The organism is Pseudoxanthomonas suwonensis 11-1, from assembly GCF_000185965.1.
GTDB classification, from domain to species: Bacteria; Pseudomonadota; Gammaproteobacteria; order Xanthomonadales; family Xanthomonadaceae; genus Pseudoxanthomonas; species Pseudoxanthomonas suwonensis_A.
Genome location: NC_014924.1, coordinates 112,599 through 333,898 on the forward strand (window position 1 = coordinate 112,599; position 221,300 = coordinate 333,898).

208 protein-coding genes and 1 pseudogene (1 of these 209 only partly in view) are annotated in these 221,300 nt (G+C 71.4%); 130 read left to right on the top strand and 79 right to left on the bottom strand.

Translation table 11 applies throughout. From position 1 onward, the window contains the following. The first annotated feature begins 1 nt into the window (after nucleotide 1). A complete protein-coding gene (locus tag PSESU_RS00475) occupies nucleotides 2-577 on the top strand; it encodes a superoxide dismutase family protein (RefSeq protein ID WP_013533787.1) in 576 nt (191 codons plus the stop codon). Nucleotides 578-818: 241 nt separating this feature from the next. On the opposite strand, the gene PSESU_RS00480 is transcribed toward PSESU_RS00475, so the two are convergent. Beyond that, nucleotides 819-1,706, bottom strand: a complete 888-nt coding sequence (locus PSESU_RS00480) for a hypothetical protein (RefSeq protein ID WP_013533788.1) — start codon at nucleotides 1,704-1,706, stop codon at nucleotides 819-821. A 168-nt stretch (nucleotides 1,707-1,874) separates the two neighbouring features. Between PSESU_RS00480 and PSESU_RS00485 the strand changes: the two genes are divergently transcribed. Next, a complete protein-coding gene (locus PSESU_RS00485; protein WP_013533789.1) occupies nucleotides 1,875-3,152 on the top strand; it encodes an acetyl-CoA C-acetyltransferase in 1,278 nt (425 codons plus the stop codon). A 112-nt stretch (nucleotides 3,153-3,264) separates the two neighbouring features. Beyond that, nucleotides 3,265-4,200, top strand: coding sequence for a hypothetical protein (locus PSESU_RS00490; protein ID WP_013533790.1), 936 nt, complete (start codon nucleotides 3,265-3,267; stop codon nucleotides 4,198-4,200). A 21-nt stretch (nucleotides 4,201-4,221) separates the two neighbouring features. Here the strand turns inward: PSESU_RS00490 and PSESU_RS00495 are convergent, their stop codons facing one another. The 3 genes from PSESU_RS00495 to PSESU_RS00505 form a co-directional block, all read right to left on the bottom strand. After that, complete coding sequence (locus tag PSESU_RS00495) at nucleotides 4,222-5,478, bottom strand: heme biosynthesis protein HemY (protein WP_013533791.1); 1,257 nt, start codon at nucleotides 5,476-5,478, stop codon at nucleotides 4,222-4,224. A gap of 2 nt (nucleotides 5,479-5,480) precedes the next feature. Continuing rightward, on the bottom strand, nucleotides 5,481-6,455 hold the full coding sequence (locus tag PSESU_RS00500) for a uroporphyrinogen-III C-methyltransferase (RefSeq protein WP_013533792.1): 975 nt from the start codon (nucleotides 6,453-6,455) through the stop codon (nucleotides 5,481-5,483). A 96-nt stretch (nucleotides 6,456-6,551) separates the two neighbouring features. Then, complete coding sequence (locus tag PSESU_RS00505; protein WP_041763691.1) at nucleotides 6,552-7,307, bottom strand: uroporphyrinogen-III synthase; 756 nt, start codon at nucleotides 7,305-7,307, stop codon at nucleotides 6,552-6,554. Nucleotides 7,308-7,360: 53 nt separating this feature from the next. Here PSESU_RS00505 and PSESU_RS00510 point away from each other — a divergent pair, with 53 nt between their 5' ends. The 13 genes from PSESU_RS00510 (at nucleotide 7,361) to PSESU_RS16390 (ending at nucleotide 17,773) form a co-directional block, all read left to right on the top strand. Further along, a complete protein-coding gene (locus PSESU_RS00510) occupies nucleotides 7,361-7,849 on the top strand; it encodes a YiiD C-terminal domain-containing protein (protein WP_013533794.1) in 489 nt (162 codons plus the stop codon). Nucleotides 7,850-7,880: 31 nt separating this feature from the next. After that, entirely contained in the window at nucleotides 7,881-8,306 is a 426-nt protein-coding gene (locus tag PSESU_RS00515) for a hypothetical protein (protein ID WP_013533795.1), read from the top strand. A gap of 74 nt (nucleotides 8,307-8,380) precedes the next feature. After that, entirely contained in the window at nucleotides 8,381-8,815 is a 435-nt protein-coding gene (locus tag PSESU_RS00520; protein ID WP_041763693.1) for a rhodanese-like domain-containing protein, read from the top strand. 114 nt (nucleotides 8,816-8,929) lie between these two features. Continuing rightward, nucleotides 8,930-9,448 carry a protein-export chaperone SecB gene (gene secB / locus PSESU_RS00525; RefSeq protein WP_013533797.1) on the top strand — a complete coding sequence of 173 codons (519 nt, stop codon included), beginning with the start codon at nucleotides 8,930-8,932 and terminating at the stop codon, nucleotides 9,446-9,448. Nucleotides 9,449-9,470: 22 nt separating this feature from the next. Then, nucleotides 9,471-10,502 (top strand): NAD(P)H-dependent glycerol-3-phosphate dehydrogenase, encoded by a 1,032-nt coding sequence (locus tag PSESU_RS00530; RefSeq protein ID WP_013533798.1) that lies wholly within the window; start codon nucleotides 9,471-9,473, stop codon nucleotides 10,500-10,502. Nucleotides 10,503-10,928: 426 nt separating this feature from the next. Beyond that, complete coding sequence (locus tag PSESU_RS00535) at nucleotides 10,929-12,287, top strand: peroxiredoxin family protein (protein ID WP_013533799.1); 1,359 nt, start codon at nucleotides 10,929-10,931, stop codon at nucleotides 12,285-12,287. A 55-nt stretch (nucleotides 12,288-12,342) separates the two neighbouring features. Next, a complete protein-coding gene (locus PSESU_RS00540; protein WP_155942694.1) occupies nucleotides 12,343-12,816 on the top strand; it encodes a protein-disulfide reductase DsbD family protein in 474 nt (157 codons plus the stop codon). Nucleotides 12,817-12,866: 50 nt separating this feature from the next. Then, nucleotides 12,867-13,856, top strand: coding sequence for a cytochrome-c peroxidase (locus PSESU_RS00545; RefSeq protein ID WP_233275242.1), 990 nt, complete (start codon nucleotides 12,867-12,869; stop codon nucleotides 13,854-13,856). Continuing rightward, entirely contained in the window at nucleotides 13,853-15,676 is a 1,824-nt protein-coding gene (locus PSESU_RS00550) for a protein-disulfide reductase DsbD family protein (protein WP_013533802.1), read from the top strand. The genes PSESU_RS00545 and PSESU_RS00550 overlap by 4 nt, the downstream gene beginning before the upstream one ends. Then, nucleotides 15,673-16,173, top strand: coding sequence for a TlpA family protein disulfide reductase (locus tag PSESU_RS00555; protein WP_013533803.1), 501 nt, complete (start codon nucleotides 15,673-15,675; stop codon nucleotides 16,171-16,173). Before PSESU_RS00550 ends, PSESU_RS00555 begins: the two co-directional genes overlap by 4 nt. A 39-nt stretch (nucleotides 16,174-16,212) precedes the next feature. Next, on the top strand, nucleotides 16,213-16,791 hold the full coding sequence (locus PSESU_RS00560; protein WP_013533804.1) for a YceI family protein: 579 nt from the start codon (nucleotides 16,213-16,215) through the stop codon (nucleotides 16,789-16,791). Then, entirely contained in the window at nucleotides 16,788-17,330 is a 543-nt protein-coding gene (locus tag PSESU_RS00565) for a peroxiredoxin (RefSeq protein WP_013533805.1), read from the top strand. The genes PSESU_RS00560 and PSESU_RS00565 overlap by 4 nt, the downstream gene beginning before the upstream one ends. A 107-nt stretch (nucleotides 17,331-17,437) precedes the next feature. Next, nucleotides 17,438-17,773 carry a hypothetical protein gene (locus tag PSESU_RS16390; protein ID WP_203415169.1) on the top strand — a complete coding sequence of 112 codons (336 nt, stop codon included), beginning with the start codon at nucleotides 17,438-17,440 and terminating at the stop codon, nucleotides 17,771-17,773. A 41-nt stretch (nucleotides 17,774-17,814) separates the two neighbouring features. Here PSESU_RS16390 and PSESU_RS00570 read toward each other — a convergent pair whose 3' ends face one another. From PSESU_RS00570 to PSESU_RS00590, 5 genes are all read right to left on the bottom strand, one after another. After that, the gene (locus PSESU_RS00570; RefSeq protein WP_041763697.1) at nucleotides 17,815-18,798 is read right to left on the bottom strand and encodes a LysR substrate-binding domain-containing protein; all 984 of its coding nucleotides are present in this window, start codon (nucleotides 18,796-18,798) and stop codon (nucleotides 17,815-17,817) included. 264 nt (nucleotides 18,799-19,062) lie between these two features. Continuing rightward, the gene (locus PSESU_RS00575) at nucleotides 19,063-19,620 is read right to left on the bottom strand and encodes an Ax21 family protein (RefSeq protein ID WP_013533807.1); all 558 of its coding nucleotides are present in this window, start codon (nucleotides 19,618-19,620) and stop codon (nucleotides 19,063-19,065) included. A gap of 301 nt (nucleotides 19,621-19,921) precedes the next feature. Then, nucleotides 19,922-20,398, bottom strand: a complete 477-nt coding sequence (locus PSESU_RS00580; protein ID WP_013533808.1) for a tRNA (cytidine(34)-2'-O)-methyltransferase — start codon at nucleotides 20,396-20,398, stop codon at nucleotides 19,922-19,924. A gap of 84 nt (nucleotides 20,399-20,482) precedes the next feature. Beyond that, nucleotides 20,483-20,890, bottom strand: coding sequence for a hypothetical protein (locus tag PSESU_RS00585; RefSeq protein WP_013533809.1), 408 nt, complete (start codon nucleotides 20,888-20,890; stop codon nucleotides 20,483-20,485). A gap of 625 nt (nucleotides 20,891-21,515) precedes the next feature. Then, nucleotides 21,516-22,220: an SDR family oxidoreductase gene (locus PSESU_RS00590; protein WP_013533810.1), complete on the bottom strand. Its 705-nt coding sequence runs from the start codon at nucleotides 22,218-22,220 to the stop codon at nucleotides 21,516-21,518. Between the two features lie 95 nt (nucleotides 22,221-22,315). On the opposite strand from PSESU_RS00590, the gene PSESU_RS00595 reads away from it, so the two are divergent. The 3 genes from PSESU_RS00595 (at nucleotide 22,316) to PSESU_RS00605 (ending at nucleotide 26,704) form a co-directional block, all read left to right on the top strand. Further along, nucleotides 22,316-25,174, top strand: a complete 2,859-nt coding sequence (locus tag PSESU_RS00595) for a M16 family metallopeptidase (protein ID WP_013533811.1) — start codon at nucleotides 22,316-22,318, stop codon at nucleotides 25,172-25,174. A 105-nt stretch (nucleotides 25,175-25,279) separates the two neighbouring features. Then, a complete protein-coding gene (locus tag PSESU_RS00600; protein ID WP_013533812.1) occupies nucleotides 25,280-25,594 on the top strand; it encodes a DUF4156 domain-containing protein in 315 nt (104 codons plus the stop codon). Between the two features lie 93 nt (nucleotides 25,595-25,687). After that, a complete protein-coding gene (locus PSESU_RS00605; protein ID WP_013533813.1) occupies nucleotides 25,688-26,704 on the top strand; it encodes a 3-oxoacyl-ACP synthase III in 1,017 nt (338 codons plus the stop codon). Between the two features lie 99 nt (nucleotides 26,705-26,803). Here PSESU_RS00605 and PSESU_RS00610 read toward each other — a convergent pair whose 3' ends face one another. Next, nucleotides 26,804-27,529, bottom strand: a complete 726-nt coding sequence (locus PSESU_RS00610) for a UPF0149 family protein (RefSeq protein WP_013533814.1) — start codon at nucleotides 27,527-27,529, stop codon at nucleotides 26,804-26,806. Nucleotides 27,530-27,648: 119 nt separating this feature from the next. On the opposite strand from PSESU_RS00610, the gene PSESU_RS00615 reads away from it, so the two are divergent. Next, on the top strand, nucleotides 27,649-28,560 hold the full coding sequence (locus PSESU_RS00615; RefSeq protein WP_041764254.1) for an alpha/beta fold hydrolase: 912 nt from the start codon (nucleotides 27,649-27,651) through the stop codon (nucleotides 28,558-28,560). A 119-nt stretch (nucleotides 28,561-28,679) separates the two neighbouring features. On the opposite strand, the gene PSESU_RS00620 is transcribed toward PSESU_RS00615, so the two are convergent. Continuing rightward, on the bottom strand, nucleotides 28,680-29,108 hold the full coding sequence (locus PSESU_RS00620; RefSeq protein WP_013533816.1) for a YkgJ family cysteine cluster protein: 429 nt from the start codon (nucleotides 29,106-29,108) through the stop codon (nucleotides 28,680-28,682). A gap of 275 nt (nucleotides 29,109-29,383) precedes the next feature. Between PSESU_RS00620 and oleC the strand changes: the two genes are divergently transcribed. From oleC to ubiB, 5 genes are all read left to right on the top strand, one after another. Further along, on the top strand, nucleotides 29,384-31,051 hold the full coding sequence (gene oleC, locus PSESU_RS00625; protein ID WP_041763699.1) for an olefin beta-lactone synthetase: 1,668 nt from the start codon (nucleotides 29,384-29,386) through the stop codon (nucleotides 31,049-31,051). Beyond that, nucleotides 31,048-32,055, top strand: coding sequence for a 2-alkyl-3-oxoalkanoate reductase (gene oleD / locus PSESU_RS00630; protein ID WP_013533818.1), 1,008 nt, complete (start codon nucleotides 31,048-31,050; stop codon nucleotides 32,053-32,055). Before oleC ends, oleD begins: the two co-directional genes overlap by 4 nt. 67 nt (nucleotides 32,056-32,122) lie before the next feature. Beyond that, on the top strand, nucleotides 32,123-32,281 hold the full coding sequence (locus PSESU_RS15815) for a DUF1328 domain-containing protein (protein WP_013533819.1): 159 nt from the start codon (nucleotides 32,123-32,125) through the stop codon (nucleotides 32,279-32,281). A gap of 142 nt (nucleotides 32,282-32,423) precedes the next feature. Further along, nucleotides 32,424-33,056, top strand: a complete 633-nt coding sequence (locus PSESU_RS00640) for a ubiquinone biosynthesis accessory factor UbiJ (protein ID WP_013533820.1) — start codon at nucleotides 32,424-32,426, stop codon at nucleotides 33,054-33,056. Then, on the top strand, nucleotides 33,053-34,711 hold the full coding sequence (gene ubiB, locus PSESU_RS00645) for a ubiquinone biosynthesis regulatory protein kinase UbiB (RefSeq protein ID WP_013533821.1): 1,659 nt from the start codon (nucleotides 33,053-33,055) through the stop codon (nucleotides 34,709-34,711). Before PSESU_RS00640 ends, ubiB begins: the two co-directional genes overlap by 4 nt. A gap of 77 nt (nucleotides 34,712-34,788) precedes the next feature. Here the strand turns inward: ubiB and PSESU_RS00650 are convergent, their stop codons facing one another. Continuing rightward, a complete protein-coding gene (locus PSESU_RS00650; protein WP_013533822.1) occupies nucleotides 34,789-37,590 on the bottom strand; it encodes a M16 family metallopeptidase in 2,802 nt (933 codons plus the stop codon). A 199-nt stretch (nucleotides 37,591-37,789) separates the two neighbouring features. Between PSESU_RS00650 and PSESU_RS00655 the strand changes: the two genes are divergently transcribed. The 5 genes from PSESU_RS00655 (at nucleotide 37,790) to PSESU_RS00675 (ending at nucleotide 41,500) form a co-directional block, all read left to right on the top strand. Further along, the gene (locus PSESU_RS00655) at nucleotides 37,790-38,611 is read left to right on the top strand and encodes a pseudouridine synthase (RefSeq protein ID WP_013533823.1); all 822 of its coding nucleotides are present in this window, start codon (nucleotides 37,790-37,792) and stop codon (nucleotides 38,609-38,611) included. 38 nt (nucleotides 38,612-38,649) lie between these two features. Then, nucleotides 38,650-39,081 (top strand): alternative ribosome rescue aminoacyl-tRNA hydrolase ArfB, encoded by a 432-nt coding sequence (gene arfB / locus PSESU_RS00660; protein WP_013533824.1) that lies wholly within the window; start codon nucleotides 38,650-38,652, stop codon nucleotides 39,079-39,081. 2 nt (nucleotides 39,082-39,083) lie between these two features. Next, nucleotides 39,084-39,695 (top strand): lysophospholipid acyltransferase family protein, encoded by a 612-nt coding sequence (locus tag PSESU_RS00665; protein WP_041763704.1) that lies wholly within the window; start codon nucleotides 39,084-39,086, stop codon nucleotides 39,693-39,695. A gap of 9 nt (nucleotides 39,696-39,704) precedes the next feature. Next, nucleotides 39,705-41,135, top strand: a complete 1,431-nt coding sequence (locus tag PSESU_RS00670; RefSeq protein WP_013533826.1) for a cryptochrome/photolyase family protein — start codon at nucleotides 39,705-39,707, stop codon at nucleotides 41,133-41,135. A gap of 101 nt (nucleotides 41,136-41,236) precedes the next feature. Beyond that, on the top strand, nucleotides 41,237-41,500 hold the full coding sequence (locus PSESU_RS00675) for a hypothetical protein (RefSeq protein WP_013533827.1): 264 nt from the start codon (nucleotides 41,237-41,239) through the stop codon (nucleotides 41,498-41,500). A gap of 68 nt (nucleotides 41,501-41,568) precedes the next feature. Here the strand turns inward: PSESU_RS00675 and PSESU_RS00680 are convergent, their stop codons facing one another. Both PSESU_RS00680 and PSESU_RS00685 read right to left on the bottom strand, forming a co-directional pair. Beyond that, nucleotides 41,569-42,267, bottom strand: a complete 699-nt coding sequence (locus PSESU_RS00680; RefSeq protein WP_013533828.1) for a hypothetical protein — start codon at nucleotides 42,265-42,267, stop codon at nucleotides 41,569-41,571. A gap of 60 nt (nucleotides 42,268-42,327) precedes the next feature. Then, nucleotides 42,328-43,332, bottom strand: coding sequence for a LysR family transcriptional regulator (locus PSESU_RS00685; RefSeq protein ID WP_013533829.1), 1,005 nt, complete (start codon nucleotides 43,330-43,332; stop codon nucleotides 42,328-42,330). Between the two features lie 70 nt (nucleotides 43,333-43,402). Between PSESU_RS00685 and aceB the strand changes: the two genes are divergently transcribed. The 4 genes from aceB to PSESU_RS00705 all read left to right on the top strand — a co-directional run bounded on the left by aceB (nucleotide 43,403) and on the right by PSESU_RS00705 (nucleotide 50,280). Further along, nucleotides 43,403-45,091 carry a malate synthase A gene (aceB, locus tag PSESU_RS00690; RefSeq protein ID WP_013533830.1) on the top strand — a complete coding sequence of 563 codons (1,689 nt, stop codon included), beginning with the start codon at nucleotides 43,403-43,405 and terminating at the stop codon, nucleotides 45,089-45,091. A gap of 162 nt (nucleotides 45,092-45,253) precedes the next feature. Next, nucleotides 45,254-46,546 (top strand): isocitrate lyase, encoded by a 1,293-nt coding sequence (gene aceA / locus PSESU_RS00695; RefSeq protein WP_013533831.1) that lies wholly within the window; start codon nucleotides 45,254-45,256, stop codon nucleotides 46,544-46,546. Nucleotides 46,547-46,666: 120 nt separating this feature from the next. Beyond that, nucleotides 46,667-47,701, top strand: a complete 1,035-nt coding sequence (locus tag PSESU_RS00700; protein WP_013533832.1) for a GGDEF domain-containing protein — start codon at nucleotides 46,667-46,669, stop codon at nucleotides 47,699-47,701. An 11-nt stretch (nucleotides 47,702-47,712) separates the two neighbouring features. After that, entirely contained in the window at nucleotides 47,713-50,280 is a 2,568-nt protein-coding gene (locus PSESU_RS00705; RefSeq protein ID WP_013533833.1) for a putative peptide modification system cyclase, read from the top strand. Here PSESU_RS00705 and PSESU_RS00710 read toward each other — a convergent pair. Then, nucleotides 50,277-50,582 (bottom strand): NHLP-related RiPP peptide, encoded by a 306-nt coding sequence (locus PSESU_RS00710; RefSeq protein WP_013533834.1) that lies wholly within the window; start codon nucleotides 50,580-50,582, stop codon nucleotides 50,277-50,279. The genes PSESU_RS00705 and PSESU_RS00710 overlap by 4 nt on opposite strands. An 87-nt stretch (nucleotides 50,583-50,669) precedes the next feature. Here PSESU_RS00710 and PSESU_RS00715 point away from each other — a divergent pair, with 87 nt between their 5' ends. Further along, nucleotides 50,670-51,851 carry a putative peptide maturation dehydrogenase gene (locus PSESU_RS00715; protein WP_013533835.1) on the top strand — a complete coding sequence of 394 codons (1,182 nt, stop codon included), beginning with the start codon at nucleotides 50,670-50,672 and terminating at the stop codon, nucleotides 51,849-51,851. A gap of 173 nt (nucleotides 51,852-52,024) precedes the next feature. On the opposite strand, the gene PSESU_RS00720 is transcribed toward PSESU_RS00715, so the two are convergent. After that, nucleotides 52,025-53,551 carry a YifB family Mg chelatase-like AAA ATPase gene (locus PSESU_RS00720; RefSeq protein WP_013533836.1) on the bottom strand — a complete coding sequence of 509 codons (1,527 nt, stop codon included), beginning with the start codon at nucleotides 53,549-53,551 and terminating at the stop codon, nucleotides 52,025-52,027. A gap of 6 nt (nucleotides 53,552-53,557) precedes the next feature. Beyond that, nucleotides 53,558-53,833: a ubiquinone biosynthesis accessory factor UbiK gene (gene ubiK / locus PSESU_RS00725; protein WP_013533837.1), complete on the bottom strand. Its 276-nt coding sequence runs from the start codon at nucleotides 53,831-53,833 to the stop codon at nucleotides 53,558-53,560. Nucleotides 53,834-54,025: 192 nt separating this feature from the next. Between ubiK and PSESU_RS00730 the strand changes: the two genes are divergently transcribed. Continuing rightward, entirely contained in the window at nucleotides 54,026-54,364 is a 339-nt protein-coding gene (locus PSESU_RS00730) for a P-II family nitrogen regulator (protein WP_013533838.1), read from the top strand. 31 nt (nucleotides 54,365-54,395) lie between these two features. On the opposite strand, the gene PSESU_RS00735 is transcribed toward PSESU_RS00730, so the two are convergent. Together PSESU_RS00735 and speE are read right to left on the bottom strand one after the other, a co-directional pair. Further along, nucleotides 54,396-55,064, bottom strand: a complete 669-nt coding sequence (locus tag PSESU_RS00735) for a phosphotransferase (protein ID WP_013533839.1) — start codon at nucleotides 55,062-55,064, stop codon at nucleotides 54,396-54,398. 262 nt (nucleotides 55,065-55,326) lie between these two features. Then, nucleotides 55,327-56,178 carry a polyamine aminopropyltransferase gene (gene speE / locus PSESU_RS00740; RefSeq protein ID WP_013533840.1) on the bottom strand — a complete coding sequence of 284 codons (852 nt, stop codon included), beginning with the start codon at nucleotides 56,176-56,178 and terminating at the stop codon, nucleotides 55,327-55,329. A gap of 152 nt (nucleotides 56,179-56,330) precedes the next feature. On the opposite strand from speE, the gene speA reads away from it, so the two are divergent. Continuing rightward, nucleotides 56,331-58,220 carry an arginine decarboxylase gene (gene speA / locus PSESU_RS00745; RefSeq protein ID WP_013533841.1) on the top strand — a complete coding sequence of 630 codons (1,890 nt, stop codon included), beginning with the start codon at nucleotides 56,331-56,333 and terminating at the stop codon, nucleotides 58,218-58,220. A 70-nt stretch (nucleotides 58,221-58,290) separates the two neighbouring features. Here the strand turns inward: speA and PSESU_RS00750 are convergent, their stop codons facing one another. The 5 genes from PSESU_RS00750 to radC form a co-directional block, all read right to left on the bottom strand. Then, a complete protein-coding gene (locus PSESU_RS00750; protein WP_013533842.1) occupies nucleotides 58,291-59,040 on the bottom strand; it encodes an SDR family NAD(P)-dependent oxidoreductase in 750 nt (249 codons plus the stop codon). Nucleotides 59,041-59,252: 212 nt separating this feature from the next. After that, nucleotides 59,253-60,047, bottom strand: coding sequence for an SPOR domain-containing protein (locus PSESU_RS00755; protein ID WP_013533843.1), 795 nt, complete (start codon nucleotides 60,045-60,047; stop codon nucleotides 59,253-59,255). 33 nt (nucleotides 60,048-60,080) lie between these two features. Next, nucleotides 60,081-61,769 carry an arginine--tRNA ligase gene (argS, locus tag PSESU_RS00760; RefSeq protein WP_013533844.1) on the bottom strand — a complete coding sequence of 563 codons (1,689 nt, stop codon included), beginning with the start codon at nucleotides 61,767-61,769 and terminating at the stop codon, nucleotides 60,081-60,083. Nucleotides 61,770-61,856: 87 nt separating this feature from the next. Then, complete coding sequence (locus tag PSESU_RS00765; RefSeq protein WP_013533845.1) at nucleotides 61,857-62,369, bottom strand: DUF1697 domain-containing protein; 513 nt, start codon at nucleotides 62,367-62,369, stop codon at nucleotides 61,857-61,859. A gap of 89 nt (nucleotides 62,370-62,458) precedes the next feature. Beyond that, nucleotides 62,459-63,133 (bottom strand): RadC family protein, encoded by a 675-nt coding sequence (radC, locus tag PSESU_RS00770; protein ID WP_013533846.1) that lies wholly within the window; start codon nucleotides 63,131-63,133, stop codon nucleotides 62,459-62,461. 96 nt (nucleotides 63,134-63,229) lie between these two features. Here radC and coaBC point away from each other — a divergent pair, with 96 nt between their 5' ends. Genes coaBC through PSESU_RS00785 form a run of 3 tightly spaced genes read left to right on the top strand, consistent with a single transcriptional unit; the run spans nucleotide 63,230 to nucleotide 67,291 of the window. Next, a complete protein-coding gene (gene coaBC / locus PSESU_RS00775) occupies nucleotides 63,230-64,474 on the top strand; it encodes a bifunctional phosphopantothenoylcysteine decarboxylase/phosphopantothenate--cysteine ligase CoaBC (protein ID WP_013533847.1) in 1,245 nt (414 codons plus the stop codon). After that, complete coding sequence (dut, locus tag PSESU_RS00780; RefSeq protein ID WP_013533848.1) at nucleotides 64,471-64,935, top strand: dUTP diphosphatase; 465 nt, start codon at nucleotides 64,471-64,473, stop codon at nucleotides 64,933-64,935. Before coaBC ends, dut begins: the two co-directional genes overlap by 4 nt. Before the next feature lie 13 nt (nucleotides 64,936-64,948). Beyond that, on the top strand, nucleotides 64,949-67,291 hold the full coding sequence (locus tag PSESU_RS00785) for a phosphomannomutase/phosphoglucomutase (RefSeq protein WP_013533849.1): 2,343 nt from the start codon (nucleotides 64,949-64,951) through the stop codon (nucleotides 67,289-67,291). 42 nt (nucleotides 67,292-67,333) lie between these two features. Here PSESU_RS00785 and PSESU_RS00790 read toward each other — a convergent pair whose 3' ends face one another. Together PSESU_RS00790 and pyrE are read right to left on the bottom strand one after the other, a co-directional pair. Next, nucleotides 67,334-68,014: a hypothetical protein gene (locus PSESU_RS00790; RefSeq protein WP_233275243.1), complete on the bottom strand. Its 681-nt coding sequence runs from the start codon at nucleotides 68,012-68,014 to the stop codon at nucleotides 67,334-67,336. A 24-nt stretch (nucleotides 68,015-68,038) separates the two neighbouring features. After that, complete coding sequence (pyrE, locus tag PSESU_RS00795) at nucleotides 68,039-68,698, bottom strand: orotate phosphoribosyltransferase (RefSeq protein WP_013533851.1); 660 nt, start codon at nucleotides 68,696-68,698, stop codon at nucleotides 68,039-68,041. Between the two features lie 136 nt (nucleotides 68,699-68,834). Between pyrE and PSESU_RS00800 the strand changes: the two genes are divergently transcribed. The 3 genes from PSESU_RS00800 to PSESU_RS00810 all read left to right on the top strand — a co-directional run bounded on the left by PSESU_RS00800 (nucleotide 68,835) and on the right by PSESU_RS00810 (nucleotide 71,262). Beyond that, on the top strand, nucleotides 68,835-69,647 hold the full coding sequence (locus PSESU_RS00800) for an exodeoxyribonuclease III (RefSeq protein WP_013533852.1): 813 nt from the start codon (nucleotides 68,835-68,837) through the stop codon (nucleotides 69,645-69,647). After that, entirely contained in the window at nucleotides 69,644-70,954 is a 1,311-nt protein-coding gene (locus tag PSESU_RS00805) for an AmpG family muropeptide MFS transporter (protein ID WP_013533853.1), read from the top strand. The genes PSESU_RS00800 and PSESU_RS00805 overlap by 4 nt, the downstream gene beginning before the upstream one ends. An 80-nt stretch (nucleotides 70,955-71,034) precedes the next feature. Beyond that, nucleotides 71,035-71,262, top strand: coding sequence for a hypothetical protein (locus tag PSESU_RS00810; protein WP_041763710.1), 228 nt, complete (start codon nucleotides 71,035-71,037; stop codon nucleotides 71,260-71,262). A 43-nt stretch (nucleotides 71,263-71,305) separates the two neighbouring features. On the opposite strand, the gene PSESU_RS00815 is transcribed toward PSESU_RS00810, so the two are convergent. Continuing rightward, on the bottom strand, nucleotides 71,306-72,007 hold the full coding sequence (locus tag PSESU_RS00815) for a hypothetical protein (RefSeq protein ID WP_013533855.1): 702 nt from the start codon (nucleotides 72,005-72,007) through the stop codon (nucleotides 71,306-71,308). A 247-nt stretch (nucleotides 72,008-72,254) separates the two neighbouring features. On the opposite strand from PSESU_RS00815, the gene PSESU_RS00820 reads away from it, so the two are divergent. Continuing rightward, nucleotides 72,255-72,755 (top strand): O-acetyl-ADP-ribose deacetylase, encoded by a 501-nt coding sequence (locus tag PSESU_RS00820; RefSeq protein WP_203415181.1) that lies wholly within the window; start codon nucleotides 72,255-72,257, stop codon nucleotides 72,753-72,755. Nucleotides 72,756-72,760: 5 nt separating this feature from the next. On the opposite strand, the gene PSESU_RS00825 is transcribed toward PSESU_RS00820, so the two are convergent. The 3 genes from PSESU_RS00825 to PSESU_RS00835 are packed head-to-tail and all read right to left on the bottom strand — an operon-like array spanning nucleotide 72,761 to nucleotide 76,415. Next, complete coding sequence (locus tag PSESU_RS00825; protein ID WP_013533857.1) at nucleotides 72,761-73,816, bottom strand: isoaspartyl peptidase/L-asparaginase family protein; 1,056 nt, start codon at nucleotides 73,814-73,816, stop codon at nucleotides 72,761-72,763. A gap of 48 nt (nucleotides 73,817-73,864) precedes the next feature. After that, nucleotides 73,865-74,986, bottom strand: a complete 1,122-nt coding sequence (locus tag PSESU_RS00830) for an anhydro-N-acetylmuramic acid kinase (protein ID WP_013533858.1) — start codon at nucleotides 74,984-74,986, stop codon at nucleotides 73,865-73,867. A gap of 19 nt (nucleotides 74,987-75,005) precedes the next feature. Beyond that, nucleotides 75,006-76,415 (bottom strand): peptidoglycan DD-metalloendopeptidase family protein, encoded by a 1,410-nt coding sequence (locus PSESU_RS00835; protein WP_013533859.1) that lies wholly within the window; start codon nucleotides 76,413-76,415, stop codon nucleotides 75,006-75,008. 182 nt (nucleotides 76,416-76,597) lie between these two features. Here PSESU_RS00835 and tyrS point away from each other — a divergent pair, with 182 nt between their 5' ends. Together tyrS and PSESU_RS00845 are read left to right on the top strand one after the other, a co-directional pair. Continuing rightward, nucleotides 76,598-77,806 (top strand): tyrosine--tRNA ligase, encoded by a 1,209-nt coding sequence (tyrS, locus tag PSESU_RS00840; protein WP_041763712.1) that lies wholly within the window; start codon nucleotides 76,598-76,600, stop codon nucleotides 77,804-77,806. A gap of 32 nt (nucleotides 77,807-77,838) precedes the next feature. Further along, a complete protein-coding gene (locus PSESU_RS00845) occupies nucleotides 77,839-78,573 on the top strand; it encodes a CPBP family intramembrane glutamic endopeptidase (protein ID WP_013533861.1) in 735 nt (244 codons plus the stop codon). Between the two features lie 52 nt (nucleotides 78,574-78,625). On the opposite strand, the gene putA is transcribed toward PSESU_RS00845, so the two are convergent. Beyond that, nucleotides 78,626-81,802, bottom strand: a complete 3,177-nt coding sequence (putA, locus tag PSESU_RS00850) for a bifunctional proline dehydrogenase/L-glutamate gamma-semialdehyde dehydrogenase PutA (protein ID WP_013533862.1) — start codon at nucleotides 81,800-81,802, stop codon at nucleotides 78,626-78,628. A gap of 162 nt (nucleotides 81,803-81,964) precedes the next feature. On the opposite strand from putA, the gene PSESU_RS00855 reads away from it, so the two are divergent. Then, entirely contained in the window at nucleotides 81,965-82,765 is an 801-nt protein-coding gene (locus PSESU_RS00855) for a hypothetical protein (RefSeq protein WP_013533863.1), read from the top strand. Nucleotides 82,766-82,789: 24 nt separating this feature from the next. On the opposite strand, the gene PSESU_RS00860 is transcribed toward PSESU_RS00855, so the two are convergent. Further along, nucleotides 82,790-83,503, bottom strand: a complete 714-nt coding sequence (locus tag PSESU_RS00860; RefSeq protein ID WP_013533864.1) for an AraC family transcriptional regulator — start codon at nucleotides 83,501-83,503, stop codon at nucleotides 82,790-82,792. A gap of 215 nt (nucleotides 83,504-83,718) precedes the next feature. Between PSESU_RS00860 and PSESU_RS00865 the strand changes: the two genes are divergently transcribed. The 6 genes from PSESU_RS00865 (at nucleotide 83,719) to PSESU_RS00885 (ending at nucleotide 88,522) form a co-directional block, all read left to right on the top strand. Further along, nucleotides 83,719-84,192, top strand: a complete 474-nt coding sequence (locus PSESU_RS00865) for a DUF2244 domain-containing protein (RefSeq protein ID WP_013533865.1) — start codon at nucleotides 83,719-83,721, stop codon at nucleotides 84,190-84,192. Nucleotides 84,193-84,211: 19 nt separating this feature from the next. Next, nucleotides 84,212-85,153 carry a cytochrome c oxidase subunit II gene (gene coxB / locus PSESU_RS00870; protein WP_013533866.1) on the top strand — a complete coding sequence of 314 codons (942 nt, stop codon included), beginning with the start codon at nucleotides 84,212-84,214 and terminating at the stop codon, nucleotides 85,151-85,153. A 63-nt stretch (nucleotides 85,154-85,216) separates the two neighbouring features. Then, entirely contained in the window at nucleotides 85,217-86,830 is a 1,614-nt protein-coding gene (ctaD, locus tag PSESU_RS00875) for a cytochrome c oxidase subunit I (RefSeq protein WP_013533867.1), read from the top strand. A gap of 63 nt (nucleotides 86,831-86,893) precedes the next feature. Beyond that, entirely contained in the window at nucleotides 86,894-87,028 is a 135-nt protein-coding gene (locus tag PSESU_RS16525) for a hypothetical protein (protein WP_013533868.1), read from the top strand. Then, on the top strand, nucleotides 87,025-87,624 hold the full coding sequence (locus PSESU_RS00880) for a cytochrome c oxidase assembly protein (protein ID WP_013533869.1): 600 nt from the start codon (nucleotides 87,025-87,027) through the stop codon (nucleotides 87,622-87,624). The genes PSESU_RS16525 and PSESU_RS00880 overlap by 4 nt, the downstream gene beginning before the upstream one ends. Before the next feature lie 22 nt (nucleotides 87,625-87,646). Next, nucleotides 87,647-88,522 (top strand): cytochrome c oxidase subunit 3, encoded by an 876-nt coding sequence (locus PSESU_RS00885; protein ID WP_013533870.1) that lies wholly within the window; start codon nucleotides 87,647-87,649, stop codon nucleotides 88,520-88,522. A gap of 116 nt (nucleotides 88,523-88,638) precedes the next feature. On the opposite strand, the gene PSESU_RS00890 is transcribed toward PSESU_RS00885, so the two are convergent. Next, the gene (locus tag PSESU_RS00890; RefSeq protein ID WP_013533871.1) at nucleotides 88,639-88,857 is read right to left on the bottom strand and encodes a twin transmembrane helix small protein; all 219 of its coding nucleotides are present in this window, start codon (nucleotides 88,855-88,857) and stop codon (nucleotides 88,639-88,641) included. Between the two features lie 87 nt (nucleotides 88,858-88,944). On the opposite strand from PSESU_RS00890, the gene PSESU_RS00895 reads away from it, so the two are divergent. From PSESU_RS00895 to PSESU_RS00910, 4 genes are read left to right on the top strand one after another with little or no spacing between them, the layout of a single operon-like run. Beyond that, nucleotides 88,945-89,655: an SURF1 family protein gene (locus PSESU_RS00895; protein ID WP_013533872.1), complete on the top strand. Its 711-nt coding sequence runs from the start codon at nucleotides 88,945-88,947 to the stop codon at nucleotides 89,653-89,655. A 53-nt stretch (nucleotides 89,656-89,708) separates the two neighbouring features. Next, a complete protein-coding gene (locus PSESU_RS00900; RefSeq protein WP_013533873.1) occupies nucleotides 89,709-90,287 on the top strand; it encodes a hypothetical protein in 579 nt (192 codons plus the stop codon). Between the two features lie 13 nt (nucleotides 90,288-90,300). Next, the gene (locus PSESU_RS00905) at nucleotides 90,301-91,488 is read left to right on the top strand and encodes a COX15/CtaA family protein (protein WP_013533874.1); all 1,188 of its coding nucleotides are present in this window, start codon (nucleotides 90,301-90,303) and stop codon (nucleotides 91,486-91,488) included. Next, complete coding sequence (locus PSESU_RS00910; RefSeq protein ID WP_013533875.1) at nucleotides 91,485-92,381, top strand: heme o synthase; 897 nt, start codon at nucleotides 91,485-91,487, stop codon at nucleotides 92,379-92,381. Before PSESU_RS00905 ends, PSESU_RS00910 begins: the two co-directional genes overlap by 4 nt. 75 nt (nucleotides 92,382-92,456) lie before the next feature. Here the strand turns inward: PSESU_RS00910 and PSESU_RS00915 are convergent, their stop codons facing one another. Continuing rightward, nucleotides 92,457-93,434 (bottom strand): MBL fold metallo-hydrolase, encoded by a 978-nt coding sequence (locus PSESU_RS00915; protein ID WP_013533876.1) that lies wholly within the window; start codon nucleotides 93,432-93,434, stop codon nucleotides 92,457-92,459. A gap of 157 nt (nucleotides 93,435-93,591) precedes the next feature. Between PSESU_RS00915 and PSESU_RS00920 the strand changes: the two genes are divergently transcribed. After that, nucleotides 93,592-94,401, top strand: a complete 810-nt coding sequence (locus tag PSESU_RS00920) for a hypothetical protein (RefSeq protein WP_013533877.1) — start codon at nucleotides 93,592-93,594, stop codon at nucleotides 94,399-94,401. 52 nt (nucleotides 94,402-94,453) lie between these two features. Here the strand turns inward: PSESU_RS00920 and PSESU_RS00925 are convergent, their stop codons facing one another. The 9 genes from PSESU_RS00925 to rpsU all read right to left on the bottom strand — a co-directional run bounded on the left by PSESU_RS00925 (nucleotide 94,454) and on the right by rpsU (nucleotide 103,437). Next, on the bottom strand, nucleotides 94,454-95,200 hold the full coding sequence (locus tag PSESU_RS00925; RefSeq protein WP_013533878.1) for a TerC family protein: 747 nt from the start codon (nucleotides 95,198-95,200) through the stop codon (nucleotides 94,454-94,456). A gap of 425 nt (nucleotides 95,201-95,625) precedes the next feature. Then, nucleotides 95,626-97,359: a DNA primase gene (dnaG, locus tag PSESU_RS00930; protein ID WP_013533879.1), complete on the bottom strand. Its 1,734-nt coding sequence runs from the start codon at nucleotides 97,357-97,359 to the stop codon at nucleotides 95,626-95,628. An 84-nt stretch (nucleotides 97,360-97,443) separates the two neighbouring features. After that, a complete protein-coding gene (locus PSESU_RS00935; protein ID WP_013533880.1) occupies nucleotides 97,444-98,379 on the bottom strand; it encodes a YihY/virulence factor BrkB family protein in 936 nt (311 codons plus the stop codon). A 62-nt stretch (nucleotides 98,380-98,441) separates the two neighbouring features. Beyond that, entirely contained in the window at nucleotides 98,442-98,948 is a 507-nt protein-coding gene (locus tag PSESU_RS00940) for a GNAT family N-acetyltransferase (RefSeq protein ID WP_013533881.1), read from the bottom strand. 74 nt (nucleotides 98,949-99,022) lie between these two features. Then, entirely contained in the window at nucleotides 99,023-100,129 is a 1,107-nt protein-coding gene (locus PSESU_RS00945; RefSeq protein WP_013533882.1) for a serine hydrolase, read from the bottom strand. After that, nucleotides 100,120-101,241: a serine hydrolase gene (locus tag PSESU_RS00950; protein WP_013533883.1), complete on the bottom strand. Its 1,122-nt coding sequence runs from the start codon at nucleotides 101,239-101,241 to the stop codon at nucleotides 100,120-100,122. Before PSESU_RS00950 ends, PSESU_RS00945 begins: the two co-directional genes overlap by 10 nt. Then, entirely contained in the window at nucleotides 101,225-102,397 is a 1,173-nt protein-coding gene (locus tag PSESU_RS00955; RefSeq protein WP_013533884.1) for an acyltransferase family protein, read from the bottom strand. Before PSESU_RS00955 ends, PSESU_RS00950 begins: the two co-directional genes overlap by 17 nt. 218 nt (nucleotides 102,398-102,615) lie before the next feature. Further along, entirely contained in the window at nucleotides 102,616-103,062 is a 447-nt protein-coding gene (locus PSESU_RS00960; protein WP_013533885.1) for a GatB/YqeY domain-containing protein, read from the bottom strand. Nucleotides 103,063-103,221: 159 nt separating this feature from the next. After that, complete coding sequence (rpsU, locus tag PSESU_RS00965) at nucleotides 103,222-103,437, bottom strand: 30S ribosomal protein S21 (RefSeq protein WP_013533886.1); 216 nt, start codon at nucleotides 103,435-103,437, stop codon at nucleotides 103,222-103,224. Nucleotides 103,438-103,569: 132 nt separating this feature from the next. Between rpsU and tsaD the strand changes: the two genes are divergently transcribed. From tsaD to folK, 7 genes are all read left to right on the top strand, one after another. Next, complete coding sequence (gene tsaD / locus PSESU_RS00970) at nucleotides 103,570-104,604, top strand: tRNA (adenosine(37)-N6)-threonylcarbamoyltransferase complex transferase subunit TsaD (RefSeq protein WP_013533887.1); 1,035 nt, start codon at nucleotides 103,570-103,572, stop codon at nucleotides 104,602-104,604. A 141-nt stretch (nucleotides 104,605-104,745) separates the two neighbouring features. Further along, nucleotides 104,746-105,111: a dihydroneopterin aldolase gene (gene folB, locus PSESU_RS00975; RefSeq protein WP_013533888.1), complete on the top strand. Its 366-nt coding sequence runs from the start codon at nucleotides 104,746-104,748 to the stop codon at nucleotides 105,109-105,111. Nucleotides 105,112-105,168: 57 nt separating this feature from the next. Further along, nucleotides 105,169-106,416, top strand: coding sequence for a mechanosensitive ion channel domain-containing protein (locus PSESU_RS00980; RefSeq protein ID WP_049782394.1), 1,248 nt, complete (start codon nucleotides 105,169-105,171; stop codon nucleotides 106,414-106,416). Between the two features lie 205 nt (nucleotides 106,417-106,621). Then, complete coding sequence (locus PSESU_RS00985) at nucleotides 106,622-108,067, top strand: circularly permuted type 2 ATP-grasp protein (RefSeq protein WP_013533890.1); 1,446 nt, start codon at nucleotides 106,622-106,624, stop codon at nucleotides 108,065-108,067. After that, nucleotides 108,067-108,996 carry an alpha-E domain-containing protein gene (locus PSESU_RS00990; RefSeq protein ID WP_013533891.1) on the top strand — a complete coding sequence of 310 codons (930 nt, stop codon included), beginning with the start codon at nucleotides 108,067-108,069 and terminating at the stop codon, nucleotides 108,994-108,996. Before PSESU_RS00985 ends, PSESU_RS00990 begins: the two co-directional genes overlap by 1 nt. A gap of 82 nt (nucleotides 108,997-109,078) precedes the next feature. Beyond that, the gene (locus tag PSESU_RS00995; RefSeq protein WP_013533892.1) at nucleotides 109,079-109,906 is read left to right on the top strand and encodes a 20S proteasome subunits A and B; all 828 of its coding nucleotides are present in this window, start codon (nucleotides 109,079-109,081) and stop codon (nucleotides 109,904-109,906) included. A 35-nt stretch (nucleotides 109,907-109,941) separates the two neighbouring features. After that, on the top strand, nucleotides 109,942-110,433 hold the full coding sequence (gene folK / locus PSESU_RS01000; RefSeq protein WP_013533893.1) for a 2-amino-4-hydroxy-6-hydroxymethyldihydropteridine diphosphokinase: 492 nt from the start codon (nucleotides 109,942-109,944) through the stop codon (nucleotides 110,431-110,433). A 7-nt stretch (nucleotides 110,434-110,440) separates the two neighbouring features. On the opposite strand, the gene PSESU_RS01005 is transcribed toward folK, so the two are convergent. Beyond that, nucleotides 110,441-111,178, bottom strand: a complete 738-nt coding sequence (locus tag PSESU_RS01005; protein ID WP_013533894.1) for a pteridine reductase — start codon at nucleotides 111,176-111,178, stop codon at nucleotides 110,441-110,443. Nucleotides 111,179-111,229: 51 nt separating this feature from the next. Here PSESU_RS01005 and PSESU_RS01010 point away from each other — a divergent pair, with 51 nt between their 5' ends. Together PSESU_RS01010 and PSESU_RS01015 are read left to right on the top strand one after the other, a co-directional pair. Continuing rightward, the gene (locus PSESU_RS01010) at nucleotides 111,230-112,420 is read left to right on the top strand and encodes a class I SAM-dependent methyltransferase (protein ID WP_013533895.1); all 1,191 of its coding nucleotides are present in this window, start codon (nucleotides 111,230-111,232) and stop codon (nucleotides 112,418-112,420) included. Next, nucleotides 112,417-112,803, top strand: coding sequence for a membrane protein (locus PSESU_RS01015; RefSeq protein ID WP_041763718.1), 387 nt, complete (start codon nucleotides 112,417-112,419; stop codon nucleotides 112,801-112,803). Before PSESU_RS01010 ends, PSESU_RS01015 begins: the two co-directional genes overlap by 4 nt. Before the next feature lie 73 nt (nucleotides 112,804-112,876). Here the strand turns inward: PSESU_RS01015 and PSESU_RS01020 are convergent, their stop codons facing one another. From PSESU_RS01020 to PSESU_RS01030, 3 genes are all read right to left on the bottom strand, one after another. Further along, entirely contained in the window at nucleotides 112,877-115,234 is a 2,358-nt protein-coding gene (locus PSESU_RS01020; protein ID WP_013533897.1) for a family 20 glycosylhydrolase, read from the bottom strand. A 106-nt stretch (nucleotides 115,235-115,340) separates the two neighbouring features. Continuing rightward, entirely contained in the window at nucleotides 115,341-118,139 is a 2,799-nt protein-coding gene (locus PSESU_RS01025; RefSeq protein ID WP_013533898.1) for a TonB-dependent receptor, read from the bottom strand. Nucleotides 118,140-118,260: 121 nt separating this feature from the next. After that, nucleotides 118,261-119,274: a glucokinase gene (locus PSESU_RS01030; RefSeq protein WP_013533899.1), complete on the bottom strand. Its 1,014-nt coding sequence runs from the start codon at nucleotides 119,272-119,274 to the stop codon at nucleotides 118,261-118,263. Nucleotides 119,275-119,632: 358 nt separating this feature from the next. On the opposite strand from PSESU_RS01030, the gene PSESU_RS01035 reads away from it, so the two are divergent. Genes PSESU_RS01035 through PSESU_RS01055 form a run of 5 tightly spaced genes read left to right on the top strand, consistent with a single transcriptional unit; the run spans nucleotide 119,633 to nucleotide 125,353 of the window. Continuing rightward, nucleotides 119,633-120,919 (top strand): sugar MFS transporter, encoded by a 1,287-nt coding sequence (locus PSESU_RS01035; RefSeq protein WP_013533900.1) that lies wholly within the window; start codon nucleotides 119,633-119,635, stop codon nucleotides 120,917-120,919. Between the two features lie 42 nt (nucleotides 120,920-120,961). Beyond that, nucleotides 120,962-122,035, top strand: coding sequence for a LacI family DNA-binding transcriptional regulator (locus PSESU_RS01040; RefSeq protein ID WP_013533901.1), 1,074 nt, complete (start codon nucleotides 120,962-120,964; stop codon nucleotides 122,033-122,035). A gap of 2 nt (nucleotides 122,036-122,037) precedes the next feature. Next, nucleotides 122,038-123,087, top strand: a complete 1,050-nt coding sequence (locus tag PSESU_RS01045) for an SIS domain-containing protein (protein WP_041763720.1) — start codon at nucleotides 122,038-122,040, stop codon at nucleotides 123,085-123,087. Then, the gene (gene nagA, locus PSESU_RS01050) at nucleotides 123,087-124,238 is read left to right on the top strand and encodes an N-acetylglucosamine-6-phosphate deacetylase (protein ID WP_013533903.1); all 1,152 of its coding nucleotides are present in this window, start codon (nucleotides 123,087-123,089) and stop codon (nucleotides 124,236-124,238) included. The genes PSESU_RS01045 and nagA overlap by 1 nt, the downstream gene beginning before the upstream one ends. 41 nt (nucleotides 124,239-124,279) lie before the next feature. Further along, the gene (locus tag PSESU_RS01055) at nucleotides 124,280-125,353 is read left to right on the top strand and encodes an acyltransferase family protein (protein WP_013533904.1); all 1,074 of its coding nucleotides are present in this window, start codon (nucleotides 124,280-124,282) and stop codon (nucleotides 125,351-125,353) included. Between the two features lie 9 nt (nucleotides 125,354-125,362). Here PSESU_RS01055 and PSESU_RS01060 read toward each other — a convergent pair whose 3' ends face one another. Beyond that, on the bottom strand, nucleotides 125,363-126,637 hold the full coding sequence (locus PSESU_RS01060) for an RNA polymerase sigma factor (protein WP_013533905.1): 1,275 nt from the start codon (nucleotides 126,635-126,637) through the stop codon (nucleotides 125,363-125,365). A 147-nt stretch (nucleotides 126,638-126,784) separates the two neighbouring features. Between PSESU_RS01060 and PSESU_RS01065 the strand changes: the two genes are divergently transcribed. The 3 genes from PSESU_RS01065 to crcB all read left to right on the top strand — a co-directional run bounded on the left by PSESU_RS01065 (nucleotide 126,785) and on the right by crcB (nucleotide 128,138). Then, on the top strand, nucleotides 126,785-127,180 hold the full coding sequence (locus PSESU_RS01065) for a GFA family protein (RefSeq protein ID WP_013533906.1): 396 nt from the start codon (nucleotides 126,785-126,787) through the stop codon (nucleotides 127,178-127,180). 66 nt (nucleotides 127,181-127,246) lie between these two features. Beyond that, entirely contained in the window at nucleotides 127,247-127,669 is a 423-nt protein-coding gene (locus PSESU_RS01070) for a hypothetical protein (protein ID WP_013533907.1), read from the top strand. 91 nt (nucleotides 127,670-127,760) lie between these two features. Then, complete coding sequence (crcB, locus tag PSESU_RS01075; RefSeq protein ID WP_013533908.1) at nucleotides 127,761-128,138, top strand: fluoride efflux transporter CrcB; 378 nt, start codon at nucleotides 127,761-127,763, stop codon at nucleotides 128,136-128,138. 12 nt (nucleotides 128,139-128,150) lie between these two features. Here the strand turns inward: crcB and PSESU_RS01080 are convergent, their stop codons facing one another. The 4 genes from PSESU_RS01080 to PSESU_RS01095 form a co-directional block, all read right to left on the bottom strand. After that, entirely contained in the window at nucleotides 128,151-128,576 is a 426-nt protein-coding gene (locus PSESU_RS01080) for a YciI family protein (protein ID WP_013533909.1), read from the bottom strand. A gap of 92 nt (nucleotides 128,577-128,668) precedes the next feature. Then, nucleotides 128,669-129,025 (bottom strand): DUF1428 domain-containing protein, encoded by a 357-nt coding sequence (locus PSESU_RS01085; protein WP_013533910.1) that lies wholly within the window; start codon nucleotides 129,023-129,025, stop codon nucleotides 128,669-128,671. 189 nt (nucleotides 129,026-129,214) lie between these two features. Then, nucleotides 129,215-130,453 (bottom strand): multifunctional CCA addition/repair protein, encoded by a 1,239-nt coding sequence (locus tag PSESU_RS01090; protein WP_013533911.1) that lies wholly within the window; start codon nucleotides 130,451-130,453, stop codon nucleotides 129,215-129,217. 661 nt (nucleotides 130,454-131,114) lie between these two features. Beyond that, nucleotides 131,115-133,112, bottom strand: coding sequence for a lytic transglycosylase domain-containing protein (locus tag PSESU_RS01095; RefSeq protein WP_013533912.1), 1,998 nt, complete (start codon nucleotides 133,110-133,112; stop codon nucleotides 131,115-131,117). A gap of 100 nt (nucleotides 133,113-133,212) precedes the next feature. On the opposite strand from PSESU_RS01095, the gene PSESU_RS01100 reads away from it, so the two are divergent. Further along, nucleotides 133,213-134,019 carry a sulfite exporter TauE/SafE family protein gene (locus PSESU_RS01100; RefSeq protein WP_233275245.1) on the top strand — a complete coding sequence of 269 codons (807 nt, stop codon included), beginning with the start codon at nucleotides 133,213-133,215 and terminating at the stop codon, nucleotides 134,017-134,019. Between the two features lie 7 nt (nucleotides 134,020-134,026). On the opposite strand, the gene PSESU_RS16360 is transcribed toward PSESU_RS01100, so the two are convergent. The 11 genes and pseudogenes from PSESU_RS16360 to PSESU_RS01150 form a co-directional block, all read right to left on the bottom strand. Next, nucleotides 134,027-134,677, bottom strand: coding sequence for a DUF4124 domain-containing protein (locus PSESU_RS16360; RefSeq protein ID WP_013533914.1), 651 nt, complete (start codon nucleotides 134,675-134,677; stop codon nucleotides 134,027-134,029). Nucleotides 134,678-134,681: 4 nt separating this feature from the next. Next, nucleotides 134,682-135,416 (bottom strand): hypothetical protein, encoded by a 735-nt coding sequence (locus PSESU_RS16365; RefSeq protein WP_013533915.1) that lies wholly within the window; start codon nucleotides 135,414-135,416, stop codon nucleotides 134,682-134,684. A gap of 3 nt (nucleotides 135,417-135,419) precedes the next feature. Then, nucleotides 135,420-135,983, bottom strand: a complete 564-nt coding sequence (locus tag PSESU_RS01115; RefSeq protein ID WP_013533916.1) for a Sua5/YciO/YrdC/YwlC family protein — start codon at nucleotides 135,981-135,983, stop codon at nucleotides 135,420-135,422. A 173-nt stretch (nucleotides 135,984-136,156) separates the two neighbouring features. After that, nucleotides 136,157-138,655: a DNA topoisomerase I gene (locus PSESU_RS01120; RefSeq protein ID WP_013533917.1), complete on the bottom strand. Its 2,499-nt coding sequence runs from the start codon at nucleotides 138,653-138,655 to the stop codon at nucleotides 136,157-136,159. A 182-nt stretch (nucleotides 138,656-138,837) separates the two neighbouring features. Further along, the gene (locus tag PSESU_RS15585; protein WP_013533918.1) at nucleotides 138,838-140,043 is read right to left on the bottom strand and encodes an RDD family protein; all 1,206 of its coding nucleotides are present in this window, start codon (nucleotides 140,041-140,043) and stop codon (nucleotides 138,838-138,840) included. A gap of 24 nt (nucleotides 140,044-140,067) precedes the next feature. Next, nucleotides 140,068-140,748 (bottom strand): GYF domain-containing protein, encoded by a 681-nt coding sequence (locus PSESU_RS01130; RefSeq protein ID WP_013533919.1) that lies wholly within the window; start codon nucleotides 140,746-140,748, stop codon nucleotides 140,068-140,070. 4 nt (nucleotides 140,749-140,752) lie between these two features. Further along, a complete protein-coding gene (locus PSESU_RS16570; RefSeq protein WP_049782395.1) occupies nucleotides 140,753-140,983 on the bottom strand; it encodes a CD225/dispanin family protein in 231 nt (76 codons plus the stop codon). Nucleotides 140,984-141,109: 126 nt separating this feature from the next. Further along, a pseudogene (locus PSESU_RS16575) lies at nucleotides 141,110-141,259 on the bottom strand (DUF4339 domain-containing protein); the annotation flags it as partial. Between the two features lie 104 nt (nucleotides 141,260-141,363). Further along, nucleotides 141,364-141,837 (bottom strand): DUF494 family protein, encoded by a 474-nt coding sequence (locus tag PSESU_RS01140; protein WP_013533921.1) that lies wholly within the window; start codon nucleotides 141,835-141,837, stop codon nucleotides 141,364-141,366. 68 nt (nucleotides 141,838-141,905) lie between these two features. Next, nucleotides 141,906-143,033: a DNA-processing protein DprA gene (dprA, locus tag PSESU_RS01145; protein ID WP_013533922.1), complete on the bottom strand. Its 1,128-nt coding sequence runs from the start codon at nucleotides 143,031-143,033 to the stop codon at nucleotides 141,906-141,908. A 74-nt stretch (nucleotides 143,034-143,107) separates the two neighbouring features. Continuing rightward, entirely contained in the window at nucleotides 143,108-144,223 is a 1,116-nt protein-coding gene (locus PSESU_RS01150) for a LysM peptidoglycan-binding domain-containing protein (protein ID WP_013533923.1), read from the bottom strand. Nucleotides 144,224-144,368: 145 nt separating this feature from the next. On the opposite strand from PSESU_RS01150, the gene def reads away from it, so the two are divergent. From def to PSESU_RS01175, 5 genes are all read left to right on the top strand, one after another. After that, nucleotides 144,369-144,881, top strand: a complete 513-nt coding sequence (gene def / locus PSESU_RS01155) for a peptide deformylase (RefSeq protein ID WP_013533924.1) — start codon at nucleotides 144,369-144,371, stop codon at nucleotides 144,879-144,881. A 112-nt stretch (nucleotides 144,882-144,993) separates the two neighbouring features. Continuing rightward, nucleotides 144,994-145,914, top strand: a complete 921-nt coding sequence (fmt, locus tag PSESU_RS01160; protein ID WP_013533925.1) for a methionyl-tRNA formyltransferase — start codon at nucleotides 144,994-144,996, stop codon at nucleotides 145,912-145,914. Between the two features lie 2 nt (nucleotides 145,915-145,916). Beyond that, nucleotides 145,917-147,272 (top strand): 16S rRNA (cytosine(967)-C(5))-methyltransferase RsmB, encoded by a 1,356-nt coding sequence (gene rsmB, locus PSESU_RS01165; RefSeq protein WP_013533926.1) that lies wholly within the window; start codon nucleotides 145,917-145,919, stop codon nucleotides 147,270-147,272. A 34-nt stretch (nucleotides 147,273-147,306) separates the two neighbouring features. Continuing rightward, nucleotides 147,307-149,025, top strand: coding sequence for an ArnT family glycosyltransferase (locus PSESU_RS01170; protein ID WP_013533927.1), 1,719 nt, complete (start codon nucleotides 147,307-147,309; stop codon nucleotides 149,023-149,025). A gap of 103 nt (nucleotides 149,026-149,128) precedes the next feature. Then, on the top strand, nucleotides 149,129-150,337 hold the full coding sequence (locus tag PSESU_RS01175) for an O-antigen ligase family protein (RefSeq protein ID WP_049782263.1): 1,209 nt from the start codon (nucleotides 149,129-149,131) through the stop codon (nucleotides 150,335-150,337). A 261-nt stretch (nucleotides 150,338-150,598) separates the two neighbouring features. Here PSESU_RS01175 and PSESU_RS01180 read toward each other — a convergent pair whose 3' ends face one another. Both PSESU_RS01180 and PSESU_RS01185 read right to left on the bottom strand, forming a co-directional pair. After that, nucleotides 150,599-152,254: an MFS transporter gene (locus tag PSESU_RS01180; protein ID WP_013533929.1), complete on the bottom strand. Its 1,656-nt coding sequence runs from the start codon at nucleotides 152,252-152,254 to the stop codon at nucleotides 150,599-150,601. A 14-nt stretch (nucleotides 152,255-152,268) separates the two neighbouring features. Then, on the bottom strand, nucleotides 152,269-153,612 hold the full coding sequence (locus PSESU_RS01185) for a DcaP family trimeric outer membrane transporter (protein WP_013533930.1): 1,344 nt from the start codon (nucleotides 153,610-153,612) through the stop codon (nucleotides 152,269-152,271). Nucleotides 153,613-153,931: 319 nt separating this feature from the next. Here PSESU_RS01185 and acs point away from each other — a divergent pair, with 319 nt between their 5' ends. The 15 genes from acs (at nucleotide 153,932) to xerC (ending at nucleotide 171,066) form a co-directional block, all read left to right on the top strand. After that, nucleotides 153,932-155,875: an acetate--CoA ligase gene (acs, locus tag PSESU_RS01190; RefSeq protein ID WP_013533931.1), complete on the top strand. Its 1,944-nt coding sequence runs from the start codon at nucleotides 153,932-153,934 to the stop codon at nucleotides 155,873-155,875. A 130-nt stretch (nucleotides 155,876-156,005) separates the two neighbouring features. Continuing rightward, entirely contained in the window at nucleotides 156,006-156,671 is a 666-nt protein-coding gene (locus PSESU_RS01195) for a response regulator transcription factor (protein WP_013533932.1), read from the top strand. A gap of 137 nt (nucleotides 156,672-156,808) precedes the next feature. Continuing rightward, nucleotides 156,809-158,761, top strand: coding sequence for a glucans biosynthesis glucosyltransferase MdoH (gene mdoH / locus PSESU_RS01200; RefSeq protein WP_081459293.1), 1,953 nt, complete (start codon nucleotides 156,809-156,811; stop codon nucleotides 158,759-158,761). 87 nt (nucleotides 158,762-158,848) lie between these two features. Beyond that, nucleotides 158,849-159,508, top strand: coding sequence for an alpha/beta hydrolase (locus PSESU_RS01205; protein WP_203415182.1), 660 nt, complete (start codon nucleotides 158,849-158,851; stop codon nucleotides 159,506-159,508). Nucleotides 159,509-159,605: 97 nt separating this feature from the next. Beyond that, nucleotides 159,606-160,328, top strand: a complete 723-nt coding sequence (locus PSESU_RS01210; protein ID WP_013533935.1) for a LytR/AlgR family response regulator transcription factor — start codon at nucleotides 159,606-159,608, stop codon at nucleotides 160,326-160,328. Between the two features lie 91 nt (nucleotides 160,329-160,419). Next, complete coding sequence (hemC, locus tag PSESU_RS01215) at nucleotides 160,420-161,325, top strand: hydroxymethylbilane synthase (protein ID WP_013533936.1); 906 nt, start codon at nucleotides 160,420-160,422, stop codon at nucleotides 161,323-161,325. Between the two features lie 99 nt (nucleotides 161,326-161,424). Further along, nucleotides 161,425-162,393, top strand: a complete 969-nt coding sequence (locus PSESU_RS01220) for a helix-turn-helix transcriptional regulator (protein ID WP_013533937.1) — start codon at nucleotides 161,425-161,427, stop codon at nucleotides 162,391-162,393. 560 nt (nucleotides 162,394-162,953) lie between these two features. Continuing rightward, on the top strand, nucleotides 162,954-163,295 hold the full coding sequence (locus PSESU_RS01225) for a hypothetical protein (RefSeq protein WP_013533938.1): 342 nt from the start codon (nucleotides 162,954-162,956) through the stop codon (nucleotides 163,293-163,295). Nucleotides 163,296-163,483: 188 nt separating this feature from the next. Continuing rightward, on the top strand, nucleotides 163,484-165,595 hold the full coding sequence (locus PSESU_RS01230; RefSeq protein WP_013533939.1) for a prolyl oligopeptidase family serine peptidase: 2,112 nt from the start codon (nucleotides 163,484-163,486) through the stop codon (nucleotides 165,593-165,595). Nucleotides 165,596-165,702: 107 nt separating this feature from the next. Next, on the top strand, nucleotides 165,703-167,856 hold the full coding sequence (locus tag PSESU_RS01235) for a S9 family peptidase (protein ID WP_013533940.1): 2,154 nt from the start codon (nucleotides 165,703-165,705) through the stop codon (nucleotides 167,854-167,856). A 76-nt stretch (nucleotides 167,857-167,932) separates the two neighbouring features. Next, nucleotides 167,933-168,334: a YbaN family protein gene (locus PSESU_RS01240; protein ID WP_013533941.1), complete on the top strand. Its 402-nt coding sequence runs from the start codon at nucleotides 167,933-167,935 to the stop codon at nucleotides 168,332-168,334. A gap of 49 nt (nucleotides 168,335-168,383) precedes the next feature. Beyond that, nucleotides 168,384-168,635 carry an LPS translocon maturation chaperone LptM gene (lptM, locus tag PSESU_RS01245; protein ID WP_013533942.1) on the top strand — a complete coding sequence of 84 codons (252 nt, stop codon included), beginning with the start codon at nucleotides 168,384-168,386 and terminating at the stop codon, nucleotides 168,633-168,635. After that, complete coding sequence (gene dapF / locus PSESU_RS01250) at nucleotides 168,622-169,467, top strand: diaminopimelate epimerase (RefSeq protein ID WP_013533943.1); 846 nt, start codon at nucleotides 168,622-168,624, stop codon at nucleotides 169,465-169,467. Before lptM ends, dapF begins: the two co-directional genes overlap by 14 nt. Next, entirely contained in the window at nucleotides 169,464-170,138 is a 675-nt protein-coding gene (locus PSESU_RS01255; protein WP_013533944.1) for a DUF484 family protein, read from the top strand. Before dapF ends, PSESU_RS01255 begins: the two co-directional genes overlap by 4 nt. A 52-nt stretch (nucleotides 170,139-170,190) precedes the next feature. Then, nucleotides 170,191-171,066 (top strand): tyrosine recombinase XerC, encoded by an 876-nt coding sequence (gene xerC, locus PSESU_RS01260; protein WP_013533945.1) that lies wholly within the window; start codon nucleotides 170,191-170,193, stop codon nucleotides 171,064-171,066. A gap of 39 nt (nucleotides 171,067-171,105) precedes the next feature. Here xerC and PSESU_RS01265 read toward each other — a convergent pair whose 3' ends face one another. Together PSESU_RS01265 and PSESU_RS01270 are read right to left on the bottom strand one after the other, a co-directional pair. Beyond that, nucleotides 171,106-171,513 carry a hypothetical protein gene (locus PSESU_RS01265; protein ID WP_013533946.1) on the bottom strand — a complete coding sequence of 136 codons (408 nt, stop codon included), beginning with the start codon at nucleotides 171,511-171,513 and terminating at the stop codon, nucleotides 171,106-171,108. 23 nt (nucleotides 171,514-171,536) lie between these two features. Further along, nucleotides 171,537-172,697, bottom strand: coding sequence for a zinc-dependent alcohol dehydrogenase (locus PSESU_RS01270; RefSeq protein ID WP_013533947.1), 1,161 nt, complete (start codon nucleotides 172,695-172,697; stop codon nucleotides 171,537-171,539). Nucleotides 172,698-172,922: 225 nt separating this feature from the next. Here PSESU_RS01270 and PSESU_RS01275 point away from each other — a divergent pair, with 225 nt between their 5' ends. From PSESU_RS01275 to hslU, 3 genes are all read left to right on the top strand, one after another. Continuing rightward, nucleotides 172,923-173,282 (top strand): nucleotide pyrophosphohydrolase, encoded by a 360-nt coding sequence (locus PSESU_RS01275; protein ID WP_233275246.1) that lies wholly within the window; start codon nucleotides 172,923-172,925, stop codon nucleotides 173,280-173,282. A 388-nt stretch (nucleotides 173,283-173,670) separates the two neighbouring features. Further along, entirely contained in the window at nucleotides 173,671-174,222 is a 552-nt protein-coding gene (hslV, locus tag PSESU_RS01285; protein ID WP_013533950.1) for an ATP-dependent protease subunit HslV, read from the top strand. Nucleotides 174,223-174,304: 82 nt separating this feature from the next. Continuing rightward, the gene (gene hslU, locus PSESU_RS01290) at nucleotides 174,305-175,669 is read left to right on the top strand and encodes an ATP-dependent protease ATPase subunit HslU (RefSeq protein ID WP_013533951.1); all 1,365 of its coding nucleotides are present in this window, start codon (nucleotides 174,305-174,307) and stop codon (nucleotides 175,667-175,669) included. A gap of 72 nt (nucleotides 175,670-175,741) precedes the next feature. Here hslU and PSESU_RS01295 read toward each other — a convergent pair whose 3' ends face one another. Further along, a complete protein-coding gene (locus tag PSESU_RS01295) occupies nucleotides 175,742-176,206 on the bottom strand; it encodes a hypothetical protein (RefSeq protein WP_013533952.1) in 465 nt (154 codons plus the stop codon). Between the two features lie 283 nt (nucleotides 176,207-176,489). Here PSESU_RS01295 and PSESU_RS01300 point away from each other — a divergent pair, with 283 nt between their 5' ends. Then, a complete protein-coding gene (locus PSESU_RS01300; protein WP_203415170.1) occupies nucleotides 176,490-176,963 on the top strand; it encodes a DUF2269 family protein in 474 nt (157 codons plus the stop codon). 12 nt (nucleotides 176,964-176,975) lie between these two features. Here the strand turns inward: PSESU_RS01300 and pdeM are convergent, their stop codons facing one another. The 5 genes from pdeM to PSESU_RS01325 form a co-directional block, all read right to left on the bottom strand. Further along, nucleotides 176,976-177,626, bottom strand: coding sequence for a ligase-associated DNA damage response endonuclease PdeM (pdeM, locus tag PSESU_RS01305; protein ID WP_013533955.1), 651 nt, complete (start codon nucleotides 177,624-177,626; stop codon nucleotides 176,976-176,978). Further along, nucleotides 177,616-180,135, bottom strand: coding sequence for a ligase-associated DNA damage response DEXH box helicase (locus PSESU_RS01310; protein WP_013533956.1), 2,520 nt, complete (start codon nucleotides 180,133-180,135; stop codon nucleotides 177,616-177,618). Before PSESU_RS01310 ends, pdeM begins: the two co-directional genes overlap by 11 nt. Beyond that, nucleotides 180,132-181,736, bottom strand: coding sequence for an ATP-dependent DNA ligase (locus tag PSESU_RS01315; RefSeq protein ID WP_013533957.1), 1,605 nt, complete (start codon nucleotides 181,734-181,736; stop codon nucleotides 180,132-180,134). Before PSESU_RS01315 ends, PSESU_RS01310 begins: the two co-directional genes overlap by 4 nt. Further along, the gene (locus PSESU_RS01320; RefSeq protein WP_013533958.1) at nucleotides 181,733-182,779 is read right to left on the bottom strand and encodes a ligase-associated DNA damage response exonuclease; all 1,047 of its coding nucleotides are present in this window, start codon (nucleotides 182,777-182,779) and stop codon (nucleotides 181,733-181,735) included. The genes PSESU_RS01315 and PSESU_RS01320 overlap by 4 nt, the downstream gene beginning before the upstream one ends. A gap of 68 nt (nucleotides 182,780-182,847) precedes the next feature. Next, complete coding sequence (locus tag PSESU_RS01325; RefSeq protein ID WP_013533959.1) at nucleotides 182,848-183,324, bottom strand: nucleoside deaminase; 477 nt, start codon at nucleotides 183,322-183,324, stop codon at nucleotides 182,848-182,850. A gap of 134 nt (nucleotides 183,325-183,458) precedes the next feature. Here PSESU_RS01325 and ubiE point away from each other — a divergent pair, with 134 nt between their 5' ends. From ubiE to PSESU_RS01345, 4 genes are all read left to right on the top strand, one after another. Beyond that, the gene (ubiE, locus tag PSESU_RS01330) at nucleotides 183,459-184,220 is read left to right on the top strand and encodes a bifunctional demethylmenaquinone methyltransferase/2-methoxy-6-polyprenyl-1,4-benzoquinol methylase UbiE (protein ID WP_013533960.1); all 762 of its coding nucleotides are present in this window, start codon (nucleotides 183,459-183,461) and stop codon (nucleotides 184,218-184,220) included. 230 nt (nucleotides 184,221-184,450) lie between these two features. Then, entirely contained in the window at nucleotides 184,451-186,388 is a 1,938-nt protein-coding gene (locus tag PSESU_RS01335) for a M1 family metallopeptidase (protein WP_013533961.1), read from the top strand. A 55-nt stretch (nucleotides 186,389-186,443) separates the two neighbouring features. Beyond that, the gene (locus PSESU_RS01340; RefSeq protein ID WP_013533962.1) at nucleotides 186,444-187,184 is read left to right on the top strand and encodes a hypothetical protein; all 741 of its coding nucleotides are present in this window, start codon (nucleotides 186,444-186,446) and stop codon (nucleotides 187,182-187,184) included. A gap of 9 nt (nucleotides 187,185-187,193) precedes the next feature. Continuing rightward, nucleotides 187,194-187,481, top strand: coding sequence for a hypothetical protein (locus PSESU_RS01345; protein WP_013533963.1), 288 nt, complete (start codon nucleotides 187,194-187,196; stop codon nucleotides 187,479-187,481). Between the two features lie 149 nt (nucleotides 187,482-187,630). On the opposite strand, the gene PSESU_RS01350 is transcribed toward PSESU_RS01345, so the two are convergent. Then, entirely contained in the window at nucleotides 187,631-188,566 is a 936-nt protein-coding gene (locus PSESU_RS01350) for a carbohydrate kinase family protein (protein ID WP_013533964.1), read from the bottom strand. A 328-nt stretch (nucleotides 188,567-188,894) separates the two neighbouring features. Here PSESU_RS01350 and PSESU_RS01355 point away from each other — a divergent pair, with 328 nt between their 5' ends. The 10 genes from PSESU_RS01355 to PSESU_RS15595 all read left to right on the top strand — a co-directional run bounded on the left by PSESU_RS01355 (nucleotide 188,895) and on the right by PSESU_RS15595 (nucleotide 200,882). Continuing rightward, complete coding sequence (locus PSESU_RS01355) at nucleotides 188,895-189,941, top strand: rod shape-determining protein (protein ID WP_013533965.1); 1,047 nt, start codon at nucleotides 188,895-188,897, stop codon at nucleotides 189,939-189,941. Between the two features lie 113 nt (nucleotides 189,942-190,054). Continuing rightward, nucleotides 190,055-191,032: a rod shape-determining protein MreC gene (gene mreC, locus PSESU_RS01360; RefSeq protein WP_013533966.1), complete on the top strand. Its 978-nt coding sequence runs from the start codon at nucleotides 190,055-190,057 to the stop codon at nucleotides 191,030-191,032. Beyond that, nucleotides 191,029-191,514 carry a rod shape-determining protein MreD gene (gene mreD, locus PSESU_RS01365; protein WP_013533967.1) on the top strand — a complete coding sequence of 162 codons (486 nt, stop codon included), beginning with the start codon at nucleotides 191,029-191,031 and terminating at the stop codon, nucleotides 191,512-191,514. The genes mreC and mreD overlap by 4 nt, the downstream gene beginning before the upstream one ends. A 9-nt stretch (nucleotides 191,515-191,523) precedes the next feature. After that, entirely contained in the window at nucleotides 191,524-193,713 is a 2,190-nt protein-coding gene (gene mrdA, locus PSESU_RS01370) for a penicillin-binding protein 2 (protein ID WP_013533968.1), read from the top strand. Beyond that, complete coding sequence (gene rodA / locus PSESU_RS01375; protein ID WP_013533969.1) at nucleotides 193,710-194,831, top strand: rod shape-determining protein RodA; 1,122 nt, start codon at nucleotides 193,710-193,712, stop codon at nucleotides 194,829-194,831. Before mrdA ends, rodA begins: the two co-directional genes overlap by 4 nt. Nucleotides 194,832-194,906: 75 nt before the next feature. Continuing rightward, on the top strand, nucleotides 194,907-196,046 hold the full coding sequence (mltB, locus tag PSESU_RS01380) for a lytic murein transglycosylase B (protein ID WP_041763730.1): 1,140 nt from the start codon (nucleotides 194,907-194,909) through the stop codon (nucleotides 196,044-196,046). Next, on the top strand, nucleotides 196,043-197,188 hold the full coding sequence (locus PSESU_RS01385) for a septal ring lytic transglycosylase RlpA family protein (RefSeq protein ID WP_013533971.1): 1,146 nt from the start codon (nucleotides 196,043-196,045) through the stop codon (nucleotides 197,186-197,188). The genes mltB and PSESU_RS01385 overlap by 4 nt, the downstream gene beginning before the upstream one ends. A 78-nt stretch (nucleotides 197,189-197,266) precedes the next feature. Beyond that, nucleotides 197,267-198,490 carry a D-alanyl-D-alanine carboxypeptidase family protein gene (locus tag PSESU_RS01390; RefSeq protein ID WP_013533972.1) on the top strand — a complete coding sequence of 408 codons (1,224 nt, stop codon included), beginning with the start codon at nucleotides 197,267-197,269 and terminating at the stop codon, nucleotides 198,488-198,490. 190 nt (nucleotides 198,491-198,680) lie between these two features. Continuing rightward, complete coding sequence (locus tag PSESU_RS01395; RefSeq protein WP_013533973.1) at nucleotides 198,681-199,517, top strand: hypothetical protein; 837 nt, start codon at nucleotides 198,681-198,683, stop codon at nucleotides 199,515-199,517. 108 nt (nucleotides 199,518-199,625) lie between these two features. Next, nucleotides 199,626-200,882 carry a CsgG/HfaB family protein gene (locus PSESU_RS15595; protein WP_013533974.1) on the top strand — a complete coding sequence of 419 codons (1,257 nt, stop codon included), beginning with the start codon at nucleotides 199,626-199,628 and terminating at the stop codon, nucleotides 200,880-200,882. 65 nt (nucleotides 200,883-200,947) lie between these two features. On the opposite strand, the gene PSESU_RS01405 is transcribed toward PSESU_RS15595, so the two are convergent. Continuing rightward, complete coding sequence (locus tag PSESU_RS01405) at nucleotides 200,948-201,991, bottom strand: lipid A deacylase LpxR family protein (protein WP_041764306.1); 1,044 nt, start codon at nucleotides 201,989-201,991, stop codon at nucleotides 200,948-200,950. A gap of 151 nt (nucleotides 201,992-202,142) precedes the next feature. Here PSESU_RS01405 and PSESU_RS01410 point away from each other — a divergent pair, with 151 nt between their 5' ends. The 6 genes from PSESU_RS01410 (at nucleotide 202,143) to PSESU_RS01435 (ending at nucleotide 207,976) form a co-directional block, all read left to right on the top strand. Continuing rightward, nucleotides 202,143-202,421, top strand: a complete 279-nt coding sequence (locus PSESU_RS01410) for a DUF493 family protein (protein WP_041763732.1) — start codon at nucleotides 202,143-202,145, stop codon at nucleotides 202,419-202,421. Beyond that, complete coding sequence (lipB, locus tag PSESU_RS01415; RefSeq protein WP_041763735.1) at nucleotides 202,409-203,107, top strand: lipoyl(octanoyl) transferase LipB; 699 nt, start codon at nucleotides 202,409-202,411, stop codon at nucleotides 203,105-203,107. The genes PSESU_RS01410 and lipB overlap by 13 nt, the downstream gene beginning before the upstream one ends. A gap of 180 nt (nucleotides 203,108-203,287) precedes the next feature. After that, on the top strand, nucleotides 203,288-203,815 hold the full coding sequence (locus tag PSESU_RS01420; RefSeq protein ID WP_013533978.1) for a hypothetical protein: 528 nt from the start codon (nucleotides 203,288-203,290) through the stop codon (nucleotides 203,813-203,815). A gap of 3 nt (nucleotides 203,816-203,818) precedes the next feature. Further along, a complete protein-coding gene (locus tag PSESU_RS01425) occupies nucleotides 203,819-204,448 on the top strand; it encodes an AAA family ATPase (protein ID WP_013533979.1) in 630 nt (209 codons plus the stop codon). Between the two features lie 125 nt (nucleotides 204,449-204,573). Then, the gene (lipA, locus tag PSESU_RS01430; RefSeq protein ID WP_013533980.1) at nucleotides 204,574-205,584 is read left to right on the top strand and encodes a lipoyl synthase; all 1,011 of its coding nucleotides are present in this window, start codon (nucleotides 204,574-204,576) and stop codon (nucleotides 205,582-205,584) included. Nucleotides 205,585-205,798: 214 nt separating this feature from the next. Continuing rightward, nucleotides 205,799-207,976: a carboxy terminal-processing peptidase gene (locus tag PSESU_RS01435; RefSeq protein ID WP_013533981.1), complete on the top strand. Its 2,178-nt coding sequence runs from the start codon at nucleotides 205,799-205,801 to the stop codon at nucleotides 207,974-207,976. 205 nt (nucleotides 207,977-208,181) lie between these two features. Here PSESU_RS01435 and PSESU_RS01440 read toward each other — a convergent pair whose 3' ends face one another. Continuing rightward, complete coding sequence (locus PSESU_RS01440; protein WP_013533982.1) at nucleotides 208,182-208,685, bottom strand: winged helix-turn-helix transcriptional regulator; 504 nt, start codon at nucleotides 208,683-208,685, stop codon at nucleotides 208,182-208,184. A 150-nt stretch (nucleotides 208,686-208,835) separates the two neighbouring features. On the opposite strand from PSESU_RS01440, the gene PSESU_RS01445 reads away from it, so the two are divergent. The 10 genes from PSESU_RS01445 (at nucleotide 208,836) to PSESU_RS01485 (ending at nucleotide 219,750) form a co-directional block, all read left to right on the top strand. Beyond that, a complete protein-coding gene (locus PSESU_RS01445; RefSeq protein WP_013533983.1) occupies nucleotides 208,836-210,146 on the top strand; it encodes a D-amino acid dehydrogenase in 1,311 nt (436 codons plus the stop codon). 52 nt (nucleotides 210,147-210,198) lie between these two features. Beyond that, on the top strand, nucleotides 210,199-211,269 hold the full coding sequence (gene alr, locus PSESU_RS01450; protein WP_013533984.1) for an alanine racemase: 1,071 nt from the start codon (nucleotides 210,199-210,201) through the stop codon (nucleotides 211,267-211,269). A gap of 98 nt (nucleotides 211,270-211,367) precedes the next feature. Beyond that, a complete protein-coding gene (locus PSESU_RS01455; protein ID WP_013533985.1) occupies nucleotides 211,368-211,754 on the top strand; it encodes a hypothetical protein in 387 nt (128 codons plus the stop codon). Nucleotides 211,755-211,832: 78 nt separating this feature from the next. Then, nucleotides 211,833-213,182, top strand: a complete 1,350-nt coding sequence (locus PSESU_RS01460; protein WP_013533986.1) for a metal-dependent hydrolase family protein — start codon at nucleotides 211,833-211,835, stop codon at nucleotides 213,180-213,182. Nucleotides 213,183-213,237: 55 nt separating this feature from the next. Continuing rightward, complete coding sequence (locus PSESU_RS01465) at nucleotides 213,238-214,314, top strand: class I SAM-dependent methyltransferase (RefSeq protein WP_013533987.1); 1,077 nt, start codon at nucleotides 213,238-213,240, stop codon at nucleotides 214,312-214,314. An 8-nt stretch (nucleotides 214,315-214,322) separates the two neighbouring features. Then, nucleotides 214,323-215,033, top strand: a complete 711-nt coding sequence (locus PSESU_RS01470) for a pseudouridine synthase (protein ID WP_013533988.1) — start codon at nucleotides 214,323-214,325, stop codon at nucleotides 215,031-215,033. Beyond that, a complete protein-coding gene (locus PSESU_RS01475) occupies nucleotides 215,030-215,734 on the top strand; it encodes an HAD family hydrolase (RefSeq protein ID WP_013533989.1) in 705 nt (234 codons plus the stop codon). Before PSESU_RS01470 ends, PSESU_RS01475 begins: the two co-directional genes overlap by 4 nt. 109 nt (nucleotides 215,735-215,843) lie before the next feature. Further along, nucleotides 215,844-216,203, top strand: a complete 360-nt coding sequence (locus PSESU_RS15825) for a DUF2946 family protein (protein ID WP_203415171.1) — start codon at nucleotides 215,844-215,846, stop codon at nucleotides 216,201-216,203. A gap of 110 nt (nucleotides 216,204-216,313) precedes the next feature. Next, on the top strand, nucleotides 216,314-218,443 hold the full coding sequence (locus tag PSESU_RS01480; RefSeq protein WP_233275248.1) for a TonB-dependent receptor: 2,130 nt from the start codon (nucleotides 216,314-216,316) through the stop codon (nucleotides 218,441-218,443). Nucleotides 218,444-218,466: 23 nt separating this feature from the next. Beyond that, nucleotides 218,467-219,750, top strand: coding sequence for a hypothetical protein (locus PSESU_RS01485; RefSeq protein WP_013533991.1), 1,284 nt, complete (start codon nucleotides 218,467-218,469; stop codon nucleotides 219,748-219,750). A gap of 8 nt (nucleotides 219,751-219,758) precedes the next feature. Here the strand turns inward: PSESU_RS01485 and PSESU_RS01490 are convergent, their stop codons facing one another. From PSESU_RS01490 to PSESU_RS01500, 3 genes are all read right to left on the bottom strand, one after another. Continuing rightward, nucleotides 219,759-220,565 carry an SDR family oxidoreductase gene (locus PSESU_RS01490; RefSeq protein WP_013533992.1) on the bottom strand — a complete coding sequence of 269 codons (807 nt, stop codon included), beginning with the start codon at nucleotides 220,563-220,565 and terminating at the stop codon, nucleotides 219,759-219,761. Between the two features lie 75 nt (nucleotides 220,566-220,640). Next, nucleotides 220,641-221,231, bottom strand: coding sequence for a DUF1415 domain-containing protein (locus PSESU_RS01495; RefSeq protein ID WP_013533993.1), 591 nt, complete (start codon nucleotides 221,229-221,231; stop codon nucleotides 220,641-220,643). Next, on the bottom strand, nucleotides 221,224-221,300 hold the final stretch of the coding sequence (locus tag PSESU_RS01500) for a YajQ family cyclic di-GMP-binding protein (RefSeq protein ID WP_013533994.1). 406 nt of this gene lie beyond the right edge of the window; the window shows 77 of its 483 coding nt (coding positions 407-483); its start codon lies beyond the right edge, outside the window; its stop codon occupies nucleotides 221,224-221,226. Before PSESU_RS01500 ends, PSESU_RS01495 begins: the two co-directional genes overlap by 8 nt.

A 221,300-nucleotide genomic window follows, 5' to 3' on the forward strand; every position in this document is an offset into this window, starting at 1 on the left:
GATGCGTATCGCCCGTGCCTGCCTTGCCACCTCCGGCCTGCTGCTGCTGGCCGCCTGCAGCACCACCGCGCCGGTCGCGACCACGCCGCCGCCGGCGGCCCAGCCCGCGGCGGTCAGCACCGCGCAGGAAGCCAGCGTGGCCCTGGCCTCCGCCTCCGGCAGCCGCGTCAGCGGCAAGCTGAGCCTGGTGCCGATGGCCGGCGGGGTGCACGTGCGCGGCGAAGTCGGCGGGCTCGCCCCCAACGGCCAGTTCGGCTTCCACGTCCACGAGAAGGGCGACTGCAGTGCCGCCGACGCCACCAGCGCCGGCAGCCATTTCAATCCGGCCGGCGCCCAGCATGGCCGCGCCGGCAGCGGCGCCCACCACGGCGGCGACATGGACAACCTCGCCAGTAATGCCGAGGGCGTGGCCGTGGTCGACCGCCACCTGCACGGCGTCACCCTGGGTGGCGGTGCCGCCAACGACATCGCCGGCCGCGCGGTGATCGTCCACGCCGATGCCGACGACTACCACAGCCAGCCCACCGGCAACGCCGGCGCGCGCGTGGCCTGCGGGGTGATCAAGGTGGTGCGCTGAGAGCGGCCTGGCCCTCTCCCGAAGGAGCAAAAGGGGAGCAGTGGGTCCACGGGTCCGCGCTCCCTGAGCGTGTTCGCATTGGCCTCAGGGGCCAGATGCGGAGCGGGGTCAAGGACAGGCTTGGTAGTGATGCGGGTCCAGGACCCGCTGCGCATCCAGCCGCGCCCGTAGTGGCGCGGCTACCGGTTGCGTGGCTGGCACCCGGACCTCACCCCTCTCCCCTTGGAGAGGGCGGCAATCATCACCCGGCCTGCGAAAGCAGCTCCCGCGCATCCTGCCGGCCATCGGCGTGGACGTAGAGCACCGGGATGCCGTGGGCTTCCAGTACCGCGGCCAGCTGGCGCTGGCGGGCAAGGAACATCTCGTAGACCTTCTGCAGGCGGTCGCACTCGCCTTCGCCGGGAGTGCCGCCGTGGTAGTGCGCGCACCAGCCGGCCGGGTCGAACAGGGCCATGCGCGCCTCGCCGCGTTCCAGGCGCAGCAGCGGCTCGGGACCCTGGTCCAGCCATTCCACCGTGGCCGGCGACAGCAGCGCCGCCTCGACCAGGTTCCACAGCGGGGTCAGGCCCTGGTTCTCGTACTGCATGGCCATCATCGCGGCCAGGTCGTGGGCGCTGAGGTAGCGGGCATGCTCGATCCGGGCCTGGAAACCGTCCTGGGCCAGCAGCGCGGTGTCCGCGCCGGCCATGCCCTGCGGCAGCAGCTGGTCCTCCAGCGCGCCGGACACGACCTCCAGCACCTGCGCGTCGCCGGCGAGGATGAAGGGCAGGATGCGCAGGCCGCCGCCGGTCAGGGCCGGGTCGGCCTGCAGGGGCAGCGGGATCTCACCCGCGGCATCGGCACCGAAGGCGACCACGCGCGGGCCCTCGTTGCCGCCGGGCGCGCGCTGGTGCAGTTCCTCCAGGCGGCGGTGCAGCGACCAGCCCGGGCGCAGCGCCTCGGCCGGATCGAAATGCGCAGCGGCGAGCACGAGGTCCAGCGAGGCGATGTCCGGCACCAGCCGGGCCAGGTCGCGGCCCACGGCAACGGCCAGCGCACCGGCCTCGTCCTGGGTGAGGGCGGCGCGGCCGGGAACCTGGCCGCCGGCCAGCTCGAGCGCGAACACGCCACGGAACACGGGATCAGCCACGCACGGCCTCCTGCTTGCGGCTGCCATTGCGGCACCGGTGGGCGCCATTCATCGCGAAGTCGGTCTGCATCGTTGGCCGCCTGACGGCTGGGGGATACACTTCGGCCATTATGCATTCGGTCGCGTATGCAGACCGTGTCCACGATGGAACCCACCCGAGGTCATCCCATGCCGTCCACCCGCCCCGTCGCCATCATCGGCGGCGTCCGCATCCCGTTCTGCCGCCAGAACACCGCCTATTCCGACGTGGGCAACCTTGGAATGTCGGTCCGTACCCTGGGGGCCCTGGTCGAGCGCTTCGGCCTGCACGGGCAGCAGCTGGGCGAAGTCGCGATGGGCGCCGTGATCAAGCATTCCTCGGACTGGAACCTGGGCCGCGAGGCGGCGCTATCCTCCGGCCTGTCGCCGCTGACCCCGGGCATCACCATGCAGCGCGCCTGCGGCACCAGCCTGGACACCATCATCACCGTGGCCAACAAGATCGCCGTCGGCCAGATCGAGTCGGGCATCGGTGGCGGCTCGGACACCACCTCCGACGTGCCGATCGTCTACGGCAAGAAGCTGCGCGCGCGCCTGCTGGCCGCCAACCGCGGCAAGACCTTCAAGGACAAGCTGGCCGCGTTCGCCGGTTTCCGCCCGTCCGAGCTCAAGCCGGAGTTCCCGGGCGTGGCCGAGCCGCGCACCGGCAAGAGCATGGGCGACCACTGCGAGGACATGGCCAAGCAGTGGAACATCTCGCGCGACTCGCAGGACGAGTGGGCCGTCTCGTCCCACAGGAAGCTGGCCGCGGCCTATGAGCGCGGCTTCTTCTCCGACCTGGTCGCCCCGTTCCGCGGCGTCGAGCGCGACAACATCCTGCGTCCGGACACCTCGCTGGAGAAGCTGGCCACGCTGAAGCCGGCGTTCGACAAGACCTCCGGCCGCGGCACCCTGACCGCCGCCAACTCCACCCCGCTGACCGACGGCGCCTCCGCGGTGCTGCTGGCCTCGGAGGGGTGGGCGCGCGCCCATGGCCACGAGCCGCTGGCCTACCTGCGCGACGCCCACGTGGCGGCGGTGGACTTCGTCCATGGCGAAGGCCTGCTGATGGCCCCGACCGTGGCCGTGGCCGAGATGCTCAAGCGCAACAACCTCACCCTGCAGGATTTCGACATCTACGAGATCCACGAGGCCTTCGCCGCCCAGGTGCTGTGCACCCTGCGCGCCTGGGAGAGCGAGGACTACTGCCGCACCCGCCTGGGCCTGGATGCGCCGCTGGGCAGGATCGACCCGGAGAAGATCAACCCGGTCGGCTCCTCGCTGGCCACCGGCCACCCGTTCGCCGCCACCGGCGCGCGCGTGATCGCCACCGCCGCCAAGCAGCTGGCCGAGCGCGGCGGCGGCCGTGCCCTGGTCTCGATCTGCACCGCCGGCGGCATGGGCGTGGTGGCGATCGTCGAGCGCTGAGCCAGCGGCACCAGGGTTCGACTGCAGAAGGCGGCCGGATGGCCGCCTTCTGCTTTCCAGGGCGCCGCACCAGCCTGCTATCGTCCGCCCAGGCACCCACGGAGGGGCGGCAATGAAGGCAGGCGCGGTGGCAGTGGCGGTCCTGGGCATGCTGGCGGTCACGCCGGCGGCCGGGGCGATGACGGTCTTCCCGATGGAGCACACCTGCCCGCTGGGCGGCGAACGCTTTACCCAGGACACGGTGATGTCGGGCACGGCGTTCGGGCATTACCTCGATGGCCGGGGCTTCGGACCGATCGCTTCGCCGTGGCCGCTGGTGGAATGCCCTGGCAATGGCTTCCCCATCTACAGGCACGACTTCAGCAAGGCCGAGCTCGGGCAGCTGGCGCCGCTCATCGCCAGCGACGCCTACCAGCGCATGCGCAAGGACGAAACCCAGTACTGGCGGCTGGGGTGGCTGCTCGAACGGCTGCAGGCACCACTGGAAGAACAGGCGGCCGTCCTGCGCCAGGCAACCTGGGAGGCCTCGCCGGAGCAGTATCCGCGCTATGTCGCGGCCGCGGCCGGCATCCATGCCCGGCTGTGCCCGGAGGACGCACCGCAGCAGGACCTGGAGTGGATCCACTGCCAGGCGATGCTGGGCGAATGGGAGCGGCGCGGAGGGCGCTTGGACGAGGCCCGCGACCGCTTCCAGCGGCTGCAGCCACTGTTGCCGGGCGAGGCTTCCGGCGCGGAGGAAGCCCGCCGGCGTACCCAGCTGGCAGCCGAGGTGGAGCAGCAGCTTGGCCTGGTCGAAGCCGGGAACACGCTGGCGGTGCTGGCCGTGGATGCCTTTGCGCCGGAGCGCCAGGGCGAAGCCCCGGCCGTCGCGGAAGGCCTGGCGCCCGGTGAGGCTGCGAGCGAGGAGGAGGCCTGGGCGGCGGTCGAGGCTGCACTCGCGGCGGCGTCCGCAGCCGCCGACGCGGCTGCGGACGCCACGGCTGAAGCCCCGCAGGCAGGGGAAGACGTGCCGGAAACGGCAGGACCTGGAAAGGCCGATCCGCGTTGACGCCGCACCCGCGGCGGTGGGCTACTCCACCAGCCGCGGCAGGCCGTTGGCGTCGCGCTCCTCGGGGGTGAAGTCCGGGGTCGGCTCGAGCATCCGCTCCGGCAGCGGCTGCACCGGCTCGCCGCGCGCGGCCAGCAGCGCATTGGCATAGGCCTGCGCCGCCAGCGCGTGGTCGCCGGATTCGGCCAGGCCATCGCCCAGCAGTTCCCAGGCATCGGCACCGGCGCCTTCCTCCAGCGCGCGGTGCAGGAAATCGCGCGCCTGCGGCCACTGCTCCTGGCCTCGTGCCAGCCGCGCCAGCGCGACCAGCAGGGCGGGACTGTGCGGATGCTGCTGCAGCCAGCGCTGGGCGCTGGCGCGGCGCGAGTCGACGTGGCCGACCGGCAGCCGCGCATAGAGGTCGACCAGTTCTTCGTCCCAGTGCACGTCCAGCGCCTGCTCGAGGTGGCGCATGGCCGCGTCGTGCCAGCCCAGGGCCGAGGCCCGGCGGGCATAGGCGCCGATCACCGCCGGCTCGGTGCGCAGCGGCTTGGGCATGGCTTCCCAGCGCTCGGCCAGCAGGTTGGCGTCGTCGGTCTCCTGCAGCGAGGCCGCGGCCAGCTCGATCTCCAGCGCGGCCAGCCCGTCCGGCGGCAGCGCGCCCTGCTGGCGCAGCGCGCCGAGCAGTCCATAGGCCTCGCCGGCGCGGTGCACCGCGGCCAGGGCGCGGGCGCGCAGCAGCAGGCCGCGCGGCGGCAGCGGCTGGGCCTCGGCCACGTCCAGGGCATTGATCGCATCGACCGGGCGGCCGTGCGCCAGCAGGCGTTCGGCCTTGAGCACCGCGTGCAGCACCGGGTCGCGGCTGCCCAGCTGCGCCAGCCACTGTTCGGCGGCAGCCTCGTCGCCGCGCGCATCGGCCGCGCGCACCGCGCCGGCCAGGGCCAGGGTGCCGGCCTCGGCATCATCGGCGGCGGTGCCGAGCAGGCGTTCGCCCTGGCTCCAGCGGCCGCCGTAGACCGCGCGCATGCCCTCGATCAGGCGGCCACGGCCCTGGCGCTTGCGGTACCGGCCCCATGCCCTGAACGGCAGGCGCAGCAGGTGCCAGAGGATGGCCAGCAACACCATCGCCGCCAGCAGCAGGGCGATCGCCACCGGCAGGCTGGCGCTGTAGTCGTAGCCACCGGTGCGCACGATCACCCGGCCCATCTGGGCCGGATCCTGCTGCGCCATCCACTGCGCGGCGAGCACGCCGAGCACCGCCGCCACCAGCAAAGCGACCAGCCATCGGTAAGGCTTCATTGCTACCTCCTTGCGTCGCGCGCGGCCCGCAGCTGCAACAGGCTGGCTTCCAGCACCGGCTCCTGCAGCTCCAACGGTTCACCGCGCAATGCCTGTAGTTGACCCTGAAGCTCGCGCAGGGCAGGTGAATCCGGCCACAACCGGCGGACCGAGGCCTGCACCCGCTGCAGTGCCGAACCCAGGGCCTCGCGGTCGCCACGCTCCAGCGCGGCGCGGGCCAGGCTCAGTTCCAGTTGCAACGTGGTTTCGGCGGCGAGGCGCTCGCTGCCGGTCAGCAGCGCGTGGCGCCCGGCCGGGCGCACCTGCACCAGCGGCGCCAGCGCGCGCTGCCACCACGGCGCCGGAGCGTTGTCGTCGCCACCCACGGGAGCTTCCATGGGCAGGGTGGCCAGGCGCGCGGCAACCCCGTCCAGGCGCGCGGCGGCGGCGGCGCGCGGGCCACGGCCGAGCCGTTCCAGCACGGCGCGCTCCTCGGCCAGGGTCTGGCGCAGGTTGAGCAGTTCCGGGTCCTGCAGGTCGTCGAGCACGCCCGCGGCCAGCGCGTAGGCGCGGCGCGCGCCGTCCAGGTCGCTGGCGATGCGCAGGCGCTGCGCGCCCATCACCAGCAGCAGTTCGACCTCGTCCAGGCGCGCGGTGCGGCTGCTGTCGCGGCTGCTGGCGGCCAGCCGGGCCACGTTGTCCTCGAGCAGGGCATTGCGCTGGCCGAGGCCGAGCACCTCGTCGCGCAGCACGCGGTTGGCGCTGGCGGCGTCGCGGATCAGGCGCGACTGGGTGGCCAGGTCGCCGCGCAGGTTGTCCATGCGGCCGATCAGGGCCTCGATCTGGCGGGCCTGGTCGGCATTGCGGTCCAGCAGCCGCTCCTGCTGCTGGCGCCAGGCATGCCAGGCCCAGGCCGCAACCAGCACCAGCGCGAGCAGGACCAGCAGCCACGCGACCAGGCGCGCGGATGGCCCTCGGGAAGGGGGAATTTCGTTCACGGCTGCTTCCTGTTGGACCGGCTGGGGGGCGCCGCGCGCACCGCGGCCATCCGGTCGGTGGCAAGGATCGCTTGGCGCCGATCCACCCGCAAGGACTCAGCCGGCAACCAGCTGTTGCGCCAGTGCCGCCAGCGCCCCCGGGCGAGGGCTGCCGGCCGACCCGACCCGGCGGAAGCCGCGTTCGCGCGCGAGCCCGGCCAGGCGCTCGCTCGCGGCGGCCACGCTGCAACCGGACAGGGCCGCGGTGGCATCGGCCGGCCAGGTATCGAGCACCAGTTCCAGCGCCTCGCCGCTGCTGAGGGCGATGCAGGCCGGCTGGCGCAGCGCGCGCAGCGCGGCGAGCGCCCGCGCCGCAGGCGGCAATGGTTCGCGGCGGTAGACATCGGCGCGAACCACGCGCGCGCCGCGGGCTTCCAGCGTGGGCGCGATCACGCCGCGGCCGCCCGGCGCGGTGACCAGGCCGACGCTTGCCGGTGCCGCCAGAGCGGGCAGGGCCAGCACGCCTTCGCTGTCCATCCGCTGCGGGGCCTGCACCCGGGCGACCCCGGCACGGCGCAGGGCCGCGGCGCCGCCACTGCCCACCGCCAGCCAGGCCTGGCCGGGACGCGGCCGCAGCGGACGCAGTCGCGCCGCCAGCTGCACCGCGGCCGGACTGGTGAACAGCACCGCCTCGCAGGCCAGCGCCTGGTCCAGGGTGGCCAGTGCCGCGTCGTCGCGCACCGGCCGCAGGGCCCAGGGCGACAGCGCCAGCAGGCGGCCGCCATGGCGCGCGGCCGCGCGGCGCATGCCGTCATGGCCGCCGGCGGGGCGCAGCGACACCAGGGTCCAGGCGGGCGGGGCGGGCGACGGCATCGCCGCATTATGGCCGGGCACGGCCGTGCACGGGCTTCCGCTACCCTGTGGCGATGACCGACAACGAGCTCAACGACCCCTTCCTCGCCACCGTGCGCTCCCAGCTGTGCGCGATCCCGCTGGCGCGGCAGATGCAGATCGAGATCGCCCATGCCGGCGATGGCCGCCTGCGGCTGCGCGCGCCGCTGGCACCGAACATCAATGACAAGGGCTCGGCCTTCGGCGGCAGCCTGGTCTCGCTGATGACCCTGGCCGGCTGGGGCCTGGCGACCTGGCAGCTGGCCCGGGCCGGCGTGCCCGCCGACGTCTACGTGGCCGACAGCAGCGTGCGCTACCTGGCCCCGCTGTACGACACCCTCGAGGCCGAAGCGTGGCTGGAGGAGGGGCAGTGGGAGGAGTTCGCCGCCACCTTCCGCCAGCGCGGCCGCGCGCGCTGCCGGATCGCCGCGCGCATCGTCCTGCCGGACGGCGGCGACGCCAGCGTGCTCAGCGGCCGCTACGTGGCCCTGTCCGGCGGCCGGTCCAGCGGGGCCAGCTGCTAGCATGCCGGCCAGTCCCCCCCGGAGCCCGACCATGCGCATGCCCGCGATCCTGCTGCTGGCGTTGGCCGCGCTGCTGGCGGTGCTGCCCGCCCATGCCCGCGGCAGCCGGGTCCAGGCGGCGAAGCTGGAGCAGGCACAGACCCTGTTCGCCTCGGCGGTGCGCTGGAGCGACTACGAGGCGGCGCTGCAGCAGGTCGATCCGGCCTGGCGGGAGGCCAATCCGGTCAGCGACCTGCAGCTGGAGCGCTACCGCCAGCTGCAGGTGACCAGCTACCGCGAGGGCGGCAGCGCGATGCTGGCCGACGGCACCGTGGTGCGCGACGTCGAGGTCGGGGCGATCAACCGCCATACCCAGGCCGAGCGTACCGTGCGCTGGCGCGAGCAGTGGCGCTGGGACCCGGAAGCCAAACGCTGGTGGCAGGCCAACGGCCTTCCGGACTTCTGGGACGGCCACTGAGGCCGCGCGCCGGCCCGGCCGTGGCCGTGTGCGACAATCGCCGCCCCGTCCCATCCGCATGAAGAACGCGCTCCGTGAACCTTGAGACCCTGATGGCCTTCGCCGGCCGCCACCCGATGCTGTCGCTGGCGCTGGCCGGTCTGACCGTGGCGATCATCTACACCGAGATCATGCGCCTGCTGCGCGGCTACAAGGCGATCAAGCCGGCCGAGCTGGCCCTGGTCGCCAACCAGCCCGGCGCCGTGGTGGTGGACATGTCGGCCATCGCCGACTTCGAGAAGGGCCACATCGCCGGCAGCCGCAACATCATCCCCAGCCAGTTCGACCCCGCCGGCAAGCTGCTGGCCGGCGCGAAGCAGTCGCCGGTGGTGCTGGTGTGCCGCAACGGCATGGCCTCGGCCACTGCCGCGCGCAAGCTGAAGAAGGCCGGCTTCGAGCAGGTCCACTGGCTGGACGGCGGCATCGCCGCCTGGCAGGCCGCCGGCCTGCCGCTGGTCAAGGGCCGCTGAGCCCACGGCTGCGCCGGGGCGGGGAGTTCCCGCGCCCGGCCCGCGTGCCATAATCCCGCGTTCCGTTCCCGGCCGGTTCAGCTGGCCACTACCAAGCGATTCCTGGAGTCCGAAATGTCCGACGAAACCACCAACGGCGCTGCCGCCACCGCCCCACAGGAAGCCGCTGGCCCGGCCTTCAGCGTCGAGAAGATCTACGTCAAGGACGTTTCCTTCGAGTCGCCCAACTCGCCGGCCATCTTCAACGAGCCCGGCCAGCCCGACCTGCAGCTCAACCTCAACCAGCGCGTGCAGCGCCTGAACGAGAGCGCCTTCGAGGTCTCCCTGCGCGTCACCCTGACCTGCAAGGTCGGCGAGAAGACCGCCTACGTGGCCGAGGTCGACCAGGCCGGCGTGTTCGGCATCGCCGGCCTGCCGCCGCAGGGCGTGGACGTGCTGCTGGGCACCCAGTGCCCGAACATCCTGTTCCCGTACGTGCGCCAGCTGGTCGGCGACCTGGTCCAGGCCGGCGGCTACCCGCCGTTCCTGCTGCAGCCGATCAACTTCGACGCGCTGTACGCCGAGACCCTGCGCCAGCGCCAGGCGTCGGCGCAGGCCGACGTGGCCACGGCCGAGCCGGCCGGCAACGCCTGATACGGCGGTTGACGGGCTTCCGATGACTGCCACACCCGGCAGCACCAGGCTGGCGGTCCTCGGGGCCGGTTCGTGGGGCACGGCCCTTGCGACGCTCAGCGCGCGCAACGGCATCGACACCACGCTGTGGGGTCGCGACGCGGCGGTCGTCGACGCGATCGACCAGCGCCACGAGAACCCGCGTTACCTCCCGGGCATCCCGTTGCCCGGGAACCTGCGTGCCACCACCGACCTGGCCGCCGCCGTCTCCGGCAGCGACTGGGTGCTGGTGGTGGTGCCTTCCCATGCCTTCACCGAGACCCTGCACGCGCTCAAGCCGCTGCTGCCGGCCGGCGTCGGCGTGGCCTGGGCGACCAAGGGCTTCGAGCCCGGCTCCGGCCGCTTCCTGCACGAGGTCGCGGCCGACGTGCTCGGATCCGGCGTGCCGCTGGCCGTGGTCACCGGTCCCTCGTTCGCCAAGGAAGTCACCCTGGGCCTGCCCACCGCAGTGACCGTGCATGGCGAGGACCCGGCGTTCACCCGCCAGGTCGCCGCCGCCCTGCACGGCCCGGCGTTCCGCGCCTACACCGGCGACGACATGGTCGGCGCCGAACTCGGCGGCGCGATGAAGAACGTGCTGGCCGTGGCCACCGGCGTGGCCGATGGCATGGAGCTGGGCCTCAACGCCCGCGCCGGCCTGATCACCCGCGGCCTCAACGAGATGCTGCGCCTGGCCGCGGCCATCGGCGCGCGCCCGGAAACCCTGATGGGCCTGGCCGGCCTCGGCGACCTGGTGCTGACCTGCACCGGCGACCTGTCGCGCAACCGCCGCCTGGGCCTGGCCCTGGGCCGTGGCAAGGAACTGCAGGAAGCGGTGCGCGAGATCGGCCAGGTGGTCGAGTCGGTGCAGACCGCCAACGAGGTCATGCGCCTGGCCGGGCGCCACGGCGTCGAACTGCCGATCTCCGCCGGCGTGCACGCCGTGCTGCACGGTGAACTGACCCCGCGCCAGGGCCTGGAACAGCTGCTCGCCCGCGAACAGAAGCCGGAATACCCGGAAACCCTGTTCCGCTGAGGCATGCCCGCGCCGGTCCGCGGCGCGGGTCCCGATGATGGATTGAATGACCGGTGTCGCCCTTGCGGGGCGACGCCCTGTCGTTCCGTGCCCCTTGGGCGCCCTGTCGCCGGCGCGCGAAGCCGATAAGCCTCCCCCAAGGGAGGGAAGCAACCCCTGGGGCGCGTCCCCACGACCGGGCGTCTGCCTGCGCGCACGCCAGTGGCACCCCACCGTGCCGCCTTAGCCCAGGAGAGGTGAGAGCAATCCGGCGGCGCGCCACCTCGTTCCAAAGGGAGAGGAAGGAACGGCCGCTGAGCACCCACCCTCATCAGCACATGAGCACATGCCATGCATGGGGCGGGATTTCGCGTGGACGCTGCGGCGCGGCGCTTCCTACATTCGTTGGCCCGGACGCATCCCATCCCCCAACGACGAGGTGAGGCAATGAAAGCTCTTGGAGCGCTGCTGTGGTCAGGCACCGCACTGCTGGCCACGGCGCTGTCGGCGACCGGCGCCCTGGCGGCCGAGCGCTTCCCGAAGGAAGGCATCTGGCGCGGCGAGTTCACCGTGGACGGCGACCCGATCCCGTTCAACTTCGAGGTCAAGGGCCGCGACGCGGCCAGTGCCAGCTTCGAGCTGATCAACGGCTCGCGCCGCGACCGCTTCGTGGTCGAGCGCGTGTCCGGCGACACCTTGTCGGTGCCGATGAACACCTACGATGCCGCGCTGGTATTCAGCGTGCGCGAGGACGGCACCCTCGCCGGCGAGTACCGCGACCTGGTCCCCAGCCGCAACGGCGCGCGCAACATCCCGTTCGTGGCCGAGCACGGCAAGGCCTGGCGCTTCGTCGAACCGGAACGCGCGAAGCCGGCCGAGGTCGACCTCGGCGGCAAGTGGGCGCTGCAGCAGTCCGACCAGGCGCGGCTGCGCGACGACAATCCCGACGAGCGCCAGAACCGCCGCAACCAGGTCGGCCTGTTCGAGCAGCAGGGCAACCGCCTGACCGGCGTGATCATGACCGCCGTCGGCGACTCGCGCGAGCTGGAAGGCGTGGTCCAGGGCAACCGCTTCTGGCTGTCGCACTTCAGCGGCCCAAGCCCGCGCCTGATCAAGGGCACGATCGACGAGGACGGCAACCTGCAGGGCGTGTCCGGCTCGGGCATCTACAACGTCGTGCGCTTCGAGGGCCGCAAGGACCCGGCGGCCGAGCTGCCCGATCCCTACCAGCTGACCTTCCTCAAGGACGGGCAGAAGCGCATCGACTTCAGCTTCCCCGACCTGCAGGGCCGGACCGTCTCGCTGCGCGACGACAAGTACAGGGGCAAGGTGGTGATCGTCGAGGTGATCGGCACCTGGTGCCCGAACTGCACCGACCAGACCTACTTCCTCTCGCCCTGGTTCAAGCAGAACAGGCACCGTGGGGTGGAAGCGGTGGCGGTGGCGTTCGAGCAGGAGGACAGCTTCGACTACTTCCAGAAGACCCTGGGCAAGTTCAGGCAGTACTTCGGCATCGAGTACGACATCGTGTTCGGCGGCATCGCCGACAAGAAGGTCGCCACCGAACGGCTGCAGGGCGTGAACTACATGGCCGCGTTCCCGACCACCTTCATCATCGACCGCAAGGGCGAGGTGCGCGAGATCTACACCGGCTACACCGGCACCGTGACCGGCGCGTACCACGAGCAGTACGTGGCGAAGTTCAACGCCCTGCTCGACGAGCTGCTGGCCGAGCCGGACCCGTATGCCGCCAGCGCCGACCAGGCCCCGGCCGGTACCGCCGCCACGGTCGCGGCCGCGTACTGACGGCGACCCGCCTGCCGCCTGCGCGGCGGCAGGCGCATGCAACGAGGAACCCATGATGTGGCATTGGAAACAGGCCGTCGCCGGCCTGCTGCTGGGCGCGCTCGCCCTGGCGACGCCGGCGCTGGCCCAGGAAGAGGTGGACCTGGACTGGCAGTGGCGGGCCGAACCGGTCGCCGGTGCACCCGGCGAAGTGGAGCTGGTGGCCACCGCGCCGATCCGCCAGGGCTGGATCGTCTACGCCTCCGGCTTCGATGCCGGCGACTTCGGCCCGCGCCCGGCGAAGCTGGTGGTCGAGGCCGGCGGCGAGCCGCTGCAGCCGCTGCGCTCCGAAGGCGCGCAGTCGCGCAGCGACCGCAACTTCGCCGGCGAGTACAGCTACACCTACTTCGCCGGGCAGGCGACCTTCCGCCAGCGCGTGCGCCTGGATGCGGGCGCGCGCCAGGTGCGCGGCACCCTGGCCGGCCAGAGCTGCCGCGAGGCCAGCGGCCTGTGCACCCTGTTCAACGCCCCGTTCGCCGTCGTCCCGTGATGCATGCCGCCGCCCCCTCGAACCGCCGCCGGCGTGCATCCACGCATGGATTGCGCCTGGCCCTGGGGCTCGGCCTGGCCGGCGTGGTGCTGGCGGCGATGCCCTGGCTGGCTTCGGGCGCCGCCGGCACCGCCGCCCCGGTGGATGCCGGCGGCGTGGCCGCGCTGCGGATCGCGCTGGGCGAGCGCCTGTTCTTCGAGCCGCTGCTGTCCTCCGACCGCAGCGTCAGCTGTGCGTCCTGCCACAAGCCCGAGTACGCCTTCGCCGACAACGTGCCGCTGAGCCGCGGCGTCGCCGGGCGACTGGGCCGGCGCAACACCCCCGCCGTGCTCAATACCGCCGCGCGCACCTCGATGTTCTGGGACGGCCGCGCCGAGACCCTGGAGGAGCAGGCGATCTTCCCGATCGAGAACCCGGTGGAGATGGACCTGCCTGTCGCGCAGGCGCTGGAGCGGCTCAACGCCGATCCCGGCTACCGCGAGGCCTTCCAGGCCGCCTACGGCGGACCGGCCACCGCGCGCAGCCTGGGCCGCGCCCTGGCCGCCTACCAGAAGACGCTGGAATCGGGCGATTCGCCCTACGACCGCTACGCGCGCGGCGACGACCTGGCGATCAGCGAGTCCGCGCGGCGCGGACGCATGCTGTTCATCGGCAAGGGCAAGTGCGCCGACTGCCATTCCGGCGAGGACTTCACCTCCGACCGTTTCCGCAACATCGGCCTGTTCAACGGCAGCGCGCTGTCCGACCGCGGCCGCGGCGAGGTCACCGGCAACCCGGCCGACGACGGCCAGTTCAAGGTGCCCTCGCTGCGCAACGTCGCGGTGACCGCGCCGTACATGCACAACGGCATGTTCGCCACCCTGCGCGAGGTGCTGGACTACTACAACGATCCGGACCGGATCGTGCCCGACGCGCACGGCCGCGATGCCACGATGCCCGGCTCGCTGGGCCTGGCCCCGCAGGACCTCGACGACCTCGAGGCCTTCCTGGTGGCGCTGACCGACGAGCGTTACGCGCCGCTGCTGGATGCACGTCGATGAGCGCGGCCGCCATTGCCCGGGCCATGCGTGTGCGCTGGCTGGTGGCCGTTGTATTGCTGGCCGGCACCGTGGTCCCGTCGCTGCGTGCGCAGGACATCGACCAGTCCTCGCTGCTGCCGGTGGAACAGGCCTTCGCGCTGGATGCGCGGCTGCAGTCGTCGTCCCTGCTGCGCCTGCACTGGCGGGTGGCCGACGACTACTACCTCTACCGCGAACGCATCCAGGTGCGCGCGCTGGACGATGCGCCGCAGCCGCGACTGCGGCTGCCGCCGGGCGTGGCCAAGGACGATCCGGACTTCGGGCCGGTCGAGGTCTACCGCGGCGATGCAAGCGTCGAGGTCGCGCTGGTGGACGCGGTGGCGCAGGCCACGCGCCTGCGCGTGGTGGTCCAGGGCTGCCACGAGGCCGAGCCGCTGGTGTGCTATCCACCGCATGTGACCGTGCTGCGGATCGATGGCGGCGTGGTACAGGTGGAAGGCGCAGCGGATGCGGATGCCACGGTCGCCACTGCCGCCACTGCCGCCACTGCCGCGGATGTCGCGGATGCCGGGGTGGCGGACGCGACGCAAACCGCGTCCGCCGGCCCCGCCGTCGCCACCAGCGGATCGACCGTGGCGGTGCTGCTGCTGTCGGCGGTGCTGGGCGGCCTGCTGCTCAACCTGATGCCCTGCGTGCTGCCGGTGCTGTCGCTGAAGGTGCTGTCGCTGGCCGGATCCGGCGGCTCGCCGCGGCATGCGCGCCAGCGCGCGCTGGCCTATACCGGAGGCGTGCTGCTGGCCTTCGCCGCGCTCGGCACCATCGTGCTGGCCCTGCGCGGTGCCGGCCTGGCGGTGGGCTGGGGCTTCCAGCTGCAGCAGCCGGTGGTGGTCGCGTTCCTGGCCTACGTGATGCTGGCGCTGGGCCTGTCGCTGTCCGGCGTGGTCCTGTTCGCCACGCGCCTGGGAGGTGCCGGCCACGCGCTGGCCAGCCGCGACGGGCTGGCGGGCGACTTCTTCACCGGCGTGCTTGCGGTGGTCGTGGCCAGTCCCTGCACCGCGCCGTTCATGGGCGTGGCCCTGGCGGCGGCCTTCGCCCTGCCGGCGCCGGCCGCGCTGGGCGTGTTCCTGGCGCTGGGCCTTGGCCTGGCACTGCCGTTCCTGGTGGTGGGCTTCGTGCCGGCACTGGCCTCGCGCCTGCCGCGTCCGGGCGCGTGGATGGAAACGCTCAAGCAGGCACTGGCCTTCCCGTTGTACGCCACCGCGGCCTGGCTGGCCTGGGTGCTGGCGCGCCAGCACGGCAGCGATGCCCTGGCCTGGCTGCTGGGCGGCCTGCTGCTGCTGGCCCTGGCGCTGTGGGCAAGCGAACGCCTGCGCCATGCCGGCAACGGCCTGCCGCGCCTGGTCGCGCTGGCCCTGGCCCTGGTCGCGGCCTGGCCGCTGTGGCGGATCCACCAGCTCCCGGAGCCTGGCGCGCCACCGCAGCAGCACGCCAGCGATGCCAGCCGGCCGTACTCGCCGGAAGCGCTGCAGCTGGCACGTGCGCAGGGCCGCACCGTGTTCGTGAACATGACCGCCGACTGGTGCGTGACCTGCAAGGCCAACGAGCGCCGGGTATTCGACCGCGCGCCGTTCCAGGCCGCGCTGGAACGCAACGACGCGCTCTACCTCAAGGGCGACTGGACCCGCATGGATCCGGCGATCACCGGCTTCCTGCGCGAGCACGGCGCGGTCGGCGTGCCGCTGTACGTGGTGTTCCGCCCCGGCGACCGCGCAGGCCAGGTGCTTTCCACCGTTCCCACCCAGGCCCAGGTTGAGGCCGCGCTGCAGGGAGATGCCTCATGACCCGTCCGACCTCCCGCGCCCCCCGCGCCCCCCGCGCCGCGGCCTGGCTGGCGTTGCTGCTGTGCGCCGCATCGGCCTGGGCCGCCACGCCCGCAGGCAGCGGCAGCGCCGCGCCACCCGCGCTGGAGCAGTACCGCGGCCGGCCGGTGCTGGTGAACTGGTGGGCCACGTGGTGCGGCCCGTGCATCCGCGAGATGCCCGAGCTCGACGAATTCGCGCGCAGCCAGTCGGGCGCCGGCGCGGTGCAGGTGGTCGGCATCGCCCTGGACGAGGCCGCCAACGTCGATGCGTACCTGGCCAGGCGGCCGGTGCGCTATCCGGTGCTGGTCGAGGCGGTCGAGTACGGCGAAAGCGGCAGCTCGGCCGGCTACGGCAACCGTCACGGCGTGCTGCCGTACTCGGTCCTGCTCGATGCGCGCGGCCGCGTGGTGCGCAGCAAGGCCGGTCCGCTCACCGCCGCCGAACTTGCGTCCTGGCAGGCGGCGCTGCCGCGCTGACCGTCCATTCCCGTTCCAACTTCCTTCCGGAGACCTGCAATGAAGACGCTGCGCCTGCTCGCTGCCCCGCTGCTGCTCGCCCTTGCCGCCGGTGCCACCGCCGCGCCGGTGACCTACACCATCGACCCCACCCACACCGACGTGCTGGTGAGCTGGGACTACCTGGGCTTTGCCAAGCCTTCGGCACGGCTGGAAGCCAGCGGCACCGTGGTCTACGACGCCGCCAGCCCGGGCACCTCGAAGGTCGACGTGGTGCTGCCGCTGGCCAGTTTCGACGGCCATGTCGACCGCCTCAACCAGCGCGTGCAGCGCGAGGACTACTTCGATGCCGGACGCTTCCCGGAGGCGCGCTTCACCAGCCGTTCGGTGCGCGTCGACGGCGACCGCCTGCGCGTGGCCGGCGACCTGACCCTGCGCGGCGTGACCAGGCCGGTCGAACTGGAAGCGGTGGTGACGCGCGCCGCCAACCATCCGGCGAAGAACACGCCGGCGCTGGGCGTGGCCGCCAGTACCCGCATCCGCCGCAGCGAGTTCGGCCTGGTGCAGCAGCTGCCCAATATCGGCGACGAGCTGGAGATCCGGATCCAGCTGGTGGCGCTGGCCGGCGGGGCGCAGTGAACCGGCGCACCCGCCGCGGCTGGGCCAGCGCCTGCCTGCTGGCGCTGGTGGCGCTGGCCGGCATGGCCCCCGCCTCCGGCGGGCCGGAGGCCGGTGCACCCGCCCCGGGCTTCGCCCTGCAGGACCAGTACGGACGCGTGCACCGGCTGGAGGATTACCGCGGTGGCTGGCTGGTCCTGTACTTCTATCCCAGGGCGTTCACCCCCGGCTGCACCGGCCAGGCCTGCGCCTTCCGCGACGACATCGTCGCCCTGCGCCGCGCCGGGGCGAAGGTGGTCGGGGTAAGCCTGGACGAGGTCGCGGCGCAGGCCGCGTTCGCCGCCGAGTACCAGGTGCCGTTCCCGCTGCTGTCCGACGCCGATGGCGAGACCGCACGCCGCTACGGCGTGCTGGAGCAGCGCGGCGACCGCAGCTTCAGCCGGCGCGAGACCTTCCTGGTCGATGCCGGCGGCACGGTGGTGCACCGCTACCGCGACGTGGATCCCGGGCGCAACGTCCAGCAGGTGCTGGAAGACATCCGCCGCGCCAGCGGCGGCTGAGCCGGGCCGGGCGCAGGTCCGGTACTGCCCGCGGGATCGTTCCAGCCGGTACCGCCATCTCCACGCGGTCCACGGAGCCGCCCTGCGGTCGCTGGTTGCAGGGCTCCGTGCCGGGGAAGGTGCCGGATCATTCCGTTGGACAAATTTTCATCAACGGAGAGCCCGGGAATGATTCCGTTGGACAAATTTTCACCATTGATGAGTGTCTGATTCCTTCCGTTGGACAAAATTTCACCAACGGAGAGCATCCGATTCCTTCCGATGGACAAAAATTCATCAACGGAAGGTTTCCGATTCATTCGGTTGGACAAATTTTCATCAACGGAAAGCCCCGGATTCATTCGGTTGGACAAAATTTGTCCATCGATGAGTATCCGGTTCCATTCCTGGGCAGGAACTGGCCGGTGGCAGGCCACCACCCGGCATCCATCCCAGCTTGGTAGCAGCGCCCGCCAGCCTGCGGCCCCGCTGGCCGCGATCGGTCTCAGCGCCGCCGCCGCAGCAGGGTGCCGGCCTCGCGCCAGTGCGGCACCGGCCAGGCCGGGGCTTCCTCGCCTTCCACCACCCGGCGCACGTCGCGCACGTCGGCACCGACCATCCTGGCGACCAGGTCGGCGGTGTAGTCGCGCAGCAGGCGGTCGCGGCGCAGCAGCAGCCAGGCGGTGCAGGTCGGCAGCAGGTGCCCGGCGTCCAGCACCACCAGGTCCTCGCCCTGGATCGATTCCAGCGCCATCTCGGCGACGACGCCGATGCCCAGGCCGCTGCGTACGTAGGTGGCGATCAGGTCGGCGTCGCGCGCGGTGACCGCGACCTCCGGCTCCAGGCCGGCAGCGCGGAACGCGCGCTGCAGCGAGGAGCCGGATTCGCGGCTGGATTCGTAGCTCACCAGCGGGTAGTGGACCAGGTCGTCGAGCTGCAGCGGCCGCCCCAGACGGGTCAGCCGGTGGCGCGCAGGCACCACCACCACGCGCTCCCAGTGGTAGAGCGGCAGGCACACGTCGCCCGGCGGCGGATCGCCGCTGCTGCTGACGATGGCCAGGTCCGCCTCGCCGCGGCCCAGGCGCGCGATCGATTCGGCATCGCCGCCCGGCGCCAGGTGCATGGCCACCTGCGGATAGCCGCGCTTGAGCGCGGCCAGCACCGGCGGCAGCACGTGGCGGGCCTGGGTGTGGGTGGTCGCGATATGCAGCTCGCCCGTCTCCCGGCGCAGGTTCTCGCTCAGCGCGCGGATGTTGGCCGCGTGCGCCAGCAGCGGGCGCGCATGTTCCAGCACCCGCTCGGCCGCCGGCGTCAGCGCGGTCAGGCTGCGCGCGCGGCGGGTGAACAGGAGGAAGCCCAGTTCCTCCTCCAGCTGCTTGATCTGCTTGGACAGGCCCGACTGGGTGGCGTGCACCTTGCGCGCGGCAAGGGTGATGTTGAGCCCGGCATCGACGATGGCGGCGAAATAGCGCAGCTGGGTGAGGGTCATTGCGGGCACGGCATCCGTGGGAGCGCCGTGGCCGAGTCTGTCATGGCACCGGCGGCGCGGGCCGCGGCGCGCCATGCGCGATCCTCATGAGCAAATAAGCGGCGCGCCTATGCGCTTTGCCGGCGCCGCGAAAAGAAGAAGCCCGGCGCTAGGCCGGGCTCCGGGGGTGCTGGCGTGGGGGAGGGGGAACACGCCAGCGCCGCATTGCAGGACGGGTCGGGGGAGAGAGAGACCACCCCGTCCTGCCGCGGACCTTGCAGTGGGTTACCAGGTGAAGCGCGGGCCCACGAACCACTGGGTGTCACCGTCGACGAACTTCACGTCGCCGCTGATGCCCCAGTTCTGGTTGAACTTGGCCAGCGCACCGACGCGGCCGTAGAACTCGCCGTCGTACTCGTCGCCGTCCTCGTAGCCGGCCATCGCGTAGCCCTCGAAGTTCGGGTGCAGCGAACCGCGCACGCCGACCTCGGCGCTCCAGCCGTCGTAGTCGAAGCCACGGCCGGCGTCGAACTTCTCGTAGGCGACCCGGGTGACCAGGTCCACGGCCGGGGCAACCTCGCGGTTGTAGCCGACGCCGAAGCGGTACTGGTCGAAGTCGATCGAGGTGTCGTCGATCTCCTGGTTGCTGTAGCCGCCGAACAGGTGGAAGTTCGGGGCGATCGCGACCGAGCCGTCCACGCCGAAACCATCGGCGTCGGCGCCATCGGTGTTGGTGGCGGAGTAGCCACCCTGGACATAGTTGTACGACACACCTTCGGCGGCGCTGGCGGCGAACGGCAGGGTGGCGACCAGGGCCAGGGCAAGCAGGGAATTCTTCTTCATGTACGGACTCTCTTGTCTCGTTGTTATGGGCCTATGAACAAAACGTTCCCGTTCATGGCAGGCGCATTATTCGCCCCGACCCGCAACATGGCCTGAATATAGAACTGACCAGTACATGAATTAGCGGCGCATGCGGGGAACTTTGTGGGCCCCGCCTGATGCACGGGAAAGAGGCTGGATGCGCGTTCGACACCCATGGAACCCGTACACCCGAGTGGGCCAGTGCCATGCACGCCCGGCACGCAGCAACGTGCATCCAAGTGAGGGATTGCAAGACGCGGGGCCCGGCGTGACCGCAGGCTCAGCTGCCGCCGGCAAACCCGTGCTGGCGCCAGGCCTCGAACACGAGCACGGCCACGGCGTTGGACAGGTTGAGGCTGCGGTTGCCCGGGCGCATCGGCAGGCGCAGGCGCTGGGCTTCGGGGATCGACCCGAGCACGTCCTCGGGCAGGCCGCGGGTCTCGCAGCCGAACAGGAAGGCGTCGCCATCGGCATAGGCCGGCTGGTCGTGGCGGACCTGGCCGCGGGTGCTGAGGGCGAAGAGGCGCTTGGGGGCGATGCGTTCCAGCGCGGTGGCGAGGTCGGGATGGACCTGCAGGCTGGCGTACTCGTGGTAGTCCAGTCCGGCGCGGCGGAGCTGGCGGTCCTCCAGGCTGAAGCCAAGCGGCTCGATCAGGTGGAGTCGGGCGCCGGTGTTGGCGCAGAGCCGGATCACGTTGCCCGTGTTGGGCGGGATCTCGGGCTGGTAGAGCAGGACGTCGAAAACGGGGGCTGGCATCCGCGGATTCTAGACGGGCCGGCGGACGGGGCGCTTGGCCGTGCTGGCCACGCCGCGTCCGCCGGTGTCTTCCGCGCCCCGCACTTACTTGCCCGAGGCGTAGGCGGAGACGTTGGCCGACGAGGCGGCCTGCTCGGTCATGTGGCCAACCTGGGCGGCAAGGGCGCCAGCCTGCTCGCGGGCGGCGATCGAGGCGCGCTCGGCCAGCTGCTCGGCGGTCGGCTGCACGTACACGGTGGCCAGGTCGACGATGCGGGCCTGGATGGCCTGCACGGCCAGGTACTCGGCCTTCTGCGCGGCGGTCGGGCGGACGGTCACGGCCGGCAGGTCGACGATGCGGGTGGCGGCCAGCTCGACCTGCAGGGCGGCATCCGGACGGACGGTGACGGCGGGCAGGTTGACGATGCGGTCGACGCGCGGGGTTTCGGCGGCAAAGGCAGACGCGGCGGCCAGCGAGAGGGCCAGGGAGGCGGCGAGGGTCTTGGCGTTCATGGCGTGCTCCGGTGTCGCTGATCAGTGGTGTGGTAGTAAGGTAGTACACCTAAGCAGGGCGTGCAATTGGAACCTGCGTTTTCCTTCTCTGTCTTCAGCCTTTGTTCAGCTTCTGCCGGGTGCTGCCTGGGTGCACCAAGGACAACGCAGGTCCCGTGCCAAGTTTTATTTCTTGAAAATCAGCAATTTGCGCGCGCGGGAAAGTGTCCGCAGCGCTGTCCGGACGTCCGCATGCGGGCGGACACGCGGGCCGGACAGCAGGAATGACGCCGCCATCCGCGGCACAAGGCAGCCCCGGGGGGCGTGCTGGTCGAGGTGGGAGTGCGCGAAATGCGTCCTGCGCCAGGGGCCAGGTGTACTGGTCCGCCCGTTTGGCCAGGGCATCGGGAGGCCAGGGATGTGCCTGCCCGGGTCGGCAGCCGTGAGGCGTGGCTCGGGCGGCCCGCTACCTACATATATGTAAGAGGCACCAGGCCACGCCGTGCGCGCGCCCGGTCCAACGCCCAGCCACCGGCCCCGTCTTCCCGGCACGGCGGAACGCCAATGGTGGTCTGGCAGGGGCGGCTTCCTGCGGGACGCCCGGTCCGGTGCGTACCAAACACCGGGACCAGGCAGTGCCCGGCCCCTACCAGGGCAACACCGCTCCATCCGGCCCCAGGAACAGCCCGCTGTCCGTCGGACCGAGCCGCTCCAGCACCTGCAGCAGGGCCGCGACCGCCTCCGCGGGCAGGACCGGGGCGCGCTCGCCGCCCATGTCGGTGCGGACCCAGCCCGGGTGCAGGGCGACCACGCGGATGCCGCGCGGCTGCAGGGCCTGGGACAGCATCACCGTGGCCATGTTCTGCGCGGCCTTGCCGATGGCGTAGCTGGGGGTGCGGAACTCGCGGCGCAGGGCGATCGAGCCGATCTCCGAGGACAGGTTGGCGACGATGCCGCCATCGGCCAGCAGCCCCGCCAGGGCCTGCACCAGCAGGAACGGGCCGATGGCATTGGTGCGCACGCTGGTTTCCAGGTCGGCCTCGGCCACCTGGCCGAAGCGCTCGCCACCGTGCAGCACGCCGGCGTTGTTCAGCAGCAGGTCCAGGCGCCGCTGCCCAAGCACCAGCGGCAGCTCGCGCAGCAGCTCGTCGCGGCTGCGGGCAACGGCCACGTCCAGCGGCAGTACATGGAGGCGCCCCGGGTGCTCGCCGGCCAGCGCATTGAGCGCGGTGGCGCGTCCGGGATGGCGCGCGGTGGCGACCACGCGGGCACCGCCGGCCAGCAGCTGGCGGGTGAACTCCAGGCCGAGGCCGCGGTTGGCCCCGGTGACCAGGCAGTGGCGCGGTTCCATGGATGTGCTCCGGCCAGGGGTGTCTTGTGGCCTAGTGTAATGGCGGTGGCCGGGGGCTAGGATCGGCGTCCAATACCGCACAGGGAGCTCCACCGATGAGGATCGCACGCACGCCGCTTGCCGCGGCCCTGGTTCTGGCCATGTCCACCTCCTTCGGGGTCGCCGCGCTGGCGCCGGCCGAAGCGGCCACGAACGCCGCGTCCAGCGCCACCGAGTCGCTGATCCCGTACGAGGAGTTCACCCTGCCCAACGGCCTGCGCGTGGTGGTCCACACCGACCGCAAGGCCCCGATCGTGGCGGTCAACATCTGGTACCACGTGGGCAGCAAGGACGAGCCGGCCGGGCGCAGCGGCTTCGCCCACCTGTTCGAGCACCTGATGTTCAACGGCTCGGAGAACCACCGCGGCGAGTACTTCGAGCCGTTCGAGCTGGTCGGCGCCACCGACATGAATGGCACCACCTGGCTGGACCGCACCAACTACTTCCAGAACGTGCCCACCACCGCGCTGGACCTGGCGTTGTGGATGGAGTCCGACCGCATGGGCCACCTGCTCGGCGCGATCGACCAGAAGGTGCTGGACGAGCAGCGCGGCGTGGTCCAGAACGAGAAGCGCCAGGGCGAGAACCAGCCCTACGGCCAAGCCGACGACCTGATCTACCGCGCGCTGTACCCGAAGGGCCACCCGTACCACCACAGCACGATCGGCTCGATGAACGACCTCAACGCGGCCTCGCTGGAGGACGTGAAGCAGTGGTTCCGCGCCTGGTACGGCCCGAACAACGCGGTGCTGGTGCTGGCCGGCGACATCGACGTGGCCACCGCGAAGGAGAAGGTCACCCGCTACTTCGGCGACATCCCGGCCGGCCCCACCCTGGACCGCACCCAGGCCGGCCCGGCCAAGCGCCAGACCACCCGCGAGACCATGGAGGACAAGGTCCCGCAGGCGCGCATCTACCGCGCCTGGAGCGTCGAGCGTTACGGCAAGCCGGACCTGGAGCGCCTGCAGCTGCTGGCCCAGGTGCTGGGCGGCAGCAAGAGCTCGCGCCTGGACCGCCGCCTGGTGTTCCAGGACAAGCTCGCCGACCGCGTCAGCGCCTACGTGCTGCCGTTCGAGCTGGCCTCGACCTTCTACGTCAGCGCCGACGTGCGCCAGGGCGTGGACCCGGCCCAGGTCGAGAAGGCGCTGGACGAGGAGATCGCGCGCCTGGTCGCCGAAGGCCCGACCGCCGAGGAGCTGCACCAGGCCCAGGCCATGGTGAAGGCCTCGGTGGTGCGCGGCGTCGAGCGCATCGGCGGTTTCGGCGGCAAGGCCGACGCCCTGGCCGAGTGCACGGTCTACACCGGCGACCCGGGCTGCTTCCGCCAGAGCCTGGAGGTCTTCGCCAGCGCCACCGTCGATGACGTGCGCAAGGCCGGCAGCACCTGGCTGGGCGAGGGCTCGCACACCCTGGTGGTGCTGCCGGGCGAGCGTGCCGCGCTGGAGGAGGAGCCGTCGCCGACGCCGGCCCCGTTCAACCTGCCCAGGCCGGACCGCAAGTACAAGACGGTCAAGACCAGCGTGGACCGCAGCAAGGGCGTGCCGATGCCCGAGAGCTTCCCGGACCTGAAGTTCCCGGCACTGGAGCGGGCTACCCTCGGCAACGGCACCCAGGTGATCCTGGCCCGCCGCGACGCGGTGCCGGTGGTGCAGATGAGCTACGAGTTCAAGGGCGGCTTCTTCGCCGACCATGGCCGCAAGCTCGGCACCTCCAGCTTCACCATGTCGATGCTGGACGAGGGCGCCGGCGAGCTGGACGCGCTGGGCTTCGCCAACCGGGTCGAGGCGCTGGGCGCCTCGGTCGGCGCCGGTGCCGCGCTGGACGGTGGCAACGCCTACCTGTCGGCGCTGAAGGAGAACCTGGACGAGTCGCTGGCGCTGTTCGCCGACATGATCCGCCGCCCGCGCTTCGAGCAGAAGGAGATCGACCGCGTCCGCGCCACCTGGCTGGCTGGCATCGCCCAGGAGAAGGCGCGCCCGAACGGTGCCGCCCAGCGCGTGCTGCCGCCGCTGCTGTACGGCAAGGGCCACCCCTACGCGATCCCGTTCAGCGGCACCGGCACCGAGGAGTCCATCGCCTCGCTGACCCGCGCCGACCTCCAGGCCTTCCACGCGCAGTGGGTGCGTCCGGACGGCGCCACCCTGATCGTGGTCGGCGACACCACCCTGGACGAGATCGTGCCGCTGCTGGAGCGCCACTTCGGTGACTGGAAGGCGTCCACCCCGGCGCCGGAGATCTCCGCCGACAACATCCCGCCGGTGGAGCGTCCGAAGAGCGCCGCGGTGTACCTGATCGACCAGCCCGGCGCGGTCCAGGCCACCATCCTGGCCGGCCAGGTCGTGCCCTCGACCAAGGACCCGTCCACCGTCGTGTTCGACTTCGCCAACTCGGTGCTGGGCGGCGAGTTCTCCTCGCGCCTGAACATGAACCTGCGCGAGGACAAGCACTGGGCCTACGGCGCCTACAGCTTCACCCAGGGCGCCCTGGGCCAGCGGCCGTGGATGGCCTTCGCCCCGGTGCAGATCGACAAGACCGCCGAGGCCCTGGCCGAGCTGGACCGCGAGGTGCGCGAGTACGTTGCCGGCCACAAGCCGCCGACCGAGGCCGAGGTGTCCAAGATCCAGGCCACCGAGATCCGCAGCCTGCCGGGCGCCTATGAGACCGGCCGTGCGGTGCTGGGCACGATCGGCGGCATCGTCCGCTACGACCGCCCGGACGACTGGGTGTTCCAGCGCAAGGCCATGATCGAGGGCCTGAGCGTGGACCAGGTGAAGCAGGCCGCGACCACGCTCGACCCGGACAAGCTGGTCTGGGTGGTGGTCGGCGACCTCAAGCAGGTCGAGCAGCCGGTGCGTTCGCTCGAGCTCGGCCCGGTCCAGGTGATCGACGCCGACGGCAACCCGGTCAAGCGCTGACCGTCCCGCGCCGGTGCCGTCCAGAGGGGCGGCACCGGCGGTTGCGGCACGTTACGCCTGGTTCTGGCACGCTTCGCACCAGTCTTCACATCCCGGAACACGTCCATGACCCGAGCCGCCCTCCCGATCCTGCTCCTCCTGCCGCTGGCCGCCTGCACCTGGGTGCCGATCCAGCCCGAGGCCAAGGCGGTGCGCGTGATCGCCGCGGGCGGGGCCCCGGCCGGCTGCGTCCGCCAGGGCGAGATCGAGGTCTCGGTCAAGAACAGCGTGGCCTTCTACGAGCGCAACCAGGTAAAGGTCCGCGACGAGCTGGAGACCCTGGCCCGCAACGAGGCGCCGGGCCTGGGCGCCAACGTGATCCAGCCGCTGGGCGAGCCGACCGCGGGCACCCAGCGCTTCGCCGGCTGGCAGTGCCGCTGAACGGCGCGGGTGCCGCGCCGTACGTAAAGGTGCGGTGAAGGCGGGCAACCGGTAGAATCTACGCCCCTTTCGCCTCACCGGCGTGGTCCAGCCATGCTTTTCAAGAACGTCTCCATCGCGGGGCTGGCGCATATCGATGCGCCGCATACCCTCACCTCGCAGGAAATCAACGACCGGCTGAAACCGACCCTGGACCGCCTCGGCATCCGGGTCGACGTGCTGGGCGACATCGCCGGCATCCATGCGCGACGCCTGTGGGATGACGGCATGCAGGCCTCCGACGTGGCCACCCTGGCCGCGCGCAAGGCGCTGGAAGACGCCGGCATCGGCGTGGAGAAGGTCGGCCTGCTGGTCAACACCTCCGTCAGCCGCGACTACCTGGAGCCGTCCACCGCCTCCATCGTGTCCGGCAACCTCGGCGTGTCCGACGAGTGCATGACCTTCGACGTCGCCAACGCCTGCCTGGCCTTCATCAACGGCATGGACATCGCCGCGCGCATGCTCGAGCGCGGCGAGATCGACTATGCCCTGGTGGTGGACGGCGAGACCGCGAACCTGGTCTACGAGAAGACCCTGGAGCGCATGAGCTCGCCGGACGTGACCGAGCAGGAGTTCCGCGACGAGATGGCGGCCCTGACCCTGGGCTGCGGCGCCGCGGCCATGGTCCTGGCCCGCCGCGAGCTGGTCCCGGACGCCCCGCGCTACAAGGGCGGCGTGACCCGTTCGGCCACCGAGTTCAACCAGCTGTGCCGCGGCAACCTGGACCGCATGGTCACCGACACCCGCCTGCTGCTGATCGAGGGCATCAAGCTGGCGACCAAGACCTTCGCCGCGGCCAAGATCGCGCTGGGCTGGGCGGTGGAGGAGCTGGACCAGTTCGTGATCCACCAGGTCAGCCGTCCGCACACCAAGGCCTTCATCAAGTCGCTGGGCGTGGACCCGAAGAAGGTCATGACCATCTTCGGCGAACACGGCAACATCGGCCCGGCTTCGGTCCCGATCGTGCTGAGCAAGCTCAAGGAGCTGGGGCGCCTGAAGAAGGGCGACCGGATCGCCCTGCTGGGCATCGGTTCGGGCCTGAACTGCTCGATGGCCGAGGTGGAGTGGTAAGCCACTCCTGCTCCGCATGATGCAAAAGGGCCGGCTATGCCGGCCCTTTGCTGTTCCGGGCCCTGGCATCGCCGCCGGGGCCGGCCTGGCGGCGCGGTCTCAGCCGGCGCCGCAGCACTTCTTGTGCTTCTTGCCGCTGCCGCAGGGGCAGGGATCGTTGCGGCCCGGGCCCTCCTCGCGGCGGATCGGGGTGCGCGGGGTCTGCGCGGCGATGTGCTGGTGGTTGAGGTCGGCCAGCATGCCCGGCAGGTCCATCACGATCTCCAGCCGCTCGCGGTAGGACAACTGGGCCGGTTCGGCCTCCGGGTTCTCCGGGTCGACCACCTCGCCCGAGGCCAGGCGCTCGAGCAGGTCGAAGATGTCCTCGATCCACTCGTGCTCGTCCAGCCACGCGTCCCAGCCTTCCTCGCGCAGGGCCACGCCCTCGAAGAAGCCCAGCGCCCAGTCGTGGCCGACGTCCAGCTCGTCCTCGCCCAGCGCCTCCTCGGCGTTCTCCGGGTCCTCGGGCAGCCACATCAGCGGCATCAGGTGGTCGGGGATCTCCTCGCCCTGGCGGGCGCGGGCGGCGCACATGTTCCAGTGGCCCTGCAGCAGGACCTGGATCTCCTCGGCCTCTTCGGGGCTGCCCCAGCTCGGGGCCTTGCCGCCCCAGACCACCGGCTGCCATTCCTCCGCGGCGACCGGCGAGGGCGCCACCACGAGGGCGGAGAGGAAGCCGTCCAGCGCCTCCAGGTTGAAGCCGCGGAACGGCACCGCGCGCTGCTCGAGCAGGCTGGAGAGCCGTTCGATCTGCGCGTCGTCGAGATAGGGCGGGGGCGTGGCCATGGCAGCAGTACTCGTCAGGGGCGTGCATGGTAGACCCGCCGGCGGCCGGGCGCAGCAACGCGGCCGACCCGGGCGGCGCGCTGGCCTACAATGCGCGGTTTCCGCGACAGCACCCGACCGTGTCCCAGTTCCCCGGCTACCCCGCCCAGCCCCGGCGTTTCGAAGTCCGTCCCGGCATCCACATGTCCTACCTGGACGAGGGCCCGCGCGACGGCGAGGTCGTGGTGATGCTGCACGGCAATCCGTCGTGGAGCTACTACTGGCGCACCCTGGTGGCGGGACTGTCGGACCGCTACCGCTGCATCGTCCCCGACCATGTCGGCATGGGCCTGTCGGACAAGCCGGACGACCGCCTCACCGCATCGCCGCGTTACGACTACACCCTGCAGTCGCGGGTGGACGACCTGGAGGCGCTGCTGCGCCACGCCGGGGTCGACGACGGCACGCCGGTGACCCTGGCCGTGCACGACTGGGGCGGCATGATCGGCTTCGGCTGGGCGCTGGGGCACGCCGCGCAGGTCAAGCGCCTGGTGGTGCTCAACACCGCTGCCTTCCCGATGCCGGCGGCCAAGCAGATGCCGTGGCAGATCGCGCTGGGCCGCGACTACTTCGTCGGCGAGGTGGTGATCCGCAGCTTCAACGCGTTCTCCTCCGGTGCCTCCTGGCTGGGCGTGGAGCGGAAGATGCCGGCCGAGGTGCGCCGCGCCTACGTGGCGCCGTACGACTCGTGGAAGAACCGCATCTCCACCATCCGCTTCATGCAGGACATCCCGCTGTCGCCGAAGGACAAGGCCTGGCCGCTGCTGGAAGCCGCCGGCAGGGCGCTGCCGTCGTTCGCCGACCGCCCGGCCTTCATCGGCTGGGGGCTGAAGGACTTCGTGTTCGACCACCACTTCCTCGAGCGCTTCCGCGCCGACCTGCCGCGCGCCCAGGTCCACGCCTTCGAGGACGCCGGCCACTACGTGCTGGAAGACAAGCACGAGGTCCTGGTGCCCCGGATCCGCGCGTTCCTCGACGCGAATCCGCTCTGACCTGTCCACCGGCCGTGTAGCCCGCCCAAGCGAAGCGCACCCCGGGCGGGTGCGCGGCTGGTCCATGCGATCCGCCGGAACCCGGATGCGGCCTGCGGCCTTGTCCGGGCTACGCAGCCTTACGCCGCCACCGGCGGAGCCGGGGGCGAGGACGGGCTGTTGCCGTTGTCGTCGGGCCGGTCGTCGTCGTTGCCGGCGGGGTCGCGCCAGCGCCAGTCGGCGGCGGTGAGCGGCGGCAGGCCGTGGGCGACGCGGGCGCGGTCGCACTGCGAGCTGGCCGCACCGAATTCCCAGGAGGCATCCACCTCGCGGCAGACCGAGGGCCGGTTGGGATGGATGCTGCAGCGCGAATACACGCCGATCTCCGCATCCAGCGCCGTGCAGCGGACCGGCGGGGCGTAGGTGCCCTGCATGCAGAGCCGGTGCGCATCGAGGCGCTCGGTCAGCGCGGCCGGGACCCCCCCTGCGGTGAACTCGTCCGATTCCATCCAGTGGAAGGCGACCCGGTACTGGGTGCAGCAGGCGCCGCAGGTTAGGCAGGGATGCATGGGAGGCCGGGCCTTGCGCGGCGGAGTGGCGGGAACGGGCGGCGATTCTGACGCAAGCCCGGGGCCTTGTGCAGTGCCCGGCCGATCCGGGCCCGGGCCAGGCCCGCGCCGCCCGGCTGCAACGCGGCAGTGGGGCCCGCGGGCGGGCGATCCGATCCCCGGCAATAGCCGGTGCTGGGCTATCCGGCCGGATGCCGGCCGCAGGGAAACAGGCATCCAGGACGACGTCCGCCCGCCGGCGGGACCCTCCCTGGACCATGCGCGATAATCCCCGCATGACTTCCAGCCCCTGCAACATCGCCGCGGCGCTGCCGCGGCTGGCCGCCGAGCGTCCCGACCAGCCCGCGATCCGCTGCCCCGGCAAGCGTGCCTCCGGCCGCGGCCTGGCCCGCTACGACGTGGTCCTCGACTACCGCACCCTCGACACCCGCAGCGACGCGATCGCCGCCGGCCTGGCCGCGCAGGGCATCGGCCGCGGCGTGCGCACGGTGGTGATGGTGCGGCCGTCGCCGGAGTTCTTCCTGGTGATGTTCGCCCTGTTCAAGGCCGGCGCGGTGCCGGTGCTGGTGGATCCGGGCATCGACCGGCGCGCGCTGAAGCAGTGCCTGGACGAGGCCCAGGCCGAGGCCTTCATCGGCATCCCGCTGGCGCACGTGGCCCGGCGCCTGCTCGGCTGGGCGGCTTCGGCGAAGAAGCTGGTGACGGTCGGCACCCGCATGGGCTGGGGCGGCACCACCCTGGCCGCGGTCGAGCGCGCCGGCCGCGGTGCCGGCCCGCAGCTGGCCGATACCGGCGGCGAGGAGGTCGCGGCGATCCTGTTCACCAGCGGCTCCACCGGCGTGCCCAAGGGCGTGGTCTACCGCCACCGCCACTTCGTCGCCCAGATCGCACTGATGCGCGAGGCCTTCGGCATCGAGGCCGGCGGCGTGGACCTGCCGACCTTCCCGCCGTTCGCCCTGTTCGATCCGGCCCTGGGCCTGACCTCGGTGATCCCGGACATGGACCCGACCCGCCCGGCCGAGGCCGACCCGCGCCGCCTGCACGATGCGATCGCGCGCTTCGGCGTGACCCAGCTGTTCGGCTCGCCGGCGCTGATGCGGGTACTGGCCGACCATGGCGCGCCGCTGCCGACCGTGCGCCGCGCCACCTCGGCCGGCGCGCCGGTGCCGCCGGAGGTGGTGGAGAAGATCCGTTCGCTGCTGCCGCCGGATGCGCAGTTCTGGACGCCCTACGGCGCCACCGAGTGCCTGCCGGTGGCGGTGATCGAGGGTCGCGAGCTGCAGTCCACCCGCGCCGCCACCGAGGCCGGCGCCGGCACCTGCGTGGGTCGCCCGGTGGCGCCGAACGAGGTGCGGATCATCGCCATCGACGATGCCCCGATCGCGTCCTGGGAGCAGGCGCGCGTGCTTGCCGCCGGCCAGGTCGGCGAGATCACCGTGGCCGGCCCGACCGCCACCGACAGCTACTTCAACCGCGATGCCGCCACCCGCGCGGCCAAGATCAGCGAGACGCTGCCCGACGGCAGCACCCGCGTGGTCCATCGCATGGGCGATACCGGCTACTTCGACGGCGAGGGGCGGTTGTGGTTCTGCGGGCGCAAGACCCAGCGCGTGGAAGCCGCCGATGGCCCGCTCTACACCGAGCAGGTCGAGCCGGTGTTCAACGTGCATCCGCGCGTGCGCCGCACCGCCCTGGTCGGCGTCGGCGCGCCCGGTGCGCAGGTGCCGGTGCTGTGCGTGGAGCTGGCGCGTGGCGTGCGCGCCACCGAGTTCGAGCGCATCGCCGAGGAACTGCGCCTGCTCGGCAGCCGCCTGCCGCATACCGCGCGCATCGGCCGCTTCCTGCGCCATCCCGCGTTCCCGGTCGACATCCGCCACAACGCCAAGATCGGGCGCGAGAAGCTCGCCGCGTGGGCCACCCGGCAGCTGGAGAAGCGTGCATGAAGGTGCTGGTGACCGGCGGCGCGGGTTTCCTCGGCCAGGCCCTGTGCCGCGCGCTGCTGGCGCGCGGATACGAGGTGCACAGCTTCCAGCGCAGCCATTCGCCGGCGCTGGAGGCGATGGGCGTGGTCCAGCACCGTGGCGACCTCGCCGACGCGGCCGCGGTCGCCAGGGCGGTGGCGGGCAAGGACGCGGTGCTGCACAACGCCGCCAAGGCCGGCGCCTGGGGCAGCTACGACAGCTACCACCAGGCCAACGTGGTCGGCACCCGCAACGTGATCGCCGCCTGCCGCGCGCACGGCGTGGGCAGGCTGGTGTACACCTCCACGCCCAGCGTGACCCATCGTGCGACCCATCCGGTCGAGGGCCTGGGTGCGCACGAGGTGCCCTACGGCGAGGACTTCCAGGCGCCCTACGCGGCGACCAAGGCGATCGCCGAACAGGAGGCACTGGCGGCCAATGGACCAGAGCTGGCCGTGGTCGCGCTGCGGCCGCGCCTGATCTGGGGCCCGGGCGATCCGCAGATCCTGCCGCGCCTGGTCGAGCGCGCGCATGCCGGGCGCCTGCGCCTGGTCGGCGATGGCAGCAACAGGGTCGACACCACCTACATCGACAACGCCGCCCAGGCGCACCTGGGTGCGCTGGACCACCTCGCGCCCGGCGCTGCCTGCGCGGGCAAGGCCTACTTCATTTCCAACGGCGAACCGCTGCCGATGCGCGAGGTGCTCAACCGCCTGCTGCAGGCCGCCGGCGCGCCGCCGGTGACGCGCAGCATCTCCTTCCGGACCGCCTACGGCATCGGTGCGGTGTGCGAGCGGCTGTGGCCCCTGCTGCGCCTGCGCAGCGAGCCGCCGATGACGCGTTTCCTCGCCGAGCAGCTGGCCACCGCGCACTGGTACAGCATGGAACCGGCGCGGCGCGACTTCGGCTACGTGCCCAAGGTGGGATTTGACGAGGGAATCATGAGGCTGAAGGACAGCTGGCAGAACACATCGTCCGTCACCTGATCACCACCGGCCCTTGTGCAGCATCCCCCTCGACCGCCGCCCCGGCGCCATAACGAGGATGCCCCCGATGCTCCACTACGCTGTCGTCTTTTTCGTCATCGCCGTCATCGCCGCGCTGCTGGGTTTCAGCGGCATCGCCGGTGCCGCCACCAACATCGCCTGGATCCTGTTCGTCGTGTTCCTGGTCTTGGGCGCCATCTCCCTGCTGCGCGGCAGGCGCGTCTAGTCCGAGCCGGCGCCCACCGGGCGCCGCCGGCAGGACCCATCGACAAGGGCGTGGCCACCGGCCGCGCCCTTGTCGTATCCGCCGCACCGCTGCCGGCCGGCCAGGGCCGGTGCGTGCACCCGGCGACCGCTAGAATGGCCACATGCCAAGCCCCCTCGATGCCCTCAAGCCGCTGGCCGGACGCGCCCTGGAAGCGGCGCTCAACCGTGCCGCGGCCCTCGACCCGGACACCCTCGCCGCGCTGTCGCAACTGCACGGCCGCAGCGTCTCCCTGACCCTGGAACGACCGCCGCTGGCGCTGGAGATCCGGGTGCACGACCAGTACCTGCAGGTCGGTCCGCCGCTGCGCGAGGCCGACCTGGCCGTGCGCGGCACCATCGGCGGCCTGCTCGGGCAGGTGCCGTTCCTGGCCGCCGCCGCGCGCGGGCGCCCCGCAGGCCGCCTGCACGTGTCCGGCGACGCGGACCTCGCGCGCCGCCTGCAGAAGCTGGCCACCGGATTCGAGCCGGACTGGCAGCAGCCCTTCGTCGAGGCCTTCGGCCCGGTACTGGGCGTGCAGCTGGCCAATGCCGCGGCCGCCGCCCTGCGCGGCGCGCGTGGCCTGGCCAGTGGCCTGGTGCGCTCCGGCGCCGAGTTCCTGGTCGAGGAATCGCGCGACGTGGTCGGCCGCGCCGAGCTGGCTGCGTTCAACGACGACGTCGATGCGGTGCGCGACGACGTCGAGCGCTTGGCCGCGCGCCTCGGCCGCCTGCGCGTGCCGGGGAGCGCGTCGTGAGGGGCGCGCTGCGCGCCTGGCGCATCGCCCGGGTGGTGCTGCGCTACCGCCTGGACGCGCTGCTCGATGGGACCCCGGCCGAGCGCTTCCTGCGCCTGGCGCGTCCGTTCGTGCCGCGCGCCAGCGCCGATGTCGCCGCGCAGCCGCCGGGCATGCGCCTGCGCCTGGCGCTGCAGGAGCTGGGACCGATCTTCGTCAAGTTCGGGCAGATCCTCTCCACCCGCCGCGACCTGCTGCCGCCGGACATCGCCGAGGAACTGGCGATGCTGCAGGACCAGGTCGCACCGTTCGACGGCCAGGCCGCGCAGGCGATCGTCGAGCAGGCGCTCGGCCGCCCGGTGGACGTGGCGTTCGCCCAGTTCGACACCCGCCCGCTGGCCTCGGCCTCGATCGCCCAGGTCCACGCCGCGCGCCTGCACGACGGCCGCGAGGTGGTGGTCAAGGTGCTGCGCCCGGGGATCGAGCGCCAGATCGAAGCCGACATCGCCCTGCTGCGCTCGCTCGCCGCGGTGGTCGACCGCGCCCATCCGAAGGCCGACCGCATCCGCCCGCAGGCGGTGGTGGCGGAGATCGAGACCACCCTGGCCGCCGAGCTGGACCTGCAGCGCGAGGGTGCCAACGCCAGCGTGATGCGCCGGTTCTGGAAGGATTCCCCGGACATGTACGTGCCGGAGGTGATCTGGACCCACACCGCGCAGCGGGCGCTGACCATGGAGCGGGTGCACGGCATCCCCTCCGACGACATCGCCGCGCTGGATGCCGCGGGCATCGACCGCAGGGTGCTGGCGGCCAAGGGCGTGCGGGTGTTCTACACCCAGGTGTTCCGCGACAACTTCTTCCACGCCGACGCCCACTCCGGAAACATCTGGGTCGATACCGACCCGGCGCGGCGCGGCGATCCGCGCTTCATCGCCCTGGATTTCGGCATCGTCGGCCAGCTGTCCTCGCGCGACCAGTACTACCTGGCCGAGAACTTCATGGCCATCTTCCAGCAGGACTACCGGCGCATCGCCGAGCTGCACGTGGAAGCGGGCTGGATGCCGGCGACGGTGCGGATCGAGGAGCTGGAGGCGGCGGCGCGCGCGGTGTGCGAGCCGTACTTCACCCGGCCGCTGAGCGAGGTCTCGCTGGCCGAGGTGCTGGCCAAGCTGTTCCGCACCGCGCAGCGCTACGAGTTGACCCTGCAGCCGCAGCTGATCCTGCTGCAGAAGACCCTGCTCAACATCGAGGGCGTGGGCCGGCAGCTCGACCCGCAGCTGGACATCTGGGAGGTCGCGCGGCCGGTGCTGGAGAAGATCCTGCGCGAGCGCTACAGCCCGCGCCGGCTGCTGCGCGAGTTCCGCCAGCGCGCCCCGGAGCTGATGACCCGCGCGCCGGAGATGCCGCGCCTGCTGCACACCTGGCTGGAGCAGCAGGTGCAGGGACGCCACCAGACCGGCATCCATGCACCGGAGCTGGCCGGGATCGAGCACACCCTGAAGGTGATGCAGCGGCGCTCGGTCGCCGCGATCCTCGGCGTCGGCCTGCTGCTGGTGGCGGCGGTGCTGTACGCGCTGGAGGCCGGCGGCCCGCGCCTGGCCGGGGTGCCGCTGTCGGCCTGGGTGGCCGGCATCGGCGGCCTGTGGGCGGTGCTGGCCGCCTTGCCGCGCCGCTGAAGGACGATCGCCGCGGCAGGCCGCGGCGATCGGTTGGCAGGGCCGGTCGCTCCGTACGGCGGGCCGGCCCGTCGGGCTCAGCCCTGCGGCGGTTGCGCCACGGCCGGCACCGCCGCCGCGGCCCTGGCCGCCGCGTCGAAGTCCCCGGACACGAACACGCTCAGGCGCGCCGGATCCAGGTGGCGGCGGATCGCCGCGTTGACCTGGTCCACCGTCAGCGCCCGGTACTGCGCCTCGCGCGCGGCGGTGAACTTCATCGTGCGGCCATGGAACAGCTGGTCCTGGAGGATGCCGGCCAGGTGGCCATCGCTGGCCCGGCCCTGTTCCAGTTCGGTCAGCAGGCCGGATACCGCGTCGCGCAGCTCTTCGGCGGTGATGCCGTCGGCCAGCAGCCGCGCCAGCTCCTCGCGCACCGCCACGTCGACCCGCTCCATGTTCTGCGGCGCGGCGATGGCCTGGATGACGAAGCTGCCGTCGTCGTCGGTGCCGTCGATGCTGTCGTCGGCGTTGACCTGGCTGCCCACGCCATAGCTGAGGCCTTCCTTCTGGCGGATGCGGTTGCCCAGGCGCGAGGTCATCGAGTCGCCGCCGAACACACGGTTGGCCACCGACAGCGCGAGATAGTCGTCGTCGCTGTAGCGCAGCGGGATGTTGTGCCGCGCCAGCAGCACCGCGTTGGGCTTGTCCGCGACCGGCAGCTTCGACACCAGCGGGTCGACGGCGTGGTAGCGGGTAGCGATCGGCGTGTACGGGCGCGGGCTGTCCCAGCCGGCGAACAGCTCCTGCAGCTGCTTCTCCAGCGCCTCGGCGTCGAAGTCGCCGACCACCGCGATCTCGCCGCGCGAGGTGCCGTAGAAGTCGCGATGGAACGCGACCAGGTCCTCGCGCTTCAACGCGCGCACGCGCTCCAGCGACTCGTCGATGGTGTCCACGTGCAGCGGATGCCCGGCCGGCCACGGATCGAAGTACAGCGCCATCGCCTGCGAGGCGATGCTGCCCGGATCCGTGCGCGCCGCCTCCAGGCTGGTGACCTGCTGCAGCCGCAGCTGCTCGAACTCGTCCTCCGGGAACGACGGCTCGCGCAGCAGCTGGGCCATCAGCGCCAGTGCCTCGGGCAGGTGCTCGCGGCGGCTGAGCAGGCTCAGGTTCGCGCCGGTCAGGCCGCCCTGTACGCCGCCCTTGGTCTGCAACGCCTCCAGCCGGCGGTCGATCTCGACCCGGCTGAGCTGGCGGGTACCGCGCATCAGCATCGCGCCGGCCATATCCGCGGCGGCGTCGCGCCCGGCCAGGCTTTCGGCGTCGCCGAAGCGGAAGCGGCCCACCACCGAGACCGTGCCGCCACGGGTGCGCTTGGGCAGCAGTGCGACCTTGAGGCCGTCGCCCAGGGTGATGCGGCGGGTGCGGGCCTCGATGTTGGCCGGGGTCGGCTCGAAGTGCTCGCCCGAGTCGACCGCGGCGCGCCCGGTGTATCCGGCGACCACGCTGGCGGCGGTCGGCGCCACGGGCACCTCGACCCGGTCGGGGGTGTCGGTTGCGATGAAGCGGCCGAGCGTGCGGTTGCCCGGACGCAGGTACTGCGTGGCAACCCGGTTGACGTCCGCGGTGGTGACGGCTGCCACCGCGTCGCGCTGGGTGAGCAGCAGGCGCCAGTCGCCGGCGGCGACCGACTCGGTCAGGCGCATGCCCACCGCATTGACGTCGGTGAAGTACAGGTCGTGGTTGTTGGCGATGCGCTGCTTGGCCTCGGCCACCTCCTCGTCGGTGACGGGATTGGTGGCAAGTGCCTCCAGCTGCGCCAGCAGCACCTCCTCCATCTTCGCCGCGTCGCCGCTTCGCGGCTGCAGCGCGATGGCGGTGAACAGGCCGGGCTGGGCGAGGGTTTCGCCCCAGGAACCGGCGGCGGCTGCGATCCGGGTTTCCACCAGCGCCCTGTGCAGGCGTCCGGCCGGGGTATGGCCGAGCACATCGGCCAGCACCGCCAGTGCCGCGCTGTCCGGATGGGTCGAGGCGGGTACGTGGTAGGCCGCGGCGACCACGCCGAGGTCGCCGGTGCGGCGCACGACCACGGTGCGCTCGCCGTCCTGCGCCGGCTCGATGGTGGGCACCCGCGGCAGCGCGGACTTCGGGTTGCGCAGCGCGCCGAAGCTGGACTGCACCTTCGCCAGCGTCGTGGCCGGATCGATGCGGCCGGCGATCACCAAGGTCGCGTTGTCCGGCCGGTACCAGGTCCGGTAGAAGTCCTGCAGCTGCCCGATGCCCATGCCTTCCACGTCCGAACGCGCGCCGACGGTGGAATTGCCGTAGTTGTGCCAGAGGAAGGCGGTCGAGCGCAGGCGCTCGAGCAGCACGTTGGCCGGATTGTTCTCGCGCGCCTCCAGTTCGTTGCGCACCACGGTCATCTCGCTGTCCAGGTCCGCCCTGGACACGTTCGAGTTGAGCATGCGGTCGGCTTCCATCCGCAGCACCCAGGACAGGGTGTCGTCGTTGGCGGGGAAGGCGGCGTAGTAGTTGGTGCGGTCCAGCGAGGTGGTGGCGTTGTAGCTGATGCCGCGGCGCTTCATCTCGCCGGGGATGTCCGCATGGGTCGGCGTGCCCTTGAACAGCAGGTGCTCCAGCAGGTGGGCCATGCCGGTCTGGCCATACTGCTCGTGCACCGAACCCACGCCATAGGTGAGGTTGACCGTTACCGTCGGCTTGGTGGAATCGGGGAACAGCAGCACGCGCATGCCGTTGCCGAGGGTGTATTCGCTGATGCCCTCGATGCTGGGTCCGGCGGTCACGCCCTTGGGCAGGGCCGGCGTGGCGGCAGGGGCCGCGGGTACCGGCAGCAGCAGGGCGAGGGCCAGCGCGAGCGCGGAAAAGGATCTTCCGGAAATCATCCTTGGTCTCCAGTCGTTGTCGATGTGGGCGGGAAGCCCGCGCCGGAGTGTGTCAGAACACCGGGGCGGCAGGAGTGCCGCTGGTCATGCGTGCAAGCGGATCTATACAGGCCGGGCGCCAGGCGTCGCGATGGAAGGCAACCGGCCGGCCGGCGATGCCACGCATCTTCCAGTCGTCCCCTCCCTGCAGGTCGTCTCCATGCAACCGCCGGAACGCGCCACGGCCGGCCGCCGTCGCCCGCTCCGGGCCGGGTGCGGCAAAACCCGCCGACCCGCGGATAATGCGCGGGTGAACGAACAACTCCCCGGATCCCTTCCCGTCCTCCACGCCGACCAATGGCTGGCCGTGGTCGACAAGCCCGCCGGCCTGATGGTCCACGACAGCGTGCTGGCGGCCGACGAGACCGACTTTGCCGCCGACCGGCTGCGCGCCCAGTTCGGCCGCCAGGTGTTCCTGGTCCACCGCCTGGACCGCGCCACCAGTGGCTGCCTGCTGCTGGCGTTCGACCGCGACACCGCCTCGGCGCTCGGCAAGGCGGTGATGGCCCAGCAGCTGGACAAGCGCTACCTGGCGGTGTGCCGCGGCTGGCCCGAGGAAGGGTTCACCATCGACCATCCGCTGGATGGCGGCCCCGGCAAGCCGCAGAAGAAGCCGGCGGTGACCCGCTTCCGGCGCCTGGCCTGCGGCGAGCTGGACGAGCCCTCGGCCGGATTCCCGACCTCGCGCTACGCACTGCTGGAATGCGCGCCGGTGACCGGGCGCTTCCGCCAGATCCGGCGCCACCTCAAGCACGCCTCGCACCACCTGATCGGCGACACCAGCCATGGCGACGGCCGCCACAACCGCGCCTTCCGCATGCGCGGCGTGCACCGGATGCTGCTGCACGCCTGGCAGCTGGGTTTTCCGCACCCGAAGGACGGGCAGGAGATGACGGTCGTGGCGCCGCCCTCCGGCGAGTTCCTCAAGGCCATGGCGCTGTTCGGCTGGAGCCTGGCGGACGGCGCCGCCGGCGGCGGCTGAGCACGCGCCGCGGGGCGTCGCCCGCTTACAATCCGCCCATGCCCGTCGACGTGCTCAGCATCAGTCCCGACCTGGCGATCCCGGAGTCGGAGATCGTCGAGCGGTTCGTGCGCGCCAGCGGCGCCGGCGGCCAGAACGTCAACAAGGTTTCCACCGCCGTCGAGCTGCGGTTCGACATCGCCGGTTCGCCGTCCCTGCCCGAGGACCTGCGCCAGCGGCTGCTGGCCCGGCGCGACCGGCGCCTGACCGACGACGGCGTGCTGGTGATCGATGCGCAGCGCTTCCGCACCCAGGAGCGCAACCGCCAGGACGCACGCGAGCGGCTGGCGGGTTTCATCGCCGCCGGCCTGGCGGTACCGAAGCGGCGCATCGCGACCCGCCCCACCCGTGCCTCGCAGAAGCGCCGGATCGAGGGCAAGCGCGAGCGCAGCGAGATCAAGCGCGGGCGTTCGCGCCGCGATTGGGAATGAGCATGTCCGAAGCAACTCCCCTGCTGCCGGTGATGCCGGCGCAGGTCCCGCAGGTTCCCGCCGCCGGCTTCAACCGCTTCACCCGCTGGCTCGGCCGCAGCGTGCTGCGCCTGGGCGGCTGGCGCGTGGTGGGCGAGATCCCCCCGGTTGGCCGGCTGGTGGTGATCGCCGCGCCGCACTCGTCCAACTGGGACGGGATCTGGGGCATGGCCGCCAAGCTGGCGCTGGGCGTGGACATCCGCGTGCTGGGCAAGGCCCAGCTGTTCTGGTGGCCGCTGTCGATCGTGCTGCGCCGCCTGGGCGTGATCCCGGTGGACCGCAGCAACCCGCACGGCATCGTCGAGCAGGCCATCGACCTGGTGCGCGGCAGCGAGCGCATGTGGTTCGTGGTCGCGCCGGAAGGCACGCGCAAGGCGGTCAAGGAATGGAAGCGCGGCTTCTGGAAGATCGCCCACGGCGCCCAGGTGCCGGTGCTGATGGCCTACTTCCACTACCCGGAGCGGATCATCGGCTTCGGCCCGCTGTTCCACACCACCGGCGACATGGAGGCCGACATGGCCGCCGTGCGCGCCTGGTACCGGCCGTGGATGGGCCGCAACCGCGGCACCACCTGAGGACTGCACATGGGCGTGGCGCTGGTCTGGTTCCGTGACGATCTCAGGCTGGACGACCACCCCGCCCTGCGCGCCGCGCTGGACCGCGGCCTGGTGCCAGTACCGGTGTACATCCACGCGCCGGACGAGGAGGGCGCCTGGGCACCCGGCGCGGCCTCGGACGCCTGGCGCCGGCGCTCGCTGGCAGCCCTGGCCGAGGCGCTGGCGCAGCGCGGCTCGCGCCTGCTGATGCTGCACGGCCCCAGCCTCGGCACGCTGCAGGCGTTGGCCGCGCTGACCGGTGCCGAGGCGGTGCTGTGGAACCGGCGCTACGAGCCGCACATCGAGGCCCGCGATACCCGGATCAAGCGGCAGCTGCGCCAGGCCGGGCTGCACGCGGAGAGCTTCAACGGCTCGCTGCTGTTCGAGCCGTGGGAGATCGAGACGAAGCAGGGCGACCCGTACCGGGTGTTCACCCCGTTCTGGAAGAACGCGCTGGCGCAGTGGCGGCTGCGGCCGCTGTGGGAGGCGTCGGCGCGGCTGCCCTCGCCGGACCAGGCCGGTGCCCCCGACGGCCGGCACCTGGACGCGATCGTCCCCGAGACCCGCCCGGACTGGGATGCCGGCTTCTGGGACGAGGCCACCCCCGGCGAGGCCGGTGCCCGCGCGCGGCTGCAGGCCTTCCTCGCCCACGGCCTGGAGGGCTACGCCCAGGCCCGCGACCGCATGGCAGTGGACGGCACCTCGCGGCTGTCGGCGCACCTGCACTTCGGCGAGGTCTCGGTGCAGCGGGTGGCGGCGGCGGTGCTGGCGGCCGAGGTGCCCGCGCCCGACCGCGAGCGCTTCCTGGCCGAGCTGGGCTGGCGCGAGTTCGCCCACCACGTGATGCACCACTACCCGCACGTGGTCGACCAGGACCTGGATCCGCGCATGGCCGACTTCCGCTGGGCGCGGCCGCTACGCACCACCCTGGACGCCTGGGAGCGCGGCCGCACCGGCGTGCCGATCATCGACGCCGGCATGCGCCAGCTGTGGCAGACCGGGTGGATGCACAATCGGGTGCGGATGATCGTCGCCAGCTGGGTGACCAAGCACCTGCGCCTGCACTGGCGCCATGGCGCGCGCTGGTTCTGGGACACGCTCGTGGACGCCGACCTGGCCAACAACACCCAGGGCTGGCAGTGGGCTGCCGGCACCGGCGCCGACGCGGCGCCGTACTTCCGGGTGTTCAACCCGGTCAGCCAGGCGATGAAGTTCGATCCGCAGGGCGAATACATCGCCCGCTGGCTGCCGGAGCTGGCGGCCCTGCCGCTGCCGGCCCGGTTCGCCCCCTGGGAGCATCCGGACCTGCTGCGGCGGCTGGCGCCGCGCTACCCGCGCCAGCCCCAGGTCGACCTGGCCCAGGGCCGGGCGGCGGCGCTGGAGGCCTTCGCGGCCCTGCGCGCCGGACGCGAAGGCTGAGGCGCGGGCGGCCGCGGTCGTGGCCGGACCGGCCCTGCGTCCGGGGGAGACGGCCGCCAGACCGGGGCGCAGCGCCCATGCAACGGACAAGGAAGCTGACCATGCAGTCGAGCCGCAACAGCCAGGGGTTCGCCAGCGAGTGGCTGATCGCCGCCGCCTGCTTCATCGCCGGCGTCGCCTGGACACCGCTGTTCCATGCCGGGGCCTTCGCCGCCGCCGGCCTGGCCATCGCCCGCCGCCACCGCCTGCTGGGCTATGCCACCGTGGCCTTCGGCATGGGCTTCTTCCTGCTGGTGTCCGGCTACCACGTGGGCAAGGACCTCGCCCATCGCGACCAGCAGGTCGCGGCCGCGAAGGAACGCTGAGCCCAGCGACTGCGCCTGCGTAGCAGGAGGCCGAGAAGCCCGCCGCAGCGGGCTGCCCGCGGCCGGGCTCAGGCCACCCCGCCTTCGCCGCCCGCGGCCGGATCATCCCGGGCGCCGCGGCTGGCGCCCATGCCCATACCCATGCCGGCTCCGCCGGCCATGGCACCGCCGGCTCCGCCGCCGCCACCGGGACGTCCGCCGGCGGGTTCGCGCTTGCCCCCGCCGCCGGCGGCCACGCGCAGCGGTCCCTGCGCCGGGATCACCAGTGAGGCCGGGATCGGCTCCAGGTCCAGCGCCTGGCGGATGAAGACCCGCAGCGAGGCCACCAGCGCCGCGGTTTCCACCGGTCGACCGGCCACCATGTCGCGCGCCGCGGCGGCCGCCAGTCCTACCTGCTCCTCCGTGCCCAGCAGGATCACGTCCGACAGGGCGGCCTCGACCGCATCGCGGATGCGGCGGCGACGCTCGGCGGCGGCGGAGGTGGGGTCGTCGGCTTCGCCGGCATCGCCCGGCTGCATCGAACGCAGGTCGCGCAGGTGGGCGGGGCTCACTACCAGTTCGCCGGTGAACGAGCCGCCCAGCGTCTTGTAGGCGGCGATCAGGGTCTTCAGGCGCTCGTTGATCTGGCGGTTCTCGCGCTCGCGACGCCGCTGCAGGGTCTGCATGAACACCAGGCGGATGCCGACCGCGACCAGCGACACCGCCACCAGGCTGCCCAGGGTCGTGAGCAGGGCGGACCATGAGCTGAGATCAAGCAGACTGCGCATGCACGCGAACCCCGGGCGGAAAGCCCAACCTTAGCGCCGGCCGCGCGCGCATGGTGCCCTTCAGCGTTCGGAATGGCCGCTCTGGTCGTACTCGCGCGGGGCCAGCAGGTCCGGGCGGATCAGGGCGATGAAGGCGCGCGCCTGTGGCGACAGCACCCGGCCCTTGCGCACGACCACGCCGTAGCTGCGCGACGGGAAGAACGCCGCCAGCGAACGCGAACCCAGGCGGGCGTCGTCGCCCTCGCCCAGGCAGATCGAGGGCACGATCGAGACTCCCAGGCCCATGGCCACGTACTGCTTGATCACGTCCCAGCCGCTGACCTCCAGCCCGACCGTGTACGGGATCCGGTTCTGCTGCAGCACCAGGTCGACCAGGCGCCAGGTGATCTGGCGCTGCGGCGGCAGGATCAGCGGGTATCCGGACAGGTCCGACAGCTCCAGCCGCGACTTGCGCAGCAGCGGATGCCCGGGCGGCGCCACCAGCCGCTGCTCGAAGCGGTGGGCGGCCTCGTAACTGAGGTCGGCCGGCACGTCGAGCATGGTCCCGACCACCAGGTCCACCTTGTCCTCGCGCAGCAGATCGGCGCCCTCGCCGGTGACCACGTTGCTGAGCACCAGGTGCACTTCCGGGTGCTGTTGGCGGAAGGCGGCGACGATCTTCGGCAGCAGGTAGAGGATGGTCGAGCTGTTGGCGGCGATCCGCAGCTCGCCGGCGTCCAGCCCGCGCACGCGCTCGCGGAAGGCGTTCTCCAGGCCGTCCAGCTGCTCGACCAGGGGCAGGGCCATCTCGTAGAGCAGTTCGCCCTCGCGGGTGGGCAGCAGGCGGCGTCCGCTGCGTTCCAGCAGGGGGGTGCCGAGGTCGCGTTCCAGCGCCTGGAGTTGCAGGGTGATGGCCGGCTGGGACACGAAAAGCGCTTCCGCGGCCCTCGAGACCGAGCCCAGACGGACCGTCTGGCAGAACGCCCGCAGCGGTTTGAGGCGGTCGGATTTGTAGGAAAAACGAGGACTTGCAGGCGGGCTCACGCGACCGTCACCAGCAATATAAGGCAGATTTATGGGATACATTGACAAAACTGCTTTGTCAAATATGTTGCGGGACAGCAGCGTGGACTCCCGACCGATGCAGGAGCACGTCATGTCCGCCGCCGCCGAAAGTGCCATTCCCGCCTCTCCCGCCCCGGGCCCGCGCCCGATCCCGGCCGTCGTCCCCAAGGGCGCCGCCGGGCTTTCGCTGACCGAGCGGGTCGCAGGCCAGGAACAGCTGCTTCCGGCGCCGCTGCTGGGCCTGCTGGTGACGCTGCACCGGGCGATCGAGCCGGAGCGCCGCGCCCTGCTCGCCGCTCGCCGCGAGCGCCAGGCGTTCTACGACGCCGGCGGCCTGCCTGACTTCCGCGACGACACCCGCGCCATCCGCGAGGGCGACTGGAAGGTCGCGCCGATCCCGCAGGCGCTGCAGGACCGCCGGGTGGAGATCACTGGCCCGGTCGACCCGAAGATGGTGATCAACGCGCTGAACTCCGGCGCGCACTGCTACATGGCCGACTTCGAGGATTCGACCGCACCGACCTGGCGCAACCTGCTGGCCGGCCAGGGCGCCCTGGCCGGCGCGGTGGAAGGCTCGCTGGCCTTCGAGGCCGGGAACGGCAAGCAGTACCGCCTGCGTCCGTACGAGGAGCGAGCCGTGCTGATCGTGCGTCCGCGCGGCTGGCACCTGGACGAGAAGCACGTGCGCGTGGACGGCGAGCCGATCGCCGGCGGCCTGTTCGACATGGCGGTGTTCGCGTACCACAACGCCCGCACCCTGATGGCCAACGACCGCGGGCCGTACTTCTACCTGCCCAAGCTGCAGTCGATGGAGGAAGCGGCGCTGTGGGAGACCGCGCTGTCCCACGTCGAGGCCTTCCTGGGCCTGCCGCACGGGCAGATGAAGGCCACCGTCCTGGTCGAGACCCTGCCGGCGGTGTTCGAGATGGACGAGATCCTGCACGCGCTGCGCGACCGGATCGTCGGCCTGAACTGCGGGCGCTGGGACTACATCTTCTCGTACCTGAAGACCTTCCGCGCCCATGCCGACAAGGTGTTGCCGGAGCGTGGCCAGGTGACCATGACCCAGCCGTTCCTGAAGGCGTATTCGGAACTGCTGATCCGCACCTGCCACCGCCGCGGCGCCCACGCCATGGGCGGCATGGCGGCGCAGATCCCCAATGCCTCCGACCCGGTGGCCAACGAGCAGGCGCTGGCCCGCGTGCGCGCCGACAAGCTGCGCGAGGTCACCGCCGGCCACGACGGCACCTGGGTCGCGCATCCGGCGCTGATCCCGGTGGCGCGCGAGATGTTCGACGCGCACATGCCGACCCCGAACCAGCACCACGTGCTGCGCGAGGACGTGCAGGTCAGCCGCGACGACCTGATCCGTCCGTGCGAGGGCACGATCACCCGCGAGGGCTTCGAGAACAACGTCGAGGTCTGCGTGCGCTACCTGGCCGCATGGCTGGACGGCAACGGCTGCGTCCCGATCCACGGGATGATGGAGGACGCGGCCACCGCCGAGATCGCCCGCGCCCAGCTGTGGCAATGGCTGCACCACTCCGATCCGCGCGGCCGCCACGCCGACGGCAGCCCGGTGCACCTGGCCGACGGCACGGTGGTCGACTTCGCCCTGTTCGAACGCACCCTGGCCGCGCTGCCCGGGCGCCTGGGCGACACCGCCGGCCTGCCTGGCGGCAACCGCATCGCCGAGGCGACCGCGCTGCTGGACGAGCTGACCCGCGCCTGCCAGCTGGTCGAGTTCCTGACCCTGCCCGCCTACGCCCGCCTCGACTGACCGCCGTTCCGGCGCCAGCCGGAACCCACCCGCACAAGCCCGGTACCCACCGGGACCCGGCCTCCTTCCCCGACGCCCGAAAGGGCACCGGATCCGGCGCGTTCGCCCCGGATCCGCGGAAGAACCATCGCAACCGCCCGACACAGCCCACGGAGAACCACCATGAGCACGCTGAAGACCGCCGAGCAGATCCAGCACGAATGGAACACCGACCCGCGCTGGGCCGGCATCACCCGCAACTACACCGCCGAGGACGTGGTCCGCCTGCGCGGCACCATCCCGGTCGACCACTCCATTGCCCGCATCACCTCCGGCAAGCTGTGGAACTACCTGCAGGACCTGGACTTCGTCAACGCGCTGGGCGCGCTGACCGGCAACCAGGCCATGCAGCAGGTCAAGGCGGGGCTCAAGGCGATCTACCTGAGCGGCTGGCAGGTGGCGGCCGACGCCAACCTGGCCGGGCAGATGTATCCCGACCAGTCGCTGTACCCGGCCGATTCGGTGCCGGCCGTGGTCAAGCGCATCAACAACACCCTGTTGCGCGCCGACCAGCTGCACCACGCCGAGGGCAACGACAGCATCGACTTCCTGCAGCCGATCGTGGCCGATGCCGAGGCCGGCTTCGGCGGCGTGCTCAACGCGTTCGAGCTGATGAAGGCGATGATCGAGGCCGGCGCCGCGGGCGTGCACTTCGAGGACCAGCTGGCCTCGGTGAAGAAGTGCGGCCACATGGGCGGCAAGGTCCTGGTGCCGACCCGCGAGGCGGTGGAGAAGCTCAACGCCGCGCGCCTGGCCGCCGACGTCATGGGCGTACCAACCATCCTGATCGCGCGCACCGATGCCGAGGCCGCCGACCTGCTGACCTCGGACATCGACGACAACGACAAGCCGTTCTGCACCGGCGAGCGCACCGTCGAGGGCTTCTACCGGGTCAGGAACGGCCTGGAGCAGTCGATCAGCCGCGGCCTGGCCTACGCGCCTTACGCCGACCTGGTCTGGTGCGAGACCGGCAAGCCGGACCTGGAGTTCGCGCGCAGGTTCGCCGAGGCCATCCACGCCAGGTACCCGGGCAAGATGCTGGCCTACAACTGCTCGCCGAGCTTCAACTGGAAGAAGAACCTGGACGACGCCACGATCGCGAAGTTCCAGAAGGAGATCGCCAGCTACGGCTACAAGTTCCAGTTCATCACCCTGGCCGGCTTCCACGCCCTGAACTACTCGATGTTCAACCTGGCCCACGGCTATGCCCGCAACCAGATGAGCGCCTTCGTCGAGCTGCAGGAAGCGGAGTTCGCCGCCGCCGGCAAGGGCTTCACCGCGGTCAAGCACCAGCGCGAGGTCGGTACCGGCTATTTCGACGCGGTGACCCAGGCGATCCAGCAGGGCCAGTCCTCGACCACGGCGCTGAAGGGTTCGACCGAGGAAGAGCAGTTCCACGACCGCAGCGCCGCCTGACCAGGGGCCCACGGCGCCGGGTCACCGGCGCCGGTACGGCCGAGGAAACGTGACCGGATCGGCAGTCCCCGTGCTATCTTCGGCGATCCCCGCGGGGAGCGGTCGGATGGGGGACGACGGATGTCGCACGACGGCGGGGGCGCCAACGCCCTCCAAGAGAGGACCAGCCTGCAACCGGACGCCGCGGCGCTGCTCGCGTCGCGCGAGTACGCGCTGTTCGCCTCCCTGGGCCGGACCCGCGAGATCGCCGCCGGCCAGTCCCTGTTCCGCCGTGGCGACACCGGCCGGGTCATGTACCTGGTGGTCGAGGGCGAGATCGAGCTGGACTTCGGTTCGGACCTGGCGCTCAAGCGCCTGGGGCCGCGCGAGTTCTTCGGCGAACTTGGCCTGCTGATCGGCGAACACACCCGCAGCGCCGATGCCGCCGCCACCACCGACACCCGCCTGATCGAGCTGGGGCTGGAGGAGTTCCAGGCCCTGGTCGACGCCGACCCGGCCCTGGTCGCGCAGTTCCTGCGCCGCGCCATCGCCCGGGTGGTGCTGAACGAGCAGGGCCTGATCCGCCAGCTCCGGCGCCGCAACCAGGACCTGGAAACGGCCCTGGACAACCTCTACGCCACCACCCACCAGCTCAACCAGACCGAGGAGCTGGCCCGGGTCGACGAGCTCACCGGCCTCTACAACCGCCGCGGCCTGATCCAGCACCTGCAGGACTGCCGCCAGCGCGGCTTCAAGGGCGGCGTCGGCCTGCTGCTGGTGGACTGCGACAGCTTCAAGCGGGTCAACGACGCCCACGGCCACCTGGCCGGCGACCGCGTGCTGCAGAACATCGCCGGCATCCTGCGTTCGGTGTCCAGCCCGGAGGACGTGGCCTGCCGCCTGGGCGGCGACGAGTTCTGCCTGCTGGTCATGGCCGAGGGCCGTGACGACGTCCTGCGCTACGCCGAGTTCGTGCTGGAGACCACCCGCAACCTGCTGCGCCTGCAGCAGGCCGTGCCCACCATCTGCCCGGTCAGCATCGGCGCCTGCCTGGTGGACGTGCACAGCGACTGGAACCACTGGTACGCCCACGCCGATGCCGCCCTGTACCAGGCCAAGCGCGACGGCGGCAACCGCGTGCGTTGGGCCGACGGCGAGTTGCCCGTGCGCCTTTGAGGAGTCATCGAATGGAAGGTCCGACGTATCCCGGAAGCGACGCACCGCAACTGCGGACCATCCTGATGACCGACCTGTGCGACTCCACCGCCGTCGTGGAGCGCCTGGGTGACATTACCGCCGCCTCGTTGTTCCGCGAGCACGACCAGCTGGTCCTGCGCCTGCAGCAGCAGTGGCGCGGCCGCCTGATCGACCGTTCCGACGGCCTGCTGCTGGTGTTCGAACGCCCGGTGGACGGACTCGGCTTCGCCCTCGACTACCAGCGCAGCCTCGGCCCGCTGGGCCGCGCCCATGGCGTGCAGCTGCGGGCCCGCGCCGGCCTGCACGTGGGCGAGGTGGTGAGCTGGGCCAACGACGAGGAAGCGGTCCGCCACGGCGCCAAGCCGCTGGAGATCTCGGGCCTGGCCAAGCCGCTGGCGGCGCGCCTGATGGCGCTGGCCAATCCCGGCCAGATCCTGCTGTCGCACGTGGCCGAGACCCTGGCCCGGCGCGCCGCCTCCGAGCTGGGCCCGGGGCTCGGCCGCGCCCTGGTCTGGAAGAGCCACGGCCGCTGGCACTTCAAGGGCCTGCCGGAGCCGCTGGAGATCCACGAAGCCGGCGAGGAGGGCATTGCCGACATGGCGCCGCCGCGGCCGGCCGACGGCAAGGCCCGTCGCGACCTGCCCCTGTGGCGGCGTCCCGCCGCGGTGCTGGCCCAGTGCACGGCGGTGCTGGCCCTGGGCCTGGTGCTGTACCTGACCACCCGCACCGAGCCGGCCATCGCCTTCGCCGAACGCGGCTGGGTGGTGCTGGCCGACCTGGACAACAACACCGGGCAGGCGGTCCTCGACGACGCGGTAGGCCAGGCCCTGCGCCTGAGCCTGGGCCAGTCCCGCCACGTCAACGTGGTCTCGGACACCAAGGTCCGCGACACCCTGGCGCGGATGCGGCGCCCGGCCGACGCCGCGGTGGACCGCGCCCTGGCCGCGGAGATCGCGGTCCGCGACGGCGCCTGGGGCGTGGTCCTGCCGAGCGTGTCGGAGGTCGATGGCCGCGTGCATGTCGTGCTGGAGCTGATCGACCCTCAAAGCCGCGACGTGATCTACGTGGCCCGCGCCGAGGGCGCGGGCATGGAGTCGGTGCTGGCCTCGATCGATGCCGCCGCCACCGACCTGCGCGAGCGCCTGGGCGAAGCCAGGCCCGCGCTGCGACGCGACTCCCGGCCGCTGCCGCAGGTTGCGACGGCCAGTCTCGATGCGCTGCGCGCGTATGCCCTGGGCCAGGAGGCCTATGCCCAGGGAAGCTTCCTGCAGGCGGTCGCGTCCTACGAGCGCGCGGTCAGCCTGGACCCGGACTTCGCCCTCGCCCACATCGGCCTGGCCCGTGCCTACAACACCCTGGACCGCCTGCCCGAGGGCATGCCGCACCTGCGCCGCGCCCAGGCCCTGCGCGGGAGCCTGGGCGCGCGCGACCAGATGTACCTGGATGCGTGGGCCGTGCAGGTCGACGATCCCGGGCGCGCGGTGGATGCGTGGATGCTCATGGCGCGGACCTACCCGGACTTCTTCCCGGCCCAGGCCAACGTGGCCTATGCGCTGGAGGTGCAGAACCAGCACGAGGACGCGATCCCGTTCGCGACCCGGGCCGCGGTGCCGCAGAGCGAGTTCGGGCCGCTGTCGCTGGAGCTGCTCGGGCGCCTGCACCTGGCGCGGGGCGAGCGCGCGCCGGCGCGGGAAGCCCTGGAGGCGGCCGGCCGCCACGGCCTGCCGACGGCACAGGCCTGGCTGGCGGTGTGGCATGCGGTCGGCGACGACTTCGCCGCTGCCGAGTCCGTCTGGCCCGCGGACGGACAGCTGCGCCAGACCCTGTTCGACCGGGTCTCGATCTACCTCGACCAGCGCAAGTGGGAGGCCGCGCGCGCGGAGGCGGCGCGGGTCCAGCTGCGGGTTGGTCAGGCCGGTCCGCGCGCGCGCCAGGCGATGATGCCGGTGGCCGTGGCCGCCTGGGCCATGGGCGACCACGGCGCGGCCCTGGCCCAGGTCGAGGGCATGGTCGCGAGTGGACTGGCCGCGGTGGCCGAACCGGACAACGCCATGGACCAGCGCGACGACGCGGTACTGGTGCTGTATGCGGCCATCCTCGGCCAGCGCCTCGGCGACCAGCAGCCGGCGCGACGCGTGCTGCAGGCGCTGGAGAAGGAGCCAAGGCTGGCCGGCATGCAGCCGGTAAGTTCCCTGATGGCGGTGGTACGTGCCCGCCAGGCGCTGGCCTCGGGCGACGCCCACCAGGCGCTGGCGCTGCTGGACACCATCCGGGATGGAACCGAATCGATCCAGGCGCGGGTCGCGCGGATCGAGGCGAGCCTGGCCATCGGCGACGACAAGGCCGCCAGCGCCGGAACCACCTGGCTGGCAGGGCGTCGTGGCCTGGCCTATGCCGAATATGGATGCGCCTGGTGCCAGCAGGGGCTCAACGTGGTCGATGCGCGCCTGGCGGCGGCACACGCCGATGCGCTGCGGGACCCGGGCGCGGCCACCAAGGTGGTTTCCCGGCTGGCGTTGCCTCCGGCACGGGTGCTCGGAGGCGCCACGGGTTCCTAGTTGGTCGTGCCCCCGGTATCCAGCTGGATCGGCTGCATCGACAGGCCCGAGGTCAGCGAGGCGCGGATCTCGTCGCGGGCCGCGGCGATGGTTTCCTTCGGCGCCAGCTGTTGCACGGCCAGGCGCTGGCCCAGCTGGGCGAGCCCGGTCGCGTCGGCATGGTGTCCGACCTGTGCCAGCGCGGAGGCCGGATCGCTGGAAAACAGGTCGCGGAATGCGTCGTCGCTGGAGAGCAGGTCCAGCAGGCGGTCCACCACTCCAGCGGGCAGCGGCTGCGGCCCGCCGTTCGTCTCTTCCGACATTCTTCCTTCCCCCCTTTTTACCGCTTCGTCCGGAAGCGGCTTCGCGCCGCAGCTTACCGGAGCCCGAGTGCAAGGAAACAGCCGCGGATGCGAGTAAGACGTTGCAAGGTGCTCTACCTGGAGCCGCGCGAAGAGGTGGCGTTCGACCTGCAGGACCTGCTGGCCGGCGGCGACGGCGTCGCCCGCCAGCGTCGCTGGTTCGCGCTGGCGCCGCATAGCCGCGGCCAGGTGCCGGTGGATGCCGCGGCACGCGACGTGCTCGGCGGGCTCTCGCCCGAGCGTTGGGTGGAGGAGGAGATGCTGTCGCCGGCCCAGCGCGAGGCGCTGCCCGCGTTGGTCGAGGCCGGCCTGGTGGTGTGCGACGAACCGGCGCACGCGGCGATGCTGGCCCGCGACGAGGCACTGCGCGCGGCGCACTGGCATCCGCTGGCCGCGACCGCGCACGCACTGACGCGCTGGAACGGGGTCGACACCACCGAGGCGATGCGCAACACCGGCACGCAGACGGCACCGGAACTGCGCCAGGTGCTGGGACCGCCGCCGCCGGAGGCGATCGTGCCGCCCCGTGCCGGCGCGCCGCTGCCGTTGCCGGTCCCGGAAGCGACAGGCTTCGATGCGTTGCTGCGTCGGCGCGCCACCTGCCGTAACTTCGACCGCGGGCGTCCATTGCCGATGGAGGAACTGTCGCGGCTCCTGCATCGCGTCTTCGCCGCGCAGGGCACGGTGCGCGTTACCGGCGACACGGTGTTCCTGAAGAAGAACAGCCCCTCCGGCGGCGGCCTGCATCCGGTCGAGGCCTACCTGCTGGTGCAGCAGGTCGAAGGCCTGGACGCCGGCCTCTACCATTACGACCCGCTCGCGCACGCGCTGCGTCCACTGCCCGCGCCGCCCGGATCGCTGGACGGGTTCGCGCTGCAGGCGGTCGCCGGTCAGACATGGTTCGCGCAGGCCCACGTACTGGCGATCCTCGCGCCTCGCTACGCGCGCAATTTCTGGAAGTACCGCCAGCACGCCAAGGCCCACCGCGCCGTCGTGCTGGAAGCGGGCCACCTGTCGCAGACGCTTTACCTGGCAGCCACCGAAGCCGGTCTGGCGGCCTACGTGACCTGCGCGATCAACGAGGACTGCCTGGACGAGGCGCTGGGGCTGGACCCGGTCAACGAAGGCGTGCTCGCTGTCTGCGGTTTCGGCTGGCGCGGCCAGGTGATGGAAACCATGGAGCTGGATCCGTTGGGCGCTGCATGGCAGGTTCCACCGCCTCCGAACTGATGCACGTGTGGGGTTCCGCCGCCTGGACAGGAGGAGTCGGCAGTGGTGTTTGTGGCGGTGCCGGGTTCCGCTGGTGCGGTGCGAAGAACGCCGCTGATGGCGTCGGCGAGCCGGTCTGGCAGCGCCGTGATGTCGCGAGGTGCCGACATCGCGCGACAGGTGTGCCTGCCTGCTCAGTCGCGCAGCAGCAGCGGCGCGCGGTAGCCCAGTGCCTCGGCCAGGTGCGGCCGGCCGATCCCCTCGCTGCCGTCGAGGTCGGCGATGGTGCGCGCCACCCGCAGCACACGGTGCATGCTGCGCGCGGTCAGCTGCAGTCGCTCGGCGGCCTGCTCGAGCAGGGCCTGCTCGGCATCCGCCAGCCGGCAGCAGGCGGCAAGTCCGGTGGCATCGAGCCGCGCGTTGAGTCCGCTGCCGCGTGCCTCCTGCCGTGCCCGCGCCGCCTCCACCCGCGCACGTACTCCAACGCTGGATTCGGAAGGCGGCGCATCGGCGCGCAGCTGTGCCGGCGGCAGGCGGGCCATCGAAAGATGCAGGTCGATGCGATCCAGCAGCGGACCGGACAGCCGGCCCCAGTAACGCGCGACCATGTCCGGGGTGCAGCGGCAGCGCGCCGAAGGATCGCCCGCGAAGCCGCAGGGGCACGGGTTCAACGCAGCCACGAGCTGGAACCGCGCCGGGAACTCCGCGCTGCGTCCGGCCCGGGAGATCGTGATGCGCCCGGACTCCAGTGGCTCGCGCAGCACTTCCAGGGCCGCGCGGCTCCATTCGGGCAGCTCGTCGAGGAAAAGTACCCCGTTGTGCGCCAGCGAGATCTCGCCCGGCCGCGGCGGACTGCCGCCGCCGGCGAGGGCGACCGGGCTGGCGCCATGGTGCGGCGCGCGCAACGGGCGCTGGCGCCAGCGTGACGGGTCCAGGCCCTGGCCGCTGATCGAGTGCACTGCCGCGGTTTCCAGCGCCTCGGCCTCGCTGGCCTCCGGCAGCAGTCCGGGCAGGCAGGAGGCCAGCAGGGTCTTGCCGCAACCCGGGGGACCGCTCATCAGCAGATGGTGTCCACCGGCCGCGGCGATCTCCAGCGCCCGCCGCGCCTGCAGCTGGCCGCGCACCGCGGCCAGGTCGGGCGGCGCTGGCGCGGGGCGGAGGGTTTCGGCCGCGGCCTCGCCGGAAGCCTCGCCGACGCTGGGCAGGCGCGCCTGTCCGCCGAGCCCGGCGCAGGTCTCCAGCAGGGTGCGGGCGGCATAGGCCTCGGCCTCGCGCGCCAGTGCAGCCTCGGCCGCACTGGCAGCCGGGACCACCAGCCTGCGGCCGGCGCGCGCGGCGGCCAGGACCGCCGGCAGGATGCCGTCCACCGGCCGCAGCTCCCCGGTCAGGCCGAGCTCGCCAAGGAACTCGCAGCCGGCCAGCGCGTCGCGGTCGATCTGTCCGGACGCGGCGAGGATGCCCAGTGCGATCGGCAGGTCGAAGCGGCCGCCGTCCTTGGGCAGGTCGGCGGGCGCAAGGTTGATGGTGATGCGCCGCTGCGGGTACTCGAACTGCGCGCAGAGGATGGCGGCGCGTACCCGGTCACGGGATTCGCGTACCGCCGCGGCAGGCAGGCCGACGATCTGGGTGCAGGGCAGGCCGCCGGAGAGATGCACCTCGACCTGCACGGCCGGAGCGGCCACGCCCGCACGGGCGCGACTGTGCACCAGGGCCAGGCCCATGGCGGGTCAGTGGGTGGGCGCGGCCCCGCCGTCGCCGGCGGCCAGCCGGGCTTCCAGCTGGTCCACCGCGCGCTCCAGCTCGTGCAGCTTCTCGCGGGTGCGCAGCAGCACCGCGCGCTGGACGTCGAACTCCTCGCGGGTGACCAGGTCCAGGCGCGACAGGCCGGCCTGCAGGGCGGTGCGGAAGCTGGCCTGCAGCTCCTCGCGCGACTCGCGCAGGCCCGGCGGGACCAGGTCGCTGAGGCGGCGGGCCAGGTCGTCGATGTGGTTGAGGTCGATCATGGGGTGCTCCTCCGGCTGGATGCCTAGTGTGCGCCGGCGACGGGGGCACCGCAGTCGGTCGGTATTGCGCCCGCGGGTAGGAAAACCCCGAGCGGCGCACATTGGACCGGAGCCGGGCGGTCTTGGGCAAGCGTGCGGCGCGGTATCCTGTGCGCCCCGTATACGCAGCCGACCACCCCCGGAGGGCACCGCATGAAGATGATCATGGCCGTGATCAAGCCGTTCAAGCTGGACGACGTGCGCGAGGCGCTCGCCAGCCAGGGCATCGCGGGCATCACCGTCACCGAGGTCAAGGGCTTCGGCCGGCAGAAGGGCCATACCGAGCTCTACCGTGGCGCCGAGTACGTGGTCGACTTCCTGCCCAAGGTGAAGATCGAGGTCGCGGTCACCGACGACCGCGTGGACGCGGTGGTGGAAGCGATCGTCAAGGCCGCCGCCACCGGCAAGATCGGCGACGGCAAGGTGTTCGTGTACGACCTCGGCCAGGTCGTGCGCATCCGCACCGGCGAGCTGGACGCCGACGCGCTCTGAGGCGCGCCGGCACCGCGCCGGTTACTGGTGGTTACTGGCCGAAACTGGCCTTGAAGCCGCGGTAGAAGCGCTTCCAGCCGTCGCGCACCGAGGTCACCCAGCGCGGGTCGGCCAGCACCTGCGACACGAACCCGCCCGGCGCGCGGCCGGTCATGCGCTGCTCGATCTTCAGCGCGTTGGCCAGGTCGCTGCGGCGCAGTTCGCGCAGCACCGGCGCGTTGCGCAGCCAGCGCGGCACCCGCAGGGCCGAAGCGAAATCAAGCAGCACCACGCGGTCGCCGCTGACCATCACGTTGGCCGGGTGCAGGTCGTTGTGGGTGAAGCCGGCCGCGTGCAGGTGCGCGACCGCGGCACGCAGCTGGCGGAAAGTGTCCTCGCCGACGCTGCGCCTGGAGCCCAGCGGCTCGCCCGGCACGAACTCCATCGCCAGCGACAGCCCGCCGACGATGCCCAGCAGCATCGGCGCATGCGTCCAGCCACGCAGGCGGCGCAGGGCGCGCGCCTCGCGACGCACCAGCAGCCGTGCCAGCGGCGCCAGCAGGGTGCGGCGGTACCGGCTGTAGTCCTTGACCACCGCCGGCTGGCCCTCGACCAGGGTGCGGTAGACGTTCGGCTCGAGCAGCCGGGTGCCTTCCTTCAGGAGCACGGGGGCTTCGAACGGCCGGCCGGACACGCCGGCGGCATGGGCAATGGTGTGCATGCTGTTCTTCTTCTTGTTCCGCCCGCGGGGCAGATCGGGGGGTGGGGGAACCCGCGGGGGTGGCCATCCGGGCCAGCGCGTAATTTTAGAACTGGCGCGTGTGGTAATTCCGGATGTGAAGAAGAGGCTATGTTCCGTAAACAGAACGGGCGCTTAAGAAAAGAGGCGCCCGCCAACGCCAGCTGAATCCGCCTTCACGCGGGGCCGGGTCGGCAAGCGCCTGGTTCCTGGCGGCGGGCCAGCGGCCCGCCGGCATGCCCGGTTACTCGGCCAGGGCCTGGGCGACGAACGGCGGGGCGACCAGCACGCCCTGGTGCAGGTGCGCGGTGTAGTAGCGGGTCTCGAAGGCCTTGGCCTGGGCATCGCCCTCGCGGAAGTCGAAGCCCTGGCCCTTGCGCGCCAGGGTCACGCTCCACCAGCCGGTGGGGTAGCACGGCTGCGGGAACGGCAGGGTCTTGAAGGTCGAGAACCCGGCCTTGCCCATCTCCGCGCGCATGGCCTTGATCAGTTCCAGCTGCGCCAGCGGCGATTCGGACTGCTGGACCAGGATGCCGTCGTCCTTCAGGGCGCGGAAGCAGCTGGCGTAGAAGTCCTTGTTGAACAGGCCTTCGGCCGGGCCGACCGGGTCGGTCGAATCCACGATCACAACGTCCACGCTGCCGGCCGGGCAGTTGGCCATGTAGGCCACGCCATCGTCGAACAGCAGCTCGGCGCGCGGGTCGTCGTTGGAATCGCACAGCTCCGGGAAATGCTTCTCGGCCATGCGGGTGACCTGCTCGTCGATATCGCACTGGGTGGCGCTTTCCACGCCCGGGTGCTTGAGCACCTCGCGCAGGGTGCCGCAGTCGCCGCCGCCGATGATCACCACGCGCTTCGGCGCGGCGTGGGTGAACAGCACCGGGTGGCTGATCATCTCGTGGTACAGGAAGTTGTCGCGGCTGGTGAGCATCACCGCGCCGTCGATCAGCATCAGGTTGCCCCAATCCGTCGTCCGGTAGATCTCGATCTTCTGGAACGGGGACTGCACCTCGTCCAGCTTGGCCTCGACCCGGTAGCCGATGGCCGATCCGGTCGGCTCGAAACGCTCGATGTACCAGTTGTCCTGGGTGCTCATGGGCAGTCCTCGTGGAAAGCGGGGGGCGCCGCGGGCCGCGGCCTGGAAGGCGGGCGCCGCCGGGGCCGGCGGCGAAGGGCGCGCATTGTAACGGAGCGTGGCGGACGGCAGCGCTAGAATGCGCGTCCTTTTCCGCAGCCGAGTCCCCGCCGATGAGCGACTGGTCCGCCGACCACGCCCGCGCCACCTGGTCCATCCCGCACTGGTCGGGGGGCTATTTCGACGTGGCCGATGGCGCGATGCAGGTCCTGCCGCGCGGTGCTGGCGGCCCGGCGCTGCCGCTGCCCGGCCTGGTCGAGGCCGCGCGCGCCCAGGGCATGCAGCTGCCGCTGCTGCTGCGCTTCCCGGACATCCTCGGCGACCGCCTGGCCCAGCTGCAGTCGGCCTTCGCCCTGGCGATGGACGACGTCGGCTATGCCGGCGGCTACACCGCCGTGTACCCGATCAAGGTCAACCAGCACCGTGGCGTGGCCGGAACCCTGGCCGGCCACCATGGCGAGGGCTTCGGCCTGGAGGCCGGCAGCAAGCCGGAGCTGATGGCGGTGCTGGCGCTGTCGCGCCCGGGCGGCCTGGTCGTGTGCAACGGCTACAAGGACCGCGAGTACATCCGCCTGGCCCTGATCGGCCGCAAGCTCGGCCTGGAGACCTTCATCGTCATCGAGAAGCCCTCCGAGCTGCGCCTGGTGATGGAGGAGGCGCGGGCGCTGGGCGTGCAGCCGGGCCTGGGCGTGCGCATGCGCCTGGCCTCGCTTGGCGCCGGCAAGTGGCAGAACAGCGGCGGCGACAAGGCCAAGTTCGGCCTGTCCCCGCGCCAGCTGCTGGACCTGTGGAAGAACCTGCGCGACAGCGGCATGACCGACTGCCTGCAGCTGCTGCACTTCCACATGGGCTCGCAGATCTCCAACGTGCGCGACATCGCCAACGGCATGCGCGAGGCGGTGCGCTATTTCAGCGAGCTGTCGCGCCTCGGCGCGAAGATCCGCTACATGGACGTCGGCGGCGGCCTCGGCATCGACTACGAAGGCACCCGCTCGCGCAGCGAGTGCTCGATCAACTACGGCCTGCACCAGTACGCGGCCAACATCGTGCAGCCGCTGGCCGAGGCCTGCGCCGAACAGGGCCTGCCGGCGCCGCGCATCGTCACCGAGTGCGGCCGCGCGATGACCGCGCACCACGCCGTGCTGGTGGCCGACACCATCGAGGTCGAGCAGGCGCCGGAAGGCCGCGTGCCGGACGCGCACGACGACGAGCCGGCGGCGATCCGCCACCTGCGCGAACTGCACGCCGAGCTCGAGCGGCGCCCGCCGCTGGAGCTGTTCCACGAGGCCCAGCACTTCCACGCCGAAGGCCTGGCCGCGTACGCGCTGGGCCAGATCGACCTGCCGCAGCGGGCGCGCGTGGACGACCTGTTCTACGCCGTGGTCCACGGCGTGCGCGCGCGCCTGGACGGCAGCGAGCGCAGCCATCGCCCGGTGCTGGACGAGCTCAACGACCGCCTGGTCGACAAGTACTTCGTCAACTTCAGCGTGTTCGAGTCGATCCCGGACGTGTGGGCGATCGACCAGGTGTTCCCGATCGTGCCGATCGCGCGCCTGGACGAGGCGCCGGCACGCCGCGGCGTGATCGCCGACATGACCTGCGACTCCGACGGCACGGTGAAGACCTACGTCGAGAACGGCGGCCTGGACACCTCCCTGCCGCTGCACCCGGTGCGCCGCGGCGAGCACTACCGGGTCGGCTTCTTCCTGGTCGGCGCCTACCAGGAGATCCTGGGCGACATCCACAACCTGTTCGGCGACACCGATGCGGTGGAAGTACGGCTGACCGATGACGGCGGCTACGAACTGACCCAGCAGCGTCGCGGCGACACCACCGACGTGATGCTGGATTACGTCGGCTACCGCCTGGACGACCTGCGCGCGGCCTATGCCCAGCGCGTGCACGCCGCCGGCCTGCCGCAGGAGGAAGCGCTGGCCATGGCCGCCGCGCTGGAAGCCGGCCTCACCGGCTACACCTACCTGGCCGGGGACCCGCTGGAGTAAGCGGAAACCGCGCCGCGCGAACCGCGGCGCAGGGAGCTGGGGCCGCACCGGCGAAGGTGCGACAGCCGTATCAGCCGCGGTGGACCTGGAAGCCGGCGAAGCTCTGCGTCACCGGCATGATCTCCAGCCGGTTGATGTTGAGGTGCGGCGGCAGGCTGGCCACGTAGTAGATCTGCTCGGCGATGTCCTCGGCGCTCATCGGGTTGGCGTCCTTGTACAGCGCGTCCGAGGCGGCCTGGTTGCCGTGGGTGCGGACCACGGTGAACTCGGTCTCGGCCATGCCCGGCTCGATCGTGGTCACGCGCACGCCGGTGCCGTGCAGGTCGCTGCGCAGGTTCAGCGAGAACTGGCTGACGAAGGCCTTGGTGCCGCCGTAGACGTTGCCACCGGGGTACGGGTACACACCGGCGACCGAGCTGACGTTGATGATCACGCCGCGGCGCTCGACCAGGGTGGGCAGCAGGCGGTGGGTCAGGGTGACCAGGCCGGTGATGTTGGTGTCGATCATCACCTTCCAGTCGTCCAGCGAGGCGTGGTTGGCCGGGGCGGTGCCCAGGGCCAGGCCGGCGTTGTTGACCAGCACGTCGATCCCGGCGAATGGCTCCGGCAGGCTGGCGATCGCTTCGTCCATCGCGGCGCTGTCGCGCATGTCGAACACCAGCGGGTGGACCTTGTCGGCGCCCAGCATCTGCACCAGGGCATCCAGGCGGTCGGCACGGCGGCCGGTGGCGACCACCCTGCAGCCGGCGGCGACGAACCGGCGCGTGGCCGCCAGGCCGAAGCCGGAGGTGGCGCCGGTGATGAAGACGGTCCTGGACATCGTGGATTTCCTCCTGGGGGAAGCCTGCGGATTTTCGCACCATCACGTGACGGTGGCCCGCCGGATGCCGGGCCCCCGCCTGCGCCGCCCGGGATACGGCAGGAACAGCACCCTGATGCCAGGGGCCGCCGGCAGGCGCAGGGGTCGTGGAGCAATGGGCACGGGCCCCAGGGCTTGCCGGGCAAACCCGGGGTGCTACGCCCCGTGCGGAATCACTGCGCCTTGATCGCCACCGCCGGCAGGCCGCCGTTGGCGAGGGCCTGCTTGGCCTCGGCCAGCTCGCTGGCGCTGCCGTAGGGTCCCATGCGCACGCGATACACGGTGCGCCCGCCGGCTTCGCCGGATTCCACCCGCGCGCTGAGGCCGAGCATGGCGATCCGGGCCTTCACTTCCTCGGCGTCGTTCTGCGCGCCGAAGGCGCCGGCCTGGAGGATGTAGCGCGCATCGCTGGCCGAGGCCACGGCGGGAGCCTGGGCCGGAGCCGCCGCCGGTGCGCTGGCGGCCGGCGCCGGTTCCGCGGCCGGTGTACTGCTGGCCGGGGCCGGGGCCGGAGCCGGGGCTGCCGCGGCCGCGACCGGCGCGGCTTCCTGCACCGCCACCGGATCCGGCGCGCGGCCTTCCAGCGCCTCGCGGGCGCGGCGCGCTTCCTCGCGCTCGATCCGCGCCTGTTCCTCGCGCGCGCTGGCGGCCAGCTCGGCGTCGGACATGCGCACCTCGTTGCCCGGCAGCACGGTGTAGAAGTCGTACTGCGGGGCCGGAGGAGCCTGGCGCGCAGGCTCTGCCGGGATATCGGCGATCGCCTCGGTGTCGGCCAGCGGCGCCGGCTCGGCGTCCGGATCGGCACGCGGGCCGAAGCGGACGAAACCGTCGCCGTCCTTCTTCAGCAGGCCGGGCGCGCCCAGCACCACCACCGCGCCGATCGCCAGTCCGGCCACCAGCCACACCCACGCCGGCCGGCTGTTGCTGCCGTTGCGTCGCGCCTGGCTCTTGCCACGTCTTGCCGCCATCTTCTTTGCGTCTCCGTACTGCTGCCTGGTGGCTTACATGCGCTCCGGCGCGCTCACGCCGAGCAGGCCCAGGCCGTTGGCCAGCACCTGCTGCACGGCCTGGGCCAGGGCCAGGCGCGCGTCGCGCAGGGCGGGCTCCTCGACCAGCACCGGCGTGTTCGCGTACCAGGTGTGGAAAGCATAGGCCAGCTCGCGCAGGTACTGGGCCACCAGGTGGGGTTCCAGCGACTGTCCGGCCGCCTCGACCACTTCCGGGTAACGCGACAGTTCCACGACCAGCGTCAGCGAGCCGTCATCGTCCAGGCGGGCGAGGTTGGCCAGGCCGTTGGCCTGGTCGAACGCATAGCCCTTCTCGGCGCCCTGGCGGAACAGCGCGGCCACGCGAGCGTGGGCGTACTGCACGTAGAACACCGGGTTGTCGTTGCTCTGCTGGCGCGCCAGGTCGATGTCGAACACCAGCTGCGAATCGGGCTTGCGCGCGATCAGGAACCAGCGGGTGGCATCGCGGCCGGCTTCCTCGATCAGGTCGCGCAGGGTCAGGTAGGAGCCGGCGCGCTTGGACAGCTTCACTTCCTCGCCGCCGCGCATCACCGTGACCATCTGGTGCAGCACGTACTCGGGCCAGCCCTTGGGGATGCCCACGTCCAGCGCCTGCAGGCCGGCGCGCACGCGCGCCAGCGAGCCGTGGTGGTCGGCGCCCAGCTCGGTGATCGCGCGCTCGTAGCCGCGCTGCCACTTGCTCAGGTGGTAGGCCACGTCCGGCACGAAGTAGGTGTAGGTGCCGTCGGACTTGCGCATGACGCGGTCCTTGTCGTCACCGAAGTCGGTGCTGCGCAGCCACAGCGCGCCGCCTTCCTCGTAGGTGTGGCCCTTGGCGCCCAGCTCGCGCACGGTCTCCTCGACCTTGCCGTCGCGGTACAGCGAGCTCTCCAGGAAATAGATGTCGAACTCGACGCCGAACGCGGCCAGGTCCTGGTTCTGCTCGTTGCGCAGGTAGGCCACCGCGAAGCGGCGGATGGAGTCGATGTCCTCGACGTCGCCGCTGGCGGTGACCGCGTGGCCCTCGATCTCCACGGTGTCGCCGCGCAGGTAGGCGTCGGCCACGTCCTGGATGTAGTCGCCGTTGTAGGCCTCCGCCGGCCACTCGGCGTCGCCGGGCTTGAGCCCGCGCAGGCGCGCCTGGGTGGAGCGGGCCAGGTTCTCGATCTGGACGCCGGCGTCGTTGTAGTAGAACTCGCGCTTGACCTTCCAGCCGTTGGCGTCGAGCACGCGGGCGATGCAGTCGCCGATCGCGGCGGCGCGGCCGTGGCCCACGTGCAGCGGGCCGGTCGGGTTGGCCGAGACGTACTCCACGCCCGCGGTGCGGCCCTGGCCGGTGGTGTTGCGGCCGTACTCGCCGCCGTGGCGCAGCACCCCCGCGACCTCGCGCTGCCAGGCACCGGCGGCGAGGTGGAAGTTGATGAAGCCCGGCCCGGCGATCTCGGCCCTGGCGACGTCGTCGCTGGCCGGCATGGCTTCGACCAGCGCCTGGGCGACCGCACGCGGATTGGTGCGCGCGGCCTTGGCCAGCAGCATCGCGGCATTGGTGGCGAAGTCGCCGTGCTCGCGGGTCTTCGGGCGCTCGATCACGAAATCGGGCGTGGGGGCGTCCGCGGGCAGCTTGCCGGCGACGCGCAGGGCTTCGATACCCTGGTTGACCAGGGCCTTGAGAAGGATCTTCACGGGGGACCGTTTGTGCGGTTTGGTCGGCCATTTTACCCGGTCCGCCGCGGCCGGGCGGGCCGGACCCGGGGCGGGGCCGCGATCGCTTCAGGCGCCCTGGGCCAGGGCCACCAGCCGGGCCACGGTGTTCATGTTCCGCGCGGTGCCAGCGGAAGCGGCCGGGACCACCAGTTTCGAATCGGCCATGCCCGAACCGTAGGCGACGTAGATCTCGCGCAGGCCCAGGGCCAGGCGCTCGTCGCGCTGGTGGCGGACCGCGTCCAGCGCGCCGGCCGGCGGCGGCCCGTCGAGGAAGATCGCCACCGTGCGGTTGCCCGGTTCGCCGGGGAAGGGATTGGCAGCCAGCACCGCGGCCATTTCCGCCGGGCTGCGGACCAGCACACCGACCGGCTTGCCGGCGTAGCCCAGCAGGCGCCGCTCCAGCGCCGCCTTGACCTTGGCCGGGCTGGCATCGCTGTCGAACACCACGTTGCCGCTGGCCAGCACCGTGCGTACCCCGGTGAAGCCCTCGGCCTGGCACATGGCGACCAGTTCGGCCATCGGCAGCTTGCCGGTGCCGCCGACGTTGACCGCGCGCAGCAGGGCGATATGGCGGGCCATGGCGGCACCTCCGGGCCTGGGGCGTTCCACTCTACCGAGCTCTACCGGGCAATACCCGCGGCCGGGGGCGCAGGCCCGCGCCGCGGCGCTCACACCAGCCCGCGCGCGGCCATCGATACCGGCTCGCCGTCGCCGACCACGAAATGGTCCAGCAGGCGCACCTCGACCAGGGCCAGGGCCTGCTTCAGCCGGGCGGTCACGGCGCGGTCGGCGGCCGATGGATCCGGACTGCCTGAAGGATGGTTGTGGCCCACGATCACCGCGGCCGCGTTGTGGGCCAGGGCCCGACGCACGACCTCTCGCGGGTGGACCTCGGCGCCGTCGATGGTGCCGTTGAACAGCTCCTCGAAGGCCAGCGCACGGTGCCGGTTGTCCAGGAACAGGGCCGCGAACACCTCGTGCGGGCGCGGCCGCAGGCGGCGGGCGAAGTAGCGCCCGGCGGTGGCCGGGTCGGTCAGCGCCTCGCCGCGTTCCAGGGCGGCGGCCAGGTGGCGGTTGCCCAGTTCCAGTGCGGCGGCCAGGGCGCAGGCCCGTGCCGGACCCAGCCCCGGGAGCCTGGCCAGGGCATGCGCCGGCCGGTCCAGCAGGGCGCGCAACGGGCCATGGGCGGCCAGCAGCCCGCGCGCGGTTTCCACCGCGTCGCGGCCCTGCAGGCCGGAACCGAGGAAGATCGCCAGCAGTTCGGCGTCGGACAGGGCCGCGGCGCCGCGTGCCAGCAGCTTCTCGCGGGGACGTTCGGTGGCGGGCCATTCGCGGATGCGCATATGCCCTAGGGTGCCGGTCGCGGGCACGCCCGGGAATCAGGGAAAGGGGAGGCTTGGAGTAAGCTTGGTGCCCTTTCAAGGTCAGGAATTTCCCAAGTGACTGCTTCGGCCACCGCCGCCCTGGCGGGACAGCGGATCCTGTTGTGCGTGGGTGGCGGGATCGCCGCCTACAAGTCGCTGGAACTGGTGCGCCGCCTGCGCGACGCCGGTGCCGAGGTGCAGGTCGCGATGACCGCCGGCGCCCAGCAGTTCGTCACCCCGCTGAGCTTCCAGGCCCTGTCCGGGCATCCGGCCCGCACGTCGCTGTGGGATACCGCCGCCGAGCAGGCCATGGGCCACCTCGAACTGGCGCGCTGGGCCGACCGCGTGGTCGTGGCCCCGGCCACCGCCGACCTGCTCGCCCGCCTGGCCCACGGCATGGCCGACGACCTGGTCACCACCCTTTGCCTGGCCACCGAGGCGCCGCTGGCGGTCGCCCCGGCGATGAACCACCGCATGTGGAAGCACCCGGCCACCGTCGCCAACGTCGAGCTGTTGCGCTCGCGCGGCGTGCAGGTGGTCGGCCCGGACGACGGTCCGCTGGCCGAGGGCGAGTCCGGTCCCGGCCGCCTGGCCGAGCCCGATGCGATCGTCGCCGCGCTGGCCGGCAGTGCCGCCGCGGCCCCGGCCGCGCCCGCCACGCCGGGCCTGCTGCGGGGGCTCAAGGTGGTGGTTACCGCCGGCCCCACCTACGAGGACCTGGACCCCGTGCGCTACCTGGGCAACCGCAGCAGCGGCAAGATGGGCTTCGCCGTGGCCGCCAGCGCCGCGCGCGCCGGCGCCGAGGTGGTGCTGGTCGCCGGCCCGGTGCAGCTGCCGACCCCGGCCTGCGTGCAGCGGGTCGACGTGCGCTCGGCCGCGCAGATGCGCGAGGCGGTGTCCGCCGCGCTGCCGGCCGACATCTACATCGGCGCCGCCGCGGTGGCCGACTACACGCCGCGCGCGTTCTCGCCCAGCAAGATCAAGAAGACCGGCACCGGCGAGGTGTTGGCCCTGGACCTGGTACGCACCCCGGACATCCTGGCCGAGGTCGCCGCGCGCGAGGACGCCGGGCTCAAGCTGGTGGTCGGCTTCGCCGCCGAGACCGACAACGTCGCCGACTACGCGCGGCAGAAACTGGCCTCCAAGCGCCTGGACCTGATCGTGGCCAACCGCGTCGGCGTGCCCGGCGCCGGCTTCGAGAGCGATACCAACGCCATGACCGCGTTCTGGCCCGGTGGCGAGCGCGACTTCCCCTCCGCGCCCAAGCTCGAGCTGGCCGACGGCCTGGTCGCGCTGGTGGCCGAGAGGCTGCGCGCATGAGCGCCTCCCACGTGCTGGAGGTGAAGCTGCTGGACCCGCGCTTCGGCGACAGCTGGCCGCTGCCGGCCTATGCCACCGGCTCCAGCGCCGGCATGGACCTGCGCGCGGCGATCGAGACCCCGCTGGTGCTGCAGCCCGGCGACGCCGCGCTGGTCCCCAGCGGCCTGTCGATCCATATCGGCGACCCGGGCCTGTGCGCCCTGGTCCTGCCGCGTTCCGGGCTGGGCCACCGCCATGGCATCGTGCTGGGCAACGGCACCGGCCTGATCGACGCCGATTACCAGGGGCCGCTGCTGATCAGCACCTGGAACCGCGGTCGCGAGGCCTTCACCATCGAGCCGGGCGACCGCATCGCCCAGCTGGTGTTGGCACCAATCGTGCGTGCAGAACTGAAGGTGGTTGATACATTCGCGGCCAGCGCCCGGGGAGAGGGCGGCTTCGGCCATACCGGCGTCAAGTAGACAGGGGGCGGGGATGAAGGAAGAGGACGCGAATCGTCCGGCGAGGGCGCAGGCCCGCCGCGGCGCGCTCGTGCTTGCGGGCGTGCTGGTCCTGCTGGCGGCGTGGTTCGCCTGGAGCGGCGTGGCCCAGTGGCAGGCGGACCAGCGCCTGGCCGGGCTGGAGCGCGCCCGCGACCGGATGGTCAAGGACACCGCCGCCGCCGTTGCCGAACAGGCCAGGGCGCTGGGCAGGCAGCTGCAGCGCGAGGAGGTGGCCGCGGCGCTGCAGTCCGGCGATGCCGGGGCCGCGTCCGCCGCCCTGGCGGAGGGCTGGAAGCAGGCCGAGGCCGCGCAGGTGCTGCGCGGCGACCTGGCCGCCGCCCACGCCGATGCCGCCAACTTCGGCTATGCCCGCCTGGCCCTGCTGCAGCGTGCGCTGACCACTGGCTCGGCGACCGCCGCGGTGGTGCGGGACGGCAAGAAGGTGGCCCTCGGCGTGGCCGCCCCGGTCCAGCTGGGCGACGTCCAGGCGGTGGCCTACGTGCGCATGCCGCTGACGCTGCTGACCGTGCCGCTGGAAGCCGCGCCGGTCCCGGACGGCAGCTACCTGGCCCTGCGCCAGGGCAGCTACAACGTCGCCCAGCGCGGCGACGCCGGCCTGGCCAGCAGCGCCGACGTGCTGTCGCGCCCGATCGGCGACGAAGGCCTGCGCGCGGCCGCGGCCGTGCCCTATGCCGCCAGCGGACCGTTCGGCCTGGGCGCGATCCCGTGCCTGGCCGGTGCCGCGGTCCTGGGCCTGGGCGTGCTGGTGCTGCTGCTGGTGGGCATCGGCCGCATGCCGAGCCTGGGCCGTGCCCGCCCGCGCCGCGCCGAGGCCGGCGACGACGCCCCGACCTTCAGCCAGACCCTGGAGATGGAGGCGCAGAACGCGCCGCAGCCGGTGCGTACCACCGCCACCACCTCCGCGCCGCCGCCGGAGGACCTCGTGCTGGATCCGGGCATCTTCCGCGCCTACGACATCCGCGGGGTGGTCGGCCCGCAGCTCGACCCGAAGGTCGCCTCCTACATCGGCCAGGCGATCGGCACGGTGATGGCCGAGGAAGGCCTGGTCGACATCGTGGTCGGCCGTGACGGCCGCCTGTCCGGCCCGGAGCTGGTCGAGGGCCTGGTGGAGGGCCTGCGCAAGTCTGGCCGCAACGTGATCGACATCGGCATGGCGCCGACCCCGGTGGTGTACTTCGCCGCCTACCACCTGCGCGCCGGCAGCGGCGTGGCGGTGACCGGCAGCCACAACCCGCCGGACTACAACGGCTTCAAGATCGTGGTCGGCGGGCGCACCCTGTCCGGCGAGGCCATCGTCGACCTGTACGCGCGCATCCGCGACGGCCGCCTGCGCAGCGACCAGCCCGGCAGCTACACCACCCAGGACGTGGCCGAGGACTACATCCGCCGGATCGCCGACGACGTGCAGCTGGAGCGCCCGCTCAAGGTGGTGGCCGACGCCGGCAACGGCGTCGCCGGCGACATCGCGCCGCGCCTGCTGGAGGCCATCGGCGCCGAGGTGGTGCCGCTGTACTGCGAGGTCGACGGCAGCTTCCCCAACCACCACCCCGACCCGAGCGAGCCGCACAACCTCGAGGACCTCATCCAGACCGTGCGCCAGTTCGACGCCGACCTGGGCGTGGCCTTCGACGGCGACGGCGACCGCCTGGGCGTGGTCACCCGCGAGGGCCGCATCGTCTACGCCGACCGCCTGCTGATGCTGTACGCGGCCGACGTCCTGCAGCGCAACCCGGGCGCGATGGTCATCTACGACGTCAAGTGCACCGGGCGCCTGGCGGACTACATCCTGCGCCACGGCGGCAGCCCGCAGATGTGGAAGACCGGGCACTCGCTGATCAAGGCCAAGATGCGCGAGACCGAGGCCGAGCTGGCCGGCGAGATGAGCGGCCACTTCTTCTTCAAGGAACGCTGGTACGGCTTCGACGACGGCCTCTACGCCGCCGCGCGCCTGCTGGAGATCCTCGCCGGCCACTTCGAGTCGCCGTCGGAAGTGCTGGACGCGCTGCCGGACAGCGTCTCCACCCCGGAGATCAAGGTCCCGCTGGAGGACGGCGAGGACCCGCACGCGCTGGTGGAGGCGTTCACCGCCGCCGCCCAGGCCGAGGAATCGCCGTTCGCCGGCGCGCGCCTGACCACGATCGACGGCCTGCGCGCGGACTGGAACGACGGCTGGGGCCTGCTGCGCGCCTCCAACACCACGCCGGTGCTGGTGCTGCGCTTCGAGGCCGACGACGAGCAGGCACTTGCCCGCATCCGCACGTTGTTCCGTACCCAGCTGCAGCCGCTGCTGCCAGGCAAGACCCTGTCGTTCTGACGGGACCGCGCGCCGCCGCTGGCGGCGCGCGGACGAACGGCCTTACTGCGTGGCCGCCGCGTCGCGTCCGGCCGGCGTGCCCTTGAGCGCGCGGTAGCGCTCGAGGGTCGACTCGATCTCCTCGCCCAGCGCGGCGCGCTGGCGCTCGAAATTGCGCTGCAGCAGCTGGTGGTAGAGCAGCTGGGCGTGGCGCTGGCGGATGTCGGCGGCCAGCTTGTCCGGCACCTTCTGCCCGGACAGTTCGCGCTCGGCGGCCGTGCGCAGCAGGCTCACCAGGCCCTCGCGCAGGCTGGTGATGTTGTAGCGCGCGGTCTCGATGCTGTTGTCGACCAGGGTGACGCGCTCGGCGAACACCCGGCGCAGGTCGTCCTCGCTGTCGAAGGTCGACAGCAGGGCCTGCTCGGTCAGGCGGCGGCTCTCCTCGGCCATCGCCTCCAGGCGCTTGCGCGACTCTTCCTCGGCCTGGGCGGCACGTTCCTCGGGCGTCAGTTCGCCCTGGACCTCGGCGGTGCGCATGCCGCTGCGGGCGCTGATCTCCTCGCGCTTCCTGCCGGCCGCTTCCGAGGGCAGGGCATCGGCGCAGACGCGCTGCCCGTCCTGGTCCCAGCAATAGAGCTTCTTCGCGCCCTTTTCCGGCGGCTTGCCCTTCTGCGCCACCACCGTCGCCGGCAACAGCACGAGCGCCGCGGCGATCATCGCCAACGGCCTGGTGTAATGCGGCATCACGGCAGCCCCCTGCGCTGTCAGTCAGCCCGTCTGGTCACAGCCGTAACGGGCCCGGTAGGCCAGCAGCGGCGCGTGGTACGCCGCCAGTGTGTCGTTTCCGGCGGCGAATGCAAGCAGGTCCGACAGGCCGGCCACGGCCAGCACCGGCACCCCGGCCTCGGCCGCCACCGCCTGCGCCGCCGAACGGCGGTCGGAGTCGCCGGCGATCTCCTGGCGGTCCAGCGCGACCACGATCCCGGCCACGGTGCCGCCGGCGGCGGTGATGATGCCCAGCGCCTCGCGGATGGCGGTGCCGGCGGTGATCACGTCGTCCACCACCAGCACCTTGCGTCCGGCCAGCGGCGCGCCGATCAGGCTGCCACCCTCGCCGTGGGCCTTGGCTTCCTTGCGGTTGAACGCCAGCGGCAGGTCGCGGCCGCGGCGCGCGTACTCGCAGGCCAGCGCGGTGGCCAGCGGGATGCCCTTGTAGGCCGGGCCGAACAGCAGGTCGAATCCGACTCCCGAGGCGTCGATCGCGTCGGCGTAGCAGGACGCCAGCGCGGCCAGCGCGGCACCGCGGTCGAAGCGGCCGGCGTTGAAGAAGTAGGGCGATACCCGGCCGGACTTGAGGGTGAACTCGCCGAAGCGCAGGGCGTCGGCATCCAGGGCCAGCTGCAGGAAGCGGGTGCGGTGGTCGGACATCGGGATCGCAACAGGGGGGGACGTCGGCATAGGATACGGCCGCGGCGGCCCCCGGCGCGCGCAGGACGGTACAGCGGGGCAGCGCCACCGGGCGCGATTGGTTAGGCTGTCGGCCTGTTTTTCCGGCACGTCCCCCATGCGCATCATCAGCTTCAACGCCAACGGCATCCGCTCGGCCTCCAGCAAGGGTTTCTTCGACTGGCTGGGCCAGCAGGACGCCGACGTGGTCTGCCTGCAGGAGACCAAGTCGCAGGAACACCAGCTGGCCGATGCCTGCTTCCGCCCGGACGGCCACCACTGCTTCTACCGCGACGCCACCACCAAGAAGGGCTACAGCGGCGTGGCGATCTACGCCCGGCGCGAGCCGGACGAGGTGCGCACGGTGCTGGGCCGGCCGGACTTCGACGACGAGGGCCGCTACATCGAGGCGCGCTTCGGCAACCTCAGCGTGGTCTCCTTCTACATCCCCTCCGGCTCCTCCGGCGAGCTGCGCCAGGGCTACAAGTTCCAGATCATGGAGTGGCTGAAGCCGGTGCTCGACGAGTGGCTGGCCAGCGGCCGCGAGTACGTGCTGTGCGGCGACTGGAACATCGTCCGTTGCCGCAAGGACATCAGGAACTGGACCTCCAACCAGAAGAACTCCGGCTGCCTGCCGCCGGAGCGCGCCTGGCTCAACGGCATGATCGGCCCGGACGAGGGCAGCGATGGCACCCCGCCGCGGCCCGGCGGCTGGGTCGACGCCTACCGCGCGCTGCATCCGCAGGGCGAGGACTACACCTGGTGGAGCAACCGCGGCGCGGCGCGCGCCAACAACGTGGGCTGGCGGATCGACTACCAGTTCGTGACCCCGGGCCTGGGGTCGCGCCTGCGCGGCTGCTCGATCTACCGCGAGCAGCGCTTCTCCGACCACGCCCCGTTCACCGTCGATTACGAAGGCAGCCTGCCGTGAGTGCGCCCGCCGCCGGCGAGCCGCCGCGCTACAAGGGCTGGGCCGGCATCCGCCGCGCCTTCGGCACGCCTTCGGCGCTGACCCTGGCCCTGCTCGGCTTCGGCTGCGGCCTGCCGTTCCTGCCGATCGCCTCGATGACCCTGTCCACCCGCCTGCGCGACGGCGGCCTGGACCTGGGGAGCATCGGCCTGATCAGCCTCGCCAGCTTCTTCTACCTGCTGAAGTTCCTGTGGGCGCCGCTGATCGACCGCTACGTGTTCGCGCCGCTGGGGCTGCTCGGCCGGCGCCGCTCGTGGCTGCTGGCCGCGCAGCTGGGCGTGGCCGCCGGCCTGGCCGCGCTGGCCTTCACCCGGCCTGAGCTGGGCGTGGGCCCGCTGGTGGGCTGGGTGCTGTTCACCTCCTTCGCCGGCGCCACCCAGGATTCGGTGGTGGACGCCTACCGCATCGAGGTCGCGCCGGCGCAAGCCCAGGCCGCGCTGGCGGCGACCTACACCCTCGGCTACCGCATCGGCCTGATCCTCGGCGGCGCCGGTGCGCTGTACCTGGCCGAATTCGGTGGCTGGACCATGGCCTACCTGGCGATGGCCGCGCTGATGCTGGCCCCGGTGCTGGCGACCCTGCTGTCGCGCGAGCCGGATGCCCCGGAGTCGACCATCACCCGCCGGATCGATTTCCTCGGCGCGTTCTGGCAGCCCTTCTCCAGCTACTTCGCCAACAACGGCCTGGCCCTGGGCCTGGTGCTGCTGCTGTTCGTGGGCCTGTTCAAGTTCCCCGACCAGGTGATCGGGGTGATGGCGGGGCCGTTCTACCTGGACAGCGGCTACACCAAGGCCGACATCGCCACGGTGTCCAAGCTCTACGGCATCTGGGCCGGCATCGGCGGCGCCTTCCTCGGTGGCCTGTGCGTGGCTGCGTTCGGTTTCAGGAAGATGCTGTTCGTGGCGGCGCTGGGCGTGGCCCTGTCCAACCTGGCGTTCCTGCTGATGAGCCAGTACCCGTCGCAGATCTGGGCGTTCTACGCGGCGATCACCGCCGACAACGTGGCCCAGGGCTTCGCCGGCACGGTGCTGGTGGCGTTCATGTCCTCGCTGACCGACCGCAACTTCACCGCCACCCAGTTCGCGCTGCTGGTGTCGCTGGCCAACCTGCCGGGCAAGTTCGCCGGCGGCGTGTCCGGCTACGTGGTCGAGGCCACCTCGTACGCCACGTTCTTCGTGCTGTCGGCACTGACCGTGATCCCCACCCTGGCGCTGCTGGCCTGGCTGTGGCCGCGGATCCGCGAGGCGGCTGCCGCTCCACCGCGCTGAGACTACGTCCGTCGGCGCGTTGACCCGGGGTGGCGTGGGCCATGGCACTCTGTCGGCCGCACTTCCCGACCCTGCCGTCCATGCCCGACCTGGTGCTGCGCGACATCGACCCGATCCTGGCCGAACGCATCCAGCGTGTCGCCCTGGCGCGCGGCTGGGGCCTGCGCGAGACCGCGCTGCGGCTGATCGAGCAGGGCCTGTTCTCGGCCGAGGAGGAAGTCCGCAGCGGCTTCGAGAATCCCGAGGTGGAGGCGCTGGCCGAAGCCATCGCCGCGCTCAAGGAACTGCCGGCGGGCCGCGGCTTCTAGCCGCGGCACGTGGCCGGGGCGCCGGGTCGCGGCCGGTGCCTGCTCAGTGGCGGGTCGCCTCGCGGCGCACGCCGCCCCGGGCGTCCGGCAGTGCGGTGGCGGACTGGCCACGCGGATGCCGGGCCAGGGCCTTGCGGCGCTCGCGGACGCTCTGCGCGACATAGGTCAGCGCGGCGGCCATGGCCAGGCTGTAGCCAAGCAGCTCGGTGCATTCCTCGGCCGCGTTCTTGAACACGCGCACGTAGTTCCCGGCCAGCAGGCCGTGCCACAGGCTGGTCATGCCGAACAGGCGCGAATAGACCAGCAGCAGGACCAGGCCGATGGTCATCACCGCCGCCGACCGCGAGACCAGGAAGCGCGCGGTCGCGGCCAGGGTGGCCTCGCGCTGGCGCAGGGCATGACCCAGGCAGGCCGTGGCCACGGCGGCGACCAGGATCGACCACAGGCCGTGGAACAGCAGGTCCCAGACCGCGTCCAGTTCGCGGATCAGCATGCAGGCGAAAAACCCGGCGGCGAGCACGGCGAAGCCGCGCTCCTCCGCGCGGGCGCGGGCCAGGCGGACGAAGGCCAGCACGGTGGCAAGCAGGAAGCCGAGCTGGGTCAGTTCGACCAGCGACCATTCGCCCACGGCGTCGCCCAGCACGTGGATGTCCGCGTACAGGAGGGCGACCGGGGTGGCCATGACCAGTGCCAGCAGCAGGGAACGACCCAAGTGGGCCAGCAGGATGTGGCGTTGTTTTTCCATCGGGGGGAGGGCTCTCGGGCGCGGGGACTGCCGGCTGTGGCGGGGTCCCGGGGGGAGCGCAGGTCGGGACGGATTCTAGACCCGGCTGCCGGCCGGGAAGGCGCGGTCCGTGGAACATTGCGTCACCGCCCCGGGGCCCGGGCCCCGGCTCCAGCACGGCGCGCCAGCGCATGTGCACCACGGCGGTGGCAGGCTTGCCTGGACGGGTGACAGGGCCCAAGGCGCGAACGGAGCGATCCCGATGACCATGCGGATGCGGGCGGTGCAGGCCGACATCACCACCCTGGCGGTGGATGCAATCGTCAATGCCGCCAACCGCTCGCTGCTTGGCGGCGGTGGCGTGGACGGCGCGATCCACCGCGCCGCCGGCCCCGGGTTGCTGGAGGAATGCCGTGCGCTGGGCGGCTGCCCCACCGGCGAGGCCAGGATCACCGGCGGCCACCGCCTGCCGGCACGGCATGTGATCCACACCGTGGGCCCGGTCTGGCAGGGCGGCGACGCCGGTGAGCGGGCACTGCTGGCGGCGTGCTACCGCAACAGCCTGGTCCTGGCCGAGGCACACGCTTGCGCCACGCTCGCCTTTCCCTCGATCAGCACCGGCGTGTACGGCTATCCGCCGGACCTGGCGGCGCCGGTCGCGCTGGCCACCGCCGCGGCGTTTCCGGCCCAGGTGGTGCGCGAGGTGCTGTTCTGCTGCTACTCCGCACCCGACCTGGCGCGGTACCAGCGCCTGCTGGGCCGCGCCTGAGCGGCTCAGGGCAAGGGCAGTGGCTCGTCGAACACCGCCACGTGCGGCACCCCGTCGGCGCCGATCCATCCCCGGTACATGCCGCCGGTGTTGAACGGCAGGGCGATGCTGCCGTCCGCGCCAAGCACGATGGCGCCACCGTTGCCGCCGGCAGCGGGGATCTCGCGGTTGATCACCGCCTCGGCCGCCGTGGCCAGCGGCTGCCCGGCCAGGCGCACGCGCGCGCAGATCTCATGCGCGGCGGCGGCGCGGATGTAGAACTCGCCCCAGCCGGTACCCGACACCGCGCAGCGCGCATCGGCCCAGGTGCCGGCGCCGACCAGTGGGGCGTCGCCGACCCGGCCCCAGCGCTTGTTGGTCATGCCGCCGGTAGAGGTGCCGGCGGCCAGCTGGCCGGAGCTGTCCAGCGCGACCGCGCCAACGGTACCGAAGTAGGGATGCGCCGGGGCAGGACCCGCACTGGCCTGGCCACGCTCGCGCGCCAGCGCATCCTGCAGCTGCTGCCAGCGCTTCTCGGTGCGGAACCAGGACGGGTCGACCAGCTCGATGCCGCGCTCGCCGGCGAAGGTCTCGGCGCCTTCGCCGACCAGCATCACGTGCGGTGAGTCCTCCATCACCGTGCGCGCCAGGCGGATCGGGTTGCGCACCCGGCGCACGCCGGCGATGGCGCCGGCACGGCCGCTGGCGCCGTCCATGATCGCGGCGTCCAGCTCGTTGCGGCCCTCGTGGGTGAACACCGCGCCGCGGCCGGCGTTGAACTGCGGCGCATCCTCCAGCACCGCGATCGCGGCGGTCACCGCGTCCAGCGCCGAACCGCCCTCGCGCAGCACGGCATGGCCGGCCCGCAGCGCCGTGGCCAGGGCCTCCCGGGCGGCGGCCTCCTCGGCTGGAGGCAGGCTGGCGCGTTCGACCCCGGCGCCGCCATGCAGCACCAGCAACGGCCCTGCCGCCGGGGCGCCGTCATGCACCGGATCGGCCTGGTCCGCCGTCGCCCATGCCGGCACTGCCAGCGCGCAGGCCAGTGCCGCCAGCCATGCCTTGCTCCGCAGTCGCATCCGCATCCCCGTCTCCTCTCGGTTGGTGGCCGGGCCGCGCCTGCCGGCGCGTGCTCAGGCCGGATGTACCACGCCCAGCACGCGCGGCCCGCGCGCGCCGGTCACGGCCGGCAGGTTGCCCGGGCGTGCGGTCAGGGTCTCGCGCGCCAGCCAGGCGAAGGCCATGGCTTCCACGTAATCCGGGTCCAACCCATGCGCCGCGGTGGATTCCACCACCACGCCGGGCAGTCGCGCCGCCAGGCGCGCCATCAATTCCGGGTTGCGCACGCCACCGCCGCACACGATCACCCGCGCGGTGCCGGGCTGGTGCGCCAGCAGCGCCTCGGCCGCGGTCGCCGCGGTCAGTTCGAGCAGGGTGGCCTGGACGTCGGCCGGTGGCTCGTCGCCGCGCAGGCGGGCCTCGACCCAGTCCAGATGGAACTGCTCGCGCCCGGTGCTCTTGGGCGGCGGCTGGACGAACCAGGGCTCGTCGAGCAAGCGCTGCAGCAGCGCCTGGTCGACATTGCCGGAGGCGGCGAAGGCGCCATCGGCATCGAACGCGGCGCCGGTGTGGCGCTGGCACCAGGCATCCAGCAGGGCATTGGCCGGGCCGGTGTCGAAGCCGCGGACCGCGCCCCCGCGCGGCAGCAGGGTGTAGTTGCCGATGCCGCCGAGGTTGAGGACGGCGCGGTCCTCGGCAGCCGAGTGCAGCAGGGCGGCATGGAAGGCGGGAACCAGCGGCGCGCCCTGGCCACCGGCGGCAACGTCGCGGCGGCGGAAGTCGCAGGCGGTGGCGATGCCGGTGCGCTCGGCGATCACCGCGCCGTCGCCGATCTGCAGGGTGAAGGGTACCGGCCCGTGCGGGCGGTGGCGGATGGTCTGGCCGTGCGAGCCGATCGCGGCGACCTGGGCAGGCGCGACCGCGGCCTGTTCCAGCAGCGCCAGTGCAGCGCCGGCGAAGGCCTCGCCGACCTGCACGTCCAGCCGGCCCAGCTCGTCCAGCGAGTCCGGCTCACCGCCCTGGCCGAGCGCGACCAGGCGCGCGCGCAGCGCCTCGTCCCAGGGATGGACGCGGGCGGCAACCAGGCGCAGGCCGGTGGTTCCGGGGTGGTCGGGCAGTTCGACCAGCGCCGCGTCGATGCCGTCGGCGCTGGTGCCTGAGATCAGGCCAAGGAAGAGTCGGGACATGCGCGCCATTGTAGGCGCGGGCGCGGCCTCAGCCGCGCTTGCCGGAGGGCGTGCCGGTGCTGGCGTAGAGCAGCTTTTCCATCGACTCGATGCGCGCCAGGGTCGGGGCGACCTGGGCACGGAACGCGGCCAGGGCAGGGCCCTTGAGCGGCTCCGGCGGCGGCATGGTCACCGACAGCGGGTTGCGGTGCTGGCCGTTGACCCGGAATTCGTAATGCAGGTGCGGGCCGGTGGCCAGGCCGGTGGAGCCGACGTAGCCGATCACCGTGCCCTGCGACACCGTCTGGCCCTGGCGGACCTTGCCGAAGCGCGACATGTGCGCGTACAGGGTGGTGTGGCCCTTGCCGTGGTCGAGGATCACCACGTTGCCGTAGCCGCGCTGCTGGCCGACGAACTGCACCCTGGCGTCGCCGGCGGCCATGATCGGGGTGCCGGTGCCGGCGGCGTAGTCCACGCCCTTGTGCATGCGCATCTTGCCCAGCACCGGGTGGCGGCGCGCGCCGAAGCTCGAGGACAGGCGTGCGTACGGGATCGGCATGCGGATGAAGCTCTTCTTCAGCGGCCGCCCTTCCGGGGTGTAGTAGCCGACCTTGCCGTCCTGCTCGAAGCGCAGGCCGGTATAGGTCTTGCCGCCGGTGGTGAAGCTCGCCGCCAGGATGCGGCCGCCGCCGATGCGCTCGCCCTCGCGCCAGACTTCCTCGACCACCGCGCTGAAGCGGTCGCCGCGCTGGACGTCCTTGAAGTCGATGTCGTACTTGAAGATCTCGTCGGTCATCACCGCGATCGAGGCCGGGCTCAGGCCGGCCTTGCGGCCCGCGGCGTAGAGCGAATGCTCGATCTCGGCGCTGGTCACCGCCACCCGGGTGGTGGTGGCGCGCTCGAGCACCTTTTCGTGGATCTTGCCGCCGGCCAGGGTCAGCTCGACCCGCTCGCTCGGGCTGCGGTCGAAGCGGAAGCCGTGCAGCTGGCCGTCGTCGTCGAGGGCGAAGGCCAGCTCGGCGCCGGCGCGCAGGCGGGTGAGCGGCTCGCGGTTGCCGGGCTGCTCGAGGATCTGGTGCATCACCTGGGTCGACACGCCCATCGACTCGAACAGAGCACCCAGGGTCTGGCCGCGCTGGATCTGGACCACTTCCCACTGGTGGCCGGGCTGGGCCGCGGTCGGCGCATGCACGGTCAGAGGGGGCAGGCTCAACGGCAGGGTGGCGTGCAGCTTCGGCTGCGGCTCCAGCTGCGCGGAGAAACCGGGGACGATGGTGGCGACCAGGGCGCCAAGGGTGGCGAAGAGGCTGGCATGGACCCAGTGGCGTCGGGTCCACTGGGTATTGAAGGCGGCCGGGAAGCGCTCCTTCAACTTGTGGCCGAGGGTCCGGTGATGGAGGATTCCGAGCCGGTCGTGGAACTGCTGCTTTCGCGCGCGGCCGTGGTCGGTCAGGGGCATGGACGGATTCCTTCACGGGACCCCGGAATGCGGCCCACCGCGGGCTACCTTAGACACATGAAATCCATGCGTCAAACCATTGAAGAACCTGAACTTTCCGGTGGCGCCCCTGTTAACTAGCACTTAACATGGCGTTCAAGTTTGTCAGTCCCACCCCCCGTCTTTTCCTGCTGGAGCAGCCTGTGTCCTCCGTCGAAGAATCCCTTGCCCTGATCGGCCGCGGCGCCGATGAGATCCTCAAGCGCGACGAGCTGGAGGCGCGGCTGAAGACGGGACGGCCGCTGCGGGTCAAGGCCGGTTTCGACCCCACCGCCCCGGACCTGCACCTGGGTCATACGGTGCTGCTGAACAAGATGCGCCAGTTCCAGGACCTGGGCCACCAGGTGATCTTCCTGATCGGCGACTTCACCGGGATGATCGGCGACCCCACCGGCAAGAGCGCCACCCGCAAGCCGCTGACCCGCGAGGACGTGCTGGCCAACGCCGAGACCTACGCCGAGCAGGTGTTCAAGGTCCTGGACCGCGAGCGCACCGAGGTCCGCTTCAACAGCGAGTGGTTCGGGCAGATGTCGGCCGCCGACATGATCCGGCTCGCCGGCCAGCACACCGTGGCACGCATGCTCGAGCGCGACGACTTCTCCAAGCGCTTCGCCGCGCAGCAGTCCATCGCCATCCACGAGTTCCTGTACCCGCTGGTCCAGGGCTACGACTCGGTGGCGCTGAAGGCCGACGTGGAGCTCGGTGGCACCGACCAGAAGTTCAACCTGCTGATGGGCCGCGGCCTGCAGGAACACTACGGCCAGGCCCCGCAGATCGTGCTGACCATGCCGCTGCTGGAAGGCCTGGACGGCGTCAACAAGATGAGCAAGTCGCTGGGCAACTACATCGGCATCGCCGAGCCTGCGATCGACATCGTCAACAAGACCATGAAGATCGGCGACGAGCTGATGTGGAAGTGGATCGAACTGCTCAGCTTCGAGATCTCCACGGCCGAGGCGAAGAAGTTGCGCGAGGAGGTGGCCGCAGGCCTCAACCCGCGCGACATCAAGCTGCGCCTGGCGCGCGAGCTGGCCACCCGCTTCCACGACGCCGCTGCGGCCGGGACCGCGATCGCCGGCTGGCATGCCGCGGTCACCGGCCAGGGCGATACCTCGCTGCTGCCGCTGCAGGACGTGGCGGTGCCGGCCGAGGGCCTGCGCCTCGCCGCGCTGCTGACCGCCGCCGGCATCACCCCGTCCAATTCCGAGGCCAACCGCAAGCTCAAGGAACGCGCGGTCAAGGTCGATGGCGAAGTGGTCGAGGATGCCTCGCAGGTGTTCGCCCCCGGCTTCGAGGGCGTGCTGCAGGTGGGCAAGCGCAACTTCGCGCGGGTGCGCCTGGTCGCCGGCTGACGCGCCCACCCACCAGGCAAGGAGCGGCAGGCATGGATGCAGGAACCGCCAACGAAGCGACCCCGGAACTGGAGGAAGGCGAGCTGTCGCTGGCTGGGGCGGCCACCAAGGACGTGTTGTTCCTGGTCTTCATGCAGGTGCCGGTCTGGCTCCTGGTGATGCTTCTGGTCGCCTGGCCCATGAAGGCCATGGGCACGCCACTGCCCGAGATCCCGGAGTTGATGCTGGTGATGCTGCTGACGGCAGTGATCGCCTGTCATTACCGCTGCAGGATCACCGCAACGGATATGGCCCTGGCCAACGCCGCCCTGCGCCGGCTGCCCACCTGGGGCTGGATCGTGCTTGGCGTGCTCGCCATGGAAGTCATGGACTTCGTGGTGCTCCGGGTCAGCGAATGGGCCGGGCAACCGCTTGTGGCCTCCAACCACGCGCCTATCGTCGAGGCGATGGGTGCTTCACCTTGGCTGGCATGGCTATCCGTCTGCGTCCTGGGTCCGGTAGCCGAGGAGCTGGCATTTCGCCGCCTGTTGTTCGGGCGCTTCCTCCGCGCCGGGCGGCCCTGGCTGGGCCTGGTGCTGACCAGCGTGATGTTCGCCTGCATGCACGAGGTCCCGGGGTTCTCCGAAGGGCCGTGGTGGGCGACCGGCCTGCTGTGGATCGCCTATTTGAACGCGGGCGCGGTTTTCGCCGGGCTGTACTGGCGGACCGGGACCTTGTGGGCTCCCATCCTTGCGCACATGGCTGGCAACGCCCTCGCCATGTGGTGACGGCTTTCAGTGGCGCGGCCGGACGCGATGCATCCGGCCGCACGCGCCACGCTCAGTCGCCCAGGGTCAGCAGCGATGCGTTGCCGCCGGCGGCGGTGGTGTTGACCGTCACCGTCTTCTCGGTGGCGAAGCGCAGCAGGTAGTGCGGGCCGCCGGCCTTGGGGCCGGTGCCGGACAGGCCCTGGCCGCCGAACGGCTGCACGCCGACCACCGCGCCGATCTGGTTGCGGTTGACGTAGACGTTGCCGACCTTCGCCCGCGACACGATGCGCTCGACGGTCTCGTCGATGCGCGAGTGGATGCCCAGGGTGAGGCCGTAGCCGGTGGCGTTGACCTGCTCGATCACCGCGTCCAGCTGCCCTGCCTTCCAGCGGACCAGGTGCAGCACCGGACCAAACACCTCGCGCTGCAGCTGCGCCAGCGACTGCAGCTCGTAGGCGCGCGGGGCGAAGAAGCTGCCGTGCGCCAGCGCGCCGTCCAGCGGCGCGGTGGCGATCGCGCGCGCCTCGCGGTCCATGCGCGCGGCGTGGGCCTTGAGCATCTCCAGCGCGTCGGCGTCGATCACCGGGCCGACGTCGGTGGACAGCAGGGCCGGGTCGCCGACCTGCAGCTCGGCCATGGCGCCGGCGAGCATGGTCGCCACCTTGTCGGCGATGTCCTCCTGCACGAACAGCACGCGCGCGGCCGAGCAGCGCTGGCCGGCGGAGGTGAACGCGCTGGCGATGGCGTCCTTGACCAGCTGTTCGGGCAGGGCCGAGGAGTCGGCGACCAGCGCGTTCTGGCCGCCGGTCTCGGCGATCAGCACGGCGATGCCGGCGTCCTCGCGCGCGGCCAGGGCGCGGTTGATCGCACGCGCGGTCTCGGTCGAACCGGTGAAGGCCACGCCGGCCACGCGTGCATCCGAGGTCAGCGCCGCGCCCACGGTGGCGCCGTCGCCGGGCACGAACTGCAGCACCGCTTCCGGGATGCCGGCCTCGTGCAGCAGCTTCACCGCGGCATGGCCGACCAGGCTGGTCTGTTCGGCGGGCTTGGCCACGACCGCGTTGCCGGCGGCCAGCGCCGCGGCCACCTGGCCGAGGAAGATCGCCAGCGGGAAGTTCCACGGGCTGATGCACACGAACACGCCGCGGCCCTGCAGCTGCAGCTGGTTGGATTCGCCGGTCGGCCCGGGCATCTGCTCCGGCGCGCCGAACCTTGCCCGCGCCTGGGCGGCGTAGTAGCGCAGGAAGTCGACCGCCTCGCGCACCTCGGCCACCGAATCGGGGATGGTCTTGCCGGCCTCGCGCACGCACATGGCCATGAACTGCGGCATGCGCTGCTCGAGCAGGTTCGCCGCATGCTCCAGGATCGCGGCACGGCTGGCGGCCGGGGTGCGGTCCCAGGTCGGCTGCGCGGCCACGGCACTGGCCAGGGCGCGGTCCACGATGGCCGCGTCGCCGGCCTGCCACTGGCCGACGACCTGGCGGCGGTCGGCCGGGTTGCGCACCAGGATCGGCTCGCCGGACGGCGCCGGCGAGCCCGGTACCAGCGGCGCGGCGCGCCATGGGCCGGTATGCGTGGCCATCTGCGCGGCCAGTTCCTTCAGCGTGTTGTCGTCGGCGAGGTTGAGACCCATGGAGTTGTCCCTGTCGAAACCCTGGTGGGTGTAGAGGTCGCGCGGCAGCGGGATGCGCGGGTGGGGGATGGAGTCGAAACCGGAGACCACGGCCACCGGGTCGCGCACCAGCTCGGCCACCGGCACGTCCTCGTCGGTGATGCGGTTGACGAAGCTGGAGTTGGCGCCGTTCTCGAGCAGGCGGCGGACCAGGTACGGCAGCAGGTCCTCGTGGCTGCCCACCGGCGCGTATACGCGGCAGGGCACGCCCAGGCGGTCGGCCGGCACCACCTCGGCGTAGAGGTCGTCGCCCATGCCGTGCAGCTTCTGGTGCTCGTACGGGCGGCCATCGGCGATGGCGCGGATCGCGGCGATGGTCTGCGCGTTGTGGGTGGCGAACATCGGGTAGATCGCGTCGCCGTGCTCGAACATGCGTCGCGCCGTGGCCAGGTAGGACACGTCGGTGTTCTGCTTGCGGGTGAACACCGGATAGCCCGGCAGGCCCTCGACCTGGGCGCGCTTGACCTCCGCGTCCCAGTACGCGCCCTTGACCAGGCGCACCGGGATGCGGCGGCCGACGCGGCGGGCCAGGGCGGCGAGGAAGTCGATCACGTACGGCGCGCGCTTCTGGTAGGCCTGCACCGCCAGGCCGTAGCCTTCCCAGCCCTCCAGCGAGGGATCGGAGAAGGTGGCCTCGATGATGTCCAGCGACAGCTCCAGGCGGTCGCTCTCCTCGGCGTCGACGGTGTAGCCGATGCCGTAGGAGCGGGCCAGCTGCGCAAGCTCGAGCACCGCCGGCGCCAGCTCGGCCATCACCCGCTCGCGCTTGGCGTGCTCGTAGCGCGGGAACAGCGCCGAGAGCTTGATCGAGATGCTGGGCGCGGCGAACACGTCGCTGCCCTTGAAGTCGCCGCTGCGGCCGATGGCGTGGATCGCGTCGCGGTAGGCCTGCAGGTAGCGCCGCGCGTCCTTCATGGTCAGCGCGCCCTCGCCGAGCATGTCGAACGAGTAGCGGTAGCTGGCGTTGCCGCCCTTCCTCGAGCGCGCCAGGGCCTCGCCGATGGTGCGGCCCATGACGAACTGGTGGCCCATGATCCGCATCGCCTGGCGCACGGCCAGGCGCACCACCGGCTCGCCGACGCGGCCGACCAGGCGCTTGAACGCACCGGGCACGTCGTGGCGGGTCATGTCGTTGAGGTTGACCAGGCGGCCGGTGAGCATCAGCCCCCAGGTCGAGGCGTTGACCAGCACCGATTCGCTCTGGCCCAGGTGCTTTTCCCAGTCGGCGTCGCCGAGCTTGTCGCGGATCAGCTTGTCGGCGGTCTCCTGGTCCGGGATGCGCAGCAGTGCCTCGGCCACGCACATCAGCAGCACGCCCTCCTCGCTGCCCAGGTCGTACTGGCGCATGAAGGCCTCGATCGCGCCCTGGTCGCCGGCGCGGGCACGCACCCGGCGCACCAGGTCGGCCGCCAGTGCGTCCACTTCGGCCTGCCGGGCCGGGTCCAGCCGGGCCTGGTCCAGCAGTTCGCGCACGTGGGTGGTCTCATCGCGCAGCCAGGCGTCGGTGATGGCGGCGCGCAGGGGCGAAACCGGGCCCGGCGGCGGGGCCGGTTGGCGGGCGGACAGGGCGGACATGAGCAGGCTCTGCAGGGGCGACGGAATGCCGCGTACTCGAGCGAATCTTCGCCGCCGGCGCTCGCGCTGGATTGATCGATTCCCCCGGCGCGCGCGCGGGGGCTGGCACAAACCGGGTCGAACGCCTAGCCTTCTGGCCTTTATCCAGGGAAGGAGAAGGGAATGGACGTCCATGTCAGTGGTGCCGGTGCGGTTGCGCAGGTCGCCGTAGATGATCCGGAACAGCTGCAGCAGGAGGCGTGCCGGCAGGTGCTGGAGGCCGTGCACGGCCACCTGCGCCAGCACCCCTGGGCGGACCCGGCGCCGCCGCAGGAGTGGACCTTCTGGCTGGAAAGCGACGGCACCCCCGTCGCCGGCGAGCACGAGGTCTACCGTCAGGCCTGCGCCTTCCCCGCCCTGCACGACCACGTCCACGCGCTGGTCCAGGCGACCGCCGGCGGGCCGCGGCGGCGCCCCTGGGCCGACGAGGAAACCCCCACCGGCTCGGCCGGCGCGGCGTACCTGGCCATGGCCGACCTGCGCTGGCTGCCCGCCTACCTGGAATACCTGGCCTCCTGCGACCTGGACCACGAGGTCCACCAGGCCGCGGAGATGGACGGAATCATCGCCAGCCATGGCTGGGGCCCGGCCACCGTGGGCCTGGCGGCCGCGCGCCTGTGGCGGCTGGGCGGCCAGCACGGCGACGAGCAGTTCGGCGGGTGGCTCGAGGAGGGGGGCCTGGAGGATTATCTGGACAGCCCCGACGGCGCCGCGGCGTTCCGGGCCGCGGTGGGTACCGAGTTCGAGCTCCCCGGCCCGCTGGACCCCGCGCCCGGCCAGGACCCGGCCCGGGCCCGCCGCCGCTTCGGGCAGCACGTGGACGATGGCCTGGAATACTTCGCCGAATACCTGGACGAGGACGACCTTGGCCGAATCAGGGGCGCGGCCATGGCGCGCTGGGACCGGCTGGCCGCGGCCGTCTGAACCGTTTCCCGCGGGGCCGGCGGCTCAGTCGGTCCGCAGCCGCCGGTACTCGCCCGGGGTCATCCCCACCATCGCCACGAACCTGCGGGTGAAAGCGCTCTGGTCGGAGAACCCGCAGGCCTGGGCGATCGCGGCGATGCTGCCGGGGCCTTGCAGGCGGTGCATCGCCGCCTGGATCCGGACCCGGGTCAGCAGCTGCAGCGGCGACAGCTGGAACACCTTCTGGAAGGTGCGCTCGAGCTTGGACTCGGAGAAGCCGGTGATGTGCAGCAGGTCCTGGACCCGGATGTTGTGGGCGTAGTGCCGGTTCATGTGCACCAGCGCCTCGCGCAGGGAGCGGTAGTCCGCCTCCAGGCCCTCGCGGCCGGCCAGGTCGCGGGAGATGCCCACCAGCCCGGCCACCTGCCCGTCCACCCGCAGCGGCCGCTTGCAGGTCAGGCACCAGCCCGGCTCCTGGTCGGAGAACAGATGCAGCTCCAGCAGGTTGTCGATCACCGCCCCTTCCAGGACCTGCTGGTCCTGCAGGCCATAGGTGGCGCCCAGGCCGCTCGGATACACCTCGCTGGCGCGCCTGCCGATGATCTCCCGGCGCGAGCGCAGCCCCAGGCGGCGCAGCATGGTGGCGTTGACGTGGGTGTAGCGGCCCTCGCGGTCCTTGATGAAGAACAGTACGTCCGGGATCGAGTCGAACAGTGCCTCGACCTCGGCGGCATCCACGGCGAGCGGGCTCGGCTTCACGGGGCAGGGGTCCGGGGATGGCGTGGAGGGCGGTGCCACATTCTAGATGGAGCGGCCGGCGTGGCCGCGGACGGGCGCGCCGGCGCGGCCACGGCCTCCCCTTTGCCATGGCGGGCGTGGCCGGGCCTTGTCCTCGATCAATGCGGGTTGCCGCTGCCCGTGGTTCACGCTTACCATCTTTCGGTTTTCCGCAGCTGCGAGCGGCGGTTGGCGACGTGATCGAGGTGGTGCCAGGCAGGCCAGGCGATGCCGGCGCGCAGTTGAGGCTGCGCCCGCCGCGGGCCCTGACGGCATCCCAGTTCAGGGCGCTGTTCGCCGCGCTGGCGGGGGCGATGTGGCTGGCGGCCGGCCTCGGCTGGCTTGCCGGCAATGCCTTCGCGCCGGTGTTCGCCCTGCTGCACAGCGCAGGGGTGGCGCTGGCGTTGCGGGTGCTGTGGAGCAACGGGGAACGCGGCGAGGAAATCGCCATCGGCCCGCAGGCGGTGGAAGTCCGCCGTGGCGCCGAGACGGTATTCAGCGCCCATCCGTACTGGGTGAGGCTGCAGGTGGCACCGGAAGATGGCATGGTCATGCTTTCTTCCGGCGGCCGGGACGTGGAAGTTGGAACCTTCCTCGGGCCCGGCGAACGCAGGCAGCTGGCAGGCTGCCTGAGGGAATTCCTGGCGGCCGCAAGCGGCCGCAACCGATGACGCAACCAGGGTCTAGGCAATGATGCAAGCGAAGGGATGGTGGAAGCGTTGGGTGGCCGCGGGCGCGCTGATGGCGGCTCCGTTGCTGGCCTGGGCCCAGTCGGCGGACCCGCAGCGGTGGCAGCTGAACATGGGGCGCGGCGTTACCGCTTCCTCGCAGCACGCCTATGACGCGCACATGGTCGCGCTGTGGGTTTGCGTGGCCATCGGCATCGTGGTGTTCGGCGCGATGGCGGTGGCGGTGGTCCGCTTCCGCAAGTCCAAGGGCGCGGTCGCCGCCCAGTTCAGCCACAACACCACGGCCGAGCTGGTCTGGACCGTGGTCCCGGTGCTGATCCTGATCGCCATGGCCTGGCCGGCCACGGCCAAGCTGATCGCCATGTACGACACCCGCGACTCCGAGATGACCGTCAAGGTCACCGGCTACCAGTGGATGTGGAAGTACGACTACCTGGGCGAGAACGTCAGCATCACCAGCCGCCTGGACCGCGAGCACGACCGCATCCGCCAGAGCGGCGAGCGTCCGGACCCGGAGAAGTACCCGCACTACCTGCTCGAGGTGGACAACCGCCTGGTGCTGCCCGTCGACACCAAGATCCGCTTCGTCATCACCGCCGACGACGTCATCCACTCCTGGTGGGTGCCGGCGCTGGGCTGGAAGCAGGACGCCATCCCCGGCCTGATCAACGAGGCCTGGACCGAGATCAAGACCCCGGGCATCTACCGCGGGCAGTGCGCCGAGCTGTGCGGCAAGGACCACGCGTTCATGCCGATCGTGGTCGAGGCCGTGTCCAAGGAGGAATTCGCGCGCTGGCTGGCCTCGAGGAAGCCCGCCGCGGCCGCGCCGGAAGCCCCCGCGGAGGACGCGGGCGAGGCCCCGGCCGACGCCGCCGCGCCGGCCGGGACGGAGCAGCCGGCCGACGAGGCCGAAGCCCCGGCCGAAGCGGCCACTGCCGCCTGATCACGCACGCCACGGCCGCTGCGGCGGCCGCCACGCAGAACGCATTCCAGAGGTAGCAACGCCATGGCCCATACCGCCGCCGAGCACCACGACGACCACCACGGCCACCACCAGGGGTTCGTCGAGCGCTGGTTCTTCTCGACCAACCACAAGGACATCGGCACGCTGTACCTGCTGTTCTCCTTCGTGATGTTCATCATCGGCGCGGCGATGAGCGTGATCATCCGCCTGGAGCTGATGCAGCCGGGCCTGCAGCACGTCAGCCCCGAGTTCTTCAACCAGATGACCACGGTCCACGCCCTGGTCATGATCTTCGGCGGCGTGATGCCGGCCTTCGTCGGGCTGGCCAACTGGATGGTGCCGCTGCAGATCGGCGCGCCCGACATGGCCCTGCCGCGCATGAACAACTGGTCGTTCTGGCTGCTGCCGGTGGCCTTCTTCATGCTGCTGGTGTCGCTGTTCCTGCCGGGCGGCGCCCCGGCCGGCGGCTGGACCCTGTACCCGCCGCTGTCGCTGCAGGGCGGCTACAACGTGGCCTTCACCATCTTCGCCATCCACGTGGCCGGCATCAGCTCGATCATGGGCGCGATCAACATCATCGCGACCATCCTCAACATGCGCGCCCCGGGCATCGACCTGCTGAAGATGCCGATCTTCTGCTGGACCTGGCTGATCACCGCGTTCCTGCTGATCGCGGTCATGCCGGTGCTGGCCGGCGCGGTGACCATGCTGCTGACCGACAAGTTCTTCGGCACCAGCTTCTTCAACGCCGCCGGCGGCGGCGACCCGGTGATGTACCAGCACATCTTCTGGTTCTTCGGCCATCCCGAGGTCTACATCATGATCCTGCCCGCCTTCGGCGTGGTCAGCGAGATCATCCCGACCTTCAGCCGCAAGCCGCTGTTCGGCTACCAGGCCATGGTGTACGCCACCGCCGCGATCGCCTTCCTGTCGTTCATCGTGTGGGCGCACCACATGTTCACGGTGGGCATGCCGCTGGGCGGCGAGATCTACTTCATGTTCGCCACCATGCTGATCTCGGTGCCGACCGGCGTGAAGGTCTTCAACTGGGTCTCCACCATGTGGAAGGGCTCGCTGACCTTCGAGGCGCCGATGCTGTGGTCGATCGCCTTCGTCCTGCTGTTCACCATCGGCGGTTTCTCGGGCCTGATGCTGGCCATCGTCCCGGCCGACTTCCAGTACCACGACACCTACTTCGTGGTGGCGCACTTCCACTACGTGCTGGTTACCGGCGCCGTGTTCGCCCTGATCGCCGCGGTGTACTACTGGTGGCCGAAGTTCACCGGCCGCATGTACAACGAGACCTGGGCCAAGTTCCACTTCTGGTGGTCGGTGGTGTTCGCCAACCTGCTGTTCTTCCCGCAGCACTTCCTGGGCCTGGCCGGCATGCCGCGCCGCATCCCGGACTACAACGTGGTGTTCGCGGACTGGAACCTGGTCAGCTCGATCGGCGCGTTCGGCATGTTCGTCACGCCGTTCCTGATGGGATTCATCCTGTGGCACTCGCTGCGCAACGGCGCCAAGGCCGACGCGCGTGCCTGGGAAGGCGCCCGCGGCCTGGAGTGGACCATCCCGTCGCCGGCCCCGCACCACACCTTCACCGTGCCGCCGGTCATCAAGGACGGCGACCTGGCCCACGGCGACATCACCCACTGACGCCGCGCGCAAGCGCAGCGGCACGGACCGCCCGCCCGGGCGGTCCGCAGCGACGGAATCCAGATGAGCCCGACTCCCGACCATCGCGATGAATCCGCCCGCCGCCGCAGCGGCGTGCTGCGCACCGCGTGGATCGTGGCCGGCGTGGCGCTGGCGATCTATGTCGTCTTCATCCTTTCGGGGGTGCTGAACGCATGAGCGCTCCGCAGGCCCGCGACGGAATGCGCAGCCGCGGCTGGCTGAAGCTCGCCGGCGTGTCGCTGGGTGCGTTCGTGTTCGCGTTCTCGCTGGTGCCGCTGTACCGGATCGCCTGCGAGAAGGTGTTCGGCATCCGCCTCGAGGGCGGTACCGGCCAGGCCCGCGGCGTAGTCGCCGGCGCCGGGGCGCGCAAGGACCGCGTCGTCACCGTGCAGTTCGACGGCGGCGTGAACTCCAAGCTGCCCTGGGCCTTCAGCCCGGAGCAGCTGACCATGCAGGTGGTTCCCGGCGAGCTCAACGAGGCGGTGTACTTCGCCCGCAACGAGAGCGACCGGGCGATCGTCGGCAGCGCCGTGCCCTCTGTGGCGCCGGCGCGGGCCTCGGGCTACTTCACCAAGACCGAGTGCTTCTGCTTCACCGCCCAGACTCTGCAGCCGGGCGAACAGCGCGATATGCCGGTGCGCTTCATCGTCGACCCGGACCTGCCGGCCGACGTGAAGACCATCACCCTCTCGTATACCTTCTTCAGGAACGAAGCCCTGACCGCGCAACTGGGCGCGGGCACGGCCTCCACCGCGCCGCACGCGGCGCCTTGACCCGAGCAACGGAATCCACGCCATGGCCCATTCCCCGACCGACGCCAACATCTACTTCGTGCCGGCCAAGAGCAAGGCGCCGATCTTCGCCTCGGTGTCGATGTTCGTGATGATGATCGGCGTGGCCACCTGGCTCAACGAGATCGCCTGGGGCAAGTACTCGTTCTTCATCGGCATGGCGATGATGATCGCCACCCTGTTCTACTGGTTCGGCGAGGTCATCCGCGAATCGCAGGGCGGCAACTACAACCGCCAGGTCGACGGCTCCTTCCGGATGGGGATGGTGTGGTTCATCTTCTCCGAGGTGATGTTCTTCGGCGCCTTCTTCGGCGCGCTGTTCTACACCCGCCAGTTCGCGCTGCCGTGGCTCGGCGGCGAAGGCGACGGCGTGATGACCAACGAGCTGCTGTGGCAGGGCTTCAGCGCGGCCTGGCCGAGCGCCGGCCCGGGCGGCGTCGGCGGCCAGTTCCAGACCATCCCGGCCTGGGGCCTGCCGCTGCTCAATACCCTGATCCTGCTGACCTCCGGCGCGACCCTGACCATCGCCCACCACGCGCTGAAGTCCGGCAAGCGCGGCCAGCTGCTGTTCTGGCTCGGCGCCACCATTGCCCTGGGCCTGGTGTTCCTCACCTTCCAGGCCGAGGAGTACATCCACGCCTACAAGGAGCTGAACCTGACCCTGGGTTCGGGCATCTACGGTTCCACCTTCTTCATGCTCACCGGCTTCCACGGCGCCCACGTGCTGCTGGGCACGATCATGCTGATCGTGATGTGGTTCCGCGCGTTCAAGGGCCACTTCACCCGCGACAAGCACTTCGGCTTCGAAGCCGCCGCCTGGTACTGGCACTTCGTCGACGTGGTCTGGCTGGGCCTGTTCCTCTTTGTTTACGTCTTGTGATTGGTGATTCGTGATTGGGGATTCGCAAAGGCGAAGACCCATGAAACAAGGGCGCCGTCAGGCGCCCTTGTTGTTTCGAATCACCAATCACCAATGACGAATCACGGGGTGGCGGCTCAGCCGCCAACCCCATGCGGCTGTATCACGCCGGTCCAGATGCCGATGATCACCAGCAGGATCAGGCCGATCGACAGGGCGATGCGGCGGGTCAGCGCGTTCACGGTGCGCTTGCTCTCGCCGCGGTCGACCATGAGGTAATAGAGCGCCGAGCCGAGGTTCCAGATGATGACCAGCAGGAACGCGACGACGATGAGGGTCTTCAGCGAGTCGTTCACGGGTTTGGGCTCGTGGCGGGCGGATGTGCGTGGGCCATTATCGCAGCCCGGCGCGGCCGCGGGCGTGGTGGCGGCGTGAGCCGGCGCATGCCGCTGTGGGCGGGCTGGGGCCTGGCCCTGGGCGTGGCGGCCGTGTGCGCCAGCCTCGGCAGCTGGCAGCTCAAGCGCATGCATGCCAAGCAGGACCTGCTCGAGGCCTCGGCACGGGTGCTGGACGAGCGCCGCGCCCGCCCGCTGGCACTGGCCGCCGACCCGGCGCGCGCCCGCGAATACGACTGGGCCGCCGGCCGCGGCCGCTTCGCGGACCTGCCGGCGGTGGTGCTGGACAACCAGAACCGCGCCTCGCAGCCGGGCATCCGCGCCTATCGCGTGTTCCTGCCCGAGGGCGAAGGCGCGGTGCCGCTGCTGGTGGAGCTGGGCTGGCTGCCGCTGCCGGGCGACCGCAGCATGCCGGCGATCCCGTTGCCGGCCGAAGGCGCCATGGCGGTCTCCGGCCTGCTGCTGCCGCCGCCCTCGCGCGGGCTGGCCGCGCCTGCGGTGCAGCGCGAGCCGGACGGCACCGCCCTGGTGGTGGCGCTGGACCCGGCCGTCGTGGCCGAGGCCCTGGGCCAGCCGGCGCTGGCGCCACGCGTGCTGCGCCTGGATCCGGCGCTTTCCGTCGGCTACGCCCGCGACTTGGAACTACTGCCCAACACCCTGCCGCCGGACCGGCACCTGGGCTATGCTGTGCAGTGGTTCGCACTGGCCGCGGCGGTGCTGGTGATCGCGCTGGTGCTGACCCTGCGCCGGCGACGCTGAGTCCCTGCGCCCGGCGAGGGCAGGGCATCGCCGGGCATGCGAAAATCGCGCACATGACCACTTCCGCTACCGACGCAAACCGCACCGCCCGTGGGCGGCTGGTCCTGATCGCGCTGTTCCTGCTGTTTTTCGGCTCGGCCTTCGGTGCCGGCCTGCTGCGCTTCAGCGGCTGGATGCCGGCCGGGCTGAAGAACAACGGCGAACTGCTCAACCCGCCGGTCGACCTGCGCCAGTCCAGCCTGCAGCTGGCCTCTGGCGAGGCCTATGCGTGGCAGCCGGAGACCCGCATCTGGCGCATCCTCGCGGTGCCATCGTCCGCCGGTTGTGCCACCGGCGCCTGCGACGAACTGCTGGCGCAGCTGGACAAGGTCTGGCGCCTGTTCGGCCACAACGCCGACCAGGTGCACGTGCTGTGGCTGGGCGAGGCGCCCGCCGCCGCCGCGCAGCTGCCGGAAGTGCGCGTGCTGCAGGAAGACGCCAGCCTGCGCGAAGCGCTGCCGCGCTCTGCCGATCCAGCCGGCGCGCCGGTGTACGTGGTCGATCCCAACGGCTTCGTGATCCTGCGTTATCCGCCGAACGCCGACCCGGCCGGGCTGCGGACCGACGTGGCGCGCCTGCTGAAACTGAAGTGAGGTTCTCTTGCCGATGAACGCGCTCGTCCGCCCGACGCTGGCACGCCATTTCCACCGCATCGCCTGGCTGGCGGTGGCGCTGACCGCCTGCGTGGTCGTGTTCGGCGCCTTCGTGCGCCTGTCCGACGCCGGCCTCAGCTGCCCCGACTGGCCGACCTGCTATGGACGTGCCACCTGGCCCTCTGCGGCGCAGGACGCGGCCGCGCACGCGGCCAGCGAGATCCGCCCGTTCGAGACCCACAAGGCCTGGCGCGAGCAGGTGCACCGCCATCTCGCCGCCAGCCTCGGCGTGATCGTGCTGCTGCTGGCGCTGCTGGCCGTGCGTCGCCGCCGCTTCGGCGTCTCGCTGGTGATCGGCGCATCGCTGCTGGTCGCGGCGGCGATCCCCGCCTACATGTATGGCCATATCGGGCTCGCGTTCGCGCTGGCAGGTGCCGGCGAGGCGGTGCTGCTCATCGCCGCGATGCGCTGGTCCAACATCGACCTGGCCCGCGCCGCGGTGCTGACCCTGGCGGTGATCGTGTTCCAGGCCCTGCTGGGCAAGTGGACCGTGACCATGCTGCTAAAGCCGGTCATCGTCATGGGCCACCTGCTGGGCGGCCTGACCACGTTCTCGCTGCTGGTGTGGATGGCCTGGCGCGCGACCAACCTGCCGATCCGCCTGGCCGACGCGCGCGTGCTGCGGCGCTGGCTGGTGGCCGGCATCGTCGTGCTGGGCGTGCAGATCGCCCTGGGCGGCTGGACCAGCGCCAACTACGCCGCGCTGGCTTGCGGCGGCGGCGGCTGGACCACGGCCGAGCACCACTACCTCGATTTCCCGCGCTGCGTGGGCCAGTGGTGGCCGCCGGCCGACTTCCGCGAAGGCTTCGTGCTGTGGCGCGGGATCGGCGTGGACTACGAAGGGGGCGTGCTCGACGGCGCCTCGCGCATCGCCATCCAGATGGCGCACCGGATGATGGCGGTGGTCGCGGCGCTGTACCTGCTGGTGCTGGCCGTGCGCCTGTACCGCCTGCCGGGCATGCGCGGCTGGTCGTCGCTGCTGGGCGTGCTGGTGCTGGTCCAGGTCAGTCTGGGCATCCTCAACGTGAAGCTTTCGCTGCCGCTGCACGTGGCGGTCGCGCACAACGCCGGCGCCGCCGCCCTGCTGTTCGTGCTGGTGACCCTGCTGGCGCGCCTGCGCGAGCCCGAGCGGGTCGCATGAGCAGGCCCATTCCCGTCTGGCGCGAGTACCTGGAGCTGACCAAGCCGCGCGTGGTCGCACTGCTGGTGTTCACCGCCCTGGTCGGCATGTTCCTGGCGGTGCCGGGACTGCCGCCGCTGCGCGAGTCGGTGCTGGGCCTGGTCGGCATCTGGCTGGCCTCGTCCTCGGCCGCGGCGATCAACCACCTGATCGACCAGCGCATCGACAAGGTGATGGCGCGAACCGCGCACCGTCCGCTGGCCACCGGCGCGCTGCGTCCAGTGCAGGTGCTGGTGTTCGCGCTGGCGCTGGGCGCGCTGTCGATGCTGGTGCTGGTGCTGTGGGTGAACACCGTCACCGCGGTGCTGACCTTCGCCTCGCTGATCGGCTACGCGGTGATCTACACCGGCTACCTCAAGCGCGCCACGCCGCAGAACATCGTGATCGGCGGCGTCGCCGGCGCCGCGCCGCCGCTGCTGGGCTGGGCCGCGGTCACCAACATGCAGGGGTCGTGGGACTGGCAGCATGCACTGCTACTGGTGCTGATCATCTTCGTCTGGACCCCGCCGCACTTCTGGGCGCTGGCGATCTTCCGCCGCGAGGACTATGCGCGCGCGCTGATCCCGATGCTGCCGGTCACCCATGGCGTGACCTATACCCGCTGGCAGATCCTGTTCTACACCGTGCTGCTGGTCGAGGTGACGGTGCTGCCGGTGCTGTTCGGCATGAGCGGCCTGTTCTACCTCGGCGGTGCCCTGGTGCTGGGCAGCGTGTTCCTCTGGTACGCCTGGCGCCTGCTCGATCCGCCGGACGAGTTCTACGCGATGCGGGTGTTCAACTACTCGATCGTGTACCTGATGGCGCTGTTTGCCTTCCTGCTGGTGGACCACTGGCTGCCGCTGTTACTGGGCTGAGCCTGCTAGCCCGGACTTCCGCGCCGAGCCAGCCGGACGTGCGCATCGCGCGCACGTCCGGCCGCTTACTGCCGGTTACTCAGCGACCCAGGCCAGCTGGCCGTCGCTGCCGCGCTCGATCCGGCCCAGGCCCGGGAACGGGAAGTGCACCGAGTACAGGCGCTCGCCGCTGTCGGCCGCGGCCTCCAGGGTCCTTGCGCGCTGCGCCGCGCCTGCCGCCGGATCGCGGTCGAAGCGGATCGTCCACTGCGGACGCTGCACCGAGATCACCGGGTGGTGCACCTGGTCGCCGACATAGAGCAGGGTCTCGCCTTCACCAGCGCTGATGCGGAACGCGACATGGCCGGGGGTGTGGCCCGGCGTGGGCAGCGATTGCACGCGTCCGGCGACCAGTTCCGCGTCCGGGGCGAAGGTGCTGACCTTCGGCGTGATCGCCGCGACCAGGCCGGCCATCGCCGCGCCTTCGCCGCTGGCCTGCGCCTGCAGGTCTTCCCATTCCGGCTGCGAGATGTGGATGGCGGCGTTGGGGAAGGCCAGCGCGCCGGCTGCGTCGACCAGGCCGCCGACATGGTCGCCATGCGCGTGGGAAATGAAGACGTCGGTGACCTGGGCCGGCTCGACGCCTGCGGCCTGTAGCGCGGCGCCCAGCTTGCCGGCGCTGTCGCCCATGTTGCCGCCGGCGCCGGTGTCGAACAGGTACACACGCTCGCCGTCGCGCACCAGCAGCGGCTGCACGCTCAGGTGCAGCTGGTCGGTTTCGAGTCCCGCGGCCGCGAGTACACCGGCGACCTCGTCCGGGGTGAGGCCGACGCCGAACACGTTGTTGTCGTTGGGCACGGACATTCCGCCATCGCGCAGCGCCGCGGCCTGCAGCGTGCCGATCTGGAAGGCGTGGACGTTGTCGCCGGCCGGCTCGGCGGCGGGCGTGGCTTCCGGTGCGGCGACCGGCGTGGTGGCGGCATCGGCCGCCTGCTCGTTGCGGCTGCAGGCGGCAAGCGCCGCGCCCAGTGCTACGACCAGTAGCGGCAGCGCCGCCTTGCGTACATGCGACATGGCTGACTCCTTGGGTGGACCGCCGGATTCTGGCGGTGGCGCAGGGGTGCGGCAAGCGATGGCCGCGTGTGCGGGTGGAACGCTGGAGTGCGGCGCCGGCTTGAATCCGCAGGTCCCTGCCACCACGCCTGTCCGTGGACGGCCATGGAGACAGGCGATGCAGTGGAAGGCAGGCGCTCTCCTGCTGCTGGCGGCGCTCGCGCCGGCACCAGCACTGGCGGCACGGGAAGCGGCAGGTGACAGCGACCTGCAACACGTGGTCGAACACGTGGCCGCATGCATGGGTGACCGGCGCATGGTGCTGCTGGGCGAGGCGCACGGTACCCGCGAGGTTCCGCTGCTGGTCGCCGGACTGGCCGAGCGTGGGAGCAGGAAGGGACCGCTGCTGCTGGCGTTGGAGATCCACGGCAGCGAGCATCGCCCGCTGGCCGACTATCTCGATGGCGATGGCAGCGAGGCCGCGCGCGAGCGCCTGCGCAAGCGCCCGTACTGGGCCAGGCCACGGGAACGGAACGACGGCCGTCGCAGCGAGGACATGCTCGACCTGGTCGAACGCATGCGCCAGCTGCGGGCACAGGGTCGCGACGTGGCGATCCTGCCCTTCGACGTGGGCGATGGGGACGGACGCGACAAGGCCATGGCCGACCATGTGCGCAAGGCCTGGGAGGCGCTGCCGCGCGGCCGGATGCTGGCGCTGGCGGGGAACGTGCACGCGATGCGCGGCAGGCCTGGTTACGCCCCGCCAGGGATGCAGGAGCCGATGGGTGCCTTCCTGCAGGACCTGGCGCCGGTGTCGATCGACATCACCGCCTCGACCGGCGCCTTCTGGGCCTGCCCTGCCGCCGGTTGCGGCCCGCAGCCTGTCACCTCCGGTGCGCCCGTAGGCATGCATGGCGGCGACGAGGCCTTCGACTGCCGTGTCGTGCTGCCGCGCTTCACCGTGGCGCGGCTGATCGGGCAGCCCTGATCCGCTGCCGGCCCCGCCTTCGACAGGCGGGACCGGTAGTCCGTGCGGCGGCCTATTCCCCGCGTGCCCGCGCGGCGGCGGCCAGTTCGCGTCGCCGCACCCAGAGGTTGATCATCTCCACGAACACCGAGAAGGCCATCGCCGCGTAGATGTAGCCCTTCGGGATGTGCTGGCCGAAGCCATCGGCGATCAGCACCAGGCCGATCATGATCAGGAAGCTCAGCGCCAGCACCTTGACCGTGGGGTGGCGCTCGACGAACTCGCCGATGGGGCCGGCGAAGCCGATCATGAACACGATCGAGATCAGGATCGCGGTGGCCATGACCCAGCGCTCGTCGACCATGCCGACGGCGGTGATGATCGAGTCCAGCGAGAACACGATGTCCAGCACCATGATCTGCAGGATCACGCCGCCGAAGGAGGTGGCGGCGCGGGCAAGGTTGGGCCCTTCCTCGGCCATGCCGGCGCCCTCGATCTTCTGGTGGATCTCATGGGTGGCCTTGGCGATCAGGAACAGGCCGCCGCCGATCAGGATCAGGTCGCGCCAGGAGAAGGCATGGCCGAACAGCTCGAACAGCGGCCTGGTCAGGCCGATGATCCAGGCGATGGTGAACAGCAGGCCCAGGCGGCTGACGGCCGCGGCCGCGATGCCAAGCTTGCGCGCCTTGTCGCGCTGCTCCGGCGGCAGGCGCCCGGCCAGGATCGAGATGAAGATGATGTTGTCGATACCCAGCACCAGTTCCAGCGCGGTGAGGGTGGCCAGGGCGATCCAGATTTCAGGGTTGAGCAGGGCGTCCATGTGGGTTCGCTTGGGTCAGGCAATCGGAGGCTGACGCGCCGCGGGTGCAGGCGGCGTCGGCGTGGATGGGAGGAGTCAACAGGCGTCGGGCGGGCGCCCCGCGGTTCGCGATCCCCGGGAATGCAGGCAGGGGATGGCCGCGGCTGCAGGGCGAGGGGCCATGCCAGGCGGGGCGGAGGTACTTTGGGAGTGCATCGGGGCGGGCTCCGGAAGGGTCCAGGGCCGCGGTGGAGTGGCATCGCTGGACGGATGCACCTTCGCCGCGGGACGGCGAAGGTCTTGCCCACAGGCCGATGGCCTGCCGCTGCGCCGGGGTCCGGGGACCCGTAATGACGACGCCAGCGTTTGGGGGCTACTCCCCTTCGAGGCGCGCATCCTAGCACGTCAGGCGCTGATGCCATGGCATGCCTGGCGCGGGCGTGGCCTCAGCCGCGCAGGCTGCTCAGGGCCTGCAGCAGCATGCGCAGCTCGTACTTGTCGGTCTCGTCCAGGCCCTGGCTGCGCTGCTTCTGCTGCAGTTCGTCGATGCGCTGCTGCAGGGTCTGCTTCTCCAGCTGGGCGGCCGCGTCCTGCAGCTCATGCGCCCAGCTGTTCTCGTCGCCCGGCAGCGACTGCGCGGCCAGCTTGCGCAGCGCCTCGCCCTGCTCGTGGTCGGCGAAGTGCTCCAGCAGCGCGCCGGTACTGATTTCCGGGCGCTGGTGGACGACGTCCAGCAGTTCCAGCAGCAGGGGCATGCCCGGCAGGCGCAGTTCGGCGAACGGATACGGCGGCTGCAGCTGCAGGCCCAGCGAGGGCTGCTGCAGGAGCAGGGCGATCATGCTGCGGACCAGGCTGCGCTTCTGCGCCGGTGCGCCCACCCGCCGCGACGGTGCACGCTGCGGTTCCGGCGCGGTGGCGGGGGCGGCTGCGCCCACGCCGGTCTGGCGCTGCAGCTCCTGGCGCATCAGGTCGGCGAAGGCGCCGTCCGGCAGCTGCGCCAGCAGCGGCCGCGCGCGTTCGGCCAGGCGGGCGCGGCCATCGAGCGTGTTGCGGTTGGTGTCGCGGCCCAGCTCGTCGAAGAAGAACTGCGACAGCGGCGTGGCCTGGGCCAGGCGCGCGTCGAAGCCGGTCGCGCCCTCCTTGCGCACGATGGTGTCCGGGTCCTCGCCGTCCGGCAGGAACAGGAAGAAGGCCTGGCGGCCATCCTTCATGCGCGGCAGCACCGATTCCACCGCGCGCCAGGCCGCACGCCGGCCGGCGGCGTCGCCGTCGAAACAGAAGTACACGTCCGGCGCATTGCGGAACAGCAGCTCGGCATGGTCGGCGGTGGTCGCCGTGCCCAGGGTCGCGACCCCCTGGGTCACGCCGAACTGGAACAGGGTGACCACGTCCATGTAGCCCTCGACCACCACCAGCCTCTCCAGCTTCTGGTTGGCCTGCTTCGCCTGCCACAGGCCGTACAGCTCGCGGCCCTTGTGGAACAGCGGGGTCTCCGGCGAGTTGAGGTACTTGGGACTCGCATCCTTGTCCAGCACGCGGCCGCCGAAGGCGATCACCCGCCCACGGCGGTCGTGGATCGGGAACATCACCCGGTCGCGGAACTTGTCGTAGACGTGGCCGCGCTCGTTGCGCGAGAGCATGCCGGTGCGCTCCAGCAGCTTGAGCCGGCGCTCGTCGGTGCCCAGCGTGTCCTTGAGCGTGGAATAGCCGTCCGGCGCGTAGCCGATGGCGAAGCGGGCGCGGGTGTCGGCATCCACGCCGCGGCTGTCGAGGTAGTCGCGCGCGCGCTGGCTCTCTGCCAGGTGGCGCTGGAACAGCCTGGCCGCCGCCTCCAGCGCCGCGTACTGGTCGCGCAGGTCGTTGTCCTGCGGGCCGGCGCGGGTGTCCTTCGGCAGCTCCATGCCGGCCCGTCGCGCCAGCTCCTCGACCGCGTCGAGGAACTCGAGGCGGTCGTAGTTCATCAGGAAGCTGATCGCGGTGCCGTGCGCGCCGCAGCCGAAGCAGTGGTAGAACTGCTTGGTCGGAGAGACGTAGAACGACGGCGTGCGCTCGTCGTGGAACGGGCAGGGCGCGGTGTATTCGCGGCCCTTGCGCTTGAGCGGAACGCGCGAGCCGACGATCTCGACGATGTCCGAGCGTGCAAGCAGGTCGTCGATGAATGCGTCGGGGAGGCGTGCCATCGCAATAGGATGCCATCCGCGCGAGCGCTTGGCCCCGCCGATGTTGCCCCCGGACGGCGGGAGGGGCGCTCCGGTCCCGCTGGATCAGTGGCGGCGGGGCTCCGCGACGGGATCCGCAGGCAACGGCGTGGCCGCCTCGGGGTGGGTGATCCCGGCCTTGCGCAGGCGTTGGCGCGCATGCATGCGCTCGTCGATCACCGCGGTGATCAGCGCGCCGGCGAAGAACACCAGGGCGGCGTAGTACATCCACAGCAGCAGCAGGACCAGCGCGCCCATCGAGCCATAGGCGCTGCCAGGCGCGGCCTGGGCCAGGTACAGGCCGATCAGGTAGCGGCCCAGGGCGAACAGCACCGAGGTGATCACGCCGCCCAGCAGGGCCTGGCGCCAGTCGACCCGGCGGTCCGGCAGGAAGTGGTAGAGGAAGGCGAAGGCCAGCGCGTACAGCACCAGGGTGGTCACGTAGCCGACCACCGGCAGCAGCGAGGGGATGCGCGCGAACACCAGCTGCAGCGCGGTGGTGGCGATCATCGACACGATCAGCAGGAAGCCCAGGGCCAGGACCACGCCCAGCGAGAACACGCGCTTGCGCAACCAGGCACCCAGCCCGCCGAGCTTTTCGCCGCCGGTGCGGAAGATCAGGTTGAGCGCGCCCTGCAGCTGCGCGAACACCACGGTGGCGCCGACGAACAGCAGGCCGGTGCTGGCCAGGCCGGCCAGCGAACCCACGTCGGGCTGGGAGTCGGCATTGCGGATGATGGTCTCGGCCACCACCGCGGCCTGTTCGCCGGCCAGGGCGCCGATCTGGTCGACCAGCGACTGCTGGGCCGGCGGGTACAGCGAGGCGGTCAGCCACAGCAGCAGCACCAGCAGCGGCGCCAGCGACAGCAGGGTGTAGAACGACAGCGAGGCGGCCTGGGTCATCAGGTCGGCCTCGACGAAGCGCTTCACCAGCGCGACCGGCAGGCTTTCCTGCAGGCGCTGCAGGTGGCGGCGCAGCTTGTTGGGGGAAGGACGGGTCATGCGGGCAAGGTCATGGTGGCGGTTCCAGCTTGTTTGCAGCGGTGTTGCCGGTGCGTGAGCGCTCAGCCGGTCCTGGAGTCCCGCGTGGCCTGCGCGGCCAGCGCCTGGAGCGCCTGGCCATCGACGCGCTGCACCGTCCACTCGTCCATCGGCCGCGCGCCGAGGCTGCGGTAGAAGGCGATGGCCGGCGCGTTCCAGTCCAGCACCGACCATTCGAAGCGGCCGTAGCCGCGCTCCACCGCCAGCGCGGCCAGATGGGTCATCAGCCGCCGACCGATGCCGCGGCCGCGGAAATCCGGGCGCACGTACAGGTCTTCCAGGTACAGGCTGGGCTTGCCGAGGAAGGTCGAGAACGTGACGAAGAACAGGGCCATGCCCGCGGGTTCCCCGTCGCATTCGGCGATCACCACCTCCGCCGCCGGGCGCGGGCCGAACAGGGCCGCCTGCATGTCCTCCGCGGTGGCCACGGCCTCATGGGCCAGGCGCTCGTACCCGGCCAGCTCGCGGATCAGGTCGAGGACCAGCGGGACATCGGAAGGCGTGGCCGGGCGCAGGGCGATCGTGCTCATGGGCATCGGGGCCAAGGAGAGTGGGTGGCGCCACACTCTAAGGCCCGCGGGCCGGATCCTGCAGGCCCCGCGTTTCAGCCGCCAGCGGATGGCATGGCGCCGAGCGCCCGACCCAGTGCCTGGAACGCCTGCTCGGCCTGCGCCAGCTCGCCGAAGTGCTCGGCGCAGGCCACGACCACGGTGGCGCCATCGCGGCCGCGTTCCGGATCGAGGATGCCGACATTGCAGGCGCGCTGCTGCTGGGTGCCGGTCTTCTGCGCGAAGTCCGCGCCGGGCGGGAGGCCGGCCTGGATGCGGCGGCTGCCGGTGGTGATCGCGCGCATATGCCCGAGCAGCAGCGCGGTGGAATCCGGCGACAGCAGTTCGCCGGCGGCCAGGCGTTCGAGCATGCGGCCGAACGCGGGCAGGGTCGCCGAGTTCAATCCGCGGGCGTAGTAGCCCTCGAACACCTGCTCGAAGCTGGTGTCGCCCAGCTCGGCGCGCGGCACGCCCAGCGCCGCCGCCAGGGCCTGCAGGCGTGGCTCGCCGGCCTCGGCCTGGCGCAGGGCCAGGATCTGGCGGCTGTCGAGTCCGGCCACTTTCGGGTGCAGCGCGCCGTAGGCGTCACGGCGCACCTGCTGGATGGTGGTGACCTGGCCGAAGCCTCCTGCTGTCCAGGCGGCGATGCGCGCGTTGAGGTGGTCCTCGCCGATGCGGCGGATGAGCATGTCGGTCGCGGTGCTGTCGCTGTCGCGCAGCGACTTCTCCAGCAGGGTGCCGATGCCGAAGCGCTCGCCGGGATCGTGCTGGAGCATGTCGCCGGAGCCATCGACGAAGTCGGAGGCCTTCAGCTGCATCTCTTCGTCCAGCGACAGTTCGCCGGCATCGACGGCTTCCAGCACGGCGATCGCGACCGGCACCTTGATGGTCGAGGACAGGTACCAGGCACGGCGGCCGCCCAGGTCGAGCCCACCCGCATCTGCAGGCGGACCGAGGCGGTGGACGTAGACGCCGAAGTCGCCGGGCATCGCGGCATCGATCGCCTCGACCTCGCGCTCCAGCGCGGCAACCCAGGCCGGTGCCTGGCGAGGGGCTTCGGCAGTGGCGGCGTCGGTGGCCGGCGGACTGCCGCGGTCGCAGCCGGCAAGCAGGGCCAGTGCGACCAGGGCGAGGGGCTGGAGGCGGCGGGAACTCAGGGCCATGCCGGCGGCGAGACCGTGGGCTGCGGCGGGGTGTCCACGAATACCCCCGACTCGGTGATGGCCGCGGCAATCCGGCGCAGCGCGCGCTCGCCGGCGGCGGTGCCGACGCCGCGCACGCAGGCGGCGATCACCACGCGCGACCCGCGCGGCCGCGCCGGAGGGTTGGCCGGCTGCATGGCTATGCCGGAGTCGCAGGTGCGATGGAACTGGGTGCCGGTCTTGTGGGCGAAGGCGATGCCCGCTGGCAGGCCGGCCCGCAGGCGGCGCTGTCCGGTCTGGACCCGCAGCATCACCTCCAGCAGCCAGCGGTTGGTGTCCCCGCCCAGCACTTCGCCGTTGGCCAGGCTGGCCAGCATGCGTCCGTAGTCGACCAGCGCGGCGCTGTTGGCGCCAGTGGCGTAGTAGGCCTCGAAGGCGGAGGCCAGGTCCGGCTGGCGCAGCTCCTCCAGCGGTACGCCCAGCAGCTGGGCCAGCTTGCGTACCCGCGCCGGACCGGCCGGCTGGCGCTTGAGCGCAAGCAGGTCCTGCGAGGCCAGCCGCGCGGCAGCGGGATGGAACTGGCCATAGGCCAGGCGGCGCACGTCGGCAAGGGTGGTGATGTGCAGGCCCGAATCGACCAGCTCGGCCGCGACATTGTTCACCGCCGGCAGGCCGACGGTGCGGATCAGCACGTCGGTGGCGGTGTTGTCGCTGTGCACGAGCATCTGCTCGAGCAGCCAGGACACCGCCAGCGCATCGCCGGGCCGGTGCCGGTTGGTCGCACCGTCGCCATCGACGAAATCGTCGGCGCGCAGCACCAGCTCCGTGTCCAGCGACAGCGCGCCGGAGTCGACCTCGCGCAGCACGGCGATCGCCACCGGCACCTTCACCCCGGAGGCGAGGTACCAGGGCTCGCTGGCGCGGTAGCCGTACGACTCGTTGCGCTCCATGTGCAGTACATGGACGCCGATGCCGCCCGCGCCCAGCGAGCGGTCGATGGCCTGCAGCCGCTGCTCCAGCGGCGCCGCCCACGCCGGCTCTCCAGCCACGCCGGCGGGAGCCGCCAGCGCCGTGCCCGCCACCAGGGCCAGCAGCAGCGCCAGCGCGGCGCGCAGGTCAGGCCGCACGCCCATCGCCGTCCTGCGCGCGGGCCTGGCGGATGCGCGTCCGCATCGCCTTCCACAACGCGATCCATGCCGCGGTCACCACGACCAGCCCGCCGGACAGCAGCAGGGCGTACTCGTAGGACACGGCCTGGTAGTAGCCGAGCACGCTGCGCAGCAGCAGGAAGATCACCGAGATATGGACGATGAAGGCCATCAGCGAGTCGCTGCCGACCACCGCCAGCGGCTTCAGCCAGCGTGCCAGCAGGTTGCCGCCGGTCACGCTCAGGCCCAGCAGTACCAGCGCGCCGCCGACGCTGAACAGCGAGAACAGCAGGCCGGGCGGATGCTTGCCGTGGTTGCGGCCGACCTCCACCAGCACCGGGCGCAGCGGTTCGCCGGCCAGGTGTGCGAAGGCCGCCAGCAGCAGCAAGCCGGCCACCGCGATCCCGCCCGCGAGCAGCAGCCGGGTGCGGGGATCCTGGTTCCAGCGCAGCAGCAGGCCACCGACCAGCAGGCCCAGCAGCACCAGCGGCAGGCGCGAGAGCTGGCCCCAGGTGTACAGCTCGTGGTCCTCGACCAGCACTGCCCTCAGCGGCTGGCTGTCGAAGTCCACATGGCCGGACACCCACCACCACAGTCCGCCGACCAGCAGCGGGCTGGCCCAGCGCAGTACTGCCGGGGTGCGCGCCCACAGAGGCAGCAGCCAGGGGATCCACAGCAGGGCGATGGCGTAGAACCCCAGGATCTCCACGAAGGAGGGGAAGGAGCGGTACAGGAGGGCGTCGACCACCGCCTCGCGGCCGCGGTCCCACAACTCGACCACGGTCAGCAGCTTGTACCAGAGCAGCACCAGCAGGCCGCGGCGGACCAGGTGGTTGCGGCGTTTCGGCCAGTCCGGGGCATCGGTCTTCGGCACGAAGGCCACGGCCAGGGCGATACCGAAGACCATGAAGAACAGCGAGGAGGAGAACTTGGTCAGGGCGTGGATCGGCACCTGGCCCCAGTCCGGGAAGTCGGCATAGGGCATCAGCCCGTTGGTGCCGTGGGACACGATCATCAGGCACACGGCCAGGCCGCGGGCCAGGTCGATCGAGCCGATACGGCCGCCTCCCGTCGCAGCCGGCCGCGCGACCGGGATGGAAGCTGGTGCGGCGGCGGGAGTGGCGAGGCTGTCAGCCGGCATGGGCGGGCCTGGCCAGGGCGCGGGCTGCGGCGGGGGTGCGTCGCTCACGGGAAGTGGCGGCCATGGGAGGCGTTCCGCTCGGGGGAACCGGCATTGCAGCAGCGGCGTCGTGAGCGCCCGGTCAGCGGGGCCTGGAAGAGGGCTGCGCCGGCCGCGGGGGCGGCCGGTGCAGGGGCCAGTGCGGGGGCACCGGCTGGGGGGAGGGTGGAACGGCCGGCTCAGCCGGCCAAGCGACGCTTCACCAGCGCGGAGACCTGGCCCATGTCGGCCTGGCCTGCCAGCTGCGGCTTGAGCACGCCCATCAGCTTGCCCATGTCGGCCGGGCCGGCGGCACCGGTCTGGGCGATGGCGGCGTTGATCGCGGCCAGGATCGCGGCCTCGTCCAGCTTGGCCGGCAGGTAGCGCTCGATCACCACGATCTCGGCGCGCTCGACGGCGGCCAGGTCTTCACGGCCGGCGCCTTCGTACTGGGACACCGAGTCGCGGCGCTGCTTGACCATCTTGTCGAGCACGGCCAGCACGGCGGCGTCATCCAGCTCGACGCGCTCGTCCACTTCCTTCTGCTTGATCGCGGCATTGACCAGCCGGATCACGCCAAGGGTGTCCTTGTCGCCGCCCTTCATGGCGGCCTTCATGTCTTCGGTCAGACGCTGCTTGAGGCTCATCACGCACCTATCGGATCAAAACCAGGGGCCACGGCGGCCTGCCCGCGGGTCGGGCGGCGTATCATGGCGAACGCAAAAAGCCGGCCACGCATCGCGGGCCGGCTTCGGTGCTCCGTCCACCATGCGCCCGCGCGCGGGCGCAATGGCGTCAGCGCTGGCTCAGTACAGGCGCTGGCGCTTGGTGACGTCGCGCGACATGCGACGCAGCTGGCGCTTCACCGCGGCAGCGGCCTTGCGCTTGCGCTCCTGGGTCGGCTTCTCGTAGTACTCGCGCTTGCGGGTTTCGGCCAGGACACCGGCCTTCTCGCAGGTGCGCTTGAAGCGACGCAGCGCAAACTCGAAGGGCTCGTTCTCGCGGACTTTGACGCTGGGCATGGAATCTCCGGGACACAAAATACCGGGTCGCGCCCGGTGAGCCGCGTATGATAGCCACCTCCCCCGGCGCTATGCAAGCCCATCCGTGATCCGCCACCGCGCGGACCGCCCCCCCCTCCCCGGAAGTCCCCCATGCGTGTCCTTGGCATCGAAACCTCCTGCGACGAAACCGGCGTGGCCGTGTACGACACGGCGCCCGGCGCGGGCCTGCTCGCCCATGCGGTCTACAGCCAGATCGCCCTCCATGCCGAGTACGGCGGGGTGGTGCCGGAGCTGGCCAGCCGCGACCACGTGCGCAAGCTGCTGCCGCTGGTGCGCCAGACCCTGGCCGAGGCCGGCCTGGCCCCGGGCGACCTGGACGGCGTGGCCTACACCGCCGGCCCCGGCCTGGTCGGCGCCCTGCTGGTCGGCGCCGGCACCGCGCGCGCCCTGGCCTGGTCCCTGGACGTGCCGGCGGTCGCGGTGCACCACATGGAGGGCCACCTGCTGGCCCCGCTGATGGAGGACAACCCGCCGGATCCGCCGTTCGTGGCCCTGCTGGTCTCCGGCGGCCACACCCAGCTGGTGGCGGTGGAGGCGATCGGCCAGTACCGCCTGCTTGGCGAGACCCTGGACGACGCCGCCGGCGAGGCCTTCGACAAGACCGCCAAGCTGATGGGGCTGCCGTACCCGGGTGGCCCGCAGCTGGCGGCGCTGGCCGAGCGCGGCACGCCCGGCGCGTTCCGCTTCGCCCGGCCGATGACCGACCGCCCCGGCCTGGATTTCAGCTTCAGCGGCCTCAAGACCCAGGTGCTGCTGGCCTGGCAGCAGTCCGACCAGGGCGAGCAGACCCGTGCCGACATCGCCCGCGGCTTCGAGGACGCGGTGGTGGACACCCTGGCGATCAAGTGCGAGCGCGCGCTGGACGCGGCAGGCAGCGACACCCTGGTGATCGCCGGCGGCGTCGGCGCCAACAAGCGCCTGCGCGCGAAGCTGCAGGAGATGTGTGCGCGGCGCGGCGGCCGCGCCTGCTTCCCGCGTCCGTCGCTGTGCACCGACAATGGCGCGATGATCGCCTTCGCCGGCGCGCTGCGCCTGGAAGCCGGGCAGCACGAGGACACATCGGTGCGCGTTACGCCGCGCTGGGACATGGCGACGCTGCCGCCGTTGGCGGCGGCGTCGCCGTGATTGGTGATTGGTAATTCGTGATTCGAAGAGCGCAAGGCGAAGCGGCCGGCCCTGGCGTCGCGGCGACGACTGTTACCATGCCCTACGAATCACGAATCACGAATCACGAATCACGAATCACGAATCACGAATCACCGCCCCATGGACAAAGTCTTCATCGAGGGCCTCGAGATCGAGGCGCTGATCGGCATCTACGACTGGGAACGGCGGATCCGCCAGACCCTGCGTTTCGACCTGGAGATGGCGTTCGACAACCGCGTGCCCGCGGCCAGCGACGACATCGCCCACACCCTGGACTACAAGGCGGTGAGCAAGCGCCTGGTCGAGTACGTGCAGCAGTCCGGATTCGGCCTGGTCGAGACCCTGGCCGAGCGCTGCGCGGCGCTGGTCATCGAGGAATTCGGCGTGCAATGGGTGCGCCTAAAGCTCAGCAAGCCAGGTGCAGTGCGCGGTGCACGGGCGGTGGGCGTGATCATCGAGCGCAATGCGCCGGCGAAGGAGTCGTAAGTGGATCTTGGAGTATCGAAAGCTGGTGACTGGACCAGCGTCATCGGCCTGCATGGCCTGAGGGAACTGCTGGCACCGTGGCCCTGGGCCTGGCCGGCACTGCTGCTTGTGCTGCTGGTCCTCGCCGCGGCCGTCGCCAACTTCGTCACCAAGCGGATCCTGCTGCGCGGCCTGCGCCGGCTGCTGGCGATGCTCGCAAACCAGGCCGGCAAGCCCGGCATCGCCGACATGCGGGTGATCCCGCGCCTGGCCAACGTGGTCCCGGCGATGGTGATCTCCTCCGGCATCGGCTGGATTCCCGGCCTGCCGCCGGCACTGGTGGCCTTCGTCCACGGCGCCTGCCAGGCCTGGGTGGTGCTGACCCTCGCGCTGGCGGTGTCGCATGCGCTGGATGCGGTCAACGAGCTGTACGAGCGCCGTCCCGACGCGCGCAACAAGCCGATCAAGGGCTACCTGCAGGTAGCCAAGATCGTGATCTTCGCCCTGGCCGGCCTGTCGATCGTCGCGACCCTCGCCGGGGTGAAGCTGCTGCACCTGCTGACCGGCCTGGGTGCGGCGACCGCGGTGCTGATGCTGGTGTTCCAGGACACCCTGCTGTCGCTGGTGGCCAGCGTGCAGATCAGCGGCGATGGCCGCGTGCGCATCGGTGACTGGATCGAGATGCCCAGCCAGAACGCCGATGGCGACGTGATCGACATCGCCCTGCACACGGTCACGGTGCAGAACTGGGACAAGACCGTCACCACGATCCCGACCAAGAAGCTGATCAGCGAGTCGTTCAAGAACTGGCGTGGCATGCAGGAGGCAGGGGGGCGCCGGATCAAGCGTTCGCTGTACCTGGACCAGTCCAGCGTGCGCTTCCTCGATCCGGAGGAACGCCAGCGCCTGGGCGGCTTCGTGCTGCTGCGCGAATACCTGGCGCAGAAGGAGCGCGAGCTGGCCGAGTGGAACGCCGGCCTCGGCGAGGACGGCCAGCTGCCGTTCAACGCGCGCCGCATCACCAACCTCGGCACCTTCCGCGCCTACGTCGAGCGCTACCTGCGCCGGCACCCGAACGTGCACCAGGACATGACCCTGCTGGTGCGCCAGCTGCAGCCGGGCGCCGACGGTATCCCGCTGGAGATCTACTGCTTCACCAACGACACCCGCTGGGCGGTGTACGAAGGCATCCAGTCGGACATCTTCGACCACCTGCTGGCGATCCTCCCGGAGTTCGGCCTGCGCGTGTTCCAGCAGCCGGGCGGCGCGGACTTCCGCGCGCTGGTGGACGAGCGTCGCCAGCCGCACGAGGCCGCGGCCAGCTGAGGACGGCAGCGCGCCAGGCGGGCGCGCTGCCTGGACCTTGTTCACGGCTTTCCGTGTTCCTCCGGGACCTGGGGAAACCCGGGTGCATCCGTCTGGATGGGACTTCCGGCCTCCGTTCCCAGGTACTTGACGCCCCCCGGGGACCGCGTGCATGTTGCAGTGCACAAGCCGGCGGTAGCGCCCGGCGCAAGGGTGGCGGGGTGCGATGGACTGGACGAGGTACCAGACGCCTTCGTATGACGAGCTGATCGGGCCGGATGGCCTGCCGCGCCCGGCGGCGCGTCCGCTCGTCGAGTACCTCTCCGGGATGTCCGGACCCGAGCTGGCCGAGCGGCAGCAGGCCGCCGATGTCGCCGCCCGGGTCATGGGCATCACCTTCACCGTCTACAGCGACGGCCGCAACGTCGACCGCACCCTGCCCTTCGACCTGATCCCGCGCATCATCGACAGCCGCGAGTGGCAGCGCACCGAGGCCGGGCTGCGCCAGCGCATGCAGGCGCTCAACCTGTTCATCGGCGACATCTACGGCGCGCAGAAGATCGTGCGCGACAAGGTGTTCCCGGCCGAGCTGCTGGCGCATTCGGTCAACTTTCGTCCGCAGTGCGTGGGCGTGCGCCCACCGCTGGACGTGTGGGCGCATATCTGCGGCTCGGACCTGGTGCGCGACGCCGACGGCACCCTCTACGCACTCGAGGACAACCTGCGCATCCCCTCGGGCGTGTCCTACATGCTCGAGAACCGGATGGTCGCCAAGCGCGTGTTCCCGGAGCTGTTCGAGACCAGCGCGATCCTGCCGGTGGACGACTACCCGGCCCAGCTCTACGACACCCTCGCCGCCCTGTCGCCGCGCCCCGGCGACAGCCCGGTAATCGCCCTGCTGACCCCGGGGGTGTTCAACAGCGCCTACTTCGAGCACGCCTACCTGGCCCAGGCCATGGGCATCGAGCTGGTCGAGGGCGGCGACCTGTTCGTCGCCGCCGACGACTGCACCTACATGCGCACGGTCTACGGCCCGCGCCGGGTGGACGTGGTCTACCGGCGGGTCGACGACCTGTTCATCGACCCGGAGGTGTTCCATCCCGACTCGATGCTGGGCGTACCCGGGCTGATCCGCAGCTGGCGCGCGGGCAAGGTCGCGCTGGCCAACGCGCCCGGCGCCGGGGTGGCCGACGACAAGGTCGTGTTCGCCTACGTGCCGAAGATGATCCGCTACTACCTGGACGAGGAGCCGATCCTGCCCAACGTGCCCAGCTACCTCTGCCACGACCCGGACGACCGCAGGTACGTTCTGGAACACCTGGACCAACTGGTGGTGAAGCCGGCCAACGAGTCCGGCGGCTACGGCATGCTGATCGGCCCGCGTGCGGGCAGGAAGGAGCGCGAGAAGTTCCGTGCGCTGATCGAGGCCGACCCGCGCAACTACATGGCCCAGCCCACGCTGTCGCTTTCCACCGCGCCCATCGTCGGGCCCGAGGGGCCGGTGCCGCGGCATATCGACCTGCGGCCCTTCATCCTCTCCCGCGAGGACACCTACGTGACCACCGGCGGCCTCACCCGCGTCGCGATGACCGAAGGCTCGCTGGTGGTGAATTCCTCCCAGGGCGGTGGCGCCAAGGACACCTGGGTGGTCGACCTGGAGGAGATGGCCTGATGCTCTCCCGCGTCGCCAGCCAGCTCTACTGGTTCAGCCGCTACCTCCGGCGTGCGGAGAACACCGCGCGCCTGGTCGGCGTCGGCAGCCTGCTGCAGCTGGACCTGCCGCGCTCGGTGAGGTTCACCTGGCGGCCGATGATCGCCACGGTCGGCGCCGAGGACCTGTTCCTGGGCATCCATCCGGAACCGGACGAGAGCCACGTGCTCGACTTCCTGCTGCTGGACGCGCGCAATCCGTCCTCGCTGCGCAGTTCGGTGGGCCAGGCGCGCGAGATCCTGCGCGGCATCCGCGACGCCCTGCCGCAGGAGGTGTGGGAGGCGGTCAACGACCTGCACCTGTACCTGGATGCCGACGGTCCGCGCGTGCTCACGCGCCGCTACCGGATGGAGTTCATCGGCCGCATCACCGATGGCTGCCTCAAGGTCTCCGGCCTGCTGCAGGCCAACGTCAGCCGCGACATCGGCTTCCAGTTCCTGCGCCTGGGCACGGCGCTGGAGCAGGCGGACATGACTACCCGGATCGTCGACGCCGGCGCCTCGGGCCTGGTGCGGCCGCGCCACGACGATGACCGCGAGGCCTACCGCAACATGCAGTGGATGGCGGTGCTGCGCGCCCTGGCCGCCTACCAGATGTACCGCCGCCACGTGCGCCAGCGGGTCACCGCGGCGCATGCGCTGCGCTTCCTGCTGCACGACACCGAGTTCCCGCGCAGCGTGCAGTTCTGCCTGGCGCGGCTGCACCGGATCGTGCCGGCGATGCCGCCGCGCCCGGCGGTGGACCGGGCGCTGGTCCGGGTCAGCGGGCTGGTGCGCCAGGCCGACACGACGCTGCTGGCCGCTGGCGACGCGGCCGGCTTCATGGACGAGGTGCAGGTCTACCTGGGCAGCCTGCACGAGGCCATCGCCGAGGCCTGGTTCGCCGGCTGAGCGCCTGCCGCCACGGCCGTCGCGACGCCGGGCGCGCATGCCCTCAGTGTAGAATCCACGCTACCGGAACCTGCAGACAACCATGACCTATTGCGTCGGCATCGAAGTGGACGAGGGCCTGGTATTCGCGGCTGACACCCGCACCAACGCCTCGCTCGACGACGTACGCGTGCACCGCAAGCTGCACGTGTTCGAGTACCCCGGCGACCGCGCCTTCGTGGTCATGAGCGCGGGCAACCTCGCCACCACCCAGCTGGCGATCTCGCGCCTGCGCCGCGATGCCGAGGATCCTGACGCCCGCAGCCTGCGCAGTTTCCGCCACCTGTTCGAGGTGGCCGAGTACGTGGGCGAGGTGCTGGTCGCCAGCCAGGTGCAGGCCGGCAACAGCGATCCGCATGGCGGCATCAACACCCAGGCCACCCTGATCCTCGGCGGCCAGATCGCCGGCGAGCGTCCGGGTCTTTACCTGGTCTATCCGCTGGGCAACTGCATCGCCGCCTCGCCTGAAACGCCGTACCTGCAGATCGGCGAATCCAAGTACGGCAAGCCGATCCTGGACCGCATCGTGCGCCCCGAGACCGCGCTGGAGGACGCCGCGCGCTGCGCGGTGCTGTCGCTGGACTCGACCATCCGCTCCAACCTGTCGGTAGGCCTGCCGGTGGACCTGGCCCTGATCCGGGCCGGCGACCTGCGCATCAGCCAGCAGGTGCGGCTGGAAGCGGACACCCCGCTTTACGCCGAGATCCACGACACCTGGTCGCGCAAGCTGGAGAATGCGGTGCGCACCCTGCCGCGCTTCCCGTGGGAACCGCAGGCGGCGGACACGGAGGAGGCATCGGCCCTGCCGCCGCTTCCGCCGCGCCGGGTGCCCGCGGTCAAGGACCCCGGCGACCAGTCCGCCCAGCAATAGCAAGCAAACCGATGGACACCCGCGAGGCCGCTGCCATGGACGGCGCCACCACCGTGCTGCTGAGCCTGGGCAGCAACGTCGAACCCGAACGCTACCTGCGTGCCGCCATCGCCGGGCTGCGCGAGCGCTTCGGCGAGCTCATGGTGTCGCCCGCGTACCGCACGCCCGCGGTCGGGTTCGAAGGCCCACCATTCCTCAACAACGCCGTCGGACTGCGCACCGACCTCGGCCTGGGTGAGCTCGAAGCCTGGCTGCATGCGCTGGAGGACCGGCATGGCCGCGTCCGCACCGGTCCGCGCCTGGCCGACCGCACCCTGGACGTGGACGTGGTGTTCCATGGCGACCTGGTGCTGCGCGAGGGCGACAGGCTGCGCATCCCGCGTCCGGAGCTGAAGCACGCCTTCGTGCTCAAGCCGCTGGCCGACATCGCCCCGGGCTTCATCGATCCGCTCAGCGGGCGCAGCCTGGCCGAGCTGTGGGCGGCACACCCGCAGCATGGCGACGACTTCGAGGTGGTGCCGCTCTGAGGCGCCTTCAGCGCGTGCGGCCGCCATCCACGTGCAGCACCTGGCCGGTGACGTAGCCGGCCTCGGCTGACAGCAGCCAGGCCACGGCGGCGGCGATGTCCTCCGGCGTCCCGGCCCGACCCAGCGCGGTATCGGCCAGGATCGCCTGCTGCGCGCTGCTGTCCTGCGCCTGCTCCGGCCACAGGATCGCGCCCGGTGCCACCGCGTTCACCCGCACCCGTGGTGCCAGCGCCTGGGCCAGTCCGCGGGTCAGTGAAACCAGCGCGGCCTTGGCAGCGGAGTACAGCGGGTGGTCGCGCAGCGGAGTGCCGGCGTAGAGGTCGGCCAGGTTGACGATGGCGCCACCGCTCTGCCGCAGGTGCGGTGCCGCGGCCTGGGCCAGGAAGAACGGCGCGCGCGCGTTGACCGCGAACAGCGCGTCCCACTGCGCCGGTCCGGCCTGCCCCAGCGGGGTCGGGAAGAAGCTGGAGGCGTTGTTCACCAGGCCGTCCAGGCGGCCATGGTGGTCGATGCATTGCCGCACCAGCTGCCCTGGCGCGGCCGGATCCTGCAGGTCGGCCTGCAGCACCAGCACGCTGCCGGGGCGCGCGGATTCGAGTGCCGCCGCCAGTGCCTCCATCTCCGCCAACGAGCCATGGCAGTGCAGGGCCAGGTCGTGGCCGGCGGCGTGCAGGCGCCGCGCGATGGCGGCGCCGATGCGGCGCGCGGCACCGGTGACCAGGACGACGGGGCGGGAATGGGGCATCGCGGATGCTCGCTCGGCTATGCTGGCCATTCTCCACGCCGTACCACAGCGATGCACCCCCACACCGACCTGCCGGAACCCGCGCCCGGCGCCCTCCACCACAGCGGGATCCTGGCCGACCACATCCGCGGGGAGATCCGCCATTCCGGTGGCGCGATCCCGATGTCGCGCTTCATGGAGCTGTGCCTGTATGCGCCCGGCCTGGGCTACTACAGCGCCGGGTCGACCAAGTTCGGCCCGGCCGGCGACTTCGTCACCGCCCCCGAGAGCGGGCGGCTGTTCGCGGCCACCGTGTCCGGGGTGCTGGCCGATGGCCTGCGCCAGCTGGGCGGGCACGCTCGCGTGCTGGAGGTCGGCGGCGGCAGCGGCGCCTTCGCCGAGGTCGCGCTCAAGCGCATGCTGGAACTGGACGCGCTGCCCGACCGCTACGCCATCCTCGAGCCGTCCGCGGACCTGCGCGAACGCCAGCGCGAGCACCTCGAGCGCACCCTGGTGCCGACCGTGTTCGAACTGGTCGAGTGGCTGGATCGTCCGTTCCAGGACGAGTGGGACGGCCTGCTGTTCGCCAACGAGGTGATCGACGCCCTGCCGACCCCGCGTTTCGTCCTGCGCGAGGGCAGGGTGTACGAGGAACATGTCGCCCTGGACGGAAACGACGGCTTCGTGCGCGTGGACCGCCCGGCCGATGCCCTGCTCGAGGCGGCGGTGCGCCATATCGAGGACTATCTCGAGCAGCCGTTCGCGGACGGCTACCGTTCCGAGCTGCTGCCGCAGCTGCCGTACTGGCTGCAGGCGGTTGGCGGCGGCCTGCGCAGCGGCGGCATGCTGTTCTTCGACTACGGCTACGCGCGCCGCGAGTACTACCAGCCGCAGCGCAGCGACGGCACCCTGCGCGCGTTCTACCGCCAGCGCATGCACGAGGACGTGCTGCGCTGGCCGGGCCTGCAGGACCTCACCGCCTCGGTCGACTTCACCGCCCTGGCCGAGGCCGGCACGGGTGCCGGCCTGGACCTGGCCGGCTACTGCAGCCAGGCCAGCTTCCTGCTCGGCAACGGCATCGACCAGCTGCTGGCCGAGGCCGAGTCGCGCACCGACGAAGCCGGCGCCCTGCGCCTGCGCCAGGAACTCAAGCGCCTGACACTGCCCGAGCAGATGGGCGAGCGCTTCCAGGCCATGGCCTTCACCCGCGACATCGACCTGGGCGCTGCCTTCCTGCTCGGCGACATGACGTGGCGCCTGTGAGTGCGGGTGCGTTGAAGCCGCTGCGGCGGCCGTACCTGTGGCTGGGCGCGTGGCTGCTGGCGGTGCTCGTGGTCTGCGTGGCCAGCCTGACTCCGCCGCCGCCGATGGAGCTGCCGCGCCATGGCGACAAGGTGGAGCACTTCCTCGCCTACGCGTTGCTGGCGGCATCGGCGGTGCAGGTATTCCGGCCCGGTCGCCTGCTGTGGATCGTCGGCATCGGCCTGGTGCTGATGGGCGTAGGACTGGAATTCGCCCAGGGCGCGCTGACCGAAACCCGCATGGCCGACCCGGCCGATGCAGTGGCCAACGCCACCGGCGTGCTTGCCGGCCTGCTCACGGCGCGCACCCGGATGCGTGACCTGCTGCTGCGCCGCGGAGGCTGACCGCGGCGGCGGAGGCATGAGGACACCGTCGCGGAGGCGGCGACGGTGTCCCTGGCGGTCGTTCCGTCCGCGCTCAGCGCAACTGCAGCGTCACCCGGTCGATCACCCACATCTGCGGCCGGGTGTCGCCGGTGAAGCGCAGGCACAGGTCCTGGCGTCCGCCGGGGCTTTCGGCCAGCGGAGCCTCCAGCTCGACGAAGCCGTCCTCGCCGGTCGTCGCCGGCAGCGGAACGCTGGCCACGCGCTGGCCGTTGCAGCCTCCGGCATGGATGTCGAGCTCGCCATGCGCCGATCGCGCCGGCTCGAAAGTGCGGTGCGGCTCGTCATGCGCCAGCTGGAAGTAGTAAGGGATGCGCCCGGCGCGTACCTTCACCGCGGCCACGCCGTCCAGCTCGGCCGCATTCCACTGCCAGCACGGATAGAAGATCGTGGTGTTGAAGATCGCGCGTTCGCCGTCCGCCGGGCCATCATCCTCCAGCCGCAGCAGCAGGCGGCCGGCATCCGGGCAGATGCCCAGCTGTTCGTCGCTGCGGGTGAGCAGGGAGGCGGCGTCCCAGGCGTAGTCGCGGGCCGGTGCCAGCGGCTGTCCGTCGGCGAACGCGGCCGCGCGCAGGCGCGCCGGAAGCGTCAGGGTGAGCGGCGCCTTGTAGGCCGGAGAGCTGGCGCTGGGTTCGCTGCCGTCGGTGGTGTAGTGCACGGCGTAGCCAAGCGGGTTGTCCAGTGCCACCTCGACCGTGCCGGCCTTGCGGTCGTCCACGGCCACCGCGTCCACCTGGAACGGGGTCAGCGCGTAACCGATCCCCCAGGCACGATAGCGCTCCAGCTGGGCCGGCAGGCGGCGCAGGAAGTCGTCGTAGTCCTTGCGCGCGGCAGGGGTCCAGCCGGTCTCGGCCATCGCCGCCAGGCGCGGGAACACGTGGTGTTCGAAGCGCTCCCAGGTGCGGGTGTGTTCGGTCCACAGGTTGGCCTGCAGGCCGAGGATGTGGTGGCGCCTGTCTTCCTCCAGTTCCGCCGGTACCGGTTCGAAGTCGTAGACCTGGCGCAGGGTGATCGTGGCCGGCCGGCCCGGGGGCTCGTATGGCGACTCGGTCTGCAGGTAGTCCAGGTAGAGGTCGCCGGAGGGCGACATCACCACGTCGTGGCCCTCGCGTGCGGCCTTGAGGCCACCCTCGGTGCCGCGCCAGGACATCACCGTGGCCTCCGGCGGCAGCGGGCCCTCGAGGATCTCGTCCCAGCCGACGAGGCGCTTGCCGTGCGCGGCGAGGAACTTCTCCAGCCGCGCCACGATGTGGCTCTGCATCTCCATCTCGGTCTTCGCCCCGACCTCGCGCATGCGTGCCTGCACCCGCGGCGAGGCTTCCCACTGGTCCTTGACCGCCTCGTCGCCGCCGATGTGGAAGTAGGTGCCGGGGAACAGGGGGACCAGCTCGCCGATCACGTCCTCGAGGAAGGCGATGGTGCTTTCCTCGGTGTTGAACAGGTTCGGGAACACGCCCCACTCGCTGGACGGCTGCAACGGCGTACTGGTCGACCCCAGTTCCGGATAGGCGGCGATGGCCGCCGTGGCGTGGCCGGGCTGGTTGATCTCCGGGACCACGGTGATGTGGCGCGCGGCGGCATAGGCCACGATCTCGCGCACCTGGTCCTGGGTGTAATAGCCGCAATACGGCCGCGGCTGGCCGCTCACCGGATCGATCCCGCCGTCGCCGGCGGGGATGCGGCAGCCGCCGACTTCGGTGAGCTTCGGGTACTTCCTGATCTCCACGCGCCAGCCCTGGTCGTCGGTCAGGTGCCAGTGCAGGACGTTGAGCTTGTGCAGGGCCATCGCGTCGATGACCTGCTTGACCTGGTCCACGCTCCAGAAGTGGCGCGCTGGGTCCATCATGAAGCCGCGCCAGGAAAAGCGCGGCGCATCCTCGATGCGCACCGCCGGAAGCCAGGCGCCGGCCGCATCGATGGTGGCCAGCTGCAGCAGGGTCATGGCGCCGTGGAACAGGCCGGTGGCATCCGCGGCCCTGACCGTGGCTCCAGCCGGGGTGACCTCGAGCAGGTAGGCCTCGCGGCCGGCGTCCGCGCGCGCCGGATCGAGCACGAAGCGGATCGCGCCCTGCGCCCCCTGCTTGTCGTCGCCGATGCGCAGCCGGATGCCACGGCCTCTCTCGAGCAGGGCGGCGAACTGGCCGGCGACCGCGCGCGCCGCCTCGTCTCCGGCGAGCACGGTGGTGCCGTTCCCCAGCGCGAGGCGGCCCTCGCCGGGCGTCATGCTGGCGGGCGCCGGCACCAGGGCCAGGCGGCTGTCATGCTTCGGCGCGGCGGCGGATGGCAGTGCGGCGGGTGGTGCCTGGCGGTCGCTACCGCAGGCGGCCAGCGCCGCGAGCAGGCCGGCCGCGGCGAGCAGCCGCGCATGGTGGAGCAGGGTCGATCGGTTCATGGTCACTCCGTGGTGGTCCGGATCGTGCGGCCGCGCGCGGACTGGGCCCGGATCGCTCCGGGCCCGCCTGTCGCATGGCCGGCACGCGCTGGCGTCGTGGCCGTCGTCAGAACTGCACGCGCAGGGTGGCCTGGTAGCGGCGTCCGGTGCGGTAGTCGCCGCGGACGAGCTTGTCGGTGTTGGCGATGCCTTCCACTTCCGCGTAGGTGTAGTAGTTGGAATCGAGCAGGTTCATGCCGTCCAGGCTGACGCTCAGCATGTCGTTGATCCGGTACGAGACGCTGCCGTCGAGCGAGTCGTAGTCGTCGGTGACCAGGTAGTTTCCGCGGTCGACCTGGGTGTAGTACTTCGAGCGCCAGGAATAGGTCAGGCGCGCGCTCCAGCGCTCGTTCTCGAAGAACGGGCTGACGTTGACCTGGTGTTCGGAGTTGTACGGCAGCGGATCGCCGCCGTCGGCCTCGGCGTCTGCCCAGGTGTAGTTGGCCAGCAGGCCGAAGCCGGCCGGCAGGGTGTGCTGGAACGCGGCGGAGAAGCCCTGCACGGTGGCGTCGCCGGCGTTGTTCGGCCGGGAGACGTTGTACACCGTGTCCGCGCCCTGGTTCTGGTTGAAGTGCGTCTCCTCCCGGGTGGTGACAAGGATGTAGTCGGAGACGGCCTTGCGGAACAGGGTGCCGGCCAGGATCGAGTTCTCGCTGAAGTACCACTCGGCCGAGAAGTCCAGGTTGGTGGACTGGTACGGATCCAGGTCCGGGTTGCCGCCGCCGCCAGTGAGGGTCTGGTCGCCCAGCCACAGGTAGCTGGACATGTCGCCGTAGTTCGGGCGCGAGATCACCTTGGCCGCGGAGAAGCGCAGCAGCAGGTCCTCGCGTGCCTCGTACGCCACGTTCAGGTTGGGCAGCAGGTTGTTGTACTTCTTGCGCACGCTGGTCGGCGCGTACCCGCTCGCCGGGCAGGGGCTGACGTTGACGGTGCAGGCCCAGCCCATGCTGTCCGACTCGGTCTGCACGTAGCGCATGCCGAAGTTGCCGCGCAGGCGGTCCCAGCTGTAGTCGGCCTGCACGTAGAACGCGTTGATGTCCTCGGTCACCGTCCAGGTGTTGGCGGCGAAGGAGGGGTCGTTGAAGGTGCTGGGCTCGGGCATGGTCTGCCACGGCGCCAGCCAGTCGCCGCTGAGGATCCAGTCGGCCAGGGCCCAGCCGTCGATGGTGAAGCGCTTGGAAAGGTCGCCGGTGCCCGGGAAGCCACTGAGGTAGTTGCCCGGCAGCGGGCGCGGGCGGAACTCGTCGGCGGTGGCGTTGCCGTAGCCGGCCACCGTGGCCAGGGCCACGCCGCCCATGCTCTGGGCGGTCTCGTGCTCGCGGCGCTTGGCGCCGAAGCGGACCTGGTAGATGGGCGAGTCAAGGCGGATGCCGAAGTCGACCTGGCCGTACCTCTCCTCGTCGCGGGTCGGCTTGAACACGATGTTGCCGCCCCAGCCGGGGTTCCAGGTCGCCGCGCTGGACGGGTCGCCGCCCCAGCCGCCGTCGATCTGGAACGCGGACGGATCCAGGAACGGGTTGCTGCCGTGGAAGCCGAGGCTGCGGTTGCCGCTGATGTCGTAGGTGTAGTCGGACCAGTTCAGGAACTCGCCGTAGACCTGGCGGCCGGTGCCGCCGGTGGCCTCGGAACTGCCGAGGTGGGCCGTGGCGAACCAGCGCTCGTCGTTCCAGGTCGCCTTGAGGTCGTAGGACTCGGTGTCGATGGTCGACTGGCGGTTGATCAGGTCGTACACCACCAGGGCGTTGTCGAAGGTCGCCCTGGTGATCACCCCGCCCTCGACGGCGAGGTCGGTCAGCTTCATCAGGCCGTTCCACGCATTGCCGTTGAAGGCGAACATGGAGTGGCTCATGTTGTCGAACTCGGCCTTGACGTCCAGCGCGTTGAACTCGATGTCCAGCTGCTCGACCGGCTTGAACTGCAGCGCCACCGAGATGGTGTCGCGGTCGCGCTGCTGCTCGAAGTAGTGCGCGCTGACCGAGTTCGGTCCGACCGCGTCGAGGTTGGCCAGCAGGGTGCTGGCGCAGGTGCCGGTGCAGCTGGCCGGCAGGGTGGGCTGGCTGCCATCGGGATTGGGCGCCTGCGACCAGTCCGCCGGCAGGTTGTAGATCGAGCCGCCGCCACCCTGGCCGTAGGCGTAGTCGCGGCCGGTCACGGTGCCGTAGGACTCGATGCCGTCGCGGCGGATGTTCTCCTGCGCGCGCTGGGCGGCGACGATCACGCCGAAGTTGCCGGCCTCGTTCTTCCAGCCCACCAGCAACGAGGCCTGCGGATCGCCGTCGCCGATGCGGTCGTTGTACAGGTAGCCGACCTGGCCGGAAAGCGTGGTCTTCTCCAGGTCCAGCGGCTTGCGGGTGACGATGTTGACGGTGCCGCCGATGGAGCCTTCGTCGATGTGCGCCTCCGGCGACTTGAACACCTCGACCCGGCCGACGATCTGCGGCGCCAGCAGCGAGTAGTTGAAGGTGCGGCCCGGCTGGTCGGTGATGAACCAGTCGGCCGAGGCCACGGTCTGGCCGTTGAGCAGGGTCCGGTTGAGCGCTGGATCGGTGCCGAGGATCGAGACCTTCTCGCCCTGCCCGAAGGCCTTGTCGATGGTCACGCCGGGGATGATGGTGATCGCCTCGGCGACGTTGGTCGCCGGGAACTTGCCCACGTCCTCGGCGGTGACCACGTCGACGATGGCGTCGGCGTCGCGCTTGGCATCGAGGGCCTGCTTGAGGCTGCCGCGGATGCCGACCACGGTGACCGTGTCCAGCTCGGTGGCGCCTGGTGCGGCGGGTGCGGTGGCTTCCTGTGCATGGGCCTGCATCGCCAGACCCATGCAGGCCACGATCGCGGCGGAAAGAACGGACTTGCGGTGCTTCATGATGTCTCTCCCATCATTGTTTGAGTTGCACCGGAGACCCCGCCTCCGGCGACGACTGCCTTCTGCTGACACGACCCGGACGACCGGGACAACCCAACCACGCACTGCTCCCGGCGCTGCTTCAGTCCAGTCGCGCCTCCTTCGACGAAATGGATCCCAGGTACCAGCTGGCGGCGCCGATGACGCCCAGCTGCCCGTGCTCGACGAGCTTCACCGAGACCCGCTCCAGCGCCTCGCGCATCGACCCCTTGTTGAGGAAGCGCGCACGGAAGCTGCTGCCGGCCAGGAAGCCGCGCATCTGCGGCAGGATCCCGCCGGCCAGGTAGACGCCCTGCACCCCGTACAGCAGGGCCATGTCGCCCACCGCGCTTCCGAGCAGGCCGCAGAACACTTCCAGCGCCTCGCGCGCGAGCGGGTCGTCGCCGTCGATCGCCGCGGTGGTGACGTCGCCCGGCCGCGCATGCACCGGCGCCGCACCACGCAGCGCGCACAGCGCCTGGTACAGGTGCAGCAGTCCCGGCCCGGACAGGGCGTGTTCGATCGGCACGTGGCTGCGCTGGCCCAGCATGTGCTGCAGCAGCTGCATCTCCAGTTCCGTTCCCACCGCCAGCGCCGCCTGGCCGGCCTCGGTGGCCAGCACCACGCCGCCCTTGTCGCGGGGAATCCATACCGCGGCGCCGAGGCCGGTGCCGGGGCCCAGCACCAGCAGCGGGCCGGGTGCGGCCTGCGCCGGTCCACCCAGCAGCTGCACCTCGCTGGAGCCGAGATGGCTGACCGCATTGGCCACCGCCTCGAAGTCGTTGATCACGTGCACCGCCTGCAGGCCAAGGCCGTCGCGCAGTTCCTTTGGCGAAAGCGGCCAGGGCAGGTTGTTGGTGATCACGGTGCCATCGGCCAGCGGATAGCCGGCGCTGGCGATCACGGCCACCGCGACCGGATGCCGGCCGAGGCTCGCGATGAACTCGCGCAGGATGTCGGCGAGGCTGGCGTAGTCCGAGCAACGGAACTTGCTGTAGGCCAGCACCTGCGGCGTGTCGCCTTCGCCGTCGACGGCAACCAGGCTCATGCGCACGTGGGTGCCGCCGACGTCGGCGGCGATGAACGGCGCGGTGCGGGTGAGGGTTGGTACGGTCACGCTGGATTCCCATGTGGTGGTCGGGCGACGGTCAGGGCGCCCATCGGACGGCCGCAGTCTTGGAGCATCGTGACAACGATGTCAACAGTTGCCCGGGATCGGCCGGGAGCGTTCATCCAGGGCCGCCCCCGGAACAGCGACTGCCCCGCGGAATTACTTCGTATTCAGCTAAAAGCCCGGCATTCCTGGCACCCGATGGATGCTGCGCGGCAGCACCGGGACTGCGCCGGCCGGGACGCGCCGCGGTTGACATGTGGCCAACATCCGCGGAAAGAATGTGACAACGTTGTTCCCACCAGCCGGGCCATGGCATGGCCTGGCCTGCGCGGGAACGGCATCCAGACCGGGGAGGTTTTCGATGTCCGCGACCACCGCCGCACCAGCAAGCGCCAGCCATGCCACCTCGATCGCGATCGTGGGCGGCCTGTTCTTCATCATCGGCTTCTTCACCTGGATCAACGGGCCACTGATCACCTTCGTCAAGCTGGCCTTCGACGTGAGCGAGATCGCCGCGTTCCTGGTGCTGATGGTGTTCTACCTGTCGTACTTCTTCCTGGCCCTGCCGGCCTCGTGGATCCTGCGCCGCACCGGGCTGAAGAAGGGCCTGGCGTTGAGCCTTGCGGTGATGGCGGCGGGCGCGGCACTGTTCGGCGAGTTCGCCACCCGCCGCTGGTTCGGCGGCGCGCTGGGCGGGCTGTTCGTGATCGGTGGAGGGCTCGCGCTGCTGCAGACCGCGGTCAACCCCTACATCTCGATCCTCGGCCCGATCGACACCGCCGCCCGGCGCATCGCGCTGATGGGGATCTGCAACAAGGTCGCCGGCATCCTCGCGCCGGTGCTGCTGGGATCGCTGGTGCTGCACGGCATCGGCGACCTGGCCGCGCAGGTCGAGGCCGCCGATCCGGCGCTGCGCGCGCGCCTGCTGGAGAGCTTCGCGGTACGCATCCACCTCCCGTACCTGGCGATGGCTGGAGTGCTGCTGCTGGTCGCTGTCGCGGTGCTGTTCTCGCCGCTGCCGGAGCTGCGCAGCGACCAGGCCAATGCCACGCCGGTGCGCGCGGGCAGCGATGGCCCCAGGAGCATCTTCGCCTTCCCGCACCTGTGGCTGGGCGTGGCCTGCCTGTTCGCCTATGTCGGCGTGGAGGTGCTGGCCGGCGACGCGATCGGCACCTACGGCCACGCGTTCCACCTGCCGCTGGACCAGACCAAGTTCTTCACCTCCTTCACCCTGGCGGCAATGCTGGTTGGCTACCTGGCCGGCCTGGTGCTGATCCCGCGGGTGTTCACCCAGGAGCGCTGGCTGAGCGTGTCGGCGGTGCTCGGCGTGCTGCTTTCGGTCGGGGCGCTGGCGACCCACGGCTACGTCTCGGTCGGTTTCGTGGCCGCCCTCGGCTTCGCCAACGCGATGATGTGGCCGGCGATCTTCCCGCTGGCGATCCGCGGCCTGGGCCGCTTCACCGAGACCGGTTCGGCGCTGCTGATCATGGGCATCGCCGGCGGCGCCGTCCTCCCGCAGGCGTTCGCGGTGCTCAAGCAGCACTTCGACTTCCAGTGGGTGTTCGCCGGCCTCAGCGTGCCCTGCTACCTCTACATCCTGTATTACGCCCTGCGCGGCCACCGCGCCGGGCTCCGCGCCGGACACTGATCGCGCATCATGGACGCCGCTTCCAGAGCAAACCCAGAAGGCATGCGCAGGCCCACCATCAAGGACGTCGCCGAGCGGGCGAAGGTGTCGCTCAAGACCGTGTCCCGTGTCATCAACAACGAGCCTTCGGTGATGCAGGCCACGCGCGCGCGGGTGCTGGCCGCCATCGCCGAACTGGACTACGAGCCGGACGCCACCGCACGCAACCTGCGCAGTGGGACCCCGTTCGTGATCGGGCTGGTGTACGACAACCCCAACCCGTACCACATCATCGCCGTGCAGAACGGCGTGCTGGCGGCCTGCAGGGAGACCGGCTTCGGCCTGCAGATCCATCCCTGCGATTCGACCTCGCCGCTGCTTGCCGAGGAACTGGCGGAGCTGGTGCAGCGCTCGCGCCTGGCCGGGCTGGTACTGACCGCGCCGATGTCCGAGCGCGCCGACTTGGTGGGGGCCCTGGTGGCACGTGGCATCCGCGTCGTGCGGATCATTGCCGCCACCGAGGACCCGGGCGACGGTCCCTGCGTCTACATCGACGACCGCGACGCCGCGTACGAGATAACCGAACACCTGGTCCAGCTCGGGCACCAGCGGATCGGCTTCCTCTGGGGCGGGCCACAGCACCGCTCCTCGGGCGAGCGCTACGCCGGTTACGAGGCCGCGCTGCAGGACTACGGCATCACCCTGGACAAGCACCTGGTGATCCCCGGCGACTACACCTTCGACGATGGCTTCCGCGGCGCCCGCCGCCTGCTGGCGCTGCGCGAGCCGCCCACGGCGATCTTCGGCTCCAACGACGAGATCGCCGCCGGCGTGCTTGCCGCGGCCAAGTCGGTGGGCCTCAACGTGCCCTACGACCTGTCGATCGCCGGGTTCGAGGACAGCCCCTTCTCGCGCCAGTCGTGGCCGGCGCTGACCACCGCCAAGCAGGCCACCGGGGACATCGCCCGGCATGCGGCGCGGCTACTGATCGGCAGCCTGCGCCAGGACGCCTACGAGGAGCATCCGCTGGGCCTGACCAACCGCGGTTTCGTGCCGCAGCTGGTGGTGCGCGGCTCCACCGGTCCGGCGCCGCTGCAACGGCCGCGCGCGCCTTCGCCTTCCTCCGACGAAGCATGACCATGGCCCTGCCCGCGCAAGACCAGACCCTTATGTTCAGCGAGGCCGCGCAGGCGGCCGAGGTGGTTGCCGCGCAGCTGCGCCGCAACCATGACGCCGTCGCCGCGCTGGCCGCGGAACTGCGCGCCGCGCCGCCGCCGTTCGTGGCCACCTGCGCGCGCGGCAGCTCCGACCACGCCGCCACCTACGCCAAGTACCTGGTCGAGACCCGGCTGGGCGTGGTGACCGCCTCGCTGTCACCTTCGGTGGGCTCGGTCTATGCAGCGCCGCTGCGGCTGCGCGGTGCGCTGTTCCTGGCGATCTCGCAGTCCGGGCGCAGCCCCGACCTGCTGCGCAATGCCGAGGCCGCCCGGGCCGCCGGCGCACGCGTGGTGGCGCTGGTCAACGTCGAGGATTCTCCGCTGGCCGAGCTCGCCGACGCGGTGCTGCCGCTGGGTGCCGGGCCGGAGCGCAGCGTGGCGGCGACCAAGAGCTACCTGGCCTCGCTTTCGGCCATCGCCCAGCTGGTGGCGCACTGGAGCGGGAACGCGGTGTTGCTGCGCGCGCTCGACGCGTTGCCGGACGCGATGGCCAACGCCTGGACGCAGGACTGGTCGCCGCTGGTCGACGGCCTGGCCGATGCACGCAACCTGTTCGTGCTCGGCCGCGGCCTGGGCCTGGCCGCCGCCCAGGAGGCGGCGCTCAAGTTCAAGGAAACCTGCGGCCTGCATGCCGAAGCCTACAGCTCGGCCGAGGTGCGGCACGGTCCGATGGCCCTGGTCGGCCCGGGCTTCCCGGTGCTGGCCTTCGCCCAGCCCGACGCCACCGGCGCCGACGCCGAGGCCGCGGCCGCGCAGTTCCACGGGCGCGGCGCCCAGGTCTGGCTGGCGTCGGCCGATGCGCCGCAGGGGGGCGCCGGCACGGTGTTGCCGCTGGCGGCCGCGCCGGATCCGGCGCTGGCGCCGCTGCTGGTGGTGCAGAGCTTCTATCGCGCGGCCAACGCGCTGGCATTGCGGCGCGGGCACAACCCGGACCTGCCGCCGCATCTCAACAAGGTCACGGAGACGGTGTGATGGCCAGCCAGGCCCTGGTGAACGGCCGCGTCCTGCTGGACGACGGCTTCCATGACGACGTGGCGGTGCTGCTGGATGGTAGCGGCCGCATCCAGGCGCTGGTGCCCGAGGGCCAGGCGCGGATCGAGGCCGGCAAGGTGCGGGACCTCGGCGGCGGCTGGCTGCTGCCCGGCTTCATCGACGTGCAGGTCAACGGCGGCGGCGGGGTGCTGTTCAACAACGACACCAGCCCCGGAGCGATCGACACCATCGGCCGAGCGCACCGCCGTTACGGGACGACCAGCTTCCTGCCGACCCTGATCAGCGACACCGCCGAGGTGATGGAGCGCGCCATCGCCGGCACCCGGGAGGCGATCGCCGCCGGCGTGCCCGGTGTGCTGGGCGTGCACCTGGAAGGCCCCTATCTGGCGCCAGCGCGCAAGGGCACGCACGATGCGGCGCGCTTCCGCGTGCCGGATGCGGCGGAAGTGGCGATGGCCACCTCGCTCGACAACGGCGTCACCCTGGTCACGCTTGCGCCCGAGCAGGTGCCGGCCGACACGATCCGGGCGATGGTCACGCGAGGCGCCATCGTCTGCGCCGGACACACCGCCGGCACCTACGAGCAGATCCGTGCCGGCCTGGAAGCCGGCGTGCGCGGCTTCACCCACCTCTACAACGCCATGTCGCCGCTGCAGGGACGCGAGCCCGGTGCGGTCGGTGCCGCGCTGGAAAGCCGCGAGGCGTACTGCGGGATCATCGTCGACGGCGTGCACGTGCATCCGGCCAGTCTGCGGGTGGCGCTGGCGGCCAAGCCGCGCGGCACCCTGTTCCTGGTCACCGATGCGATGCCGATGGTCGGCTCCGACGATCCCTCGTTCGAGCTTTACGGCGAGACCATCACCGCGGTGGACGGGGTGGTGCGCAATGCCGCCGGCGCGCTCGCAGGCTCTGCCCTGGACATGGCGACCGCGGTGCGCAACACGGTGCGGCTGCTGGGCCTGCCGCTGGAGGAGGCGGCACGCATGGCCTCCACCTATCCGGCGCGTTTCCTTGGCGTGGATTCGCGCCTGGGCCGGATCGCGCCGGGCTGGCAGGCCGACCTGGTGCTGCTGGACGAGGCGCTGCAGGTGCAGGCGACCTGGGTCGCCGGCGCGGCTTCGGACTCCTGAGTGCCGGCGGGTCGCCGCGCAACGGCTTCGCGGTGAGCGCCATGGCCGATGCGCGCTTCCGTCGCCTGGCCTCGGTCGACGCCCTGCGCGGCCTGACCGTGGCGGCGATGCTGCTGGTCAACAACCCTGGCGACTGGGGCCACGTGTATGCGCCGCTGCTGCACGCGGACTGGCATGGCTGCACGCCGGCCGACCTGGTGTTCCCGTTCTTCCTGGCCATCGTCGGCGTCTCCATCGCGCTGGGCGTGGTGCCGCGCATCGAGGCCGGCGCCGACCGTGCCGGGCTGATGCGCACGGTTGCGGTGCGTCCACTGCGCATCCTGGCCGTGGGCCTGCTGCTGCACCTGCTGGCCTGGTGGTGGCTGGACCAGCCGCATTACCGACCCTGGGGCGTGCTGCAGCGGATCGGACTGTGCTTCCTTGGTGCCGGCGCGGCGGCGTTGTACCTGCGTCCACGTGCGCAGTGGCTGCTGCTCGCCGGGTTGCTGGCGGGCTGGTGGATGCTGCTGCAGGCCGGCGGGACGCTGGAGCCCTACGCCAACATCGCCAGCCGCATCGACGACGCGCTGCTTGGCCCTTGGCTGTACCAGCACGACGCAGCCGGTCGCGGCCACGATCCGGAAGGCCTGCCCAGCACACTCGGCGCGCTGGCAACGACCCTCCTCGGCCTGCGTGCCGGCGACTGGCTACGCCATGACCAGTTGCGACGGCTGGCAGGTGCCGCGGTGCTGGCGCTGCTGCTGGGCCTGGCCTGCACGCCATGGATGCCCTGGAACAAGAACCTGTGGACGCCGTCCTACGTGCTGTGGAGCGGCGGCTGGGTGCTGCTGGCGCTGGCCGTGGCGCATGTGCTGGTGGACCTGCGCGGCTGGCCGGCGCTGGGCCGCGCGTTTGGGGTCAATGCGATCGCCGCCTACGCGGGGTCGACATTGATGGTCTACGCGCTGGCCGGCCTCGACTGGTGGGAGCCGGTCTACCGCGGTGCTTTCGCCGGATGGATGACGCCGCGTCTCGGCCCGTACCTGCCATCGCTGGCGTTCGCGCTGGCCTTCGTCGCCTGCTGGTGGGCGCTGGTGCTCTGGATGGACAGGCGCGGCTGGTACCTGAAGATCTGAGTTGCGAGGCTAGATAGGGCAACGCCCGGCGCGCGCCAGCAGCAGCCCGCGCTCGCGCGCATTGCCGGTCATCGTCGCGGCACGCTCGAATTCCGCGCGGGCCTCTTCCAGGCGGCCGAGGCGGAACAGCAGGTCGCCACGCACGCTGGGCAGCAAGTGGTAGCTGGCCAGCTTCGGTTCGTCCAGCAGCGCATCCACCAGTGGCAGGGCGGCCGCGGGACCTTGCGCCATCGATACCGCCACCGCGCGGTTGAGCTCCACCACCGGCGAACCGGTCAAACGCGCCAGCGCGTCGTACAGGCCGACGATGCGCGCCCAGTCGGTGTCCTCCGGCACCACGGCACGCGCGTGGCAGGCGGCGATGGCGGCCTGCAGCGCGTAGAAGCCGGACTCGCCGCCCAGCCGCCGCACCTGTTCCAGCGCATCCAGGCCACGACCGATCAGCAGCCGGTCCCAGCGCGAGCGGTCCTGCTCCATCAGCAGCACCGGCTCGCCATCCGGTCCGCTGCGCGCGTGCAGGCGCGAGGCCTGGATCTCCATCAGCGCGACCAGGCCATGCACTTCCGGCTCGTCGGGCATCAGCCCTGCCAGCACCCGGCCCAGGCGCAAGGCTTCCTCGCACAGGGCCGGACGCATCCAGTCGTCGCCGCTGCTGGCGGCATAGCCTTCGTTGAACACCAGGTAGACCACGCCCAGTACCGCGGACAGCCGCTCCGGCAACTCCTCGCGGCGCGGGATCTCGAACGGCACCTTCGCCTCGGCCAGGGTGCGCTTGGCACGCACGATGCGCTGCGCGATCGCGGTCTCGTTGGCAAGGAAGGCACGCGCGATCTCGCCGGTCTCCAAACCGCCCAGCAGGCGCAGGGTCAGGGCGACGCGCGATTCCTGCGGCAGGACCGGGTGGCAGGCGATGAACATCAGCCGCAGCACGTCGTCGCCCACCGTGTCGTCCAGCAGCTGCTCCTCGCGCGCGGACACGTCCTCCTGCAGCTGCTCCAGTTCCCAGGCCACCTGCACGTGCTTCTCCTCGCGCAGCCTGAGGTGGCGCAGGCGGTCGATGGCGCGGTTGCGCGCGGTGGTGGTGAGCCAGGCGCCGGGGTTGTCGGGCACGCCGTCCACCGGCCACTTCTCCAGCGCGGCGACCAGCGCGTCCTGGGCCAGTTCCTCGGCCAGGCCGACATCGCGCACGATCCGCGTCAGGGTGGCGATCACGCGCGCGGATTCCATCCGCCAGACGGCGTCGATGGTGCGGGCGATATCGACCTGGTGCGGGTGCGGGCTCATCGTCGTGATGACACCATCGGTCGTGGCGCGCGGCAAGCGTTGCGGCTCGCAGCGTTCCGGCGCCGTTGTGGAGGCCGGCACGGGAACCGATATGGGGAGCCACGGTCGGCCGCGTATGATCGCTCCGGGATTCCGCAGGAGCGTGCCGTGAGCCGACGTGATGCCTCATGCAGCTGTGGCCAGCTGCGCCTGTCCGTGCAGGGCGAGCCTCTGCGTGTCTCGGCCTGCCACTGCCGGGAATGCCAGCGGCGCTCCGGCAGCGTGTTCGCGGTGCAGGCGAGGTTCCCGATCGGGGCAGTCGCCACCCATGGCACCAGCCACGCGTTCGTGCGCACTGGAGACGAGGGCACCTCGTGCCGCTTCCACTTCTGCCCGCACTGTGGCGTCACCGTCTGGTTCGTGCCCGAGTCGATTCCCGGCGTGGTGAGCGTGCCGGTCGGCGTATTTGCCGACCCGGGTTTCCCGCCGCCGCAGGTGTCGGTATACGAGGTGCGCAGGCATCCATGGGTCGGGCTTCCGCACGGGATCGAGCGCATCGACTGAGCCTGGTCCGTGTCGGCGGCGTATCCTCGGCGCCGCGGGCCACCACCCGCATGACGGGAACGCACGATGGATGCTTTGCCAAGGTGGTTCAAGGTGGTCGCGGTGGCGGCGCTGTTGTGGAACCTGCTCGGCTGCCTGGCCCTGTGGATGGACCTGCGGCTGACGCCCGGGGACATCGCGGCCCTGCCCGAGGCGCAGCAGGCGTTGTACGCGGCGCGTCCTGGATGGGCGGTGGCCGCGACCGCGGTCGCGGTGGGTGCCGGTACGCTGGGCAGCCTCGGCCTGCTGCTGCGCAGGAAGTGGGCGATGCCGCTGCTGTTCCTGTCGCTGGCGGGCATCCTGGTCCAGGACGTCGCCCTGTTCCTGCTGGTCGATGGCGCCACCCTCGCCGGCATGGTCGCGGTGGTGATGCAGGCGCTGGTGCTGGCGGCGGGCATTGGCCTGGCATGGCTGGGCTGGCAGGGAGCGCAGCGAGGCTGGCTACGCTGACGGCCGGGTAACCGCGGCGGGCACGGGCGCTACCATTGGCCGCTCCTGGAGCGGCACGCAGGCCGGCTCCGGAGCGGATCGAGGAGGCAAGGTGGGCAATTTCCTGTGGGTGGGCCTGGGTGGCTTCATCGGCGCGGTGGCGCGCTACGCGGTCGCGGTCGCCATGGGCCCGGCGGCCACGCTGCGTTTTCCATGGCCGACCTTCACCGTCAACGTGCTTGGTTGCCTCGCCATCGGCCTGCTCGCCGGCTACTTCACCCGGGTGCCGGCGCCGGAACACCTGCGCCTGTTCCTGGTCACCGGCATCCTCGGCGGGTTCACCACCTTCTCCGCCTTCGGCGTGGAGTCGCTGGGGCTGCTGCGGCGTGGCGACCACGCGCTGGGCCTGGCCTACGCCGGTGGCAGCGTGCTCGTGGGCCTGCTCGCGGTATGGCTGGGCTTCCGTCTCGCCAGTGGCGGGCAGGGCTAGCTGGCGCCAGCGTCAGCTGCGATCGGCGAGGGTGCGCCGCAGCAGCTCCTCCTGCTCCCGCAGCTCCGGACTGAATGCCTCGCCGAAGTCGTCGGCCTCGAACACCGGGCGGATCTCGATCTCGCTGTCCTCCGGCATCGGGTTGGGGCAGCGCCGCACCCATTCGATCGCTTCCTCCATCGAGCGCACCTGCCAGAGCCAGAAGCCCGCCACCAGTTCGCGGGTCTCGGTGAACGGGCCGTCGGTCACCGTGCGCGCGCTGCCGGAGAAGCGCACGCGCACGCCCTTGGCGCTGGGATGCAGGCCTTCGCCGGCAAGCATCACCCCGGCCTTCACCAGCTCCTCGTTGTAGCGGCCCATGTCCTCCAGCAGCTTCGCCTCCGGCATCACGCCGGCCTCGGAACTGGGCGAAGCCTTGACCATCACCATCACGCGCATGTCCGTCTCCCGGGTCGTGGGTGACCGCGACTCCCATAGTCGCGGTCCTCGCCATGGCGACGGGCCAGCGCGTGTGGATTCGACAGTCCGCCTCAGTACTGGACGATGGGCTTGAAGCCGCCCCAGAACATGCGTCTGGCGTCGAACGGCAGGGTGGCCGGATCCATGTTCGCCAGGCGGGGATCCTCCATCACCGCCGCGTTGATGCGGTCCCGTTCCTCGCGCGAGGCGTAGCGGATCCAGGCGAACACCACCACCTCGTCGGGCTTGAGCTGGACCGCCTGCGGGAACGAGGTGACCTCGCCGGACTTGACGTCATCGGCAACGCACTCGACGTATTCCAGGGCGCCGTACTCGAGCCAGATCCTGCCGGCTGCTTCCGCGAGCGCGCGGTAGTCGTCGATCCTGTCCTTCGGTACCGGAAGCACGAAACCATCCACATAGGCCATTGCGGCTTTCTCCTCGGTTGGCCGGGGCGGTCGCCCCGTTCGAAGTGCGACGGATGGAGCAGCGCGGTTTCGACATCGCTCCCGGACCTGCGTGGACCGCGTAGCACGGGTATGCCAGCAGCGTCCTCCCGCTGGCACCGGGATGCCAGTGCCGTCGGCCTTCCGCTGCGAATCCCTGGTGCCCCAGGCCTACGCGGGTCGACGCAGGGTTCGTGCCGCGGAGATCGCCTGGACCCGTGCCCGGCGCAGCGCCTTGCCGATCTCGGTGCCGGTGAGGCCTTCGGCCAGGGCGAGGTCGCGCGCGTTCACCGCGGACGCGGCGGCATGCAGCCGGCACAGCTCCGGTCCCTGGGGATACTCGGCCTCCTCGCTGCCCAGGCGGCCGCGCTTGTCGGCCTCGCAGCACAGGGCTATGCGTGCGACCTGGCCGGGCTGGCGGAAGGCGTCGCAGCGTTCGAGCAGTTCGAGCACGGTCTGGTCGCGCAGTTCGGCCAGGCGGTGCACGTTGAGGTGCTCGCGGCATACCGCCTCGGCCAGCTTGCGGTGGGCGAGAGGCACGCGCAGGCGCTCGCACAGTCGTGCCAGCGGCTTGAGCCCGGCGCCCTCGTGGCCGATATGCCTCGGCAGCACGTGCGGCGGGGTCAGGGCCTTGCCCAGGTCGTGGGTGAGGGCGGCGAAGCCGACCAGGTCGTCGCCGGGCGCCAGCCGGGCGGCCATGTCGCTGACCATCTGCTGGTGGATGCCGGTGTCCACCTCGGGGTGGTACTCGGCCCGCTGCGGGACGCCGTACAGGGCGTCCACCTCGGGCAGCACCACGGCCAGGGCGCCGCACTCGCGCAGGGTGGCGAGGAAGGCCGAGGGGCGTGCCGAGGCCAGCGCCCTGCGCAGCTCCTGCCACACGCGCTCGGCAACCAGGGTCTCCAGCTCGCCGGCCTCTGCCATCTGCCGCATCAGCGCCATGGTTTCCGGGGCGACGCGGAAACCCAGCGGTGCGAACCGGGCCATGAACCGTGCCGCGCGCAGCACACGCAACGGATCCTCGGTGAAGGCGGGGCCCACATGGCGCAAGACGCGATCGCGGATGTCATCCATCCCGCCATGGGGATCGACCAGGGTGCCGTCGTCGCCGCGGGCGATCGCGTTGATGGTGAAGTCGCGGCGGAGCAGGTCCTCTTCCAGGGTCACCGAGGGGTCGGCATCGACCACGAAGCCGCGGTGGCCGCGGCCGCTCTTGCGCTCGGTGCGGGCGAGGGCGTGCTCCTCGCCGGTTTCCGGGTGCAGGAACACCGGGAAATCGCGGCCGACCGGACGGAAGCCGGCATCGAGCATCTGCTGCGCGGTGGCGCCGACCACGACCCAGTCGCGGTCGCCAGGCGGCAGGCCAAGCAGTTCATCGCGGACCGCGCCGCCAACCAGGTAGGTTTCCATGCGCGCATCGTATCGCGATGGGCTCCGGCGGTTGGCTCCGCCGGACGTCGCGGGAACAGGGCAACAGCAGCGACAGCAACAGCAGGAGCAACAGCAAAAGGCGGGGTATGCGGGCTCCGGAGGGAGCCGCGGCAGCGCAGGGGCATGGCGCATCGCGCGACTCCGCGTCCTGCTCCAACGCGCGACCGCGGCACGTCCATGTGCCGCTTGCGCCATGCCCCTGCGCTGCCACGGCTTCGCTTGCGTTGGGTGCGAGGCTCCGGTAATGCCCTTCTCCCTACAGGAAGGGACGGGCGAGGGTCGGGGGTTCAGCAATGCTCGCGCGCCGACCTCTCCCCAACCCTCTCCCGTGGGGAGAGAGGCTCAAGCAGGCGGTCCGGCCTTTCCCTGGATTCAGGCTGGCCTATCCGGACTGCGCGCTTGTCGCCGCCACAGAAGCCCCGGGCTCAACGCCGTCGAGGACGTCGTTCCACAGGGGTCTGGCGCAAGCAGGCCATGGATGGCCTGCGGTCGCGCGTTGGAGCCAGGGACGGCGGAGCCGCGCGATGCGCCTGCCCCCTGTGGGGCGGCGGCCCCGTCCGAAGCCAGCGCACCACGCTTGCCTCGCTTGCGCATGAAGCAGGCGCGCGGCCTGTCGCAGCTCCTGTGCTGGCTGTGGGCCCTAAGACGCCGGATCCGGGCAGGCGAAACCCTTGCGCTTGCCCTCGGTGCGGCCGAGCAGGCGCTCGCTGACCGGCAGGGCGTTGCCGTTGAGGCGCCAGTCGTAGATCACGCTGAAGGCCAGGACGCGGGCGATGTAGTCGCGGGTTTCCTTGTAGCTGACGGTCTCGATCCACAGGTCCGGATCGTGCGAGGGCCGCTGCGACAGCCAGCGCGCGGTCGGGGTCGGGCCGGCGTTGTAGGCGGCGATGGCCTGGTAGGTGGCGCCGTACTTGTCCTCCATCTCGCGCAGGTAGGCGCTGCCGAGGGCGATGTTGGTGGACGAGTCGTACAGGCTGTCGGCGCCGTCGTAGGGCAGGCCGGTACGGCGGGCGACGCCGGCGGCGGTGGTCGGCAGCAGCTGCATCAGGCCGCGGGCATTGGCCTGCGAGCGCGCCTTCGGGTTGAAGATGCTCTCGGCGCGGATCTCGGCGGCGATCCAGGCCGGATCCAGGCCGTTGCGCTTCGCGGCGGCGCGGATGTCGGCATCGTGGTGCAGCGGGAAGCGCAGCTCGTACATGCGCTGCTCCTCCGGGATGCGCCCCAGCGAGAACACCGCGCGGTCGAACCAGCCATGGTCCTGCGCCAGGGCGACGGCGATGCGCCGGCGGGCGTCGTCGAAGCGGCCCAGGGCCTCGTTCCATTCCCGCGTGGCCCAGCTGGCCTGGTTGATGCGGTACAGCGACAGCGCGCGCACCAGCGCCGGATCGCGCGCCACCTCGGCGCGCATGCCAGGTTGCTCGGCCGGCTTCCACGGGCACAGCGCGTAGGGCTGGGCCAGGCGGTCGGCGGCGAGGAAGCCGTGGAAGGTTGGGCTGCGCGCGGCCTGGGCCATCAGCGTGCGGGCCTCGGCGGCCTTGCCGGTCTTCTCCAGCATGCGTGCCTCGAACCACTGCCAGCGCGAATCGCCGCGCTGCCTGGCAGGCATCAGCCGCAGCGCGGCCAGCGCCCCGGACCAGTCGCCGCGGGCCATGGCCTCGCGTACCCGCCACTCGTGCAGGCGCTCGTCGTAGGCCGAGGCCGGCACCGCGGCCAGGCGCCGTGCCGAATCCGGCAGGTAGGAGGCCACGGTCCACAGCGCGACCTGGTACAGCACCTTGCCGCGCTCGGCCTCGCCCAGCTGCAGTGCCGGGCCCAGCTGCGCCAGCTGGCGCTCGGCCGCATCCGGATCGTTGCGCGCCAGCGCGGCAAGCCCGGCCGCGGCCACCTTGCGGCTGCGCGCGTCGCGCGGCCACTGCAGGGCTCGGCCGTGGGGCGCCTGCAGGAAGCCAACGTAGTCCTCGGCCAGCTTGCGCTCGGCCTCGGGCAGGCCGCGGGCGATGGCGCGCATCACCCCGGCCTGGCCGGCCTCGACCGCCAGGTCGAAGCGCTCCCAGCGCAGCGCGGTGTCCAGCCCGCCACGCTGCGACAGCGTGGTGAACACGGGGTCGCAGGCATCCGGCAGCGACTCGCCCTTGCGCCAGATCGCCTGCGCCTGGCTGTTCCAGTCCGGTCCGTGCCGGCCCAGCTCGTGCAGGGCGTTGAGGCGGGCGCAGCGCAGGCCCACGTCCTCGACCGGGCGCCAGTCGGCGAGCAGGTCGTTCCACTGCTTGCGCCGCGACAGCGAGGCCAGCCACAGCGGGCGCAGCGAGCTCGCCACCGCCTGGCCGTCGTAGCGCTGCAGGAAGGCGCGGACCTCGGCCCCATCCGCCTTGTCCAGGTCGCGGGCCAGGCGCGCGTACTCGATCCACGGCCAGCGCGGATCGGCGCGCAGCGCCGCGGTGGCGGCTACCGGCTCGCCGCGCTGGGCGGCGGCAATGGCAGCGGAGACCGCCGCATCCGTGGACGGATCGGGAACGGACTGGGCGTGCGCCTGGGTGCAGAACGCGGCCAGCGCCAACAGCAGCGGCGCCAGCCCGCGCGGTGCGCGGAGGCGGATGGACGGACGGTTCAAAGGGGGGATGGTGGGGGAGTGCAACATGCGCTCGAATATACGCAACGCGCCTGAATGGCCGTGACGAGGCGGCTGCGCGTTCGCGACCCGTCGTGCCACGGCCCGCGCACCCGCCGTGGAGCACGCCGTGTCGATCTGGATGTACCTGGGGTTCCCGTTGCTTGGCCTCGCCGCCGGCCTGCTTGCCGGCCTGCTCGGCATCGGCGGTGGCCTGGTGATCATTGCCGCGCTGGCGTGGATGCTGCCGCTGTTCGGGGTCCCGCAGGAAGCGGCGATGCACGCCGCCCTTGCCAGCTCGCTGGCCAGCATCGTCCTGACCGGCCTGTCCTCGGCGCGCTCGCATGCGAAGCGTGGCAGCGTGCTGTGGCCGACGGTGGCGTGGATGGTTCCGGGACTGCTGCTGGGCGGCTGGCTGGGCAGTGGCCTGGCGGTGGCGCTGGACGACACGGTGCTGCGCTGGGTGGTGGCGGTGTACTGCCTGGTGGCGGCGTGGCAGATCGGATTCGGCAGCACCCGCGCGCCGGCGGACGGCAGCGACGTGGCGCCGCCGCGCGGGTGGCCGATGACCGCGGCCGGTGGCGGCATCGGCGCGCTTTCCGCGGTGGTCGGCATCGGCGGCGGCAGCATGACCGTGCCGTTGCTGGTCTGGCGCGGCGTGCGCCCGGTACGCGCGGTCGGAACCTCCAGTGCCTGCGGCGTGGCGATCGCCATCGCCTCGGCGACCGGTTACGCGGTGCACGCGCCGCCGGGCGCGCTGCCCGAGCACGCCATCGGCTACGTTTACCTGCCGGCGGCGCTGGGCGTGGCCATGGCCTCGGTGCTGTCCGCGCCGCTGGGCACGCGCCTGGCCCATGCGATCAGCGGGCATGCGCTGCGGCGGGTGTTCGCGGTGTTCCTGCTGCTGGTGGGCGTGAGCGTGGCCCTGTCCGGCTGAGGCCGGCTCAGTCGTCGCAGCTGGCGGCGACGATCGCGGCGATGCGCTCGTAGTCGCGCTGCCGCCATTCCACGTTGTCCGGATGCGCCAGGCGCCAGCGGGTCTGCGCCTGGCGGGCGTGGTCGCGCCAGGCCTTGCAGGCATCGTCCGCGGCCACGGCCTCGCAGCGGTCCCGCACCACCTCGCAGGCCTGGCCGGCGCCGGCGGCCGGATCGCCGTCCAGGCCCACGGTGCGCAGCGGCAGGCAGCGCGGCGCGGGATCGCCGGATTCGGACAGGTAACGGTCGCCTTCACGGGTGCTGCAGCGGTAGAGCGCCGGTGGCGGCGGCAGCGCCGGCCTGCTGGCCGCCTCGGCCTGCGCACGCTCGCGGGCGAGGGCGTTGCTGTCGAGCAGGCCGGGCGTGCCGCCGGCAATGGCGGGCGCGGCGTCGCGTGCCGGCGCCTGGGGGGCGGGCTGCGCCCCGGCAGGCGTGCTGCCGAGGCCACCGACCACCTGCTCGCGCTGGGTGCTGCCGGCCGGGCAGGGCTGGTTCTGCACGGTCAGCTGCCCGGCTGCGTCGGTGCAGCGGTAGAGGACGACCGGCTGGGCCACCGCTGCGCCGGCGGTGGCCAGCGCCAGCAGCAGGCCGGCGCCGCGGAGGATGAGGCGTGCAGGCATGGCGTCAGGAGCAGTCGCGGGCGAGGCGGGCGTCGATGCCCGCCTGTTCGGCGTCCAGGGCTTCGCGTTCGCTGGGCATGGCGCCATGGTAGATGCGCAGGATCTCGTAGCGGCGGTCCGACAGGTGCCTGCAGACCTCCTCCTGCGGCAGGCGCTCGCAGGCGTCCTGCACCCAGGTGCCGGTCGGGACCAGCACCGGTCCGTGTGGCAGGCGATGGCCCGGCGCAGGACCCGGCCCAGGCGGCGGTGAGGGACGGGGCCCGCCTGCCTGCGGCGGACGCGGTCCCGGGCGCGGGCCCTGTGGCGGATGCGGACGCGCTGGCGCGTAGCCGGCCACCCACAGCGGGGCCCAGCGCGCGCTGCCCTGGTCGTCATCGCTCAGGTAACGCTCGCCGTCGGGCGTGGTGCAGGCGTACATCGGCTGCGGCGGCTCGACCCGGACCACGCGTACCTCGTGCGGCGGGGCCGTCGCGGGTGCGGCCGGCTCAGCCGTGCTCCGGACTTCGCGCACCGTTCCGGGCGCAGGATCCTGCGGCCGCTGCATCTGCCGCTGTTCCTGGCGCTGGCCGCCCGCGCACGGCGTGTTGCCCACGCTGACCGTGCCGTCGCTGGCGGTGCAGCGATAGATCGTGACCGGACCGGATGCCGACGCCTCGGGCAGGGCGGTGGCCAGCAGCAGCACGGCCAGGGCCCTGGCGAACGCATCCGGTCGGATATCGCGCGTCAGGCCCGGTCGCATGGGCTACCCGCGTAACACTGCGCCGTCGAGCGCGTTGCGGATCGGGGTGGGGCGTTCGAGACCGCCGGTTTCGCCACCGACGACGCCGTCGATGCCGGCCAGCAGCGCCGGATCCAGCTCTTCACGCGAATAGGCCGGCGGCTGCCCGGCGAGGTTGGCGCTGGTGGACACCACCGGGCCGCCGAAGGCCTCGCACAGTGCAACCACCACCGGATGCGCGCTGATGCGCACGGCCAGGCTGCGATGGCTGCCGGTGACCCAGGGCGGGGCCAGTGGCGTGGACGGGATGGCCCAGGTGTTGGGGCCGGGCCAGCTGGCGGCGACCTCGGTCATGCGACCGGCCGGCAGCTGGGCCAGGTCCAGCCACGGGCGCACCGCTTCCAGCCCGGCGGCGACCACGATCATCCCCTTCTCCACCGGACGCTGCTTGATCCGTAGCAGGCGCAGCACCGCTGCCTCGTTGCCCGGGTCGCAGCCCAGGCCCCAGACCGCTTCGGTGGGATAGGCGATGACGCCGCCGCGCCGCAGCAGGTCCGCGGCCGACGCGATGTGCAGGGTGTTCTCCATGCGCGGATGGTAGTACGTGGGTCGTGATCGGTGATTGACGGTTGGTGCCTGGCAATTACCAGGCATCCGTCCGTGCAGGCGTGATTACCAGACGCTCGTCCGCGCCAGCGTGACGGGAGGGCCGGAAATGGACAGGCCCGCGCGAGGCGGGCCTGTGCAAGGGGAGCGGAGGTTCAGAACGGCGGAGCGTCGTCGGCCGTTGCGCGTGCCGCGGCCTTCTTCGCGGGAGCCTTCTTGGCGGCGGCCTTCCTGGTCGCCTTCTTCGCGGCCTTCTTCGCAGGTGCCTTCTTGGCCAGGGCCTTCTTCGGCGCGGCTTCCTTGCTGGCGGCGGTCTTGGTCGCGGCCTTCCTGGCCACCGCCTTCTTCGCGCCGAAGCCACGACGCGCCGGCTTGCCGGTCTCGGCCAGCAGCTGCTGCACTTCCTCCAGGGTCAGCGTCGACGGCTCGCGGTCCTTGGGGATCTTGCCGTTGAGCTTGCCGTCGCTGATGTACGGGCCGAAGCGCCCGTTGAGCACCTGGATGTCGCTGCCCGGGAATTCCTTGATGATCCGGTTGCGCGCGATCTCCTCCTTCTCCTCGATCAGCTCCACGGCGCGCGCCAGGTCGATCTTGTACGGATCGTCCTCCTTCTTCAGCGAGGCGTAGGTGCTGCCGCGCTTGGCGAAGGGACCGAAGCGGCCGATGCCGACGCTGACCTGCTGGCCGTTGCTCTCGCCCAGGTTGCGCGGCATGTCGAACAGCTTCAGCGCGTCCTCCAGGGAGATGGAGTAGATGCTCTGGCCCGGCTGCAGGGAGGCGAACTTCGGCTTCTCCTCGTCGTCGACCGTGCCGATCTGCACCATCGGGCCGAAACGGCCGATCCGCGCGCTGACTTCCTTGCCGCTCTTCGGGTCGATGCCCAGCGAGCGCGAGCTGCCGGCGTCGGTGCGGTCCAACGACTCCTTCTTGTCCTCGACCAGCTCCTTGAACGGCGCCCAGAACCGCTCCATCAGCGGCACCCACTCCTCCTCGCCGCGCGACACCGCGTCCAGCTCGTCCTCGAGCCTGGCGGTGAAGTCGTAGTCCACGTAGCGGGTGAAGTGGCCGGACAGGAACTTGCTGACCGCGCGGCCGACGTCGGTGGGACGGAAGGCACGGCCTTCCATCTCCGCGTACTTGCGGAACAGCAGGGTCTGGATGATCGAGGCGTAGGTGGAGGGACGGCCGATGCCGTATTCCTCGAGTGCCTTGACCAGGGCCGCTTCGGTGAAGCGCGGCGGCGGCTGGGTGAAGTGCTGGTCGGCGTGGATGCGGTCCAGCGGCACGCGCTCGCCCGGCTTGAGCGGCGGCAGCTTGCGGCCCTCGTCCTCGTCCTCGGCGGTCTTCGTGTCCTTGCCTTCCTCGTACACGGCCAGGAAGCCGGGGAACACCACGGTGGTGCCGCTGGCGCGGAACACATGGTCGCTGCCGGCGGCCAGGTCGACCGAGACGGTGTTGAGCGTGGCCGGGACCATCTGGCTGGCCACGGCGCGCTTCCACACCAGTTCGTAGAGCCGGCGCTCATCGTCGGTGAGGAAGCGGGCGACCGAACCCGGCGTACGCAGCGCCGAGGTCGGACGGATCGCCTCGTGCGCTTCCTGGGCGTTCTTGGACTTGGTCTGGTAGGTGTTCGGCTTGTCCGGCACCGAGGCGGTGCCGTAGTCGCGGGCGATCACGTCGCGGATCTCGGCAACGGCCTCCTGCGACAGGTTCACCGAGTCGGTACGCATGTAGCTGATCAGGCCGACCGTGCCCTCCTCGCCCAGGGTCACGCCCTCGTACAGCTTCTGCGCCACCTGCATGGTCTTGCGGGTGGTGAAGCCGAGTTTGCGCGAGGCCTCCTGCTGCAGGGTCGAGGTGGTGAACGGCGGCGCCGGGCGGCGCTTGCGCTCCTTGCTGGCGACGTCGGTGACATGCAGCGCGCCGGCTGCGGCCTGCTGGATGCGCAGGCGCGCGGCCTCGGCCGACTCGCCGTCGGTGATGGTGAACTGCTCGAACTTCTGCCCGTCCAGCTTGACCAGCTTGGCCGAGAACGGCTGCGCCGCATGCGCCAGTTCGGCGCCGATGCTCCAGTACTCGCGCGCCTTGAACGCCTCGATCTCCTCCTCGCGCTCGACGATCATGCGCAGCGCCGGCGACTGCACGCGGCCGGCCGACAGGCCCGGCTGGACCTTGCGCCACAGCACCGGGGAGAGGTTGAAGCCGACCAGGTAGTCCAGCGCGCGGCGCGCCTGCTGGGCGTCCACCAGCTCGCCGGCGATGGTGCGCGGCTGGGTCATGGCTTCCTTGATCGCCCGCGGGGTGATCTCGGTGAACACCACCCGGCGCAGCGGCTTGCCGTCGAGCAGGCCACGCTCCTTCAGGATCTCGGCGATGTGCCAGCTGATCGCCTCGCCCTCGCGGTCCGGGTCGGTGGCCAGCCAGATGTCGTCGGCGGACCGGGCGGCCTTGGCGATCGCCTCGACGTGCTTCTCGTTCTTCTCGATCAGGTCGTAGCGCATGGCGAAGCCGCGCTCCGGATCGACCGCGCCTTCCTTCGGCACCAGGTCGCGGACGTGCCCGTAGGAGGCCAGGACGGTGAAGTCCTTGCCGAGGTACTTGTTGATCGTCTTGGCCTTGGCGGGCGACTCGACGATGAGGAGGTGCTTGGGCATGAGTGAACCAGAAGGGGGCGGCGGTCCATCCGGGACCGGAACGTGCGGGCGGACGCGTGAAGAACCCGTTCGCCATAGATGTCGACGCCCGGGGGTGGGACCCCCGGGCGTCGGCCTGTTTTCCTATTTATAGGTGAATCACGCCCCGGGCAGCCGTGTCAAGCCGGCCGGGAAGTGACGGGTCAGCCGGCCAGGGAGGCGATCATCCCGATCATGGCCACGAACATGACCAGGGCGCCGACCAGCAGCAGGCCGAACAGGACCAGGATCACGATGGTCAGGGTGCCCAGCTCGCGGCGCTGCCATTCCGGGTGTTCGGTGAAGGCCCACTTGTCCACCACCAGGGTGTCGCAGAGCATGTCGTGCAGGCCCTGCTTGCGCTCGGTGAAGGCGGCCATCAGGTAGCCGACGCACAGGATCAGGCCGCTGAGCATGGCGGCGAAATAGCGGCCGATGCCGCGCAGCAGGCTGATGCGGCTGCCGTCGGTGCGGACGACCTTGATGCCGATCGCCATCTTGCCCAGGGTGGCGCCGCCCCGCGAGGAGTGGAAGCCGGCGTAGTAGGCGGCGGTAACGGCGATGGAGACGATCTGGATCACCACCTGCAACGCCACCGCGGCGGCCGCGCCGGCGTCGCCGGACATGGTCAGCGGGACCGCGAACAGGGCCAGCACGAAGCCGATCAGGGCGCCGAAGATGCCCACGATGATCGAGTCGATCGCGTAGGCGGCCACGCGCTTCCAGAAGCCGGCCAGCACCACCTCGCCGGCGGCCTGGGCCGCGTAGTAGCCGGCCGGGCTGGCCGCGGCGGCAGGCGCGGCGTACGGGCTGTAGGCGGCTGCCGGCTCCGGCTCCACCGCCGGTTCGGCGACGGTCCAGGCGCTGGTGGCAGCCGGTTCGGCCGCGCTCCAGCTGCTGGCCGCCGGCGCGGCGGCGAGGGGCTCCGCCTCGACCGGGCTGGCGGCCGGGGTGGCAACCGGCTCGAGCTCGTACGCAGTGGCGACCGGGGCTTCCGGTTCGGCCGGGGCGATCGGCCCGGGCTCGAAGGCGCGCACGGGCTCAGCCGCCGGTTCGGGCTGGGGCTCGGGCTGCCACTCGAAGGTCCCGGCAGCAGCCGGCTCGACCGGCGCGACATACGCAGGTGCCGGTTCGGGCTCGGGCTCGGCTGCGACCGGGGCCGGCGCAATCACCGGGGCCGGCGGAGGCAGCGGCGCTTCCAGGCCGAGCTCGCCGCGGTGCGCGGCGAGCATCTCCCACTGGGGGAGACCATCGCGCCACACCAGGGTGGTGCCTTCCACCCGGCCTTCGCGATACAGGCGAGCCAGCTCGGGGGCCGCAACGGGGCCCTGCTGCTGGCGGTTGTGATCGGCGTAATACCACTGGGTCATGCTCGTGATCCTTCGCGTGCCGCGTCAGCCGCGGCATTCATGGGGCAGGTAACGGTCTTCCACCGCCGACGAACACAGCCAGGTGTCCACTGCGGCGTTGTATTCGAGCCAGATCGGCTGGTCGTCGATCGCGTCCACGCCCGGGGCGTGGATCGTGGCGGCCAGGCCGCACAGCGAGCTCTCCTCGAACTCGCCGAAGCGGATCGACGCCAGCTGGCCGCCGGCGTAGTTCTCGGCGGCGGCGAAGCCTTCGTCGTCGTTCGTGGGGCAGCGGCTGTGGGTCTCGATGAAGGCCACCACCTCCGGCTGGTGGACCCGCGCCTCGGCCAGGGCACCGGCCACCTTGGCCCGCATGGTGTAGTCGTTGTAGGCCGGCAGGGCGATGGCGGCGAGGATGCCGATGATCGACACCAGGACCAGGCCGCCGATGCCGATCAGCAGGGCGACCAGGCAGCCGTTGCGGCGCGCCGGCGGCGTGGCCTGCTGCACCATCGGCGCACGCGCCTGTCCCGGCACCGGAGGCGGCGAGGCGACCAGGCCCAGCTCGGCCTCGTGCGCCGACAGCGGCGTCCACTGCGCCAGGCCCTCGCGCCAGACCAGGGTCTGCGGACCGACCTTGCCGGAGCGCGCAAGCGCGGCCAGCCCCGCGGCGGGAAGCGGGCCGTGGCGCTGGCCATCGGCGGTTGCGTAATACCAGTCGCTCATCGCGTCACACGTTTCCAAGAAGTCCAATGAACATGAAGGCAGCAAGACCGATCACCACCACCAGCGCCGACCACGTCGCCCACATCCGCGCCATGCGCGAGGCGTGCAGGGCGCCGGCCAGGTCGCCCTCGGCGCGGCGGCGGTCCACCTTGCACGCGTAGACGATGGCGACCACGCCGAACGGCCAGCAGCAGAACAGGGTGGTGAGGATGGCCCAGACCAGGTGGGTCTCCACCGGCGGGACCGCCGGTGCGGCATACGCCGGCGGCGCCGCGGGCGCGGCCTGGGGTGCGGCGTAGGGTCCCGGAGCTGGAAGCGGCGGCGTGCTGCCGGGCAACCCGATCTCGGCCGCGACCTCGGCCAGGGGTTGCCACTCCGCCATTCCGTCACGCCACAGCAGGGTGTCCTGGCCGATCACGCGCCGCGCATGGAGCTCGCGCAGCTGCGATGCCGGCACCGGCCCCTGCCCCTGCCCCTGCCCGCCGGCAGTGGCGTAGTACCAGGAGTCCATTCTTTCCCCCCAAATCCTGCCATCACGTTACCTTAACCACCGGATACGCGGAAGCCGGCGCAAGGCCGGCTTCCGGGGTTGACGCTGGGCGGATGCGGGCTGGCTCAGTGCACCGGTTCGGGATCCTCGCCGAACATCTGGGTTTCCATCCACGCATAGGCGGCCTCGGCGCCGGGCTGGGTGAACAGCACCATCAGCACCACCCACTTGAGATCGTCCAGGTCCAGCTCGTCCTGGTCCAGGGCCATGGCGCGGTCCACCACCAGTTCGCGCTGGGCGGCGTCGAGCACCCCCTGCTGCTCGAGGAAGGCGAGGAAGCCGCGGCATTCGACGTCGAGCTTGTCCAGCTCAGGGCCGTGGAACACGCGCACGGGACCGTTGCAGCGCGGCTCGCTCGCACCGGGGCGCTGCTGGGCCAGGCCATCGAGCCAGTCGAAGGCCTTGGCAATCTCGGCGGGAGTGAAACCGGCCTCGATCAGGCCGGCCTGGAGCGGATCACGGTCGCGCAGCGTGTCCGCATCGTCGGCGATGTAGTGTTCGAAGAGGTAGAGCAGGACGTCCAGGATGCTTTCTTTCATTGCCCTCGGCCTGCGCCCTGGTCGGGGCGCGGTGGGTGGGGAACCAGGGCAGGACGGCGGTTGCCCGGTCAGGCGGCGCTGGCGCCGGCCGTGGACCTTCGCGCATAGCGGCCATGTTCGGCCACCACCCGCCCGTCCAGTTCCATGGCCAGCAGCATGGACGACAGGCTGGCAGGCGTCAATCCGGTCCGTTCAACCAGTACATCCATAGGGATTGGGTCGTGGCCGAGCGCCCGCCACAACCGCTGGTGGTCGGCCGATAGCGGTGGCGCGGTTTCCGTGCCGCCCGCTGAAGCCCCCTCCGGAGCGACATCCGGTTCCAGGGCCAGGGCCAGGCGCCCGGCCAGCCCGGCGATGCCTTCCAGCACCTCCAGCGGCTGCTCCACCAGCTGCGCGCCCTCGCGGATCAGGCGGTGGCAGCCACGCGCCTGCGGCTGGTGGATGGAGCCGGGCACGGCGAACACCTCGCGCCCGTATTCGGCCGCCAGCCGGGCGGTGATCAGGGCGCCGGAACGCAGCGCCGCCTCCACCACCAGGGTGCCCAGCGCCAGCCCGGCGATGATCCGGTTGCGGCCGGGAAAGTTCTGCGCCCGCGGCGGGGTGCCGGGCGGGTGCTCGCTGACCACCGCGCCCTGCGCGGCGACCCGCTCCATCAGCCGGGCGTGGTGGCGGGGGTAGGGCAGGTCCGGCCCGGTTCCCAGCACCGCGATCGTGGTCCCCCCGCTGTCCAGGGCCGCCTCGTGGGCGGCGCCGTCGATCCCGGCCGCCATGCCGCTGGCCACCACCAGGCCGGCACGGCAGAAAGCGCGGCTGAAGTCGCGGGCGTTGTCGCGGCCGCCGGCGCTGGCCGAACGGCTGCCGACCACGGCCAGGGCCGGGCGCCACAGCAGGTCCGGGTCGCCAGCCACGAACAGGCCCAGCGGCGCATCCGGGCATTGCCGCAGCAGGGGCGGGTAGCGCGGGTCGTCCCAGGCCAGCAGGTGGTGGCCGGCCTGGTCCAGCCAGGCCTCGCAGCGGACCAGCACGGCGCGCGGCACCGCGGCCATCCGCGCCGCAAGCTCGATGCCTGGAGGCAGCCCGGGCGATTCCAGCAGGCGTCGGCGCGACGCGCGCGGGCCGCCGGCCAGCAGCAGGCGCAGCAATGGTTCGCGGTTGCTGGCGGGGCGGAGCGGGAATTCGGCGAGGGTGACGGACATGCGTGCATCGTGGCCCGGAAACGGCGACGGCGCCCTCGGGCGCCGTCGCTTTGTCGCGTAGGATTTTTCCGCGGTTACTGCGCGTCGGGGTGGCGCGCGTTGTAGCCGACGCGGACCGGCTTCACGCCGTCCATGACCAGGGCGTAGCTGACCTTGTCGAAGGTGCGGAACACCATCGCGTGGGCCGCGTACTCCTCCGGCAGGCCCACGCCGCCGCCGCTGTAGCGGTCGTTGGTGCGCGAGGTCGCGCCGCCGGTGACGCGGTCGTTGACCCTGGTGCCATGGCGCCACAGCGAGACCACGGTGCCGTTGTCGATGCCGTCGCGGGCGCCGGCCGAGATGGCGATGACGTCGCGCGGACCACCGGCGGTGAACGAGTCGGCCACGGCCAGCACCCGCACCTCGGAAGGCAGGGCCTGCGGGGCGTGCGGGAAGAACTGCAGGTCGTACGGCTGCGGCTCGACCGGGATCAGGCGGTCGCCCGGACGCACTTCCTTGCCGTTGCCGTCCTCGAGGGCCAGGGTCGCCACGTCGACCGAGCCGCCCGGCAGGCGGGTGATGGTGCCGACGTTGACCTGGGCCAGCTCGAAGCCGAGGAACTCGTTGCGCTCGGACGGCGGGGTGAACTCCTTCCACAGGTTGCCGTCGCCACGGATGGTGTTGCCGGTGGCCTCGAGGTCCTGGTTCGGACGCGGCTGGGCGTAGCGCAGGGTCGGGCGGACCACGGCGTAGCGCTGGCCGATCTCGGCACCCGGCAGGTTGAGGACGTAGGCGGCCTGGCCGGCGCTGCCGCGCAGGCGGTTGTCCTCGAAGGCGACCACGTACGGCAGGTGCTCGAACGCGTCGGTCACCCGCAGGTTCTTCAGGAACGGTTCGATGTCCGACAGCGGGATGGCGCCGATCGGGGCCTCGTCGCGCGGACCCGGGTCGACCGCGACGCGGTCCAGGTAGGCCAGGCTCAGCACGTCACCCGGATAGATCAGGTGCGGGTTGGCCACCTGCGGGTTCGCCTGCCAGATCTCCGGCCAAAGCCACGGCTTCTGCAGGAAACGTCCCGCGATGTCCCACAATGTGTCGCCCTTGCGGACCACGTAGGTATCGGGATGGGTACCGGCGGGTTCGACCGCCAGCGCATAGGTAGCGACAGTCAGCATCGCGACGGCGAAGACCGTCCGAAGACGCGTGAGCATGGTTGAAATCCGCCTGATTCCCCAACAGGTCCGCCGACTATAGTCCAGAAACCCGGTCCCAGCGCAAGCATCCGCGGTAGAATTGCGGACGCTGGCCGGTCCCCCGACCGACCGAACCTGCTTGCCATTCCCCGGAGCGCCCGCCATGGCCCTGCTGCCCATCCTCGAATTCCCCGATCCGCGCCTGCGCACCAAGGCCGCACAGGTCGAGCCGGCGCAGGTCACCACGCCCGGGTTCCAGCGCCTGGTCGACGACATGTTCGAGACCATGTACGAGGCGCCGGGCATCGGCCTGGCCGCCACCCAGGTCGACCAGCACCTGCGCTTCATGGTCATCGACACCAGCGAGGACAAGTCCGCGCCGATGGTGTTCATCAACCCGGAGATCGTCCAGAGCCAGGGCGGCCGGGTCTACCAGGAAGGCTGCCTGTCGGTCCCCGGCATCTATGCCGACGTGACCCGCGCCGACACCATCGTCGTGCGCTTCCTCGACCGCGAGGGCAGGCAGCAGGAGCTGGCCGCCGATGGCCTGCTGGCCACCTGCATCCAGCACGAGATGGACCACCTGGAAGGCAAGCTGTTCGTGGACTACCTCTCGCCGCTCAAGCGCGAGATGGTGCGCAAGAAGCTGGCCAAGGCGCGCAGGCACGCCGCCTGAGCCCGGTGGCGCCCCTATCGCGGCGCCCCGCAACCCCCAGGGCCGCCGGCCGCGTGCCGGCCGGCCCCCGTACCGCCCACGGGCGGACGGGCCATCCGGAGATGATGACCCGATGAGGATCGTATTCGCAGGCACCCCGGACTTCGCGGTGCCTTCCCTGCGCGTCGCCGCGCAACGCGGCGAGGTGGTGGCCGTCTACACCCAGCCGGACCGGCCCGCCGGCCGCGGCCGCGGGCTGCAGGCCTCGCCGGTCAAGCTGGAGGCGGTCGGCCGCGGCATCCCGGTGTTCCAGCCGGAAAGCCTGCGCGACCCCGCTTCCCAGGAACAGCTGCGCGCGCTCAAGCCGGACCTGATGGTGGTGGTGGCCTATGGCCTGATCCTGCCCAAGGCCGTGCTCGCCATCCCGACCCACGGCTGCTGGAACGTGCACGCCTCGCTGCTGCCGCGCTGGCGCGGCGCCGCGCCGATCCAGCGCGCGATCCAGGCCGGCGACGCCGAAACCGGCGTCTGCCTGATGCAGATGGAAGCGGGCCTGGATACCGGCCCGGTGCTGCTGGAGCAGCGCACCGCGATCGGCGAGGCCGAGACCGGTGGCCAGCTGCACGACCGCCTGGCCGAGCTGGGTGCGCAGGTGCTGGGCGACGGCCTGGGCCTGTTGCGCGCCGGGATCCGCCCGGTGCCGCGTCCGCAGCCGGCCGAGGGCGTGGCCTACGCCCACAAGCTGGACAAGGCCGAGGCGCGGCTGGACTGGAACCGTCCTGCCGTCGAGCTGGCCCGGACCGTGCGCGCCTTCAACCCGTGGCCGGTGGCCGAGGCCCCGGTCGCCGGTGAACGCCTGCGCATCCATGGCGCCATCGCCGTGGACCAGGCCCATGGCGCCGCCCCCGGCACCCTGCTGGGCGCCAGCCGCGACGGCATCGACATCGCCTGCGGCGAAGGCGTGCTGCGCCTGCGCACCGTGCAGCGCGAGGGTGGCCGCGCGATCACCGCGGCCGACTGGCTGAACGCCCGTCGCGACCTGGTGGCTGGCTGACGGTGGCCGACGTCCGTCCGCCCTCGCGGCGTCCCCAGAACTCCCGCCCGGAGCGGCCGCTGGCCCCGGGCGTGGAGGTGCGCGTGCACGCCGCGCGCGTGCTCGACGCGGTGGTCAACCGCGGCCGCTCGCTGAAGTCCGAGCTGGCCCCGGTGCTGCCGCGCCTGGCCGATCCGCGCGACCGCGCCCTGCTCGAGGCGGTGGTGTTCGCCGCCCTGCGCGGCCGCCACCGCTACGAGGCCGCGCTGCGCGGCTGGATGGCCAAGCCGCCGGGCGCCGGCGACGGTTCCCTGGTGGCCCTGCTGCTGGCCGGCTGCGCCCAGCTCGACGCGCTGCAGCTGCCGGCGCACGCAGCACTGGATGCCACGGTCGAGGCCGCGCGCGCGCTGGGCCGTCCGCACCAGGCCGGCCTGGTCAACGCCCTGCTGCGCCGTGCCCAGCGCGAGGGTTTCCCGGCCGCCGATCCGGCGGCGGCCTGGCCGCGCTGGCTGCGCATGAAGCTCGAGGCGGCCTGGCCGGAGCACGCGGCGGCGGTGTTCGCGGCCAGCGCGCATGCCGCGCCGCTGTGGCTGCGGGTCAACCGCCGCCTGGTCGGGCGCGACGAATACCGCGCCCGGCTGGAGGAGGCCGGCATCTCCGCCTCGCTCGATCCGCGCCTGCCCGACGGCCTGCGCCTGGACGAGCCGGTGCCGGTCGCCGCCTTGCCGGGCTTCGACCAGGGCCTGGTCGCGGTCCAGGACGGTTCCGCGCAGCAGGCCGCCGACGCCCTGGCCCCGGAGCCGGGCGCGCGCGTGCTCGATGCCTGCGCGGCGCCGGGTGGCAAGGCTGCGCACCTGATCGAACGCGATCCGACCCTGGAGCTGCTGGCGCTGGACGTGGACCCGCGCCGCCTGGCCCGGGTCGAGGACACCCTGCGTCGCGGCGGCCTGCTCGGCGAGCGCGTCCAGCTGCGCCCGGTCGACGCCACCGCCCCGGCGCTGTGGTGGGATGGCTTCACCTTCGACGCGATCCTGCTGGACGCGCCGTGCTCGGCCACCGGCGTGGTCCGGCGCCAGCCGGACATCCTGCTGCACCGCCGGCCCGAGGACATCGGCTCGCTGGTGGCCGCGCAGGCACGCCTGCTGGATGCGGTGTGGCCGATGCTGCGGCCCGGCGGCATCCTGCTGTACGCGACCTGCTCGATCCTGCCGGAGGAGAACGCCGGCCAGGTCGAGGCCTTCCTTGCCCGTACCCCCGACGCGGTCGTGGTGCCGTTGCCGGAAGCCTTCGGCCATGCCGCAGGTCCCGGCCGCCAGCGCCTGACCGGCGAGGACGGCATGGACGGCTTCTTCTACGCACGCCTGCGGAAATCCGAGTGACCTGACGCCCGACGCCACCACGAGTACCCCGGCCATGCCGATGCAGGACCTGCGCAAGCGCGACTACTGGCTGTTCTGGACGATGGCCCTGCTGGTGCTCGGGGCGGGCCTGGGCCTGCGCGATCCGTGGCCGGCCGACGAACCACGCTTCGCCCTGGTGGCCAAGCAGATGGTGGAGAGCGGCAACTGGCTGTTCCCGCACCGCGGCACCGAGCTGTACTCGGACAAGCCGCCGATGCTGATGTGGCTGCAGGCGGCGTTCTACACGATCACCTCGGACTGGCGCGTGTCGTTCCTGCTGCCATCGCTGCTGGCGGGCCTGGGCACGCTGTGGTGCGTGCAGGACCTGGCCGGCCGCCTGTGGACCCGGCGCATCGGCCTCTACGCCTCGTGGGCGCTGTTGTTCGCGTTCCAGTTCACCTGGCAGGCGAAGAAGGCGCAGATCGACCCGCTGGTGACCTTCTTCATCACCCTGGCCAACTACGGCCTGCTGCGCCACCTGCTGCTGGGCCCGGCCTGGCGCTGGTGGATCCTGGGCTGGTTCTTCGCCGGCATCGGCACCATCACCAAGGGCGTGGGCGTGCTGGCGCTGCTGATGCTGCTGCCGGCGGCGTTCGCCTCGCTGCGCGGCTGGCCGGGCGTGCGCCTGCACCTGCGCGATGCGCGCTCCTGGCTCGGTCCGCTGGCCTTCCTGCTGGCCGTGTCGCTGTGGCTGGTACCGGTGGTCAGCGTGGCGCTGGCGCAGGACCTGCCCGAGTACCGCGCCTACCTGGACGACATCCTGTTCCGGCAGACCGCCGGGCGCTATTCGCGGTCCTGGGACCACCACCAGCCGTGGTGGTACCACCTCGGCGTGATGGCAAGCATGTGGATCCCGCCGGCCTTGGCCCTGCCGTGGGCGATCCCGGCGTGGCGGCGGCGCCTGCGCCGGCTCGATCCGCGCTACCTGCTGCCGCTGGCGTGGTGGGCGCTGATCGTCGTGTTCTTCTCCATCCCCGACGGCAAGCGCGACGTGTACGTGATGCCGGCGCTGCCGATGATGTGCCTGGTGCTGGCGCCGCTGCTGCCCGGCCTGCTGCGCAGGCGCGCGGCGCGGTGGCTGCTGCTGGGGCTCGCGGTGCTGGTGGCGGTGCTGTTCCTGTACGGCGGCGCCGCGCTGCTGTCCGGGCATGGTTCGCTGGACGAACGCCTGCGCGACCGGCGCGGACTGGATCCGCAGGCGATCATCGCCGGCGGCTGGATGCTGCTGGCGATCGGCGTGTGGTGCCTGGGCTGCGTGCTCGCGTTCCGCCGCCATGCACTGGCCGCGCTGTTCGGCGGCCTGGCCGGGTTGTGGGTCACCTTCGGCCTGGTCGGCTACGGCCTGCTCAACGACGCCAGTTCCGCGCGCGGGGTCATGACCGCGGCTGGCGCGCGGATCGGTCCGGACGCCGAGCTGGGCCTGGTCGCCTGGAAGGAACAGAACCTGCTGATGGCCGATCGCCCGGCCGCCACTTTCGGTTTCAAGCGGCCCTGGGACGAGCAGCTGCAGCTGGGCGTGGCCTGGCAGGCGCAGGCGCCGGGGCGCTGGCTGCTGGTACTGGAGGACGTGCTGGAGCAGTGCATCGACCGCGAGCGGATCGAGCTGGCCGGCATCTCCAACCGCCGCCGCTGGTACCTGGTGCCGGCGCAGGCGGTGACCGGCCCGTGCGTGGCCACCGAGGAGGAAAAGGCACGCGCGGCGGCCAACCAGGACGGCGAGGACGACGGATAGTGCGACCCGGCTCAGCCTTCGTTCCGCGTGCGCTCCCCAAGATGGCCCGCTCGGGGGTGAGCGGGCAGAGGGCAGGGTGCACGACGACGGCGACCGGAAGGGAATGCACACGCAACGCGCGCGGCAGCTTGCCGCCGCTGCGCTGTGGTGCCTGCCGGCGCTGGCGCTGACCGTTCCCAAGGGCCTGCTGCCGTTCGGCCTGCTGCTGCTGGTCTCCACCCTGATGGCTCCGGCCGCGGTGCTTGGCGCGCGCCGGATCGGCCTGCCGTTGGCCCTGGCCGGCGGCGTCGCCCTGCTGGCGATGGGCGTGGCCATGGTTTCCAGCCACTGGTCGGGCGGGGGAGGCATCGACAGCCGCGACCGCCTGCTGGTGCTGCCCTGGGCGATGGCCTGGGCCTGGGCGCTGCAGCCACCGTTGGCGGCCTTGTGGCGTGGCGCCATGGTCGGCCTGGCCTGTGCGGTGGTGGTGGCCTTCGTCCAGGTGGTGTCCGGCCTGGACCGCGCCTCCGCTTGGGTGAACGCGATCGTGTTCGCCGACGTCGTGCTGCTGCTGATGGTGCTGGCGGTGTTCTGCCGGCCACCGCGCAGCTGGCACTGGACGGTGTTCGGCCTGGCCTGCGGGGTGGTCGCGATCCTGTTCAGCGGCACCCGTGGTGCCTGGCCGGGCATGCTCCTGCTGCTGGGCGTGCTGGTGCTGGGCAGCGGCTGGAAGAGCTGGCGTTACCGCATGCTGCTGATGGGCACCGGCCTGGCCGGGATCATCGCCCTGGTCTTCGTGGTACCGGGCATCAGCGACCAGATGCGCCTGGCCGAGCTGCAGCAGGACATCGAGAAGATCGATGCCGGCGACCATGATTCCTCGGCCGGCGCGCGCCTGGAGCGGTTGCGCGTGGCCAGCGACGCCATCGCCGCACGGCCGTGGACGGGGGTCGGCTTCGCCCAGTTCGACCGTGCCATGGTCGAGCAGCTGCCGGCGTGCCAGGCGCCACGGCCGGCCGCGCGCTGCCATCTAGGCCATGCCCACAACGACCTGGCCGAATGGGCCGCGACCATGGGCATCCCCGGCGTGTCCGCGCTGCTGCTGCTGTACGGCGTGCCGCTGTTGATGTTCCTGCGGATGTGGCGACGTGCCGGTGCACCGCGGATGCGCGGCGTCGCCGCCGCCGGCGCGGTGCTGGTGTCGGTGTTCGTGCTGTGCGGCCTGACCCAGTCGATGTTCGCCCACCAGACCACCACCAGCGTCTATGCCGCACTGGTCGGCATCCTGCTGGGGCTGGGGCTTCGCGAGGCGGAAGCAGCGCGCAAGGATTGATCTCATATCACCAGCCGCTCGATGGCCCGGAGTGTTCCAGGCGGTGTCGGTTACGCGGTAGGCGGATAGTGACGCGTCGGTTGCCAATGCCGGGAGACCGACCCTCTCCCCAACCCCGCTGCCGGTAGGAGAGGGGCCTGCTTCCCGCCGGGCTGCTGCAGCCGCAGCCCACTTCCAACCCATGAAAAAGCGCCGGCCCCATGGAGGGGCCGGCGCCGGTGTCGCATCCGGTCCGCGGGCGGACCGGCACTGCCGCATCGGTCAGTTGATGTCGGCGTCCTTGGTCTCGCGCAGGAACAGGGTGCCGATCACCAGCGTCATGCACGCGACGATGATCGGATACCACAGGCCGTAGTACAGGTTGCCCGAGGCCGCCACCAGGGCGAACGAGATCGCCGGCAGGAAGCCGCCGAACCAGCCGTTGCCGATGTGGTACGGCAGCGACATGGAGGTGTAGCGGATGCGGGTCGGGAACAGTTCCACCAGGTAGGCGGCGATCGGGCCGTAGACCATCGTCACGTAGATGACCAGGATCCACAGCAGCAGGATGGTCATCGGGATGTTGATGTTCTCGGTCGAAGCCTTCTCCGGGTAGCCCGCGTCGTTCAGTGCGGCCTTCAGCGCACCACCGAACTCGCTGGCCTTGGCCTTCAGCTCGTCGCCGGAGAACTGGCCGGCGTCATACGAGGTCACCGGGCGCTCACCGATGTGCACTTCGGCCACCGAACCCTTCGGCGCGGCCTGGATGGTGTACGGGACGCCGGCGCGGGCCAGCGCGGCCGTGGCCACGTCGCAGGAGCTGGTGAACTTGCGCACGCCCGCCGGATCGAACTGGAACGAGCAGGTGTCCGGATCGGCGATCACGACGGCCGGCGAGCTCAGGCTGGCAGCCTCGGCGGCCGGGTTGGCGTAGTGGGTCAGGCCCTTGAAGATCGGGAAGTAGGTCACGGCGGCCAGCAGGCAGCCGGCCATGATGATCTTCTTGCGGCCGATGCGGTCGGACAGCCAGCCGAAGAACAGGAAGAACGGGGTGGCCAGGGCCAGCGCCGCGGCGATCAGCAGGTAGGCGGCGGTGGAGTCGACCTTCAGGATGCTCTGCAGGTAGAACAGGGCGTAGAACTGGCCGCAGTACCAGACCACCGCCTGGCCGGCGGTGGCGCCGAACAGGACCAGCAGCATCAGCTTCAGGTTGCCGCTCTTGACCGAATCGCGGAACGGCTGCTTGGAGCCCTTGCCCTCGGCCTTCATCTGCTGGAACAGCGGGGACTCGCTCAGCTGCAGGCGGATCCACACCGAAACGCCCAGCAGCACGATCGAAGCCAGGAACGGGATGCGCCAGCCCCAGGCCTCGAACGCCTCGGTGCCCAGGCCCAGGCGGCAACCCAGGATCACCAGCAGCGACAGGAACAGGCCCAGGGTCGCGGTGGTCTGGATGAAGCTGGTGTACAGGCCACGCTTGCCGACCGGGGCGTGCTCGGCCACGTAGGTCGCCGCGCCGCCGTACTCGCCGCCCATCGCCAGGCCCTGGGCCAGGCGCAGGATGATCAGGATGACCGGCGCGGCCATGCCGATCGACTCGTAGTTGGGCAGCACGCCGACCAGGAAGGTCGAGATGCCCATGATCAGGATGGTGACCAGGAACGTGTACTTGCGGCCGATGCGGTCGCCGAGGCTGCCGAAGAAGGCCGCGCCGAACGGACGCACGAAGAAGCCGGCGGCGAAGGCCAGCAGCGCGAAGATCATGCCCGTGGTCGGGTTGACGCCGCTGAAGAACTGCTTGGCGATGATGGCCGCCAGCGAACCGTAGAGGTAGAAGTCGTACCACTCGAACACCGTGCCCAGGCTCGACGCGAAGATGACCTTCTTGTGGCCTGCAGTGAGCTCGCCCTTGGAGGCGTGTGCTGCTGTGCTGCTCATATGGATCCCCTTCCTCAGAAGCTGTACTTGATGGAGGTGTGCAGACGCTTGAGGTCACCCTCGCGGTCATCCTCGAGAGAACGCTGGGCCCAGCTGATTTCCGCGCCCACGTCCAGCTTCGGGAACGGCGAGTAGATCAGGTTCGCGTGGACCGACTGGGTACGCTCGGTAACGGCCCATCCGGTGAGGGCGGTGTCGTTGTCGAACTGCGAGGTGGCATACATCAGGTTGGTGCGGACCTTCGGGCTGAACACGTGCCGCCAGGCCACGAAGCCGCCGTAGCCGTCCACCGCGTTCAGCGCGCCGGTGGCATCGGCGACCGTGTCGCTGCCGACGCCGAAGGCCAGGTAGCGGCCGATGCCGCTGCCGCCGTTGACCGCCCAGCGGATGTCGTCGGTGGCGCCGAGGTTGAACTTGCCCGAGACGCTCAGCGCGGCGCCGGTCTCGGTCTCGTCCAGCCACTTGAACTGGCGCACCAGGCCGGCGACGGTGAAGTGGCCCCAGTCGCCCTTGGTCAGCCAGCGCGCGGTGATGTCGGGGGCGATGTTGTCCCCGCTGTTGAAGCGCGCGCCGGAGCTCAGGTACGGGGTGACGGTGGTCTGCGGGTTCTCGACCGAGACCGACCACGGGCCGTTGGTGTAGCGCACCTGGGCCTGGCGCACGAACACGGTGCCGTCGGTCGGGCCGACGAAGTCCACCGCGTCGGGCAGGGCGGCCACGTCCATGAAGTTGGACCAGGTCTGGCCGGCCAGCCAGTTGTTCCAGCTGACGTAGGCGTGGCGCAGGGTGACGGCATAGGTGTTGGTCGCGGTCTCGTTGCCGGCCAGGGCGTTGCTGCCGCCGCCGAAGAAGTCGGCCTCGACGTAGCCCTTGAACTTGTTGCCATCGGCGGTGACGTGGTCGACGCCCAGGCCGAAGCGCGAGAACTGCGCGTGGAAGTCGGTGTACGGATCGCCGCCGTCGGCGCCGGGGCCGCCGACCGGGATGGTGCTCGGCACGTAGAACAACCGGCCCGACGAACCGTCGGCGATGCGGCCGTCGCTGGTCTCGGTGACCATCGCGTCCATCTTGATGAAGCCGGTGTACGAGAACGTGGTGCCCGGGTTGGCGGACGGGGTGATGGTGGTGGCCTGGATCGGCTGCTTGCCGGCGGGAACCGCCGGTGCCGCCGGCTGCGCGGCCTGCTGCTGGGTGGTGGCCGTTACCAGCGCCTGCACCTGGCGCTCGAGTTCGGCCACCCTCGCCTCGAGTTCCTTTTCGCGGTCGCTCTGCGCCATGGCGGCGCCAGGCACGGCCAGCGCGAGCAGCATTGCGGCTGCCAGCGGCCTGCGTACCAGTCTTGCGGGATGCATGCTCATTGCCCCTCTCTCCCTTGTGCTGCGAATGAGTGCTTTCGAAATGGCGGCCACCCGCCCCTCGCGGCTGGTCGCGACGGCACACTTCTCACGGCGCCATGCGAGCGCATATTCGCCATTAGTCGAAAATGCCACGGTATGGAGGGCCCGGGCCCGCCGTTGCTGGGCGCGGCCGCCAGGTGGGGTGGCCGGGCCAGGGACCTTTCGACCAAGGTAGTACCCGAACTGCTGCATTGCGTCACGAGCCTTGCGTCAAACTCGGGCCGTAGCCGCGCGCTTCCCGCGCATGGCGTCAGTCAAGGCATTCTGGAGGAGGGAAGCCATGTCCGACCTGTACCCCGTCAAGCCCGAGTTCGCCGCGAGCGCACGCATCGGCAAGGACGAATACCAGCGCCTCTACCGCGAATCGGTGGAGGACTCCGAGGGCTTCTGGGCCAAGGCGGCCGAGCGTCTGGACTGGTTCCGCAAGCCGACCGTCATCAAGGACGTCAGCTACGACCTGGACGACTTCCGCATCCGCTGGTTCGCCGACGGCGAGCTCAATGTCTCGGTCAACTGCCTGGACCGCCAGCTGGCCGAGCGCGGCGAAAAGGTCGCGATCCTGTTCGAGCCGGACAGCCCGGACGCGCCGGTGCAGAAGGTCACCTACCGCGAGTTGCACGAGCGCGTGTGCAGGCTGGGCAACGCGCTGCGCAACCTCGGCGTGGCCAAGGGCGACCGGGTCACCATCTACCTGCCGATGATCCCCGACGCGGTGGTGGCGATGCTCGCCTGCGCGCGCATCGGCGCGGTGCACTCGGTGGTGTTCGGCGGCTTCGCGCCCAATTCGATCGCCGACCGCGTGATCGACTGCGGCAGCAAGCTGATCATCACCGCCGACGAGGGCCTGCGCGGTTCCAGGAAGATCCCGCTGAAGGCAAACGTCGACGCCGCGCTCAAGCTGCCCGGCACCAACACCGTGGAAACCGTGCTGGTGGTGCGCCATACCGGCGGCGCGGTCGACATGCAGGCCCCGCGCGACCGCTGGTTCCACGACGTGGTCGATGGCCAGCCGGCGCAGTGCGAGCCGGAGCGCATGAACGCCGAGGATCCGCTGTTCATCCTCTATACCTCCGGTTCGACCGGCAAGCCCAAGGGCGTGCTGCACACCACCGGCGGCTACCTGCTGTACGCGTCCTACACCCACGAGGCGATCTTCGACCTGCGTGAGGACGACATCTACTGGTGCACCGCGGACGTGGGCTGGGTCACCGGCCACAGCTACATCGTCTACGGCCCGCTCGCCAACGGCGCCACCTCGCTGGTGTTCGAGGGGGTGCCCAACTACCCGAGCGTGTCTCGCTTCTGGGAAGTGATCGACAAGCACCAGGTCACCATCTTCTACACCGCCCCGACCGCGATCCGCGCGCTGATGCGCGAGGGCGAGGAGCCGGTGAAGAAGACCAGCCGCTCCAGCCTGCGCCTGCTCGGCAGCGTGGGCGAGCCGATCAACCCCGAGGCCTGGCGCTGGTACTACGACGTGGTCGGCGACGGGCGCTGCCCGGTGGTGGACACCTGGTGGCAGACCGAGACCGGCGGCATCCTGATCTCGCCGCTGCCCGGCGCCATCGACCTCAAGCCCGGCTCGGCGACCCTGCCGTTCTTCGGCGTGCGCCCGGCCCTGGTCGACGCCGACGGCAAGGTCCTGGAGGGCGCGGCCGAGGGCAACCTGGTGCTGCTGGATTCCTGGCCGGGGCAGATGCGCACGGTGTATGGCGACCACCAGCGCTTCATCGACACCTATTTCCGCACCTACCCGGGTACCTACTTCACCGGCGACGGCTGCCGCCGCGACGAGGACGGCTATTACTGGATCACCGGCCGCGTCGACGACGTGATCAACGTCTCCGGCCACCGCATCGGCACCGCCGAGGTGGAGAGCGCGCTGGTCGCCCATCCGAAGGTGGCCGAGGCCGCCGTGGTCGGCTTCCCGCACGACATCAAGGGCCAGGGCATCTACGCCTACGTCACCCTGAAGGCCGGCGAGCAGCCCACCGACGAGCTGCAGAAGGAGCTGGTGGCCTGGGTGCGCAAGGAGATCGGCCCGATCGCCACCCCCGACCACCTGCAGTGGGCGCCGGGCCTGCCCAAGACCCGCTCCGGCAAGATCATGCGCCGCATCCTGCGCAAGATCGCCGAGAACGCCCCGGACCAGCTGGGCGACACCTCGACCCTGGCCGACCCCTCCGTGGTCGAGTCCCTGGTCTCCGAGCGCAAGGTGAAGTGAGGCGGTGATTCGTGATTAGTTATTGGTGATTCGCAAGGGCAAGGCGCTCTTTCGGTCATCATTGGGGCGGCGGTCCTGCCGCCCCCTGCTTTTACGAATCACGAATCACGAATCCCCAATCACGGCCCTTATGACAATCCTGATCGCCGACGACCATCCGCTGTTCCGCGAGGCCCTGCGCGGGTCGATCCAGCGGATCCTGCCGGGCGCCGAACTGCACGAGGCCGACAGCGTCGATGCGCTCTATGGCCTGGTCGAGGCGCATCCGGACGCCGACCTGCTGCTGATGGACCTCAACATGCCCGGCGCGCACGGCTTCAGCGCGCTGGTGCACCTGCGTGCCCAGCACCCGCAGCTGCCGGTGGTGGTGGTCTCGGCCCGCGAGGAGCCGGGGGTGATGCGGCGGGCGCTGGACCATGGCGCGCTGGGCTTCATCCCCAAGTCGGCCGACTCGGAGACCATCGGCACCGCGGTCGGCACCGTGCTGGACGGCGAGCGCTGGGCCCCGGCGGCGGCGGCGGCCGCCCCGGCGGTCAGCCGCGACGAGCACGAGGTCGCCCAGCGCCTGCGCGAGCTGACCCCGCAGCAGTTCCGGGTCCTGCAGATGCTTGGCGAGGGTCGCCTGAACAAGCAGATCGCCTACGACCTGGGCGTATCCGAGGCGACCATCAAGGCCCACGTCACCGCGGTCCTGCGCAAGCTGGGGGTGGGCAACCGCACCCAGGCGGTGCTGATGGCCGGACGCCTGGCGGTGGATCCGGACGGGCTGGTCGTACCGCCCGAAGAACTGGACTGAGGTCACAGAACGCCGGCTAACCCTTCCTTCGCAAGGCAAACACGCGGCTGAACGGGAATACCCTTCGGCCGCGTCCAAGCCCTTTGTGCGGCGCACAATAATGCGACGCTTCCGGACTGGCCAAGCCAGGAACCGGAATGCGACAGAGGGAGAGACCCGTGTTGCAAGTCATCGAATCGATCGGCATCGCTGCCCCGAGCCGCCCTGCGCCCAGGCCGCCGCATGCGCTGGCCGCCGAGGCCTGGCTGCCGCAGGCGGCCCCGCTGCCGATGCCCCGCCAGTCCCTGCGCGAGGGTGGACTGTCCCCCGTGCGCCCGGCGACCTCGCCGGCGACCATCGGCTGGCGCCGCGCCGCCGTGATCGGAACCACCGCCCTGCTGACCGCCGTCGCCACCTTCGGCATGACCCAGGTGCTGCGGGTGGAGGGCCTGAGCCTGCTGGACATGTGCCTGCTGGGGCTGTTCGTGGCCCTGTTCGCCTGGATCGCGCTGTCCGCCGTCACCGCCTTCGCCGGCTTCTGCGTGCTGCTGACCAGGCGCCGCAACCCGCTGGGCCTGTCGGCCGAGGGCCCGCTGCCACGCCTGCAGACCCGCACCGCGCTGCTGATGCCGACCTACCACGAGGATCCGGCCCGGGTGCTGGCCGGCCTGCAGGCGGTGTACGAGTCGGTCGCCGCCACCGGCCAGCTCGAGTCCTTCGACTTCTTCGTCCTCAGCGACAGCCGCCGGCCCGAGGTAGTGGCGGAGGAGATCGCCCAGTTCCGCGCCCTGCGCGAGCGCCTGGGCGCCGAAGGCCGCCTGTTCTACCGCTGCCGTGCGGACAACTGCGGCCGCAAGGCCGGCAACATCGGGGAGTGGGTGCAGCGCTTCGGCGCCGCCTACCCGCAGTTCCTGATCCTGGACGCCGACTCGGTGATGAGCGGCCAGACCCTGGTCCGCCTCGCCGGCGCCATGGAGAAGCATCCGGGCGTGGGCCTGCTGCAGACCCTGCCGCGGGTGGTCAACGGCAACACCCTGTTCGCGCGCATGCAGCAGTTCGGCGGGCGCGTCTACGGCCCGGTGATCGGCCATGGCGTGGCCTGGTGGCACGGCTCGGAAAGCAACTACTGGGGCCACAACGCGATGGTCCGTACCGAGGCCTTCGCCGCCCACGCCGGCCTGCCCGAGCTGTCCGGCAGCGGCCCGTTCGGCGGCCACGTGTTGAGCCATGACTTCGTCGAGGCCGCGCTGATCCGCCGCGCCGGCTGGGCCGTGCACCTGGTGCCGGAGCTGGACGGCAGCTACGAGGAAGGCCCGCCGTCGCTGACCGACATGATGGTGCGCGACCGCCGCTGGTGCCAGGGCAACCTGCAGCACATGAAGGTGGTCGGCGCCTCGGGCCTGCACTGGGTCAGCCGCAGCCACATGATGGTCGGCATCGGCCACTACTTCACCGCGCCGATGTGGGCGATGCTGATGCTCATCGGCCTGGCGATCCCGCTGTACCACGCCGACCTGGCCTGGGACGGGTTCCAGCTGGCCGGTTTCTCGCCGGTGGAGTACTGGACCCGCCAGGATGCCGAGCGCGTGGCCTGGCTGTTCGCCGGCACCATGCTGGTGCTGTTCCTGCCCAAGATCCTCGGCTATGTGGCGATGCTTGGCGATCCGGCCGAGCGCCGTGGCTGCGGTGGCGCCGCCCGCGCCCTGGCCGGCGTCCTGATCGAGAGCGTGCTGGCGGCGCTGATGGCGCCGGTGGTGATGTTCCGCCAGTCGCGTGGCGTTGCCGAGGTGCTGGCCGGCCGCGACTCCGGCTGGGAAGCGCAGCAGCGCGACGACGGCAGCGTGCCGCTGTCGGCGCTGGTGCGCAGCTACGGCGGCATCACCCTGTTCGGCGTGTTCATGGGCCTGCTGTCCTGGGCGGTCTCGCCCGGCCTGGCGCTGTGGATGCTGCCGGTGGTGCTGGGCATGGTGCTGTCGATCCCGACCGTGTGGCTGACCTCCGCCCGCGGCCCGGGCCAGTGGCTGCGCCGCCACGGCATCCTCTGCATCCCCGAGGAACTGCAGCCGCCGCCGGTGCTGCGTCGCGCCGCCGAGCTGCGCGGCCGCGCCTGAGCCAGCCCCACGCCCGTCCCATGGCCGCCTGGTGAGCGCCCATGGCGAGGCATACTGTCGGGCTTGGCTTTCAGGGGGAACCCCATGCTGCTGCAGACCGTTGAACAGGAAACCGGCGCCAACCCGCAATGGACCGTGGTGTGGCTGCACGGCCTCGGCGCCGACGGCCATGACTTCGCCCCGATCGTGCCCGAGCTGGTGCGCCCGCACTGGCCGGCGCTGCGCTTCGTGTTCCCGCACGCGCCGGTGCGCCCGGTGACGATCAATGGCGGCACCCCGATGCGCGCCTGGTACGACATCGTCGGCATGGACTTCGCCACCCGCGCCGAAGCCGCGGGCGTGGAGGAGTCGATCGCCCAGGTCGAGGCCCTGATCGCACGCGAGGCCGAGCGCGGCATTCCTGCCTCGCGCCTGCTGCTGGCCGGCTTCTCCCAGGGCGGCGCGATCACCCTGGCCGCCGGCCTGCGCCGGCGGGAGCCGCTGGCCGGCCTCATCGCCCTGTCCACCTACCTGCCCGGCGGCGCCACGGCGGCTGCGGCGCGCGAGGTGAACTCGGTGGCCCAGCCGGTGTTCTTCGCCCACGGCCAGGACGACCCGGTGATCCCGGTCCAGCACGGCGTGGCCAGCGCCCGCGCGCTGGAACAGGCCGGCTTCGAGGTGGAATGGCACCACTACCCGATGGCCCACCAGGTCTGCGCCCAGGAGATCGCCGACCTCGGCGACTGGCTGGAGCGGCGTTTCCGCTGATCCGCTGGCGCCGTCCAGGCGCGCCCCGGAGCAGGCGGGTGACGCGCGGCCTCCGCGGCGGCTACCATGGCCGCGGGGAAAATCCGACATCTGCCTGATGCACAGCCTGAAGCTGGTGATCGCCGACGACGAGCCGCTGGCGCGCGAGCGCCTGCGCACGCTCCTTTCCGGCGACATGGGGGTGGAAGTGGTGGCCGAGGCCGGCGACGGCAGCGAGGTGCTGGACGCCTGCGCCATGCACCAGCCGCACGCCGTGCTGCTGGACATCGCCATGCCCGGCATGGATGGGCTGGAAGTCGCGCGGCGCCTGGCCGACAGCGATCCGGCCACCGCCGTGGTGTTCTGCACCGCCTACGACGGGCATGCGCTGTCGGCCTTCGAGGCCGCGGCGATCGACTACCTGGTCAAGCCGGTGCGGCCCGAACGCCTGGCCGTGGCCCTGGAGCGCGTCCGCACCTTCCTCGCCGGGCGTCCCGCGGTCGCCCCGCGGCGGACCCAGCTGTGCGCGCGCCTGCGCGGCAGCCTGCGGGTGATCCCGCTGGAGGAGGTGCGCTACCTGCAGGCCGAGGAGAAGTACGTGGTCGTGCACCACGCCCGCGGCCAGGACCTGATCGAGGAGTCGCTGAAGTCGCTGGAGGAGGAGTTCGGCGACCTGTTCGTGCGCATCCACCGCAACTGCCTGGTGGCCCGGCGCGAACTGGCCGAGCTCAAGCGCACCCCGGACGGCCACGTGCACGCGCTGCTGCGCAGCGGCGGCACCCCGCTCGAGGTCAGCCGGCGCTGCGTGCCGCAGCTGCGCCAGGCCCTGCAGCAACCCTGAACTCGCGCCGTAGGCGGCCAGCCCCAGGGGTGCCCGTGTTGCAAGCGGACCGCGCAAGGCGCGGCAGGCCGCCATCACCGATAATGCGCGCATGGACACCCTGCGCATCGCCACCCGAAAGAGCCCGCTCGCCCTGTGGCAGAGCGAACACGTCGCCGCCCGCCTGCGCGCCGCCCATCCCGGGCTGGAGGTGGTGCTGGTGCCGCTGAGCACCCGTGGCGACGAGGTGCTGGACCGCTCGCTGGCGGCGATCGGCGGCAAGGGCCTGTTCCTCAAGGAGCTGGAGATCGCGATGGAGCGGGGCGAGGCCGACTGCGCCGTGCATTCGCTCAAGGACGTGCCGATGGAGCTGGAGCCGGGCTTCGTGCTGCCGGCCGTGCTCGAGCGCGCCGATCCGGCCGACGCCTTCGTCAGCAACGACTTCGCCGACCTCGACGCGCTGCCGCAGGGCGCGGTGGTCGGCACCTCCTCGCTGCGCCGCCAGGCCCAGCTGCGCGCGCGCCGCCCGGACCTGCAGCTGCGCGACCTGCGCGGCAACGTGAACACCCGCCTGGCCAAGCTCGACGCCGGCGAGTACCACGCGATCATCCTCGCCTGCGCCGGACTGCAGCGCCTGGGCCTGGATGCGCGCATCCGCGCCCGCCTGGTGCCGCCGCAGTGGCTGCCGGCACCGGCGCAGGCGGTGGTCGCCTGCGAGTGCCGCGCCGGCGACGAACGCACCATCGGCCTGCTGTCGCTGCTGGAACACGCCCCGACCCGCGCCGTGATCGAGGCCGAGCGCGCGCTCAACCGCGGCCTGCACGGCAGCTGCCACGTGCCGGTGGCCGCCTACGCCGAACTGCATGACCGCACCCTCCGGCTGCAGGCGCTGGTGGGTTCGGCCGCCGACGGGCGTGCCGTGCGCGCCGAAGGGGAGGGTCCGGCGGCGGACCCGCAGACCCTGGGTTCGCGCCTGGCCGCGGAGCTGCTGGAGCGCGGCGCCGGCGAGTTCCTGTAAGCGCCGGCCGAGCGGTCCGGGCAGGCCGGTCGGCATGGACCCGCGGGGCGGCGAAGCCGCCGTCGCAGCGTTGACTGCAACAACGCATAATCGGCGCCTATGGACCGCTACGAACGCATCAACGCGCTGCACCGCATCCTCAAGGCGGCGCGCTATCCGGTGACCGTGCCCCGCCTGCAGGAGGAGCTTGGCTGCTCCCGGGCCACGGTCTACCGCGACCTGGCCTTCCTGCGCGACGCGCTGATGGCGCCGGTGGAGGGCGATGGCGAGGCGGGCTTCCGCTACGCCGCGGCCGAGAGCGACCGGTTCGAGCTGCCCGGGCTGTGGCTCAGCTCCGAGGAGCTGTACGCCCTGCTGGCCTCGCAGCAGCTGCTGCGGCGTACCGGCGCCGGCGTGCTGTCGAGCGTGCTGGCCCCGCTGCAGCAGCGCATCGAAGGCCTGCTGTCCGCCCAGGCCGGCACCAGCCGCTGGCCGGTCGAGCGGGTGCGGGTGATCCCGCACCGCGGCCGTCGCCTGGACGAGACCAGCTTCCGCGCCGTCGCCTCGGCCGTGCTGGAGCGGCGCAGGCTGGCGTTCGAGTACCGCGCCCGTTCCACCGACGAGACCACCCGCCGCAAGGTCTCGCCCCAGCGCATCACCCACTACCGCGACAACTGGTACCTGGACGCCTGGGACCACGAGCGCGAGGCCCTGCGCAGCTTCGCCGTCGACCGGATCATGCAGGCCCGGGTCCTGGAGGACGCCGCGCAGGACGTGGAGGACACGGTGCTGGACCAGCACTTCGCCTCCAGCTACGGCATCTTCTCCGGCGAGCCCAAGGGCTGGGCGACCATCGTCTTCAGCCCCAAGGTCGCGCGCTGGGTGGCCGACGAGCACTGGCATTCGCGCCAGCAGGGCCGCTTCCTGCCCGACGGCCGCTACGAGCTGAAGGTGCCCTACAGCGTGCCGCGCGAGCTGCTGATGGACGTGCTGCACTACGGCGCCGACGCCGAGATCGTCGAGCCGCAGATGCTGCGCGAGCAGGCCAAGAGCCTGCTGTCGCTGGCGCTGTCGCAGTACGACCGCTGAGGCTATTCCGCGTTCCCCCGGGAGGGGTCGGGGTGAGGATCGGCAACACGCCCCATGCGAGCGCTCGCGCGAGTGGGAAGTGGCGCTCCGGGCCCGTCTGCGTCGGCAATGACCCGCTCTGTAGCCTCCCCCACCGGACGGGGGGCATCCCGTGTATATCCGGCGCCCAAGCGACATCGCAGGCACCGCGACCCTCTCCCCAACCTCCGCTCAGCGCGTCCATGGGAGGCGGGCGTTCACCGCCATGCGTGCCGGTGGCGCGCAGGCATGTCGGCCCACCCGGCGGAGAAAGGGCTAAGCCATCCCTCCTCTCCCTTCGGGGAGAGGAGAGGGGCGAGGGTCGGTAGCCCGGCGCAGGCCGGCGCTCGCGGGACAGGTACATGGCCGCCCACACTGGAGGGGCGCATGCCGTGCATGTCCGGCGACCGGTGAGATTGTCGTCCGATCTTCCCCCGGGAGGGGGAGGGGCCAAGCCGCTCCCCTCCAGTCCGGGAGGGTGGCATCGCAGCCTGTGAGATGGACCCCCGGCAACCTGCGCCTCCCAACAAGGAGCTGCAGCCATGTCGAACTGGTCGCCCACCCCCGCCGCCGCGCCCCGCCACCTCCAATCCGCCGACGCGCCGGAATCGGGCCTGGAGAAGGCCCTGCGTTACTGGTTCGCCACCGGCCTGCTGGGCGTCTGCCTGGTGCCGGCGCTGCGCGGCTCCTCGGAATGGATCGGCTGGCTGCCGCTGTGGCTGGTGGGGATGCCGCTGGCGGCCTGGTGGGCGCTGCACCGCTTCCGCCTGCCGGCCGCCGCGCCGGCCCTGGCCCGGCGCCTGCGCCAGATGCGGCCGCGGGCCCAGGCGCGCCGCCGCGGCACCCGCCGCCTGGCCGGCTTCGGTCGCCGCGCAGTGGCCTGAGACGGCAGGGGGGACGGGGCGTGCAGGGCGACCGCCCCGGCCTGGCCGCCCGGTCGCCGCCCGGCCGGGCCAGCCTCGCGGACAGGCTGGACCCTCTCCGCACAGGGCCCGGCCCTGACCATCGGCAGGCGTGACCCTCCGGAGGCTGTGCTAGCTTCGCCGGCTCAGTTCAGTTTTCGGAGTAACCGATGTCGCGTCTTGCCCAGGCCTGCCTTGTCGCCGGCCTTGCCGCCGCCGGAGCGGCCCATGCCCAGGAGCCCACCATGGCCGACGACCCCTACCAGTGGCTCGAGGACGTCACCGGCGAACGCCAGCTGGCCTGGGTCCGCGCCCGGAACGCCAAGACCGACGCCGCCCTGGCTTCCACCCCGGAGTTCAAGGCCATGGAGGCCGGCATCCGCGAGGTGCTGGACTCGGACGCCAAGATCCCCGGCGTGCAGAAGATGGGGAATTACTACTACAACTTCTGGAAGGACCGTAACCACGAGCGCGGCGTCTGGCGCCGGACCACGCTGGAGGAATACCGCAAGCCGAACCCGGCGTGGGAGACCATCCTCGACCTCGACGCGCTGAACAAGGCCGAGGGCGAGAACTGGGTGTGGCACGGCGCCGACTGCCTGCGTCCGTCCTACGAGCGCTGCCTGGTCGCGCTGTCGCGCGGCGGCGCCGATGCCGACGTCACCCGCGAGTTCGACATGAACAGCCGCACCTGGATCAAGGACGGCTTCTTCCGTCCCGAGGCCAAGGGCGGCCTGGGCTGGATCGACCAGGACACGGTCTACGTCTACACCGACTTCGGCGACGGCTCGCTGACCGAGTCCGGCTACCCGCGCATCGCCAAGCGCTGGAAGCGCGGCACCCCGCTGGAATCGGCGGAGGTGGTGTACGAGGGCAGGGCCGATGACATGTACATCGCCGCCGTCCACGACGACACCCCCGGCTTCGAGCGCGACTTCGTCAGCCGCACCATCGCCTTCTACAACGACGAGCTGTACCTGGTCGGCAAGGACGGCAAGCTCGCCAGGATCGACGTGCCGAACTCGGCCAGCGCCGGGGTCAAGCGCGAGTGGCTGACGGTGGAGCTGCGCGAGCCGTGGACCGTGGGCGGCAGGACCTATGCGGCCGGCTCGCTGCTGGCGGCGGACTTCGACGGGTTCATGGCCGGCAAGCGCGAGTTCGAGGTCCTGTTCGAGCCGACCGAGCGCAGCTCGCTGGCCAGCGTCACCTGGACCCGTTCGCACCTGGTGCTCAATGTCCTCGAGGACGTGAAGAACCGCCTGCACGTGCTGACCCCGGGCAAGGACGGCTGGAAGCGCAGCGAGTTCGTGGGCGCGCCGGCGTTCGGCACCCTGGGCGTGTCGGCGGTGGACAGCGACGAGTCCGACGCGGTGTGGCTGACCGCCACCGACTACCTGACCCCGACCACGCTGTCCCTGGCCACCATCGGCCAGCAGCCGGAGCAGCTGAAGTCGATGCCGTCGTTCTTCGACAGCAGCACCCAGGTGATCGAGCAGCACTTCGCCACCAGCAAGGACGGCACCCGCGTGCCCTACTTCCTGGTGCGCCCGAAGGACCTGGCGCTGGACGGCAAGGCGCCGACCCTGCTGTACGGCTACGGCGGCTTCGAGGTCTCGCTGACCCCCGGCTATTCCGGTGGCCTCGGCCGCGCCTGGCTGTCGCGCGGCGGCGTGTACGTGGTGGCCAACATCCGCGGCGGCGGCGAGTACGGCCCGCGCTGGCACCAGGCCGCGCTCAAGGCCAACCGCCACAAGGCCTACGAGGACATGGCCGCGGTGGCGCAGGACCTGGTGGCGCGGAAGATCACCTCGCCCCAGCACCTGGGCGTGCAGGGCGGCAGCAATGGCGGCCTGCTCACCGGCAACATGCTGACCCAGTACCCGGAGCTGTTCGGCGCGGTGGTGGTGCAGGTCCCGCTGCTGGACATGAAGCGCTACAACAAGCTGCTGGCGGGCGCGTCGTGGATGGCCGAGTACGGCAACCCGGACACGGCCGACTGGGAGTTCATCCAGACCTTCTCGCCGTACCACCTGTTCGACCCGGCCAGGGAGTACCCGCCGGTGATCTTCCTCACATCCACCCGCGATGACCGCGTCCACCCGGGCCATGCGCGCAAGATGGCGGCGAAGATGATCGATGCCGGCAAGGACGTGACCTACTTCGAGAACATCGAGGGCGGCCACGGCGGCGCGGCCAACAACGCCCAGGCCGCGCACATGAGCGCGCTGGCCTACGCCTTCCTCTGGCAGCGCCTGAGCCAGCCGGCCAGGGCGAAGAAGTAGCCAGCAACCAAGCGCCCCCGGCCACGTCCGGGGGCGCTTCGCTTTGGAGCCCGGCGCCACGCGCCACGGCCGTTCCGCGTACCGTCACCCGCCCAGGGACCGCATCGATGAAAATGCCCCTCCTGCTCGCAATCTCCGCACTGATGACCATCAATCCCGCCGCCGCCAATCCGCCCGATGCCGAACGCAAGCCGTTCACGGTGACCACGCCGTTCGGCGCCAGCCGCCAGGACGACTACTACTGGATGCGCGACGACGAGCGCCAGGATCCTGCCGTGCTCGGCTACCTCGAGGCCGAGAACGCCTACGCCAACGAGCTGCTGGCGCCGCTGAAGCCGGTGCAGGAGAAGCTGTACGGGGAGATCGTCGCGCGCATCAAGCAGGACGACAGCTCGGTGCCGTTCCGCGACCACGGCTGGTGGTACTACTCGCGCTACGAGGCCGGCAAGGATTACCCGGTGTACGCACGGCGCAAGGACGGCCAGGGCGTGGACGCGATCTCGATCCAGGCCGCCAACGAGGCCGGCGACTTCGCCGCCGAGCAGGTGCTGCTGGACGTCAACGAACTGGCCGCCGGCAAGGACTACTTCAGCGTCGGCGACTACGAGGTCAGCCCGGACAACAGCCTGCTGGCCTGGGCCGAGGATGCCGTCGGCCGCCGCCAGTACACGATCCGCTTCCGCAACCTGGCCACCGGCGAGGTCTATCCGGACACCATCACCGGCGTCTCGCCCAACCTGGTGTGGGCCGACGACAACCGCACCCTGTTCTACGTCGAGAACGACCCGGAAACGCTGCTGACCGTGCGCGTGAAGAAGCACGTGCTGGGCACCCCGGCGGAGCAGGACCAGCTGGTGTACGAGGAGGAGGACGATTCCTTCTACATGGGCATCGGCCGCACCCGCGACGACAAGTACATCACCATCGGCCTGGACAGCACCGTCTCCTCCGAGGTCCGCTACGCCCCGGCCGCGGACCCGCGCGAGTTCCGGGTGCTGGCGCCGCGCCAGCGCGACGTGGAGTACGACGCCGACCACCACGGCGGCCGCTGGGTGATCCGCACCAACGCCGACGGCGCCACCAACTTCAAGCTGGTCACCGCGCCCAGCGACGCCACCTCGCGCAAGCAGTGGCAGGACTGGCTGCCGCACGACCCCGAGGTGTTCATCGAGGAGTACGAGCTGTTCGACGGCTTCACCGCGGTCGGCGAGCGCTCCGGCGGCCTGGAGCGGGTGCGCATCCTGCGCGCCGATGGCAGCCAGCAGTATGTGTCCGCCGACGAGCCGGCCTACTCGATGGGCCTGTCGGTCAACAGCGAGCCGGACACCCAGTGGCTGCGCTACGGCTACACCTCGCTGACCACGCCGGCGACCACCTACGAACTCAACGTCGCCACCGGCGAGCGCCGCCAGCTCAAGCAGCAGCCGGTACCCGGCTACGATCCGTCCCGGTACGCGACCGAGCGGGTGTGGGTGGAAGCGCGCGACGGCGTGCGCATCCCGGTCTCGCTGGTCTACCGCAAGGGCTTCAGGAAGAACGGCACCGCCGCGCTGTTCCAGTACGCCTACGGCAGCTACGGCATCTCCATGGACCCGGGCTTCAACGGTCCGGTGGTGAGCCTGCTGGACCGTGGCGTGGTCTACGCCATCGCCCATATCCGCGGCGGCCAGGAGATGGGCCGCACCTGGTACGAGCACGGCAAGCTGCTGGAGAAGCAGAACACCTTCAACGACTTCGTCGACGTCACCCGCGCCCTGGTGGCGCAGGGCTACGCCGCGCCGGGCCGGGTCGCGGCCATGGGTGGCAGCGCCGGCGGCCTGCTGATGGGCGCGGTCGCCAACCAGGCCCCGCAGGACTACAAGGTGATGGTCGCCCAGGTCCCGTTCGTGGACGTGGTCACCACCATGCTCGACCCGACCATCCCGCTGACCACCAACGAGTACGACGAGTGGGGCAATCCGGAGCAGCAGGAGTACTACGAGTACATGCTCAAGTATTCGCCGTACGACAACGTCGCCGCGCAGGCGTATCCGGCCATGTTCGTCGGCACCGGCCTGTGGGATTCGCAGGTGCAGTACTGGGAGCCGGCCAAGTGGGTGGCTAGGCTGCGCGACCTCAATACCGGAAGCGCGCCGGTCGTGTTCCGCACCAACATGGATGCCGGCCACGGCGGCAAGTCCGGGCGTTTCCGCCGCTTCCGCGAGCAGGCCGAGTACTACGCCTTCGTGCTCGACCAGCTGGGCGTGGCCGAGGAGCCCTGAGCGCCACGCGCTGAAGCGTGGGAGGGTTACCGCCCGTCCACGCTTCACGTGATGCCCGCCGGCCTATGATGCGGCCATGGGCAACCGCGACCGCTTCCGTTGGGCCTGGTGGCTGCTGGCCTATGCCAGCCTTGGCGTGGGCATCGTCGGCATCTTCCTGCCCGGCCTGCCGACCACGGTATTCATCCTGGTTGCCGCCTGGGCGGCGGCGCGTGGATCCAAGCGGCTGGAACGGCGCCTGCTGGAAGATCCGCGCTTCGGCCCTGTGATCCTGGCCTGGCGCCAGCATCGCGCGGTGCCGCGCCGGGCCAAGTGGGCGGCGACCTGGGCGATGCTCGCCTGCGCCGCGATCCTGCTCGGGGTGATGCTCGCCGTGCCTTCGCACCGCGGCTGGATGGTGGTCCTGCCGATCTGCTGCATGGCCGTGGTCGGCACCTGGCTGTGGCTGCGGCCCGAGCCGCCCGATCCGGCGTCCTGAACGCCGGCGCGCGAGCCGGCATCCACCGCCGCGTCGCTATACTCCGGGCATGGACACCATCCGACGTCATGCATTCCTCCTGGCCCTGGCCGCCCTGCCGCTGCTGGCCGCCTGCGGCAACAAGGGCCCGCTGGTGATGCCGCAGAAGCCGGTGCCGGTCGAGCAGCCCGCGCCCGGGGCGCCGCCGGCCAGCGCGCCGGTCGAAGGCGACGAACCCGCGCCGGCCGCAACGCCGGCCACTCCCGCCGATCCGCTGCCCGCGCAGGAGGATGGCGGCGACGCGGGCGATGTCGATGGCTGAGCGCCTGCGCTTCAGCAAGATGCATGGAGCCGGCAACGACTTCGTGGTGCTGGACCTGCGCGATGGCAGCCCGCCGCCGGACGCCGCGCTGGCCGCGCGCCTGGCCGACCGACACCGCGGCGTGGGCTGCGACCAGATCCTGACCATCGAGCCGCCGCGCAGCGCCGGCGCGGTGGCCGCCTACGGCATCTGGAACGCCGATGGCAGCCCGTCCGGACAGTGCGGGAACGGCGCGCGTTGCGTGGCTGCCTGGCTGGTCCGCGCCGGTGCCGCCCGCGGCGAAAGCTTCGTGATCGACAGTCCCGCCGGCATCCACCAGGTGCAGGCGTTGGGCGATGGCCGCTACGCGGTCGACATGGGCGCGCCGCGCTTCGCACCGGCGCAGGTGCCGCTGGCCGGCTTCGGGGCCGAGGCCGCGGAATACACCCTGGAGCTCGATGGCCGCCGCGTGGTGTTCGGCGCGGTGTCGATGGGCAATCCGCACGCGGTGATCGAGGTCGGGGACATCGACGCTGTCGACGTGGCCGGCACCGGCCGCGCGCTGCAGGCCTCGGCCGCGTTCCCGCAGTCGGTCAACGTCGGCTTCGCCCAGGTGCTGGCGCCTGGCCACATCCGCCTGCGCGTGTACGAGCGCGGGGTCGGCGAGACCCTGGCCTGCGGCAGCGGCGCCTGCGCCGCGGTGGCCTCGCTGGTGCGGCGTGGCCGCATCGCCCGCGAGGCGACGGTGTCGCTGCCCGGTGGCGACCTGCGCATCGGCTGGGCCGGCGAGGACGCGAGCATCATCATGGCCGGACCGGCCGCATTCGTATTCGAAGGGGAGTGGCAGGAATGAGCGAGACCCAGGAAAAACCCGGCGCGCACGAAGTGGCGGCCTGGCTGCGCCGGCATCCGGATTTCCTCAAGCAGTTCCCCGACCTGGCGCAGAGCCTGGTGGTGCCGCGCGAGGACGGGCGCACCGCCTCGCTGGCCAGCTACCAGCTGGAAGTGCTGCGCGAGAAGAACCGCGAGCTGTCGCGTCGCCTGTCCGACCTGTCGGCCAACGCCCAGGTCAACGAGCGGCTGGCAGTGCGCACCCACCAGCTGACCCTGTCGCTGATGCGCCAGGGCAACCGCGCCGGGACCCTGCGCGCGATGGCCGCCTCGCTGGCCGAGGACTTCGCCGGCGACCTGGTGCGGATCATCGCCTTCACCCCGGTCGAGGGCCTGGACGATGCCGGATGGCTGCGCGTGATCGCCGCCGATGCGCCGCAACTGGAGCCCTTCCGCGACGCCCTGGCCTCGGGCGAACCGCTGTGCGGCCGCCTGCATGGCGACAAGAACGCCGTGCTTTACGGCGAGGAGGCCACGCAGGTGCAGTCCAGCGCACTGCTTTCGCTGCCGGGCGTCGGCCTGGTCGCGGTGGGCAGCCATGATCCCAACCGCTTCTACCCGGGCATGGGCACGCTGTTCCTGCGCATGATGGGCGAGTCCCTGGCCACCGCCCTGCAGCGTTTCGAGGCCTGAGCCGGCCGCGCCGAGCGCACTGTCGGCGCATGCACGACCACCCGCCGCGACCATGAACGGCATCCAGGACTTCCTCGAACACCTGCGCGTGGAGCGGGCGATGTCGCCGCACACGCTCGACGCCTACCGGCGCGACCTGCAGGCGCTGCAGGACTGGGCGTTCGAGCGCGGCGAGGACGTGGTCCGGATGGACGGCGGCCGCCTGCGCGAGTTCGTGGCCAGCGAGCACCGCCGCGGGCTGTCACCGACCAGCCTGCAGCGGCGCCTTTCGGCCTGCCGCAGCTACTACGCCTGGCTGCTCAAGCATGGTGTGATCGAGGCCAGTCCCGCGATCGGCCTGCGCGCGCCACGCGCGCCACGCAAGCTGCCCCAGGTGCTGGACGTGGACGAGGCGGTGCAGCTGGTCGAGGTGGACACCAGCGCGCCGCTGGGCCTGCGCGACCGCGCCCTGCTGGAGCTGTTCTATTCCTCGGGCCTGCGCCTGAGCGAGCTGTGCGCCCTGCGCTGGCGCGACCTGCACCTGGACCAGGGCCTGGTCACGGTGCTGGGCAAGGGCAGCCGCCAGCGCAGCGTGCCGGTCGGCTCGCACGCGCGGCGCGCGCTGGAGGAGTGGCGCAGTTCCACCGGTGCCGGCAGCGACGACTTCGTGTTTCCAGGCCGTGGTGGTGGCCCGATCAGCCAGCGCGCGGTGCAGGTCCGCATGCGCCAGCTGGCCGCGCGCCAGGGCCTGTTCAAGCACGTGCACCCGCACATGCTGCGGCACAGCTTCGCCAGCCACGTGCTCGAATCCTCCGGCGACCTGCGCGGCGTGCAGGAGCTGCTCGGCCACGCCGACATCGCCACCACCCAGATCTACACCCACCTCGACTTCCAGCACCTGGCCAAGGTCTACGACGCGGCGCACCCGCGGGCGAAGCGGAAGAGCTGAAGCCGCCGACCGCCGCCGCCCTGCGCGCGCGCCGGACGTTTACCTCCGCCGCAGCAGCAGCCAGGCGGCCACGCCAAGGCCCACACCCAGAATCGCGGCCTTGGCCGGCGAGCGGCGTACGTCCTGGCAAAGCCCCTCGACCACGTTGACCCGGTCGGCGGCGATCAGCGCCAGCCAGTGCCCGATGTCATTCTCGCTGCGACGGAAGGCGGCGCGGCGGATCATGCCGCTGAGCCCCTTGGGCGGGAGGCGGGTGCCGAAGGTCCGCGAGTGCTCGGGACGCTCGACCGACTTCAGCACCTCCACCGTCATCGGCTGCCGGGGCGGCGGGTCGCTCCACGGCACGTCCAGCCGCGGCGGGGTGCGCTCCATCGGCACCGCCGGGCGGTTCTCGCGTTCCAGGTCCGAACCCCAGCCGGGGATATGGGCGTAGCTGCTGCGATCCATGGTCTGCTCCTGTGCGCGCCGGCTCATGCTTCCGCCCGCGCCGAAGGCGGGATCAGCACGGTCTTGATGCAGTTGTCGCGCTTGTTGACGAAGATGTCGTAGGCGTCGGCCACGTCTTCCAGCGGGATGCGATGGGTGATGATCTCGCGCGGCGAGATGTGGCCGGCACGGATGTGCTCGATCAGCCGCGGCAGGTGGCGCTTCACGCTGGCCTGGTTCATGCGCAGGGTCAGGCCCTTGTTCACCGCGTTGCCGATCGGAATCATGTTGAAGGTCGGCCCGTAGACGCCGACGATCGAGATGCGCCCGCCCTTGCGCGCGCTGTTGATCGCCCAGTGCAGCGCGATCGGCGAGCCGGCCTGCAGCATCAGGATCTTGCCGGTGATGCCGTGGAAGGCGCTGCCGGTGGCGTCGCAGCCGACCGCGTCGATGCACACGTCCGCGCCCAGCCAGTCGGTCATCTTCTTCAGGTGGGTGGCGACGTCGTCGATCTCGCGGAAGTTCACCGTCTCGGCGTGGGCGAACTTCCGCGCGAACTCCAGGCGGTAGTCCTCGCAGTCGACAACGATCACCCGGCCGGCGCCGAAGAACCAGGCGCTCTTGGCCGCGAACAGGCCGACCGGGCCGGCGCCGAACACGACCACGGTGTCGCCCTCGCGGATGCTGCCCATCTCCGCGGCCTGGTAGCCGGTGGGGAAGGCGTCGGTCAGCAGCACCGCGTCCTCGATGTGGATGTCGTCCGGGATCACGGTCGGGCCGACGTCGGCGAACGGCACCCGAACGTACTCGGCCTGGCCGCCGTCGTAGCCGCCGGCGGTATGGGTATAGCCGTAGAAGCCGCCCATCGCGCTGGCCTGCGAATTGACGTTGTGGCAGTTGCCGTACAGCTCCTTCTGGCAGAAGTAGCAGCTGCCGCAGAAGATGTTGAACGGCACAAGCACGCGGTCGGCAACCTTGAGGTTCTGCACCGAGGGGCCGACTTCCTCGACCACGCCGCAGAACTCGTGGCCGATGATCGAGCCCACCCGGGTATCGGGCACCAGTCCGTTGTAGATATGGATGTCCGAACCGCAGATGCAGCTGCGCGTGACCCGGATGATCGCGTCGTTGGGATGCTCGATCTCCGGCTCGGCGACATGTTCGATGCGCATCGTGCGGGGGCGGCGGTAGGTGGTGGCCAGCATGGAGTTCTCCGCTCGGGGACGTGCGCCGGCGGGGCCGGCTGGGGCACCTGACCTTGCGGCCCCGGCCGTGAACAGGGCGCCTCGCCAGCGTGGGGGAGGCGTGGAGGCCCGCTGCATGTCCTTGCAGGATCTGCACGCGGCCACCAACGTGGGCCGGTGGCGTCCATGCCTGCGAACGCGGCGATGCCCAGGCCACGCCGCCGGACGGGCGGGGCATGAGCCCGCGTGGCACCATGGCCCGAACTGCGGGGGAGCTGCATGGGACTGGACGAACTACGCGAGACGGCGCTGCGTCTGAACGCGCTCTACGGGCAGCTGGAGCGCAAGCGCTGGGGGCGGGAGTGGACCACTCAGGAGCTTGCACTGGGCTTCATGGGCGACGTGGGCGACCTGGCCAAGCTGGTGCAGGCCCATGCCGGCGTACGTGACATCGACGACGTGCAGGCCAGGCTCGGCCACGAGCTGTCGGACTGCCTGTGGTCGATCCTGGTGCTCGCCGACAAGTGCGGGGTCGACCTCGAGGCCGAGTTCCGCAGGAATACGGCCGGGCTGATCCAGTACGTGTCGGCGGAACTGGAGCAATGACGATGCAAGCGCAGTCCGGCAACCCGCGCCGTTCCGGGCCCTGGGCCAGCGCGGTCGCGCTCCTGGGCGGCCTGGCAGGACTGGTCTTCGGCAGGCTGGTGGGCAGCTGGCTGCCGGAATCGCCCCCATGGGTGGGGCCAGGCATCGTCGTCGGCTCGCTTGCGCTGCTGCTTGTCGGCACCTTCCTGCTCCCGCTGTTTCGACGGCACCGGGCTCCGCGGGGTCGTGCCCGTTAGCGGCCAGGCGAGGCCTTCCGGCCGCGGCTTGCGGCGAGGGCCGTGCGGGCTGGGCCGGACTGGACAGGGCCCGGCCTCCGCGGCACCCACGCCGGGTTGAACCGGCGGGAAGCAGCCCCCACTCAGGGAGCTATCGACCCCCGGAGCGCCGCATGGACCCCAGCCAGAACCCCAATGTGTTCCACGCCACCACCATCGTCTGCGTGCGTCGCGGCGACAAGGTGGCCATCGCCGGCGACGGCCAGGTCACGCTTGGCCACACGGTGATGAAGGGCAATGCACGCAAGGTGCGCCGGCTGGGCCGCGACGGCCAGGTGCTGGCGGGCTTCGCCGGTGCCGCCGCGGATGCCTTCACCCTGTTCGAGCTGTTCGAGGCCAAGCTGGAGAAGCATGGCCAGCTGACCCGCGCCGCGGTGGAGCTGGCCAAGGACTGGCGCACCGAGCGCCGCCTCGGAAAGCTCGAGGCCCTGCTGGCGGTGGCCGACAGGGAGACCTCGCTGGTCATCAGCGGCACCGGCGACGTGATCGAGCCGGAGGACGGCATCATCGCCATCGGTTCCGGCGGCAGCTACGCCCTCTCGGCGGCACGCGCCCTGCTGGCACATACGCAACTGGACGCCCGCACCATCGCCACCGAAGCGATCGGCATCGCCGGCGACATCTGCATCTACACGAACCGCAACGTCGTGGTCGAAGAGTTGTGACTGCCCGCGCCCGCCCTGGCGGCGGGCCGCTGATCGCCGGGCCGGCAACGGTCCGGCCGCCCCGAAGACTGGAATGCCCCCCATGACTGATACCTCTTCCTCGACCATGACCCCGCGCGAGATCGTGCAGGAGCTGGACCGCCATATCGTCGGCCAGCAGGCCGCCAAGCGCGCGGTTGCCATCGCGCTGCGCAACCGCTGGCGCCGCATGCAGCTCGATCCGGAGCTGCGCAACGAGGTGATGCCCAAGAACATCCTGATGATCGGCCCCACCGGCGTCGGCAAGACCGAGATCGCGCGGCGCCTGGCCACCCTGGCCAACGCGCCTTTCGTGAAGGTCGAGGCCACCCGCTTCACCGAGGTGGGCTATGTGGGCAAGGACGTGGAGCAGATCATCCGTGACCTGGCCGACACCGCGGTCAAGATGTACCGCGAGCAGGCCAAGGTGAAGGTGCGCCTGCAGGCCGAGGAGCGCGCCGAGGAGCGCATCCTGGATGCGCTGCTGCCGCGCCGCGCGGTCCCGGGCTTTGGAAACGGCACCGCCGAGGTGCAGGTTTCCGGTCCGGAGGATTCCACCCGCGCCAAGTTCCGCCGCATGCTGCGCGATGGCGAGCTGGACGACCGCGAGATCGAGCTGGAGCTGGCGGCCACCGGTGCCGGCGTGGACATCATGACCCCGCCGGGCATGGAGGAGATGGGCCAGCAGCTGCGGCAGATGTTCGCCAGCCTCGGCGGCGGCAAGACCCACAAGCGCAGCCTGGCGATCCGTGCGGCGCGTCCGCTGCTGGTCGAGGAGGAGGCCGCGCGCCTGGTCAACGAGGACGACGTGCGCGCGGCGGCCATCGAGGCCTGCGAACAGCACGGCATCGTCTTCATCGACGAGATCGACAAGGTCGCCAAGCGTGGCGAGAACGTGGGCGGCGGCGACGTCTCCCGCGAGGGCGTGCAGCGCGACCTGCTGCCCCTGGTCGAAGGTTCGAACGTGTCCACCAAGTACGGCACGGTCAAGACCGACCACATCCTGTTCATCGCCTCGGGCGCGTTCCACCTGGCCAAGCCTTCGGACCTCATCCCCGAATTGCAGGGCCGCTTCCCGATCCGGGTCGAACTTACCGCGCTGAGCAAGGAGGACTTCGTCCGCATCCTCACCGAGCCCAAGGCCGCGCTGACCCGCCAGTACGTGGAACTGCTGGCCACCGAAGGGGTCGGGCTGGAATTCACCACGGATGCGGTCGAGCGCCTGGCCGAAATCGCGGCCCAGGTGAACGAGCGCCAGGAGAACATCGGTGCCCGCCGCCTGCATACGGTGCTCGAGCGGTTGCTCGACACGCTCAGCTACGAGGCCCCGGATCGTGACGGCCAGTCGGTGACCATCGACCGCGCCTACGTCGACCAGCACCTGGGCGAGCTGGTGCAGGATCCGGACCTGAGCCGCTACATCCTCTGACCGGACCGGGATCTCCCGGCACGAAGAAAGGGCCGGCACCCTGGGTGGTGCCGGCCCTTCTGTTTCATCGCGTCAGCGGAAGGCAGCCTGGGCCTGGCCGCGGACCGCCACGCCGGTGCGCGATTTTGCGCGTGCCGTTTCCTTAGGCTTGCGCGCACGGGTCTTTCCGGGCGCCGCCGCGGTGGTCGCACGCCGGCCGGCACGCGAGGCGGCGGCATTGTTGCCGAGCGCCAGTTCGCTCATCACGTCGGACGATTCACGGTTCATCCGCTCGAGCTGCGCCTCGTAATGCTCCAGCGCACGGCTGAACAGCTGCTCCTTGCGCAGGGTGCGGGTGATCGACGCCGAATCCTTGGAGCGTCCCTGCGAGGTCGCGGCCACGCGCTGGCGCTGGGCCAGGTCGCGCTGGCGGTCACGCAGTTCGCGCGTGCGCCGGATCAGGGTCGCCAGCTGCTTTACTTCGTACGGGCCGCGCGTCTGCAGCAGCTGCTTCTCGCGTGCATTGAGCAGGGCGGACTGGGCGGGTGTCATCCTCATCTGAGGTCCTCCGTCTTCGTCGGGCTTGTCATCGATCATGCAGATGCATACGTGCACGCCGCGCGAGCAGGCGGTGGCTGGGCGTCGTGCTGGCGCCGTGGCGCGTGTCCGGCCGTGCCTGCGCATGACGGTCCCGGCGGATGATCCTGTGCATATTCGCCTATACCTGCATGCTCGTTGTGCTGTGGCCGGCGACGTGGATGGATCCGCGCGGCGGCATGGCCAGGAACCTGGCGGTGCTGCCGGCGTTGGCCATGTCGTGGGTGCTTTCGGAGCGGAGATGATGGAAACCTACCTGCTTGTGAAGTGGATCCACGTCCTGTCCTCGACCCTGCTGTTCGGCACCGGGCTGGGCATCGCGTTCTTCATGTGGATGGCCCACCTGCGCGGCGATGCCGCGCATATCGCCGCCACCGCGCGGACCGTGGTGATCGCCGATGCCTGCTTCACCGCGCCGGCGGTGGTGGTGCAGTTCCTGAGCGGCCTGTGGCTGGCGCGCTTCCTCGGAATGCCGCTGGACTATTCCTGGCTGCGCGTGGCGCTGTGGCTGTTCGTGCTGGTCGGCTGCTGCTGGCTGCCAGTGTTGTGGTTGCAGGTGCGTGCGCGCGACCTGGCCCGTGCCGCGGCCGCGCAGGGCATGCCGCTGCCGCGCCAGTACCGGGTGGTGATGGGCTGGTGGTTCGCGCTGGGCTGGCCGGCCTTCATCGGGGTGATGGCGATCTTCTGGCTGATGGTGGCCAAGCCCGACGGGCTCTGAGCCACGCCTCGCTCACCGCGACCAGGGCGGCAGGGCGAAGGCTTCGCCCTCGACGCAGGCCACCAGGCGTTCGCCTGGCTTCTGCATCGGCACCACCCCGGCGGTGAAGGCGGAGAACGCAGGCAGCACGGTCAGGCCATCGCGCAGCCAGAACGCAGGCCAACGCCGGCGCATGCCGGGCAGGGCGGCGAGCGGATGCAGGTGGCCGCACAGCACGTGCGCATCGCGCGCCGGACGTGGATCGTGGCGCAGCAGGAACGGCCCGTCGCGCTGCTCGATGCCCGCGTCCTCGACATCCAGCACCGAGGCATCGAAGGCACGGTCGTGGTTGCCGCGCAGCACGCGGATGCGCAGGCCGCGGTGTCCCTCGCGCCATGCGTGCCATGCCGCCAGCCAGTGCGCGCGCGGCGCGGGGCCGTGCAGCAGGTCGCCGAGGATCCACAGTACGTCGCTGGGATGAAGCGCCAGCAGTGCGTCGAGCCGCTGCAGGTCGTGCGCGGTGCCACCGCCGGGGATGGCCAGGCCGGCGCGGCGGAAGGCGTCGCCCTTGCCCAGGTGCAGGTCGGCGATCAGCAGCGCCCGCGCCTGGGGACGGTAGAGCGCGCGCGCGCCGAGCAGGTGCACGGGTTCGCCGGCCAGTTCCGTGCGCCACTCAGCGTCCATGGCGGCGCTCCAGCTGTTCGGCGGCGCGGCGCACGCGGGTGCGCCAGTCCTCGGTGCTGAGCTGGCCGCGCTGGCCTTCGGCCCAGAGCGGGAACGACAAAGGCGTCAGTCCGGGTGGGGTGGCAAGCACCAGCTCGCGCGAGCCCCGGTCGCGCAGCACCTGCTCCAGGCGGTCCAGCTCCAGCTCGCCCTCCAGCACCTCGCGCTCGGCCTGGGCCAGCAGCAGGTGGCCGGGATCGTGCCGGCTGAGCACGTCGAACAGCAGTCCTGAAGAAGCCTGCAGCTGGCGCAGGCTGCGCAGCTGGCGGCCGGGCAGGGACGGCATCAGCAGGCCGGACACGCGCGCGATCTCGCGGAAGCGGCGGCGCGCGAGTTCCCCCAGGTTGAGTGCTTCGCGCAGGTCTGCCTCCAGTCCGTCCGCCGAGAACATCGCCTGCAGCACGGACGCGTCCACCGGCACCGCCTGCGCCGGCGACAGCACCAGCCCGTAGTCGTTGGCCGAGAACGCGAAGCTGTTGCGCTGCAGGCGCCCCCAGCGCAGCGCGAACAGGGCGGCCAGGCCTTCGTTCACCTGGCGCCCGCCGAAGGGATAGACGAACAGGTGCAGGCGCTTGCGCAGCAGCACCTGCTCGGCCAGCAGGCGGCCGGGCGCGGGCAGTGCGGAAAGCTGGCGCTGCAGGGCCAGCAACGGCGCCAGCGCCTGCATCTCCGGCGAGCTGTCGGGCTCGCCCAGCAGCAGCTCGACCTCGTCGGCCAGCTGCGAGGACAGCGGCATGCGTCCCCCGCGCCAGGTCGGCACCGCGCCCTCGCCGCCGCGCACGGGGCGCACGTAGGCGGTCATGTCCTCCAGCCGCACCAGCTCCAGCAGGCGTCCGGCGAACTGGAAGCGGTCGCCGCGGCGCAGGCGACCAACGAATTGTTCCTCCACCGCACCGAGGCGGCCACCCCGCAGCATGCGCACGGTGACGCTGCCATCGCTGGTGATGGTGCCGATCGACAGGCGGTGCAGGGTGGCCACGCGCCGCTCCTCGACCACGTAGCGGCCGTCGTCCCTGCGGACCACCTTGTGGAAGTCCGGGTAGTGCGAAAGCGCGCGCCCGCCCTGGACGATGAAGTCGAGCACCGCCTGCCAGGTCGCCTCGTCCAGCCCGCCGAAGGCATGAGTGCCGCGTACCTCGTCCAGCAGTTCGTCCGGGTCGAAACCGCCTGCCAGCGCGCAGCTGACGCAGTGCTGGGCGAGCACGTCGAGCGAGCGCCGCGGAGGCGGACGCGACTCGACCCGGCCGCTGCGGATCGCATGGCGTGCTGCGGCGAACTCCGCCAGCTCGAGCGCGTGGGTGGGGATGCAGGTGACCTCGCCCGATTCGCCCGGCCGATGCCGCGCACGCCCGGCGCGCTGCAGCAGCCGCGCCACGCCCTTGGGGCTGCCCAGCTGCAGTACCTGGTCCACCGCGGGGAAGTCCACGCCCAGGTCCAGGCTGGAGGTGGCGACCACGCAACGCACGGTGCCTTCGCGCAGGCCCTGTTCGGCGGCGCTGCGCAGGGCCGGATCCAGCGAGCCATGGTGCAGGGCCAGCGTGGCCGGATCCTCGGGCCATACCGCCGACAGCGCCTGGTGCCACAGCTCGGCCTGGGCGCGGGTATTGGTGAACAGCAGGCTGCTGCGCACCGCCAGCAGCCGCTGCAGCACGCGCGACAGCTGGCCCAGGCCCAGGTGGCCAGCCCAGGGAAAGCGCTCCCTGCCCTCGGGACGCAGCGTCTCCACCGCCACGCTGCGCGCACGGGTACCACCGACCAGGGCCGCATCCGGACGATGTGGCAGCAGCACTTCGCGCGCCTGCTCGAGGTTGCCGAGCGTGGCCGAGAGGCCCCAGATGCGCAGGCCGGGCCGCAGCGCGCGCAACCGCGCAAGGTTGAGCTGCAGCAGCACGCCGCGCTTGTTGCCCAGCAGCTCGTGCCACTCGTCGACCACCACCAGGTCCAGCGCGCGCAGACGCTCGGGCGTATCGGGATACGACAGCAGCAGGGCAAGCGACTCCGGTGTGGTCACCAGCGCATCGAGCCCGCCCTCGCGCGCCAGGCGGCGGTCGCGCGCGGAGGCGTCGCCGGTGCGCTGGCCCACGCGCCAGTCCAGTCCCAGCGCCTCGGCCGGCTCGCGCAGGGCGCGGGTGGTGTCGGCGGCGAGCGCGCGCAGGGGCGTGATCCACAGCAGCCGCAGCGGATGCGCTTCGGCGGCGCGCACCCGGCGCTTCGTCTTCGGCGCGGCCTCGGCGCGCGCCAAGGCCTCGACCAGCGAAGCTCCGGCCACCGCGAGGGTCTTGCCGCTGCCGGTAGGCGTGTGCAGCAGGCCCGACTCCCCGGCAAGCGCGCGGCGCCAGACCTCGCGCTGGAAACGCAGTGGGGTCCACTCGCGCTGGGCGAACCAGGCGTCCAGCTGCTGGCGCGCGCGGCGCAGCGCAGCGGCCGCCAGTCGCGGTGGCGGCGCGGGCGTGGCCGGCTCCGCCTTCATCGCGCCAGCGCCTGCAGCGTGGCCAGCACGTCGGCCTCCGCGGCGGGCTTGTCGTGGCGCCAGCGCAGGATGCGCGGGAAGCGCACGGCGATCCCGGACTTGTGCCGGCTGCTGCGGTTGACCGCCTCGAAGCCCAGCTCGAACACCTGCACCGCTTCCACCGAGCGCACGGGGCCGAAGCGTTCCAGCGTGTGCGCGCGGATCCAGCGGTCGAGCTTCAGGATCTCCTTGTCGTCCAGGCCCGAGTAAGCCTTGGCCACCGGCACCAGCGCACCCTCGTGCCAAAGACCGAAGGTGTAGTCGGTGAACAGCGTGCTGCGGCGGCCGTGGCCGGCCTGGGCATAGATCAGTACCGCGTCGATGGTCAGCGGCTCGACCTTCCACTTCCACCAGTCGCCGCGCCGGCGACCCGACTGGTACACCGCGTCCGCACGCTTGAGCATCAGGCCTTCGACGCCGCGCTCGCGCGACTGGGTGCGCAATCCGGCGGCATGTTCCCAGCTGGCAGGCGCGACCTGGGGCGAAAGCACGATGCGCGGATCATCCAGCGTCGCCAGCACCTGTTCGAGCCGGGCGCGGCGTTCCAGCTGTGGCAGCGCGCGCAGGTCCTGGCCATCCAGTTCCAGCAGGTCGTAGGCCACGACACGCACCGGCGTATCGGCGAGGGTCTTCGGCCCGGGCTTGCGGCGCTGGATGCGGGTCTGCAGGGCGGTGAACGGCATTGGCGCGGCCTCGCCTTCGCGCCAGGCCAGCAGCTCGCCGTCGATCACGGTGCCGTCCGGCAGCGCGGTGGCGGCCAGCTCGATCTCGGGGAAGCGGCCGTCCAGCCGCTCCTCGCCGCGCGACCACAGTGCGACCTCGCCGTCGCGGCGCAGCAGCTGCACGCGGATGCCGTCCCACTTCCATTCCAGCAGCCAGTCCGCCACCGGGCCCAGGCTTTCCGGTTCGACTTCAAGCGGCGAGGCGAGGAAGAACGGGTAGGGCTGCTGGCGGTCGCCGGGACGTTCCTCCGGATCGAGCAGGTGCGCCATCCACCCGGCATCCGGCGTCCACGTGCCGAGCATGCGCTGGGCGATGCGGGCGATATCCACGCCCGACAGCTCAGCCAGCGCCTGCTGCACCAGCCGCTGCGACACGCCCACGCGCAGCGATCCGGTCAGCAGCTTGTTGAACGCCAGGCGTTCGTCGAAGCACAGGCTGCGCCAGGCTCCGGTGATTGCGGCGCGGCGTACTTCCGGCGCGGCGTTGGCCAGCGGCAGCAGGCGCTGCTCGATCCACCCGGCCAGCGGCACGTCCTCGCCAGGACCATCGGGATCGTCCAGCAGCAGGGTCACGGTCTCGGCCAGGTCGCCTACCTGCGAGTAACTGTCGTCGACCAGCCAGTCGGGCAGGCCGGAGACCTCGCCGACCCAGGCACGCAGTTCGCCGCTTGCGGCGATCTTGCGTCCGGCGCCGGAGATCTTGCCGCCGGACAGCAGGTGCAGGGCCCAGGCGGCGTCTGCCGGCGGCGCCTCGCGGAAGTACGCGACCAGGGCCGCACGCTTGTCGCCGGTGGCGGTGCTGCGGTCCAGCTCGCGGTACAGGGCGGCGAAGCGCCTCATGCGCCCGGCTCCGGTGCCGCGTCGGCGGGCGTGGCGTCCTGCAGGCTCTCGTCGCCATAGCCGGTGTGGAAGGACTCGGCGGCCACGCCCTGTTCGCACAGGTGCCGCACCAGCGCGTCGGTATTGCCATGGGTGGCGATGATCCGGCGCGCGCCGGTGTCGGCGATGGTGCGCAGCAGGTCCGGCCAGTCGGCGTGGTCGGAGACCACGAAGCCGCGATCCACGTTGCGCCGGCGGCGGTTGCCGCGGATCCGCATCCAGCCGGAGGCGAAGCCGTGCTGGGCGCGACGGAAGCGACGCAACCAGGCGCTGCCTGCCGCCGAGGGCGGGGCTATCACCAGGCGCCCGGCACAGTCCTCGTTGCGGGGCAGGTCGGAGACGCGCTCGGTGTCGAGCATGGCGATGCCGGCCTGGCGGTAGACCTGCACCCCGGCGTCGATCGCGCCGTGCAGCAGCGCCGGCATGTCGTCGAGCCCGCGAAGCTCGGCCAGCACCCGCTGCGCCTTGCCCAGCGCGTAGCAGTACAGGATCGCGACCTCGCCGCGTTCGGCGCACTGCCGCCGCCACCGCACGATGTCCGCGGCGACCTGGCGCGTGTCCGGCCAGCGGTACACCGGCAGGCCGAAGGTGGCCTCGGTGATGAAGGTGTCGCACCGGACCGGCTCGAACGGTGCGCAGGTGGGATCGGGCTGGCGCTTGTAGTCGCCCGAGGCGACCCAGACCTGGCCATCGGCCTCGATCCTGACCTGGGCCGAGCCCAGCACGTGACCGGCCGGATGCAGCGACACCCGCGCCCGGCCGATGCTGAAGGCCTCGCCGTAGCCGTGCGCATGCACCACCTGCTCGCCCAGGCGCCAGCGCAGGATCGGCAGCGACTCGCGGGTGCAGTGGTACTCGCCCATGCCGCCGCGGGCGTGGTCGCCGTGGCCATGGGTGATGACCGCACGCGGCACCGGCCGCCACGGATCGATATGGAAATCGCCGGGCGGGCAGTAAAGCCCTTCCGGGCGCAGGACGACCAGGTCGTCAGGGGACTCGGGCATGCCCCGAGTCTGTGGCGGCAGGCGTGCAGGCGGCGAGAACCACCCGCGCGCCGGCGCCGGTCAGCCGGTCAGTGCGCGTGGTCGCAGTCGCCGTCCTCGCCGATGTCCTCGTTCCAGACATGCGGGTTGGCGGCGATCCAGTCGCCGAGCATGCGGATGCATTCGTCGTCGTCGAGGTCGACGACCTCGACGCCCTGCTCGCGCAGCCAGTCGTGGCCGCCCTGGAAGTTGACCGCCTCGCCCATCACCACCGTGCCGATGCCGAACTGCCTGACCAGGCCGCTGCAGTACCAGCACGGGGACAGGGTGGTGACCATGATGGTGTCGCGGTAGGAGCGCTGGCGCCCGGCCTTGCGGAAGGCGTCGGTCTCGCCGTGCACGGAAGGATCGTTTTCCTGCACGCGGCGGTTGTGGCCGCGGCCGAGCAGGGTGCCGTCGGCGGCGAACAGGGCCGCGCCGATCGGGATGCCGCCCTCGGCCAGGCCCTGGCGGGCTTCTTCGACGGCGATGGCGAGCATGGCGCGGTGGTCGGGGGTCTGGCTCATGGGCGGTTCCTTCTGTGCGGGCCGGGGCGGGGGGCGTGGAAGCGTACGCCGGCGGCGCCACGATGGGCAGCCCGTGCCCGGGCCCGACGTCTCCGTGACCCCGGCCGGGGGCCGCCGGTGCCATAATTCCCGCCATGAGCGAATCCCCCTACGAACGCGGCACCACCCACTTCGGCTTCCGTGACGTCCCGGCGACGGAGAAGCAGAAGCTGGTGGGCCAGGTGTTCACCTCGGTCGCGCGCAAGTACGACCTGATGAACGACCTGATGAGCCTGGGCATCCACCGGGCGTGGAAGCGGTACTTCACCGCCACCTGCCAGGTGAAGCCGGGCGACCGGGTCCTGGACCTGGCCGGCGGTACCGGCGACATCGCCGCGCTGCTCAAGCCGCGCGTGGGCGCCAACGGCCACATCGTGCTGGGCGACATCAATGCCGGCATGCTCTCGGTCGGTCGCGACCGCCTGACCGACCGCGGCCTGGTCTCCGGCCTCGAGTACGTGCAGTGCAACGCCGAGAAGCTGCCGTTCCCGGACGACAGCTTCGACCTGGTGACCATGGCCTTCGGCCTGCGCAACGTGACCGACAAGGACGCGGCCCTGCGCGAGATCGCGCGCGTGCTGCGGGTCGGCGGCCAGGCCCGGGTGCTGGAGTTCTCGGAAGTGCGCGCGGAGTGGTTCAAGCCGATCTACGACTTCCACTCGTTCAAGGTCCTGCCGAAGCTGGGCAGCCTGTTCGCCGGCGATCCGGCCAGCTACCAGTACCTGGCCGAGAGCATCCGCAAGCATCCGCCGCAGGAAGAGCTGAAGGCGATGATGGAAGAAGCCGGGCTGTCGCGCTGCAGCTACGTGAACATGAGCGGCGGCATCGTCGCCGTGCATACCGGCTACAAGATCTGAGGGCGGGCCGCCAGGGGCGGCCTGCGGTCTGTGGTTTGACGGACTTGGCCTGCCTGCATTGCTGCGGGCGGGCAGGGCGCGGGTGTCGGCGCGACTGGATGGCCCGATGCCGGGGGCGCGCCCTGGCGCCGGCCCTCTCCCACGGTGGGGCGGGCCAGGCATGGCTTCCGGCGGATCGGGCGGCGTGGTGGGCCGGGTTACACTCGGTGTTTTCCGCTTGACCTTACGACATGCGCTTTCCCGCACTGCTGCTCACCCTTGCCATGACCGCCGCCGCCAGCGGCTGCTCCGGCGACAAGGCCGGTCCGGCCGACAACGCCAATCCCGAAGCCCGTCCCGCCAAGGCCGCCCAGGCCTCCGCGCGCCGCCACGACGAGAGCTCCTACTCCGAGCCGGAGAAGGTGCGCATCGCCGACCTGGCCCTGGACCTGGAGCTGGACTTCGATTCCCGCACGCTTTCCGGCACCGCCACCTACGCGCTGGAGTGGGCCGACGACAAGGCCAGCCAGCTGGTGCTGGACACCCGTGACCTCACCATCGACAAGGTCGAGGGCGAGGCCGACGGCGCCTGGTCGGAGCTGCAGTACTCGCTGGCCGATGCCGACCCGGTGTTCGGCAGCAGGCTGGTGATCGAGGCTCCCGGGCGCAACGCCAAGGTCCGCGTCACCTACGCCACCTCGCCCGAGGCTTCCGGCCTGCAGTGGCTGGAGCCGTCGATGACCGAGGGCAAGCAGCTGCCCTTCATGTTCAGCCAGTCGCAGGCGATCCACGCCCGCAGCTGGGTGCCGCTGCAGGACACCCCCGGCGTGCGCTTCACCTACAGCGCGCACGTGACCTCGCGTCCGGACGTGATGGTGCTGATGAGCGCCGACAACGACCCGGCCGCGGCGCGCGATGGCGACTACAGCTTCCAGATGCCGCAGCCGATCCCGTCCTACCTGCTTGCGATCGCCGCCGGCGACCTGGTGTTCAAGCCGATCTCCGCGCGCAGCGGCGTGTGGGCCGAGCCGTCCATGGTCGACCGTGCGGTCGCCGAGTTCGAGGACACCGAGCAGATGATCGCCACCACCGAGAAGCTCTACGGGGCCTATCGCTGGGAGCGCTACGACATGCTGGTGCTGCCGCCGTCGTTCCCGTTCGGCGGCATGGAGAACCCGCGCCTGAGCTTCATCACCCCGACCGTGATCGTGGGCGACAAGTCGCTGGTCTCGCTGATCGCCCACGAGCTGGCGCACAGCTGGTCCGGCAACCTGGTGACCAATGCCAGCTGGAAGGACATCTGGCTCAACGAGGGTTTCACCACCTACGTCCAGGGCCGCATCGTCGAAGCGCTGTACGGCGCCGAGCTGGCCGAGATGGAGCGCCAGATCGACCAGGCCGGGGTGAAGGCCGACATGCAGGCGATGAAGCCGGAGGACCAGCTGCTGGTGCTGCCGGCGCTGGACGCGCGTGACCCGGACGAGGCGCTGAGCGAAGTGGCCTACACCAAGGGCGCCTGGTTCCTGCAGTTCCTGGAGCAGCGCTTCGGCCGCGAGGTGTTCGATCCGTTCCTGCGCGGCTGGTTCGACGACCACGCCTTCCAGAGCACCGACAGCGACCAGTTCATCGCCTACCTGCACAAGAACCTGCTGCCGAAGAACCCGAACGCGGTGACCCGGGAAGAGCTGGACGCGTGGCTGAAGCAGCCGGGCATCCCGGCGTTCGCCACCGCGGCGCGCTCGCGCACCTTCTCCAACGTCGATACCGCGCGCATCGCCTGGCGCGGCAGCGCGCAGCTGCCCAACCCGCAGATCGCCAACGACTGGGGCACCCAGGCCTGGGTGCATTTCCTGGAAGGCATGGGCGAGACCCTGAAGCCCGAGCAGCTGGCGCAGCTGGACAAGGCCTACGGGTTCACCGGCACCGCCAACGGCGAGATCGCCATGCGCTGGTACCCGCTGGCGATCCGCAGCGGCTACCAGGAAGCGCTGCCGGCGGCCGGCGAGTTCATCCAGCGCGTCGGCCGGCGCAAGCTGATCCTGCCGGTCTACGTGGAACTGGTGAAGACCCCGGAAGGCCTGGCCTTCGCCCGCGAGGTGTTCGAGCGCGCGCGTCCGGGCTACCACCCGATCACCACCGCCTCGGTCGAGGCGATCCTGGCCCGCGCCGAGGGCGCGAAGCAGCAATGAGCAAGCGGGCGCGCCGGCACTCCCGGCGCGCCCGTGTCGTCCGACGAGGCAGCGCATGAAGCCGATCCGTACCCGAGCGTCCCTGGCCCTGCTGCTGGCGGCCACCACCCTTGCCGCGACCACGGCCTGCACCGACCGCGAGGCCGAACGCCAGGCGCAGCTGGCCGCCCAGGCCGAGGCCATGGAACGCAAGGCTGCCGAGCTGCAGAAGCAGTACGAATCGGCGGTGGCCAGTTCCAACTGGGAGCTGGCGCGGATCCATGGCGTGGCCCTGCTTGACCAGTACCCCGACAGCGAAGCGGCCGCGGCCATCGGCCCCGGCCTGGACGAGGTCAAGGCCAGGGCCGAGCAGGCCCGCGAGCAGCGCCGCCTGGCCCTGCTGTGGGACTACGGCCGCACCCCGGCCGGCAAGGGCGACCAGGTCACCGCGGCGATCCTCAGCAGCGAGCCGGTGGACACCGGCGGCGAGGCTCCGGTCCCGGTGCAGCTGGTGATCCGCGACCACCCGGACTGGAAGCGCAGCGCCTACCTGGTGCTGAAGGGCGGCGATTTCGACTGCTACGGCGGTTGCCGGCTGGCGGTGAAGTTCGACGACGAAAGCCTGAAGATGCCGGGCTGGCGGCCGAAGACCGACGAGGCCATCGCCATGTTCATCGAGGACTACCGCGGCCTGTGGAAGCGCATGCGCAAGGCGCAGCGGCTGGAGGTGACCTTCCCGGTCAAGGCCGGCGGCACCCGCACCGCGGTGTTCGAGGTCGGCGGCCTGGACGGCAGCCAGATGCCCGGCTGGGACTGACCGGCGGCCATGCTGGACATGGACTACGTGGTCGTGGGGGTGGTCAGCGCGCTGGCCATCGCCATGCACGTGGTGCTGTTCGTGCTGGTGCGGCGCTGGATGGACCGCGACCTCGCCCTGTTCCACGCTGGCGACGATCCCGTGCGCCGGCAGTGGATGCTCGGACAGCTGGAGAAGGCGCGACGCGACGGCGTGCCGCGCCGCGAGCTGCCGGCCTGGCTGGAACGGGCCGCGGCCAATGCCCCGGAACCGGTGGCCGCGGTGCTGCAGGGCGGATCGGCGGGCGAGCCGGAGTAGGGCGCCGGGCCCGAACGGAAAAGGCCAGGACGCGAGTCCTGGCCTTTCTGCTTCCGGTCTTCCTCCGGGAGAGGCGCCCTGTCCGGGCCTGCCTGGCACCCCAGATCCGGGGCCGAGCCCGGCGACGCGGCAAGGCCGCGCCGGGGATATCAGCCCAGGCTGTAGCCGAACTGCTGGCGGAAGTGCTCGTTGAACTCGGCGAAGTCGAAACGCTGGTTCTGGGTGCCCGGGTGTTCGACCTTGAGCGCGCCCATCAGGTTGCCCATGCGGCCGATGGTCAGCCAGTCGTAGCCCTTCTCGATGCCGAAGATCAGGCCGGCGCGGAAGGCGTCGCCACAGCCGGTCGGGTCGACCACGCGGCGCTCGTGCGCCGGCGGGACCTCGTAGGTCTTCTCCGGGGTGTGCACCAGGGCGCCGCGCGGGCCCTGGGTGGTGATGTAGGCCTGGACCTTCGAGACGATCTCGCGGTCGCTCCAGCCGGTGCGCTCCTGCAGCAGGTTGGACTCGTAGTCGTTGACCACCACGTAGTCGGCCGCCTCGATGAACTGGCGCAGCTCCTGGCCGTTGAACAGCGGCATGGCCTGGCCCGGGTCGAAGATGAACGGCACGCCCATCTCCTTGAATTCGGTGGCGTTCTGCAGCATGCCCTCGCGGCCGTCCGGACCGACCAGGCCCAGGGTGATGCCCGGGACGTCCTTCACGTGGTTCTCGTGCGAACGCATCATCGCGCCCGGATGGAAGGCGGTGATCTGGTTGTTGTCGTGGTCGGTGGTGATGAAGGCCTGCGGGGTGAACAGCTCCTCGATCACCTTCACCTGCGACAGGTCGATGCCCAGGGCCTCGAAGTGCTCGCGGTAGGGGCCGAAATCGCCGCCCACGGTGCCCATCGGCACCGGCTTGCCGCCCAGCAGGTGCAGGTTGTAGGCGATGTTGCCGGCGCAGCCGCCGAACTCGCGGCGCATCCGCGGCACCAGGAACGAGACGTTCAGGATGTGGACCTTGTCCGGCAGGATGTGGTTCTTGAACTGGTCCGGGAACACCATGATGGTGTCGTAGGCAAGGGAACCACAGATCAGGGTGGACATCGGTCTGGTACTCGGGCGCGGGCGCGCGTGACGGGGGCTGCGGCCTCGCGCCGCGGCGCAAAGGTTACCGGCTGCGTCCCCGCGCGGCCAGTCCGGAGCGGGACCTGTGGCGGCGCCGGCGACGCCGTGGGAGCGTCCAAACCCCCGGTTTACCGCGGAATTCCTTGCCGGGGACCGGCCCCGTTGCTAGGCTAGCCGACCTGTTTTTGCTGTCCAAAATTTCGCCATCGGCGCGCCTCCTGGCGCCGACCGCGCAAGCACCGGCACCTCGCCGGTTCCGCCACGCCCCGCCTCCTTTCCTACCCGGAAACCCCAGGACCGCCCCTCGATGTTCAAGAAGCTCCGCGGCATGTTCTCCAACGACCTGTCCATCGACCTGGGCACGGCCAATACCCTGATCTATGTCCGCGGGCAGGGCATCGTGCTGAACGAGCCTTCGGTGGTGGCGGTGCGCCAGGACCGCGCGATCGGCGGCACCCGCTCGGTGGCGGCGGTGGGCGCGGAGGCCAAGCAGATGCTGGGCCGCACCCCGGGCAACATCACCACCATCCGCCCGATGAAGGACGGCGTCATCGCCGACTTCACCTACACCGAGGCCATGCTCAAGCACTTCATCAAGAAGGTGCACAAGGCCCGGGTGCTGCGCCCGAGCCCGCGCGTGCTGGTGTGCGTGCCGGCCGGCTCGACCCAGGTCGAGCGCCGCGCGATCAAGGAATCGGCCGAGGAGGCCGGTGCGCGCGACGTCTACCTGATCGAAGAGCCGATGGCCGCGGCGATCGGCGCCGGCATGCCGGTGTCCGAGGCGCGCGGCTCGATGGTCATCGACATCGGCGGCGGCACCACCGAGGTGGCGGTGATCTCGCTCAACGGCATCGTGTACTCGGCCTCGGTGCGCATCGGCGGCGACCGCTTCGACGAGGCGATCACCAACTACGTGCGCCGCAACCACGGCATGCTGATCGGCGAAGTGACCGCCGAGCGGATCAAGATGGAGCTGGGCTGCGCCTACCCGCAGGCCGAGGCCAAGGAGATGGAGATCACCGGCCGCAACCTCGCCGAGGGCGTGCCGAAGATGATCAAGATCAACTCCAACGAGGTGCTCGAGGCCCTGCACGAGCCGCTGTCCGGCATCGTCTCGGCGGTCAAGCTGGCGCTGGAGCAGACCCCGCCGGAGCTGGGCGCCGACGTGGCCGAGCGCGGCATCGTGCTGACCGGCGGCGGCGCCCTGCTGGCCGACCTGGACAAGCTGATCTCCGAGGAAACCGGCCTGCACGTGCAGGTCGCCGACGACCCGCTGACCTGCGTGGCCCGCGGCGGTGGCCGCGCGCTGGAGCTGGTCGACATGCACGGCAACGAGTTCTTCGCGCCGGACTGACCTGGCCGCCCAGGCCGCCCGCGCCGCACCGCGTCCCGGGGCGGCGTTCGCCAGCGGCCACGAGCGCCGCCATACTCCCACCTCCGCCGCGCTGCCCCGACTGATCACCGTCCGTGTCGTCCTACGCCGGTTCTTCCCAAGCTGCGCGCCCCGGTGAACCCGGTCCCCTGCGGCTGCTGGCCTACCTCGCCCTGGCCGTGGCGCTGCTGGTCCTGGACCACCGTGGCGGCTGGCTGACGTGGATCCGCGGGCACGCCACCGTGCTGGTGCAGCCGCTGCGCAGCGTCGCCGGGCTGCCCGGGATGATCGGTGGCAGCATGCGCGAAGGCCTGGCCTCGCGCGCCAGCCTGGCCGAGGAGAACCGCCGCCTGCGCAACGAGCTGCTGCTGGCCAACGCGCGCCTGACCCGGCTGCGCAACGCCGCGGTCGACAACGCCCAGCTGCGTGAACTGCTCGGCGTGGTCGAGCGCCGCGGGCTGGACGTGCAGCTGGTGCCGGTGCTGGACATCGACCTCGCGCCCTCGCGCCAGCGCCTGGTGCTGCGTGCCGGCGGCAACCAGGGCGTGCAGCGCGGGCAGGCGGTGATCGACGCCGGCGGCCTGCTTGGCCAGGTGATCGAGACCACCCCCACCCAGTCCACCGTGCTGCTGTTGACCGACCCGGACCACGCGGTGCCGGTGATGGTCGCGCGCAACGGCGTGCGCCTGATCGTGTACGGGCGCGGCGACCGCCTGGAGCTGCGCGACATCCCGCTCAACCAGGACGTGCAGGTCGGCGACCAGCTGGTCACCTCGGGCCTGGGCGGGCGCTTCCCGCCGGGCTTCCCGGTCGCGACCATCTCCGCCCTGCATCCGGACGACAGCCAGGCCTTCCTGGTCGGCGAGCTGAAGCCCGCCGCCCAGCTGGACCGCGGCCGCGACGTGCTCCTGCTGCGCCCCGGCGCCGCCCCCGACCTCCCGCTTCCCCCCGTCCCCGGCGAGCCCGGGGATCCGGCCGCGCAAGGAGAGCCGGCTGGACCCGAGACCGTCCGCTCTTCCGAATCCCGAATCCCGAATAACGAATCACAGCCTCCGCAGGAGGCGACCCGATGAGCGCCCGCGACCGCCTGGGCGGCTGGGTGCTGCCACTGAGCCTGCTGCTGGCCCTGCTGCTGGGCCTGCTGCCGCTGCACGCGCAGCTGCAGCCGCTGCGCCCGTACTGGGTGGCGCTGGTGCTGGCCTACTGGGTGATCGAGACGCCCTCGCGCGCCGGCCTCGGCCTGGCCTTCGCCTGCGGCCTCATCGCCGACCTGGCCTACGGCAGCCTGCTCGGCGAGCAGGCGCTGCGGCTGGTGATCATGGCCTTCATCCTGCAGCGCTTCCGCGCGCGGCTGCGGTTCTTCCCGCTGTCGCAGCAGGCGCTGGCGATCGGCGCGCTGTTGCTCAACGACCGCATCGTCGACGCCGCGGTGAACCTGGCCCTCGGCCAGCCGCTGCTGCCGTGGGAATACTGGTGGGCGCCACTGCTGGGCATGGCCCTGTGGCCGCCGCTGTTCCTGCTGCTGGACGCCCTGCGCCTGGGTCGCCGGGACTGAGGTCCAGGGATGGCCAGCCGCCGCGCTTCCAAGAACCCGCACGCCGAGGCCGAGCAGTTCCGGCGCCGCGCCGCGCTCGGCTTCCTGGTCGCGGCCCTGGCCCTGGGCGGGCTGGCGGCCTGGTACTTCCGCCTGCAGGTGCTGCAGCACGACGACTTCGCCACCCGTTCGGAAGCCAACCGCATCCGCCCGCGCCCGGTGGTGCCGGCGCGGGGCATGATCTACGACCGCCAGGGCCGGCTGCTGGCCGAGAACGTGCCGGCGTTCCGCCTGGACGTGACCCCGGACAAGGCCGGCGATACCGAGAAGCTGCTGGCCGAGCTGGGCCAGCTGATCCCGCTGGACGAGGACGAGATCGAGCACTTCCGGCGCGAGCGCAAGGCCGGCCGCGGCTTCCGCCCGATCACCCTGAAGCTGCGCCTGAGCGACGAGGAGATGGCCGCCTTCGCGGTCAACCGCTGGCGCTTCCCCGGCGTGGAGATGGAGCCGTACCTGACCCGGCACTATCCCTATGGCGACCTGTTCGCGCACGTGATCGGCTACGTCGGCCGGATCGACGAGAAGGACCTGGAGACGCTGGGCGAGGGCGGCACCGCGCTGACCCACATCGGCAAGACCGGCATCGAGCGCTCCTACGAGGACCTGCTGCGCGGCAAGGTCGGCTACGAGCAGATCGAGACCAACGTCCAGGGCCGCGCGCTGCGCACGGTCGGCCGTGTGCCGGCGCGGCCGGGCTCGGACCTGCGGCTGTCGATCGATGCCGAACTGCAGCGCGCCGCGGTGGCCGCGTTCGGCGAGCTGGAGGGCACGGCGGTGGCGATGGATCCGCGCACCGGCGAGATCCTGGCCCTGGTGAGCCTGCCGTCCTACGACCCCAACCTGTTCGTCAACGGCATCTCGCACGCCGACTATCGCGCGCTGATGGACAACCCCTCGCGCCCGCAGTTCAACCGCGCGGTGCTCGGCGGCGTGGCCCCGGGCTCGACCCTCAAGCCGTTCCTGGCCCTGGCCGGCCTGGACAGCGGCGTGCGCCGCCCCGAGGACCGCACCCTGTCCACCGGCATGTTCTACCTGCCCGGCAACAGCCGCGGCTGGGGCGACTCGCACCGCGGCGGCCACGGCTGGACCGATGCGCGCAAGTCGATCGCCGATTCGGTCAACACGTACTACTACCAGCTGGCGCTGGACATGGGCATCGAGCGGATCCAGCAGTACCTGACCCGCTACGGCTTCGGCGAGCCGTCCGGCATCGACCTGGTGGGCGAGAGCACCGGCATCCTGCCCAGCCCGGCGTGGAAGCTGCGCCAGCGCAAGGAGCGCTGGTATCCGGGCGACACCGTGAACATCTCCATCGGCCAGGGCGACTGGAAGGTCACCCCGCTGCAGATGGTGCGCGCCACCGGCGCCCTCGCCGACGATGGCCACCTGCGCCGGCCGCACCTGGTCGAGGCGCGCCGCGACCGCTTCGACGCGCCGTGGTCGGCGCTGGAGCGCGGCGAACCGGGCCAGATCAGCGAGCGCCCGGACAACCTGCGGGTGGTGCGCGAGGGCATGGAGATGACCATCCACGGCCCCGGCGGCACCGCGCGCATGATGAGCGTCGGCGCGCCGTACCGGATGGCCGGCAAGACCGGTACCGCGCAGGTGGTCAGCCGCCGCGGCACCGGCGCGGTCGATCCGCGCAGCCTGCCCATGCACCTGCGCCACCGCGCGCTGTTCATCGGCTTCGCTCCGGCCGAGGACCCGCAGATCGCGGTGGCGGTGGCGGTGGAAGGCGGCGGTTACGGCGGCAGCACCGCCGCGCCGATCGCGCGCAAGATCTTCGACGCCTGGCTGCTGGGCAAGCTGCCGGACGGCGTGGAGCCGCTGGATGCAGCGCCGGCGCCTGCCAGCTGCGCGGGCGCAGGCGCAGCCGCTGAGGCAGGCTGCACGCCGGCGACCGATGGCGAACTGCCGCTGCCGCCGCCCCCGTCGCGGCGTACCCCGGCGCAGGCCGGCGACCGCAACCCCGCCGACAACAACTTCGGCAGCTGGCTCCGGCGCCAGCCGCAGCTGCAGCGCGCCGCCGCTCCCGCCGTGGATGCACCGGCTGCGCGCGCCCCTGCGCCGGCCACCGTACCGGCGGCAGCGCCGGCCGGCGACGATGGATCCGCCGCCGGGACCACCGAGCCGCCCGCGGCGCAGGAGAACGGCCGATGAGGGATTTCCTGCGCTGGCTGCTGGACATGGGCGGGCGCTTCGTGCGCACCCTGGACTGGCCGCTGTGCCTGGCCCTGGCCGGGCTGATGGCCTTCGGCCTGGCGGTGCTCTACAGCGCCGGTGGTCCCAGTGGCGGCGCGGCCCTGGTCAAGGCCCAGGGCGCGCGTTTCGCGGTGGGCGCGGTGGCGATGTGGGCACTGTCGCGGGTCTCGGTGATCCGCCTGCGCGCGTGGTCGCCAACGGTGTACTTCCTGTCCATGCTGCCGCTGCTGGCGGTGCTGCTGGTCGGCACCGGCAAGCACGGCCGGCACTGGCTGAACCTGGGCGTGTTCTACCTGCAGCCCTCGGAGCTGCTGAAGATCGCGCTGCCGATGATGGTCGCCTGGTACCTGCACTCGCGGCCGCTGCCGCCGCGGGTGCCGACGGTGCTGGCCACCGGCGCGCTGATCGCGCTGCCGACCGGCCTGATCCTGCTGCAGCCGGACTTCGGCACCGCCATGCTGATCGCCAGCAGTGGCGTGTTCGCCCTGCTGCTGGCCGGGCTGCCGTGGTGGTGGGTGGGCGTGGGCGTCGGCGGCGTCGCGGCGGTGGCTCCGGTGGCCTGGTTCTGGCTGCTGCGGCCATACCAGAAGGACCGCATCCTGACCTTCCTCGATCCCGAGCGCGATCCGCTGGGCGCGGGCTGGAACATCATCCAGTCCAAGATCGCGATCGGCTCCGGCGGCCTGACCGGCAAGGGCTGGGGCGAGGGCAGCCAGTCCCACCTCAACTTCATCCCCGAGCAGACCACCGACTTCGCCTTCTCGGTGCTGAGCGAGGAGTTCGGCTGGGTCGGCGTGGCCACGATGCTGGCCCTGTACCTGTTCGTGATCGGCCGCTGCCTGTGGATCGCCGCCCAGGCCCGCGACGGCTACTCGCGGCTGCTGGCCGGCTCGCTGGGCCTGGCCTTCTTCGTCTACGTGCTGGTCAACGGCGGCATGGTCTCCGGCCTGCTGCCGGTGGTCGGCGTGCCCATGCCGCTGCTGAGCTATGGCGGCACCTCGGCGGTGTCGCTGCTGGCCGGCCTGGGCCTGGTCATGGCGGTCCGCACCCACCGCCCGGTCCATGCCTTCCACTGACCGTCCCCGTCCGGCCCGGGATGTGAAAATCCCAATGGCTGCATGGGCTTGCGCACGCATGCTAACCTGCCTTCGATGATCAAGAAGCCCGCAACGCGCGGCCGTCTGCTGACCGGCCTCATCCTCGCCGGATTGCTGGGCTGCACGCCCCGCGCCGGTGTCGTCTCCAACCCGCCGGCCGCGGTGCCGAACGTCCCCGCGACCCCGGCCGAAGCCCGGCCCGAGACCGTGCAGGCGCCGCCGGTGGACCTGACCCCGGTGCCGTTCGAGGTGGCGCGCGCGCGCTTCATCGCCGATACCAGCGAGCGCTACGGCATTCCCGCCGCCGAGATCGAGGCCACCCTGGCCGGGGCCAGCTTCCTCGACAGCGTGGTCAACGCGATGTCGCGCCCGGCCGAGCGGGTCAAGCCGTGGCACGAGTACCGGCCGCTGTTCATCAGCCAGGCCCGGATCGACGGCGGCCGCCGCTTCCTCGGGCAGAACCGGGTCAAGCTGGCCAAGGTCGAGGCCGATACCGGCGTGCCCGCCGAGGTGATCGTCGCGATCATCGGCGTGGAGACCAGCTACGGCGGCAACACCGGCCGCTACTCGGTGCTGGATGCGCTCTACACCCTGGCCTTCCGCTATCCGCGTAGCGGCGACCCGGCCAAGCTCGAGCGCGAGGTGCGGCGCGAGCTGTTCTTCCGCGAGGAGCTGGCGCAGCTGTTCGCGCTGGCGCGCGAGGAGAACCTGGACATCACCACGCTCAAGGGCAGCTATGCCGGCGCCATGGGCATGGGCCAGTTCATGCCGTCGAGCTACCGCGACTTCGCGGTCGATGGCGACGGCGACGGCCGCCGCGACCTGTTCGGCAGCCTCGACGACGTGTTCGCCTCGGTCGCCAACTACTTCGTGAAGAAGGGCGGCTGGGTGCGCGGCGGCCTGGTCGCGGTGCCGGCCACGCTCGAGCCGGGCCGCGAGCCGTTCGACCCGAGCGAGTGGAAGCCGACCCACACCCTCGCCGACCTGGCCGCGCGCGGCTACCGGCCGCAGCTGCCGGTGCCGGACGGCGCCACCGCCACCCCCATCAGCCTGGAGGGCAGCAGCGGCCCGCAGTACTGGCTGGGTTTCCAGAACTACTACGCGATCACCCGCTACAACATCTCCAAGATGTACGCGATGGCGGTGTTCCAGCTGTCGGAGGCGATCGCCGGGCGGGAGATCCCGCCGGCATGACCGCGCGCCGGCCCTCGCAGGCAGTCCTGCGCATGGCCGCGGTCCTGGCCATGCTGGTGCTGGCCGCGTGCGGCAGCGCGCCGAAGAAGGCCAGTGCGCCGTCGCCTGCGAAGGGCGACAAGGTGGCGTCCCCGTCCGCTGCGGACGGCCGCTGCAGTGGCGTCTCGCCGTACGCGCCGGCGCAGGAGGATCCGTCCACCCGCGGCGACTACACCGCCGGCGGCCTGTACAAGCCGGGCGTGCCCGACCGCACCCCGGACTACGTGCCCGACGTGGACTGCATCCCCGAGCCGGTGGTGGTCGACCTGCCGCGCTCGCCGGTGGGCAACCGCTCGCCGTACACGGTGCTGGGCAAGCAGTACAAGGTCATGGACCGCCCGCACGGCTACGTCGAGCAGGGCATCGCCTCGTACTACGGCAGCAAGTTCCACGGCCGCCGCACCTCCAACCAGGAGGTGTACGACATGTACACCTTCAGCGCCGCGCACAAGACCCTGCCGCTGCCGAGCTTCGCCCGGGTCACCAACCTGGACAACGGCAAGTCGGTGGTGGTGCGGGTCAACGACCGCGGCCCGTTCCACGATGGCCGGGTGATCGACCTCAGCTACGCCGCCGCGGTGAAGCTGGGCATCGTCGCCCGCGGTACCGGCCGGGTCGAGGTACGCGCGCTGGTCCCGGGCGAGGACGACGGCACCCGTTACGCGGCAAGGCCCGCCGCTGTCCCCGCGCCGGCCCAGGTCGCCGCGGCGCCTGCGCAGACCGCGCCGGCGACCCCGGCCACCGCGCTGGACCAGCTGGTCCAGGCGCTGCCGGAAGAAGCGCCGCCGGTCGCGAACGAACCGCCCGCCGTTGCCAGTGCGCCCGCCGCCGCGCCTGTTGCTGCTTCAGTCCACGCCGCACCGTCGGTGATCTCGCCCTCGGCGCAGCTGCTGCAGGTCGCCAGCTTCTCCAGCGCCGACAATGCGCGCCGGGCGCTGGAACGGCTGCTGGCCGCCGGCATCAGCGAGGCGCGCATCGAGGACGCGACCAGCGGCGGACGCACGCTGTGGCGCCTGCGGGTGCCGGCCGCCGGCGACCCGGCGGAACTTGCGCTGCGCATCGCCGGTCTGGGTTTCGGTACCCCGCAGCCGGTCCGCGACTGAGCGCGGGCTTACAATCGTCCGCTTGATCCTTCCTTTCCGCCCGGCCCCAGGCCGGTTGCCGCAGGAGTTCCTGTTTCCATGAAGTTCCGTCCCACCGGTCCGCTGACCGTCCTCGCCGCGGCCGCCACCTTCGCCTTCGGCCTGGCCTTCGCCCAGGCCCCGGCACCCGCACCGCAGCCCGCCGGGGCCGCACCGGCCGCGCAGGCGGTCGCGATCCCGCCCGCCCCGCGTCCCTCCCAGGCCACCGCGTGGCTGGTGATGGACTACGCCACCGGCCAGGTCCTGGCCGGCGAGAACGTGGACGAGCAGGTCGAGCCGGCCAGCATCACCAAGGTGATGACCTCCTACGTGATCGCCGCGGAAATGGCCGCCGGCCGGGTCAAGCCCGACGACCAGGTGCTGATGAGCGAGCGCGCCTGGCGCGAGGGCGGCGCCCGCACCGACGGCAGCTTCAGCGGCTTCCCGGTCAACCAGACCGCACCGCTGGTGGAGATGGAAAAGGGCATGGCGGTGCAGTCGGGCAACGACGCCGCGATCGCGCTGGCCGAGCACGTCGCCGGCACCCAGGAGGCCTTCGCCGACCTGATGAACAGCTACGCGGCGAAGATCGGCATGAAGAACAGCCACTTCGTCAACGCGCACGGCCTGTCCGCCGAAGGGCACTACAGCACCGCGCGCGACCTGGCCCTGCTTGGCCGTGCCTTCGTGCGCGACTACCCGGAGCAGTACGGGTACAACAAGATCAAGGAATTCACGGTCAACGGCATCACCCAGCCGAACCGCAACCTGCTGCTGTGGCGCGATTCCTCGGTCGACGGCATCAAGACCGGCCACCACTCCAAGGCCGGCTACTGCCTGATGAGCTCGGCCCAGCGCGGCGACCAGCGCCTGGTCGCGGTGCTGATGGGCGGCGCCTCCGAGCGCCAGCGCGCCGACGACAGCCTGGCCCTGCTGAACTGGGGCTTCCGCTTCCACGAGACCCACCGCCTGTACGAGCCCGGCAAGCCGGTGGCCTCGCTGAAGGTGTGGAAGGGCAAGGCCGACCAGGTGCAGCTGGGCGTGGCCGAGCCGCTGCTGGTGAGCGTGGGTCGCGGCCGCTACGGCGACCTCAAGCCGGCGATGGAAGTGCCGCGCTCGCTGGTGGCGCCGATTGCCGCCGGCCAGCAGATCGGCACGGTCAAGGTGTCGCTGGATGGACAGGTCGTGGCCGAGGCGCCGCTGGTCGCCGCCAACGCGGTCGAGGAAGCCGGCTTCTTCAAGCGCCTGTGGGATGCCTTCTGGATGTGGTGGGAGTCGGAGTGAGCCCCGACCGCCCCGCATGATCCCTGGACAGCCGGCCCCGCGCCGGCTGTCTTCGTATCCGGGGTCCGAACCTGTGCGGCAGTTCTCCAACCGCGCGCGCCCGCTGGCTTATGCTTGGCCGCACGCGCCGCCTCCGGGCTGCGCGCCTGGGCGCGGAGCGCCGGTACCCACTGGGACGGACGGGGGGCACATGGGCAATTGGAATGCATGGGGCGCGTACGCCGCGTTCCTGGTAGCGGTAGCACTGACCGGTCCGGCAGCGGCCGGCTCGCGCGCACAGCCCGCGCAGCAGTCCCACGAGGTTTCCCATCCGGTGGCGCAGATCCCGGTCTGCCGGGTGCCGCTGGGTACCGTGTCGGTAACCGAACCGGCGGACGCGGAGAACTGGCGGAGGCGCCACCAGCTGCCGCCGCCGTCGCGGCTGGTCGGCGTGCTGGTGGCCCGTTCGCGCTGTTTCACCCTGCGCGACCACGGCGTCGGTCCCGGTTCGCAGGTCGCCGACGGGGCCGGCCAGCTTCCGCCGGCGGCGGCCGACTTCGTCCTGGAACCGGACCTGGCCCCGGGCGAGAGCCGGAGTGGACCTGCCGACGAGCCGACGCCCCCGGCACAGGCCGTGGAAGTGGTGCTGACCCTGGTCGACCAGCGCGGTACCGGCCGCGTTGCCGTGTCCGGCAGCGCCAGCCGCGACCAGCTGCGCGCCGGTGCCAGCGGCACCCTGTTCACCGCCGGCGGCCTGCGCTCGGCCGGCGTCGGCGGCTATGCCAGCACCGAGCACGGCCAGGTCGTCGCCTTCGCCTACCTGCAGGCCTATACCGACCTGGTGGTCCGCCTGGGTGGATGGTCCGAGGACTCGGCCGAGGCCGCCGCAGCCCGCGCGCTGCGGGTGGACCGGGCGGTGCGGGCCCTCGCCGGCGGGACAGCCGCGTCACCGGATCCGGCGCCTTCGCAGGAAGCCCGGAGCCGCCCTGCCGGCCGCGAGGGACCGGTCCGTGGCCGCAGGTCCAGGGGCGGCGGTGTTGCGCATTGAGTGGCGCACCCTCGGGGAGTGGGTGTCAGCAATTGTTCATGCTGATGAAGGTTTCGTTAGACTTTGATCTCCGCTGTCCACCCGGGCACGCCAGTCTTCCAGGGGATCATGAGTTACCAGCACTTTCCGACCCGCGCCCTCGCGCTTTGTGGCCTGCTGGCCGCCGCCTTCGCGCCGGAGGCCCATGCCGGCCTGTTCGGCGGCGGCTGTTCCGAGCCGATCGGCTCGGTGCGCATCTCCGAACCCGACGACGGCGCCGAGCTGTGGTCCGCCTACGGCCTGTCGGCCCCGACCCGCATGTTGCGGGTCATGGTCAACGACTCGCGCTGCTTCACCGTGGTCGACCGCGGCGCCGGCCTGGCCGCGATCCGCGAGGAACAGGAACTGGCGGCCGCCGGGCAACTGCGTGCCGGCCACAACGTCGGTGGCGGCCAGATCCGTTCGGCCGACTTCGTGCTGATCCCGGACATCGTCTCGCAGAACGCCAACGCCGGCGGCAGCAGCTTCGGCGTCGAGGGCGAGAAGCGCGGCTTCCTGGGCATGGGCGGCGGCAAGGCCGGCGTCTCCACCCGCCGCCAGAACGCGGAAGTGGTGCTGACCCTGGTCGACGCCCGCACCTCCGAGCAGGTCATCACCACCAGCGGCGAGGCCAAGATCTCGGACAAGGCCTGGGAGGCGGCGCTGCGCGCGCAGTCCAACGCCCATGGCGCCCGCGGCGGCATCCACTACAGCAGCTGGGAAAACACCGAGATCGGCAAGGTCATCAAGCAGGCGTACGAAGAAGCCTACGAGAAGATGGAGCCGGCCGTTCGCCGCCTGGCCAGGCAGCGTGGAGCCGGCGGTTCGCGGCAGTCGGCCCTGGCTTCCACCTTGGGCATGTTCAAGCCCGGATTGGGGGGCGGCGCGCCCGCGCCAGTGGCGACCGAAGGTGATGTGTCCGTGGCCAGGGCGACTTCGGCCGGCCAGGGGCTGCGCTCGCTGCTCCCGCGGCGCGCGCAGCAGGAACAGGCGGTGGCGGAGGTCGAAGAGGTCGAGGAGCAGGCGACCGCCTTGCAGCCGGCTCCCGCCCCGCAGGTCGTGGTCGAACCCGCCCCGGTCGCCGTTCCCGCTCAGGTTGCCGCGCCTGCCGGCGCTCCCCTGGACATGGATGCCGAGGGCGAGCTGCTCGCCAGCCAGACGCTGGCCCTGCGCCGTACCGCGCGCCTGCTGGCGCAGCCGGCGGCCGATGCCGAGGTGGTGGCCGAGCTGCGCACCGGCATGCTGCTGTTCCCGACCGGCAGCAAGCAGGGCGCGATGCTCGAGGTGGAGAACGAGGTCGGCCAGCGTGGCTGGGTGCCCTCGGCCGCGGTCGTCGTCGCCCAGTAAGCAGGAATCCGGCCGCCATCGCGGCGGTTGCACGGTCCGGCGCCCGGCGCGCCGGACCTGCCGGGTCAGAGCATCCGGCTGATGGTGAAGCTGCCGAACACCGGCCGCTCCTCCTGGCCCTCGAACTCGCGCGCGCCGTGGTAGCGCGCCAGGGCGAACTTCCAGCGGCCGCGGGTCAGGGCCATGCCGTAGCCGACCTCGCCCACCAGCGGACGCCTGTCCACGCTGTGGCTGTCGCGGAAGGTGTTGCCGTCCAGGGTGATGTCGCGGGCCACCGCGCGCACGTCGGTGGTGGCGAACATGTGCCAGGACCAGCCCGAGCGGCGCCCGCGCGAGGGCGCGGTGTTCTCGCCGGCCGGGCGCAGCGGGGTGCTGCCGAAGTCGTCCGGCAGGCGCCAGCCCCAGCGTGCCTCCAGGCCGGTGTTGAGGTAGGTGGCGCGGTTGCCGAGGGCGCCGCCCCAGTGCGCGATCGCGTCCCAGCCCCAGCCGCCGGCGTTGCGTCCGGCGTCGCCCCAGCGACGCATGCGCTCGTGGACCACGCCGACCAGCGGCTCGTTCTCCAGCTGGTTGTCCCAGCCGCGGAAGTCCTCGCCCTCGAACACGTGGTGGGCCGCATTCTGCACCTGCCTGCCCAGCGCCATCGGCCCGACCACCCCAAGTTGCAGCTGGGTGGTGCGCAGGTCGTCGCCGTTGCGCGCGTTGTAGCCGAACCGGGCCATCAGGATCGCCGCGTACGGACGGTCGTCCAGGATCAGGTCGGTGCGGGTGTAGTCGGTAGGCGTGTACAGGGCCTGGCCGATGCTGAAGACCATGTTCTGCTGCTCGAAGCCGCCGGGCTGCAGGCGCTCGAGGTAGCGGTTGAGCCAACGCGCCAGGCCCGGCAGGCAGGGGTCGTCGGTGTAGTCGGCCAGGTTCGGCGAGACCAGGGTGAGCATCGCGCCGTTGGTGTAGCCCTGGTCCTGCTTCTCGCCACCGAGCAGGTCGTTGTCGACGCGGAAGTTGACCGCCGGCGGGGTCTCGCTGAGGACGCTGCTGTCGCACTGCTGCGCGGCGGCGAGGGCGGGGGACAGCAGGAGCAGCGCGGCGGACAGGACGCGCGTCGATCGCATCCGTGCGGTGGCGGGCATCGGCGGGTTCCGGCGGAAAGGGGGAAGCCATATTGGACCGCGCGCGGGCGTACAGGGGGCGTGCATGGCCGCACCGCAGCGTTGCGCGGGGGTGGTGCTTGGGTTCGGGGGCCCAGGCCCCGATAATGCGTCGATGGAAATCAAGTCCGACAACCCCGAGCACGGCTTCCAGTTCCCCGGCACCTTCGAGCTCAGCGCCATGGGCGCGGCCGACAAGGGCCTGGAGACCGAGCTGCCGAAGCTGCTGGCCGCCGCCGGCGTGGAAGTCCTGGAAGAGAGCATCCAGTGGAAGCACTCCTCCAACGGCAGGTACGTGTCCGTGCGCATCGGCTTCCGCGCCGAGAGCCGCGGGCAGTACGAGCGCGCCCACCAGGCCCTGCGCGACCACCCGGAAGTGAAGTGGACCCTGTGAGCGCCTGCGAGGCCTCGGCCGCCCCGTCGCGCGCGCCGCGCCCGGCGCGGGTGTTCGACCTCGGCCGCCAGGCTTACGAGCCGGTGTGGCGGGCGATGCAGCGCTTCACCGATGCCCGTGGCGAGGACACGCCGGACGAGCTGTGGCTGGTCGAGCACGAGCCGGTGTTCACCCTGGGCCAGGCCGGCAAGCCGGAGCACGTGCTGGCGCCGGGCGACATCCCGGTGCTGCACGTGGACCGCGGCGGCCAGGTGACCTACCACGGCCCGGGCCAGATCGTGCTCTACCCGCTGCTGGACCTGCGCCGGATCGGCGTGGGCGTGCGCGAGTACGTGTGCCGGATCGAGCAGGCGATCATCGACACGCTCGACGAGTGGAACATCGGCGGCGAGCGCCTGGAAGGCGCGCCCGGCGTGTACGTGGGCGGGGCCAAGGTCGCGGCGCTGGGCATCCGCGTGCGCCGCGGATGCAGCTTCCATGGCCTGTCGTTCAACATCGGCATGGATCTGGAGCCCTTCCACCGGATCAATCCCTGCGGCTACCAGGGCCTGCGCGTGACCTCGGTGCAGGACCTCGGCGGCCCGTCCTCGATGGGCGCGGTCAAGCCGGTGCTGCTGGCGCAGGTCGCGCGCCAGTTCGGCCTGGAGCTCCAGCCGCAGGCCGGACTGCCCGAGCTGGTGGCGTGACGGCCGGGACGCTGGGTGGCCCCGCGCTTTGCGCGCGGCACGCCTGGCCGTGGCTGCCGCATTACTTTCCCCCCGCGTAGTGGCCGTGCGTGTCGCCTGGAAATGGAAGAAATGGGGAATTCATCCATTTTGCCCATTTCTGGCATAGAGTAGGCGGCAGTTCCTCGATGGAGTGACGTGATGGTCCGCCCGGTCAAGGCGCCCGCATCGCAGCGGCACAGGAAGAGCTCCCCCCCGCTGCCTGCCAGCGGGAAGAAGGCCGTGTCTTCCGCTGCGGTACGCAAGGCCGCGGCGGGATCGCTCCGGGGCCAGCTGGAAGCCGGCATGACGATCGACTTGCTCGATGTGGCGACCTCGACCGAGGTCAAGAGCGACTGGGCCGGAATGGTGCGCCGGATCGGCAAGGAGAACGCCCTGCTCATCCTCAACCACAAGCGCCCTGCTGCGGTCCTCGTTGATCCGGATCATTACGCCAGCCTGGTGGCGGCTGCTTCCTCCAGTGTTCGCAAGTCCACCGCAGAAGCCGCCCCCCTCCCGTTCGAAGCACCGGAAGGGCCCGATCCGGCGACCCAGCGGCAGCTGGCAATGGCACGCCTGCAGGCGGAGTTCGACCGTCGGCTGGCGGTGCTTGAGGACGGGCAGACCCTGAAGGCGGCTACCCGCCACCGTGCCCATCGCGGCCGGGTCCCGGTCGGCGAGTCGCTCTGATCCATGGCGGAGATCCTCTGCCTTGCCGGTATCAACGGCGCGGGCAAGAGCAGCCTGCTGGGCAACGGCATCCTGGGGGCAAGGGGGGCGACCTGGTTCAACCCCGACACCTACGCCCGCGAGCTCATGCGGGCCACCGGCATGTCGCAGGAAGAGGCCAACGGCGAGGCCTGGGCGGAGGGCAAGCGGCGCCTGGTCAAGGCCATTGCACGGGGCACCGACTACGCTTTCGAGACAACGCTCGGTGCCAACACGATCCCACGCCTGCTGCGGGAAGCCTGCAACACCCACCAGGTAAAGATCTGGTTCATCGGGTTGGCCAGTCCGGAGCTTCACATCGAGCGGGTAACGGCACGCGTCGCCAGGGGCGGCCATGACATCCCGGAAGACAGGATCCGTTCGCGCTACGTCTCCTCCGTGCAGAACCTGGTCGCGCTCATGCCCGGCCTGGAAGTGCTCCACGTCTACGACAACAGCCGCCCGGCCGGCAGGGATGGTGCCGACCTGCAGCTGGTGCTGGAAGTCGAGGGCGGGAAGGTGCTGTTCCCGGCGACGAAGGAGGAGCTCGCTGCTACGCCGCCGTGGGCACAGCCCGTGGTTGCCCGTGCCCTGGACCTGTTCCCACCGGCCTGAAGCCGTCCCGGGGGCGCCACACGTTGCCGGGGGCCCTTTCCGTTCCATCCACCAACTCCGGGCGTTCCGGCCCCGGCACCGCTGGCGCCGGGCGCGGCGCGCGGCGGGGGCCTACAATAGGGGCCATGAGTACGCCTGCCCCCCGCACCATCCCGCTCCAGGTCCTTCCCGAAACTGCGCCGGCCGCGCCGCTGGAGGCGGGGGCCAAGCAGCTGGGTGGCGACAAGATCGGCCGTTCGCCGGTGCAGTTCGCCGAGGCTCCCGTGCTGCGCAAGCCGTCGTGGATCCGGGTGCGGATCCCGTCGGGCAACGCGGTGCAGAACCTCAAGGCCAAGCTGCGCGAGAACCGCCTGGTCACGGTGTGCGAGGAGGCCAGCTGCCCGAACATCCACGAATGCTTCGGCCACGGCACGGCGACCTTCATGATCCTCGGCGAGGTCTGCACCCGCCGCTGCTCGTTCTGCGACGTGGCCCACGGCCGCCCGAAGCCGCCGGATCCGCAGGAGCCGGTGAACCTGGGCAACACCGTGGCCGACATGGGGCTGAAGTACGTGGTGGTGACCAGCGTCGACCGCGACGACCTGCGCGACGGCGGCGCCCAGCACTTCGTCGACTGCATCGCCGCCATCCGCGAGCGCGCCCCCGGCACCCGGATCGAGATCCTGACCCCGGACTTCCGCGGCAAGGGCCGCATGGAGCGCGCGCTGGGCATCCTGGCGCAGAACCCGCCGGACGTGTTCAACCACAACATCGAGACCGTGCCGGACCTGTACCGCAACGTGCGCCCGGGCGCGGACTACCAGTGGTCGCTGACCCTGCTGAAGGAGTTCAAGGCCCAGCACCCGGCGATCCCGACCAAGTCCGGCATCATGCTCGGCCTGGGCGAGACCATGGAGCAGGTGCAGGCCACCCTGCGCGACCTGCGCGCGCACGACGTGGACATGGTCACCATCGGCCAGTACCTGCAGCCGACCGCGCACCACCACCCGGTGCTGCGCTACTGGACGCCCGAGGAGTTCAAGGCGCTGGAGGAGTACGGTTACGGGCTGGGCTTCAGCCACGTCGCCTCCGGGCCGATGGTGCGTTCGTCCTACCATGCCGACCGCCAGGCGGCCGGCGCGGGGGTGGCGGCCTGAGGCCGCGCGCGGCCATCGCCAGCCACGGGCGCCGGGCCCGCCGCGCCCGTGGTGCCGCACTGTTCCTGTTCACTTTTCCCTACGCCGCGGCGGCTAGCCTGCGGTGGAACGTCATCCGTGCCCTGGCGCGCGGCCGGCAACTTCCAGCGCCGGCCGCGGTCCGAACATCCGTGACGCCCGACCCCCAACGGCCTTGCGTGGCCCGAGCTCCTGCATGAAATCCAGAATCACCGCTGTCCTGTTCGCCTTCCTGCTGGCCGTCCCCGCGGTCCTGCTCGCGCGCAACGAAGCCCCCGCTTCGGTCGGGCTGGCGCCCACCGCGGACCAGGCCACGACCTCCAAGCTGGTCTACGGCCTGCTTTCGGACAGCCGTTACGCCTACCGCCCGCGCCCGGCCGACGATGCGATGTCCGAGGACATCTTCCGTCGCTACCTGGAGGCGCTGGACGGCAGCAAGCAGTTCTTCACGGCCGACGACATCAAGCGCTTCGAGCCCTACCGCCTGCGCATGGACGACGCGGTGCGCGGCGGCGACCCGAGCCCGGCCTTCGCCATGTTCCAGGTCTACCGCGAGCGCGTGGTCGAGCGCGTGGCCTACGCCCAGAAGCTGCTGAAGGGCGAGTTCGACTTCAGCGGCGAGGAGCGCTGGGAGTACGACCGCGAGCACGCGCCGTGGGCCGCCGACGCCGCCGAGCTGGACCAGGTGTGGCGCAAGTCGGTGATGAACGACTGGCTGCGGCTGAAGCTCGCCGGCAAGGAGCCGGCCGAGATCCGCAAGACCCTGGAGAAGCGCTACGCCCAGCTGGCGCGCTCGGTCGACCAGCTCAAGGGCGAGGACGTGTTCTCGCTGTTCCTCAACGCCTACACCGCGTCGATCGACCCGCATACCGACTACCTCAACCCGCGCACGGCCGAGAACTTCAACCAGGCCATGTCGCTGTCGCTGGAGGGCATCGGCGCCCAGCTGCAGCGCCAGGAGGACGTGGTCGTGGTGCGCGAGATCATCCCGGGCGGCCCGGCCGCGATGGATGGCACGCTCAAGGCCGGCGACCGCATCGTCGGCGTGGGCCAGGGCAAGTCCGGCGCGATCGAGGACGTGGTCGGCTGGCGCATCGACGACGTGGTCGCCAAGATCCGCGGCGCCAAGGGCACCCAGGTGCGGCTGGAGTACATCCCGGCCGAGAACGGCATCGACGGCGAGCACCGCACCGTGACCCTGACCCGCGCGCGGGTGCAGCTGTCCGAACAGGCGGCCAAGAGCAAGCTGTACAACATCCCGGCGCAGGAAGGCCTGCCGGCGCGCAAGATCGGCGTGATCGAGCTGCCGACCTTCTACCAGGACTTCGAGGGCCGCCGCCGCAATGGCACCGACTACACCTCCGCCACCCGCGACGTCGCCGACCTGCTGGCGCGGTTCAAGGAGCAGAAGGTCGACGGCGTGGTCCTGGACCTGCGCAACAACGGCGGCGGTTCGCTGGACGAGGCGGTGCAGCTCACCGGCCTGTTCATCGACCGCGGCCCGGTGGTGCAGGTGCGCGAGTCCGGCGGCCGCGTCTCGGTCAACAGCGACAACAAGCCGGGCGTGGCCTGGGACGGCCCGCTGGCGGTGCTGGTCAACCGTGGTTCGGCCTCGGCCTCGGAGATCTTCGCCGGCGCCATGCAGGACTACGGCCGCGCCCTGATCATCGGCGAGACCACCTTCGGCAAGGGCACGGTGCAGAACCTGGTCGACCTGGACCGCTGGCCGACTTCCGAGGGCCCGCGCTTCGGCCACGTGAAGCTGACGATCGCCCAGTTCTTCCGCATCGAGGGCGGCAGCACCCAGCACAAGGGCGTGGTCCCGGACATCGCCTATCCGCTGAGCGTGGACGCCAACGAGTTCGGCGAGAGCACCTACGACAACGCCCTGCCGTGGACCCGCATCGCCGCCGTGCCGCACGACCGCTACGGCAACTTCCAGCCGCTGCTGCCGCAGCTGCAGGCGCTGCATGCGCGGCGCATCGCCGACGACCTCGAGTTCCAGTGGTGGAGCGAGGACGTGGCCCGCTACCGCGAGGAAAAAGCCAGGAAGTACCTCTCGCTCAACGAGGACGAACGCCGCACCGAGCGCGAGCGCCAGGAGAAGCAGCGCAAGGAGCGCCAGGCGATCCGCAAGGAGAAGGGCCTGGACCTGGATCCGCTGGCCGAGGATTTCGACGACGGCCTGACCGCCGCCGAGCGCGACGTGGTCAAGGACGCCGCGCGCGAGAAGGCCGCCGAGAAGCGCCCGGATCCGCTGCAGCGCGAGGCCGCGGCGATCCTCGCCAACGCCATCGGCCTGCTCGAGAAGGACACCCCGCTGACCGCGCAGGTACTGCCGCGCACGGCCTCTGCGGTGCGCTGGGCGCGCTGAGCGGCCCCGGCGATGCAATGAAGAACGGCGGCCCCAGGGCCGCCGTTTTTTTTCGCTCCTGGCGTGCGCGATGGGCGCTCCCGGATGCGCTCCGCTCATCCGCTACACATCACGAATCACCAATCACCAATCACCAATCACCAATCCCGAATCCCGAATCCCGAATCCCGAATCCCGAATCCCGAATCCCGAATCCCGAATCCCCTCAATCAGGCACCTCCAGCGCCAGCGTCTCCTTGACCTCTTCCATCACGATGTAGCTCTTGGACTCGCGCACGTGCGGCAGGGTGAGCAGGCTGCTGCCCAGCAGCTTGCGGTAGGAGGCCATCTCCGAGATGCGGGCCTTGATCAGGTAGTCGAAGTCGCCGGACATCAGGTGGCACTCCAGCACGTTGGGCAGCCTCAGCGCCGCGCGGCGGAACTCCTCGAAGATGTCGCCGGACTTGTAGGCCAGGCTGATCTGCACGAACACCAGCAGGCTGGCGCCGAGATGCTGCGGGTTGAGCCGCGCGTGGTAGCCGCTGATCACCCCGTCGCGCTCCAGCCGGCGCACGCGCTCGGTGCAGGGCGTGGTCGACAGGCCGACCCGCTCGCCCAGCTCGGTGAAGGAGATCCGGCCCTCCTGCTGGAGGATGCGGAGGATGTGGCGGTCGATCCGGTCCAGGCGGCGGGAGCGGTCGCTGCGCGTGGCATCGGTGCGTGCGGGCATGGAAACCTCCGTCGAAGGCGCCTGCCGCGGCATTAAGCCCTGCGCAGGCCAGTAAATTCAGGATAAAAACCCGGAATACCGGCGGTAGTATGCGCGCAATCCATGGCTCCGGCGCTCCGGGGCAGTGAAAGCTCCTGACGGAGGGGTGCGATGCAGCGGGTTCTCGTTCTTGGCAGTGGCGTGATCGGCGTGACCAGCGCGTGGTACCTGGCCCGCGCGGGCTTCGAGGTGACCGTGGTTGATCGCGAGCCGGGTCCGGCGCGCGCCACCAGCTTCGCCAACGCCGGCCAGGTTTCCCCCGGCTACGCCTCGCCGTGGGCGGCCCCCGGCGTGCCGCTGAAGGCACTCAAGTGGCTGTTCCAGGAACACGCACCGCTGGCGATCCGCCTGACCAGCGACCCTCAGCAGTACCGCTGGCTGTGGCAGATGCTGCGCAACTGCACCGCCGGCCGCTACGCGGTCAACAAGGAACGGATGGTGCGGCTGGCCGAGTACAGCCGCGACTGCATGGACGAGCTGGCCCGCGAGACCGGCCTGGCGTGGGAGGGCCGCAAGCTCGGCACCACCCAGCTGTTCCGCAGCCAGGCCCAGCTTGACGCCGCCGCGCGCGACATCGCGGTGCTGGAGCAGGCCGGCGTGCCCTACGAGGTGCTGGACCGTGCCGGCATCGCCCGGGTCGAACCGGCGCTGGCCGCGACCTCCGGCATCCTGGTCGGTGGCCTGCGCCTGCCCGGCGACCAGACTGGCGACTGCCAGCTCTTCAGCGAGCGCCTGGCGGCGATGGCCGCGGCGCAGGGCGTGGAGTTCCGCTACGGCGCCCGCATCGAGGCGATCGAGGCCGATGGCGAGCGCGTCACCGGCGTGCGCATCGACGGCCGCCTGGAAACCGCCGACCGCTACGTGCTGGCGCTGGGCAGCTGGTCGCCGCAGCTGCTGCGCCCGCTGGGCATCGACCTGCCGGTATATCCGCTCAAGGGCTACTCGCTGACCATCCCCATCACCGATCCGGCGATGGCCCCGAACTCGACCATCCTCGACGAGACCTACAAGATCGCGATCACCCGCTTCGACCAGCGCATCCGCGTCGGCGGCATGGCCGAGGTGGCCGGCTTCGACCTGGGCCTGGATCCGCGCCGGCGTGCGACCCTGGAGAAGGTGGTCAACGATCTCTACCCGCGTGGCGGCGACCTGTCGCAGGCCTCGTTCTGGACCGGCCTGCGACCGGCCACGCCCGACGGCACCCCGGTGGTGGGCGAGACCCGCTTGCGCAACCTGTTCCTCAACACCGGCCACGGCACCCTGGGCTGGACCATGGCCTGCGGCTCCGGCCGCTACCTGGCCGACGTGATCGCGCGCCAGCCCACCGGCATCCGCCGCGAGGGCCTGGACATCTCGCGTTACCGCCGTGGCGGCGCGCAGGACGACGGCAAGGGTCCGGTTCCGGCGACAATGACGCCCTGATCCGGCGCGCATCCGCACACCGCTTCTCCCGTCCTGCTGCCTCCTGCCTGCCATGCGTCCAGCCCGCGCCCTGATCGACCTCGCCGCCCTGCGTCACAACTACCGCCTGGCGCGCAGCCTCGGCGGCGGCCGCGCGCTGGCCGTGGTCAAGGCCGATGCCTACGGCCACGGCGCGGTGCGCTGCGCGGCGGCGCTGGAGCATGAAGCCGACGGTTTCGCCGTGGCCTGCATCGAGGAGGCGCTGGTCCTGCGCGGGGCCGGCATCCGCAAGCCGATCCTGCTGCTGGAAGGTTTCTTCGAGGCCTCCGAGCTGCCGCTGCTGCTGGAGCACGACCTGTGGACCGTGGTCCACGCGCCATGGCAGGTCGAGGCGCTGGAGCGCACGGTGCTGCCGGCGCCACTGACGGTGTGGCTGAAGCTGGATTCGGGCATGCACCGCGTCGGCATCGGCGCCGATGATTACGCCGAAGCCTGGCGCCGCCTCGAAGCGCTGCCGCACGTGCGCATGGCGGTGAAGATGAGCCATTTCGCCCGCGCCGACGAACTGGAATGCGCGCGCACCCGCGAGCAGCTCGACACCTTCGCCGCCGCCACCGCCGGGCTGCCGGGCGAGGTGAGCGTCTGCAACTCGCCGGCGCTGCTGGGCTGGCCGCAGGCACGCGGGCACTGGGCGCGGCCGGGGCTGATGCTCTACGGCGTCTCGCCGTTCGCCCAGGCGCACGACCTGGCCGCGCAGCTGCGGCCGGTGATGACCCTGGAATCGAAGGTGATCGCGGTGCGCGAGCTGCCGGCCGGCGAACCGGTGGGCTACGGCGCGCGCTTCGTCACCGAGGCCCCGACCCGGGTGGGCGTGGTGGCGATGGGCTATGCCGACGGTTATCCGCAGTTCGCGGTCAACGGCACCCCGGTGGCGATCGACGGCCGTCCCGGGCGCCTGGTGGGCCGCGTCTCGATGGACATGCTCACCATCGACCTCACCGACCATCCGCAGGCAGGCGTCGGCAGCACGGTCGAGCTGTGGGGCAACCAGGTTTCGGCGGCGCAGGTCGTGGCCAACAGCCAGACCAGCAGCTACCGCCTGCTGTGCGCGGTCAAGCGCGTGCCGCTGCATTACGCCGGCTGAGCACGCGTATCTGCCGCAGCGCCAGCGCCCGAGGCCAGCCCCGGCGTACTGCTAGTCTTGGCCTGGCAGCGCCACTGCGGCGCATTGGGGGACGAAGCATGCGCAATTCGATCAACGGCCTGGCCTGGGGTCTTGCCTCCGGCGTGCTCGTCGGCCTCGCTTCGGTGCATACGATTGGCTACACCGCAGCGTTCGCCATGCCGGCCGCCGCGCCGGTGCAGTTGTGGGATGCGCTGGTCGTGTTCGGCCTGGGTGCGGGCCTGGTTGCCTTCCTCGTCCACCTCGCCGCGCTGCGGCTGTCGCGCTCGGCACCGCTGCCACTGCTGTGCGGCTTCGCCTGCGGTGCCATCGGCTACATGGCGGCCAGCGGGCTGCTGGTGACCGGCGGTGCCGCGCTGGCGGCGTGGTTCATCGGCGCCCTGGCCGCATCGCTGGTCGCGGGCCAGCCGCGCAAGCCGGCAACGCCGGCGCCTGGAGCGGGCTGACCTGGCAAGCCTCGCCGGCCCTCCGCGCCGGCCGGGAATCCGTTAGATTCCCCGGCGTCCAAGGGGAGTTACGGCACCATGTCCATCCGCACTGCGCCGTCGCGCGCGGCCTCGCTGCTTGCCTGCCTGGTGCTGCCGCCGCGCGCGGTGCTGCTGATCATCGTCCTGCTCTCGCTGCACGCCGGCCTGGCGCAGGCGGAGACGGTGTACGTGCGCGCCGGGCGGATGCTGGACGTGGAATCCGGGCGGCTGCTGGAGGACCGCGCCATCCTGGTGGAGGACGGCCGCATCGCCCGGATCGAACCGGCCGCGGCGCTTCCGCCGCCGCCCGGTGCCAGGGTCCACGACCTTTCCGGCTACACCGTGCTGCCGGGGCTGATGGATGCGCACACCCACCTGGTCGGCGATGCCGGCAAGCACGGCTATGCCGGGCTGGGCGATTCCCTGCCCACCTCCACCCTGTACGGCGCAGCCAATGCCCGCGCGACCCTGCTGGCCGGCTTCACCACGGTGCGCGACCTCGGCGGCCCGGGCTTCGCCGACGTGGCCCTGCGCGATGCCATCGCCGCCGGCGTGGTCGATGGGCCGCGGATCATCGCCGCCGGCCCGGCGATCGGCATCACCGGCGGCCACTGCTCGGACGACAACCTGCTGCCGTTCGAACGCAAGTCGCAGGGCGAGGGCGTGGCTGACGGTCCTTGGGAAGTGCGGCGCCAGGTCCGGCGCAACATCAAATACGGCGTCGACCTGATCAAGACCTGTTCGACCGGCGGCGTGCTGTCCAAGGGCACCGAGGTCGGCGCACCGCAGTACACCGTGGAGGAGCTGCGCGCGCTGGTCGAGGAGGCGCACAGCCATGGTCGCAAGGTCGCCTCGCACGCGCACGGCGCCAGCGGCATCCGCAATGCGCTGGAAGCGGGCGTGGATTCGATCGAGCATGCCAGCTTCATCGACGACGCCGGCATCGCCCTGGCGAAGAAGAACGGCGCGGTGCTGGTGATGGACATCTACAACACCGAGTTCATCCTCGGCGAGGGCGAGAAGGCCGGCATCCTGCCCGGGTCGCTGGAGAAGGAGCGCCGCACCGGCGGCATCCAGCGCGAGAACTTCCGCCGCGCGCACCAGGCCGGCGTGGCCATCGCCTTCGGCACCGACGCCGGCGTGTACCCGCACGGCCAGAACGCGCGCCAGTTCTCGCGCATGGTGCGCTTCGGCATGACGCCGCTGCAGGCGATCCGCGCTGCCACGCTGGGCACCGCACGCCTGTTCGGGATAGAGGGCGAGGCCGGCGCGCTCAGGCCGGGCCTGCAGGCGGACCTGGTCGCGGTCGCGGGCGACCCGCTGCAGGACGTGTCGGTGCTGGAGGACGCGCGCTTCGTGATGAAGCAGGGCCGGGTGTACCGCGCCCCGGATTCCGCCGCGCCCTGAACCCCGGCAGCTGCGCCGCCCGCGATCCCAGCCGGCACCCCGCGTCTGGCGGATAATGGCCGGCCCCGCCGCTATCCGCCCCCGCGTGAGCATCGAAGACGAACCCCTGAAGGCGCTGCTGCTGCCGTTCGAGAACGGCGTCCTGTCCTGGCCGCAGGGTCGCGTGCTGTTCCTGCGCGCGCGCGACGGCTGGCCGCTGCGGCGCATGGAGCTCTCCGGCCTGCGCTGCGAACAGGGCTTCCGGCCGCTGGCCGATGCCCTGCAGCGTGCCGGGCTGGACGTGGTCCCGGAACTGGCCGACGACGAACCGGCCGCGGACCTGGTGCTGGTGCTGCCGCCGCGCCAGCGCGAGGAGGCGCGCGCCCTGCTGGCACGCGCCGTGGACCTGGCCGCGCCCGGCGCGCGCGTGGTGGCCGCCGCGGCCAACGACGAAGGCGCGCGCTCGCGCGAGAAGGACCTGCAGCAGCTGGCCGGGCTGGACGGCAACCTGGCCAAGTTCCACTGCCGCGTGTTCTGGACCCCGCCGTTGCAGGGACCGCGCGACGCCGCGCTGGCCGCGCAGTGGCGCGGCGGCGACGCGGTGCGGCTGCAGCCGGGCGGGCGCTTCCACAGCCGCCCGGGGGTCTTCGCCTGGGACCGCATCGACGTGGCGTCCGCGCTGCTGGCCGCGCACCTGCCGTCCGACCTGCGCGGGCGCGGTGCGGACCTCGGCGCCGGCTGGGGCTACCTCGCCACCGAGGTGCTCGACCGCGCCCCGGGCGTCACCGCCCTGGACCTGTACGAGGCCGAGTTCCGCGCGCTGGAACTGGCGCGCCGCAACCTGGACGGCGCGCGCATCGCCCCGGGTTTCCACTGGCACGACGTCACCGCCGGCCTGCCGCGCGACGGCTACGACTTCATCGTCAGCAACCCGCCGTTCCACGCCCACGACCGCGGCGACCGTCCGGAGCTGGGCCAGCGTTTCATCGAGGTCGCGGCGCAGGCGCTGCGGCCTGGTGGCCGCCTGCTGCTGGTGGCCAACCGCCACCTGCCGTACGAGGGCACCCTGGAGCAGGCGTTCGGCCAGCGCCGGGTGCTCGCCGAAGGCGGTGGTTTCAAGGTGATCGAGGCACTGAAGGGAGTATCGCGTTGAGCAAGTCGATGAAGCTGGTCAAGCACCTGGCCAACCTGGGCTATGGCAGCCGCAAGGAAGTGGCCTGGATGTTCCGTGAGGGCCGGGTCACCGACGCCGACGGCGAGGTGCTGTACCAGGACGATCCGCTGGACCACGACAACGTGCGCGTGGACGGCGAGCCACTGGATCCGCCGCAGGGCCTGCTGCTGATGCTGCACAAGCCGGCCGGCTACACCTGCTCGACCAAGGACAAGGGTCGCATCGTCTACGACCTGCTGCCGCCGCGCTTCCGCCTGCGCGACCCGGTGCTGTCCACCGTCGGCCGCCTGGACCGCGAGACCACCGGCCTGCTGCTGATGACCGACGACGGCCAGCTGCTGCACCGGATCGTCTCGCCGAAGTCGAAGCTGGCCAAGGTCTACGAGGCCGATCTCGCCGAGGACCTGCGCGGTGACGAGGCGCAGCTGTTCGCCAGCGGCACCCTGATGCTGGAGTCGGAGACCACGCCGCTGCTGCCGGCGCAGATGGAGGTGCTTGGCCCGCGCCGCGCGCGCGTGGTCCTGCACGAGGGCCGCTACCACCAGGTGCGGCGCATGTTCGCCGCGGTCGGCAACAACGTGGTGGCGCTGCACCGTCCGCGGATCGGTGGGCTGGCGCTGGGAGACCTGGCCGAGGGCCAGTGGCGCCAGCTGGGCCAGGACGACCTGGACGTGCTGTTCAACGGATCGCAGGCATGAGTGCAGGCGCGGCGATCGCGCCGCTGCCGTTCGCGCCGGTCGCGGTGCTGTTCGACATGGACGGCCTGATGCTGGACAGCGAGCGCGTCATCACCCGCTGCTACGCGCAGGCCGCCGCCGCACTGGGCCACGACCTGCCCGACGATTACTGGCTGCAGATGGTCGGCACCGGCGATGCCGCGTGCCGGGCGATGCTGGTCGAGCGCCTCGGCGCCGCCGCGGCCGCCGAGCTGCTGGAGCGCTCGGGCGACGCCTACGACGCGATGGTCGATGCCGGCATCCCGCACCGCCCGGGCATCACCGCGCTGCTGCAGTGGCTGCAGCGCAACGACGTGCCGCGCGCGGTCGCCACCTCCACACGCAACCCGCTGGCCACGCACAAGCTGCGCCAGGCCGGGCTTGCCCCGTACTTCCCGGTGATCTGCACCGCCTCGGACGTGGCCCAGCCCAAGCCGGCGCCCGACGTGTACCTGCTGGCTGCCAGTCGCCTCGGCGTGGAGCCGGCGCGCTGCCTGGTGCTGGAGGATTCGCCGACGGGCGTGCGCGCGGCGCTGGCCGCCGGCATGACGCCGATCCAGGTCCCGGACCTGGTGCAGCCGGACGTGGACACCCGTGCGCTGGGCCACCGCATCGCCGCCTCGCTGGAAGAGGTGTTGCCGCTGCTGCAGGCGGCGATGGCCGAGGCTCCGGCCGCAGGCTGATCCGCGCAGGACCGGACCCGTTCCACCTGGGACAATCGGTCCGCTGCCGGCGCGGGCGTGGCTGCCTACAATCGGGCCCATGCAGCGAGCGTCCCGCCTCCATCGCAACATGGCCCGCCTGGCCCTGCTGGCGGTGTTGCTGCTGGCGCTGGCGCCAGCAGTGGGGCGTGCGCTGGCGTCCGGTACGCCACAACTGCTGGCCGGGTGGTCCGAGCTGTGCACCAGCGAAGGCCTGCAGCGGCTGCCAAGCGAAGCGCGGAGTGCCGATGGCGTTCCGCTGCCGGCGGCCCATGGCGATGCCGACTGCCCCTATTGCCCGCTGGCCATGTCCCTGCTCGGGCCCGCTGCGCCGCCAGCGGCCCTGGCGCTGTCTCCCGTGGCGGCGGCGCCTGCACGCCGACATGCGCCCGGGCGCCGCTTCCGGCGCCTTCACGGTCCCGGGAGCCGTGGCCCGCCCATCCTGCCCTGAAGTTGCGGACCGACGTTCGCGCGGCTGACGCCGCGCGCCGCCAACGTGCCTTGGAGCCAGTGATGCCGATTTCCGATTTGCCGCGTGTCGCGGCACGGCGGGCCGTATCCGTGCCTGCCGCCCTGTGCCTGTACCTGCTGCTGCCACCGGCCGGGGCGGCCGACGCGGCGGATGCCACCACCCTGGACGCGATCCGGGTCACCGCCCGCGCCAATCCGCTGCAGCGTGGCTCCGGCAGCGCCTCGCGCCTGGACCTGCCGGTGATCGGGACCCCCGCCGCGGTCACCACCATCGACCGCGACCTGCTCGACGCGCGCGGCGTGCGCACCACAGCCGAAGCCCTGGCCAGCGTACCCGGCCTCACCGTCGTGTCGCCGCCGGGACATGGCAACACCGTCACCTGGCGCGGCTTCTCCGGCAGCCAGGTCAGCCAGCTGTTCAACGGCATCGACGTGCAGTACGCCACCATCGCCGCGCGCCCGGTGGATGCCTGGCAGTACGAGCGGGTGGAGGCCATCGGCGGGCCGTCCAGCTTCCTGCATGGCGTGGGCGCGGTCGGCGGCGCGATCAACTACGTGACCCGGCTGGCCAGCCTGGACCATGACGCCGCGCGCTGGCAGGCCTCCCGGGGCTCCCACCGCGACGGCACCCTGGCAATCGGGGCCAACCTGCGCGATGCGGCGGCCCGCCAGGCGCTGGCCTTGGACCTGAGCCTGCGCCAGAACGAAGGATGGGTCGACGCGCAGCAGCGCGATGCACTGGCCGCGGCCGGATCGTGGCGCGTGCAGCTGCGACCCGGGCTGGAGCACACCCTCGCGTTGGAGTACCAGGACGAGGAGGTGGCGCGGCCGTACTGGGGAACGCCTGCCGTGGCCATCGACGGAAGCATGCGGGTACCCGCCGCACTGGCCGGCCGCAACTACAACGTGGCCGACGGGCGCTATGCCCAGGACGTGCGCTGGGCACGCTCGCTGCTGGAGTGGCGGCCGCGCGGGGGCAGCCGGCTGCGCCACACGCTCTACCACTACGACGCGCTGCGCGATTACCGAAACGTCGAGGGTTATCGCCTGGTGGAGGCCGGCGTGCAGCGCTCCGGTGCCCTGCTGCAGCGGCATGACCAGCAGGTCTGGGGCGACCGGGTGGAATGGCTGCACGAGGGCCGGATCGCCGGCCTGCCGACACGCTGGAGCCTGGGTGCGGAGGCCAGCTACAACCGGCAGACCCGCTTTCCGCTGTCGCTTCCAGGCGTGGTCGACACCGTGCCGGCGGATGCGGTGGCGCCCGGGCGTTTCCTCGACGTGCCGGGCGCGGAACTCGCGTACCGGCCGGACCGGACCAACCGCCTGCGCAGCCATTCGCTGTACGCCGAAAACCTCACCGTGCTGGGCGCCGGCTTCTCGCTGCTGACCGGCCTGCGCCACGAGCGCGTGGTGCTGGACGTGCTCAACCACCGCGTGGCCAGCGCGAGCAACCCGCGCCGCTTCGAGCGCAGCTACCGGCCCACCACCGGGCGCATCGCCCTGGACTGGGCAGTGGCGGCGAACGCACATCTCTACGCCCAGGCCAGCACCGCCGCCGACCCGCCCTCGGGCGTGCTGAGCACCGCCAGCTTCGGCGCGCTGCGCGACTTCGACCTCTCCACCGGCCGCCAGGGCGAGCTGGGTGCCAAGCTGCAGTCGGCCGATGGCCGCAGCCATGCCACCCTGGCCGCGTACCGGATCGTGCGCCGCAACCTCGCCATCGCCGATCCGGACAACCCGGGGCAGACGCTGCCGGTCGGCAGGCAGTCCTCGCGCGGGGTGGAGCTGGCGTTCGGCTGGCGTCCGCTGGATTCGCTTGCGCTCGACGGCAACCTGGCCTGGGTGGATGCGCGCCTGGACGAGTTCAACGAAAGCGTTGGCGGCACGGTGGTGTCGCGCGCGGGCAACCGCCCGGCCAACACGCCGGCGCGGGTGTGCAACCTGTGGCTGGAATGGCGGCCACTGCAGGACTGGACGCTCGGAGCGGAGCTGCGTGCGGTGTCCTCGCGCCAGGCCGACACAGCCAATACCCTGCGGGTGCCCGGCTACGCCACGCTGGGGGCGCATGTGGCCTGGCAGGCCGGGCCGCGTACCGCGGTGGTGCTGCGTGGCCGCAACCTGGGCGATCGCCGCTATACCGCCCATGCAGTGGGCGAACACATGGCCTGGCTGGGCGATCCGCGAAGCTGGGAACTGGTGGTCAGGCAGGCCTTCGACTGATGGCAGGCAAGGGAGTGTGGTGGATGGACCGGTTTGCACATCGTCGCGCGCACGCAGGCACCGCAGTAGTGATCGCGCTGGCGCTGGCCGCCTGTGGTGGCGATGCCAGCGAGCCCACGCCCGTGCCCGTGCCCGAAGTGGCGCTTGTCAACGTACAGCCCTGGGAACTGCCGGCGCCGCCGGGCGCCGCGCAGCCCGACCTGGCGCTGGCACCGGATGGGCGCCTGCTGCTGGCCTGGCTCGAGCCCACGGACGACGGCCATCGCCTGCGACTGGCAGCAGTCGCCGCGGATGGTGGCTGGGAAGAAACGCGCACCGTGGCCGAGGGCAGGGACTGGTTCGTGAACTGGGCCGACACCCCGCATGTGCAGGCGCTGGCCGATGGATCGCTATGGGCGCACTGGCTGCGCAATACCGGTCCTTCGCGCATGGACTACGGGATCGTGCTGGCGCGCTCCGGCGATGCCGGCCAAACCTGGAAGGAAACCGCTCCGGTGCATCCGGGCGGCACGCGCGGCGACCATGGTTTCGTCACCTTCTGGCAGCAGGATGAAGACCGGCTCGGCATGGCCTGGCTCGACAGCCGGCAGAAGGCCGCCGCAGGTGCCACCGGTCACGACAGCCATCACCACGGTGGCGGCGCGGCGATGATGCTGCGCGCCGCGATCCATGGACCGGATGGCGCGCAGCTGCGCGAGTGGCCGCTGGATGCTTCCACCTGCGACTGCTGCACCACCGATTCGGCGCTTACCGACAAGGGCGTGGTCGTGGTCTACCGCGGACGCAGCGAGGGCGAGATCCGCGACACCCGGATCGTCCGCCTGGAAGGCGATGCCTGGACCGCGCCGCGCGAGGTGCACCGCGATGGCTGGCACTTCGCCGGCTGCCCGGTGAATGGCCCGGCGGTGGCCGCGGAAGGCATGCGCGTGTGGGTGGCCTGGTACACCGAGGCCGATGGCTGGCCGGAAGTGCGCGCTGCGGTTTCGGAGGACGCAGGCGACAGCTTCGGCGCACCGGTCCCGCTGATCCGCGGACAGCCGGCCCTGGGCCGGGTGGCCCTGGCAACCGCCGGCGGACGCCTTTACGCGGCCTGGCTGGAAGAAGCCTCGCCGGAAACCCAGCGCCTGCGCCTGATGCGTTACTCGGCGGACTTGTCGCGCAGCGAGATGAGGGAGGTGGCGACATTCCCGGCCAGCGGCCGCGGCAGCGGCCTTCCGCGGTTGCAGGTCACCGACGGCGCGGCCTGGCTGGTGTGGACCGAGGTTGTCGACGGCAGGCCGGCGTTGCGCGGTGCGGTGGTGCGCTGAGCACGGGCTCAGTCGTACTGCATCCTGCGGGTCATGCCACCGTCGGCGATGAACTCCTGGCCGGTGACGAAGCCGGACAGCGACGGCGCCAGCAGGTAGACCGCCAGCGCGGCGATGTCCTCGGGCGTCCCGACCCGGCCGGCCGGATGTTGCGCGTGGTCGCGCTGCGACAGCTTCGGCCTGCGCCGGCTGGCCGGCGCGCGCCAGGCCTCGGTGGCGATCCAGCCGGGGCTGATGCAGTTGACCCGCACCTTCGGGCCTTCGCTCAGCGCCAGCGCATGGGTAAAGGCCAGCAGCCCGCCCTTGGCCGCGGCATAGGCCTCGCTGTGCGGCTCGGACTGGTGCGCACGGGTCGAGGCGATGTTGATGATCGCGCCGCCACCTTCGGATTCGCGGAGCGCCGGCAGGGCGTGGCGGCTGCACAGGAAAGCGCCGTGCAGGCTGGACAGGCGCCGGTTCCACTCCGCCAGGTCCAGCTGTTCCAGCGGCGGCACGTGCGGATCGGGCAGGCCGGCGTTGTTGACCAGGCCATCGATGCGGCCGAAGCGGTCCAGCGCCGCGGCCACGAAGGCGCCGGTGCTGCGTTCGCTGGCCACGTCCAGGCGGCGGAACACCGCCCGCGCCGGGACATCCCATTCGCGCAGGCAGGCGCGGCCGGCCTCGGCGTCGAGGTCGCCGATCACCACGCTGCCACCGGCACCAATCACCGCCTGGGCAATGCCACGGCCGATGCCCTGCGCGCCGCCGGTGACCAGGACCACGCGGTCCTGCAGCGGGACGGGGTTCCAGGGCTGGATCGGCGGGACGGTCGACATGGCGTGGTCCAGGGCGGGGTGGCCAGTGTGGCGCGGGCGGCGTGCACGCGGTGCAGGCGCCGCCTGCGATCCGGGTCAGGCCTCGCCGTCGTCGGCGAACAGCTTCTGCCAGCCCTCGTGGCCCAGCCTGCGCAGGGTGGCGTAGTTGCGCTCCACGATCACGTCCGCTTCCGGGTAGGCGTCCACCGCGCGGCTGACGCTGTCCTCCCGCAGCAGGTGCAGGATCGGGTAGGGCGCGCGGTTGGAGTAGTTCTCGATGTCGTCCGGGCGGCTGTCGGCGAACTGGTAATCAGGATGGAAGCTGGCCACCTGCAGCACGCCGTCCAGCTCCAGCGCTTCCACCAGCGCGTCGGCCTGGTCGAGGAAGTCGTTGAAGTCGAGGAAGTCGCGCAGCACCAGCGGATGCACCAGCAGGGTGGTGTCGACCTGCCCGGCCGGGGTGTCGCGCAGCAGCACCAGCTCCTCGCCGAGCTGCTCGACCAGCTGCTCCGGCGTGGTCGCGTCGCTGACCACGAAGCGCACCTGCTCCTTGACGTACACCGCCTTGGCGAACGGGCACAGGTTCAGGCCTATCACGGCCTTCTCCAGCCAGCGCCGGGTGTCGGCCAGGACCTTCGCTTCGTCCAGCGCGCCCTCGGCGGGATTGCCCGCGTCCAAGTCAGTCACGGAAGTTCTCGAACTGCAGCGGGATGCCGAAATCGCCCTTGCGCAGCAGGGCGATGGCCTCCTGCAGGT

What these genes read in the sequence shown, in the direction of transcription:
- PSESU_RS00610 (WP_013533814.1), bottom strand. Translation starts at nt 27,529, where the DNA reads ATGGCCACGCCCCCGCCCTATCTCGACGACGCGCAGATCGAACGGCTC.
- hslU (WP_013533951.1), top strand. Translation starts at nt 174,305, where the DNA reads ATGACTGATACCTCTTCCTCGACCATGACCCCGCGCGAGATCGTGCAG.
- PSESU_RS01390 (WP_013533972.1), top strand. Translation starts at nt 197,267, where the DNA reads ATGAAGTTCCGTCCCACCGGTCCGCTGACCGTCCTCGCCGCGGCCGCC.
- PSESU_RS01095 (WP_013533912.1), bottom strand. Translation starts at nt 133,112, where the DNA reads ATGTTGCACTCCCCCACCATCCCCCCTTTGAACCGTCCGTCCATCCGC.
- PSESU_RS01180 (WP_013533929.1), bottom strand. Translation starts at nt 152,254, where the DNA reads ATGAGCAGCACAGCAGCACACGCCTCCAAGGGCGAGCTCACTGCAGGC.
- lipA (WP_013533980.1), top strand. Translation starts at nt 204,574, where the DNA reads ATGAGTACGCCTGCCCCCCGCACCATCCCGCTCCAGGTCCTTCCCGAA.
- PSESU_RS00485 (WP_013533789.1), top strand. Translation starts at nt 1,875, where the DNA reads ATGCCGTCCACCCGCCCCGTCGCCATCATCGGCGGCGTCCGCATCCCG.
- PSESU_RS00535 (WP_013533799.1), top strand. Translation starts at nt 10,929, where the DNA reads ATGAAAGCTCTTGGAGCGCTGCTGTGGTCAGGCACCGCACTGCTGGCC.
- PSESU_RS01425 (WP_013533979.1), top strand. Translation starts at nt 203,819, where the DNA reads ATGGCGGAGATCCTCTGCCTTGCCGGTATCAACGGCGCGGGCAAGAGC.
- PSESU_RS01320 (WP_013533958.1), bottom strand. Translation starts at nt 182,779, where the DNA reads ATGCCCGAGTCCCCTGACGACCTGGTCGTCCTGCGCCCGGAAGGGCTT.
- PSESU_RS00710 (WP_013533834.1), bottom strand. Translation starts at nt 50,582, where the DNA reads ATGTCGGAAGAGACGAACGGCGGGCCGCAGCCGCTGCCCGCTGGAGTG.
- PSESU_RS00985 (WP_013533890.1), top strand. Translation starts at nt 106,622, where the DNA reads ATGGACTGGACGAGGTACCAGACGCCTTCGTATGACGAGCTGATCGGG.
- PSESU_RS01230 (WP_013533939.1), top strand. Translation starts at nt 163,484, where the DNA reads ATGTCGCGTCTTGCCCAGGCCTGCCTTGTCGCCGGCCTTGCCGCCGCC.
- PSESU_RS00575 (WP_013533807.1), bottom strand. Translation starts at nt 19,620, where the DNA reads ATGAAGAAGAATTCCCTGCTTGCCCTGGCCCTGGTCGCCACCCTGCCG.
- PSESU_RS01170 (WP_013533927.1), top strand. Translation starts at nt 147,307, where the DNA reads ATGCCGATGCAGGACCTGCGCAAGCGCGACTACTGGCTGTTCTGGACG.
- PSESU_RS00895 (WP_013533872.1), top strand. Translation starts at nt 88,945, where the DNA reads ATGCCGCTGTGGGCGGGCTGGGGCCTGGCCCTGGGCGTGGCGGCCGTG.
- rodA (WP_013533969.1), top strand. Translation starts at nt 193,710, where the DNA reads ATGAGGGATTTCCTGCGCTGGCTGCTGGACATGGGCGGGCGCTTCGTG.
- PSESU_RS00900 (WP_013533873.1), top strand. Translation starts at nt 89,709, where the DNA reads ATGACCACTTCCGCTACCGACGCAAACCGCACCGCCCGTGGGCGGCTG.
- PSESU_RS16365 (WP_013533915.1), bottom strand. Translation starts at nt 135,416, where the DNA reads ATGCGACCGGGCCTGACGCGCGATATCCGACCGGATGCGTTCGCCAGG.
- PSESU_RS00595 (WP_013533811.1), top strand. Translation starts at nt 22,316, where the DNA reads ATGAGGATCGCACGCACGCCGCTTGCCGCGGCCCTGGTTCTGGCCATG.
- PSESU_RS00560 (WP_013533804.1), top strand. Translation starts at nt 16,213, where the DNA reads ATGAAGACGCTGCGCCTGCTCGCTGCCCCGCTGCTGCTCGCCCTTGCC.
- PSESU_RS00815 (WP_013533855.1), bottom strand. Translation starts at nt 72,007, where the DNA reads ATGGAAAAACAACGCCACATCCTGCTGGCCCACTTGGGTCGTTCCCTG.
- PSESU_RS01255 (WP_013533944.1), top strand. Translation starts at nt 169,464, where the DNA reads ATGAGCGAGACCCAGGAAAAACCCGGCGCGCACGAAGTGGCGGCCTGG.
- PSESU_RS01045 (WP_041763720.1), top strand. Translation starts at nt 122,038, where the DNA reads ATGGCCCTGCCCGCGCAAGACCAGACCCTTATGTTCAGCGAGGCCGCG.
- PSESU_RS00940 (WP_013533881.1), bottom strand. Translation starts at nt 98,948, where the DNA reads ATGAGCACGATCGCCCTGCGCCCGGCCACGCCTTCCGATGTCCCGCTG.
- PSESU_RS01470 (WP_013533988.1), top strand. Translation starts at nt 214,323, where the DNA reads ATGAAGCTGGTCAAGCACCTGGCCAACCTGGGCTATGGCAGCCGCAAG.
- PSESU_RS01410 (WP_041763732.1), top strand. Translation starts at nt 202,143, where the DNA reads ATGGAAATCAAGTCCGACAACCCCGAGCACGGCTTCCAGTTCCCCGGC.
- PSESU_RS00880 (WP_013533869.1), top strand. Translation starts at nt 87,025, where the DNA reads ATGAGCGCTCCGCAGGCCCGCGACGGAATGCGCAGCCGCGGCTGGCTG.
- PSESU_RS00920 (WP_013533877.1), top strand. Translation starts at nt 93,592, where the DNA reads ATGCAGTGGAAGGCAGGCGCTCTCCTGCTGCTGGCGGCGCTCGCGCCG.
- PSESU_RS01440 (WP_013533982.1), bottom strand. Translation starts at nt 208,685, where the DNA reads ATGCCCGCACGCACCGATGCCACGCGCAGCGACCGCTCCCGCCGCCTG.
- ubiK (WP_013533837.1), bottom strand. Translation starts at nt 53,833, where the DNA reads ATGATCGACCTCAACCACATCGACGACCTGGCCCGCCGCCTCAGCGAC.
- PSESU_RS01235 (WP_013533940.1), top strand. Translation starts at nt 165,703, where the DNA reads ATGAAAATGCCCCTCCTGCTCGCAATCTCCGCACTGATGACCATCAAT.
- PSESU_RS00655 (WP_013533823.1), top strand. Translation starts at nt 37,790, where the DNA reads ATGCAACCGCCGGAACGCGCCACGGCCGGCCGCCGTCGCCCGCTCCGG.
- PSESU_RS15825 (WP_203415171.1), top strand. Translation starts at nt 215,844, where the DNA reads ATGGCCCGCCTGGCCCTGCTGGCGGTGTTGCTGCTGGCGCTGGCGCCA.
- PSESU_RS01335 (WP_013533961.1), top strand. Translation starts at nt 184,451, where the DNA reads ATGCGCTTTCCCGCACTGCTGCTCACCCTTGCCATGACCGCCGCCGCC.
- PSESU_RS00955 (WP_013533884.1), bottom strand. Translation starts at nt 102,397, where the DNA reads ATGCCGGCTGACAGCCTCGCCACTCCCGCCGCCGCACCAGCTTCCATC.
- PSESU_RS00590 (WP_013533810.1), bottom strand. Translation starts at nt 22,220, where the DNA reads ATGGAACCGCGCCACTGCCTGGTCACCGGGGCCAACCGCGGCCTCGGC.
- PSESU_RS01355 (WP_013533965.1), top strand. Translation starts at nt 188,895, where the DNA reads ATGTTCAAGAAGCTCCGCGGCATGTTCTCCAACGACCTGTCCATCGAC.
- PSESU_RS01240 (WP_013533941.1), top strand. Translation starts at nt 167,933, where the DNA reads ATGGGCAACCGCGACCGCTTCCGTTGGGCCTGGTGGCTGCTGGCCTAT.
- PSESU_RS00700 (WP_013533832.1), top strand. Translation starts at nt 46,667, where the DNA reads ATGTCGCACGACGGCGGGGGCGCCAACGCCCTCCAAGAGAGGACCAGC.
- PSESU_RS01220 (WP_013533937.1), top strand. Translation starts at nt 161,425, where the DNA reads ATGGACCGCTACGAACGCATCAACGCGCTGCACCGCATCCTCAAGGCG.
- speA (WP_013533841.1), top strand. Translation starts at nt 56,331, where the DNA reads ATGAGCGACTGGTCCGCCGACCACGCCCGCGCCACCTGGTCCATCCCG.
- PSESU_RS01115 (WP_013533916.1), bottom strand. Translation starts at nt 135,983, where the DNA reads ATGGAGAACACCCTGCACATCGCGTCGGCCGCGGACCTGCTGCGGCGC.
- PSESU_RS00830 (WP_013533858.1), bottom strand. Translation starts at nt 74,986, where the DNA reads ATGGCGCGCATGTCCCGACTCTTCCTTGGCCTGATCTCAGGCACCAGC.
- PSESU_RS00510 (WP_013533794.1), top strand. Translation starts at nt 7,361, where the DNA reads ATGACCGACAACGAGCTCAACGACCCCTTCCTCGCCACCGTGCGCTCC.
- PSESU_RS01060 (WP_013533905.1), bottom strand. Translation starts at nt 126,637, where the DNA reads ATGAGCCCGCACCCGCACCAGGTCGATATCGCCCGCACCATCGACGCC.
- PSESU_RS00785 (WP_013533849.1), top strand. Translation starts at nt 64,949, where the DNA reads ATGAAGGAAGAGGACGCGAATCGTCCGGCGAGGGCGCAGGCCCGCCGC.
- PSESU_RS01140 (WP_013533921.1), bottom strand. Translation starts at nt 141,837, where the DNA reads ATGAAAGAAAGCATCCTGGACGTCCTGCTCTACCTCTTCGAACACTAC.
- mreD (WP_013533967.1), top strand. Translation starts at nt 191,029, where the DNA reads ATGAGCGCCCGCGACCGCCTGGGCGGCTGGGTGCTGCCACTGAGCCTG.
- PSESU_RS01010 (WP_013533895.1), top strand. Translation starts at nt 111,230, where the DNA reads ATGCACCCCCACACCGACCTGCCGGAACCCGCGCCCGGCGCCCTCCAC.
- dprA (WP_013533922.1), bottom strand. Translation starts at nt 143,033, where the DNA reads ATGTCCGTCACCCTCGCCGAATTCCCGCTCCGCCCCGCCAGCAACCGC.
- PSESU_RS01420 (WP_013533978.1), top strand. Translation starts at nt 203,288, where the DNA reads ATGGTCCGCCCGGTCAAGGCGCCCGCATCGCAGCGGCACAGGAAGAGC.
- hemC (WP_013533936.1), top strand. Translation starts at nt 160,420, where the DNA reads ATGGACACCCTGCGCATCGCCACCCGAAAGAGCCCGCTCGCCCTGTGG.
- putA (WP_013533862.1), bottom strand. Translation starts at nt 81,802, where the DNA reads ATGTCCGCCCTGTCCGCCCGCCAACCGGCCCCGCCGCCGGGCCCGGTT.
- PSESU_RS15815 (WP_013533819.1), top strand. Translation starts at nt 32,123, where the DNA reads ATGCTCCACTACGCTGTCGTCTTTTTCGTCATCGCCGTCATCGCCGCG.
- lptM (WP_013533942.1), top strand. Translation starts at nt 168,384, where the DNA reads ATGGACACCATCCGACGTCATGCATTCCTCCTGGCCCTGGCCGCCCTG.
- PSESU_RS00820 (WP_203415181.1), top strand. Translation starts at nt 72,255, where the DNA reads ATGCGGATGCGGGCGGTGCAGGCCGACATCACCACCCTGGCGGTGGAT.
- PSESU_RS00800 (WP_013533852.1), top strand. Translation starts at nt 68,835, where the DNA reads ATGCGCATCATCAGCTTCAACGCCAACGGCATCCGCTCGGCCTCCAGC.
- PSESU_RS00670 (WP_013533826.1), top strand. Translation starts at nt 39,705, where the DNA reads ATGGGCGTGGCGCTGGTCTGGTTCCGTGACGATCTCAGGCTGGACGAC.
- PSESU_RS00705 (WP_013533833.1), top strand. Translation starts at nt 47,713, where the DNA reads ATGGAAGGTCCGACGTATCCCGGAAGCGACGCACCGCAACTGCGGACC.
- PSESU_RS00665 (WP_041763704.1), top strand. Translation starts at nt 39,084, where the DNA reads ATGTCCGAAGCAACTCCCCTGCTGCCGGTGATGCCGGCGCAGGTCCCG.
- PSESU_RS00675 (WP_013533827.1), top strand. Translation starts at nt 41,237, where the DNA reads ATGCAGTCGAGCCGCAACAGCCAGGGGTTCGCCAGCGAGTGGCTGATC.
- PSESU_RS00835 (WP_013533859.1), bottom strand. Translation starts at nt 76,415, where the DNA reads ATGCCCCTGACCGACCACGGCCGCGCGCGAAAGCAGCAGTTCCACGAC.
- PSESU_RS00505 (WP_041763691.1), bottom strand. Translation starts at nt 7,307, where the DNA reads ATGCCGTCGCCCGCCCCGCCCGCCTGGACCCTGGTGTCGCTGCGCCCC.
- PSESU_RS01020 (WP_013533897.1), bottom strand. Translation starts at nt 115,234, where the DNA reads ATGAACCGATCGACCCTGCTCCACCATGCGCGGCTGCTCGCCGCGGCC.
- aceA (WP_013533831.1), top strand. Translation starts at nt 45,254, where the DNA reads ATGAGCACGCTGAAGACCGCCGAGCAGATCCAGCACGAATGGAACACC.
- PSESU_RS01150 (WP_013533923.1), bottom strand. Translation starts at nt 144,223, where the DNA reads ATGCTCACGCGTCTTCGGACGGTCTTCGCCGTCGCGATGCTGACTGTC.
- PSESU_RS01490 (WP_013533992.1), bottom strand. Translation starts at nt 220,565, where the DNA reads ATGTCGACCGTCCCGCCGATCCAGCCCTGGAACCCCGTCCCGCTGCAG.
- PSESU_RS00715 (WP_013533835.1), top strand. Translation starts at nt 50,670, where the DNA reads ATGCGAGTAAGACGTTGCAAGGTGCTCTACCTGGAGCCGCGCGAAGAG.
- PSESU_RS15595 (WP_013533974.1), top strand. Translation starts at nt 199,626, where the DNA reads ATGAGTTACCAGCACTTTCCGACCCGCGCCCTCGCGCTTTGTGGCCTG.
- PSESU_RS00845 (WP_013533861.1), top strand. Translation starts at nt 77,839, where the DNA reads ATGGATGCAGGAACCGCCAACGAAGCGACCCCGGAACTGGAGGAAGGC.
- PSESU_RS01055 (WP_013533904.1), top strand. Translation starts at nt 124,280, where the DNA reads ATGGCCGATGCGCGCTTCCGTCGCCTGGCCTCGGTCGACGCCCTGCGC.
- fmt (WP_013533925.1), top strand. Translation starts at nt 144,994, where the DNA reads ATGAGGATCGTATTCGCAGGCACCCCGGACTTCGCGGTGCCTTCCCTG.
- radC (WP_013533846.1), bottom strand. Translation starts at nt 63,133, where the DNA reads ATGCGCATCCGCGAATGGCCCGCCACCGAACGTCCCCGCGAGAAGCTG.
- PSESU_RS01005 (WP_013533894.1), bottom strand. Translation starts at nt 111,178, where the DNA reads ATGCCCCATTCCCGCCCCGTCGTCCTGGTCACCGGTGCCGCGCGCCGC.
- PSESU_RS00680 (WP_013533828.1), bottom strand. Translation starts at nt 42,267, where the DNA reads ATGCGCAGTCTGCTTGATCTCAGCTCATGGTCCGCCCTGCTCACGACC.
- mdoH (WP_081459293.1), top strand. Translation starts at nt 156,809, where the DNA reads ATGCGACAGAGGGAGAGACCCGTGTTGCAAGTCATCGAATCGATCGGC.
- PSESU_RS01405 (WP_041764306.1), bottom strand. Translation starts at nt 201,991, where the DNA reads ATGCGATCGACGCGCGTCCTGTCCGCCGCGCTGCTCCTGCTGTCCCCC.
- PSESU_RS00765 (WP_013533845.1), bottom strand. Translation starts at nt 62,369, where the DNA reads ATGGCCCGCCATATCGCCCTGCTGCGCGCGGTCAACGTCGGCGGCACC.
- arfB (WP_013533824.1), top strand. Translation starts at nt 38,650, where the DNA reads ATGCCCGTCGACGTGCTCAGCATCAGTCCCGACCTGGCGATCCCGGAG.
- secB (WP_013533797.1), top strand. Translation starts at nt 8,930, where the DNA reads ATGTCCGACGAAACCACCAACGGCGCTGCCGCCACCGCCCCACAGGAA.
- PSESU_RS01395 (WP_013533973.1), top strand. Translation starts at nt 198,681, where the DNA reads ATGGGCAATTGGAATGCATGGGGCGCGTACGCCGCGTTCCTGGTAGCG.
- PSESU_RS01175 (WP_049782263.1), top strand. Translation starts at nt 149,129, where the DNA reads ATGCACACGCAACGCGCGCGGCAGCTTGCCGCCGCTGCGCTGTGGTGC.
- ubiE (WP_013533960.1), top strand. Translation starts at nt 183,459, where the DNA reads ATGAGCGAATCCCCCTACGAACGCGGCACCACCCACTTCGGCTTCCGT.
- PSESU_RS01130 (WP_013533919.1), bottom strand. Translation starts at nt 140,748, where the DNA reads ATGAGCGACTGGTATTACGCAACCGCCGATGGCCAGCGCCACGGCCCG.
- PSESU_RS00730 (WP_013533838.1), top strand. Translation starts at nt 54,026, where the DNA reads ATGAAGATGATCATGGCCGTGATCAAGCCGTTCAAGCTGGACGACGTG.
- PSESU_RS00650 (WP_013533822.1), bottom strand. Translation starts at nt 37,590, where the DNA reads ATGATTTCCGGAAGATCCTTTTCCGCGCTCGCGCTGGCCCTCGCCCTG.
- xerC (WP_013533945.1), top strand. Translation starts at nt 170,191, where the DNA reads ATGAACGGCATCCAGGACTTCCTCGAACACCTGCGCGTGGAGCGGGCG.
- PSESU_RS00790 (WP_233275243.1), bottom strand. Translation starts at nt 68,014, where the DNA reads ATGCCGCATTACACCAGGCCGTTGGCGATGATCGCCGCGGCGCTCGTG.
- rpsU (WP_013533886.1), bottom strand. Translation starts at nt 103,437, where the DNA reads ATGCCCAGCGTCAAAGTCCGCGAGAACGAGCCCTTCGAGTTTGCGCTG.
- PSESU_RS00925 (WP_013533878.1), bottom strand. Translation starts at nt 95,200, where the DNA reads ATGGACGCCCTGCTCAACCCTGAAATCTGGATCGCCCTGGCCACCCTC.
- PSESU_RS00600 (WP_013533812.1), top strand. Translation starts at nt 25,280, where the DNA reads ATGACCCGAGCCGCCCTCCCGATCCTGCTCCTCCTGCCGCTGGCCGCC.
- PSESU_RS01225 (WP_013533938.1), top strand. Translation starts at nt 162,954, where the DNA reads ATGTCGAACTGGTCGCCCACCCCCGCCGCCGCGCCCCGCCACCTCCAA.
- PSESU_RS00605 (WP_013533813.1), top strand. Translation starts at nt 25,688, where the DNA reads ATGCTTTTCAAGAACGTCTCCATCGCGGGGCTGGCGCATATCGATGCG.
- PSESU_RS01070 (WP_013533907.1), top strand. Translation starts at nt 127,247, where the DNA reads ATGGATGCTTTGCCAAGGTGGTTCAAGGTGGTCGCGGTGGCGGCGCTG.
- PSESU_RS01475 (WP_013533989.1), top strand. Translation starts at nt 215,030, where the DNA reads ATGAGTGCAGGCGCGGCGATCGCGCCGCTGCCGTTCGCGCCGGTCGCG.
- PSESU_RS01295 (WP_013533952.1), bottom strand. Translation starts at nt 176,206, where the DNA reads ATGAGGATGACACCCGCCCAGTCCGCCCTGCTCAATGCACGCGAGAAG.
- dnaG (WP_013533879.1), bottom strand. Translation starts at nt 97,359, where the DNA reads ATGGCACGCCTCCCCGACGCATTCATCGACGACCTGCTTGCACGCTCG.
- PSESU_RS01460 (WP_013533986.1), top strand. Translation starts at nt 211,833, where the DNA reads ATGTCCATCCGCACTGCGCCGTCGCGCGCGGCCTCGCTGCTTGCCTGC.
- PSESU_RS01035 (WP_013533900.1), top strand. Translation starts at nt 119,633, where the DNA reads ATGTCCGCGACCACCGCCGCACCAGCAAGCGCCAGCCATGCCACCTCG.
- PSESU_RS00810 (WP_041763710.1), top strand. Translation starts at nt 71,035, where the DNA reads ATGCCCGACCTGGTGCTGCGCGACATCGACCCGATCCTGGCCGAACGC.
- PSESU_RS00555 (WP_013533803.1), top strand. Translation starts at nt 15,673, where the DNA reads ATGACCCGTCCGACCTCCCGCGCCCCCCGCGCCCCCCGCGCCGCGGCC.
- acs (WP_013533931.1), top strand. Translation starts at nt 153,932, where the DNA reads ATGTCCGACCTGTACCCCGTCAAGCCCGAGTTCGCCGCGAGCGCACGC.
- PSESU_RS01310 (WP_013533956.1), bottom strand. Translation starts at nt 180,135, where the DNA reads ATGAAGGCGGAGCCGGCCACGCCCGCGCCGCCACCGCGACTGGCGGCC.
- PSESU_RS00960 (WP_013533885.1), bottom strand. Translation starts at nt 103,062, where the DNA reads ATGAGCCTCAAGCAGCGTCTGACCGAAGACATGAAGGCCGCCATGAAG.
- PSESU_RS00495 (WP_013533791.1), bottom strand. Translation starts at nt 5,478, where the DNA reads ATGAAGCCTTACCGATGGCTGGTCGCTTTGCTGGTGGCGGCGGTGCTC.
- PSESU_RS00755 (WP_013533843.1), bottom strand. Translation starts at nt 60,047, where the DNA reads ATGGCGGCAAGACGTGGCAAGAGCCAGGCGCGACGCAACGGCAGCAAC.
- PSESU_RS00530 (WP_013533798.1), top strand. Translation starts at nt 9,471, where the DNA reads ATGACTGCCACACCCGGCAGCACCAGGCTGGCGGTCCTCGGGGCCGGT.
- PSESU_RS01085 (WP_013533910.1), bottom strand. Translation starts at nt 129,025, where the DNA reads ATGGCCTATGTGGATGGTTTCGTGCTTCCGGTACCGAAGGACAGGATC.
- PSESU_RS00910 (WP_013533875.1), top strand. Translation starts at nt 91,485, where the DNA reads ATGAGCAGGCCCATTCCCGTCTGGCGCGAGTACCTGGAGCTGACCAAG.
- PSESU_RS00720 (WP_013533836.1), bottom strand. Translation starts at nt 53,551, where the DNA reads ATGGGCCTGGCCCTGGTGCACAGTCGCGCCCGTGCGGGCGTGGCCGCT.
- PSESU_RS00915 (WP_013533876.1), bottom strand. Translation starts at nt 93,434, where the DNA reads ATGTCGCATGTACGCAAGGCGGCGCTGCCGCTACTGGTCGTAGCACTG.
- PSESU_RS00935 (WP_013533880.1), bottom strand. Translation starts at nt 98,379, where the DNA reads ATGACCCGTCCTTCCCCCAACAAGCTGCGCCGCCACCTGCAGCGCCTG.
- PSESU_RS01345 (WP_013533963.1), top strand. Translation starts at nt 187,194, where the DNA reads ATGCTGGACATGGACTACGTGGTCGTGGGGGTGGTCAGCGCGCTGGCC.
- PSESU_RS00905 (WP_013533874.1), top strand. Translation starts at nt 90,301, where the DNA reads ATGAACGCGCTCGTCCGCCCGACGCTGGCACGCCATTTCCACCGCATC.
- PSESU_RS00515 (WP_013533795.1), top strand. Translation starts at nt 7,881, where the DNA reads ATGCGCATGCCCGCGATCCTGCTGCTGGCGTTGGCCGCGCTGCTGGCG.
- dapF (WP_013533943.1), top strand. Translation starts at nt 168,622, where the DNA reads ATGTCGATGGCTGAGCGCCTGCGCTTCAGCAAGATGCATGGAGCCGGC.
- oleD (WP_013533818.1), top strand. Translation starts at nt 31,048, where the DNA reads ATGAAGGTGCTGGTGACCGGCGGCGCGGGTTTCCTCGGCCAGGCCCTG.
- PSESU_RS00580 (WP_013533808.1), bottom strand. Translation starts at nt 20,398, where the DNA reads ATGCCAGCCCCCGTTTTCGACGTCCTGCTCTACCAGCCCGAGATCCCG.
- PSESU_RS00735 (WP_013533839.1), bottom strand. Translation starts at nt 55,064, where the DNA reads ATGCACACCATTGCCCATGCCGCCGGCGTGTCCGGCCGGCCGTTCGAA.
- PSESU_RS01210 (WP_013533935.1), top strand. Translation starts at nt 159,606, where the DNA reads ATGCACAGCCTGAAGCTGGTGATCGCCGACGACGAGCCGCTGGCGCGC.
- oleC (WP_041763699.1), top strand. Translation starts at nt 29,384, where the DNA reads ATGACTTCCAGCCCCTGCAACATCGCCGCGGCGCTGCCGCGGCTGGCC.
- PSESU_RS00475 (WP_013533787.1), top strand. Translation starts at nt 2, where the DNA reads ATGCGTATCGCCCGTGCCTGCCTTGCCACCTCCGGCCTGCTGCTGCTG.
- PSESU_RS00570 (WP_041763697.1), bottom strand. Translation starts at nt 18,798, where the DNA reads ATGACCCTCACCCAGCTGCGCTATTTCGCCGCCATCGTCGATGCCGGG.
- PSESU_RS00995 (WP_013533892.1), top strand. Translation starts at nt 109,079, where the DNA reads ATGACCTATTGCGTCGGCATCGAAGTGGACGAGGGCCTGGTATTCGCG.
- folK (WP_013533893.1), top strand. Translation starts at nt 109,942, where the DNA reads ATGGACGGCGCCACCACCGTGCTGCTGAGCCTGGGCAGCAACGTCGAA.
- PSESU_RS16360 (WP_013533914.1), bottom strand. Translation starts at nt 134,677, where the DNA reads ATGCCTGCACGCCTCATCCTCCGCGGCGCCGGCCTGCTGCTGGCGCTG.
- PSESU_RS01465 (WP_013533987.1), top strand. Translation starts at nt 213,238, where the DNA reads ATGGCCGGCCCCGCCGCTATCCGCCCCCGCGTGAGCATCGAAGACGAA.
- PSESU_RS01040 (WP_013533901.1), top strand. Translation starts at nt 120,962, where the DNA reads ATGCGCAGGCCCACCATCAAGGACGTCGCCGAGCGGGCGAAGGTGTCG.
- speE (WP_013533840.1), bottom strand. Translation starts at nt 56,178, where the DNA reads ATGAGCACCCAGGACAACTGGTACATCGAGCGTTTCGAGCCGACCGGA.
- PSESU_RS01090 (WP_013533911.1), bottom strand. Translation starts at nt 130,453, where the DNA reads ATGGAAACCTACCTGGTTGGCGGCGCGGTCCGCGATGAACTGCTTGGC.
- mltB (WP_041763730.1), top strand. Translation starts at nt 194,907, where the DNA reads ATGATCAAGAAGCCCGCAACGCGCGGCCGTCTGCTGACCGGCCTCATC.
- PSESU_RS00550 (WP_013533802.1), top strand. Translation starts at nt 13,853, where the DNA reads ATGAGCGCGGCCGCCATTGCCCGGGCCATGCGTGTGCGCTGGCTGGTG.
- PSESU_RS01270 (WP_013533947.1), bottom strand. Translation starts at nt 172,697, where the DNA reads ATGCTGGCCACCACCTACCGCCGCCCCCGCACGATGCGCATCGAACAT.
- mrdA (WP_013533968.1), top strand. Translation starts at nt 191,524, where the DNA reads ATGGCCAGCCGCCGCGCTTCCAAGAACCCGCACGCCGAGGCCGAGCAG.
- folB (WP_013533888.1), top strand. Translation starts at nt 104,746, where the DNA reads ATGGACAAAGTCTTCATCGAGGGCCTCGAGATCGAGGCGCTGATCGGC.
- PSESU_RS01385 (WP_013533971.1), top strand. Translation starts at nt 196,043, where the DNA reads ATGACCGCGCGCCGGCCCTCGCAGGCAGTCCTGCGCATGGCCGCGGTC.
- PSESU_RS00750 (WP_013533842.1), bottom strand. Translation starts at nt 59,040, where the DNA reads ATGTCCAGGACCGTCTTCATCACCGGCGCCACCTCCGGCTTCGGCCTG.
- nagA (WP_013533903.1), top strand. Translation starts at nt 123,087, where the DNA reads ATGGCCAGCCAGGCCCTGGTGAACGGCCGCGTCCTGCTGGACGACGGC.
- PSESU_RS00640 (WP_013533820.1), top strand. Translation starts at nt 32,424, where the DNA reads ATGCCAAGCCCCCTCGATGCCCTCAAGCCGCTGGCCGGACGCGCCCTG.
- PSESU_RS00990 (WP_013533891.1), top strand. Translation starts at nt 108,067, where the DNA reads ATGCTCTCCCGCGTCGCCAGCCAGCTCTACTGGTTCAGCCGCTACCTC.
- PSESU_RS00540 (WP_155942694.1), top strand. Translation starts at nt 12,343, where the DNA reads ATGTGGCATTGGAAACAGGCCGTCGCCGGCCTGCTGCTGGGCGCGCTC.
- aceB (WP_013533830.1), top strand. Translation starts at nt 43,403, where the DNA reads ATGTCCGCCGCCGCCGAAAGTGCCATTCCCGCCTCTCCCGCCCCGGGC.
- PSESU_RS00950 (WP_013533883.1), bottom strand. Translation starts at nt 101,241, where the DNA reads ATGGGCGTGCGGCCTGACCTGCGCGCCGCGCTGGCGCTGCTGCTGGCC.
- PSESU_RS00490 (WP_013533790.1), top strand. Translation starts at nt 3,265, where the DNA reads ATGAAGGCAGGCGCGGTGGCAGTGGCGGTCCTGGGCATGCTGGCGGTC.
- PSESU_RS01025 (WP_013533898.1), bottom strand. Translation starts at nt 118,139, where the DNA reads ATGAAGCACCGCAAGTCCGTTCTTTCCGCCGCGATCGTGGCCTGCATG.
- PSESU_RS01265 (WP_013533946.1), bottom strand. Translation starts at nt 171,513, where the DNA reads ATGGATCGCAGCAGCTACGCCCATATCCCCGGCTGGGGTTCGGACCTG.
- PSESU_RS01455 (WP_013533985.1), top strand. Translation starts at nt 211,368, where the DNA reads ATGCGCAATTCGATCAACGGCCTGGCCTGGGGTCTTGCCTCCGGCGTG.
- PSESU_RS01080 (WP_013533909.1), bottom strand. Translation starts at nt 128,576, where the DNA reads ATGCGCGTGATGGTGATGGTCAAGGCTTCGCCCAGTTCCGAGGCCGGC.
- PSESU_RS00885 (WP_013533870.1), top strand. Translation starts at nt 87,647, where the DNA reads ATGGCCCATTCCCCGACCGACGCCAACATCTACTTCGTGCCGGCCAAG.
- ctaD (WP_013533867.1), top strand. Translation starts at nt 85,217, where the DNA reads ATGGCCCATACCGCCGCCGAGCACCACGACGACCACCACGGCCACCAC.
- def (WP_013533924.1), top strand. Translation starts at nt 144,369, where the DNA reads ATGGCCCTGCTGCCCATCCTCGAATTCCCCGATCCGCGCCTGCGCACC.
- PSESU_RS00825 (WP_013533857.1), bottom strand. Translation starts at nt 73,816, where the DNA reads ATGCGGATGCGACTGCGGAGCAAGGCATGGCTGGCGGCACTGGCCTGC.
- PSESU_RS01315 (WP_013533957.1), bottom strand. Translation starts at nt 181,736, where the DNA reads ATGAGGCGCTTCGCCGCCCTGTACCGCGAGCTGGACCGCAGCACCGCC.
- PSESU_RS01340 (WP_013533962.1), top strand. Translation starts at nt 186,444, where the DNA reads ATGAAGCCGATCCGTACCCGAGCGTCCCTGGCCCTGCTGCTGGCGGCC.
- PSESU_RS01185 (WP_013533930.1), bottom strand. Translation starts at nt 153,612, where the DNA reads ATGAGCATGCATCCCGCAAGACTGGTACGCAGGCCGCTGGCAGCCGCA.
- PSESU_RS01325 (WP_013533959.1), bottom strand. Translation starts at nt 183,324, where the DNA reads ATGAGCCAGACCCCCGACCACCGCGCCATGCTCGCCATCGCCGTCGAA.
- PSESU_RS00620 (WP_013533816.1), bottom strand. Translation starts at nt 29,108, where the DNA reads ATGCATCCCTGCCTAACCTGCGGCGCCTGCTGCACCCAGTACCGGGTC.
- alr (WP_013533984.1), top strand. Translation starts at nt 210,199, where the DNA reads ATGCGTCCAGCCCGCGCCCTGATCGACCTCGCCGCCCTGCGTCACAAC.
- PSESU_RS00685 (WP_013533829.1), bottom strand. Translation starts at nt 43,332, where the DNA reads ATGTATCCCATAAATCTGCCTTATATTGCTGGTGACGGTCGCGTGAGC.
- PSESU_RS01120 (WP_013533917.1), bottom strand. Translation starts at nt 138,655, where the DNA reads ATGCCCAAGCACCTCCTCATCGTCGAGTCGCCCGCCAAGGCCAAGACG.
- PSESU_RS01485 (WP_013533991.1), top strand. Translation starts at nt 218,467, where the DNA reads ATGGACCGGTTTGCACATCGTCGCGCGCACGCAGGCACCGCAGTAGTG.
- PSESU_RS00945 (WP_013533882.1), bottom strand. Translation starts at nt 100,129, where the DNA reads ATGGCCCTGAGTTCCCGCCGCCTCCAGCCCCTCGCCCTGGTCGCACTG.
- PSESU_RS01300 (WP_203415170.1), top strand. Translation starts at nt 176,490, where the DNA reads ATGGAAACCTACCTGCTTGTGAAGTGGATCCACGTCCTGTCCTCGACC.
- PSESU_RS00855 (WP_013533863.1), top strand. Translation starts at nt 81,965, where the DNA reads ATGGACGTCCATGTCAGTGGTGCCGGTGCGGTTGCGCAGGTCGCCGTA.
- tsaD (WP_013533887.1), top strand. Translation starts at nt 103,570, where the DNA reads ATGCGTGTCCTTGGCATCGAAACCTCCTGCGACGAAACCGGCGTGGCC.
- PSESU_RS01195 (WP_013533932.1), top strand. Translation starts at nt 156,006, where the DNA reads ATGACAATCCTGATCGCCGACGACCATCCGCTGTTCCGCGAGGCCCTG.
- pdeM (WP_013533955.1), bottom strand. Translation starts at nt 177,626, where the DNA reads ATGGACGCTGAGTGGCGCACGGAACTGGCCGGCGAACCCGTGCACCTG.
- PSESU_RS01435 (WP_013533981.1), top strand. Translation starts at nt 205,799, where the DNA reads ATGAAATCCAGAATCACCGCTGTCCTGTTCGCCTTCCTGCTGGCCGTC.
- hslV (WP_013533950.1), top strand. Translation starts at nt 173,671, where the DNA reads ATGGACCCCAGCCAGAACCCCAATGTGTTCCACGCCACCACCATCGTC.
- PSESU_RS01350 (WP_013533964.1), bottom strand. Translation starts at nt 188,566, where the DNA reads ATGTCCACCCTGATCTGTGGTTCCCTTGCCTACGACACCATCATGGTG.
- PSESU_RS00585 (WP_013533809.1), bottom strand. Translation starts at nt 20,890, where the DNA reads ATGAACGCCAAGACCCTCGCCGCCTCCCTGGCCCTCTCGCTGGCCGCC.
- coxB (WP_013533866.1), top strand. Translation starts at nt 84,212, where the DNA reads ATGATGCAAGCGAAGGGATGGTGGAAGCGTTGGGTGGCCGCGGGCGCG.
- PSESU_RS15585 (WP_013533918.1), bottom strand. Translation starts at nt 140,043, where the DNA reads ATGACCCAGTGGTATTACGCCGATCACAACCGCCAGCAGCAGGGCCCC.
- dut (WP_013533848.1), top strand. Translation starts at nt 64,471, where the DNA reads ATGAGCGCCTCCCACGTGCTGGAGGTGAAGCTGCTGGACCCGCGCTTC.
- PSESU_RS16525 (WP_013533868.1), top strand. Translation starts at nt 86,894, where the DNA reads ATGAGCCCGACTCCCGACCATCGCGATGAATCCGCCCGCCGCCGCAGC.
- pyrE (WP_013533851.1), bottom strand. Translation starts at nt 68,698, where the DNA reads ATGTCCGACCACCGCACCCGCTTCCTGCAGCTGGCCCTGGATGCCGAC.
- PSESU_RS01445 (WP_013533983.1), top strand. Translation starts at nt 208,836, where the DNA reads ATGCAGCGGGTTCTCGTTCTTGGCAGTGGCGTGATCGGCGTGACCAGC.